184 protein-coding genes, 8 tRNA genes and 6 rRNA genes (1 of these 198 only partly in view) are annotated in these 230686 nt (G+C 43.4%); 78 read left to right on the plus strand and 120 right to left on the minus strand.

The genetic code is table 11. The features are described 5' to 3' along the window. Window positions 1-385: 385 nt before the first annotated feature. The gene (locus JMY05_RS10220; RefSeq protein ID WP_201599636.1) at window positions 386-943 is read left to right on the plus strand and encodes a DUF4442 domain-containing protein; all 558 of its coding nucleotides are present in this window, start codon (window positions 386-388) and stop codon (window positions 941-943) included. Window positions 944-1218: 275 nt separating this feature from the next. Here JMY05_RS10220 and rplS read toward each other — a convergent pair whose 3' ends face one another. The 4 genes from rplS to rpsP all read right to left on the minus strand — a co-directional run bounded on the left by rplS (window position 1219) and on the right by rpsP (window position 3640). Next, the gene (gene rplS / locus JMY05_RS10225; protein WP_045445905.1) at window positions 1219-1611 is read right to left on the minus strand and encodes a 50S ribosomal protein L19; all 393 of its coding nucleotides are present in this window, start codon (window positions 1609-1611) and stop codon (window positions 1219-1221) included. Window positions 1612-1793: 182 nt separating this feature from the next. Further along, the gene (trmD, locus tag JMY05_RS10230) at window positions 1794-2564 is read right to left on the minus strand and encodes a tRNA (guanosine(37)-N1)-methyltransferase TrmD (protein ID WP_201615012.1); all 771 of its coding nucleotides are present in this window, start codon (window positions 2562-2564) and stop codon (window positions 1794-1796) included. A gap of 87 nt (window positions 2565-2651) precedes the next feature. Continuing rightward, the gene (rimM, locus tag JMY05_RS10235) at window positions 2652-3185 is read right to left on the minus strand and encodes a ribosome maturation factor RimM (protein ID WP_045445903.1); all 534 of its coding nucleotides are present in this window, start codon (window positions 3183-3185) and stop codon (window positions 2652-2654) included. Between the two features lie 185 nt (window positions 3186-3370). After that, window positions 3371-3640, minus strand: a complete 270-nt coding sequence (rpsP, locus tag JMY05_RS10240; RefSeq protein ID WP_045445900.1) for a 30S ribosomal protein S16 — start codon at window positions 3638-3640, stop codon at window positions 3371-3373. Window positions 3641-4134: 494 nt separating this feature from the next. On the opposite strand from rpsP, the gene JMY05_RS10245 reads away from it, so the two are divergent. Beyond that, entirely contained in the window at window positions 4135-5613 is a 1479-nt protein-coding gene (locus JMY05_RS10245; protein WP_201615014.1) for an ATP-binding protein, read from the plus strand. Between the two features lie 76 nt (window positions 5614-5689). Here the strand turns inward: JMY05_RS10245 and JMY05_RS10250 are convergent, their stop codons facing one another. From JMY05_RS10250 to JMY05_RS10310, 13 genes are all read right to left on the minus strand, one after another. Then, entirely contained in the window at window positions 5690-5869 is a 180-nt protein-coding gene (locus JMY05_RS10250; RefSeq protein ID WP_045445897.1) for a hypothetical protein, read from the minus strand. Between the two features lie 202 nt (window positions 5870-6071). Beyond that, window positions 6072-7760, minus strand: a complete 1689-nt coding sequence (locus JMY05_RS10255) for an ATP-binding protein (RefSeq protein ID WP_045445985.1) — start codon at window positions 7758-7760, stop codon at window positions 6072-6074. A gap of 314 nt (window positions 7761-8074) precedes the next feature. Next, complete coding sequence (locus JMY05_RS10260) at window positions 8075-8791, minus strand: response regulator (RefSeq protein WP_045445894.1); 717 nt, start codon at window positions 8789-8791, stop codon at window positions 8075-8077. Between the two features lie 657 nt (window positions 8792-9448). Further along, window positions 9449-9865 carry a F0F1 ATP synthase subunit epsilon gene (locus JMY05_RS10265; protein ID WP_021812807.1) on the minus strand — a complete coding sequence of 139 codons (417 nt, stop codon included), beginning with the start codon at window positions 9863-9865 and terminating at the stop codon, window positions 9449-9451. Between the two features lie 104 nt (window positions 9866-9969). Further along, entirely contained in the window at window positions 9970-11403 is a 1434-nt protein-coding gene (gene atpD / locus JMY05_RS10270; RefSeq protein WP_045452427.1) for a F0F1 ATP synthase subunit beta, read from the minus strand. A gap of 50 nt (window positions 11404-11453) precedes the next feature. Continuing rightward, on the minus strand, window positions 11454-12335 hold the full coding sequence (atpG, locus tag JMY05_RS10275) for a F0F1 ATP synthase subunit gamma (RefSeq protein ID WP_045445883.1): 882 nt from the start codon (window positions 12333-12335) through the stop codon (window positions 11454-11456). Window positions 12336-12561: 226 nt separating this feature from the next. Further along, a complete protein-coding gene (atpA, locus tag JMY05_RS10280) occupies window positions 12562-14106 on the minus strand; it encodes a F0F1 ATP synthase subunit alpha (protein WP_045445880.1) in 1545 nt (514 codons plus the stop codon). A gap of 93 nt (window positions 14107-14199) precedes the next feature. After that, window positions 14200-14823 (minus strand): F0F1 ATP synthase subunit delta, encoded by a 624-nt coding sequence (locus tag JMY05_RS10285; RefSeq protein ID WP_045445877.1) that lies wholly within the window; start codon window positions 14821-14823, stop codon window positions 14200-14202. A 13-nt stretch (window positions 14824-14836) separates the two neighbouring features. Then, window positions 14837-15307, minus strand: coding sequence for a F0F1 ATP synthase subunit B (locus JMY05_RS10290; protein ID WP_045452424.1), 471 nt, complete (start codon window positions 15305-15307; stop codon window positions 14837-14839). 117 nt (window positions 15308-15424) lie between these two features. Beyond that, window positions 15425-15673, minus strand: a complete 249-nt coding sequence (gene atpE / locus JMY05_RS10295) for a F0F1 ATP synthase subunit C (RefSeq protein ID WP_010197960.1) — start codon at window positions 15671-15673, stop codon at window positions 15425-15427. Window positions 15674-15706: 33 nt separating this feature from the next. Then, complete coding sequence (gene atpB, locus JMY05_RS10300) at window positions 15707-16573, minus strand: F0F1 ATP synthase subunit A (RefSeq protein ID WP_055125357.1); 867 nt, start codon at window positions 16571-16573, stop codon at window positions 15707-15709. A 684-nt stretch (window positions 16574-17257) separates the two neighbouring features. After that, a complete protein-coding gene (locus JMY05_RS10305; RefSeq protein WP_045445874.1) occupies window positions 17258-17656 on the minus strand; it encodes an ATP synthase subunit I in 399 nt (132 codons plus the stop codon). A gap of 291 nt (window positions 17657-17947) precedes the next feature. After that, a complete protein-coding gene (locus JMY05_RS10310; RefSeq protein WP_227678162.1) occupies window positions 17948-18838 on the minus strand; it encodes a metal ABC transporter solute-binding protein, Zn/Mn family in 891 nt (296 codons plus the stop codon). A 194-nt stretch (window positions 18839-19032) separates the two neighbouring features. On the opposite strand from JMY05_RS10310, the gene JMY05_RS10315 reads away from it, so the two are divergent. From JMY05_RS10315 to gluQRS, 6 genes are all read left to right on the plus strand, one after another. Further along, window positions 19033-19626, plus strand: coding sequence for a Fur family transcriptional regulator (locus JMY05_RS10315; RefSeq protein WP_045445871.1), 594 nt, complete (start codon window positions 19033-19035; stop codon window positions 19624-19626). Between the two features lie 80 nt (window positions 19627-19706). Beyond that, entirely contained in the window at window positions 19707-20504 is a 798-nt protein-coding gene (locus tag JMY05_RS10320) for a metal ABC transporter ATP-binding protein (protein ID WP_201615018.1), read from the plus strand. Between the two features lie 106 nt (window positions 20505-20610). After that, complete coding sequence (locus JMY05_RS10325; RefSeq protein ID WP_055125361.1) at window positions 20611-21429, plus strand: metal ABC transporter permease; 819 nt, start codon at window positions 20611-20613, stop codon at window positions 21427-21429. A 250-nt stretch (window positions 21430-21679) separates the two neighbouring features. After that, window positions 21680-22525: a metallophosphoesterase gene (locus tag JMY05_RS10330; RefSeq protein WP_045445868.1), complete on the plus strand. Its 846-nt coding sequence runs from the start codon at window positions 21680-21682 to the stop codon at window positions 22523-22525. A 493-nt stretch (window positions 22526-23018) separates the two neighbouring features. Next, on the plus strand, window positions 23019-23456 hold the full coding sequence (gene dksA / locus JMY05_RS10335; protein ID WP_045445865.1) for an RNA polymerase-binding protein DksA: 438 nt from the start codon (window positions 23019-23021) through the stop codon (window positions 23454-23456). A gap of 247 nt (window positions 23457-23703) precedes the next feature. After that, window positions 23704-24648, plus strand: a complete 945-nt coding sequence (gene gluQRS / locus JMY05_RS10340; RefSeq protein ID WP_045445863.1) for a tRNA glutamyl-Q(34) synthetase GluQRS — start codon at window positions 23704-23706, stop codon at window positions 24646-24648. A 92-nt stretch (window positions 24649-24740) separates the two neighbouring features. Here gluQRS and JMY05_RS10345 read toward each other — a convergent pair whose 3' ends face one another. Both JMY05_RS10345 and murD read right to left on the minus strand, forming a co-directional pair. Further along, window positions 24741-25937, minus strand: coding sequence for an FtsW/RodA/SpoVE family cell cycle protein (locus JMY05_RS10345; RefSeq protein ID WP_227678164.1), 1197 nt, complete (start codon window positions 25935-25937; stop codon window positions 24741-24743). Window positions 25938-26253: 316 nt separating this feature from the next. Beyond that, a complete protein-coding gene (murD, locus tag JMY05_RS10350) occupies window positions 26254-27690 on the minus strand; it encodes a UDP-N-acetylmuramoyl-L-alanine--D-glutamate ligase (protein ID WP_045445857.1) in 1437 nt (478 codons plus the stop codon). Window positions 27691-28351: 661 nt separating this feature from the next. On the opposite strand from murD, the gene JMY05_RS10355 reads away from it, so the two are divergent. The 4 genes from JMY05_RS10355 (at window position 28352) to JMY05_RS10370 (ending at window position 33010) form a co-directional block, all read left to right on the plus strand. Then, window positions 28352-29851 carry a SulP family inorganic anion transporter gene (locus tag JMY05_RS10355; protein WP_045445854.1) on the plus strand — a complete coding sequence of 500 codons (1500 nt, stop codon included), beginning with the start codon at window positions 28352-28354 and terminating at the stop codon, window positions 29849-29851. 172 nt (window positions 29852-30023) lie between these two features. Further along, the gene (locus JMY05_RS10360; protein WP_045445851.1) at window positions 30024-30878 is read left to right on the plus strand and encodes a universal stress protein; all 855 of its coding nucleotides are present in this window, start codon (window positions 30024-30026) and stop codon (window positions 30876-30878) included. A 455-nt stretch (window positions 30879-31333) separates the two neighbouring features. Then, the gene (locus tag JMY05_RS10365) at window positions 31334-31672 is read left to right on the plus strand and encodes a P-II family nitrogen regulator (RefSeq protein ID WP_010197981.1); all 339 of its coding nucleotides are present in this window, start codon (window positions 31334-31336) and stop codon (window positions 31670-31672) included. Between the two features lie 75 nt (window positions 31673-31747). Next, entirely contained in the window at window positions 31748-33010 is a 1263-nt protein-coding gene (locus tag JMY05_RS10370) for an ammonium transporter (protein ID WP_045452414.1), read from the plus strand. Between the two features lie 111 nt (window positions 33011-33121). Here the strand turns inward: JMY05_RS10370 and JMY05_RS10375 are convergent, their stop codons facing one another. From JMY05_RS10375 to JMY05_RS10385, 3 genes are all read right to left on the minus strand, one after another. Next, window positions 33122-33505: a DUF2147 domain-containing protein gene (locus JMY05_RS10375; protein WP_045445845.1), complete on the minus strand. Its 384-nt coding sequence runs from the start codon at window positions 33503-33505 to the stop codon at window positions 33122-33124. A gap of 257 nt (window positions 33506-33762) precedes the next feature. Then, on the minus strand, window positions 33763-34026 hold the full coding sequence (locus tag JMY05_RS10380) for a hypothetical protein (protein WP_045445842.1): 264 nt from the start codon (window positions 34024-34026) through the stop codon (window positions 33763-33765). Window positions 34027-34113: 87 nt separating this feature from the next. After that, window positions 34114-35007, minus strand: a complete 894-nt coding sequence (locus JMY05_RS10385; protein ID WP_227678165.1) for a DNA/RNA non-specific endonuclease — start codon at window positions 35005-35007, stop codon at window positions 34114-34116. A 128-nt stretch (window positions 35008-35135) separates the two neighbouring features. Here JMY05_RS10385 and JMY05_RS10390 point away from each other — a divergent pair. Next, window positions 35136-35226, plus strand: a tRNA-Ser gene (locus JMY05_RS10390). Window positions 35227-35395: 169 nt separating this feature from the next. On the opposite strand, the gene JMY05_RS10395 is transcribed toward JMY05_RS10390, so the two are convergent. The 6 genes from JMY05_RS10395 to JMY05_RS10420 form a co-directional block, all read right to left on the minus strand. Next, window positions 35396-36121 (minus strand): DUF3726 domain-containing protein, encoded by a 726-nt coding sequence (locus JMY05_RS10395; protein ID WP_045445839.1) that lies wholly within the window; start codon window positions 36119-36121, stop codon window positions 35396-35398. Beyond that, window positions 36105-37844 (minus strand): hypothetical protein, encoded by a 1740-nt coding sequence (locus tag JMY05_RS10400; protein ID WP_045445836.1) that lies wholly within the window; start codon window positions 37842-37844, stop codon window positions 36105-36107. The genes JMY05_RS10395 and JMY05_RS10400 overlap by 17 nt, the downstream gene beginning before the upstream one ends. Window positions 37845-37970: 126 nt before the next feature. Next, window positions 37971-39656: a BCCT family transporter gene (locus tag JMY05_RS10405; protein WP_201615020.1), complete on the minus strand. Its 1686-nt coding sequence runs from the start codon at window positions 39654-39656 to the stop codon at window positions 37971-37973. 181 nt (window positions 39657-39837) lie between these two features. After that, a complete protein-coding gene (locus JMY05_RS10410; protein ID WP_045445833.1) occupies window positions 39838-40827 on the minus strand; it encodes a membrane dipeptidase in 990 nt (329 codons plus the stop codon). Window positions 40828-40933: 106 nt separating this feature from the next. Then, on the minus strand, window positions 40934-42409 hold the full coding sequence (locus tag JMY05_RS10415; protein ID WP_045445830.1) for an aldehyde dehydrogenase family protein: 1476 nt from the start codon (window positions 42407-42409) through the stop codon (window positions 40934-40936). Between the two features lie 48 nt (window positions 42410-42457). Continuing rightward, a complete protein-coding gene (locus JMY05_RS10420; RefSeq protein ID WP_045445827.1) occupies window positions 42458-42847 on the minus strand; it encodes a RidA family protein in 390 nt (129 codons plus the stop codon). Between the two features lie 157 nt (window positions 42848-43004). Between JMY05_RS10420 and JMY05_RS10425 the strand changes: the two genes are divergently transcribed. From JMY05_RS10425 to JMY05_RS10435, 3 genes are all read left to right on the plus strand, one after another. Then, window positions 43005-43910 carry a LysR family transcriptional regulator gene (locus tag JMY05_RS10425; protein WP_045445824.1) on the plus strand — a complete coding sequence of 302 codons (906 nt, stop codon included), beginning with the start codon at window positions 43005-43007 and terminating at the stop codon, window positions 43908-43910. 109 nt (window positions 43911-44019) lie between these two features. Beyond that, window positions 44020-44814, plus strand: a complete 795-nt coding sequence (locus JMY05_RS10430; protein WP_045445821.1) for a YdcF family protein — start codon at window positions 44020-44022, stop codon at window positions 44812-44814. 172 nt (window positions 44815-44986) lie between these two features. Next, window positions 44987-46510, plus strand: a complete 1524-nt coding sequence (locus tag JMY05_RS10435; protein ID WP_201615022.1) for a phospholipase D-like domain-containing protein — start codon at window positions 44987-44989, stop codon at window positions 46508-46510. Between the two features lie 67 nt (window positions 46511-46577). Here the strand turns inward: JMY05_RS10435 and JMY05_RS10440 are convergent, their stop codons facing one another. The 7 genes from JMY05_RS10440 to rsmH form a co-directional block, all read right to left on the minus strand. Next, the gene (locus JMY05_RS10440) at window positions 46578-47555 is read right to left on the minus strand and encodes a putative RNA methyltransferase (RefSeq protein ID WP_045445982.1); all 978 of its coding nucleotides are present in this window, start codon (window positions 47553-47555) and stop codon (window positions 46578-46580) included. Window positions 47556-47762: 207 nt separating this feature from the next. Continuing rightward, window positions 47763-48881 (minus strand): phospho-N-acetylmuramoyl-pentapeptide-transferase, encoded by a 1119-nt coding sequence (gene mraY, locus JMY05_RS10445; RefSeq protein WP_201615024.1) that lies wholly within the window; start codon window positions 48879-48881, stop codon window positions 47763-47765. Between the two features lie 3 nt (window positions 48882-48884). After that, window positions 48885-50345 (minus strand): UDP-N-acetylmuramoyl-tripeptide--D-alanyl-D-alanine ligase, encoded by a 1461-nt coding sequence (locus tag JMY05_RS10450; RefSeq protein ID WP_045445818.1) that lies wholly within the window; start codon window positions 50343-50345, stop codon window positions 48885-48887. Window positions 50346-50630: 285 nt separating this feature from the next. Continuing rightward, window positions 50631-52370: a UDP-N-acetylmuramoyl-L-alanyl-D-glutamate--2,6-diaminopimelate ligase gene (locus JMY05_RS10455; protein ID WP_045445815.1), complete on the minus strand. Its 1740-nt coding sequence runs from the start codon at window positions 52368-52370 to the stop codon at window positions 50631-50633. 71 nt (window positions 52371-52441) lie between these two features. Beyond that, window positions 52442-54550 carry a peptidoglycan D,D-transpeptidase FtsI family protein gene (locus JMY05_RS10460; protein WP_201615026.1) on the minus strand — a complete coding sequence of 703 codons (2109 nt, stop codon included), beginning with the start codon at window positions 54548-54550 and terminating at the stop codon, window positions 52442-52444. Next, window positions 54547-55044, minus strand: a complete 498-nt coding sequence (locus JMY05_RS10465; RefSeq protein WP_045445812.1) for a cell division protein FtsL — start codon at window positions 55042-55044, stop codon at window positions 54547-54549. The genes JMY05_RS10460 and JMY05_RS10465 overlap by 4 nt, the downstream gene beginning before the upstream one ends. 245 nt (window positions 55045-55289) lie before the next feature. After that, complete coding sequence (gene rsmH, locus JMY05_RS10470) at window positions 55290-56294, minus strand: 16S rRNA (cytosine(1402)-N(4))-methyltransferase RsmH (RefSeq protein WP_201615393.1); 1005 nt, start codon at window positions 56292-56294, stop codon at window positions 55290-55292. A 515-nt stretch (window positions 56295-56809) separates the two neighbouring features. Between rsmH and gltX the strand changes: the two genes are divergently transcribed. The 4 genes from gltX (at window position 56810) to JMY05_RS10490 (ending at window position 59315) form a co-directional block, all read left to right on the plus strand. Further along, on the plus strand, window positions 56810-58339 hold the full coding sequence (gene gltX, locus JMY05_RS10475; RefSeq protein ID WP_201615028.1) for a glutamate--tRNA ligase: 1530 nt from the start codon (window positions 56810-56812) through the stop codon (window positions 58337-58339). Window positions 58340-58517: 178 nt separating this feature from the next. After that, complete coding sequence (locus JMY05_RS10480; protein WP_045445806.1) at window positions 58518-58895, plus strand: hypothetical protein; 378 nt, start codon at window positions 58518-58520, stop codon at window positions 58893-58895. Window positions 58896-59017: 122 nt separating this feature from the next. Continuing rightward, window positions 59018-59093 (plus strand) — tRNA-Ala (locus JMY05_RS10485). A gap of 146 nt (window positions 59094-59239) precedes the next feature. Beyond that, window positions 59240-59315 (plus strand) — tRNA-Glu (locus JMY05_RS10490). Between the two features lie 170 nt (window positions 59316-59485). Here the strand turns inward: JMY05_RS10490 and JMY05_RS10495 are convergent. Further along, the gene (locus tag JMY05_RS10495) at window positions 59486-59785 is read right to left on the minus strand and encodes a peptide-binding protein (RefSeq protein ID WP_055125383.1); all 300 of its coding nucleotides are present in this window, start codon (window positions 59783-59785) and stop codon (window positions 59486-59488) included. Window positions 59786-60070: 285 nt separating this feature from the next. Between JMY05_RS10495 and JMY05_RS10500 the strand changes: the two genes are divergently transcribed. Both JMY05_RS10500 and JMY05_RS10505 read left to right on the plus strand, forming a co-directional pair. Next, entirely contained in the window at window positions 60071-60724 is a 654-nt protein-coding gene (locus JMY05_RS10500; RefSeq protein ID WP_045445803.1) for a LysE family translocator, read from the plus strand. Window positions 60725-60756: 32 nt separating this feature from the next. After that, on the plus strand, window positions 60757-61215 hold the full coding sequence (locus JMY05_RS10505) for a hypothetical protein (RefSeq protein WP_201615030.1): 459 nt from the start codon (window positions 60757-60759) through the stop codon (window positions 61213-61215). A 113-nt stretch (window positions 61216-61328) separates the two neighbouring features. Here the strand turns inward: JMY05_RS10505 and acnA are convergent, their stop codons facing one another. Then, window positions 61329-64127: an aconitate hydratase AcnA gene (gene acnA / locus JMY05_RS10510; protein ID WP_201615032.1), complete on the minus strand. Its 2799-nt coding sequence runs from the start codon at window positions 64125-64127 to the stop codon at window positions 61329-61331. Window positions 64128-64587: 460 nt separating this feature from the next. On the opposite strand from acnA, the gene JMY05_RS10515 reads away from it, so the two are divergent. Together JMY05_RS10515 and JMY05_RS10520 are read left to right on the plus strand one after the other, a co-directional pair. Then, on the plus strand, window positions 64588-65304 hold the full coding sequence (locus JMY05_RS10515; RefSeq protein ID WP_201615034.1) for a metal-dependent hydrolase: 717 nt from the start codon (window positions 64588-64590) through the stop codon (window positions 65302-65304). A 45-nt stretch (window positions 65305-65349) separates the two neighbouring features. Continuing rightward, window positions 65350-65940: a YchJ family protein gene (locus JMY05_RS10520; RefSeq protein ID WP_201615036.1), complete on the plus strand. Its 591-nt coding sequence runs from the start codon at window positions 65350-65352 to the stop codon at window positions 65938-65940. Window positions 65941-65993: 53 nt separating this feature from the next. On the opposite strand, the gene JMY05_RS10525 is transcribed toward JMY05_RS10520, so the two are convergent. The 4 genes from JMY05_RS10525 to JMY05_RS10540 all read right to left on the minus strand — a co-directional run bounded on the left by JMY05_RS10525 (window position 65994) and on the right by JMY05_RS10540 (window position 68920). After that, entirely contained in the window at window positions 65994-66362 is a 369-nt protein-coding gene (locus tag JMY05_RS10525; protein ID WP_045445795.1) for an Imm8 family immunity protein, read from the minus strand. Window positions 66363-66487: 125 nt separating this feature from the next. Next, window positions 66488-67396, minus strand: coding sequence for a class II glutamine amidotransferase (locus JMY05_RS10530; RefSeq protein ID WP_045445792.1), 909 nt, complete (start codon window positions 67394-67396; stop codon window positions 66488-66490). Continuing rightward, window positions 67397-67708 (minus strand): hypothetical protein, encoded by a 312-nt coding sequence (locus JMY05_RS10535; RefSeq protein WP_045445789.1) that lies wholly within the window; start codon window positions 67706-67708, stop codon window positions 67397-67399. A gap of 45 nt (window positions 67709-67753) precedes the next feature. Then, window positions 67754-68920, minus strand: coding sequence for a homoserine kinase (locus tag JMY05_RS10540; RefSeq protein WP_201615038.1), 1167 nt, complete (start codon window positions 68918-68920; stop codon window positions 67754-67756). A gap of 179 nt (window positions 68921-69099) precedes the next feature. On the opposite strand from JMY05_RS10540, the gene hisF reads away from it, so the two are divergent. From hisF to truC, 8 genes are all read left to right on the plus strand, one after another. Next, on the plus strand, window positions 69100-69882 hold the full coding sequence (hisF, locus tag JMY05_RS10545) for an imidazole glycerol phosphate synthase subunit HisF (RefSeq protein ID WP_045445786.1): 783 nt from the start codon (window positions 69100-69102) through the stop codon (window positions 69880-69882). A 176-nt stretch (window positions 69883-70058) separates the two neighbouring features. Then, window positions 70059-70580 (plus strand): 6,7-dimethyl-8-ribityllumazine synthase, encoded by a 522-nt coding sequence (gene ribE / locus JMY05_RS10550; protein ID WP_045445783.1) that lies wholly within the window; start codon window positions 70059-70061, stop codon window positions 70578-70580. A gap of 221 nt (window positions 70581-70801) precedes the next feature. Next, entirely contained in the window at window positions 70802-71674 is an 873-nt protein-coding gene (nusB, locus tag JMY05_RS13875) for a transcription antitermination factor NusB (protein ID WP_227678166.1), read from the plus strand. Window positions 71675-71676: 2 nt separating this feature from the next. Further along, window positions 71677-72717, plus strand: coding sequence for a thiamine-phosphate kinase (gene thiL / locus JMY05_RS10560; protein ID WP_201615040.1), 1041 nt, complete (start codon window positions 71677-71679; stop codon window positions 72715-72717). Window positions 72718-72720: 3 nt separating this feature from the next. Continuing rightward, complete coding sequence (locus tag JMY05_RS10565; protein ID WP_201615042.1) at window positions 72721-73299, plus strand: phosphatidylglycerophosphatase A; 579 nt, start codon at window positions 72721-72723, stop codon at window positions 73297-73299. Window positions 73300-73556: 257 nt separating this feature from the next. Then, entirely contained in the window at window positions 73557-74939 is a 1383-nt protein-coding gene (glmU, locus tag JMY05_RS10570) for a bifunctional UDP-N-acetylglucosamine diphosphorylase/glucosamine-1-phosphate N-acetyltransferase GlmU (RefSeq protein ID WP_201615044.1), read from the plus strand. Between the two features lie 247 nt (window positions 74940-75186). Further along, window positions 75187-77031 carry a glutamine--fructose-6-phosphate transaminase (isomerizing) gene (gene glmS, locus JMY05_RS10575; RefSeq protein WP_201615046.1) on the plus strand — a complete coding sequence of 615 codons (1845 nt, stop codon included), beginning with the start codon at window positions 75187-75189 and terminating at the stop codon, window positions 77029-77031. Window positions 77032-77212: 181 nt separating this feature from the next. Then, a complete protein-coding gene (gene truC / locus JMY05_RS10580; protein WP_045445780.1) occupies window positions 77213-77983 on the plus strand; it encodes a tRNA pseudouridine(65) synthase TruC in 771 nt (256 codons plus the stop codon). Window positions 77984-78160: 177 nt separating this feature from the next. Here truC and JMY05_RS10585 read toward each other — a convergent pair whose 3' ends face one another. From JMY05_RS10585 to JMY05_RS10625, 9 genes are all read right to left on the minus strand, one after another. Further along, window positions 78161-79105 carry an EamA family transporter gene (locus JMY05_RS10585; RefSeq protein ID WP_045445777.1) on the minus strand — a complete coding sequence of 315 codons (945 nt, stop codon included), beginning with the start codon at window positions 79103-79105 and terminating at the stop codon, window positions 78161-78163. Window positions 79106-79263: 158 nt separating this feature from the next. Then, on the minus strand, window positions 79264-79584 hold the full coding sequence (locus tag JMY05_RS10590; protein WP_265089064.1) for a LysE family translocator: 321 nt from the start codon (window positions 79582-79584) through the stop codon (window positions 79264-79266). 481 nt (window positions 79585-80065) lie between these two features. Beyond that, a complete protein-coding gene (locus tag JMY05_RS10595) occupies window positions 80066-80899 on the minus strand; it encodes a sulfite exporter TauE/SafE family protein (RefSeq protein WP_045445774.1) in 834 nt (277 codons plus the stop codon). A 77-nt stretch (window positions 80900-80976) separates the two neighbouring features. Next, the gene (locus JMY05_RS10600; RefSeq protein ID WP_045445770.1) at window positions 80977-81477 is read right to left on the minus strand and encodes a flavin reductase; all 501 of its coding nucleotides are present in this window, start codon (window positions 81475-81477) and stop codon (window positions 80977-80979) included. Window positions 81478-81612: 135 nt separating this feature from the next. After that, entirely contained in the window at window positions 81613-82659 is a 1047-nt protein-coding gene (locus JMY05_RS10605; protein WP_045445767.1) for a methionine synthase, read from the minus strand. A gap of 54 nt (window positions 82660-82713) precedes the next feature. Beyond that, on the minus strand, window positions 82714-83751 hold the full coding sequence (locus JMY05_RS10610) for a DUF1852 domain-containing protein (RefSeq protein ID WP_201615050.1): 1038 nt from the start codon (window positions 83749-83751) through the stop codon (window positions 82714-82716). Between the two features lie 373 nt (window positions 83752-84124). After that, window positions 84125-84739 carry a YceI family protein gene (locus tag JMY05_RS10615; protein WP_045445764.1) on the minus strand — a complete coding sequence of 205 codons (615 nt, stop codon included), beginning with the start codon at window positions 84737-84739 and terminating at the stop codon, window positions 84125-84127. Between the two features lie 187 nt (window positions 84740-84926). After that, on the minus strand, window positions 84927-88028 hold the full coding sequence (locus tag JMY05_RS10620) for an efflux RND transporter permease subunit (protein ID WP_201615052.1): 3102 nt from the start codon (window positions 88026-88028) through the stop codon (window positions 84927-84929). Beyond that, window positions 88025-89353 (minus strand): efflux RND transporter periplasmic adaptor subunit, encoded by a 1329-nt coding sequence (locus JMY05_RS10625; protein WP_045445761.1) that lies wholly within the window; start codon window positions 89351-89353, stop codon window positions 88025-88027. The genes JMY05_RS10620 and JMY05_RS10625 overlap by 4 nt, the downstream gene beginning before the upstream one ends. 592 nt (window positions 89354-89945) lie before the next feature. Here JMY05_RS10625 and JMY05_RS13990 point away from each other — a divergent pair. Beyond that, entirely contained in the window at window positions 89946-90074 is a 129-nt protein-coding gene (locus tag JMY05_RS13990; protein WP_265088293.1) for a hypothetical protein, read from the plus strand. 127 nt (window positions 90075-90201) lie between these two features. Here JMY05_RS13990 and recG read toward each other — a convergent pair whose 3' ends face one another. Further along, on the minus strand, window positions 90202-92568 hold the full coding sequence (recG, locus tag JMY05_RS10630) for an ATP-dependent DNA helicase RecG (protein WP_045445757.1): 2367 nt from the start codon (window positions 92566-92568) through the stop codon (window positions 90202-90204). 329 nt (window positions 92569-92897) lie between these two features. On the opposite strand from recG, the gene JMY05_RS10635 reads away from it, so the two are divergent. Next, complete coding sequence (locus JMY05_RS10635; RefSeq protein ID WP_201615054.1) at window positions 92898-93857, plus strand: patatin-like phospholipase family protein; 960 nt, start codon at window positions 92898-92900, stop codon at window positions 93855-93857. 150 nt (window positions 93858-94007) lie between these two features. Here the strand turns inward: JMY05_RS10635 and JMY05_RS10640 are convergent, their stop codons facing one another. Further along, window positions 94008-94595 carry a hypothetical protein gene (locus tag JMY05_RS10640; RefSeq protein WP_201615056.1) on the minus strand — a complete coding sequence of 196 codons (588 nt, stop codon included), beginning with the start codon at window positions 94593-94595 and terminating at the stop codon, window positions 94008-94010. Between the two features lie 531 nt (window positions 94596-95126). Here JMY05_RS10640 and argA point away from each other — a divergent pair. Continuing rightward, window positions 95127-96449: an amino-acid N-acetyltransferase gene (argA, locus tag JMY05_RS10645; RefSeq protein WP_045445754.1), complete on the plus strand. Its 1323-nt coding sequence runs from the start codon at window positions 95127-95129 to the stop codon at window positions 96447-96449. A 98-nt stretch (window positions 96450-96547) separates the two neighbouring features. Here argA and JMY05_RS10650 read toward each other — a convergent pair whose 3' ends face one another. Beyond that, on the minus strand, window positions 96548-97279 hold the full coding sequence (locus JMY05_RS10650; RefSeq protein WP_201615058.1) for an FKBP-type peptidyl-prolyl cis-trans isomerase: 732 nt from the start codon (window positions 97277-97279) through the stop codon (window positions 96548-96550). A 487-nt stretch (window positions 97280-97766) separates the two neighbouring features. Here JMY05_RS10650 and JMY05_RS10655 point away from each other — a divergent pair, with 487 nt between their 5' ends. Beyond that, the gene (locus tag JMY05_RS10655; protein WP_201615060.1) at window positions 97767-99479 is read left to right on the plus strand and encodes a mechanosensitive ion channel; all 1713 of its coding nucleotides are present in this window, start codon (window positions 97767-97769) and stop codon (window positions 99477-99479) included. Window positions 99480-99593: 114 nt separating this feature from the next. On the opposite strand, the gene JMY05_RS10660 is transcribed toward JMY05_RS10655, so the two are convergent. Beyond that, window positions 99594-101009, minus strand: a complete 1416-nt coding sequence (locus tag JMY05_RS10660; RefSeq protein WP_201615062.1) for a hypothetical protein — start codon at window positions 101007-101009, stop codon at window positions 99594-99596. 305 nt (window positions 101010-101314) lie between these two features. On the opposite strand from JMY05_RS10660, the gene JMY05_RS10665 reads away from it, so the two are divergent. Continuing rightward, entirely contained in the window at window positions 101315-101983 is a 669-nt protein-coding gene (locus tag JMY05_RS10665) for an SDR family NAD(P)-dependent oxidoreductase (RefSeq protein ID WP_045445742.1), read from the plus strand. Window positions 101984-102102: 119 nt separating this feature from the next. On the opposite strand, the gene JMY05_RS10670 is transcribed toward JMY05_RS10665, so the two are convergent. The 3 genes from JMY05_RS10670 to JMY05_RS10680 form a co-directional block, all read right to left on the minus strand. After that, the gene (locus JMY05_RS10670) at window positions 102103-102798 is read right to left on the minus strand and encodes a lysophospholipid acyltransferase family protein (protein WP_045452324.1); all 696 of its coding nucleotides are present in this window, start codon (window positions 102796-102798) and stop codon (window positions 102103-102105) included. 149 nt (window positions 102799-102947) lie between these two features. Continuing rightward, window positions 102948-104834 carry a DNA topoisomerase IV subunit B gene (parE, locus tag JMY05_RS10675; RefSeq protein WP_045445739.1) on the minus strand — a complete coding sequence of 629 codons (1887 nt, stop codon included), beginning with the start codon at window positions 104832-104834 and terminating at the stop codon, window positions 102948-102950. Between the two features lie 110 nt (window positions 104835-104944). After that, a complete protein-coding gene (locus JMY05_RS10680; RefSeq protein ID WP_045445735.1) occupies window positions 104945-105592 on the minus strand; it encodes a YqiA/YcfP family alpha/beta fold hydrolase in 648 nt (215 codons plus the stop codon). Between the two features lie 188 nt (window positions 105593-105780). Between JMY05_RS10680 and JMY05_RS10685 the strand changes: the two genes are divergently transcribed. Further along, complete coding sequence (locus tag JMY05_RS10685; protein ID WP_045445732.1) at window positions 105781-106032, plus strand: DUF1289 domain-containing protein; 252 nt, start codon at window positions 105781-105783, stop codon at window positions 106030-106032. Between the two features lie 416 nt (window positions 106033-106448). Here the strand turns inward: JMY05_RS10685 and JMY05_RS10690 are convergent, their stop codons facing one another. From JMY05_RS10690 to JMY05_RS10745, 12 genes are all read right to left on the minus strand, one after another. Beyond that, a complete protein-coding gene (locus JMY05_RS10690) occupies window positions 106449-106745 on the minus strand; it encodes a DUF6804 family protein (protein ID WP_045445728.1) in 297 nt (98 codons plus the stop codon). Next, a complete protein-coding gene (locus JMY05_RS10695; protein ID WP_045445725.1) occupies window positions 106746-106937 on the minus strand; it encodes a hypothetical protein in 192 nt (63 codons plus the stop codon). It lies immediately after the preceding gene. A gap of 546 nt (window positions 106938-107483) precedes the next feature. Then, window positions 107484-107598: ribosomal RNA gene (rrf, locus tag JMY05_RS10700) — 5S ribosomal RNA — on the minus strand. Between the two features lie 191 nt (window positions 107599-107789). After that, window positions 107790-110651 (minus strand): 23S ribosomal RNA (locus JMY05_RS10705). 346 nt (window positions 110652-110997) lie between these two features. Next, window positions 110998-111073 (minus strand) — tRNA-Ala (locus JMY05_RS10710). 9 nt (window positions 111074-111082) lie between these two features. Continuing rightward, window positions 111083-111159 (minus strand) — tRNA-Ile (locus JMY05_RS10715). Between the two features lie 75 nt (window positions 111160-111234). After that, window positions 111235-112773, minus strand: a 16S ribosomal RNA gene (locus JMY05_RS10720). Between the two features lie 827 nt (window positions 112774-113600). Continuing rightward, a 5S ribosomal RNA gene (rrf, locus tag JMY05_RS10725) occupies window positions 113601-113715 on the minus strand. A gap of 191 nt (window positions 113716-113906) precedes the next feature. Then, window positions 113907-116768, minus strand: a 23S ribosomal RNA gene (locus tag JMY05_RS10730). 346 nt (window positions 116769-117114) lie between these two features. Then, window positions 117115-117190: transfer RNA gene (locus JMY05_RS10735), tRNA-Ala, on the minus strand. Between the two features lie 9 nt (window positions 117191-117199). Further along, window positions 117200-117276: transfer RNA gene (locus JMY05_RS10740), tRNA-Ile, on the minus strand. 75 nt (window positions 117277-117351) lie between these two features. Next, window positions 117352-118890: ribosomal RNA gene (locus JMY05_RS10745) — 16S ribosomal RNA — on the minus strand. The 16S, 23S and 5S rRNA genes sit together here with 4 tRNA genes alongside, the layout of an rRNA operon. 1026 nt (window positions 118891-119916) lie before the next feature. On the opposite strand from JMY05_RS10745, the gene thrS reads away from it, so the two are divergent. The 4 genes from thrS (at window position 119917) to rnr (ending at window position 126381) form a co-directional block, all read left to right on the plus strand. Beyond that, complete coding sequence (gene thrS / locus JMY05_RS10750) at window positions 119917-121851, plus strand: threonine--tRNA ligase (RefSeq protein ID WP_201615064.1); 1935 nt, start codon at window positions 119917-119919, stop codon at window positions 121849-121851. Window positions 121852-121874: 23 nt separating this feature from the next. Next, a complete protein-coding gene (gene infC / locus JMY05_RS10755) occupies window positions 121875-122378 on the plus strand; it encodes a translation initiation factor IF-3 (protein ID WP_045447656.1) in 504 nt (167 codons plus the stop codon). 321 nt (window positions 122379-122699) lie between these two features. Next, a complete protein-coding gene (locus JMY05_RS10760; protein WP_045453830.1) occupies window positions 122700-123944 on the plus strand; it encodes a toxic anion resistance protein in 1245 nt (414 codons plus the stop codon). Window positions 123945-124086: 142 nt separating this feature from the next. Continuing rightward, window positions 124087-126381: a ribonuclease R gene (gene rnr, locus JMY05_RS10765; protein WP_201615066.1), complete on the plus strand. Its 2295-nt coding sequence runs from the start codon at window positions 124087-124089 to the stop codon at window positions 126379-126381. An 87-nt stretch (window positions 126382-126468) separates the two neighbouring features. Here the strand turns inward: rnr and JMY05_RS10770 are convergent, their stop codons facing one another. The 3 genes from JMY05_RS10770 to hisA all read right to left on the minus strand — a co-directional run bounded on the left by JMY05_RS10770 (window position 126469) and on the right by hisA (window position 129299). After that, window positions 126469-126771: a hypothetical protein gene (locus JMY05_RS10770; RefSeq protein ID WP_045447653.1), complete on the minus strand. Its 303-nt coding sequence runs from the start codon at window positions 126769-126771 to the stop codon at window positions 126469-126471. Between the two features lie 83 nt (window positions 126772-126854). Then, window positions 126855-128498: a mechanosensitive ion channel family protein gene (locus JMY05_RS10775; protein WP_045447649.1), complete on the minus strand. Its 1644-nt coding sequence runs from the start codon at window positions 128496-128498 to the stop codon at window positions 126855-126857. Window positions 128499-128561: 63 nt separating this feature from the next. Beyond that, on the minus strand, window positions 128562-129299 hold the full coding sequence (gene hisA, locus JMY05_RS10780; RefSeq protein WP_045447648.1) for a 1-(5-phosphoribosyl)-5-[(5-phosphoribosylamino)methylideneamino]imidazole-4-carboxamide isomerase: 738 nt from the start codon (window positions 129297-129299) through the stop codon (window positions 128562-128564). Between the two features lie 1107 nt (window positions 129300-130406). On the opposite strand from hisA, the gene JMY05_RS10785 reads away from it, so the two are divergent. The 13 genes from JMY05_RS10785 to JMY05_RS10845 all read left to right on the plus strand — a co-directional run bounded on the left by JMY05_RS10785 (window position 130407) and on the right by JMY05_RS10845 (window position 145212). Further along, a complete protein-coding gene (locus JMY05_RS10785) occupies window positions 130407-131759 on the plus strand; it encodes a Na(+)-translocating NADH-quinone reductase subunit A (protein ID WP_201552138.1) in 1353 nt (450 codons plus the stop codon). A 5-nt stretch (window positions 131760-131764) separates the two neighbouring features. After that, window positions 131765-133000 carry an NADH:ubiquinone reductase (Na(+)-transporting) subunit B gene (locus JMY05_RS10790; protein WP_055125672.1) on the plus strand — a complete coding sequence of 412 codons (1236 nt, stop codon included), beginning with the start codon at window positions 131765-131767 and terminating at the stop codon, window positions 132998-133000. After that, window positions 132981-133886: a Na(+)-translocating NADH-quinone reductase subunit C gene (locus JMY05_RS10795; protein WP_045447646.1), complete on the plus strand. Its 906-nt coding sequence runs from the start codon at window positions 132981-132983 to the stop codon at window positions 133884-133886. The genes JMY05_RS10790 and JMY05_RS10795 overlap by 20 nt, the downstream gene beginning before the upstream one ends. A 1-nt stretch (window position 133887) precedes the next feature. Further along, window positions 133888-134559, plus strand: a complete 672-nt coding sequence (locus JMY05_RS10800; protein WP_055125671.1) for an NADH:ubiquinone reductase (Na(+)-transporting) subunit D — start codon at window positions 133888-133890, stop codon at window positions 134557-134559. Next, window positions 134559-135167 carry an NADH:ubiquinone reductase (Na(+)-transporting) subunit E gene (gene nqrE, locus JMY05_RS10805; protein WP_011281361.1) on the plus strand — a complete coding sequence of 203 codons (609 nt, stop codon included), beginning with the start codon at window positions 134559-134561 and terminating at the stop codon, window positions 135165-135167. Before JMY05_RS10800 ends, nqrE begins: the two co-directional genes overlap by 1 nt. Before the next feature lie 123 nt (window positions 135168-135290). Further along, window positions 135291-136526, plus strand: coding sequence for an NADH:ubiquinone reductase (Na(+)-transporting) subunit F (gene nqrF, locus JMY05_RS10810; RefSeq protein ID WP_045447641.1), 1236 nt, complete (start codon window positions 135291-135293; stop codon window positions 136524-136526). 202 nt (window positions 136527-136728) lie between these two features. Further along, the gene (locus tag JMY05_RS10815; protein WP_201615068.1) at window positions 136729-137529 is read left to right on the plus strand and encodes an SDR family NAD(P)-dependent oxidoreductase; all 801 of its coding nucleotides are present in this window, start codon (window positions 136729-136731) and stop codon (window positions 137527-137529) included. A gap of 142 nt (window positions 137530-137671) precedes the next feature. After that, the gene (locus tag JMY05_RS10820) at window positions 137672-138802 is read left to right on the plus strand and encodes an FAD:protein FMN transferase (protein WP_227678168.1); all 1131 of its coding nucleotides are present in this window, start codon (window positions 137672-137674) and stop codon (window positions 138800-138802) included. 153 nt (window positions 138803-138955) lie between these two features. After that, entirely contained in the window at window positions 138956-139201 is a 246-nt protein-coding gene (gene nqrM, locus JMY05_RS10825; protein WP_045447638.1) for a (Na+)-NQR maturation NqrM, read from the plus strand. Between the two features lie 433 nt (window positions 139202-139634). Continuing rightward, entirely contained in the window at window positions 139635-140903 is a 1269-nt protein-coding gene (locus JMY05_RS10830; protein WP_227678169.1) for a CynX/NimT family MFS transporter, read from the plus strand. 87 nt (window positions 140904-140990) lie between these two features. Next, window positions 140991-141815, plus strand: a complete 825-nt coding sequence (locus tag JMY05_RS10835; protein WP_201615072.1) for an arylesterase — start codon at window positions 140991-140993, stop codon at window positions 141813-141815. Between the two features lie 12 nt (window positions 141816-141827). Further along, window positions 141828-142547 (plus strand): ABC transporter ATP-binding protein, encoded by a 720-nt coding sequence (locus JMY05_RS10840; RefSeq protein ID WP_201615074.1) that lies wholly within the window; start codon window positions 141828-141830, stop codon window positions 142545-142547. Window positions 142548-142566: 19 nt separating this feature from the next. Further along, the gene (locus tag JMY05_RS10845; RefSeq protein ID WP_201615076.1) at window positions 142567-145212 is read left to right on the plus strand and encodes an ABC transporter permease; all 2646 of its coding nucleotides are present in this window, start codon (window positions 142567-142569) and stop codon (window positions 145210-145212) included. 217 nt (window positions 145213-145429) lie between these two features. Here JMY05_RS10845 and JMY05_RS10850 read toward each other — a convergent pair whose 3' ends face one another. Then, window positions 145430-146332, minus strand: a complete 903-nt coding sequence (locus tag JMY05_RS10850) for a hypothetical protein (RefSeq protein ID WP_201615078.1) — start codon at window positions 146330-146332, stop codon at window positions 145430-145432. Window positions 146333-146343: 11 nt separating this feature from the next. After that, on the minus strand, window positions 146344-147723 hold the full coding sequence (locus JMY05_RS10855; protein WP_045447632.1) for a nucleotide-binding domain-containing protein: 1380 nt from the start codon (window positions 147721-147723) through the stop codon (window positions 146344-146346). 349 nt (window positions 147724-148072) lie between these two features. Here JMY05_RS10855 and JMY05_RS10860 point away from each other — a divergent pair, with 349 nt between their 5' ends. Then, window positions 148073-149395: a valine--pyruvate transaminase gene (locus JMY05_RS10860; RefSeq protein ID WP_201615080.1), complete on the plus strand. Its 1323-nt coding sequence runs from the start codon at window positions 148073-148075 to the stop codon at window positions 149393-149395. 121 nt (window positions 149396-149516) lie between these two features. Here the strand turns inward: JMY05_RS10860 and JMY05_RS10865 are convergent, their stop codons facing one another. From JMY05_RS10865 to hisB, 3 genes are all read right to left on the minus strand, one after another. Further along, window positions 149517-149909, minus strand: a complete 393-nt coding sequence (locus JMY05_RS10865) for a hypothetical protein (RefSeq protein WP_201615082.1) — start codon at window positions 149907-149909, stop codon at window positions 149517-149519. Between the two features lie 183 nt (window positions 149910-150092). Next, window positions 150093-150737, minus strand: coding sequence for an imidazole glycerol phosphate synthase subunit HisH (hisH, locus tag JMY05_RS10870; protein WP_045447626.1), 645 nt, complete (start codon window positions 150735-150737; stop codon window positions 150093-150095). Further along, the gene (hisB, locus tag JMY05_RS10875) at window positions 150737-151402 is read right to left on the minus strand and encodes an imidazoleglycerol-phosphate dehydratase HisB (protein ID WP_045447623.1); all 666 of its coding nucleotides are present in this window, start codon (window positions 151400-151402) and stop codon (window positions 150737-150739) included. Before hisB ends, hisH begins: the two co-directional genes overlap by 1 nt. 402 nt (window positions 151403-151804) lie before the next feature. Here hisB and JMY05_RS10880 point away from each other — a divergent pair, with 402 nt between their 5' ends. Together JMY05_RS10880 and JMY05_RS10885 are read left to right on the plus strand one after the other, a co-directional pair. Next, a complete protein-coding gene (locus JMY05_RS10880) occupies window positions 151805-152227 on the plus strand; it encodes a hypothetical protein (protein ID WP_045447620.1) in 423 nt (140 codons plus the stop codon). Between the two features lie 122 nt (window positions 152228-152349). After that, window positions 152350-152425, plus strand: a tRNA-Phe gene (locus tag JMY05_RS10885). An 87-nt stretch (window positions 152426-152512) separates the two neighbouring features. Here JMY05_RS10885 and JMY05_RS10890 read toward each other — a convergent pair. Beyond that, window positions 152513-152881: a hypothetical protein gene (locus tag JMY05_RS10890; RefSeq protein WP_045447618.1), complete on the minus strand. Its 369-nt coding sequence runs from the start codon at window positions 152879-152881 to the stop codon at window positions 152513-152515. A gap of 182 nt (window positions 152882-153063) precedes the next feature. Here JMY05_RS10890 and JMY05_RS10895 point away from each other — a divergent pair, with 182 nt between their 5' ends. After that, window positions 153064-153564: a DUF4385 domain-containing protein gene (locus tag JMY05_RS10895; RefSeq protein WP_045447616.1), complete on the plus strand. Its 501-nt coding sequence runs from the start codon at window positions 153064-153066 to the stop codon at window positions 153562-153564. A gap of 164 nt (window positions 153565-153728) precedes the next feature. After that, window positions 153729-154430: a phosphoglycolate phosphatase gene (locus JMY05_RS10900; protein ID WP_045447613.1), complete on the plus strand. Its 702-nt coding sequence runs from the start codon at window positions 153729-153731 to the stop codon at window positions 154428-154430. A 45-nt stretch (window positions 154431-154475) separates the two neighbouring features. Here JMY05_RS10900 and JMY05_RS10905 read toward each other — a convergent pair whose 3' ends face one another. Continuing rightward, window positions 154476-156053, minus strand: coding sequence for a YifB family Mg chelatase-like AAA ATPase (locus JMY05_RS10905; protein WP_201615083.1), 1578 nt, complete (start codon window positions 156051-156053; stop codon window positions 154476-154478). Between the two features lie 370 nt (window positions 156054-156423). Between JMY05_RS10905 and JMY05_RS10910 the strand changes: the two genes are divergently transcribed. Then, the gene (locus JMY05_RS10910; RefSeq protein ID WP_045447610.1) at window positions 156424-158907 is read left to right on the plus strand and encodes a penicillin acylase family protein; all 2484 of its coding nucleotides are present in this window, start codon (window positions 156424-156426) and stop codon (window positions 158905-158907) included. A gap of 352 nt (window positions 158908-159259) precedes the next feature. After that, window positions 159260-160801 carry an oxygen-independent coproporphyrinogen III oxidase gene (hemN, locus tag JMY05_RS10915; protein WP_045447607.1) on the plus strand — a complete coding sequence of 514 codons (1542 nt, stop codon included), beginning with the start codon at window positions 159260-159262 and terminating at the stop codon, window positions 160799-160801. 278 nt (window positions 160802-161079) lie between these two features. Here the strand turns inward: hemN and JMY05_RS10920 are convergent, their stop codons facing one another. The 6 genes from JMY05_RS10920 to JMY05_RS10945 all read right to left on the minus strand — a co-directional run bounded on the left by JMY05_RS10920 (window position 161080) and on the right by JMY05_RS10945 (window position 166151). Beyond that, window positions 161080-162471, minus strand: coding sequence for an esterase-like activity of phytase family protein (locus tag JMY05_RS10920; protein WP_201615085.1), 1392 nt, complete (start codon window positions 162469-162471; stop codon window positions 161080-161082). A gap of 164 nt (window positions 162472-162635) precedes the next feature. Then, window positions 162636-163496 (minus strand): SPFH domain-containing protein, encoded by an 861-nt coding sequence (locus tag JMY05_RS10925; protein WP_045447605.1) that lies wholly within the window; start codon window positions 163494-163496, stop codon window positions 162636-162638. Window positions 163497-163511: 15 nt separating this feature from the next. Continuing rightward, window positions 163512-164009, minus strand: a complete 498-nt coding sequence (locus tag JMY05_RS10930) for an NfeD family protein (RefSeq protein WP_045447602.1) — start codon at window positions 164007-164009, stop codon at window positions 163512-163514. Between the two features lie 184 nt (window positions 164010-164193). Beyond that, window positions 164194-164742 carry a porin family protein gene (locus tag JMY05_RS10935; protein WP_045447599.1) on the minus strand — a complete coding sequence of 183 codons (549 nt, stop codon included), beginning with the start codon at window positions 164740-164742 and terminating at the stop codon, window positions 164194-164196. Between the two features lie 209 nt (window positions 164743-164951). Further along, window positions 164952-165494, minus strand: coding sequence for a porin family protein (locus JMY05_RS10940; RefSeq protein ID WP_045447596.1), 543 nt, complete (start codon window positions 165492-165494; stop codon window positions 164952-164954). Window positions 165495-165605: 111 nt separating this feature from the next. Next, window positions 165606-166151, minus strand: a complete 546-nt coding sequence (locus JMY05_RS10945) for a porin family protein (protein WP_045447593.1) — start codon at window positions 166149-166151, stop codon at window positions 165606-165608. 307 nt (window positions 166152-166458) lie between these two features. Here JMY05_RS10945 and JMY05_RS10950 point away from each other — a divergent pair, with 307 nt between their 5' ends. Continuing rightward, complete coding sequence (locus tag JMY05_RS10950) at window positions 166459-167691, plus strand: 8-amino-7-oxononanoate synthase (RefSeq protein WP_201615087.1); 1233 nt, start codon at window positions 166459-166461, stop codon at window positions 167689-167691. A gap of 74 nt (window positions 167692-167765) precedes the next feature. After that, entirely contained in the window at window positions 167766-168575 is an 810-nt protein-coding gene (locus JMY05_RS10955) for a methyltransferase domain-containing protein (protein ID WP_045447590.1), read from the plus strand. Between the two features lie 108 nt (window positions 168576-168683). Here the strand turns inward: JMY05_RS10955 and dnaK are convergent, their stop codons facing one another. Both dnaK and grpE read right to left on the minus strand, forming a co-directional pair. Then, window positions 168684-170627: a molecular chaperone DnaK gene (gene dnaK, locus JMY05_RS10960; protein ID WP_045447587.1), complete on the minus strand. Its 1944-nt coding sequence runs from the start codon at window positions 170625-170627 to the stop codon at window positions 168684-168686. Between the two features lie 192 nt (window positions 170628-170819). After that, window positions 170820-171419 carry a nucleotide exchange factor GrpE gene (gene grpE / locus JMY05_RS10965; RefSeq protein ID WP_045447584.1) on the minus strand — a complete coding sequence of 200 codons (600 nt, stop codon included), beginning with the start codon at window positions 171417-171419 and terminating at the stop codon, window positions 170820-170822. Window positions 171420-171873: 454 nt separating this feature from the next. On the opposite strand from grpE, the gene JMY05_RS10970 reads away from it, so the two are divergent. Continuing rightward, window positions 171874-173277, plus strand: coding sequence for an alpha/beta hydrolase (locus JMY05_RS10970; protein WP_045447581.1), 1404 nt, complete (start codon window positions 171874-171876; stop codon window positions 173275-173277). 109 nt (window positions 173278-173386) lie between these two features. On the opposite strand, the gene JMY05_RS10975 is transcribed toward JMY05_RS10970, so the two are convergent. From JMY05_RS10975 to fmt, 16 genes are all read right to left on the minus strand, one after another. Continuing rightward, the gene (locus JMY05_RS10975) at window positions 173387-174529 is read right to left on the minus strand and encodes a metallophosphoesterase (RefSeq protein ID WP_201615089.1); all 1143 of its coding nucleotides are present in this window, start codon (window positions 174527-174529) and stop codon (window positions 173387-173389) included. Between the two features lie 156 nt (window positions 174530-174685). Further along, window positions 174686-175702 carry a metallophosphoesterase gene (locus tag JMY05_RS10980; protein WP_227678171.1) on the minus strand — a complete coding sequence of 339 codons (1017 nt, stop codon included), beginning with the start codon at window positions 175700-175702 and terminating at the stop codon, window positions 174686-174688. A gap of 187 nt (window positions 175703-175889) precedes the next feature. Then, window positions 175890-176351, minus strand: a complete 462-nt coding sequence (locus JMY05_RS10985; RefSeq protein ID WP_045447575.1) for a thiol-disulfide oxidoreductase DCC family protein — start codon at window positions 176349-176351, stop codon at window positions 175890-175892. 1 nt (window position 176352) lies between these two features. Further along, the gene (locus tag JMY05_RS10990; protein WP_045447572.1) at window positions 176353-177222 is read right to left on the minus strand and encodes a fatty acid desaturase family protein; all 870 of its coding nucleotides are present in this window, start codon (window positions 177220-177222) and stop codon (window positions 176353-176355) included. Window positions 177223-177337: 115 nt separating this feature from the next. Beyond that, window positions 177338-177796 carry a hypothetical protein gene (locus JMY05_RS10995; protein ID WP_045447569.1) on the minus strand — a complete coding sequence of 153 codons (459 nt, stop codon included), beginning with the start codon at window positions 177794-177796 and terminating at the stop codon, window positions 177338-177340. 83 nt (window positions 177797-177879) lie between these two features. After that, the gene (locus JMY05_RS11000) at window positions 177880-178845 is read right to left on the minus strand and encodes a TIGR01777 family oxidoreductase (RefSeq protein ID WP_045447566.1); all 966 of its coding nucleotides are present in this window, start codon (window positions 178843-178845) and stop codon (window positions 177880-177882) included. Between the two features lie 23 nt (window positions 178846-178868). Continuing rightward, window positions 178869-179369: a hypothetical protein gene (locus tag JMY05_RS11005; RefSeq protein ID WP_045447563.1), complete on the minus strand. Its 501-nt coding sequence runs from the start codon at window positions 179367-179369 to the stop codon at window positions 178869-178871. Between the two features lie 117 nt (window positions 179370-179486). Further along, window positions 179487-180440, minus strand: a complete 954-nt coding sequence (locus JMY05_RS11010; RefSeq protein ID WP_045447560.1) for a fatty acid desaturase family protein — start codon at window positions 180438-180440, stop codon at window positions 179487-179489. 156 nt (window positions 180441-180596) lie between these two features. Further along, complete coding sequence (locus JMY05_RS11015) at window positions 180597-181115, minus strand: GbsR/MarR family transcriptional regulator (RefSeq protein ID WP_045447558.1); 519 nt, start codon at window positions 181113-181115, stop codon at window positions 180597-180599. A gap of 123 nt (window positions 181116-181238) precedes the next feature. Beyond that, on the minus strand, window positions 181239-181868 hold the full coding sequence (locus tag JMY05_RS11020) for an L-threonylcarbamoyladenylate synthase (RefSeq protein WP_045447555.1): 630 nt from the start codon (window positions 181866-181868) through the stop codon (window positions 181239-181241). A gap of 344 nt (window positions 181869-182212) precedes the next feature. After that, entirely contained in the window at window positions 182213-183484 is a 1272-nt protein-coding gene (gene dprA / locus JMY05_RS11025) for a DNA-processing protein DprA (RefSeq protein ID WP_201615091.1), read from the minus strand. Window positions 183485-183560: 76 nt separating this feature from the next. After that, window positions 183561-184658, minus strand: coding sequence for a LysM peptidoglycan-binding domain-containing protein (locus tag JMY05_RS11030; RefSeq protein ID WP_227678172.1), 1098 nt, complete (start codon window positions 184656-184658; stop codon window positions 183561-183563). Window positions 184659-184856: 198 nt separating this feature from the next. Continuing rightward, a protein-coding gene (locus JMY05_RS11035) for an IS5 family transposase (protein WP_145990073.1) occupies window positions 184857-185608 on the minus strand; the annotation gives its coding sequence in 2 pieces (ribosomal slippage) (window positions 184857-185380 and window positions 185380-185608; 753 coding nt in all). Window positions 185609-185872: 264 nt separating this feature from the next. Continuing rightward, window positions 185873-187294, minus strand: a complete 1422-nt coding sequence (gene thrC, locus JMY05_RS11040) for a threonine synthase (RefSeq protein ID WP_045442867.1) — start codon at window positions 187292-187294, stop codon at window positions 185873-185875. 41 nt (window positions 187295-187335) lie between these two features. Further along, window positions 187336-188922 (minus strand): transcription antitermination factor NusB, encoded by a 1587-nt coding sequence (locus JMY05_RS11045; RefSeq protein WP_201615095.1) that lies wholly within the window; start codon window positions 188920-188922, stop codon window positions 187336-187338. A 119-nt stretch (window positions 188923-189041) separates the two neighbouring features. After that, on the minus strand, window positions 189042-190094 hold the full coding sequence (gene fmt, locus JMY05_RS11050) for a methionyl-tRNA formyltransferase (RefSeq protein WP_045442870.1): 1053 nt from the start codon (window positions 190092-190094) through the stop codon (window positions 189042-189044). A 349-nt stretch (window positions 190095-190443) separates the two neighbouring features. Between fmt and JMY05_RS11055 the strand changes: the two genes are divergently transcribed. Continuing rightward, window positions 190444-193275: a response regulator gene (locus JMY05_RS11055; RefSeq protein WP_201615099.1), complete on the plus strand. Its 2832-nt coding sequence runs from the start codon at window positions 190444-190446 to the stop codon at window positions 193273-193275. Between the two features lie 66 nt (window positions 193276-193341). Here JMY05_RS11055 and JMY05_RS11060 read toward each other — a convergent pair whose 3' ends face one another. The 8 genes from JMY05_RS11060 to rpmH form a co-directional block, all read right to left on the minus strand. Further along, window positions 193342-194016 carry a riboflavin synthase gene (locus JMY05_RS11060; protein ID WP_201615101.1) on the minus strand — a complete coding sequence of 225 codons (675 nt, stop codon included), beginning with the start codon at window positions 194014-194016 and terminating at the stop codon, window positions 193342-193344. 421 nt (window positions 194017-194437) lie between these two features. Continuing rightward, entirely contained in the window at window positions 194438-195493 is a 1056-nt protein-coding gene (gene ribD / locus JMY05_RS11065) for a bifunctional diaminohydroxyphosphoribosylaminopyrimidine deaminase/5-amino-6-(5-phosphoribosylamino)uracil reductase RibD (protein WP_201615102.1), read from the minus strand. A gap of 37 nt (window positions 195494-195530) precedes the next feature. Further along, window positions 195531-196007, minus strand: a complete 477-nt coding sequence (nrdR, locus tag JMY05_RS11070; protein ID WP_045442876.1) for a transcriptional regulator NrdR — start codon at window positions 196005-196007, stop codon at window positions 195531-195533. A gap of 135 nt (window positions 196008-196142) precedes the next feature. Then, window positions 196143-197588 carry a tRNA uridine-5-carboxymethylaminomethyl(34) synthesis GTPase MnmE gene (gene mnmE / locus JMY05_RS11075; RefSeq protein ID WP_045442879.1) on the minus strand — a complete coding sequence of 482 codons (1446 nt, stop codon included), beginning with the start codon at window positions 197586-197588 and terminating at the stop codon, window positions 196143-196145. 192 nt (window positions 197589-197780) lie between these two features. Next, window positions 197781-199478, minus strand: coding sequence for a membrane protein insertase YidC (yidC, locus tag JMY05_RS11080; protein ID WP_201615104.1), 1698 nt, complete (start codon window positions 199476-199478; stop codon window positions 197781-197783). Between the two features lie 211 nt (window positions 199479-199689). Beyond that, window positions 199690-200067: a membrane protein insertion efficiency factor YidD gene (yidD, locus tag JMY05_RS11085; protein WP_198330204.1), complete on the minus strand. Its 378-nt coding sequence runs from the start codon at window positions 200065-200067 to the stop codon at window positions 199690-199692. A gap of 19 nt (window positions 200068-200086) precedes the next feature. Then, complete coding sequence (rnpA, locus tag JMY05_RS11090; RefSeq protein ID WP_201615106.1) at window positions 200087-200440, minus strand: ribonuclease P protein component; 354 nt, start codon at window positions 200438-200440, stop codon at window positions 200087-200089. A 191-nt stretch (window positions 200441-200631) separates the two neighbouring features. Further along, the gene (gene rpmH / locus JMY05_RS11095) at window positions 200632-200766 is read right to left on the minus strand and encodes a 50S ribosomal protein L34 (RefSeq protein ID WP_007394757.1); all 135 of its coding nucleotides are present in this window, start codon (window positions 200764-200766) and stop codon (window positions 200632-200634) included. A 623-nt stretch (window positions 200767-201389) separates the two neighbouring features. On the opposite strand from rpmH, the gene dnaA reads away from it, so the two are divergent. From dnaA to JMY05_RS11120, 5 genes are all read left to right on the plus strand, one after another. Continuing rightward, a complete protein-coding gene (gene dnaA / locus JMY05_RS11100) occupies window positions 201390-202835 on the plus strand; it encodes a chromosomal replication initiator protein DnaA (RefSeq protein WP_201615108.1) in 1446 nt (481 codons plus the stop codon). Between the two features lie 161 nt (window positions 202836-202996). After that, window positions 202997-204172: a DNA polymerase III subunit beta gene (dnaN, locus tag JMY05_RS11105; RefSeq protein WP_087814943.1), complete on the plus strand. Its 1176-nt coding sequence runs from the start codon at window positions 202997-202999 to the stop codon at window positions 204170-204172. Between the two features lie 196 nt (window positions 204173-204368). Beyond that, window positions 204369-205577 (plus strand): DNA replication/repair protein RecF, encoded by a 1209-nt coding sequence (gene recF / locus JMY05_RS11110; RefSeq protein ID WP_045443710.1) that lies wholly within the window; start codon window positions 204369-204371, stop codon window positions 205575-205577. 502 nt (window positions 205578-206079) lie between these two features. Beyond that, complete coding sequence (gyrB, locus tag JMY05_RS11115) at window positions 206080-208695, plus strand: DNA topoisomerase (ATP-hydrolyzing) subunit B (RefSeq protein WP_201615110.1); 2616 nt, start codon at window positions 206080-206082, stop codon at window positions 208693-208695. 153 nt (window positions 208696-208848) lie between these two features. After that, window positions 208849-209430 (plus strand): manganese efflux pump MntP family protein, encoded by a 582-nt coding sequence (locus JMY05_RS11120; protein WP_045442887.1) that lies wholly within the window; start codon window positions 208849-208851, stop codon window positions 209428-209430. A gap of 124 nt (window positions 209431-209554) precedes the next feature. Here the strand turns inward: JMY05_RS11120 and rlmF are convergent, their stop codons facing one another. Both rlmF and JMY05_RS11130 read right to left on the minus strand, forming a co-directional pair. Further along, window positions 209555-210592 (minus strand): 23S rRNA (adenine(1618)-N(6))-methyltransferase RlmF, encoded by a 1038-nt coding sequence (gene rlmF / locus JMY05_RS11125; RefSeq protein ID WP_201615112.1) that lies wholly within the window; start codon window positions 210590-210592, stop codon window positions 209555-209557. Window positions 210593-210657: 65 nt separating this feature from the next. Beyond that, complete coding sequence (locus JMY05_RS11130) at window positions 210658-211395, minus strand: LysE family translocator (protein WP_045442893.1); 738 nt, start codon at window positions 211393-211395, stop codon at window positions 210658-210660. Window positions 211396-211611: 216 nt separating this feature from the next. Between JMY05_RS11130 and JMY05_RS11135 the strand changes: the two genes are divergently transcribed. Beyond that, window positions 211612-212427 (plus strand): crotonase/enoyl-CoA hydratase family protein, encoded by an 816-nt coding sequence (locus tag JMY05_RS11135; RefSeq protein ID WP_201615114.1) that lies wholly within the window; start codon window positions 211612-211614, stop codon window positions 212425-212427. Window positions 212428-212485: 58 nt separating this feature from the next. Then, window positions 212486-214273, plus strand: a complete 1788-nt coding sequence (locus JMY05_RS11140) for an NACHT domain-containing protein (RefSeq protein WP_201615116.1) — start codon at window positions 212486-212488, stop codon at window positions 214271-214273. A 509-nt stretch (window positions 214274-214782) separates the two neighbouring features. Here the strand turns inward: JMY05_RS11140 and JMY05_RS11145 are convergent. Further along, window positions 214783-215616, minus strand: a complete 834-nt coding sequence (locus JMY05_RS11145; RefSeq protein ID WP_045442896.1) for a membrane protein — start codon at window positions 215614-215616, stop codon at window positions 214783-214785. A gap of 247 nt (window positions 215617-215863) precedes the next feature. On the opposite strand from JMY05_RS11145, the gene JMY05_RS11150 reads away from it, so the two are divergent. Beyond that, window positions 215864-217030, plus strand: a complete 1167-nt coding sequence (locus tag JMY05_RS11150) for a MalY/PatB family protein (protein WP_201615118.1) — start codon at window positions 215864-215866, stop codon at window positions 217028-217030. A gap of 2 nt (window positions 217031-217032) precedes the next feature. Here the strand turns inward: JMY05_RS11150 and JMY05_RS11155 are convergent, their stop codons facing one another. The 3 genes from JMY05_RS11155 to JMY05_RS11165 form a co-directional block, all read right to left on the minus strand. Next, entirely contained in the window at window positions 217033-218601 is a 1569-nt protein-coding gene (locus JMY05_RS11155) for an FGGY-family carbohydrate kinase (protein WP_045442899.1), read from the minus strand. A gap of 44 nt (window positions 218602-218645) precedes the next feature. Beyond that, window positions 218646-220322, minus strand: a complete 1677-nt coding sequence (locus JMY05_RS11160; RefSeq protein ID WP_201615120.1) for a glycerol-3-phosphate dehydrogenase/oxidase — start codon at window positions 220320-220322, stop codon at window positions 218646-218648. Between the two features lie 80 nt (window positions 220323-220402). Next, window positions 220403-222151, minus strand: coding sequence for an FAD-binding oxidoreductase (locus JMY05_RS11165; protein WP_201615122.1), 1749 nt, complete (start codon window positions 222149-222151; stop codon window positions 220403-220405). Between the two features lie 615 nt (window positions 222152-222766). On the opposite strand from JMY05_RS11165, the gene guaA reads away from it, so the two are divergent. The 4 genes from guaA to JMY05_RS11190 all read left to right on the plus strand — a co-directional run bounded on the left by guaA (window position 222767) and on the right by JMY05_RS11190 (window position 228062). Then, window positions 222767-224362 carry a glutamine-hydrolyzing GMP synthase gene (guaA, locus tag JMY05_RS11170; RefSeq protein WP_201615124.1) on the plus strand — a complete coding sequence of 532 codons (1596 nt, stop codon included), beginning with the start codon at window positions 222767-222769 and terminating at the stop codon, window positions 224360-224362. A 370-nt stretch (window positions 224363-224732) separates the two neighbouring features. Beyond that, window positions 224733-225419 (plus strand): zinc ribbon domain-containing protein, encoded by a 687-nt coding sequence (locus JMY05_RS11175; RefSeq protein WP_045442901.1) that lies wholly within the window; start codon window positions 224733-224735, stop codon window positions 225417-225419. A 45-nt stretch (window positions 225420-225464) separates the two neighbouring features. Continuing rightward, window positions 225465-226277 carry a hypothetical protein gene (locus JMY05_RS11180; protein ID WP_201615416.1) on the plus strand — a complete coding sequence of 271 codons (813 nt, stop codon included), beginning with the start codon at window positions 225465-225467 and terminating at the stop codon, window positions 226275-226277. Window positions 226278-227069: 792 nt separating this feature from the next. Continuing rightward, on the plus strand, window positions 227070-228062 hold the full coding sequence (locus tag JMY05_RS11190; protein WP_045442906.1) for a hypothetical protein: 993 nt from the start codon (window positions 227070-227072) through the stop codon (window positions 228060-228062). 77 nt (window positions 228063-228139) lie between these two features. Here the strand turns inward: JMY05_RS11190 and JMY05_RS11195 are convergent, their stop codons facing one another. The 3 genes from JMY05_RS11195 to JMY05_RS11205 all read right to left on the minus strand — a co-directional run. After that, window positions 228140-229147 carry a YhdH/YhfP family quinone oxidoreductase gene (locus tag JMY05_RS11195; protein WP_265089058.1) on the minus strand — a complete coding sequence of 336 codons (1008 nt, stop codon included), beginning with the start codon at window positions 229145-229147 and terminating at the stop codon, window positions 228140-228142. Window positions 229148-229232: 85 nt separating this feature from the next. After that, window positions 229233-230210, minus strand: a complete 978-nt coding sequence (locus JMY05_RS11200; protein ID WP_055125602.1) for a zinc-binding dehydrogenase — start codon at window positions 230208-230210, stop codon at window positions 229233-229235. A gap of 155 nt (window positions 230211-230365) precedes the next feature. Continuing rightward, window positions 230366-230686, minus strand: the 3' end of a protein-coding gene (locus JMY05_RS11205) for a GDYXXLXY domain-containing protein (RefSeq protein WP_201615126.1). Its footprint extends 360 nt past the window's final position; 321 of the gene's 681 nt are visible here — the last part of the coding sequence; the start codon falls outside the window, past its right edge; the stop codon is at window positions 230366-230368.

The raw sequence follows: 230686 nt of genomic DNA on the forward strand, positions 1-230686 counted from the left end.
CACTCAAAAAGTCCATACACTATTATAATATATAAATTAAAGTTTCCACTTAATACAAAATTGAACTTAATAGAAAACCATGAGGAAAAAACACACTTAATATAGGCTTTAAATTAGAATAAACGACCTTTTTCTTAATAATTATCTGTATCTAGATATTCGTTATCACATAACTAAATATTAAAGATAGCTATAATAAATAGTTTATTATAACTTTTAAGTAACTATAGAAAATCCATGTCAGTTACGCTTTAAGCCTAGCGGTTTTGATATTTTTTACTTATGATAAATGCCCTTTCGTGACTGCTCTTTGATAGAAGTACACTAAAAAATTTGACTCAAACGGTATCACTAAAAAATATAAAAGAAGCAATAGGACGAATTTATGAGTTTGCTACCTACCAATTTTGAGACGCTAAAACGCAGAGCCAAACAAAGTATCATGCCGTTATTGACACCCCACCTACTGAAGCTGCGTATCAACACTTATGCACCGTACGTAGGCGCTGGTATCAGAATCGATCACCTCAATCTCGATCAAGGTTTGTGTGTGGTAAGTATGGGGCTAAATACGCTGAACAAAAACATCGTGGGCACTCAGTTTGGCGGCAGCTTGTATTCGATGGTGGACCCATTCTATATGATAATGCTGATGCACCAACTGGGTAGCAGTTACGTGGTCTGGGACAAAAGCTCACATATTGAGTTTATTGCCCCTGGTAATAGCAAAGTCACTGCACGCCTAAAAATTCCTAGCAATGAAATCACCACGATTCAGGAATTAGCAAAAGAAGGCGAGCCGGTATTTCGAGAATACCAAGCAGATATCGTCGATGATCAACAAAAAGTTATCGCTACCGTCACTAAAATGCTCTATATACGCTTGCGTAAGTACAGCAAATCTAAAGACCAAAATAGCCGTATCGAAAATCTCGATGGTTAGAGGCTTAAAGGCAATTTTTAAAACGTTTCTCTAGATTTGTGATTTAAAGCATATTAATTAAAGCGCCCTAATTAAAACAACAGAAACAAAAACCCCAATCTGGCATACGCACAGATTGGGGTTTTGTCTTTTTTGGTACTACCCGCTTATTTATATGATAAACCTATGAATAAGGGCTTGTATCTGGCTTTTCGCTATTGCCGAATCGCATAATAGACGGTTCAGCAATAAAGCGATATTAAGCACAATGCTTAAAAGCAGATACTGGATATAATCTAAGCGTTAGCTTTTGGCTTAACAGCTTTAGGTGCACGCGGAGCAAGCTTCTCGCGGATACGTGCTGATTTACCAGAGCGCTCACGTAAGTAGTATAGTTTCGCACGGCGAACAGCGCCACGGCGTTTCACTTCGATGCTATCGATGATTGGTGAATGCAATTGGAATGCACGCTCAACGCCAACACCGCTTGAGATTTTACGTACGGTAAACGCTGAGTTTAAACCGCGGTTACGTTTAGCAATTACAACGCCTTCAAAAGCCTGTAAACGCTCACGCTCACCTTCACGTACTTTTACTTGAACCACAACGGTATCGCCGGGTGCAAAGCTTGGGCGCTCAATCAATTGAGCATTTTCGATGACCTGAACCAATGGATGCTTGTTGCTCATGAGAGTTATCTCCTCACATTAGATAATAGAGGCTTGACGCATATCACCTGTTTGTAATAATGGATCGTATCTTTTTAATGAGACACAACGTAAGTGGGTTATGACAAACGGCCATTATGCTATGACTCGTTTTGTTGTTGCTCAAAATTCTGTTGCTTAACTGTTTATCTTTTTAGCCGTTATCAACGCTGTTTTTTATCTGCTTTCGCCAATGCTTTTAGCCACTTTGCTTGCTCTACCGTTGGCGTAAACGCTTGCCATAAGTCTGGACGACGCGCTTGCGTACGTTCGACTTGCTGACTAAAGCGCCACTTCGCGATATTGGCATGGTGACCTGAAAGTAACACTTCAGGCACTGCCATACCCGCAAACTCATGCGGCTTAGTATAATGTGGACAATCAAGCAAGCCATCGACGAACGAGTCTTGCTCAGCTGACTTATCATCACCCATAATATCAGGCAGACGACGTATCACACTATCCATTAACACCATTGCTGGTAGCTCACCACCGGTAAGTACGTAATCACCAAGCGATATTTCCATGTCGACATATTGCAAAAGTAGGCGCTCATCAATACCTTCGTAACGACCACATAATATAATCATGCCGTCATACTCAGTCATATCGACCACACTACTCTCACTCAGCGTCTGTCCTTGTGGCGACATATAAATCACCGGACAGTGTGCTTTGTCGACACGGCAGCCGTGTTGAATCGCTCGTAGGCGCGCATCCTCAATCGCTTGGGATAATGGCTCAGCCATCATCACCATGCCAGGACCGCCACCATACGGACGTTCATCAATACGGCGATAATTATCACTGGTAGAATCCCGCGGATTAATGCATTCAATCGTCACTTGTTTCTGAGTGACTGCTCGCCCCGTGATTCCAAACTCACGAATCGTGGCAAACATCTCAGGGAAAATACTAATAACGGCAAAATACATTAGGTATCTACTTGCGCAGTGGCTAATATTGGCTAAATAAATCGGTGTTATTACTGATAAAGCTTAACCGCAAAGTTAAAATTATTATCAATAATCACTCGGCCATGCCACCAGCACTGTTTTTTCAGTCAAACTGACCTGTACTACAGTTTGCTTGTGCCATGGAATCAGGCGCTCATCGGCATCTAAGCTGTCTGAGTTTGCCGCAACCCGCATAATAGCGTGAGCGCCAGTCTCAAACATCTCAGTAATGTCGCCTAGATACTCATCCTGCTCATTTACAACGCGCAGGCTGACCAAATCCGACCAGTAATATTCATCTTCAGCGGGTTCTGGCAAAATGTCTTGCTCGACCCAAAGAGTTACCCCGTTCATAGTCTCAGCAACATTGCGATCAGGAATCTGCTCAAACTGAGCCACAATTCCTGTGCCTTGCTCACGCCAAGCCTTAACGGTTAAAGGTTTCATGCCGGTAGCGGTTTTCATCCACCAAGGTTTAATGTCAAATATCGCCGTACGATCATCTGTCTCACTAAATACCCAAAGCCAACCTTTGATGCCATAAGGCTTTTTGAGCTGACCAATTTTCATAAGGGCACTAGCGTTTGGAGCAGAGGACATAACGGCTAACCTAACAATGATGAACACAGCGAAGATAAATAAAAAGCAATTAAAAACGATAAACGCAGTTAAAAGCGATAAACAGTTAATGGCGTACCTAGTTAGACCAGTTACGCTATGTTTTTTACTAAAGTCTATCGAGACTGCTTATAGACGAGCTATCAGCGTCTCAGTGACCACAAAACTTAAGCTGTTGCTTCAGTTTGCGCGACAGACTTGTTGAAAGCTTTTGCCAATGAAGCAACGCGATCTGAAGGTTGTGCACCTTTTGCGATCCACGCATTGTACGCTTCCATATTTAGGCGTACTGCTTCTTCAGACTCTTTAGCGAGTGGGTTAAAAAAGCCGATGTTTTCAATATAGCGACCGTCACGCGCGCGGCGTTGATCAGCAACAACTACTTGATAAAATGGGCGTTTCTTGGCACCGCCCCGTGCTAAACGAATAACAACCATGTGAATTCTCTCTTTCGCAGGTATACCAAAAAGGGCATAATTATATCACAGTCTTGATTTATTGAAAACATAAACTGCGCTTATTTAATTATTTATTAACAATAGCTTAAATGCCCATCGATGTAAAATACAATTGATCATAACCACTGATTTTTAACTGAAGATACTGCCTCTACATCATGTCCAAGTGGCTCGTTGCTGTATTATTCAGCGCCGTGTTATTCGGTGCTATATTACTCCGTACTATATTAGTGCAAATTTCAGTATTCAATTGTTGCCTACTGTTTTAAAGCCATCCGTGTCATTCATTGATTATGCTACTCTATGACATAGTCAGCGAGTGAATGATGCTATCGCCTAACGAATTGCTCAATTTCTCAAGAATCGCAACCATTATGCTATTCATAAGTATCGCACGTTATTCTTGAACGACATAAAAAAGCACCATTTTTACACTAAACTCAATAAAGCATCTTTTAATATGTTGGATCCATATGACCACACCAAAATCGCAACCACGTCGCAAAGGGCGGTTCACACGCTCTTACTCCAACACTTGGCTGACAACCTTGATGGTCTCTTTCATTGTTCTTATCAGTGTCAGCTTGTCGATTCTGTTTTTTTGGCGCAGTCTATATTTACCCGAGCTTAAAAACCATGCGCGTTACTTGACGAGCGAGCTGCAGTTGATGAATAGTGTCAACAAAGACTGGAAAAATCGTCCTGAAGTACGCCAATGGATTTATCAACACTCGCATGTCGTGGTAGTGAATAACCCTAATGATTTTCCAGCAGTGTCTGATAAGGCATTTGTCGGCGTCTTCACTGATGTATTACAACGCGAAATCGGTGCGCAATTGGGTCGACCTGTCGAGGTTTATTTTAAATTCAAACCGACACCGCAGCTTTGGGTGCAAGACAGCCGTGATGACAGCTTTTGGATTCGTGAACCCGTGGTTTATTATTCGCAATATAGTCCAGCACTGTTGGTGCTATTTCTTATTGGATTGCCTATTTTATCGCTGCTGACCATTATTCTACTGGCGCGGCAATTAAATCGTCCGCTACGATATTTACAGCGTGCTGCGACCAACTATATTCGCCTCGGTCATGCCACTACGTTGCCAACACAAAAAGGACCTACGGAGATACGTCAGGTCAACATGGCGTTCAATCGTCTATTCACGACGTTAAATCAAGCACAAAAAGAGCGTACGATCATGCTCGCTGGTATCTCGCATGATCTGCGAACGCCTTTAACTCGTATGCGTTTGACTGCTGAGATGCTACCTGATGACTTTTTCCGAGAGGGATTGATTTATGATATTGAAGACATGGATGCCATTTTAGAGCAGTTTATCTCGTTTATGAAAGATGGCTCCGATGAGCCAGTCAGCCTGACCAATTTGGATACCATCTTTAATGAGATCATGGTGCAATTTGCACCAATGGATTTCATCTATCAATCAGAGTGTCACAAAGTGGTTCCTGTGCGCCCCATGTCTATCAAACGCCTCGTGATCAATCTGGTCAATAATGCCAAGCGCTATGGCAAACCGCCCATTTACCTGTCAGCGACTGTTGTGCCAACTTTTATTGAAACCATTGAAGAGGAAGATAGCGATGTCGTCAGTGAAAATGTCGTCAATAGAGAGGCGCAAGAACAATTGCTGATATGTGTGCGTGACTGTGGTGATGGCGTTGCGGAAGATCAGTTAGAACGTATTATGCAGCCTTTTGAACGCGGAGAGACAGCACGTACCACACAAGGCAGTGGTTTAGGTCTAGCGATTGTCGATCGTATTGCCAGATTGCATCATGGGACGGTAGAAGCCATTAACCATCCCGACGGAGGTTTACAAGTGTGTGTGCGTATTCCCCTACTTTCCAAGGTTGCTGGAGATACAACCATGGCAGCCGATACAGAAAAAACGCCTGTCTCTAATGACAAGACATGGAACAAAGAAGACTGATAGCTGCTGAACTGTTCATCACTAAAGCTAATAAATGCTCAAAACAATTCGCTGCGACTATTTAGTTGTATAACACCTAGTCTTTGTTTCCAATGATAGGTGGAATATATTTGGCGCTATTGGTAAACGCTAATGGCTGAGTAATATTTTCTTGCGCTGCTGTTAACGTTTGCGTCGTCGATGGCTGCTGCAAGAATAAATAGTAGCCCAACGTTATTGCATTTAGTACTACCAAACCACCAAATAAATATGGCATCCTTTGCCCTCCTCTGATTTAAAGCTATCTTTAAACCGTTAATAATAAAGATTAACCGACAATTCTATCTAAGGTGTGTATTCATTCTAAACATGAAATTGAGAACACTCCTTAGAAATTGAGCAAGTTTATTTGTCACACACTGCTTAATTGATGCCGCTATTTTTATACTAAAAAATAATGACAATCTGGTGCAATGGCATTATTTATCTTCAAAACCACGCTCGCTTTTTTCTTGCGTCAGTTCATCAGCAGCCAAAATTTGTGTCAGTGGCTTGATAGGCCATGTCATGACAAATCGTGCACCGCCAAGCTCTCGGCTCTCATCTACTTTCATACTACCATTAAACCAAAAGGCAATGCGCGATACAATAGACAAGCCTAAACCATAGCCGCCTGAAGCGCGTGTGCGACTGTCATCTAAGCGTGAAAATGGAATAAAAACCTTTTCGCGATCTGCTTCTGGAATACCATGACCATCATCCTCAACACTAACAAAAGCATTACCCTTTCTGACGCCAGCACTAATGATAATCGTGGTCTCTGCATAACGTAAGGCATTGCCCGCCAAATTCTGAATCACACGGTGTAAATAACGCCTATCTGCGACAGCGGTTACTTTAGCATTCGGCAGCTTGGTTACTATTTTGATAGGCTTACCCAAGGCATTGGTTTCACGCTCAATCTGCTCCAATAACTCTCTAAGATTAACTGGTTCTAAATCCAGCTTTGGCGAGCCTTCCTCTAACTTGGCGTAAGTCAAAATCTCATCAATCAAGCCATTAAGCGCTTCGATATCTTCATCAATAAAATCACGCTGCATAAAACGCGAGTCTTCGTCATCCGTATCAGCCAGCATATCAACGGCAAAACGGATACGAGCCACCGGTGTACGAAGCTCATGTGATACCGCTCGCGTTAATTCTCGCTGCGACTCAATAAGGCGCTTGATATGCGAGGTCATGGCATTAAAAGTCGCGGCTAAACGGGCAATTTCATCCTGCCCAATGACTTGAACTTGACTTTCAAGATTACCTTTACTCACCTCATTGACGCCAACCTGAATCAACTGCAATTTACGCTCAAGTGGAAAAATCAACGCATACACGCCTAAGCTAATTAAAAACATGCTGATAAGAATCATACTAATAATCAGATTAAGTGGGAACCAATTGAATAATGGCACCGGACCAATCAATATCGCCATATCATTGATTTCAGAAGGCACCACTACTCTAATAGCCGAATTACTTTTGCTGCTATTGGTATCTTGTAAGGAAATAACCACTTCATCTCGGCGTAATCGTGCAAGCTGATCGGTATCCAAATCCAGTGTATTGACGGCTTTAAACTCTAAAGGAAAGGAAAACTTTTTTTCCAGTTCAGCCAAACGGGCACGCTTGTCAGATAACGTCACATAGTAAGACAAATCATCCAATAAAAACACAGCGATTGCCCGTACTTGCTGCTCAGTCACTTGCGATATTCTGGCGGTCAAAACGCTTTGATTGTCCGGTAGACGATAATAAACATCGGCATAGACAGGTTGCTCGGTATAACGAACGACCGTATTGCCATTTTCAAAACGCCGCAGTTCACTGGCATTAAAGTCTACTTCATCAATAGGCAAGACTTTGAATTCTGAGCCAAATAAACTACTGGCATCAGACAACCAATATTCACGCTGCTCTTCACTTTCCTGATGAGCAATACCTTCACTCACCAGATGAAAAGCCCCTGTTGCCATGTTTTCACGGTAGGATTGGACGCGCTCTTTGTTGATGGTATCCATCAACAGTTGAGCAAACAATGCCACACACAAACAGACTATGAGTAGCCCAGCATAAATACGAACAAAGATACTGTGTTTTAAAGAAGAGACTAATGACATACGTGCCGTAACCAACTTAATGAATAAAAACTGCCGACATCATTCAGCAAACAAGCGCTGCGTGATAAATGATATCAAACACTGTTGAATAAAAAACCATTCTGGCTGCTGTATTTTAATTTATAACTGAGCATCACCTAGAATCCATTTACCTCATGTACATTTAGGCAGCACCCACAATAATTGCTTAATTAAACCACATAACGCTGTATTTAAGTTCAAAAATTAAAATTTAGCCACAAAAAAACCAGCCTAGTTGCTGGTTTCTTTGGTCACACTAATGAGCAATGAGCCGTTGCCGGAGCAAAATTGACTTAGTTGCCTTCTTTAACGAACAAATACCCTTTACTACGAACAGTTTTGATACGTTTTGGATTTTCTGGATCATCACCGATTTTTGGACGAATGCGTGAGATACGAACGTCAATTGAACGATCTTGACCGTCATATTCAATACCACGTAGACGCTCAAAGATATCTTCACGCGAAAGAATTCGACCCGCATTAGAAGCAAGCAACCATAATAAGTCATATTCAGCGCTGGTGAAATCAACCAACTCATCACCTAAATTCACTGAACGACCGCCATTGTCGATGACCAGTTCACCAAATTCTAGGCGCTGTGGTACATCTTCTGATGGGGCATTTTCTGAGCGACGTAATAACGCACGAATACGTGCTAGCAAGACACGTGGCTGAGCAGGTTTAGCGACATAATCATCAGCACCCATCTCAAGACCCAGTACCTGATCCATATCTTCAGTACGCGCAGTCAGCATCAAAATAGGATTCTGATAATGCGGGCGTACTTCACGACATACCGTCAGTCCATCGCTACCAGGAAGCATGACATCAAGTACGACCAAATCTGGTTGTTCACTGACGATGCGACGAATAGCACGATTACCATCGGTTTCGATAGCGACTTCTAAACCATTTTTGACCAAGTAATCTTGAGTCAACATGGCCAGACGCTCATCATCCTCAACAATCAAAATTCGGGGGGTGTTGTCTTCTTCATTCGTTGTCATTGTTATATCCTCTAATACATCTCATTTAAAAGCAGTAAAAGTAAGAGCGGTAAAATTAATAGCACCATTAAGTGGCACAATTGATGTTGGTATAGCTGTTACAAACTTGGTAGCACAGTATACTATTAAACATACAGCTTCCTATACTATAGCTTATAGTCGTTAACAAAACCTATAAACTACACCCATTAAAACTTTAGTTTACGTCCAAAAATTATGAGCTTTATACAAATAATAGCAAGTGAAATGTTTTTTTACGACCCTTTCCTCACTTGAATTTCTATAAGTAGCCAATCTTAATGCAGCGCACAGTGATAGGATACTTTATTGATACCGATACTTGTATTCCTGTTACGTCTAATATAGCGACATATCACCATTGCTGCCAGTGACTTTTTCATCTACTATTCCCGTACTGCTTACTATCATTCGATACATAATTAATAAATGCATAGTTCATGTATGCATAGTTAGTTAACACTCATATTTAACAAAACTGGCTGTTGAAATCAAAATTGCATCATAAATCGTGTATTTAGCCTCGATCAACAAGCATAGAATATTAAATAATAGACATAAAAAAACAGCCCATAATGGACTGTTTTTTTGTGTCTATGGTAAGAGTCAAAAAGAAACTCTAAAATTTTCCACAAAAAATTAAGCGCGGTTTTTGTACTTACGGATAGTCTGTAGCTGTGCGACAGACTCTGCTAATGATGCTAAAGCTGCATTAGTTTGTACAGTATCCGATTGATTAACCAGCATCTGCTCAGCCTTTTTACGTGCTTCGACAATTTTGCTTTCATCAAGGTTATGTGCACGCATCGCTGTATCAGCCAATACGGTAACCATCTTCGGCTGTACTTCTAAAACACCGCCTGATACATAAATCACTTCTTCTTCACCGTTTGGTGTTTGCACTCGCATCGCACCCGGTTTTAACAAAGTAATAAGCGGTGTGTGACCTGGCAATACACCAATCTCGCCTTCGGTACCAGTAGCTATTAACATGCTAATTTCGCCTGAATACAACTCTTCACGAGCACTTACGACGCGACATTGTAACGTTGCCATACTTAACTCCTTACGATCAAAACACAATCAAAACTGCGAGGCGTTACTAACTGGCAAATAGACTTCTTATGGTCTATCTGCCCTTTAGCAAATGCTAACACAACTTACGCTGCAGTAGATTTCATTTTTTCTGCTTTAGCAACAACTTCGTCGATGCCACCAGCCATATAGAACGCTTGCTCTGGTAGGTCATCGTATTCACCAGCAATGATTGCTTTAAAGCTAGCAATGGTATCGCGTAGTGGTACATATTTACCAGGTGCGCCAGTAAAGACTTCAGCAACGTGGAATGGCTGTGACAAGAAGCGCTGAATCTTACGCGAACGATAAACGACTAGTTTATCTTCTTCTGACAACTCATCCATACCCAAGATAGCAATGATGTCTTTTAGCTCACGATAGCGCTGCAAAATCTCTTGCACGCCACGAGCAACGTTGTAATGCTCTTCGCCAATGACTAATGGATCTAGCTGACGCGAGGTTGAATCTAGCGGATCAACCGCAGGATAGATACCTTGTGAAGCAATATCACGACTCAATACAACCGTTGCATCCAAATGCGCAAACGTCGTTGCTGGTGATGGATCCGTCAAATCATCCGCAGGAACATATACTGCTTGCACAGAAGTAATAGAACCTGACTGAGTTGAGGTGATACGCTCTTGCAGCATACCCATCTCTTCAGCAAGTGTTGGCTGATAACCAACCGCAGATGGCATACGACCAAGTAGTGCTGATACTTCAGTACCGGCTAGTGTATAACGGTAGATGTTATCAACGAACAGCAATACGTCACGACCTTTGCCAGTGGCAGGATCTTTGGTATCACGGAAGTATTCAGCCATGGTCAAACCAGACAACGCAACACGCAAGCGGTTACCCGGTGGCTCATTCATCTGGCCGTATACCATCGCAACTTTAGATTTGCTAAAGTCTTCAGTGTTTACAACGCCAGCTTCTTGCATTTCGTGATAGAAATCGTTACCTTCACGAGTACGCTCACCAACACCAGCAAATACTGACAAACCTTCATGTTTTAGAGCGATGTTATTGATCAGCTCCATCATGTTAACGGTTTTACCAACACCAGCACCACCAAACAGACCAACTTTACCACCTTTAGCAAACGGGCAAAGTAGATCGATAACTTTAATACCAGTTTCTAACAGCTCAGTGCTGTTTGACTGATCCGCGTAGCTTGGCGCTTCACGGTGGATAGACCATTTTTCATCAGCTTCTACAGGACCTTCTTCATCGATAGGACGACCAAGAACATCCATGATACGGCCAAGCGTACCAATACCAACAGGCACAGCAATAGGCGCACCAGTGTTAGTGACTGTTAAGTTACGCTTTAGGCCTTCAGTTGAACCCATTGCGATAGTACGGACGATGCCATCACCTAGTTGTTGCTGTACTTCTAGGGTGGTTTCGGTACCATCTACTTGCAAAGCATCATAAATCTGAGGAACTTCACTACGGTTGAACTCAACGTCAAGAACCGCGCCAATAATCTGTACAATACGACCGCTACTCATTGCGTTCTCCTTGAACTTCTGTATATAGTGGGTTTCATAAGGGGTTTCAATTATGAAACAGCAGCAGCACCGCCAACGATTTCCGAGATTTCTCGGGTAATCGCCGCTTGACGCAGCTTGTTATAAACCAACTGTAAATCGTTAATTAGGTCACCAGCATTATCTGTCGCCGCTTTCATTGCAACCATACGTGAGGACTGCTCAGAGGCAATGTTTTCCATTACCGCTTGATACACAATCGACTCAATATAGCGGCCAAGCAACTCATCAATCAATGTTTTGATATCAGGCTCGTAGATATAATCCCAGCTCAGTTCTGTTTGAATGCCGCTCTCTTCTTCACCAAACGCACTGTCTGGTAAAGGTACCAACTGATTGACAGTCGGCTTTTGGGTCATCGCATTAACAAACTTATTATAAACCACATAGATGCGGTCTATTTTACCGTTAGTATAATCGTCAAGCATCGCTTGAACCGGTGCGTTTATCTGCTCAAACGTTGGCTTATCACCATAATCGGTTACTGCCGAGGTCACTTTACCACCAAAGTTTTTGAAAAAACTCACACCTTTAGCGCCAATGACTGCAAACTCAGTTTGTACAGATTGATCTTGATACTGCTGGATACTCTTAGATAAAGCTTTGAATAAGTTAATATTCAAACCACCCGCCAGACCGCGATCAGAGGTAATGACAATATAGCCAACCTTATTGACTGGACGCGAGACCATATACGGATGTTTATAGTCTGATGAGGCATGCACCAAATGTGAAATAACCCGGCGCATACTATCAGCATACGGGCGACCCACTTCCATGCGCTCTTGGGCACGGCGCATTTTACTTGCCGCAACCATTTGCATAGCACGAGTAATTTTTTGGGTGCTTTTAATACTGGTGACTTTGGCACGTATCTCTTTTAAGCTTGCCATAATGATTCCAATATAAGAGGGTTAAAAAGCATTGGCGCATGCGACAATTATTTAGTATATAACATCAATCTAACAAATTAATGTTATATATTTTGTGCATGACACGATCTAATACCGTCAATGGTTAGAACAGTGGCGCTACTGTCTTAATAAAAAAATACAAGACAATGCGCCACTTTATTAGCCATCAAAGACAGCCATAACCAATTCGGCTTAACCCGTTAAATTAATAACTGTGATTTTGTTTAAAGGTCTCTAAAGATGACTTCAAACGACCTGCGATATCATCATTATAATTCGCAGTATCATCAATCTCACGCATCAATTCACTCTGCTCATCATGCATATAGCGTAAGTAAGCTTCTTCAAAAGAACCGATTTTTTCAACAGGAACGTCCGCTAAAAAGCCTTCATTCGATGCATAGATAACTGCAGCTTGCTCAGAGATTGACATTGGCTGATACTGCTTCTGCTTCATCAATTCAGTCACACGCTCACCATGATCAAGCTGTTCGCGAGTCGCGTCATCAAGATCTGAAGCAAACTGAGCAAAGGCGGCCAATTCACGATACTGAGCTAGTGCAGTACGGATACCACCAGATAGCTTCTTGATGATCTTAGTCTGAGCTGCCCCGCCCACACGAGATACCGAGATACCAGCGTTAACTGCTGGACGGATACCTGAGTTGAATAGGCTTGATTCTAAGAAAATCTGACCATCGGTGATTGAAATCACGTTAGTCGGTACGAATGCAGATACGTCACCAGCTTGGGTTTCAATAATTGGCAGTGCGGTTAAAGAACCGGTTTTACCAACTACTTCACCATTAGTGAACTTTTCTACGTACGCCGCGTTTACGCGTGATGCACGCTCAAGTAAACGTGAATGTAAATAGAATACATCACCAGGATACGCTTCACGACCTGGCGGACGACGTAGCAATAGTGAAATTTGACGATAAGCAACGGCTTGTTTTGATAAGTCATCAAATACAATCAGTGCATCTTCACCGCGGTCACGGAAGTATTCGCCCATCGTACAACCTGAATACGGTGCGATATACTGTAGTGCTGCTGGTTCTGACGCTGAAGCGACGACGACAGTCGTATATTCAAGGGCACCAGTTTGCTCAAGCTTGCGTACGACGTTTGCAATAGTAGAACGTTTCTGACCGATTGCTACGTATACACACTTGATACCAGATGATTTCTGCGCGATGATCGCATCGATAGCCATCGCGGTTTTACCCGTCTGACGGTCACCAATGATAAGTTCACGCTGACCACGACCAATTGGAATCATAGTATCAACGGCTTTATAACCCGTCATTACTGGTTGATCTACTGACTGACGATCAATAACGCCTGGGGCGATTTTTTCGACTTTGTCAGTCATTTTGGCGTCGATAGGACCTTTGCCATCAATAGGATTTCCCAAGGCGTCAACAACACGGCCTAGCAGCTCAGGACCTACTGGCACTTCAAGAATACGACCAGTACAATAGGCTTTTTGACCTTCTTGCAGCTTTAGGTAATCACCAAGTACTACCGCGCCGACAGAATCACGCTCTAAGTTAAGCGCCATTCCATAGATTTCGCCTTCAAACTCAATCATTTCGCCGTACATGGCATCTTCAAGACCATGAATCTGCACGATACCGTCAGATACTTTGACAATCGTGCCTTCATTCTTTGCAGTTGCACCCGCATCAAGGTCTTGAATACGCTGCTTAATCAGGTTACTGATTTCCGCTGGATTCAATTGTTGCATTGCCTTGTTTCCTTTAATTTATGATAACCCGCCCACTGACTTAAATGCTCTTACTTTCACGCAAATCATAGATGACTGCGCTGGTAAATGGCATTAGGCCGTTAGCTGTGTTTTTAACTGTTGTAACTTGCCGCGCATCGAATCATCAATGATTTTGTCACCGACTTTGATGGTAGCGCCTGCCAATAGACTTGGATCGACCGACTCATGAATCACCACACTAGCATTTAACGATGCAGCAAGGCGCGTTTGTAGCATTTCACGCTGAGCGTCAGTCAATGGATAGGCAGAGGTCACGTAAGCATCAAGCTGCTTTAAGCTTATTGCCTTGTGGCGGCGATAATGCTCATAAACTTCAGGAAGCAGCGCCAGACGCTCTTGCTGCGCCAACTGCTTAATAAAATTATTGAGCGCTGGTGACACTTTAGGATAGCTAATACTATTACCATAACGAGAGCCTTTGCTCTCGCCTAGTAGCTGTTTAAAAGCAGAGTCGCTATCACCAGCCACTTGTGAGTCATAAAGATCAACCAAAGCAGCTGACTTATGCTCAGCCGTAACGGCTGGATTTTCTAGCCATGTACGGAACGCTTTGTCATTGACAATTGCACTGGCGACAAACAAGAAATTTTCCCACTCGTTTACGGCCCCGTTTTCGTTGGCATAGTCAAACGCGGCTTTAGCGTAGGGTCGTGCTAAGGTTGATAAGTCAGCCATTATATCCTCACAGTTACAGCTTTGCCGCCAGTTGGTCTAACATACTGGCATGTTTTTGCACATCGACTTTGTCTTGCAAAATCTTTTCTGCACCAAGTACAGCCAGTTCAGCAACTTGGGCACGTAATGATTCACGCGCTTGATTGATTTCTTGGTCGATAGACGCTTGCGCTTGTTGACGAATGCGCTCGCCTTCCACTTGGGCCTGCATTTTTGCATCTTCGACAAGCTGGTTGGCACTCTTGTTCGCTTGCTCGATTAAAGCAGCAGCTTTGGTCTTTGCAAGATCAAGCTCCTGCTGGACGTCTTGCTCAGCGGTCGCCAGATCTGCTTTTGCTTTTTCTGCGGCATTCAGGCCTTCAGCAATTTTACGCTGACGCTCATTGATGGCACCAATAAGTGGTGGCCACACGAATTTCATGCAGAACATCACAAAGATTGCAAAAGCAATGGCTTGACCGATGAGGGTAGAATTGATATTCACGTGATCACCTCTTTGTTAATGAAAAATCAGTTTCATTGATCATATTTGATAGCCAAACTTTGGCTATGGTTAAGATACAAACTTTGACTACCAAACATTTACAACTGAGCTTTCTGATTAACCTGCTAGAGGGTTAGCGAATAACAATAGCATAGCAATACCAACACCGATCATCGGAATAGCATCAAGAAGACCTGCTACGATGAACATACGAGTTTGCAGCTGTGAACCAAGTTCTGGCTGACGCGCAACGCCTTCTAGGAATTTACCACCTAGAATAGCAAAACCAATACCTGTACCTAGTGCACCTAAACCGATAAGTAGTGCTACTGCGATAACTGTGTAACCACCTAATACTGGATCCATGGATGTATCCTCATTTACCTATTGAATGTCTAATTAATGTTCAGTTGATGATGCAAGTGACATATAAACTATCGTCAGCATCATAAATACGAACGCTTGAAGTGTAATAATTAAGATGTGGAAAATAGCCCACGGTACTGATAACGCCCATTGAATCCAAAACGGCATTAGAGCAATCAGTATGAAAATCAACTCACCAGCATACATGTTACCGAATAGTCGTAAACCTAAAGAGATAGGTTTTGCTATCAAAGTAACAAACTCTAAGATAAAGTTGATGGGTATTAAAATAATTTGTACGATAGGGTTTTTGGCACTAAACGGATGCAGTGTTAGCTCGCCAACAAAGCCGCCCAAACCTTTTTCTTTGATACTATAGAACAGAATCAGTATAAAGACAGAAAAAGACATGCCAAGCGTAATATTAGGATCCGTCGTTGGAACGATCTTAAAGAACACATGATGTGGATCATGTCCCATCATTGCGCCGATTTGGCCAGCAATCATAGGAATAAAGTCGACGGGTAGTAAATCCATCAAGTTCATTAAGAATATCCATACAAAGATAGTCAACGCCAAAGGCGCAATCAGCTTTGAGGTACCACTATACGAATCACGAACGTTGTTATCAACGAACTCAACGATCATCTCAACCGCGGCCTGAGTTTTACCCGGCACGCCTGAAGTGACTTTTCTAGCGACCATCCAGAAGATGGCGCAGAAAACAATGCCTAGACCAATTGACCAAAGCATAGAATCAAGGTGGATGGCTTTAAAGCCCATTGCACTAGCTTCTTCAGCAGTATAGGCAACTTTCCAGCCTTCGCCCGGCAGATAGCCGTACGTCCAGTTCGTTAAGTGGTGAGAGATATAGTCTGTTGTTGTTTGCTCGCCTGCCATAATGTCAGCTTCTTATTAATCAACGATTTAATCAACTACCAAAAATATGGTTGTCATCTGATGAGGTTTTAACGATCCTATTTGACCTGCTAGCAAGCCGATGAACCATGCTAAAGCTCTCATGTAATCAATAACATCCAACCCATAGTTCTATTACTAGTGCGCAATTTGATAACTTAAGATAAATTTTAGCTATCAAAAAAGGGCTTATGATGATTCAGTAATAGCCCTTGTATATGTACGCGAAATTATTATATCTGTGTTTACTTACTGCCGCGTTTCCACGATCGACGCTTAATACAGCGTTCATAAGCAAAATATTTAGCTGCCTATATTAATGCAGCGTTGTATTCGTGTAAAGTCAATTATGACTTTTTTATGCACTGTATGAATAAGTTAGCTACTATTAACGTTTACTAACATAGCTTTGCGTGATTAATTAAATTGTAAGAATTTAATTAGAGGCAATACTGATAGCTAATAATTGGCTATCGACTCCATCATCACACGCTATACTCATTTAAACGCTCATATCACAGTCTTTATAATCATTGGCGCTGTCTTTAGACAGTTTTGTATGTTTTGACTTTCTTATGAAATCAGTCATAGAGAAGCTGGACGGCAGGGTGACTTGCCTAGCACTATTAAGCACTCAACTATTGATATAGTCATCGTCTATTAATGCTAGCGTATATGCCACAACATCCAACTGTGACTAATTTGCATTACCATAAAACCGATAAACAGCGCAAGCGCAGATAGGGGTTGTACGGTAATAAAAATTAGTGCGAAACCAAACACAGTCAATAGCCATTTGGCCATTTGACCTCGATATAGCTGGCTAACAATATGTTGGCGCGCGCGATATCCAGTGTACCAAAAGATAAAAAAAGCAAATACAGCTTGGGTTGCAAAACTGAGTAGCGCACCAATAGCGGCGCTTTTTGCAACAGTAAGCTCACTATGTAGCCAACTGGTATCTAAAGCCCAAGCAATAATAATAAGGATAAATAATATCCACGCTTGGCGTTTGATATAGATGCCAATTTTATCTTTTTGTGTGCGTTTGGCAGGCTTGGTCATCGGTAATGCAATCCTATAGCCTTACAGCATTGGGATAAGGTGGCAATATAACATCGTCGCGACACTTTTATCCGTGAACGGCTCACTCTACAGGTGTTACCTTTTAACCAAAATAAAACGCCACTTATTATAAGGGGCATACCACCGTTAAGCAAGAAAAATATACCTTTTATCAGTGACCTAGCTGAATCACTCATAGACATCATAGTTACTGACCAATGGATAACACCCAAAGTATGACTACATAATGGCTGCTCAAGCGTTGCAAGCCACTATGGTTAATCAGTTATCCTACGATATACATTGATAGATTTGCTGTGCCATCGTCTGCCAACCACTCACAAAGTCTTTACTATTGCTCATATCTTCAGGTTGCACAGTGGTTTTTACAGGCTGTAACTTAGCGAGTAGACCTTTGGCTGGTTGACTTGGGCTAACCAGACACATTTGCTTGGCTGGACGCTTCTCATTTAGCCAGCGTATTTGGCTTGCTCGTGGTGCTAGATGGTGGTCAGTGCTTAAACTGCCAACAAGCTTTAGGTTTGTGCTGGATTCAATGTATTGATAAGCATCATGATAGGCCCAATAAGGCTGGGTTTGCTGCTTGCCTTTAGCTTGTTTTACGAAAGATGCCACTCCCTTATCCATTCGCTGAGCAAATTTTTGTGCATTGGCGTGATAAAGTGCTTTATATTGCGGATTAGCATGGCTATGAATCACGGCAAGGGCACGAGTCATGGCTTTGGCATTTTCAGGATCTAACCATATATGTGGATCAAGCGTGCCAGTAATAGGCTTGCCTTTGACGTCACGTAGCGGATGACGATTAAAGGCATCAAATTCAAATAAGGCAATCGCATTGGGTGCGGTATTAAGGCTTGCCGCCAAGTTATTTTCTAGTGGCTCACCAAACCACACGACAAATTTACTGTCCTGAATGGCTTTAATATCACCTGGGCTGATACTGCCATGATGACCTACCTCCCCTGCTTGCAATAACTGCTTGGCGGGCGGTGAACCTTCAGTCACTGCTTGACTCAATAAAAACAGTGGATAATTACTCACGCTGACTGTTGCCGCTTGTGCACTCACAGTAAAGACGCCTAATGCAACTATGCCCGTGATGAGCCATCGCTGTAGTATAATGGTTGAGCTTAAAAAATATTTGAAAACTGAGTTCATAATAGATTCTTTAATGTATGAAAGATAAAATATAAGTGGAAACATTTAGACGTTATCAGTGTTGTATCTGAGTGATCATCAAGGTATCAATAAATAAGCCAAGATCACTTATCTGCTCTTATTTTTAGTATGTTATACTATAACATTATAAATTACTATAATAACAGTGCCATTTTTTTGTAGGAGCTTGCACCATGTCCACCAGTTTATCAGTCTGCGAACATTTACATGATGTGCAGGACTTTACGCCGCATGACGTGACCGAGCGCCTAATGGCAGCAAAAGAACAATGTCGCCTGAACGGTGCACGCTTTACCCCATTGCGCCAGCAAATATATCAATTGGTATTGGCAGCCAATAAACCTATCGGTGCATATGATTTGATCACGCAATTGCAGCAAATGCGCTTATCAGAGCCCAATAACAATGATGACAGCATCGAAGCGCTTAACTCGCAACAGCACCCAATGAAAGCGGCATCTAAAGAAATTAGCTCTAAAAAACAAGCGCCAAAAAATGTCGCGCCACCCACTGTCTATCGCAGTCTGGAGTTTCTATTGAGTGAAGGCTTGATACATCAACTGACCTCTATCAATGCTTATGTGCCCTGCTGTCACCCACGCGCTCAGCATACCGCAGCATTTTTAATCTGTGGTCAATGTCAGCGTGTACAAGAATGTAGCAGTGTGCCCGTACAGGAAATGATGAGTTTTGCTGAGCAAGACGTTGGCTTTATTGTGGAACGCAGTGTGATTGAGCTGAGTGGTCGTTGCCAAGCCTGCCAGTAACATGCCCTAACCACTGAAGCGTAAGTCTTTGTCATCCGTTTTTTATTTGTATTACTCATTCACTTATTGGTTGTCATACTATGAGCCTGTCTACCTCACCGTCTAATCAACCGAACTTTTCCGCTGTTGATGGCAATACCATTAATAATGCGAGTAAACTGCTGAGCCTAAGCGATATCAGCTACGACATTGGGCATCAACGCTTACTCTCACATATTGATATCGACATTGCGGTTAATGAAACAGTCAGTCTTATTGGACCAAATGGCGCTGGCAAGTCAACGTTGGTTAAACTTATTTTGGGATTGATTGAGCCAACTAAAGGGCACATTAACTCTCATCAAAAGTTACAGCTTGGCTATGTGCCGCAGCGCTTTGCTGTACCGCCGATATTGCCATTACGAGTCTGCGATTTATTGGCACAAGCGGATAAAAGGCGCTTAACGTCTGAGCAGCGTCAATTTATCTTCGATAACTTGTCATTGACGCACTTACTATCGCGACAAATGCTGCACCTGTCGGGTGGTGAGACACAAAGGGTCTTGCTCGCGCGCGCATTGTTAGACAAACCCAACTTATTGATTTTAGATGAGCCGATGCAAGGACTGGACCCTGATACTGAGGTTTGGCTCTATCAGTTTATTGATGAGCTGCCAGAGTTTTTGCGTTGTGCCATGCTGGTGGTATCGCATGATCTGCATTGGGTCATGAAAGGCAGTCGACGTGTGATTTGTCTTAATAAGCATATTTGCTGTGAGGGACAACCAAGCGAGCTTGCCATTAGTAGTGAGTTTCAAAAGCTATTTGGGCATCATTATGAGCAGCCTTATGTACATCAACCACATGCCTGTGAGCATCACGCCCCAAGCGAACTATAATCATTAAGGCGCGTTGAACATTCACAAATATAAAATATATCGAAGCTTAATACATCAAACACATATCGAGCGTTGAGCTTTATAAAAACTTTTACGGATATTTATTATGACTGCTTGGTTAGCCATCATTGCCCCCGCTTGGATCGCTGGCAGTATTTTAGCGCTACTATCAGCGCCTTTAGGTTGCTTAGTCTTGTGGCGACGCATGGCATTTTTTGCTGACGCTTTAGCACATGGCACCTTGCTTGGCGTGGCTTTAGCAGTATGGTGGCAATTACCTATGGGCATTGGCATTGCCTTGGTCAGCGTCATGGTGGTGCTAGGGCTGGTATTAATCGATGATGAGCGCCTGCCTGTCGATGCGGTTTTGGCCGTCGTGGCGGTGTCATTGTTATGCTTAGGCTTATTGGCTTTGACCCAGTTGACTGACCAACAAGCAAACGTACTGGGGTTTTTGTTTGGTAATTTGCTAGAGCTTGATTGGGCAGACTTGCCCTTACTTGCCGGTAGTGTGCTGGTAGGGCTCGGTCTACTTATGTATATATGGCCTGCACAAATTAAGCTTGCCACTCATGAAGCACTGGCGCGTATTCAAGGTGTTAATCCGACACGCCAGCGGCTGTTCTTCATGGGCGTATTGGCGGGATTTTGTGCGATTGCCCTGCAAGCGGTTGGTAGTTTACTAATCAGCGGTCTATTGGTATTACCAGCATTAACGGCACGTTTGTGGTCATCATCGCCAAAACAAATGGTCGTTATATCGCTACTGATCGCACAGCTTGGCGTGACGCTAGGCGTTTGGGGAAGCATCTGGCTAGATATTCAGACAGGACTTGCTATCGTATTAATATTAGCCATTTTATTTTTTATCGCGCTGATTTTCTCAAAGCTCAGCACTGCAAAAATTTGGTCAGCGCGCCGTTAGACAGATTATGGTTCACATAAAGCCGCTGGTTTTTTATCCTCTTATCCAACTTTATTTCATCAATATGATAGAGCTTTCATTGACTTTATGTTATAAACTTGCCCTAATATCATCGACATACTAGCGGCGTCAAGCCAAAAAACATATTGGTCAGACCAAAATTCATTAGTCTACTCGATGCAGGACATCCATTTATCTATCATTCGTTTTAACAGCATCACTTGTTTCGATTCGATGAGGGACTGACCCAATGCTAAGCTATCCTGTTAATAACATTAGCACACCAGATGAACAGGTAAACATACTACAAATCACAGATTTGCATTTATCAACGCCTGTTTCTTCTAGTGTTGATGGCGATACTAACAATAGCGAAGCCTCTGCCTGTCAGCAGTGCTTTGAAACAGTACTACAGCAAGCATTGAGTAGCGACATTCGCTGCGATTTGATTATCGTGACTGGCGACTTAGTCAATGAAGTCAAACCCGCTATTTACGATCATATTTTTGAGGTATTGCAAGCGACCCATATTCCTTTCGCTTGTATCGCAGGCAATCATGATGTGACGGATGAGATAGGCAGTGACTTGCCGTTCTTTGAGCGCGAACTGATTGCTCAGCCTGCCGACCCGCGCTTGCTAAGCCGGCATGTCATTGAGACTGATCGTTGGCAGCTGTTGTTATTAGACTCATCCATCACGGGCAAAGTCGAGGGCGAGATAACGCCTACCGATATTGACTGGTTATGCGAGAGACTCGATGCTTGTGATAAGCCTGCGCTGATTGCTCTACATCATCATGTTATTCCCGTAGACTCTAACTGGATTGACACGCATATGGCAGAGAATAGTGAGGCCTTTTGGCAGCATCTGTTAGGATTTGACCATCTCAAGGTCATTATCAGTGGTCATACGCACCAAGAGCAGGTTCGCCATCGTCAAGGAGTCACGGTCTATAGTACGCCTTCTACTTGCTACCAGTTCAAGCCTTATGAGAATGATTTTTCCTATGATAAAAGCGTCCCGCCCGGTTACCGTTGGTTGCAATTAGCCAACAATGGAAAGGTTGCAAGCTGGGTAGAAAGACTGGATACTTGACGCCCAGATTTATTGACACCAATATTGATGTGAGCCCTTATACCCCAAGCTATTGACTGATATTTCTGAGTTCAGAATACAATGACTGGCACGGTAAAAACGACATGATGATGAAAAATGACTTCATTATTATCAGAAACAATGATACAACGTATAAAACGAAATGAGGACTGCCTAGTATCTGGTATTAGGTAGAATTATAATAGCTAGGATGGCTAAATCGATCACAGCTAAGTCTTCACAATCAGTGATTTGTCGCATTATTAAGACAACGCTATTTAAATAGAAATATGCATAACCATATACCTGACCATTGATAGATTGCTTTAAGCATATCAAGATAACTGTACTATTAGATCCGCTGTGTTACTTGTGTTACCAAGTGGTAAAACGTTTTATAAAGGGACAAATTATAGCGTTTATGACATTGATAGCGTCTTGTCTTTTGATACGTCGTTTTATTGAATTAATTTGAAAAAAGTAGGATACCCATATGAGCACCCTGACCACGAATCCAAGTGAAGCTAAGTTTACTCCTTATGTGCCTGCCAAAGACGAAGAGTACATGTCTGATGCGCAGTTAGAGCACTTTAAGGCTATATTATTGGATTGGAAGAGCCAACTGATTGGCGAAGCGGATCGCACCAAGACTTATATCCAAGACGAGTCCAGTGCTATGCCAGATATCAATGATCGCGCCACCCAAGAAGAAGAGTTTGCCCTCGCATTGCGTACGCGTGACCGTGAACGTAAGCTCATTCGCAAAATTGATAAATCTATGTCAGAAATTGAAAATGATGATTATGGATTTTGTGAAACTTGTGGCGTAGAGATTGGTCTGCGTCGTCTCGAAGCGCGCCCAACAGCTACCCAGTGTATCGATTGTAAAACACTGTCTGAGATTAAAGAACGCCAAAATCAAGGCGCTTAAACGAATTACGATTAATCTCAATAGTAGAATGTAAGCATAAGCGACCAAAATATGGTCGCTTATTGCGTTTTAGAAGACTGGTTTTTAGTCAATGGATCATGGCTGATACAGAGCTTTAAGCTTGCTTATATTGATTTGCTAACAAAACAGACTCATTTCACAAATATCTTTTTACGGATATATTTATTATTCTATCTTCTAACTTTTTTACCGATAATTTCCTACTTTGAAAACTAACCTTATTCCTATGCCCGCTCCAATCATACCAGTACAGCCGATTGGTCGTTTTGCTCCCTCACCGACTGGTGAACTGCATCTTGGCTCATTGACGACCGCGCTTGCCAGCTTTTGCCATATAAAATCCATTGGTGGTAAATGGCTACTGCGTATTGAAGACACTGATACCGAACGCTGTGATCAGCAATTTACTGAGCAAATTTTGATTGATTTGGAAGCGCTTGGATTGTACTGGGACGGTGATATCATTTATCAATCTGAGCGTATTGATATTTATAATGATTATCTACACTCAGCCCTGCATCCGCTCACTTATGGCTGTCAGTGCTCGCGTAAAGACTTGGAGCAATACTGGGCGCAAGAAGAGCTGAGCCCAGCTTATGACGATGCCAACCCATTGCAACCAAACAGGAAGCGCTATCCACGCTGCTGCGTCAGCGCTGACCTTGATAGAGAGCAACATAAGCTACGCATACAGCTACCGAATTATAAGATTGGTTTTAACGACGGTATTCAAGGATTGCAGTGGGATAATCCTCAGCAGACATTGGGTGATATGGTGGTACGTCGCCAAGATGGTATGATCAATTATATTTTGGCTGCCAGCCTTGATGATGGACTGCAACAGGTGACACATATTATGCGCGGTCTAGATATCCTACCCATGACGACAGCGCAAATCAGCATCATGGATGCCGCACGCTTGCCTGCCATCGATCACTGGTATCACTTGCCACTGATATGTCATGCTGATGGACAAAAACTCTCCAAGCAAAACCTAGCACAACCCATTGATACACGAGATCCAAGTAAACTTATCGCCAATGCTTTACAACTATTACAGCAACCAGCCGTCGATAGAGACACACCTACTCGTATGTTAAAGCAAGCCATTGCTCAATGGGACAGTACGCCGCTACAAGGCAAGCAACAGTTAAATATGCCCAATGGATAAAAGTCAGCTAGCAAAAAGCGCCACTATTTAGCGACGCTTCTTTGGATAATGCCAGTCATGATGCATCGAGCCTATAACTAATGCTCAACCTATCAATAATAACGGCATTGGCTTTTTTCGATTTCGGGGCTTTCTTTATAAATTTTTAGCAATAACGCAACCATCACCAAACTAATCAACATCGAAGAGCCGCCATAACTGAAGAATGGCATGGTCAATCCTTTGGTTGGAATCGCGCCCATATTCATCGCCGCATTGATAATTGTCTGCGCTATGAACACCACACCGATACCAAAGGCGGTATAACTCATACGCATCTGCCGACGTTTGAGCGCGTTATAACTGATACGCATCGCGCTACCGATAATCAGCGCTTCGAGCACCAATACCATGGTAACCCCAACAAAGCCTAACTCTTCCCCTGTAATGGCTAATAGAAAATCAGTATGTGCCTCGGGCAAATGCGACAGTTTTTGTACGCTCTCACCATAACCAACGCCTGTAAATTGTCCACGACCAAAGGCAATCAAACTGCGTGCCAGCTGATAATCCGTGTCTTGCACATCATCAAACGGATCCATAAATGACATCACACGTACCAATCGGTACTGCGCTGTCGTCACCATCAATACCGCGCCACCGATGGCAGCCGCGCCCAGTGCTAAAAAGTGCTTGTAAGGCGCACCAGCAATATAAAAAATCGCAAAGATGGTACCTAAAATAACGACAAAAGAACCAAAATCTGGCTGTGACAATAGCAGCATGGTGATGAGTGCCACCACCAACATAATCCGCAAAAAACCGTCTAAGCCGTTACGAACTTCAAAAGAGCGACGCACCACAAAATCAGAGACAAAGACAATCATCACCAACTTAGCCAACTCTGCCACCTGAAAATTAAATACCCCTAGGTTCAGCCAACGCTTGGAGCCGTTAATAGGCGTACTAAATAGGGTTGCCACTAGCAGCATGCCAGTGATACCCAATAAGATAAATTGGGTTTCAGTCTTATATAGTGTTCGCAAAGACACGCTGTAATAAGAAACCGTAGCGACCGTCAGACCGATCATCATATACAGCAGCTGGTTTTTGAAAAAGTTCAGCTCTGTCATGCCACGACTGAGGGCAAAAGGAATAGAAGCGGAAGCCACCATCAATAAACTGAGCACCAACATACAGCCAACACTCGATAGGAGAATGGCGCGTGCTGACGGCATAGAAAGAATACCATCTGAGCCAGATGCTTGCTTCGGTTGGGATGAGGAACGAAAAATAGAAGAGAGCGCCATAATTTTATATACACTAACGAACGAAAAAACACGGCGTCTATTAAACGCCACCGTTTAAAAAATAGAAAATAGACAGTACCAGACAGATTACTAAGCAAATAAGCTGACCATTCATGTTGCTGACTGGCTATGATTGACAGTAGCAGCAATCTATAAGCAAAACAATCATTTATACAGAAAATGCGCGAGCGTCGTAAAAGTCAATTCAGGGCAATCCTATTGCATTGCCCTTACTCTTTATTAAATACTGATTTCTTTATTAAATGCTGATATTCGCTAAGCACTTATCATGCAAATGCTTAAATCACCAAAACTTTTATTCCGAAGTCATCATATCTGACGACTCAGTTGCTAATTGACCAACCAACTGACTGAAATGCTCACCGCGAGCTGCGTAGCCACTATATTGATCAAAGCTGGCACAAGCAGGTGACAATAGCACCGCTTGCACTTGCGATAGGCTGCTTGTCGTGACTTGTTGAATGGTTGTAAAGGCGTTTTCTAAAGTTTGGCATTGATGTAACGCAACATCGGCGCTTATCTTAGCTGCGCGCAGATGCTGTTCAATCAGCGATGCATCTTCACCAATAAACAGTACTTGGCTAACATACTGATTGATAAACGGCGTCAATTCACCAAACTGTTGACCCTTGCCTTGTCCACCCAAAATCAATAGTAATTTACCGTCCTTTGGTGCATAGACTGCGCCCAGCCCTTCTATAGCTGCCATCGTTGAGCCGATATTGGTGCCTTTTGAATCATTGAAATAATCAATGTCTGCAGCATTTGCCACATACTGGCAACGATGCTCAAGTCCAGTAAACTGCTGTAAGGTATTCAACATACTGCCCAATGGCAAACCAGCAAGTTCGCCTAACGCTAAGGCTGCCTGTGCATTGAGCAGATTATGACGACCTTTAATCAACAGTTTATCTGCCGACAGTAGTTTTTCTGTACCGTGGGCAAGATAAATTTGGCCTTCAGGAGTAGTAATAAGACCATATTGACCTTTATCAGGAGCATGTATACCGGTACTCACTCTGGGCAAATTATCAGCCACGAGCGGACGCGTCAATGCGTCTTCGCGATTGATAACCACGGACTTAGCACCCTGAAAGATACGATGCTTGGCTTGATGGTAGCCCAGCATATCACCGTGGCGATCTAAATGGTCAGGTGACATATTTAGAACCGTCGCCACTTGCGCACCCAAATTGGTCACTGTCTCTAACTGAAAGCTCGACAGCTCAAGCACCGCCAGCTCCATATCAGTATTATCAAGCAAGGTCAGCGCTGGCACGCCAATATTACCGCCGACACCGACATTGACACCAGCATCCGCAGCCATTTGCCCGACCAAGGTGGTCACGGTGCTCTTAGCATTAGAGCCAGTAATCGCCACTATCGGTACGGTACAAGCCTCACAAAATAGCTGAATGTCACTAACCACTGGAATATTCGCTTGGCGGGCAGCGGCGACAGCTTCGGTAGCAAGTGAGATACCGGGGCTTATAATAATACGTGCCGCTTGCTGCAAGAGCTCGGCGTCAATCGCACCAAATTGGCGAATACTAATCTCAGCGGGTAGTTGATCTGCTAAGCTAGGTGTCACCTGAGCATCAGTGACAGCAACCTGATAGCCTTGATTGGCCAAATAGCGCGCAACTGACAATCCAGATTGTCCCAAACCGACCACGACTTGTAGACCACTGCCTTTGTGAAGTAAGGCATCTGTTGCAGTGTTGGTGGTCATATTTATTCCTTCTGTTGGACGAGCAAAATGGCATCAAACAAACCTAGTATATAAAGAAGCAAAATGATGCCGTCAAGATGAGACGCATCATAACGGTATCGTTCAGATTTCGGTACTGGTTTTTTATGACGATATGCTATTATGCGCCTGTTTTTATATTAAGTGGCTAATGCTATAATAGCTGCCTTAATCTGTAAGTGATTGGGTATTTACCCAAGCATTTTAGTTTAGCATGTTGTCACAGTTAGCACGCTATTGTCACTTCTGTTTGGCAAAGTTACTACTATAGACAGGTCATGTCGAGCGGCTATTTTTATTTGATAGATTATTTATTACCCTCTACCGCAGCATATCATTGCTGACGCTATTCGTTATTGTAGGTGCTCTTATAAATGCCCTGCTTTAAGCACCTTATTTTAACTATTTTTTAGGTAATCTCACTGAATTTATCATCGTATCAATTATTGGTGAGCGTATTAGCGATACCAGTAAGTAAATCAATAGACCTACTTATTACTGACCTTTAATAACTCAATACCGCAATATGACACAGCACATGTTGCCGTAAAAGAAAGATGAATAGCTACTTTTATAGCGATGCGATCATTTTATGAATGAGTAATGATTACTTTTTTTGCCTCTAACCCTATGCAGTTTACTTATGACATCTTTTATTGATAACTTACGTGACGAGTGGTTTTCCAATGTTCGCGGCGACGTTTTATCCGGTTTGGTTGTTGCCTTAGCGCTGATTCCTGAAGCCATTGCCTTTTCTATTATCGCGGGTGTTGATCCAAAAGTCGGCTTGTATGCCTCATTTTGTATCGCGGTCGTGATCAGTTTCGTCGGTGGTCGTCCAGGCATGATTTCGGCAGCAACTGGGGCAATGGCACTGGTGATGGTTGACTTAGTCGCCGAGCATGGTTTGCAGTATTTGCTAGCTGCCACCTTATTGTGCGGTGGGATTCAGATTATAATGGGTATTCTAAAGCTCGGTAATTTGATGCGCTTTGTGTCGCGCTCGGTAGTCATTGGCTTCGTCAATGCGCTCGCGATATTGATCTTTGCCGCCCAGCTGCCTGAGCTTAACCCAATGACTGAACGCGTTGGCATGACGGTTTATATCATGACAGCGGCGGGTTTAGCGATTATCTACTTGTTTCCGCTGATTCCTAAAATCGGTCGCGTGATTCCGTCACCGCTGATCTGTATCGTTGGTTTGACCGCTGTCGCCATGTATATGAATCTTGATATTCGTAATGTCGGCAGTATGGGCGATTTGCCTGATTCATTACCGATGTTCTTATTACCTGACATTCCATTGAACCTAAATACTTTACTGATCATCGCGCCTTACTCTATCGCACTTGCCATCGTTGGTTTATTAGAATCGATGATGACAGCGACTATCGTCGATGATTTGACAGATACGCCAAGCGATAAAAACCGCGAGTGTCGTGGTCAAGGGATTGCCAACGTCGTATCAGGTTTCTTCGGTGGTATGGCAGGCTGTGCCATGATTGGTCAATCTATGATCAACGTCAAATCTGGCGGACGTACGCGTCTGTCCACTTTGATGGCAGGTATCGTACTGCTCATTATGGTAGTGTTTTTAAGTGAATGGGTCAGTCAAATTCCAATGGCGGCACTGGTCGCTGTGATGATTATGGTCTCTATTGGTACTTTTAACTGGCAGTCTATTCGCGAATTTAAAACGCATCCGATGTCATTTAATATTGTCATGCTAGCGACTGTTTTGACCACAGTATTTACGCACAACCTAGCTTATGGCGTGGGCGTGGGCGTGCTGCTATCGGCGCTGGCGTTTGCCAATAAGATTGGTCAATTCTTAACGGTATTTAGCGAATATGATGAGAGTACTAATACCCGCTATTATTATGTGCAAGGACAAGTATTCTTTGCTTCTACGACCCAGTTCTTAAACAGCTTCGATACCAAAGAAGCTTTGGACAGTATTCAAATTGATGTCAGCCAAGCGCATTTTTGGGATGTCAGTGCCGTAGACACCTTGGACAAACTGGTCATGCGCTTGCAACGTGAGGGCATTGATGTCAAAGTGGTGGGACTCAATAATGCGAGCCGAACACTGATTGATCGCTTCTCTATCCACGATCGCCGAGATATTGGCTTATTGGATTAAACAAAGCCACGTCTATTTATTGAGCTAATATTGATTACCGCTCATAAATAGACAGTTGAATAAACAGCTGCATTGGTGCAAAGGGTTGGGCATAAGCATTATCGCCCATCCTTGAGCCAAGCAGCTGTCTTTTTATTCTGTCTTTTTAATATTGGAATAATGTGGTGGTCTTATGAGTAATTTGAAACCAGATAGTGTGATTGCCTGCTTGGACTGCCCAGACCACGTGCAAGCAGTGTTAGAAGCCAGCATGTGGGCCGCGACTCGTCTACAAGCACCTGTTGGACTGTTGCACTCAGTACCGAGCTTACAACAAAAAGCGGCTGTGAATTATTCAGGCTGTCTCAATATCGATGATGAAAATATGCTGCTTGAGCAATTCACCACTAAGGAGCACTTGAGTAATTGTGAGCTAAAAGCCCAAGGCAAGCTTTTGCTCCATCAAGCCACCACCTATTGCGAGCAGCAGCGCCAAAAACTAAAAACCTATACCCTGCATCGCCATGAACACCTCAATGAAAGTATCGATTACGTCGATGACAAAGCACAATTGATCGTTATAGGTCACAATGTCACCTGCAAATCGACATTGAGCCAGTTGATTAGAGTCAGTCACTGCCCCATTTTGGTGACTCATGCACCATTTTTGCCCCCTACGACCGCGTTATTTGCTTTTGACAACAGTCCAACATCTCATAAATTGCTCAATTGGCTCTGCAAAACCTCACTGGTTCGCGCATTAACCGTTCATATCGTGATGGTCGGTAAAGAAAACTCTGAAAATTGCGATGCGCTACGTGAAGCTTATGCGCGGCTCAAACAAGCAGGCATCAAGTCTAAAAAAGCATTGCTGGATTGCCGTGATGTCACTTCGGCTTTGAATTATTATCAAAATGAAAATGATATCGGTATGCTGATGACCGGTGCCTTTGGCCAATCTCGTCTGCGTGAACTTCTAAAAGGTAGCGACACAAAAAAGCTGCTCGGTAGCACCAAAACCCCCTACCTACTCTTCCCAAAGGTATAGGCTTTAGCCGATCTACACAGCCACTCCTCTCTCTTTGAGCGCAGAGCCTATACATCCATGTTAAGCTCTGCCGCTTACCGTATCACACAATTTTCCCTACTTTCTCCTCAAGTGATTCGTTTCATATACCAAACTAGGTTAGCAAATCATCACAGGAAATAGATGGATGGTCTCCCCAAGCACCTAAAAAGTTGGTTATAATAAAGTTTTCGTCAGTTCAACGCTAAAGGTTAATTCGCATTCTCTATGCTCATAACGGTGGTTTATACCATTGCAGCATAACCAGTATTTTTTGCCATAACTATGGCTGTTTTTGAACAAACAAATCCAATCTTACCTATCCCCCTTGAGTAAATTGGCACAGTTCTTGAATGACTAATAGTAAGCATGGCAGCGATACGATGCACCACAATGCTTCGATCAACCTGCGGCATCACACAAATAAGGAATATTTTATGAAGCTAATCACTGCGATCTTAAAACCGTTTAAGCTCGATGATGTACGTGAAGCGCTTTCTGACATCGGTGTTAAAGGTGTCACTGTTACTGAAGTCAAAGGTTTCGGTCGCCAAAAAGGTCACACAGAACTCTATCGCGGCGCAGAATACGTGGTGGACTTCTTACCTAAAGTAAAAGTCGAAGTGGCCGTTATTGATGAGATGGTCGAACCTGCTATCGAAGCCATCACTCGCATCGCTAGCACGGGCAAGATTGGTGACGGCAAAATCTTTGTCACTGCACTCGAGCAAGTTATTCGTATTCGTACGGGCGAGACAGGCCCTGACGCTATCTAACGCGCAAGGCCATATAGACACAGATTTATAGATCATACCGATAGCTGTATTGCATCAATTCAAGGGGGAATTAACATGCAAAATCAAATCTTCGAGCTCCAGTACGCACTTGACACGTTTTACTTTTTAATGTGCGGGGCGCTCGTCATGTGGATGGCAGCAGGCTTCACCATGTTAGAAGCTGGACTCGTCCGCTCAAAAAACACCGTTGAGATTTTAACCAAAAATATCGCACTTTTTGCCACCGCTTGTACCATGTACATGATATGCGGCTATGCCATTATGTATGGTGGCAACCTATTCTTGAGCGGTATCGCGGGTAATGAAACGCTGGTAGCAGATGCCCTAGCAGCCTCCGCTGAAAATGGCTTTGACGGTGATTCTGTTTACTCCGCTGCGTCTGATTTTTTCTTCCAAGTGGTGTTTGTTGCAACCTGTATGTCGATCGTTTCAGGAGCGGTGGCTGAGCGCATGAAGCTGTGGTCGTTCCTATTATTTGCTGTGGTGATGACTGGTGTCATTTATCCATTAGAGGGTAGCTGGACGTGGGGTGGCAATGATGTATTTGGGATGTTCAATTTAGGCGACATGGGTTTTTCTGATTTTGCAGGTTCTGGTATCGTCCATATGGCGGGTGCTGCGGCTGCATTAGCAGGGGTATTATTATTAGGTGCACGTAAAGGCAAGTATGGCCCTAATGGTGAAATACGCGCCATTCCAGGGGCTAACTTACCACTGGCAGCGCTTGGAACACTTATTCTCTGGATGGGTTGGTTCGGTTTCAATGGCGGCTCGGTGCTAAAACTGGGTGATATTGCCAGTGCTAACTCGGTTGCTATGGTCTTTTTAAATACCAATGCAGCAGCGGCAGGCGGTGCAATTGGTGCTTTAATAATAGCACGCATCATCTTTGGCAAAGCTGACTTAACCATGCTCTTAAATGGTGCCCTCGCAGGATTAGTCGCTATCACAGCAGAACCCTCAACCCCATCTGCATTACAAGCAACACTGTTTGGTTTGATCGCTGGCGTTATCGTTGTGCTATCTATCTTAGCATTGGATAAAATAAAAATAGATGATCCAGTGGGTGCTATCTCAGTTCATGGTGTAGTCGGTCTGTTCGGTCTACTTATCGTACCAATTACCAACCCAGCAGCATCGTTCGTAGGTCAGATTGCTGGTGCAGCCACTATCTTTACTTGGGTATTCATCGCCAGCTTAATCACTTGGGCAGTTATCAAATTAGTGATTGGTCTGCGTATCTCTGAAGAAGATGAGTATGAAGGTGCGGATATAGCAGAGTGCGGTATGGAAGCATATCCAGAATTTGTGAGATAAGCTCTTAAACCAATATTAAAATATATGTACTAAAAATCCCGCAATACCTTTTGGTATTGCGGGATTTTTATTTATCAATATTAGGTCTAATACTAAAAATAAGCTATCGGTTTATTTCTTTTTCCACGTTTGACTGCGTGAGAATGGACCGATATAACCTTTTAGATTTAAGGTGTTGCCACTCAAGTTTGCGGTCATACGATAGTCTTTGCCTTTTTCAGGATCAGTGATCGTACCACCACTATATTTGCCACCACCATCAGACTTTAAACCTTTAATAATGGTCGTACCAACGTGCTTTTTGCCTTTGGCTGAGTTAGTAGCGATAAGCGTACCTGTTAGTACACCGTTTGACTCAGTAATCTTTACAGTACCTTTTGGCTTACCTTCATCAAATGTCTGCCACGTGGTATTGGCCAAAGGATCAGCGGCGAATGCCATGCTTGCTAAACTGATACCTGCAACAGCTAGAGTGGTTTTGGTAAATAATTTCATAGACTGATTCCCTTCATACAATGATTACTCGAAACGTTATGTTTCTGATCTCCTAGGCTTATCCTTCGCTAAAATCCCTATTAACAGCTATGCGACTTTCTACTCTTTGGGAGTGGTTAGCGCATCTAAAAAAACTGCTCATCAAAATTTTATACGACATAAGCGATGTCTTGACTCATTATAAGCAATTTTAAGCTTTTGCCTAGTAATTTTTTTATAGTTTATTATTTCTATAAAAATTGAACTATATCAAATAGTTATAAAAAAGGATTGTCGATATTTTTATCCAACCGGTCATCTTTTTCTTTTGACTTATGCTGACTATTATTGTAAATGGAATTATTTTCAAATGCCTGAATAATCTTGCTTGTTAGCTCATGTAACTGTTGTGCTTGCTCATATCCAGTAGCATCAAGAGTCAAATCAATATCGCCATATATAATAATTTTATCTGTTTGGTTTTCGATGATAAGCTCACCGATTTGCATGCTTTGGTGGTCATTGGCAAATGGATCAATCATTTGATTCTCCTTTTTATTAACGATATCTTGCGTAATTTTTGGATTTTTTGTGCCTTTTATTATATATAGACTCGTGTCATAAAGGCATTATGCTTGCAATTGGACGATTACCCACTCAAGAATCGCCCAAACAAACAGCATCCAAGCCGGCTCTTCTGTTGGCTCATCGGGCAACTCAGAGCTTTTACCCGCCTTTAATGGCAGATCAAATGCCTGTGTTTTGGTTTTGGCATCTAAGACGGGCAGCACATCGATACCAATCCTGGTCGAGAGTTCATCAACACTAATAACCTCTATGCGCTCTGACTCATCATTGGGTGCATAATAGACCCCTGCTTGATTAATCGCTGGTATATAGACAGCTTTAAAAAAATGACTGGGCACCAGTACACGATCTGCCAGTTGCTTGGTTGTTTTACCAGTAAAGGCTACTCCTGTAATGCTATAAACCTCTCCATATTGCTGGGTCAAATAGCGAGTGGCTGATTCGATATTACGCCAGATATAGCGATTGTTGCGCGGTGACTGCGGGGCGATATTGGCAAGGCTAAAGCTATCATATTGTTGACTGCGATTCGCCATATCGGCATTGGGCGCTAAATGGCCGCGATCATAGCCAGAGCCTGAATAGTCGGACAATGAGGCGCGTGCGGATTTTGGTAACCTGCTTTCTTCATGAAAGCTGTCTTCACGATCGATTTCTTTGGCTTGTTGTAAACGCTTGCGATCCAAATATTCTGCCGACCAAAGCGGTGTACGCGACACGCCAGAATACATAACAGCAAAACCATCCATGCATAAGGCTTGAGTTTTATTGCTTAGCTTGGTATTGATAAACTCAGGATAGACACCACCATAAAAGGACTCGCTACACTGAGTAAAGTCATCAGCATGCGCTGAAGTTATACTTATGACCACCGCCATCACGGTCATTGTAATACTGTTTTTCAAACGGGCATCGAGCCTACCGAAACTTATCATTTAACTTTCAACCATCTATGCTTGTCATTACGTATACGCTATCGTAGCAGGCGTTTGTAAATAAAGAAAGATAAGGTGCAAGTCGTGACATTCTAGACAGTATCCGCTATACTGAGCCGTCTAAAAACGGTGAAGTGGGTGAGTGGCTGAAACCGCACGCCTGGAAAGTGTGTATGCGTTAATAGCGTATCGAGGGTTCGAATCCCTCCTTCACCGCCAATCTTATTCTGCTTAATCAAAGCCTCTAGCTTTTCCCATCTGTTCAAACAACTCCGAAATACCTTTTAGTCCAAAACACTTTCTGAAATTTTTAATTACAAACCTCTTTTTGGCTTAATCTATTTACCTATGTCATTTTGTAACCTTTTATTTATTACCTTCCTCTCGCTTACGCCCCTCCCGCACCTTTACTTGATGTTTCGCTATTTTCTACCAACATCGCCGCAGCCGTTTTTTTGAGTATCGCCCACTGCTCATCGTCGACATAGATGCCTTCTTTCCATGCGCGCTGATGGGTTTCAAATAGCTCATCTGTCGATATTTTACGATTGAAATGCTGTATGTCCTGTTCAATATCAAAATTTTGGGTCGCAATTTCAATAATCATATCATTGGTATTATAATTGGCTTGTGCTTGGTCAAAAAAGTATAAATCAGGATACACAAAACCTTGATTTAACGTAAATAATGTATGCTTGGGCACAGAGCCATTGTCCCATTTAGCTAAACAAGCAAAGCCTTTGGCAGCCAGCCCCACCAGCTCACTATAAGCCAACCAGCGGTTATGACAGTTCTGTAAATAAATATGAAAATGCGCCAAATCACCCATTTTTTCCAGAGCATAGTCAATGATAGTCGGCAAGTGACAAGCCAAACTGCTACCATGCAAATCTAAACGAATAGCGCCGTCTTGTTGATGGACGATATCGATTGGCGTATCGTGCTCAGTTAAGATATACGGACTGGCATTGTTAAAGTGTCTGATACCGTCCAAGCCCGCCATCTGTAACTCAGCAACCATAGTAGCAATCACATCCGCTTCGCCTACTTCTCGGTGCATCCCAGTAAAGGCTTTGTGTACTATCGTCACGATTTCATTATGCGATACGATCATGAGTCAAACCTCCCTGCTCTTTCGATAAATCGGGTAATAAAGGAAACAGCCATTCATCACTATGCACTTCTGCAAACAAAGGCGCACCTTGAAACAAGGTGATCCGCACCCAGCGATCGGATCTGGGATCGAACTTGGTGGCACCAAACATCGATAATTTACACCGTAACAGGTGCATGGGTAATGCATTTTTATGCAAGACATTCATCTGAATATCGCCCAGTGGCTTATGTCCCATCGTCCAAACGCGGCGCGCAATCGAGCGATATTTTGGCTGATTTAAGATGAATGCTGAAATGAGCTGCTGTGGATCGGTGGGTTTCAACGCGAGATACAGCTTATTTGCTTGCCGTGCGATGTCTAATGCAAGCTCACGATCAGCACCCGGTTCTTGCCCGCGCACGCCCATCCTTGGCTCTTCTTTATCCACCGAACGATACCAAAACCAATGGCTATTATCGGGCTGGCTAAAATCAATATTAATCGCCCACTGATAATGTAGCTCTAATACATCGATTAAATCTTGGATCACCTTGCCTTTCGGTAGCGATAGCGTTTCATCGGCATTTATTTTTACTTGAAACGCATCGACACGCTCAGGATAAAGCTCCATCAAGCAAGAGATAATTACCTCTTGGCTCTCAAGACTTAGATGATGGTGAGCTTGTAAGAACTCCGCCCATGTACTGTATTGATTAATGGCTGCCATCAAATTATTTTGTAATACGGCTAATTCCGCAACGACCGCTTCATTGAGTTTGATTTGCGACTCATTGATGGTAACAATCTCGCTAAAATGCTGAATAGCACGTTTGATTAAACTGGCAAAATATGCGGTTTTTTTGGGTTCAATCTGGCAGATCAGTGTTACTTGCAACGCTTCTTCACGGGTAGTTAGCCATTGATCGACGACACAAGGATGGTTGATTAGATACGGTGCCATGCCCAGACCGGTGGCGTTACCAACTCCCAAGTAACGTTTAATCTCTGGATGCAGTGCAGCGGCGTTGCTACCGCCTTTTTGCTTTGCCAAATAATCGACCCAATCTAAGCTAAACTCACGCAGCAAATACACGGCACACATCTGCGCTCGAAAGGATTGATCAAAATCTGCACTGTGATCTAACGGTTTGAAGTCATAAATACCAAACTTACCATTGCCATAGACGGCAGTAGTGCGCAATATATAACCCACCTGCGCGAGTATATCCAAATCTGGTTGCTGACCAATGGCGAGTGAGCTAACGATATGATCAAAGACCCGTACGCTCTTATTTGCTCGTGCCAGCACCATCACCATATTAGAGTTGCGACCTGCTTCTTGCAGCGGTACGTTGGCTTGTAGGTTACCCAGTAGCTCCTCACTTATCTCACCAAAGACCAAACCAAAGGTCACATCCCATTTTTGGGCAATCACCCTATCATTACGCTCTTCATCAGCTAGCTCATTACAAAATACCACCAGATGATACAGATGCTCTGGGGTATTGAGGCGATAAATAACCGTGCCATAGCCTTGCTCATCCAAATCCCACAAATGGGTACTGAGCGTCCATTGCTCTCTATCAATCTTACGCAGTAACGTGCGCACAAAGCTAATGCGAGTTTGGTGCATCGCGCCCAACCTTTCTGCATTCATAATCACGTCACGAGTACGAAATTTAGTGCTAAGTTGAGGCGGCTTGACATTAATTCTTTCATTATTTGCATGAATCATATTCATAATTTCACTACCTTACCTAATATATTGAGCCAGCAGCTTTGTTAATAATGCCAATGATGATATCTATTGGTAAATAAGTATTCAGCCGTTTTTAGGATCGTTGTTTTGACCTTGACCGTTTGGTAGTCAATCAGTTTTTTGAGTAAGCTTTTCCTTAGCGAGCTTTTCTTCGCTAATTTTATGTCTTACCTCTACCTGATTAGGTCGATACAAGTCTTGCTCTCGCGCCATTTGCTGGGCAATTTGTGGCCCGTTCCATAGCGATGGCAGCAGGATAAAAGAGACTGGCACAGCGGTAATCACGATAAAAGACTGCAACGCTGTCACGCCACCTGAACCAAGCGAGATTAAAACAATCGCTGTCACCCCCATCATGATGCCCCAAAAGGTACGAATCATGGCATTTGGCTCACGCTCGCCACTGATGACCACACTGATGGTATAGGTCATCGAATCACCTGTCGTGACGATAAAAACGGTGGTTAAAATTAGAAATAATATCGAGGTAATTAAAGGAAAGGGTAATTGCTGCGTGACTGCCAATAGCGCGCCTGGCAAGTTAAAGCCCTCAAAGGCACTACTGACACTGCCCGGATTGGCAATCTCAAACGCCAGACCCGAACCACCAACGACGGTGAACCAAAAGCAGGTAACGAGCGGCGCAATGATACAAACCGTGGTAATCAATTGACGAATGGTACGACCACGTGAAATACGAGCGATAAAGATGGCCATCATAGGGCCATAACCCAAGAACCAACCCCAAAAGAACACGGTCCAACCGCCAAGCCAGCCTTCATCACCGCGAAAAGTGGCCATCGGAATAAAGTTATCGACCATCGTGCCGACACCTTGAATATAACCATTGACGATAAAATTGGTCGGTCCAAATATCAAAATAAAGACCATCAACGCAACGGCCAATATGACATTAAAGCGGCTGAGCAATTGCATGCCTCGAGCAAGACCACTGATCGCTGATAAGGTATAAAGCGCAATCGCGAATATGATAATGATAAGCTGGGTGGCAAAAGTATCAGGAATACCAAACAAGGTATTGAGGGCATAGCTGGTTTGCAAGCCTAAGAAACCAATAGGGCCAATCGTACCCGCAGCCACGGCGACGATACAGCACGCATCGATAATCGCGCCCGTTTGACCAGTAAGTACGCGCTCACCAAACATAGGATAAAGAAGTGTGCGAGGTTTCAGCGGCAAGCCTTTGTCATAATGCAGATGCATGACCACAATCGCGGTCAAACTACCGACAATCGACCACGCCAAAAATCCCCAATGCATAAAAGATTGTGATAAGGCGTTAAATGCTCGTTGTTGCAAGTCTGGTGACTCACCGTATAAAGGAGGCGCTGACACGAAATGAGCAATAGGTTCTGCCGCCGCCCAAAAAACCCCACCGCCAGCCAACAATGTACAAAACAGGATGGCCATCCACTTGAAATTGTCCATTTCAGGCTTTGGTAAGTTGCCCAAAATCACACGACCCGTGCGACCTGCACTAACCGCTAAAGCGATGACGAAAGTAGCGAGAAGCAGAATTTGCCAAAAAGGACCAAAGATATTGGCCGACCATTTAAAACCAACATCCACGATCGTTGCTAACTGTGCTTCTGCAAAAATCGCCATGAGCACAAAAATCGTAATAAACCCGCCACTATACCAAAAGGCAGGGTTTTTTAGCCCCAACGCATCAATATCGGCAGCAGCTGGTACAGCGTTGACCTTATCCGCTGTGCTATTAGCAGCGTTTGAGCGTCCTTGCTCACCTTGGTTAAGTCCCTTTAAATCGGCCATGATGTGGCTCCATATGCTAAGGCTAATGTTGCGTTTTAAATCAGAGATATCGCAATGAGGATATAACCAGATAACCTCACTATATTATTGATTTCAAAGCTCTCTATTTCAAATGGGTATGCGCTATAAAACGATTGTCGTCTTATACCGATTTTTAGCGATGACTTGCTAGAATTATCCTTTAGGCTAAAGGCTTTAAACCACTCTCAAGGAAATCAAACCAGTTTTGACCGATGACTTTTCCAGCGTCAATCTCATTAAAGCCATGTTTTAGCAAACCGTTATAGATGTTTTCCATACCGTCCTTGCCAGCGAACCATGGCAAGGTATCTGGCCAGCCTGAATTATTGGCATTGCCTTCACCATAATCCATCGCTTTTGACCAGCGCCCATTACGCATCCACTCAAGCACTGCTTGGGGTTGATTGAGACACAAGTCACTACCAATGGATAAATGCTCGACGCCATATTTGTCAGCACAATTGGCAATCATCGTACAAAAATCATCTAATGTGCAATCACTACCATTTGGCAAATGAAACGGATACAAGCTAAACCCTAACAACCCGCCTGCTTGGGTCAAGGCACTAATAACCGTATCCGATTTATTGCGTAGCGCGTCATGAGCCGTGGTTGGATTGGCATGACTGATACATATCGGGCGACTAGAGTACTCAATCGCTTCAAGCGTTGAACGCTCAGCGCTGTGTGACATATCGATAATCATACCGACACGGTTCATCTCTTTGATCGCCTGCTGACCAAAACGTGTGATGCCGCTGTCATTCTGCTCATAACAACCTGTCGCCAGTAAGCTCTGGTTATTGTAAGTCAGTTGCATAATCAATAGACCCAAGCGGCGCATCACGCTGATTAAGCCGATTTCATCATCAATTGGTGAGCAGTTTTGCGCGCCAAAGAAGATACCGACTTTGCCCTGCTCTTTTGCCATGTTGATATCAGCAACTGAGTACACTGGCAAAATAAGATCTGAGTTTTGCTCAAAGCGTGTGTGCCACTCACTAAAGCGGGTCATGGTCTGACGAGCATCTTCGTGATAGACCAAGGTGGCATGTACTGCATTGATACCACTGGCTTGTAGCATCTTAAAGTAGTCACGATCCCAATGGCTATACTGTAATCCGTCAATGACGATATGGTCTTGGTACATATCAATTCCCTTTAATACTTTTATCAGTGGCCGCTATCATTGGCTATTAAGTGATTTTTCACACCGTGTCACTTCGATAGCGGCGAGTATGCTTGTTAAGACATGCCTAGTACGCTTTTTGATAAGCGGTCTTGACGATGGTATAGAACTCTTTGGCATATTGACCTTGCTCACGCGGACCAAAGCTTGACTGTTTACGGCCACCAAAAGGTACATGATAATCGGTACCTGCAGTCGCTAGATTGACCATCACGCAACCTGCTTGCACTTGCTCTTTGAACATCGCACTGCTACGCAAGCTTTGGGTGATGATGCCGCCCGTCAAACCAAAACGCGTATCATTAGTCATCGCAATCGCTTCGCCCAAATCCTTAACACGCATGACGCAAGCTAGCGGCGCAAATACTTCTTCTTGGTTGATATCCCAGCTGTTGTCCGTCTCGGTAAATAACGTCGGTGACATATAGTAGCCGTCATGCGGCATCTCTAAACGCTCACCACCAAAGGCTAAATTGGCACCTGATTGCTTGGCCTTTTCGATCCAGTCCATGTTTGATGCTAGTTGCTTGTCATCGACGACAGGCCCCATAAAGATACCGTCATCAAGCGCATGGCCGACCTTTAAGGTTTTCATTTTTGCGACCACACCATCGACAAAGGCATCATGAATACTGTCCATGACGATGAGTCGTGAGGAAGCGGTACATTTTTGTCCCGAACCACCAAACGCACCAGCCACTGCCGCATCGATAGCGACTTGCAAATCAGCATCGTCAGCGATGACCAAGGCATTTTTGCTGCCCATCTCAAGCTGACAACGGATAAAGTTCGGTGCCGTTGCAGCAGCAACTTTGCGACCTGTTGGTACAGAGCCCGTAAAGCTAACGGCATCGATATCTGTAGAATTGATGAGTGCATCACCGACTGACGAGCCGCCACCCAGTAGCAGGTTAAATGTCCCTTCTGGCATGCCTTGACGATGGATGATTTCGGCCAATGCTACTGCACTGGCTGGTGTTAAATTTGCAGGCTTCCAAATAACAGTGTTACCAAACGCTAGCGCTGGGGCGATCTTCCACACAGCCGTGGCCGTTGGAAAGTTCCAAGGTGAGATAATGGCGACCACACCGACTGCTTCGCGGGTGACTTCAACCTTGACACCAGGGCGTACTGAGGCAGCGTTATCACCGATTTGGCGTAATACCTCAGCGGCATAATAATGAAAGAACTGACCTGCGCGGTAAATCTCGCCGCGACCTTCCGCAAACGGCTTGCCTTCTTCAAGAGACAACAGCGTACCTAGCTCATCACAGCGAGCAATCATTTCATCGCCAATCGCTTGTAGGATAGACTGCTTTTTTTCTAAAGGAGTCGCTTCCCATTTTGGCTGAGCGTGACGGGCAGCAGCAATGGCATCTTTGACTTGATCGCCACTGGCCTGTGCGAACTCGCCGATAGTGTCAGTGATATCAGATGGGTTAATATTGGCAACGGTATTTACGCCCGCCTGCCATTCACCATTGATATAAAGTGATTTGGTTGGGTCTTGCTGCAATATCTGTTGGGCGGTATGAGCTGACATAAGAGCTTCCTTGATAAAGTATTAAAAGATGGAATATTAAAATTAGTTTTAAGGCACAGCGGCATATACGACCAGCTCAACCAACATTTCTTCACGAGCCAGTCCTGCTATCACGAGCGCTGCCCGATTTGGGTATGGTGCTTCAAAGTATTCGGCGTAGACTTGATTGACGGTTTTTAGATAGTCGCGATCGGTCACATAGATCATGACCTGTAGTACCGAATCCATACCAACATTGGCACATTCTAGTGTGTGCTTGAGATTGTCTAACGTTTGACGAGTTTGCGCTTCGATACCACCTGCAACCACATCACCATTTTCATCGATAGGAATCTGCGCGGTGTACAACGTACCATTGCTAGTGATCGCCCATTCTAAAGGGGCTTTAGACGCATAAAGTGAGGTTTTGATGGCTTGTTTGGTTGAATGAGTCGTCATGTCGTCATATCCTTTGATCAATGATTGGGCAGCGATTGCTATAGAGATATCCTACCCAAGTAATAACGATAAATCTAACTAATTAAATTTAGAATATGATAGATTTAATCTATCATAGACGATATCTTATATATTAATAGTGGTGAGGAGTAAGCGTATGAAATTACAGCAATTACATCACTTTTTATGCGTGGTAGAAGAAGGCGGCTTTCGGGCGGCGGCGGATCGCGCCAATCGCTCGCAAGCGGCGTTGTCTGCCTCGATAAAGGAATTGGAAAAAATACTAGGTCAGCGCTTATTTGAAGGAGGAAATAAAGCAACACTCACGCCTTTTGGAGAGACTTGTTTACCCAAAATCGAGCAGTTTATGACGGTTTATCAAGCGCTAGAGGATGATTTAAAAGGAGCAGCCGCTGGCGATAAAGGCAAAATAAGGATTGCAAGCGTGCCATCACTGGTGACAAAACTCTTGCCTAGCGTGTTGGTTGAGTACTCCAAGAGATATCCTGATGTCGAGATTGTACTAATAGATGATAACTCTGTCGGTGTGGCCAATCGTTTATTGGCAGGTGAAATCGATTTAGCATTGGGCAACTGCACTAGTATCGACCAATCAAACATAGATTTCACCTTGCTCATATCTGACCCGATTGGCGTGGTCTGCTTAAAAAGCAACTCATTAAATCAACCAGTAAAACCGTCAAGAAACTATCAAAAAACAGGGCTTAAATGGCAACAACTGATGACCCAGCCTTTTATCTATAATGGCACTTGCCGACTGCTCGAAAACACACCCGCCGAGGTGCTCAACCGTAATGCGCGTTACACGGTCGAGAATATTACTTCCTTATTTTCATTATTACGCAATGATCTTGGTATCACCACCTTACCCAAGCTCGCCTTTCCGTCGAATGAGCCAGAATTGGTATGGCTCGACTTACTTGAACCTGCCTTAGACAGACAAATTGGTATTTTTAAATTGGCAAATAAAACGATTTCACCGCCAGCACAAGCGTTTCATGAACTGTGCATTCAGTATGTCCAGAATCACTATATTTTATAAAAACAGGTTAAAAATAGATTAATAATGGGTTAAAACATACCTCATTACCGCTTACTTTTATAAGCCACTATCAGAAACTCCATTCACTTGAATAAAAGCGTCTTTCACTATGACTAAAGGTTTAATTTCCGTTACTCGTGGCCTCTTATCTGTTATCGGCATCATACTTATCATCGATTGCGCTGCATTGATGGTCGTCGGTAAAGTTAATTTCGGCTCGGTTGTACCTTTTTTAGTCGGCATGGTTTTTGTCATACATGGAATGTTTTGGCATGCAATACGCAAGTTTTGTAGCCAACATTATGGCTTTAACCGCCTTTGGTATGGGTTATGTGCTGTATTTATACTTTGGTTGTTGAGCTTCGCTCTATTTATTTGGTCATTACAACAGCAGATTGCACTTAGCCAGCAGCCTGCACCGATAGTGGCAGCGATTATTATATTAGGCTCTGGCACGGTTGCAGGTAAGCCGACACCGACGCTCGCCAAGCGCTTGGACACCGCCGCGCCCCTTATCGAGACGCAGCCAGATGCTTTGGTGATAACCAGTGGTGGCGTTGGTTTTCAGCGTACACGTAGCGAAGCCGATATCATGGCCACGTATTTGCATGAGGCACATGGCGTGCCATTCGAACGCATTTTACAAGAAGGTAAAAGTACCAGTACGGAAGAAAACCTCGCTAACAGCCGAACGTTGTTAGAAGCAAAAGGGCTGTCTATCACTGATCCTATCGCCATCGTTACCAGTGATTTCCATAGCATTCGCGCAGCCAGCATTGCGCGACATCAGGGCTATACACAACCCATCACCGTCGCCAGTCCCACACCTTTATCCATTCGTTATAACGCTTGGTTTCGCGAGTATTTTGCCTTTGTCAGTGGCTGGTTGTTAGGAGAGTATTGATGGAGGTGTATATTTCACCAGTTTGAACAAGCTTACTACTAAATATCATAGCTCCAGCGTTGCCGCATTGCTGTTTTTACCAATCAAAACGGTGGTAATTTTACAGTGCGTTATAATCAGTAAGAACCACTGATAAATACTGCAAATAAAAATAATAATGATGGAGCGCATTATGCTATTGGATATCTTTTTAACTGTTCATTTTATGCTGCTGATACTGATCTCTTTGCGAGTGCTTGCGCGCCATGATCTGACCTCGCCCGCTCGGCTCGCTTGGCTCGTGATATTGTTCATTTTGCCTTATCTGGGGGTTGTAATTTATTGGATGTTTGGTGAGGTGCATCTAGGACGCGATTTTACGCGCAAACGTAAAGAAATCATCGATAAATTAAGCGCACATAGTCCTGAAGTACTTGGTGATGACATCGCTTTGTCGGAGGCCATCAAACCTGAATACCAAGCGGCCTTTGCCTACTCTGCCAATGCAACTGGCTATCATACAACGGTGGGCAATCACGCAGAGCTGATGGCAGATGCAGCTGAGACGCGCAAACGTATGATTGCCGACTTTGATGCAGCGACCGATCATATTCATGTGCTGTATTATATTTGGCTAATCGATGGTATGGGAATCGATACTGCTCAAGCACTCATGCGAGCGGCAAGGCGCGGCGTCATATGCCGAGCAATGGTTGACGGTATGGGCTCACGAAAAATGGTCGGCTCAAAGATATGGCAGGAAATGATAGAAGCTGGCGTACAAGTCAGTGTTGCCCTACCAATTAGTAATCTTTTAAAGGTACTCATGTTTAGCCGGATTGACTTGCGAAATCACCGCAAGATTACGGTTATTGACGGCAAAATCGGCTACTGTGGCAGTCGCAACTGCGCCGATCCTGAGTTTCGTGTAAAGCCAAAATTTGCGCCGTGGGTAGACATTATGCTGCGGGTCGAAGGACCAGTGGTGGCACAGAATCAGATGTTGTTTGCCAGTGATTGGCTGACTGAAAATCCTGATACGCCGCTTGACAGCTTTCCTTATTTTATTGACCCTCAACCAAAGCAACAAAAATCCCCACAGCCAGAAACTGATGAACCTTTGCCAATAACATCACCGCCACCTTTACCAGTCACATTGCCGCCAAAAGGCTTTGCTGCACAAGTTTTTTCTGATGGTCCTACCCAACGACGCGGCACCACACCGCAATTTTTAGGTGTCTTAATTGGTCAGGCAAAACGAACCCTGATTATCTCAACGCCTTATTTTGTGCCTGATTATTCGCTCGTCAGCATTTTGTGTGCGACCGCTTATCGCGGTGTACAAGTAACCATGATTTTCCCAAAGAATAACGACTCAATAGTCGTAGCTGCTACCAGCCACAGTTATTACTGGCAGCTGCTTGAAGCGGGGGTCAATATTTACGAATATAAACCCGGTTTATTACACGCAAAAACCTTGACCATCGATGGCGAAATCAGTCTGATTGGCTCGACCAATTTAGACTTGCGTAGCTTTGATTTGAACTATGAAAACAACATTGTGTTTAGCGATAAAACGCTCACAGCAGCCATCGTTGAGCGACAATACCAATATATCGCTGATTCTGAAGAGGTCACTCGTGAGCAAGTTGAAAACTGGCCGTTATCTTATAAAATCTGGAATAACATTGTCGCCACGATGGGACCTGTCTTATAATCCATTATTAGGGCGTGTCCTCAATTCAATTGATCATATCTAAACGGGCTAATGACATTAAGCGATTCTATTCAGCTACTGTCTTCTGCAAAATATAAACGACAAACTTAGCTTGTGTCGTAAAGGATTCTGTTTCGACCGCTGCTAGTAGCGCCTGTCTTTTTTCATTAAGCGCGCGATAAGCATAAGGCGTCATAGTCATCAAATCAGCCAAATCAGCGGCTGACAACGTCATGTCGGTACTGACATGCTCCGTACCCATCAGCGTAAAGTATGGAGCCAATTCATGCAAAAACTTATCCGAATCATGCTCGCGGACGTTATCAAATAACGCTTCGCGCATCGTCGCTAGATGCCCGATATCTGGCTTGGCAATGATTAAATAACCGTCTGCCGCCAATACCTCATCGAACGCGTCTGGCAAGATAGGGCTAAAAATACTGCTAATACCCTTTATGCTATGCGCGCGTAACGGCAAATGAGCAGCGCTGGTAACAAGCGGATAGATGACTGCCGATTTGGCTGTCGCATTAGTAACACTGTCTTTAGCTTGCTGATACCAAAGACGCCCCGTCGCTTTGCTCGTTTTCGCAAGCTCTACCACAGCAGGTTTACTGATATCTGCGGCGATGAGCGTATCCATTCCCGTCTGTGTCATTGCCTGCGTGTAATAACCTTCGCCGCAGCCAATATCCAACCAATTGACCACCTTGCTATCCTTTTTAATTATTGGCTCATTTGTTGGCTCAGTGACTGAATCATTTTTTGACAACAATTCCCTCATTTTTTGGCAAATAAGCGTTTGCAATGGCTGATAATGTCCGGCATTTAAAAACCGTTTGCGCGCCTCGATTGATTGCTGGCTATCGCCTGGTGCTTTGGATTTTTTTTGTTGCACGGGTAATAAATTAACATAACCCTGACGTGCCACATCAAATGGATGAGCCGTTTGTTTTGGGTGCAAGCTGCCATCGCAGCGCCACGTATCTGCGGCAGGCTGTAATGGTGATTGGCAAAGGGGACAAATAAATAAGCTCACAAGTATCTCGACATCATCGCAATATGACTGCCATTTTAACAAAATTCAGGCTTACTGCGTGATAAAAGGCGCGATAAACAATGCAGGAAAGAAAATGCGAAAAACAAACTATCAGCAACCAAACTGTTAGCAACAAAAAAAGCCACCTCAACTAAAGTGAGATGGCTTTTGCATACATGATATTCATATTAATGTTCGAGCGATATGGCTGTGTTAACGCAGTTTTAAGGTCATGAGCCCAAGGATGACGAGAATAATGGCAATAATCCAAAACCTTGCCACCACTTGCGTCTCTTTCCAGCCAATTTCTTCAAAGTGATGATGCAATGGTGCCATCCGAAAGACGCGCTTTTTACGCAGCTTATACGAGCCAACCTGTAGCATGACCGATAACGCTTCGGCGACAAATAGACCACCCATAATAGCAAAAGCGATTTCTTGACGGGTCATAACGGCAATCGTACCGAGCATCGCCCCGAGAGCAAGTGCCCCCACATCACCCATAAACACTTGGGCTGGATGGGCGTTGAACCATAAGAAACCAAGCCCTGCACCAATCATCGAACCACAGACAATGAGAACCTCGGAGTTATAGGCAATATAAGGCACATGCAAGTAATCAGCAAAGCGTACATCACCTGATACATAAGCCATTGCGCCCAAACCTGCCGCGACCAAGACCACGGGCAAAATAGCTAAACCATCCAAGCCATCGGTTAAGTTGACGGCGTTAGAAGCACCATTAATCACAAAGTAGGTAAAGATAATAAAGCCAATACCAAATGGCACTGCCGAAAAAGGAATCATCCAATCTTTAAAAATCGGTAGCAGCAAATCCTGCATCTCACGCGTGGTCGCAATATCTGGCTGCAAGGTGGCGATATAATACAAAGACACACCGACGAACAAAGCACCCATAGAGAGCCAAAAGTATTTCTTGCGAGCAATTAAGCCTTTGGGATCTTTATACTTAATTTTTAGCCAATCATCTGCCCAGCCGACCGCGCCAAAGATAATCATGACAATGAGCAAAATCCAAACGTACGGATTATTCAAACGCGCCCATAGTAAGGTGGACACGCCAATCGCACTTAAAATCAGCACCCCACCCATGGTCGGCGTACCAGTTTTCGCCAAATGCGATTGCGGGCCATCACTGCGAATCGCTTGACCATATTTCAATGCACGCAGACGTCGAATGACAGGCCCACCAAAAAACATGCTAAATGCGAGGGCGGTAATGACCGCGAGTAACGCTCGCAGCGTCAACGAAGAAACCGCAGAAAACGGCGTGTAATACTGGCCAAGCCAGCCAAACAACCAAACTAACACCGCCTACTCCTCGATTAGCGCATTGATAAGGGTTTCCATTTGCATGGAACGAGAACCTTTAAACAGCACCGTACAAGGCTGCGCCTGCTGCGCTTGCAAATACGGCTTCAAATACGCCAATAAACTGTCTTTATCGGTAAACGCATGGGCATTGATGTCAGAAACCTCTTGTGCACCCGCCACGGTAAAAGGCGCGTATTCACCAACACACAGCAGCACATTGATGCCCGTTGTCGCAATGGTACGACCCAAGCTTTGATGCTCGCTAACCGCCGCCTCTCCCAGTTCTGCAATATCGCCCAGCACCATGACTTGCGTGCCCGTTTGCGCCGCTAGTACTTTTGCTGCCGCTCGCACCGAGTGCGGATTGGCATTATAGGTATCATCAATCAAGCGATGCATACCCAGTAATTGACTGTTCAAGCGCCCTTTAGCAGGACGCGCATTTTCAAGTCCGACGACGATATCACTAACATCGATATTCAGTGCATGGGCACAAGCAGCAGCGGCTAAAGCATTATTGACATTGTGCTCGCCCGCTAGTGGCAAGTTGATATCATGGACTTGATTGCCGATATGCAGCTTAAATTCACTGCGCTCAGGCTCGACATCTAAATGGCTGGCACTGACATCAGTATTACCAAAGCCAATCACGTGTGACGTATATTTTTCAGCGATACGGCGTAATTGATTGGTAAAATCATCTTTATCAGGAACGATCGCAAACTGGCTGTCATTCAAGGTATGGTAAATCTCAGCCTTGGTTTGGCAAATCCCTTCACGGCTGCCAAACTCACCCAAATGCGCCGTACCAATATTTAAAATACACGCAACATCTGGCTTTACAATCTCGGTAGTATAAGCAATTTCGCCAATATGGTTTGCGCCAAGCTCTAGAATGGCATAACGATGATGGTCGGATAATTCGAGCAACATCATCGGCACACCCAAGTCATTATTTAGGTTGCCACGCGTGATAAGCGTTGGGGCAAGTCTGCCAAAGATACTACCCAGCATCTCTTTACAGGTGGTCTTACCGCTAGAGCCAGTAATAGCAATTACGGTTAAATTTTGATGCTGTTGACGACGATACGCAGCCAATTGTCCTAGCGCCAAACGGGTATCGCTCACCACTAACTGCGGAATGCTATTTGCATCAGCGGTAGCAATAGGGCGAGTGACGATAGCCGCAACCGCACCTTGCGCGATGGCAGTATCGATATAATCGTGACCATCAAAATTATCACCCGATAACGCTAAAAATATATCACCAGGTTTTATCGTACGGGTATCGGTGGCGATACGAGTGCTCATGACATCATTTACTGAAGTGTTTTCTGAATCGGGTTGATCTTCACTCAGCTGCCAATGCCCATTGAGTGCTGCGGTTGCCGCGAGCAGATTGTCTGCTTGCCAAACATACAGCCCTTGCGACTGAATGCTGTTATCGTTGTCGGCTGTCATAATGATTACCTTATATATATGATGACTACTTATTTATTTTTTATAGTTAACGACTAGGGCGTGTCCTCAATTCAATCGATTATTATCTAAATGGACTAAAAATGGCTAAATTTTGCCAAACATCGTCAACTAGCTTATTAATATTTCGATATTATTTGCGCTACTTTCCTTGTTTGACGGCAATTTATCTCATCTTTATCACCATTTTTAAAATGAGGACACGCCCTAATACTTTTTAGATATCATGAAAAACTAACTGTAAGCGCTATTATTTATCTATAAATGCTATACACGCCCTGCTTGTTTTAAGGCATTTTGCAAAATAACACTGTCGTCAAAATCATAACGAACATGGTTAATTTCTTGATAGGTCTCATGACCCTTGCCCGCGATAACGACGATATCATCAGGCGCTGCTTGATTGACCGCATACTCAATCGCTGCTTGGCGCGCAGGTTCGATATGGGTACGCTGATATTGCTCACTCGTCATGCCCGCTTGCATATCTTGCAAAATGATATTGGGATCTTCGGTGCGTGGATTGTCTGCCGTTAATACGACTTTATCCGCGCCTGCCAAGCCTGCTTGCGCCATCAAAGGACGTTTGCCCGCATCACGGTCGCCACCACAACCAAACACTGCCCACAGCTGACCCTTACAATGGGTCTTTAGGCTGGCAAGCACTTGGCTTAAAGCGTCTGGCGTATGCGCATAATCAACGATAAAGCAGCCATCATTAGACGGCACACGCTGCATACGTCCAACCGCACCTTGTAGCTGCGGCACCACTGCGGCAATACGCTCAAGGCTAATGCCTAAAGCGACGGCAGCTGCCATTGCGGCAAGCAAATTGGCAACATTAAAGCGCCCGAGTAATGGACTGACGATATTAATGCTATTGGTTTCTTTGTTTTTAAAATCAGCATTATCAAATTCACTGTTACCAAAATCAGTACGCAGCGCAATCTCAACACCGTGCAAACTTGGCTTGATTTCAGCGGCAACAAAGGTCGCAGATTTTGATGACTCTAAACTGTACGTCCAGACCGTTAAATCACTGGCATCTGCGGTGTCGAGCATAATCTGGGCATGTTCATCATCGATATTAATGATAGCGTGTGTCAAATCTGGAAAATGTGCTTTATCAAACAGTTTAGCTTTTGCTGCGGCATACTCTGTCATATCGGCATGATAATCTAAGTGGTCACGGCTAAGATTGGTATAAATCGCCACCGACACTGGCATACCTTGTAAACGCTGCTGATCCAAACCATGTGAGCTGGCTTCCAATGCCAATAACTCAGCATTCTCTGTACCCATTTGATATAAAAATTGCTGAACCGCTAAGGCATCACCCGTGGTATGGCTGGCTTGCACCAAAGCGCCAAGCCTACCATTCCCTGCCGTGCCCATAACTGCGCTGCTCATACCTGTCAGCTGCGTCAATTGCGCCACCAATTGACTGATAGTCGTTTTGCCATTGGTGCCCGTCACCGCTATGACAGTTGGCAAGGCCACGGGCTGCTGATACTGCAAACGTGCTTGAATGAGTGTCCCTAAAAAATCACGAATATTGGGCACATGTAATACGGGGCAAGGCAGTGCTGCTAATTGCTGCTGCGCTTTAGCAGTACTATCATTTGGTAAAGTGATATCGGCGTGATTTGATATGCTAATCGTGCTAAGCAAAGCCGTGGGATCTATTTCTGATAGGATAAAAGCCGCATTTTCAGCGGCTTGATAGAGGTAGTCGCGACTTTTTTGACAGTTTGGTATGTGGCTTTTTAATAACACAAACACATCATTCGGCTCTAGCTGACGACTGTCTAAACGAAACTGCAGGAATGGAATATCAAGAAACGAATTGATTGGTTTTGAATCCGCCCCAATCGATGTCGTCTGAGTCGATAGTTTTTGCAATGCCTGCTCTATATCTACACCATGCCTGCTATTGCTACTACTAGATTCAGTCAGCTGTTGCAAGGTGACTGGTGTGATGCTTGGCGACGACGGTGACAGGGTCATTGGCAAATCCTATACGGTTAAAACACATCAAATAGTTAAAAACTGAACATTAAAAAAACTTACGTTTAAGCCTATAGATCTTCCGTTTTTAACGGCTTATCTAAGGGTACATTGTATAAACGCAGCGCCTCTTTCATGACATTATGAAAGACTGGCGCGACTGTTAAACCAGCATAAATCTGACCACGCGGGTCTTCGATGAGCATCACGCCGACCAGCCTAGGGTTGGATGCTGGCGCCATACCCGCGAAAACGTTGCGGTATTGGTCAGTATAGTAGCCACCTTTTGGATTGATACGGCGCGACGTCCCTGTTTTACCAGCGACGCGATAACCGTCAATCGCAGCACCTTTAGCCGTACCACCCGGTTCGGTGACACTTTCCATCATTTGTACGATAGACATCGCTTGCTCGTGTGCCATGATACGCTTGCTTGGCTGCGGCTTGTCATCTTTAATGAGGGTCAATGGGTGCATCACACCGCCTGCCGCCAGCGCCGAATAAGCCTGCGCGACCTGAGCCAGTGTTACCTGTAGACCATAACCATAACTGACCGTTGCACGTCTTGATGTTTCTTTTTCTTTTGGTGTAACCACAAGCCCACTACCTTCCCCTGGGAACTGTAGCGGTGTCTTTGAACCAAAACCAAATTGCTTTTGCATATTGGTAATGCCATCAGCGGGTAAAGACAAAGCAATCTTAGTCGAGGCGACGTTACTAGATTTCTGTAATAGCGTTGCCATTGTAATCCGCCCTAAATTATTATGGTCACGAATGGTATAACCACGGACACGAATAGAGCCAGGATTGGTATCGATTAAGGTAGTGGCGGTATATTTTCCTGAGTCTAAAGCCGCTGCAACGGTAAATGGCTTCATGACTGAACCGGGTTCAAAGACATCGAGCAGCGCACGGTTACGTTGGTTTTCACCAGTCATCTCATTCAGGTTATTAGAATTAAAAGATGGCCATGTTGACAAAGCAAGCACTTCACCCGTCTGCACATCAACAATCATGCCTGTTGACCAGCGCGCTTTTTGCAAACGCCCTGCTTTCTCTAGTTCTTTATAAAGCAAATACTGCAAGCGCGAATCAATGGTCAACGCCACATCTTTACCTGGTATTTCTGGTTCAATCTGTTTAATTTCTTTTAAACTGTTTTGTTTGGCGTCTTTTAGCACCAACACTTTGCCATCATCACCTGCCAGCTCAGTCTCATATTGGCGTTCGATACCAGCACGACCTTCGTAACCACCTTCAGGATCGCTGACATTTTGACCCATAAAACCCAATAGCTGCGAGTTTGGTTGTGGCTGCGGGTAATAACGTTGGAAAAAGTTTTTTTCATAGACGCCAGGAAAATCAAGGGTGCTGACACTTTGGGCAATCTCAGGCGTCACTTTATTCAGTAGCGGCAGATAGTGCGAGCCTGCACCCGATGGCAACGCGGCTTTAACTGCTGCTTCATCGGTTACATCAATACTATCGTCGATAGCGGTAACTTTTTTTAGTTCAGTGACCGAAATATTCGCAGCCGCCGCAAGCGTGGTCAGATCCATATTATCCAAACGCTTTTGCATACGCGCAACCAGCTGTGGACTCTCAGGATTGGTGATAATAATACGCTTAAGCTCGTAATATTCGCGCGCGTAATCATGCGGACTAAAGGAGACCGTCGCCAGTGGTGCACTGACTGCAAGTGGCAAATTATTGCGATCGGTAATCATACCGCGATAGGATTTTTGCGTGCGCACGCTAGTGATGAGCTCATCACCTTTGTCTTGATAAAACTGGGCATTGGCAACTTGTAAATAATAAGCACGGGCTATCAGCAAACCCAAGACAACCAATGCAATGACCCAAATAGTACGGAAACGGTTTTTGTCTTGCTCAAAACCGCCGCGAGAGGAAGCGCCAGACGCTTTACCCAAAAACCCTCTTTTATTTTTCAGGTTTTTGACACTGGTATAAGCGCCTTGCTCTTCACTCTTTTTCAATCGATCAAACAATTTAGCCTTACGGTTGCCAGAGGATTTTTTTTCAGCCGTACTGCCTGTTTGTCCCGATTTGGCTGCACTGGCAGGACGTAAGGGCTTAGTAACCTTACCGCTAGTTGGCTTTTTACTCGCATTTTTCGCGGTCGTTTTACCGCTATTGGCATTAGGTTTTTTATCACTCATTGTCCTGCCTCCGCTACCGTGGCATCGGTGATAGGAGCGTCAGGCGATATATCCGTAGCAGCTCGTGGTTCGATAACGTCAGACTTATCCTCATCTGAGTCAGTATCAACGACTGGCACCTGTGCTGTGGCAACACCCGGCTGGATAATGAGCTTATCTTTTAGCGTCGGTGAAAACATGCCCAGTTCAGCCACCGCACGGCTAGCAATTTGCGGCGTCGCGCTAAAAGTCTGCTGTTCAATGAGCAAACGCTGATGTTCGACTTGCAGATTACGCTCTTGTTTTTTCATGTCTTGCAAGGTTTTATAATCCTGATGATATTGCTGAACACCTTCGGCTGTTTTGATACCGCTCCACACAATCGCCACTGCTAACAGCAATAGCACCACTACATAGATACTAACCACATTAAATCGGCGCACGAATAGCTCGCCGATATCGGTGTTATGCGGCATTGCAGCACGACGGTTTGCGGGTTTGTCAGATATTGCCATGACGCTCTCAAAAAGTGGACTTCAAGTATGAAAATTGGCAACTGTTTTAGAGCGGTAAGACGCTTTGTACAGAACCATCAATAAAGTAAAACCAAACGAAAAAGGAACAGCCGAGCCTAGCAGATAATGTTTACAGATTTTTAACAGCCGCGTAAGTATTCAGACTTTCTATCCTACCTAATTGCCAGCAACCAATCACCAGCAACGCAGCCAAACACCCTCTCTACAACATCACGCTACCTGTGTTATTGCTCGACACTGGGTAGATAGTCGGTATCAGTACGAGTCGCCATGCGCAACCACGCACTACGCGCGCGTGGATTTTGACTGGTTTCAGCTTTGCTTGGACCCACGCGTTTAGGCTTGCTAAAGTAGCGTGGACGCTTCGGCGGCATCGGCAAATTCTCATCCTCTGGATATTGCCCTTTGCTATGACGCTGCAAAAACTGCTTGATACGGCGATCTTCTAATGAGTGAAAACTAATCACTGCCAGCTGGCCGCCTGCTTTCAAAATCGGAATGCTTTGTTCTAAAAAGTCGTCAACATCGCCAAGCTCATTGTTAATAAAAATGCGCATCGCCTGAAAGCTCTGAGTCGCTGGATGCTTACCGCGCTGCCAATTAGGATGCGCCACTTTAATCACTTCAGCCAATGCCAAAGTAGAGTCATAACTGTCCATCTGCTTAATAGCACGGGCGATACGGCGGCTGTGGCGCTCTTCGCCAAAATCATAAAGCACATTAGCCAAGGTTTCATCATCGACTTTTTCTAACCACTCAGCGACCGACTGCCCACGGCTGGTATCCATACGCATATCGACCGCACCATCACGCATAAAACTAAAACCGCGACTGCCATCATCAATTTGCGGTGATGAGATACCCAAGTCTGCCATTAAACCGTCAACTTGAGTAATTCCCATTGCCGTTAGACTATCCGTCAACGTCGCAAAACTATCGTGCACCACTTTTACGCGACTATCGGTCTTTGCCAATTCGCGCGCGACGCTAATCGCCGTTGGATCTTTATCAAAAACAATCAAGGTTGCGTCATCAGCCAACTGGCTTAATAATAATCGACTATGACCACCACGCCCAAAGGTTGCATCAACGTAGACGCCACTCATCTGCAAGCTATTTTGATTGTCACTGCTTTGTTCTGCATCGTCTGTTTGATTAGGTAGCGCTTTGACACCCAGCACTGCCGCGACGGTTTCTTGCAATAACACCGCGTCATGAACAAAGCTCAATTCATCAGAGTTGGCTTTATCAGTGACAGACTCTTGAGTCGGCTGATTAGTAGAGTCATTCTCTACCACAAAATCGTTTTCTACAGCAGACAGCTCAGCCACTGATTCAGCACTAACAGTGGCTAAAGAAGAGTCTATTTTAGAATCTTGCTTAGTATTCGGCGTATTTTTTGGCTTATTATTCAATATGGACACAAACGACTCAGTAGATGACGACCATTTTGGTCAGTAAGAGTGAAAAATCAGATGAAAATAAACAAGTTATGACTTGTCTAACATTATTATCGCAAGGATACACGGGTAGTCAAGCGCTAGACGGGCATTTCGTTAAAAATATTCCATCTCTCTGTTATACTAGCGCTATATTTTACGCTATTTTTCTACATTGACGGCTATTGTTTCATACGTATTTTTTATTCAAACGTGTCATTCATATTTATCATTAGCATTTTTCACTGCTATTTTTTTTCATTTTTCACTACCATATTCATTAACTAGCCTATTCTGAGAATTTTATGATGCAATCATCGACTTCAACTACCAGCACGCGCCCTGTCCGCACCCGCATTGCGCCCTCGCCTACTGGCTTTCCGCATGTCGGCACCGCTTATATTGCCCTATTCAATTTAGCTTTTGCTAAAGCCCACGGCGGCGAATTTATTTTACGTATCGAAGACACGGATCAAACGCGCTCAACCGAACAATCTGAAAAAATGATTTTGGATGCGCTGCGTTGGGTCGGTCTCGACTGGGCGGAAGGTCCAGATATTGGTGGCCCGCACGCGCCTTATCGTCAGAGCGAGCGTAGCGATATTTATAAAAAACATGCCGAGCAGCTTATAGAAAACGACCATGCGTTTCGCTGTTTTTGTAGCAGTGAAGAGCTCGATGCCATGCGTGCTGCGCAAATGGCCAATGGTGAAACGCCACGTTATGACGGTCGCTGTGCACATTTAAGCTCTGAGAAGACTCTTGGACTTGTTGCAGCAGGCATGCCTCACGTGATTCGTATGCGTGTGCCTACCGAAGGCGTCTGTCAAGTACATGACATGCTACGCGGTACGGTTGAAATTCCTTGGACGCAAGTCGATATGCAGGTGCTGCTAAAAACCGACGGCATGCCAACATACCATTTAGCCAACGTTGTCGATGACCATTTGATGGATATCAGCCATGTGTTGCGTGGTGAAGAGTGGCTCAACTCTGCGCCTAAACATCAGCTGCTTTATGAGTATTTTGGTTGGGAGATGCCTGTGCTTTGCCATATGCCACTGCTGCGTAACCCAGATAAATCAAAACTGTCTAAGCGTAAAAACCCAACCTCTATCACCTATTATCGTGATGCAGGCGTGCTACCTGAAGCGTTGCTCAACTACCTCGGTCGTATGGGCTACTCGATGCCTGACGAAGCTGAACAGTTTACCCTAGAAGAAATGATTGCTAGTTTTGATATTCAGCGTGTGTCACTTGGTGGCCCTATTTTCGATATCGAAAAGCTGAACTGGCTCAACGCAGAATGGTTACGCGCGCTCACTCCTGAACAGTTAAAAAATAAAATCCTCGATTGGGCAAATAACAGTGACAAGCTGACGGCTATCGCAGCGGCGATTCAGCCTCGTATTGAGCTGTTATCTGATGCAGTTAATTGGGGTGGTTTCTATTTCCAGAACTTACCTGATATCAATGCTGAGAGCTTTACCCATAAATCGCTAACGCCTGAGCAAATTACCGAGATGCTACAACTGGCGCTTTGGCAGCTAGAAACCTTACCAACGTGGTCAGAAGAAAATATCTACGCCACGCTAAAAGGTCTTGCCGCTCACCTCGATATTAAGATGCGTGACTTTATGGCACCGTTCTTTATCGCTATCGCTGGCAGCACGTCATCAACGCCCGTCATGAACTCTATGGCGATTATCGGCGCTGATATGACCTTGACTCGCTTGCGCCATGCAGTTGACGTGCTTGGCGGTTTGGGTAAAAAGAAGCTGAAAAAACTTGAGAAACAAGCCGCAGAATTGCCAGATTTTTTAGCAGCTGAATAGTTTAGAAGCTGAATAGTTTAGAAGCTGAATAACTCATCTACTAAACAATCGATTAGCTAAAATTTATGAATTTAGAAGGGTCAGCCCAGTTCTGACCCTTTTTTTGTCATTAATAGGTACTACTACCCTTCAACTATTATTAAATATCCTGTATCAAACCTTTTAATTGGAAATAAACATGGCCGCCAAAACCGTCACAATCGAAAGCAAAGACTATGTCTTTAGCACGCTCAAAGAAGCACAGAAATACTATGATGCCATCGTAAAAGAGCTTTTTGAGGCAAAACTTACCCTGACAAAGGGTCAGGACTTTGAAGATTTAAAGTGGATATATACTACTTACTGTGGTTATACCAATCATAATGTCGATCGACTGAAAGAATCTGACATCATTGGCTTTAAAGGCATCAGAACAATCCGAGAAAAAGGTGGTCAATATATCCCAACGGAATGCTGCGCCATTATTTTTTCTGACAGCAGCTCTAAGCTCACTGAGGAAGAATTCTTTACCGATAAAGCCATTAAAGAGATTGCCATCAAGCAAAATCCACGCTAATTTGGGCTTATTAAGTAGCTAAAATAGCTTTAAACGCTTTTTCTCAAATATTTATGCATTATTTTTAAAATAGTAGTTGACAGGACTGCCGGTCTTGCATAAAATACGCACACTCTTAGCGAGGGGCTATAGCTCAGTTGGTAGAGCACTTGCATGGCATGCAAGGGGTCAACGGTTCGACTCCGTTTAGCTCCACCATACTATTTATTGCAACGCTCAGTACTACTGAAACGTAACCATAAATACTCGCTAGTAGGACGATATCAGCACCTAGGCAATGCTTACTTGTAAGCTATCTGATATTGTGAAGTACCGTTGTAACCATTGGTTATAACACTCTATGCGTCCCCATCGTCTAGAGGCCTAGGACACCGCCCTTTCACGGCGGTAACGGGGGTTCGAATCCCCCTGGGGACGCCACTATTCGGCGTCACTTATTAGCACTTTTTCTTAGCATCTTTAAGCATCAGGTTAGACTAATAAGCGAACAATAAAAAATCCCAGTCATCATACGGTGACTGGGATTTTTTATGCCTGTTGGTTTTGTTATATCCAGTTCATTATGGTTTGGATAAGCTGAAATTAATATATCAACGATCATAACAGGAGACAAACTCTCTAATCGCCCAGCCCCAATGCCTGTATTCGCCCTTGTAGTAGCCTTCTAAATATACCCACGGACGATTTTTATTATCATAAGTGGTATCTGTGACATACACCTCGCGATCATTACGCAGCTTATTAATAATCTTGCCATTAGGCTCGTCGCGAATGTTTAGTGGAGTACCCGTCGGATCTGTTACTTTGCAAACTCTCTCGGCATGCGCGGCATTTATCCCAACCGTCGTAGCAAAAACAGATACAGCAATGGTATAAGCCAAACGTTTCATCTCAAATCCTTATTATCAACAAATGTCTTATTAATCTCTGATATCTTATCAGAGTTCACATTGCGGTATCTGCGATTTTATAAGATATTTACGTTTTATTGATTTTGATAAAAACTGAAGCCATAACCATGCTGAATAGTTTTTAATATCAGTATTTATTGAATGATTTATTCTATTGCCAACCCGTAAGATCCTCGCTACCATCAATCCTATAAGGATTTTATAGAATGTATAAATACTTTATAACGTACAAATTTTTAGGCTTAACACAAGGACGTTTTAACCATGTTCGGGATTGAGAACTATCTAGGGTTTATCATGGCAGCTATCTTGTTAAACCTGACCCCAGGCACGGATAGCATGTACATCATTACCCGTAGTATTTCGCAGGGGCAAACGGCAGGGTTTTATTCTGTGTTGGGTATTACTTCAGGCATTCTGGTGCATACGCTACTGGCTTCGCTAGGATTGTCCGTGTTGCTGGCTAACTCCCCTACGGCATTTATGCTCGTAAAATATATTGGTGCCAGCTATTTGTGCTATCTAGGCGTCAAAATGCTCATAAGTAAACAACAGCCTTTGATAGCCGCGAGTTTGCAGGATGACGAGAAGCCAAAGCCCGTTCAGCCTTTAGATCACTGGCAAATATATAAGCAAGGTGTGCTCACCAATACCTTTAATCCAAAAGTTGCATTATTCTTTTTGGCGTTCTTCCCTCAGTTTATCGATGCCAGTTATGCTTATAGTATGGTGTCGTTCGTTATTTTAGGATTGACCTTTGCTGTCACTGGCTTTATATGGTGCTTGTGCTTAGCATTATTGGCGTCAAAATTCAGTGAAAACTTACGTAAAAACCCCTCTATCGAAGCCATTTTAAACAAGATAAGCGGTGTGGTATTTATTGGCTTGGGAATTAGGCTATTGACTGAGAAAGGTTGAAACCATTGGAATAAACAGCAGAGGAAATAATCATGAACGATGATACTAAGCAAAAAATCACTTTATTACTTGAAGAGTTAATTAATACTCCATGCTCAGAGTCAAGGCAAGTAGCAATAAAGCGTGAACTAGACAAACTGTCTCCTGACCCATTTTGGAGTGACTATATATTCTGGAGTGATGAATATGTAAACGAAGACTTAAGTATCAATTATGAGAAATTTTTTGATAAAATTTCTGAGTATCCAAATTCTCATGAGTATAAAACAAAGAGTCGCATTTTAGAGTTGGCTCAAAAACTTGTCATTAGAGATTTCTCTGATATTAGCGAAGTTGATATCGTAAATGAAATCAATGAATTGTCTCCTGATATCAGCTGGACGAATTATCTTTTTGTCGATAAGACCTGCTTAAAAAATGACGGCAGCATCGATAAAGAAGCATTCTTAAATAAAATATTTAAGGAGAGCTGGAATGAAAACTTTAGATAGTTCATTGGAATAGATTTGCAGATACGTGTTTCCCTTTTCCCAGATAATAAAAAAGCCCAATCCCCTAATTTAACTGGGATTGGGCTTTTTATCATACTAAGTCTAACTATTCTTTATGCAGCGTTTTTGCTCTCAGCAGCCAATTGACGTAGCACATAGTGCAACACGCCACCATGACGCACGTATTCGCGCTCTTTTGGCGTCTGGAGCATGACATTGACATCAAAGCTCTCAGACGAACCATCGGCACGCGTAGCCGTGACTTTGGCGGTCTTACTATCGCCATTATCTAGACCTGTAATGCTAAGCACTTCAGAGCCATCTAGATTATAAGTTTCTGCGTTTTCACCGTCTTTAAAGGTCAATGGCAACACACCCATACCGACGAGATTTGAGCGGTGAATACGCTCAAACGAGCTGGTCAATACTGCTTTTACGCCAAGCAAAATCGTACCCTTCGCTGCCCAGTCACGACTAGAGCCTGAGCCATATTCTGCACCGCCAAGTACCACGAGCGGACGCTTGTCTTCTTTATACTTCATTGCCGCATCATAGATGGCCATTTCTTCGCCGTCTTGAAGCGTGGCGCTATCGCCGTTGAAGTAATAAGTATAGCCGCCCTCTTTGCCAGCCATCATAGTATTTTTGATACGGATATTGGCAAAGGTGCCGCGCGTCATGACCGCATCATTACCACGGCGTGAGCCATAGCTATTGAAGTCGGCTTGCATCACACCTCGCTCTTGCAAGTACTTACCTGCTGGCGAATCTGGATCGATATTACCCGCTGGCGAGATATGGTCAGTGGTGATTGAGTCACCGAACAACCCTAAGATGCGTGCGCCTTCGATATCAGGAATACCTTCTGGCTCCATGGTCATACCATCAAAGAACGGTGGGTTTTTAATATAAGTAGACGCTTCGCTCCACGGATACAACTGGCTATCGGCTGAGCTAATGGCGTTCCATGCGGCACTACCGTCAAACACTTCACCATAGTTTTTGCGGAACATATCCGCATCGATATTATTAGCAATCAGCTCATTGATCTCATCTGACGTTGGCCAAATATCTTTTAAGAAAACATCTTTGCCATCTTGATCTTGTCCTAAAGGCTGCGTCGTTAAGTCAATATCAACCGTACCTGCCAGCGCATAAGCAACTACGAGTGGTGGTGACGCTAAGTAGCTCGCTTTTACGTGCGAGTGGATACGACCTTCAAAGTTACGGTTACCTGACAACACGGCAGCAGCGACTAAGTCTTTTTCTTCGATACCTTTTTCAATCGACTCTAAGAGTGGTCCTGAGTTACCGATACAAGTGGTACAACCATAACCCACTAAATAGAAGCCTGTTTTTTCAAGCTCGTCCATTAGCTTAGATTTTTCAAGATAATCGGTGACGACTTTCGAACCGGGTGCCAATGAGGTTTTGACCCAAGGCTTGGCTTTTAGACCTTTTGCAGCGGCTTTTTTCGCCACCAAGCCCGCGCCAATCATCACCGCAGGGTTTGAGGTATTGGTACATGAGGTAATCGCTGCGATAACGACAGAACCATCACGCAATTTATGGCTCTTATCATCGATATTGACGTCAGAGAAAACATTAGGCTTATCATAGAGTCTATCCGCTTGCTCTTGCTCGCCGCCTTCTTCATCAAAGCGTACCTTGCCTTCGACTTCTGACTTGCGGTCTTTGGTCATTTTTTCTAAAGTTTCGCCAAATTTTTCGTGCATATCACATAGATTGATACGCTGCTGTGGCAAGTTCGGACCGGCAAGTGCAGGCTGTACTGATGATAAATCTAGCTCTAATTTACTTGAATAAGTCGCTGCTGGCGTATCGGCATCGTGCCATAAGCCTTGCGCCTTGGCATACTTTTCGACCAATTCAATCTGACTTTCTTCACGACCTGATAGACGCAGATAATCAATCGCCATTTGGTCAATCGGGAAAATACCACAGGTTGCCCCATATTCTGGTGACATATTGGCAATCGTCGCACGATCTGCCAGTGGCATACTGTGTAAGCCTTCGCCATAAAACTCAACGAATTTACCAACCACACCATGCGCACGTAGCATTTCAACCACACGCAATACCAAATCTGTCGCGGTAACGCCTTCAGTGAGTTTACCTTTTAGCTCAAAGCCAACCACTTGTGGAATCAGCATTGATGACGGTTGACCAAGCATTGCCGCTTCCGCTTCAATACCGCCGACACCCCAACCAAGCACGCCGATACCATTAATCATCGTCGTGTGGCTGTCCGTACCAAATACCGTATCAGGATAAGCCGTCAACTCGCTTTTACCATCAACATTGACATCAGCAGCCATTACAACACGAGCTAAGTATTCAAGGTTAACTTGATGCACAATACCCGTCGCTGGTGGTACGACCACAAAGTTTTTAAACGCATTACGACCCCAATGCAGGAATTCATAACGTTCATTGTTACGTTTAAATTCAATTTTTTCGTTCAAGTCTAGTGCATCTTCTCGGCCATAAGCATCGACCTGTACAGAGTGATCGACGACCAATTCACTTGGGATAAAGGGGTTAATTTGCTCAGCTTTACCGCCAAGCTCAACCACGGCATCACGCATGGCTGCCAAATCGACAACTGACGGCACACCAGTAAAGTCTTGCAGGACTACACGGGCTGGCATAAAGGCGATCTCTTTTGACGCTTCTGCGCCTGCGTCCCAGTTAGCAACCGCTTCGATATGATTTTTGCCGACAGATTGACCATCATCTTCATTACGTAATAGGTTTTCTAAGACGATTTTCATGCAAAATGGCAATTTGCTGATGTGCTCAAAAGTTTCGGTCAGCTTTGGCAAACTGTAATAGGCATGTTCCTTGCCATCGACCGTAATGGTGTCTTTTACATTAAAAATATCACTCATGGTAGCTTCCTTATCGTTGTTATAGATCCTAAGCCCAAACGGTTATAGGTTTATGCTGAGGATTGGTGGCTAGATAGATGATTGTACGAGTTGTATTCAAAATCGTTATTATTTGACACAATACAATATAAATTTGAGTTAACAAAATAGCTAAGCGACTCTTTAGCACTTAACAATAACGCTCTTTTACCATAACAAAACGGCGGCGCTTTGTTAACGTCTAGACGTTGTCAAATCGTGGCATAATCGTAAACGTAACAAGGGTTTAACGTTCTATTATTAAATATCAATATATTTTCCAAAGAAATATTAGAATCAAAGGTAGTGGGTAAACCAGTCGCAGCATACGAGCCTTATCTGTTAGACGTTTGGCTGCGCTATGCTATTATGGTGCGCTTTTTTACCGCTAGGCAAACGCCTCGAAACAATCGTTTCGCGCGCTACTTATTGATGAGTTTTTATGGCAAATTTTAACACCCACCTGAATGTTGCATTCATGGTCAGTGGTACGCTCAGTTTGACAGTTTATAAAGCGGGATTGATTGATGATTCGGGGTTTTTAGTTTGCGTGGCGCTCGGCACTATCGGTGGGCTGCTGCCTGATTTGGATTCTGATAACTCAACACCGATTAAACTTGGGTTTAATATCACCTCATTTATTTTTGCCTTTGGTTTGGTCATGCATTGGCGCAGTGAGCTGAGTTTGCTCGCCCTGATTGCATTATGGCTAGCAGGCTACGGCTTTATGCGTTATGTGGTTTTCTCTATTTTTACCAACATGACCGTGCATCGCGGTGTGATTCACTCCGTGCCTTATATGGCAACTTTGGGTTTGGGGCTGACTTATTTAAGCTACTACGTCTTGCACCTTCCACTGACGGCAAGCTGGTTTTACGGTTTATTTTTATTCGGTGGCGCGCTGGTGCATTTGACATTGGACGAGTTATATAGTGTTAACTTATCCAATATGAAAATGAAGCGCTCATCAGGTACAGCGATGAAGTTTTATCAGCCTAAAGATAAGTGGTGGTATTTATTACTATATACACTGCTCGCCATGTTGGTCTATTTTGCCCCGCCGTTTGATGCGTTTTGGCAGCAGCTGCGTGACCCAGCACCATGGGCACAACTAAAAGTTGGCATATTGCCAGAACTAATAAAAAACATGCTGCGATAAAGATACGGTAAAGCAATAAAACCCAAGCAAAAATGAGAATAAAACATGCAACCTAATCTACACGTTTGCCCTTGCCAAATTCATCCATCATCAAGCGCTATCAGCTCACCACTACTGTATAAAGATTGCTGTCAGCCTTATCATGAGGCTGTTTATAATGATGCTCTTTATATTGGTGAGGTTGGCAAAGCAGATGGTATAAAAGCGGAGACAGCCGAACGTCTTATGCGCACGCGCTATAGTGCCTTTGTATTGATTAAGCCAGAATATATCGTCAAAACCACCTTACCCGCGCAGCAAAACTTGTTGGATATCAAGGCGATTGAATCGTGGGCAAAAGAGACGAATTGGGCAGGACTAGAAATCGTAGCGCACACGCCAACGCTAGGCAAACGCCATGCGCAAGTTGAGTTTAAGGCTTATTTCAAGCCAACTAATAATGCAAATAATTTAGAAGAGAAAGTGCAGGCGCATCATGAATTGTCTGCCTTTATGAAGGTGACAGACAAAATCAATAATGATGCACACTGGTATTTTTTGGATCCGACTGTTTCAATGTCTGTGACGCAAAAGCAGCCGTGTATTTGTGGGTCTGGTGAGAAGTTTAAGCGGTGTTGTGGGGGTTATTTGAGTTAATACTATTGCCATAAATTTCGTCATATATTTTAAAAACAATGTAGATAAACCAATCAGTCTTTGTACGGAACGTAATTATCAAACTCCCAATGAAAATACTCTGATAAATCGGTTGATACTTCGCTTGGATTTTGATTGTTACCCTTATCTTTAATTAAAGATTTAATGAAGTCTAACAAAATCTGCTTATCAAAACACTTCATCACAAAAACCCCTTTTTTTCGAAAGTAAATTTCATAATCTTCAATGACTATTTCATCGCAGCTAGAGTCATAGTCATTAGTAATATAGAAGTAGAAATTATCACCTCCTTTCTCATCGCCTAACGTGAGATTAACATTTAAATCAAAATAATCACCACCACGAAACTCAAACCCATCAAAACTTTGATGATCTTCAAATGATATATATTGAATTGACATCACTTAATAGTCCTTATTTTTCAAACTAGAACATGAAATCTTATAGACAAATATCAATAAAAAGCAGCCTTGTATTTGCGGTTCAGATGAAAGGTTTGGTTTAAGCACTGTTTTGAAGAGTACTTTTAAATACTCGCCCCAACCGACCTTGCTACCGCAATCCCTTCCTCAATCGTCAAAAACTTGCGCTGGCTTGGGCTGTCTTTATAAATGACGTCCCCATCTTGAAATATCAGGCATTCATTAGCTGCCAGCTGTTGCCATTTCTCATTTTCAGTGAGAGGCACTGTCACTAGTATCGTCACTTTGTCGGTATCTGTCGTCACATCACCAAAGTTAATGGCTAAATCATCATCTGCTAATTTCGCTTCACCAAATGGTGCTTGACGCGTGAGATAAAACAATAAACTCCCCGCATAAGCCAATTGCCAACTGCCATTCGATATCAAGCAATTAAACAAGCCATTGGCGGATAAATAACGACATTGGGTGGTCAAAAAGTTAAACAGCGTTTGGTCATCAGGGCGAGTTTTAAAGCTGCTTTTTAGGCGATTAACAAGGTAGCAAAAAGCCATCTCAGAATCGGTATTACCGACTGGCTGGCAATGTGAGGCGTTGCCGTTGTCTTGCAAGCGCTGACAGCGTTTAATAAACTCGCTATTCATCTGCCCGTTATGCGCAAATACCCACTGTTCGCCCCAGACTTCGCGGACAAAAGGATGGGTATTTGCCAAGCAGTTTTGCCCTTGGGTCGCTTTACGAATATGAGCGATAACGTTCATAGCTTTAATCGGATAATTATTGACCAAATCAGCCACGGGCGATAAATGGCTTGGTTTATTATCGTGGAACAAACGCAAACCAGTTGAAGCATTCTCTGGTTTGTCACTGTTAGTGCACTCACTACGCTCAAAAAATGCAATGCCAAAGCCGTCTTCGTGGCTATCGGTCATGCCACCGCGGCGACGAAACCCTGCAAAGCTAAAACCAATATCGGTTGGGGTATTACAGTTCATTCCTAGGAGTTGACACATTTATACTTTACCGCCGTTCTTGTCATCTTGTGCAGGATTTAAAGTAGGGTTAATTTTGGCTGCTGACGTTTCATCAAACACCTCATAAGGCGTTGCCCCATCGGTGTCAATATTCGCCAAAATGCGCTTTGCATGCGCAAAATCAGCATCCTGTATCCACAGCACAATCCCAGAATTCATACCCGGCATTGCGCTCAGCGGTTGCAGAGAAACGGTAATACCATTGTTACGAAGCAGATTGGCATGCAGTTCACCTTGCATATTGGTGTCGTAGCGTGCCAGCTTGTGCCAGTTATCAACTTGATCGGTCATGGGATCCGCCTTTATGGTTTTGATACAAGAATAATAGAAAACACGTTATGCTAATTGGTCGAGCGTATATTCTTTAATGACAAAATCACTGCTGTTACTTAATTTATCACGCGCTTGCTCAGCTTGGGTGATATTGCTAAAAACACCGGCTATTGGATTTTCGGTTTTATTATCAATAGCTAACAACATAAATACCGTATTTTGCGCTTTTTCAACATGTGACCAATGATAAGCAGCAAGGCGTTTCATCAGGTCAGGATTTTTGACCATGATGTTATCGCCCGTACGTCCTTCGGTACGGTTATAGTGAATAACGTTGAGACGTAATAGCCAAAAAATCACCGCCGCTTTGGCGAGCATCACTGGTAAGGCACGTTTTTCATCTTCACCGAGGATACGTTTCGACTCATAGCCTTGCAAGAAAGCCGCCATTTTGCTGCGGTCAAAATTCACCGACTCACCCTGCTCAGCATCGCCCCAAGTGGTACAAAAATCATTAATCGTAATGGCAATATCCATCACATAGTGCTCGACGCTGACTTCGGTAAAGTCCAATAAACCTGTTAAACGTTCTTCACCTACTTGTAGATTCCACAAGGTATTATCGGCAAACATGTCTAAATGACATAAGCCTTTTGGCAAAGTCGCAAGCGGCAAATCTGAGTAAGCGCGCCAAATATCACTCATCAATTTGGCTTCGTCAGCTGGCATAAACTGCCTTTCACGGTCGCGTACCTCGTTCCATGGATATAAAGGCACGCCATATTCTTCCGCAGGCTGTAATGCTTGCAATGTCTCATGCAGCATCGCTAAAGCGGCGCCAATTTCATGACACATCGCTTGCGTCGTCTGCTGTGGATGCGAGCCTGCTAGGCATGGCACTAAGGTAATTGCTTTATTGTCATAGCGTATGACATAGAATTTTTCTGCGCTATCAGCGCCTAAATCAAGCAATGCTAACGGCGCAGCGACCGGTAATTTACCGTCTAGTTGATTTAAGATAATCGCCATCTTTTCGATGTCTTCTGGTGGACGCTCTTCAAATAAGGTAAATACATAAGAGTGTGCGCCATCTACATCGTCAGTCGTCTGAATAAACCAGTTAGAGTTTTTGATACCTTGGGTGATCGGAATGGCACGCGCGAATGACACGCCAAAACGCTGGCAAAAAGCGGCAAACTGGTCATCGGTTAACTGGGTATAGACGGACATGACATCTCACTTATGGCAATTAAAAGAAGGTAAATAGATACGGTAATGACAGTGATTGTACCGTGCATGAGCAAACTTTGGCTAAAAGCATAATAATCTTGCGAAAACCTGCCTGAGATGGCGGTGATTTTGCTAGACTAGCGCTTATAGAATGAATTGATTATAAGGCGAAAGTCCCTATGTTAGCAAAGCGTATCATTCCTTGTTTGGACGTTGATAATGGTCGTGTGGTCAAAGGTGTGCAGTTTGTCGATATCAAAGACGCAGGAGACCCTGTTGAAGTAGCGAAACGCTACAACGAACAAGGCGCTGATGAGATTACTTTTTTGGACATTACTGCGACCAATGATGAGCGCGATACCACCTATCATACCGTTGAGCGTATGGCAGAAACGGTATTTGTGCCATTAACTGTCGGTGGCGGCGTGCGTAAAATCGCTGATATCCGCAATTTGCTCAATGCGGGCGCGGATAAAGTAGCTATCAATTCTGCGGCGGTATTTACCCCTGAGTTCGTTGGCGAAGCGGCGCAGAAATTTGGTAATCAATGTATCGTCGTGGCTATCGATGCCAAACGCGTTGCAGATATTACGGTCGATGGCGTTATCGTACCGCGTTGGGAGATCTTTACCCACGGTGGTCGCAAACCAACGGGTATCGATGCCGTCGCTTGGGCGAGCAAAATGGCTGAGCTTGGCGCTGGCGAATTATTGGTGACCTCGATGGATGGTGATGGCACCAAAAAAGGCTATGATTTGGCACTAATGAAGCAAATTACTAGCCGCGTCAATGTGCCAGTTATCGCCTCAGGCGGCGTCGGCAATTTGCAACATTTAGCTGAAGGCGTATTAGAAGGCGGCGTCGATGCTGTACTTGCTGCCAGCATCTTCCATTTTGGTGAGTATACGGTTCAAGAAGCCAAAGCGTATATGGCAGCGCAAGGCATACAAATGCGTCTATAGTACGCTCGTAAAGTACAAATAAAACAGAAAAAAATGTTATCATAGCGCTAACCACTTATTTTCGTTCATTTAACTGATTATCTAACGGATAATAAACCATTTGAACCTAGCGATATATTTAGCGCATTATTTATGCCTACATTTTAATTAAAAGCCCATTCGGCAAAGGATTTTTTATGTCAAATCTACAACAGCAGCGTAATGACGTGACTCACATCGATGGTAATTTACATCAAAACAAAGACGTTCGTATTGGTATCGTCGTCGGTCGTTTTAATGGTTTTGTGGTTGAATCATTAGTAGATGGTGCAATTGATGCGCTACTACGTCACGGTGTATTGGGTAGCAACATTACCGTTATCCGCGTGCCTGGTGCTTTTGAATTACCATTGGTTGCTCAACGTGCCGCTGAATCTGATCGCTTTGATGCCATCGTTGCTTTAGGCGCGATTATCCGTGGTAGCACCCCGCATTTTGATTTCGTTGCAAGCGAATCTGCAAAAGGCTTAAGCGCGGTAGCTATGGACTACAATATCCCAGTTGCCAATGGCGTACTGACGACTGACAGCATTGAGCAAGCGATTGAGCGTGCTGGCACGAAAGCGGGTAACAAAGGCTCAGAAGCGGCAATGGTTGTACTAGAAATGCTTGCGGTACTATCACAGTTAGATATTGAAGATGACAGTGAAGACGCTTAATCAAGCCATCATTTGATAGGCTGTTTGTTATTTAATGAGCGCTGTGGTTCTTATGAGCTTTCGTTTTTATCGAGACCACAGCGTCAGTGTTACAAAAACTGTTACCAAGTACGCTACAAAACTTGACTGGCAAAGCCTGCCAGCTAACTACTATTTAACATTTTATTTTAAAACTTTTATCTTAAAAACTTTTTATCTTAGCAACTAGGTATAGACCCCCTATGACTGACCAACTCAAGCGCGCTATCAGCGCTGCGAAAACCGCCCAAACCAATGATAAACAAGCTGAAGCCACGCGCATCGCGAGCAGCAGTGCGGGTGATCAAATCTTCGATATGAGTGAGTCTTCTTACAAGACCAGTCACACTGCTATCCGTAAATCACGACGCTTTGCGATGCAAGGTCTATACGAATGGCTCGTCACTGACCGCCGCTTCGATATCGATGGTAAGCTTGGCTGGAAAGACAATGCCCCACACGATATCGCCGCTCGTACACGCGCGACCAATGCCATGCATACCGTGCATATTGGCTATTATCATGAAATGATGCGTGACATCCCAGAGCAGATCGAGGCGCTAGATGTCCTTATCTCTCAGCATCTTGACCGTGAAATCGATAAATTGGATACCGTCGAACACGCTATTCTTTTAATTGGTGCTTACGAGCTACAAAACCGCTTAGAGATTCCTTATAAAGTGGTACTTGATGAAGCGATGAAGCTGAATAATCACTTTGGCGCTACTGACGCGCATAAATTGATTAATGCCGTCCTTGATAAAATGGCGGTAGAGCTACGTGCTATTGAAGTAGAAGCAGATAGCAAAGCCAATTTACGCACCTCACAAAAAACGGCTGCTAAACCTGTAATAAAAGCGGATAGCAATGCTGACGATAACGCTGATATAGAAGATAGTGCTGATACAGCTGCCATTGAAGAAAAATCAACTACTTCAAACAAGCCTCGTATTAGCGCCAATAATGCTACCGTCAAACGCAATAGCGCTAGTAAGGCTACTGCCAATATTAGTGACTTTAAAGCGAGCAAAAAAGCGATTGAAACAGACCGCACTGATGCAGACAGCAAAGACTAATCATGAATGAGTTTGAGCTGATTGAGCGTATATTCTCCCAAATGCAAGCTGCGCAGTCATTGTCTAGCAGTGTCGACAAAGACAGTGTTGAAAAAGGCATTGGTGATGATGCCGCGGTGATGAGCTTGCCTGCAGGCGCGCGCTTGGTCAGCTGTATTGATACACTGGTTCAAGGTCGACACTTCAGCGCCGATTGGCAACAAGTGAATAAGCTGGCATTTACCATCGGTTATAAAGCCGTGGCAGTGAACGTCTCAGATATTGCCGCTATGGGTGCAACTCCGCATAGTATTCTACTGGCGTTAGCCTTACCTCAGCGCTTGGCAAATGAGCACTGGTTAAGTGAATTTGCTAAAGGCTTATTTCATGCTTGCCAGCTATTTGGGGTGACGCTGATTGGGGGTGATACCACGCGCAGCGACAATTTAGTGCTTAGTATCAGCGCGCAAGGGTTACTTACCAAAGAGACGCCAGCCGTCTACCGTTCAGGCGCGCAAGTTGGCGACAAACTCTATGTCTCAGGCACGCTTGGCGATGCCGCTTATGCGCTACAGCATCCTGATACTGCTATCGGTATTGAGCTTGCGCATCGTCTACATATGCCAACGCCACGTATTGCACTGGGTGCAGCATTGGCAAAAATTGGTGCGACTGCGATGATAGATATCTCAGATGGTCTGTCTCAAGATATTGGACATATCTGCCAACAAAGCAGCGTTAGTATGCGCATTCATCTTGATCAGCTACCTACTAGCAACGCATTGGCAAACGCTGAGTTGACCGAGCGCTTGTTGTGCCAGCTGACTGGCGGTGATGATTATGAATTGGCTTTTACTTTGCCTGCTCATATTGAACCACCTGTTAATGACAGTAGCAACACGCCTGTTACCTGTATCGGCGAAGTCATAGCCGTAAATGAGCCAGATTCTATCAAAAATTTACCACCAGAGCTTTTTTATCAAGGACAGCCAATCACACCTACCCATCCCGCCCCCTTTACTACTTGGCCCAATCTGACGGGTTACCAACATTTTGCAGGTTAACCCATGATTGATCACAACCTATCTAAGCCTGATATCCGTAAAGCCAATGATTGCCCGCCGCTACCCGCCAATGCCAATATGCTTGACCGCGTAGTTTATTGGCTTGGGTTAGGTTTAGGTAGTGGCCTACCGCGCCGTGCGCCTGGTACTTGGGGAACTGTTGGCGGCTTAATCGTCGCCATACCGCTACTGAGCTTAGGCTTCGTACCATTCTTGATTATTACCATTCTGTCCTGTCTGGTTGGTAACGAGATATGTGGTCGCACCTCGAATCTGATGGGCGGGCATGATAACCCGCATATTGTTTGGGATGAATGGGCAGGCATATGGCTTACCCTACTGCCGCTATCTTATATGGGTATCGCTGACGGCAATTTTTGGCAAAATATCGCCCAAATCTCTTCTATTATTGCCATCATTATCGCCTTTATATTATTCCGATTTTTTGACATTATTAAGCCACCACCGATTGGCTGGGCAGATAAAAAAGTCGCAGGCGGCCTAGGTATCATGCTTGATGACATCATCGCAGGTATCATGGCAGCAGCCGTTTGGATCATTATTTATACCACCATCCTTTAATTGTTAAATTAGCCTCGCTTTTATATAAGCGACGGTCTTTCATAACCGATTGTCGTTTATAGTCCATCATTTTTTTAACTCTCCCGCTTTTTTAGTAATGCGTTTGTGACGATAGCCAATTTATCAGCAAGCCACCAGTAAATGGTAAGCCCATGACAAGCAACGTAAGTTACAAAGATATCACGACATAGCGTTTTAGTTAAATGACGGTTTGCGCTATAATTCTAAATTATATTTTGTTACATTTGTAGGCTATTATGACAAATCCCCTCTCGGTAATCATCCTCGCTGCCGGCAAAGGCACGCGTATGCAGTCGGCTAAGCCAAAAGTGCTACAGACATTGGCTGGTAAGTCGTTATTGGGTCATGTCCTTGATACGTGTCATCAATTAACGGTTGACGACACTATTATTGTTCATGGTTTTGGTGGCGAGCAAGTCCAAGCAGATATCAATGCTCAATATGCGCATCTGCCTATTACTTGGGTTGCTCAGACTGAGCAATTAGGTACTGGACATGCAGTGAAAGTGACCCTGTCGGAATTACCCAAAGAAGGGCAAAGCCTGATTCTCTATGGTGATGTGCCATTAGTCAGCTGCCAGACATTAGCAACGCTACAAGCGGCTAACACCGAGGGCATGTCGATGTTGACCTTGACCGTAGACAACCCTTTTGGTCTCGGTCGTATCAAACGTGACAAAGACGGCAACATCGAAGCCATCGTCGAGCAAAAAGATGCCAGCGCCGATGAGCAGAAAATCCAAGAGATTAATAGCGGTATTTACTGCGTCGATAATGCGTTATTGCATAAATACCTGCCAAAGCTGTCTAATGACAATGCGCAGCAAGAATACTACCTAACGGATATCGTTAAAATGGCGGTCGCTGAAGGCATTAATATTGTCGCGATTGAGCCTGAGCATACCTTTGAGATTGAAGGCGTCAATAACCGCCAACAACTTGCAAGCTTAGAGCGCACTTGGCAAGGCAAACTGGTTGCCGACTTACAAGAAGCGGGCGTGCAGTTTGCTGATCCGACGCGCGTTGATATTCGCGGTACCTTGACTGCGGGTCAAGATGTGTTTGTCGATGTGGGTGTGGTATTCGAGGGTGATTGTGTCTTAGGTGACAATGTTTATATCGAAGCGGGCTGTGTCATCAAAAACGCCCACATTGATAATGCCTGCCACATAAAACCTTATTGCGTGATTGATCGCGCTGAGATTGGGGCAGGTGTTGATGTCGGTCCTTTCGCCCATTTGCGTCCTGAAACCGTACTGTCTGATAACAGTAAAGTTGGTAATTTCGTCGAAATTAAAAAATCAACGGTCGGTCATGGCAGCAAGGTTAATCACTTGAGTTATATCGGTGATACGACCATTGGTACAGAGGTCAATGTCGGCGCTGGCGTCATTACTTGTAATTATGATGGTGTCAATAAATCACAAACCATTATTGAAGACAATGCCTTCATTGGCTCGAACTCAAGTTTAGTGGCACCTGTGACTATTGGTGATACCGCTACGGTTGCCGCAGGTTCAGTGATTACTAAAGACGTCGACAGTAAAGCATTAGCCTTTGGACGGGCACGACAAACTCAGAAAAACGACTTTCAGCGTCCGACCAAAAAGTCAAAATAGCAATGGTCAATCACAAGCATTTTGAACAGTATCTATTGAAGTAATACTAAGCAGCATGACAATTTTTGTGATGCTGCTTCCTTATATTTATAACGTCAAAATTGTTAGTATAAAAGCTCTGCCAGTATGAACTTCTATTATTTATTGACTGAACATTATCGCCTCTCAAAGTATTTGAGCGTTTAAGCATTGAAACATTGAAGCCTTTAAAAATCAAAACATGAAACATCGAATTTAAGGAATAGTTATGTGTGGAATCGTTGGAGCAGTCGCTGAGCGTAATATCGCTAATATCTTACTTGAGGGTCTTAAGCGTCTAGAATACCGTGGTTATGATTCTGCCGGTCTGACCGTCATTCGTGATGGCGAACTCCATCGCGAGCGCCAAGTGGGTAAAGTGCAAGCATTGGTCGATGCTGTGGCAGTTAATCCTGAATTTTTCGATGGTCACATTGGTATTGCACATACACGTTGGGCAACCCATGGCGAGCCGGCACAGCGTAATGCCCATCCGCACGTATCAGGCAAGATTGCTGTGGTACATAACGGTATCGTTGAAAACTATGCCGAATTAAAAGAAGAATTGATTGCTAAAGGTTACGTATTTACGTCGCAGACTGATACCGAAGTCGTCGCTCATCTAATCAATGATATCTACAAAACCACACCTGATTTACTAGAGGCGGTTCGTGCGGTTATTCCGTTATTACATGGCGCATTTGCCCTTGGTATTCTACATATCGACTGCCCAGAAGAGCTGATTACTGTTCGTTTAGGCTCTCCACTAGTGATTGGTGTGGGTATCGGTGAGAATTTTATTGCTTCTGATCAATTAGCCCTACTACCGGTCACCAATCGCTTTATGTACCTAGAAGAAGGTGATATCGCCAAATTGACGCGCAGTAGCATTCAGGTTTATGCCGATGGTGTCGAAGTAAAACGTCAGATACATGAAATTGATGCCGCCCAACATAATGCGGATAAAGGTGAATTTAAGCATTATATGCTCAAAGAAATCTATGAGCAGCCAGACGCGGTCGCCCGTACTGTTGAGATGGCTGTAGATAGCGATGAGCCATCTAAACTGCGTGATGATTTTTTACAGCGTCATGAAGCGCAATTAAAAGGCATTAAGCATGTCCAAGTCATCGCTTGTGGTACCAGTTACCACTCAGGCTTGGTCGCAAAATATTGGTTTGAGAGCTTGATTCGTGTGCCTTGTTCCGTTGAAGTCGCTAGTGAATTTCGCTATCGCAATCCTGTCGTCATCGACAACACACTTGTCATTTGTATTTCTCAATCTGGCGAAACGGCAGACACGTTATCGGCGCTACGTGATATTCAAAAGCACACACCAGCAGGTCTAGTTAGCTTAGCATTATGCAACGTACCGACATCGTCTTTGGTACGTGAGACGGATATCTTTTTACCAACGCTTGCTGGTCCCGAGATTGGTGTTGCTTCTACCAAAGCATTCACCACTCAGCTCGCCGCTTTAATGCTATTGGTCTTAAAAGTGGGTGTCGTTCAGGAGCGCATGACTGGCGAAAACCTGAGTACCTTGCTTGGTAAATTGCAAGAGCTACGTGGTCAACTACATGCCAGCTTAAACCTCGATGCGCCTATCAAAGCCATGAGTGAGCATTTTGAGTATAAAAAGAGCTGCTTGTTCTTAGGTCGTGGTTTGCAGTTTCCAATAGCACTAGAAGGCGCGTTAAAGCTGAAAGAAATCTCTTATATTCATGCTGAAGGCTATGCCGCAGGCGAGCTGAAACACGGTCCATTGGCATTGGTCGATAAAGACATGCCCATCGTCGTACTAGCGCCTAAAGACAGCATGTTTGATAAGCTAAAAGCCAATATGCAAGAAGTACACGCGCGTCATGGTGAGCTGTTTGTTTTTGCCAGTGAATCTAGTCAAATGGTCGCAGAAGACAGATTGCATGTGGTCTATGTGCCCGATGTTTGTGAAACGCTTGCCCCTATCGTCTACAGCGTACCCGTACAGCTGTTGTCATACCATGTCGCCGTAATGCGCGGTACAGACGTCGATCAGCCGCGTAACCTTGCTAAATCAGTGACTGTTGAGTAACATAAGTATTTGATTTGATTTTATTATCAATTATTTACTTTTTGCACCGAGTCCTTCGCTATCTGGTAAGAATAAGATAGCGAAGGATTTTTTTGTGAATAACGAAATAGAAAAATATCAGTAATTTATATAATTCAATCACTTATATAATTACTGTATCTACAGTATGGACAATGAGAACATGGATATCGAAAGCGGCACCGCCAATCAAATCGCTAGTCAAATAGAAATAATCTATGAAGATGAATTTCTGGTGGCAATTAATAAAGAGGCTGGTCTATTGGTGCATCGCAGTTGGCTGGATAAAGGCGAGACACGCTTTGCCATGCAACTCACCCGTGATGCGGTAGGTTGTCATGTATTTCCGGTGCATAGGTTAGACAAGCCTACGTCAGGCGTATTATTGTTTGCCAAGAGCTCAGCTGTGGCGCGTAGCCTTGGCGAGGCCTTTACGGCACATACCGTGACGAAGCAATATCTAGCCGTGGTACGCGGCTTTATGCCAGACCAAGGCACCGTAGATTATGCGTTGAGCTTTCAACCCGATGCCATCGCCGATAAGTTTGCAAATTTGGACAAACCCGCTCAAGAGGCGGTGACCCATTGGCAAAGTTTGGCACAAATCGAGCTACCATTTGCCGTATCAAAAAAGCATGACACGAGCCGCTATAGTCTTGTGCGCTTGACACCCGAGACTGGGCGCAAGCATCAGCTGCGTCGGCACATGCGACATGTGTTCCATCATATCGTGGGTGATACCAGCCACGGCGATATACGTCACACACGATTTTTTCGTACTCACTATGATTGTACGCGCATGCTGCTGCATGCTCAGACTTTAGCGCTCAGCCACCCCGTCACTGGTGAGCCATTATTGCTAAAAGCTAAATTAGACGACCAATGGATGCGTATCTTAGAAGAGTTTTCTTGGGTAGACAGCGCTAAAGATTAAACAGTGTAGGTTTTATCTTAGATAGTCATATGAAAGAAGTCGACATACTGATGCTAGATATGAAGGTTCGATACCCTAGTAAGGACTTGAACCTTCGGCTATGAGCGTTTGGATTTTTATTTTTATTTTTATTTTTATTTACCGTAAGCGCTGTTATAGAAATAAGAAAAGCTAACATCATATTGGCTGGCGCTTTCTTCCCAGTTTCATTTTTATATTCGCTAGCACCAACCCCGACAATATCAATATCATTGCCAGCATCTTCCACCATGTCACGACCTCTCCTGTAAGCAGCACTGAGGTTGTCATACCGAATACTGGCACCAATAGAGCAAACGGCATAACCTTAGAAGCCGTATTTTGACTAAGCAGATGCGCCCACAGTCCAAAGCCTATCAGCGTTGAGACATACACGATAAACCCAAGTGATAACCAAGACTTAAGCGATGCCTCTGTAAACGTCGCTAGCTGCCATGCCTCGGTCTCAAATATGAGAGAAGATAGCGTTAAAATCACGCAAGCGATCAGACCACCCCAAACCACGAGAGCGAGAGCAGACAACGCGGATGCCTTATTCCTTCCAGTATTAGACGAAATAATAGCCCCGTCTGATCCTTGCTGCGTCGCTTGTGTTGAAACCTGTTTTGAAGCAATGTTACCAAAGCTCCAGCCTATGGCCGCAATCAAGATACAGACAAACCCAGCCAGAGGCATGTCACCACCAAGGTTCAACGCGATGACGCTAAGCCCTAGCACACCGACCAGCATACCGATGATTTGCATGCGACTCACTGCCTCACCCAGTATAAAATACGCCAACAATACGGTAATAAAAATTTGAATTTGTAGCAATAGTGCCGTCAATCCTGCTGATGCCCCTAAGTGCATGGCAGTAAAGACAAAAGCATACTGCATGACAAACGTACCGATAGCATAGATAAGTAATGTACGGTTAAATTTGGGCGGCTTCAGAAAGAAAACCAGTGGCACAGCGGTAAAGAAAAAACGCAGGGCGGTGAGCATTAGCGGTGGAAAGCTTTCAAGCCCCCATGCAATAAAAGTAAAGTTCACACCCCAAATAAAAGTAACCAGTACAGCCAATGCAGTGTATATAGGAGTCATATCGTTGGCCTAAGAAATTATGGCTGGTTATTATATTTAAAAAAATTTTATGACAATCTCGTATTAACCATAGGATGCTTTTAGAGAGCGAGCACCACACTTACAAACAATAGAACGGCAATGAGCATTAATGCTGCACCGCCTATTTTTGTAATTAACTATAGGTTATCTTGAGCTTTCCATAGATATCGACTAGCTAAAGCAAATGCTTCTGCGTAGCAAAAATGGATCAGTAAAACCAATAGGCAAAAAGTTGAAGCTAAAATCAGAAATTGAGAAAGATAGGTCTGCTCAGTGTCGATAAATTGCGGAAATACAGCCATAGAAAATAAGATAGGTTTTGGGTTAGAAAGAGAGGTTAGCAAACCTTCTTTGAATAACCTACCAGCACTTGTACTACTCACATCTAACGTGTTACCAGAATCTAGGACAAATGATTTTCTTTTTCCAAAGGCCATTTTAAAACCCAAGTAGAATATATATTGCGCCCACTAATTGAATGGCCAAGAACATTTTCTTTGATGTTGCAATCACTAGTCCAATACTAGTAGCTGAGACAATAGCCGCGCCTAGCATTCCTAGAGAGATACCTAAGATGCCATAAGCTATTTTTTTCGACCATGCGTCAGGGAGTTTGTAATACTTAGAATTACACCGGGGCCTGGGCTAGCAATAGTGGCAGAGGCTATAAGGATATATAGGGCAATGTTATTCATTAAAATACGACTACCAGAGTAAGCTTTTGTTGGCATTCTAGCATTTAATTGATATTTTAAACTATGCTTATTTTAGAAAGGACAGTCATTCCGAAAAACAAAAGAGTATACCCCGAGGGAACCAGCTACTTCACCCTTTAAATCCATTAATAGACCACTTAAAGCAGACTGATATAAGAGAACCACTCAAAATAAACTTTTGAACGATCTAAACGTTGCAGTGTAAACGCGCCAATATAAAGACTTAAACCAATCCCTTATACAGAAAGTAACACCCTACAACCGTTAATAACAACGCAAAGCATTTTTTCAATAATTGCGGTGATAGTATATGAGCAACTTTCGCGCCTAGCTTGGCGGTGAAAAAGCTCATGATACTGATCCCTAAAAAGGCATAAATGTGCACAAAGCCAATGGTATTAGGCACATCAATTCGTTGCTGCATCCCAAAGAACATAAAACCTAATGCACCAGCAATGGCAATCGGCAGACCACAAGCTGCTGAGGTGCCAACGGCTTTTTGCATCACAACACTATACCGCGTGAGATAAGGCACGGTTAAGCTACCGCCGCCAATACCGAAAATGGCAGAAGCGATACCGATAACCCCACCTGCTGCTAATTGCCTAGGTTTTGAAGGCAATTGTGTATTAGCATCGTCGGTACTACTAGAATTGGTAGCATGATTAGCAACCTGTTTTTTGCCACCGAAAAACATCTTGTAGGCGACCCACAGCAAAAACACCCCAACAATGAGTTGAAGATACAGCCCAGATATCTGCCCTGCAATCCCTGCCCCTAAAAAGCAACCAATCGCTAAGCCTGGTGCCAGATTTTTGAAGACAGGCCACATGACTGCGCCTTTTTTATTGTGTGCCATGAGCGAGCTGATCGAGGTGACAATGATGGTCGCCAATGACGTCCCCAATGCCAAATGCATGATATTGTCAGGGCTGTAACCCATTCGCGTAAAGACGATGAATAATAATGGCACGATAATTGTGCCACCGCCCACACCAAATAGCCCCGCAGCAAATCCTGCTAGCGCGCCTATGATTAAAAAAATGATTAATTCCACGGGATATTTACTTCTTATATAGAGTTAGTACGATGGTTATTTTAGTTCAGTGACAATCAATCAGTTAAAAAGCCAACTTAAGCGATTTCTACTTGATCCACTTGACCAACCCGAGAATAGGCACGATTAAAATACACCAAACTCTCCTCTTGCTCACTTTGTCTAATGGCGACCACCCGGCACATGAAAACACTGTGCGTGCCCACTTGCTGAATGTCCTCAATCTCACAATCAAAACTGACCAACGCATCTTCTAAAACGGGAGCGCCTGTTTTGAGCGGTGACCAAGAGCCATATTCAAATCGCTCTTGTGAACTCAATTTGGAGGCAAAAGCGTTAGATATTGATTCGTGCTGTGCGCCTAAAACATTGACACTTAACGTTTTATTTTCAATAAAATGGGCATGTGAGCGCGACGTCTGATTCATGCAAACCAGCAAGGTTGGCGGTGTATCGGTAACGCTACACACCGCAGATGCGGTAAACCCATGAGTACCAGCGCTGCCTTCTGTGGTAATGACATTGACCGCTGTTGTTAACAAAGACATACCATCTCTAAAATCGGTGGCTTCAATCATGACTTAACTCCTAAATTTTAAATCTTTAAGTTCATTGATAACTGAGGTCACTCATGAGTTTAAACAAGCTAGTATAGACGGGTTAAAAACCCAACCTATAAAAGCTAAATTTTGCATCAGTTTATTCAATGAACCCTAAGCGGTCAGTTCTTGACGCACGATTGCCGCGCCAGCACTTAACGCTTGCAGCTTACCTCGTGCCACTTGTCGAGACAACGGTGCCATGCCGCAGTTGGTTGAAGGATACAGCTTATCCGCATCGACGAATTGCAAGGCTTTACGTAGCGTATTGGCCACTTCTTCAGGGGTCTCAATGGTATTGGTTGCCACATCAATGGCACCAATCATCACTTTTTTACCGCGGATCAATTCAATCAAATCCATCGGTACATGTGAGTTTTGACATTCTAAAGAGACAATATCAATATTCGACTGTTGCAATTTAGGGAATGCTTGCTCGTATTGACGCCACTCTGAACCCAGCGTCTTTTTCCAATCGGTATTGGCTTTGATGCCGTAGCCGTAGCATATATGCACCGCCGTTTCACACTTTAGACCTTCAATGGCACGCTCTAACGTGGCAATACCCCAGTCGTTGACGTCATCAAAGAACACATTAAATGCAGGCTCATCGAATTGGATAATATCCACCCCAGCCGCTTCTAATTCTCTGGCTTCTTGATTTAAGATTTTAGCAAATTCCCACGCCAATTTTTCACGGCTTTTATAATGACCATCATACAAGGTATCAATCATGGTCATCGGACCAGGCAATGCCCATTTGATCGGCTGATCGGTTTGTGCACGTAAAAACTTAGCATCATCAACAAATACAGGCTTTTGACGGCTTACCGCGCCCACGACTGACGGCACACTGGCATCATAACGATTACGAATGCGCACGGTCTCGCGCTTCTCAAAATCGACGCCATCCAAATGTTCAATAAAGGTGGTCACAAAATGCTGACGAGTTTGCTCGCCATCACTGACAATATCAATGCCTGCATGCACTTGTTCTTGCAATGTCAAACGTAGCGCATCTTGTTTGGCTTCAAGCAGTTGCTCACCTTCCAATGCCCAAGGTGACCAGATTTTTTCAGGTTCTGCAAGCCAAGAAGGTTTCGGTAAGCTGCCAGCCGTTGACGTCGGTAATAACTTTTGTGTCGGTAATAATATTGTCATACGATTCATCTTCTTATTAATTTGTATTTTACTTTTCGGCTACATTTATATTGGCTATGCTGCGGCTTTTTTCACAGCTTCTTTTTGCACAGTGTAGCTGGCAACATCGTAGCTTGCTGCCCACTCTTCAAGAATAGCTTTATAAGGCTTGATAAACTGCTCTTCCGTAAATTTACCTTGCGTCACTGCCATTTGGCTGCGCTCTTCGCGATCATATACGATTTGAGTCAGCGAATAATCTTGGTACTTCAAGCTCGGTTGATACACTTGACCGGCTGCCGAATTGGCATTATAAATCTCAGGTCGGTAGATTTTTTGAAACGTCTCCATGGTACTAATCGCACTGATCAGCTCAAGATCGGTGTAATCGCTCAGCAAGTCACCCGCAAAATAAAATGCTAATGGCGCGGCGCTACCCGTAGGCATAAAGTAGCGAACGGTTAAGCCCATTTTGGAAAAGTACTCATCGGTTAGTGACCCTTTGTTCAAAGAGCAGCCATCTTGTTTGTATTCAACGCCCAATACAGGGTGCTGATTGGTCGTACGCTGATAGGTTTTACTGGTGGAAACACTCAAACAAATCACAGGATTTTTAGTGAAATTAGCTTGGTAAACTTCTGAATTCAATAAATACTGAAACAGTTTGCCATGTAAGTCACCGAAATCTACTGGCGGCGCAGATGATGGATGTTTATCGAAATGGTCTAATAAGACGACGCTAAAGTCATAATCGCGCACATAAGATGAGAAACTGTTGCCAATCATACCGTCAATACGGGTGTTTTCTTTATGATCCACAATCGTTGTTTGCAGCATCTCGATGATAGGGAAAGTATCGCCATTTCCTGCAACATCCATGTCGACAGAAATAATATCAACCTCAACAGAATAACGATCTGCGGTGGGATTATCCCAATGTGCCAAGGCATTAAAACGATTATTGATCATTCTTAACGTTTTGCTTAAGTTCTCTTGACGATGCTCGCCACGCGCCAAATTCGCAAAGTTCGTCGTCAGACGCGTGCTATTTGCAGGATGATAGTTTTCATCAAAACGAATGCGTTTAATTGCACAACTAAATTCTTTACTCATGATAATCCGCTACCCTAATCTACTCTCATTATTTGAGATAAAACCAAATTTGTGTATGAGGTGAATCATACCTAAACTATTACATGAATAAAAACGATACTATTTAAATATAAGATGAATATAATTCATGTTAATAGATTTATGGTATGACATGAGATTGGATAGCGGAGACTTTATGACTTACTCGATAGGATCATTGAGCAAAAAATAAGCCTGTAGAAAAATGAGCTACGCTAAAGAAAGCATAAAGAAAATTTCGATAAACTAACTAACGAATATAAGGATTCTCTCATTAAAAAAGCCGAAACTTATTTTCTAAGTCTCAGACTTTTTTTTGATAATATAAATAGAAAATTACTTTCTATTGATTGTGTTAGCGCTTTGCAGCTTCTATCTGAATGTTTAGCTGAACTTTTTCCGTAATACCCAATAACGTATATTTACTGATGCCCCATTTCGTTCGATCAATGGTCGTTGTGAAATCCCCACCGCAAACTGGCTTTTTCAATATTGGGTTTAGGTAGCAATTGAACTTGCTGGCCGTTAGCGTAATAGGGTTGGTCTTACCGTGTAGTGTCAACATACCATCGACTTTGCTGACATTCGAGCCACTACCATCAGTCGTAAAATACCATTTGGTAGACTCAAATTGCGCCAGTGGAAAATGCTCAATATCGAAAAAATCTGCGCTTTTTAACGTAATATCAAATGCTGTATTGCCTGTATTTAGGCTATTCAGAGGAATTACTAGCGAGATATTACCAGTCTGAGCCGCTGGGTCATAATCTAGCTGTCCAGTGATATTATAAAAGCCACCTGTGTTGGTAGAGGTATTAAAATGGTCAATAGCAAAGCGTACATTGGTATGGGTGGGATCAATATCGTAAGTCATCGCCTGACTGCTGGCGATACCTAACATGCTTAGGCATAAGGCTAGTAGCGGCTTCCGCGAGGACAGTATGACTGTCGAGAGGGACATTTGATTCATAGTAACACTCCTTTGCTGTATAAATGATAGAGCCGTCACATCCTTTGTGACTGTGCTTTTATAATTGTGCTCTTATATAATGACAACAAGCCCATACTTAATCAATAGGTATGGGCTTGTCTATTTTAGACATAGCATTATCACTGCTAACGCTATGTGATAAGTATGATCAAATAAATCCGTTAAATCATACTTTACTATCTGTTGTTGTCTGCTCTTTGCCACTAGGTACAAGCCATTTAGCAAACCATCCTGACAAATCATCCATCAAAGTATAAACCACGGGAATCACCACAAGGCTTAATAACGTCGAAGTCACCAGACCACCCAATACCGCAGCGGCCATCGGACGACGGAAGGTTGGATCAGCATCACCCCAACCGAAGACTAAGGGCAACATCCCCGCCCCCATCGCAATGGTTGTCATAATAATAGGACGCGCCCGCTTGCGGCAAGCATCGATAATAGCCTCAAAACGCGCCAAACCTCGTCGCTGTGCAATCAGTGCATAATCGACTAATAAGATAGAGTTTTTGGTGGCAATACCCATTAGCATAATAAAGCCGATCATCGATGGCATAGAAAGACTGCTATTGGTAATAACCAAGCCCACAAAAGCGCCGCCTATCGATAAAGGCAATGCCATCAAAATGGTGAAAGGCTGCAATATACGCCCAAACAATAGAATAAGTACGCCTAAAATACAAACCACACCGACCGACATCGCAATCACAAAACCGCTGAATAGCTCAGCCATGTTTTCTGCTTGACCTTGGTCAATAATGGTAATGGAAGGCGGTAGTTGTTGCATGGCGGGTACTGATTTAACCGCTTGTACCAAGTCTCCAAGCTCGCCACTCGCAGGTTGCACCGTGATACTGATGGAGCGTTCTCGATCGAGCCTGCTAATCTGCGCAGGCCCAGTGCCAAAGTCTAATGACGCGACTTCACCCACACGTACGCCCTGTTCTGCTGGTAACGAGCTCGGTACATATAGACCTTCTAATTGACTGACATTTTGTTTGGCAACATCTGGTAGACGAATGACGATAGGAATCTGCCGCGTATCCAAATTGAGCTTGGATAAACGCTGCTCATAGTCACCCACCGTCGCCACTCGTAACGTCGTAGCGATGTCTTGCGTGGTCACCCCTTTATCCGCCATCGCCAGTCTGTCTGGCGTCACCGTTAACTCTTGACGCGGCAAACTGCGGTCACTGGTCACAGAGCCAGCACTGGGCAGCCCTCGAATCTCTGACATGATTTGCTGAGCGGTTTGTTCAAGCAATTGCGGATTGGTACTGGTCATAGAGAAGTTGTAACCACTCTCTCCACCACTCGACAAACCAACGGTAAAGCGCGCACCTGGCACTTCTGCCAACAAACTACTTATTTGACGTTCAATCTCTTGCTTAGAACCACGCTCTGCACGCGGTGCTAGCACGATATCTAGACCTGCTATATTTTCGGCCTTGCCACCACTAGAGTTTGAGTCCATGCTAGCCTGAGCCTCACCGACTGAGGTAAAAATATTGGTGACTTCAGGCATTGCTAAAATACGCTCACTTGCCAACGCAGCAACGCGCTCTGTGTCTTCCAGTGCAACGTCAGGTGTCAACTCAATCGCCACACGAGTTTGGTCAATGTCATTATCAGGAATAAACGACGTTGGTAGCAATTTGACAAGCATCAGTGACGCCACGAATAACACTAAAGTTGCACCCATCGTCAGCCAGCGATGATGCAGTGTCCATGCCACTATTTTGAGATACCAACCCATCAGCGCGCTTTGTTTCTCAACGTGTTTTTTCTCTGGTCGCAATATATACGCTGCCATCATCGGTGTGATAAGGCGCGCGACCATCAAAGACGCAAAAATCGATAATGCAGCTGTCCAGCCAAACTGACGGAAAAACTGTCCAACGATACCACCCATAAAGGCGGTGGGTAAAAACACGGCAATCAAAGTAAAGGTGGTCGCAACTACCGCCAAGCCAATCTCGTCAGCCGCTTCCATCGCTGCTTCATACGGTGTCTTGCCCATGCGTAAATGCCGTATGATGTTTTCGACCTCGACGATCGCATCATCAACCAACACACCAATCACTAACGACAACGCCAACAAAGATATAATATTGAGGCTAAAGCCAAATAAGTACATACCTAAAAAGGTAGGAATCACTGATAATGGCAAGGCGACAGCAGCAACTATAGTCGCCCGAATGTTGCGCAAAAATAAGAATACGACGACGACTGCTAACAGACCACCTTCGATCAGCATCCGTAAAGAAGCTTGATAATCTTCAGCGATGGGCGTTGCCCGATCATAGACCTTTTCAATAGTGATATTACCTACATCGGCTGACAGCTTGGCAAGCTCTGCATCAACCAGCTCCATGACCTCAACTTCACTGGCACCACGCGAGCGGGTGATGTTAAATGCCACCACCGTTTGCCCGTCAAGCTTAGCAATAGAGCTCGGGTCAGCCGCGCCATCTGTGATTTGTGCCATACGTCCAAGTGCTTGCGTGCCGCCTGCTGGGATTGCCACTTGTAAATCATTGAGCTCACTTGCCCGCTCCACCGCACCAAGGACACGAATCGTCTGGGTGGTTTTGCCCACTTCTGCTTCACCACCAGAGCTGTCCTGCTGAATACCCGTGATTTGATTGGATAGTTGTGTGATAGAGAGCTTAAGACCACTCAAGGTAATCGGGTCAGCTGCGACGGTAATCTCACGCTGCAAACCACCAATACGGCTAACCGTACTGACACCCGGTATATCAGAAAGACGCTTGGTGACCGTATCATCGACGAACCAAGACAAGTCTTCCACATTCATGTTTTCAGAAGCCACAGAATAAGTGACAACGGGGAATCCTGCGGTTGAAACTTTAGTAATAATAGGGTCATTGGCAGCGGCAGGCAAATCGCCGCGTACCTCGCCTACTGCCGAGCGCACATCATCGACCGCTTCTTGAATATCCTTTTCTAACACAAACTCTGTGACCATGGTGGCAGCACCCGTTTGTAACGTGGTGCGAATATGCTTGATGCCCTCAATACTGGTAAGCTTGTTTTCTATCTTTTTTGCGATGTCGTTTTCGAGCTGTGATGGCGCGGCACCCGGTAAAGTCACCGTGACCACGACTGCAGGTAAGTCAATATCAGGAAACTGCTGTACCTTCATTTTCATAAAGCCATAAATACCGCCTAACGTCAGTAGTATAAATAGCAAAATGGCAACTAAAGGATTTTTTATCGAGTAAGCAGAAACATTTAAACTCATGGTTGTGCCTGCGCTGCTGTACTCGTTTGGCTAACACCATCAACGATACGCACCAAATCTCCATCATTTAAAAAGCTGCCGCCTTGTTTGACAATTTGACTGTCACTAGGCAATGGCTCTAGCACTGCCACATTTTCGCCAAGTCGCTCGCCCAATGTCACTCGTTGTTGCTTGATACGGCCCATGTTTTGACCGTCTTGGCTCTTAATCTTGGTTACTAGCATCACATAATCATAGCCATCGTTGCTGACGATAGCGCTATTGGGCACCGTTTGCGCACTGGTACTGCCCAATAGGAACTCACCCGTTTGATACATACCCGCGCGTACTTTTGCATTGGCCGCCAAGCTCGCATAGATAGTAATCTGCCGATTGTTATCCGCCGTTGGTGCTATGCGGCTCACTTTCCCCATTACCGTATCACCATCTGGTAAGCTCACCCGTACTGGAGTCCCGACACTGACTTCACCAACAAGCTTGGGATCAATATCTGCACGCCATTCCAAAATACCACCTTTAATGATAGTAAATAATGGCTCGCCACCAGCAACCATACCGACCTCCGCCATTTTCTCGCTGATGACACCGCTGACTGGTGCGACCACTGTTGCATTATCTACACTCAAGCGCTGAGTGCTCAGACGCGCTTTGGAGGCTTGTAGCGCAGCCTGTGCTTGAAGTTTTGCAGTGCGATAGCGATCGGCTTCTTGTCTACTAATGGCATCAATATCAAGCAGTGGCAATACACGAGCAGCATCAGCGCTGGCATTGGCAAGCGTCGCTTCTGCTTCGGCAACATCTGCCTCTGCTTGCAAGACTTGCTGCTCCATAGCATCGGTGTCAAATATCGCCAATACTTGACCCGCTTTGACGCGATCACCTTCTTCGACCAATATACGCTCGATAGCCACGCCATTGACTTTAGCACTGACATTCGCCGTATCTTTGGCATCAATGGTGCCATCAGCACTGAGTGTGTTACCAATATCATCTTGGCTTGGGCTGACCGTTTCTACTGATAATACCGCCTGCTCAGTACTCGTAGCGCTTGCAGTGGCACCATCACTTGAAGTACCACTAGAAACTGGCGATTCATCCGTCGCGGCTTCATCACTCCCGCCCCAATACTTTCCAAGTAGCACACCAATGATAAGCACGGCTGCCAATACGGGTAACAACCATAACGGTAATTTTGAAGCGGTTTTTTTAGAAAAAGTATCAGACTGGCGATACGGTGGTAGCTCAGATGGTTGAGGTGGCTCAATGTTGGTTTCTTGCTCGCTAGTCGGTGCTTGCTTATTATTAGGGTGTTCAAAATCACTCATAGTCGGTCTCTATAAATAAGCACGGTACTAACGCCGTAAAAAGTATAAGGGAAACAAAATGATGCAGGCAGAGCTTATCAAAATAGTCTTTTATCATTGTAGACTATCTCGTCATTGGGTCAATTGTGTTAAGTATCTACATAGTCAATTGTTGATAGTAATCAAGACATAACAATCAAGACATAACAATCAAGACATAACAATCAAGACATAACAATCAAGACATAACAATCAAGACATAACAATCAAGACATAACAATCAAGACATAACAATCAAGACATAGTAAGACATTGAACTTAATAAAGATATTAGTAGCAAAGATTATCAGGTGAACGATAAGTAAAGACAAAAGACAGCGTATTCCTAGCTCATTGCATAAGTCTTCTTCGCACAAAATCCCTTTCTTAAAACTTATTCATCCAATGAAAAAATGACCAAATATGCTGTCATATTGAATGCATTAAGATGCGACCATTATAGTTGGAACCATCACTCGTAAAAACTAATGATACATACGCCCTACAGTTTAGACTTGTATTTATGGGGTAATTTGTCATTATTAAGATAACTCTACTAATAAAGGAATTCATCATGGCTAATAAATCAGACGTAAAAAAGCTTAAGCAAGAAATTAAAGATACCAAAGCAAAAATTAAGCAGAAAAAGAAAGATCTCAAAGATCTTAAGAAGTCATTGAAGAAGTCGAAAAAAGCCAAATAGCTTTGTTTCGAAATGATGACTCTACATCAAAAAACAGAAGAGGATAGCGTTGGCTGTCCTCTTTTTTGCTATTAATTTAGCCATTTTAGCCCATTTAGAGGATAATCGATTGAATTGAGGACACGCCTTAGGCATTGGTATAACGACTTGCCTCAGGCATCCAGCGGTGAATCAGTTGGCTGACATCTGCCTTGCGCGTAGGATCTGCAATTAAATGTTTGGCTAAACGCTGAGCAATGGCAAACAGCTGCTCGTCACGTATCAGATCAGCCAAATAATAACCGACGTTACCCGTTTGACGTTTGCCTAATAACTCACCGGGACCACGCAATTCCAAATCTTTTTGGGCAATGACAAAACCATCAGTGCTATCACGCAGGACCTTTAAGCGCTCTGTACCTGTCTCTGATAATGGCTTTTGGTATAACAGTACGCAATAGCTTTTGGTTGAGCCACGCCCGACTCGCCCGCGCAGCTGATGTAATTGCGATAGACCTAATCTTTCGGCATTTTCGATAACCATTAACGACGCATTAGGGACATCGACCCCGACTTCAATGACCGTTGTGGCAATCAACAAGTCCAAATTGCCAGCTTTAAATTCTTGCATGATGGCTTGTTTGTCAACGGATTTCATCTTGCCATGGACAAGACCAATGCGAATATTCAAGCGCTCATTTAAGTCCTCATAAGTGGCTTCAGCAGCTTGCGCATCCAGCACACTAGACGCTTCGACCAACGAGCAAACCCAGTACGCTTGTCTACCCGCTTCACAATTAACCGCAATACGTTCGATCACCTCATCGCGTCGATTACGGTCAATGGTCACCGTAGTAATTGGCGTACGCCCCGGTGGCAATTCATCGATAATCGAGGTATCCATATCACCGTAAACGCTCATTGCGAGCGTGCGCGGAATCGGGGTAGCGGTCATAATCAGCTGATGCGGCGTGCTATTGGCCACCCCTTTATTGGTTAGTGCCATACGCTGCTCAACACCAAAGCGATGCTGTTCATCGATAATAACTAAGCCCAATTTGGCAAACTGCACCTGCTCTTGAAATAATGCATGAGTCCCGACGACCACTTGCACCGCGTTTTCTGCGACTGCTTCCAACGCTTCGCGGCGCTGCTTTGCCGTTTGTTTCCCAGCAAGCCAGCCGACACCGATACCTAACGGCTCAAACCATTGCTTAAAGTTAAACAAATGCTGCTCTGCTAAAATTTCTGTGGGTGCCATTACCGCCACTTGCCAGCCACTATCAAGCGCATAACCCGCCGCACCCGCTGCGATCAGAGTCTTGCCCGCGCCAACATCACCTTGCACCAACCGCAGCATTGGGATGGACGTTGCCATATCAGCCGTAATATCTTTCATGACTCGTTGCTGTGCACCCGTTAAATCAAATGGCAATGCGGCAAACAACTTATCAGCCAATGGACTTTGAGTGGCACATTTGGGTGCTTTATGCTGATGCAGTTGCTGACGACGATATAACAAGCTGAGCTGATGGGCGGTTAATTCTTCAATAATTAAACGCTGACATGCTGCATGAGTACGGGCACTTAACTGGGTGAGTAGCTGATATTGTCGTCCTGCGTCGGTATAAGTCGGCGGTGTATGCAGTAATACTAAGGCCTCAAATATCGTCAGATTATAGACGTTGTTATTAACTGTTCTATTAGCGACTGTATGGATATCACTGTTTGTATTATTATTGGCATCATAGACATTGGCTTTATTGACACTACTAACGCTATGACCAGTCGTATTATCTGGCACACTACGCGCCAGTGTCGAGAATATATCTTCTGGATACTCTGCCTCTGTTACTACTGTCTTCGTCGGTTCAAAAGGTGCTAATGGCAAGTCAGCCACGGCTGCAAAGTCTGTAGGAGTAAACAGCGTCATCGGCAAGCCTTCACTGCGAACCGTCTGTAATGCCAGCTTAATTAAGGTACGCAGCTTATTTTGATGCAAACCTTTAACACTTGGATAAATAGGCTGCAAACCGGTATTTACTACCGTCTCATTACTACTGATAACTTGATATTCAGGATGGTGGATTTGCTTACCATAACGACTCACCTTTACTTCGCCAAATAATTGCAGCTGCGCCCCTAAGCTCATGGTTTGTGCAAGACCACGATAAACCTTAAAAAACCGTAGCGATATGGTGCCCGTATCATCATCTACCACGACCGTCATACCGCTGCGCTTGGTGTCAACGTGTACCACACGCCCAGTAATTAACGCAGACTGTCCGTGTCCCACCTCTGCTATAGACAGTAGTCGGCTACGATCTTCATAATCACGTGGCAGATGCAGCAATAAATCAAATATTCGTTTAATATTCAATTGTGCCAACTGTTCTGCGACTTTTAATCCCACACCCGCCAGTGCCGTCACTGGCATATCTAGCGCTGAGAGTGGCAGCTCAGACCTTATATGGTCTGTTGAGCTGGATAAAGAAGCGTTCACCGATACTGACATCAAAGATCCTAACGATATTATTTTTAGTTTTCATATACTCATTCAAGTATTTTCAATATACCGTAGATGATGACAGTTTTTATAAGAAAGCTGTCATCAACAGGACACATCAAAACACCGACTCATTTCATTATAGCTGACAATACAATTGCTTATGCTCAGCTATTTAGTAATACTGCGTCAAAAAGCCTGAAAGTCAAACGGCTCATTTGTATCATATCAATAACTGATGTCTTATTTTCCGTATTATGGTCATTTTATAAGGTGTTTTTATGTTCCCTCCTGCCCAGTACCGACAACCTCTTCATAGTCTAAGAGTGCGACATAGTATGAGAATGCTATGCATCAGCTTAATTGCCGTACTCGGATTATCTATCAGCGCTTGTAGCGCTCTAGCGCCAGCGCAGCCGTTACCTGAAGCACCAAAAATAGCGCCACTTAATGTTGCATTAGTCTTGGGCGGCGGCGGTGCCAAAGGCTTCGCCCATGTTGGGGTGATTAAAGCACTAGAAGCAAATGGTATCAAGCCCACGCTCATCGTTGGCACTAGCGTCGGCAGCTTGGTTGGTGGCCTATATGCGAGCGGTTACACACCAGTACAGCTTGAGCAACTGGCACTGACCACTACAGATAGCGAATTGACAGATTTTGTCTTATCCAATCAAGGTGTCATCGAGGGTATCAAACTCAAAAACTTTATCAACGATAAAGTCGATGGACGAGTAATAGAGGATTTCCCTATCCGCTTTGCAGCAGTCGCGGCGGAGAAGCATACTTTGAAAAAAGCCATTTTTACCACTGGTGATGCGGGGCTTGCCGTTCAAGCATCCTGTAGCGTACCGAATATTTTTATTGCGCCGCGCATTCCCGAAAAGGTCGGTAAAAAATATATCGACGGTGGCGTGGTCAGCCTAGTACCTGTCGATAGTGCCCGTGATTTGGGCGCTGATATTGTTATTGCCGTTGATGTGACAGACACTGGTATTAACAATCCTAGCGGTGTCTCTACACTTGATAAAAAATTAAACCTCAACGGATTAAGCAATTTTTGGGGATTTTTGGAGAGTAATGTCGTAGCCTCGCCAAGCGCCAATCGTGCCTCATCGATGCAGCGTGAACGAGATCGTGCTGATGTGCTGATTACGCCTGCGGTCAGTCATATCAGCTCACTAGATACCAGCCAGCGCCGTGCTCTCATAGCTGCAGGCTCGCAAGCCACTACCGCACAGATGGCTGCCATCAAGCAATTAATCAAAGAAAAATCTAACCAGAAATACGCGACGCTTTAAGCGCCTTGCAACGGCGTACCAAAATTTCTTGTTAACAACCCATAAAAAAGCACCACAGCAACGAGCCGTGATGCTTTTTGTGATTAAACGAATATTAAGCCGGTATTAAATAAATCACACTGATAAAATACTTAATACTAAATGACTGACTTATTTCACACGTGCACGGTATTTAACCACTACGGTGTCATTAAGGCCAACACCCTCTAAATCCCAGCGTACCGCTTTATAATACTTTAATGGAATTTCTTGCAGTTGGTTATCCACTTTTCCACGTAATGGCATACGGGCAAAAGTATTGCCATCTGCACTGCCGTATGGAAAATCAGGTGATACTGTACGCAATAACTCTACCTGCTCAGGGATACTCATCGTCACAGTCATTTTACGGACGCGATCTGCATTGGTATTGGTAAAATAGCCTTGGTACTCCAAGACATTACCTGATTGTAGGCGCGTACTAGCATTCACCGGAGCCAAAACCTCTTGACCGTTTGCATCAACGCTAATCAATGACGCGGTAATTTTACTATTGACGGCCTGTGCACTCGAGTTGCTGCTTTTAGTAGCATTGGTCTGTACAGCTGCCGAACTATCAACCGCTTGTTCTGGCGTCGGTAGCATTGCCGAGGCTTGCGTCACTACCATCGCACCGATGAGCGTACCAGCCACAACGTGGAATAAGCGATGTCCGCTCCAAGCACTAAATGGGCTAGCAAATTGGTTACTTTTTTTCATGGTTTTCATTATCCCTGGTTAATATGTCGGTAAAACGCAGCTGGTAAAACTTGAATAACTTCTGGTATATATTGAATCGTCTACAGGCAGCACAATTTAGACGAAATATATCCACTTATAAGAAACATGCTATAAGAAACATAACTCATTATAAATGGTCGACTGTTATAGTATTGGCAGACCTAGTATCGCTGCTGATTGTAGTGACAGCTAATGGCAAGCGCTGCATGCGTCTATGCTGCTGGCGTCTATATTGTCATAGCTGGTAAGCTTATCGTATAAAGTTTTTATTTTTATTGATTATCTTCGTTCATCGCCTGTAAAGCAATAGCGCTTAGCATAGCAAAAAGTGTTTGTACGTACACTAACCCCGTGTTGCGGTTGTGTATATCGTCCATCAGTGATAAAAATTGATTGATACTACTGAAATAAAAGATAGCTCATAACGGCGTTTTTTGCTATGGTAATTCTTTAGCGATAGGCATTTTTTGCTACGCCCCTTTTCTTATTCTCACTACTATTGCCCTTATTATGACTACTAGCGCCATGCCCCAAATCAACCCTGAATATGTCCATTGGTTCCGTAACTCTGCCCCCTACATCAATACCCATCGCGGCAAAACGTTCGTGATTATGTTTGGTGGTGAGGCGGTCAATCATCCAAATTTCAGCACCCTTATTCATGATTTTGCGCTACTGCATAGCTTAGGTATCAAGCTGGTATTGGTACATGGAGCGCGACCGCAAATCGAAAAGAACTTAAAAGATGCTGACATTACCTCCCCACTGCATCAAGACATTCGAATTACACCGCGCGTGGCGATGCCTGCTATTTTACAAGCGGTAGGCGCTATTCGCCTGCAACTCGAAGCGCAGCTGTCGATGGGACTGGCCAATTCACCTATGTATGGTTCACGCATCGATGCCATTTCAGGCAATTTTGTGACCGCACGTCCTTACGGTATTCGTGATGGTATCGATTACCAAATGACTGGCGAAGTGCGCTCTATCGATGTTGAGGCCATCAAAAACAACCTGCTACACGACCATATTGTGATTTTAGGCTCAATGGGTTATTCAGCAACTGGTGAAGTCTTTAATTTGCTAGCTGAAGACGTGGCGCTCAGTGCAGCCGTGGCACTGGGTGCTGATAAGCTTATCTTCTTGGGTGAAGAAGCAGGCATCAATGACGATGATCGCTTACTAAGAGAGATGATTCCTAATGAAGTCGATCGCTTCTTACGTGATCGTGATTTAAATTGCGAGATCAATTATTTCTTAAATTGCGCCAGTTTGGCTTGCCGCCAAGGCGTCCATCGCACCCATATTATCTCGTATGCCAAAGACGGTGCCTTATTAGAAGAGTTATTCACTCGCGATGGCTCTGGTACTCTTATCAGCCATGACCCTTACGAAGAGATTCGTCGTGCCAATATTGACGATGTGGTCGGACTGATTGAGCTATTATCACCGCTAGAAGAGCAAGGCATATTAGTCAGCCGCTCACGCGAACGCTTAGAGCAAGAGATTGATAATTATAGTGTCATCGAGCGTGATGGTATGATTTTGGGCTGCGCGGCGCTATATCCATTGGATACAGAATCAGCAGAAGTTGCCTGTGTCGCCGTACATCCCGATTATCGTAGCGGTAGTCGCGGTGCAGACTTACTGGCATTTTTAGAGCAACAAGCGCGCAGTCATGGTCTGCACAAGTTGTTTGTGTTGACAACACGGACGGCACATTGGTTCGTCGAGCAAGGCTTTGCCGAAGTCGAGGCCAGCGCGCTACCTGCATCGCGTCAAGAAAAATACCATAATGGTCGTAACTCTAAAGTCTTTCAAAAAACTCTTTAGATGCTCAATCTCTAGTCATAAAAAAGCCCTCATAATATTATGAGGGCTTTTTTATGATTTTATTTTTTAACACTATTCACTAGGGTGTGTACTAAGTATTATTTTACTTTTAATAGCTCAACCGTAAAGATAAGCGTGCTGTTAGGCTCGATACCTGCGTTACCCGCTTCGCCATAAGCAATATCTGATGGGATATAAAATTCGTATTTACCGCCCTCTTTCATCAGCTGTAGACCTTCTGTCCAGCCAGCGATGACTTGGTTCAACGGGAACTCAATTGGCTCACCGCGCTCATAAGAGCTATCAAATACCGTGCCATCGATTAACTTACCTTCGTAGTTTACTTCAACCACGTCAGTCGCTTTTGGTGATTTACCCGTACCTGCGGTGATAACTTTGTACTGTAAGCCAGAAGCCGTTTCTTTGACGCCTTCTTTTTTAGCGTTTTCTGCTAAGAATGCAGCGCCTTTGGTTTTGTTTTCTCCAGCTTTTGTTTCCATGTCTTTAACGAACTTTTCTTCTTGCTCTTTTTGATAAGTCGTCAATACTTCCTGCATTTGTTCTTGAGTCAATGCTGATTTATTGCCTTCATAACCATCACGGAAGCCTTTTTCAAAGGTATCAAGATTTAGGTCACCGACCGCTTCTTTGTTACCTTCAGCCATCATGAAGCCTAAGCTATAACCTACTTTTTCATTTGCTGAGCTTTGCTCGGTGATTGAAACGCTTTTAGCAGCGGTCTCTTGGTTACCGTTATTTGTGCTACAGCCTGTTACCAACAACATAGCACTAGCAAGTACACCAACGCTTAAAGTAGTGATTTTTTTCATAAAGTACTCTCAAATTGTAAGGATAGTGGCGAGATGTCACATGTTCCTATAATAACAAATCTTAGTTTTAGGAACCATGTTTGCCGTCAAATTATCGGGCGAATGTACAGTCTATGTTAATATTTCTCATCATAATAACAAGTTATCACACAAATACAGTAACACGTTAAGCTTTCTATCTTTAAATCCACTAATACATCAGCTAAGCTGAATTAGTTAAGGTGATAAGTAACCGAGTGTACGTCTTTATCATGGATGATTAACATTGGCAGTAAGGCAATTAACACGAGGGAAACCAACGTTTTTTGATAAGGTTTTTTGATAAGGTTTTTTGATAAGGTTATCTACTCAAAAATTATAATATCACCGCATAACTTACTTTAAAAATACTATTAATTATAACCATCTATGTATTGGTTTCGCTCAACAATAGCTGTACTGATGATATTGTTGAGTGGCTTTCGTATGATGATTAAAGGAGGATAAGATGAATCCAATGTACACATCTTTTAACGGTTATCTTGGTGGGCCTATCGGCTCTATTATTGGTGCTATTTTAATATTTATTATTGGTTGGCTAGTGGCACTGGGTATCGCGGCACTGGTTCGTAATGTATTATCTAGAGTCAATCTGAACCAACGTATGAACTCTTCAACGGGTAAGACCTACGATTTAGAAGGTATTATCTCTAAGATTGTATTTTGGTTCATCTTTATCATCGCGATTTCTGGGGCGCTGAATCAATTGAATTTGAACTCAATCTCGACACCGTTTGCAAATATGGTCAATCAAGTCCTAGCATTTATCCCTAATCTTATCGGCGCTATCGCTGTGGGTATTATTGGTTGGGTCTTGGCTACTGTTGCACGCACAGCTATCAACGCGGCATTGGCGAAAACGTCAATGGATGAGCGTTTAAGTGCTCAGGCAGGTGTAAAACCGATGAGTAGCACGATTGCCGATATGGTTTATTGGTTCATCTTGTTGGTTGTTTTGACAATGGTATTGGGTAAATTAGAGCTTGATGGTTTATTTGCTCCATTGACGAATATGGTTGATAAAATCTTTAGCTTTATCCCTAACATCCTCATTGCAGGTGTTGTCTTTGTCGTCGGTTATATCATTGCCAAAGTGGTGCGCGGCATTGTGACCAACCTTGTGTCTACTTTTAATGTTCAAGAATTGGCTACAAAAGCAGGCTTAAGCGAAAAAAACAGCTTGCCTAATATCGCTGGTTCACTGGCATTTTTAGTAGTGATCATTCCAACTATTATTGCTGCATTAAACGCATTAAAAATTGAAGTGATTGCTCGTCCTGCGACAAACATGCTGAACAAAATCATGGAAGCACTGCCAAACATCTTTATGGCGGTTGCGATTTTAGTCGTGACCTTCTATGTGGTACGTATGGTTGCCAATATCATCAAAGGTTTGATCGAAAACACTGAGATTAATCAATTGCCTGCGAAAGTTGGTTTACAAGAAACCATGGGCGATAAGAGAATCTCTGATCTTGTTGGTTATGCGATTATCTTCTTTGCGATGTTATTTGCCTCAATTGCTGCCGCTGACTTACTAGGTTTTGAGCCTATCTCAGCCATTATCGCCATGTTTATTGCGTTTGGTGCCAACATTATCTTGGGCGCAATTATCCTATTTATTGGCTTCTGGCTTGCCAATATCATTGCAGGTGTGGTTGAGCGTTCTGAGCAAGGCTCACAATTCTTAGCAAACATCGTCCGTGTACTAATTATGGGTTTAGTACTTGCCATGGGTTTAAAAGCGATGGGTATTGCTGACTCTATCGTTAACCTAGCCTTTGGTCTAACACTAGGTGCCGTAGCGGTAGCCTTTGCCCTTTCATTTGGTCTTGGTGGTCAAGAAGCCGCTGCACGTTTCCTACGTAAAATGCAGGATAAAATGGACAAAGAACGTGAAGAAGCTAAAGCGAAATCTGCTCTTCATACTCGCTCAAGTACACAAGAAAAAGTTGCTGACTCAGTTCGCGAAAACACTCCTGCTGCTTCAGGTACAATGACTAGTGACTTCCCTACTAGCACTGTCGATACCAACAACCCTAGTACGGGTCATGTAGATATCACTCATGTTGAAACAAGTGATGACGATATCGACACTGGTTCAAATCTAGCGCCAAGTAATAAAGGCTTTACTGATATTGATAATAACGACTTAAAATAAGTCATCGTTAACGATATATTTTGAATAAAAAAGACAGCCTAGGCTGTCTTTTTTTATGGCGTAAATTTAGTTTCTACAAAAATCCCGCTACAGAACATCGCTACAAAATCATACTCAGAACTTGGTCTTCCGTGCAGGTATATTCAAATTTAATTGCATTCGCATTGGCTCATTTTTACTTGCTGATAAGTTATTTGTCGTTTGCTTTTTATGCTGTTGGTTTAAGCGCTGTAGTTGCTTAGTCAGCTGCCGCTCACGCTGGGTCATCGGATCAACGGGTTGAATCCATAAATCGATATCAATAAAGGTGTCATTAGACTCGTCAATAAAATCAATGCCCAATACAATCACATGATGCAGCTCGGCTATTGGCAGGCGGCTCGCAACATCCTGTGCAATCCTTGCTAAGTTTGGCTGAATAGCCTGTTTACTGTGCTGGCTCTCAACATCTTGCCCATAAAATATTAATACATAATGCCTTCCCAAGCTCTCATAAGAGTGCTGATGGACGACATAACCTTCTTTTTGCAGACCATGTGCTTGTTTAGGATGCCTATATAGAGTTCGAACCAGCTCATGGCGTGAAAATAAAGACTCGTCCAATAACTGCTGTTGCCAATAACAGCGTTTTGTTCCTAGTGTCTCTTTATCAGCATTGTCTAGTACTTCTTCATCGAGCATCTCTATCATTTGGGTGCTTAACTGCGACCACAGAGCTGCCGCTTGCGCCATATGCTGATGATACATCTGCGCAGTCGTGCTTTTGTTTTTGTAGGCAAGTGTCATAGCGACTAATGCAGGATTGGGCTCATCTTGCACCTCGTACTTGATGAGTGCATTATCTACTGCGATAGCGTCCCTAAATAAAGTAGGGCGATGTAAAAACTGAATGACTAGATCTGCTTCTGATTCAAAGCTAGCGACATGATTACTGGCTGAATACTGTAATTGCCCTAAACGATAATGCAAAAATCGCCATAACTCGCATGGTGCTTGTAGGCTTGCTAATATCGCCTGCCAGTCATGCCAGCTAAAAACTTGTAGCTGCTGCATACTGTCGCTCATATCCACCACCAAATCTTCCATAAAATAGCGGACACCAAAGCCATGAATGAGCCGTTTTAGGGATTGTCGTTGCTGGTTATTTATCTTAATTTTATTGATTTCTTCAGCTTTATCGGTGCGCTGAATATCAAAAACTAAAACATTATGGCTCATGTTGGCGTTATTTTTATGCTGAGTAAGATATGTCTTGTGCCATATGAGCGCGGCCTTTACTACCGCCATACGCGCAGCTTTAATATCGACCAGACTACTTTTAGCAGGCAAATACAATATGAGCTCAAGTAATGATAGGTTACCCAGTGGCAATTGATAATGATATTGCTGAGCACGGTAATATGCGTCATATTTATGCTCAAGATGCTGCATATTGGTCAAAGCAATATCTACAGCATCTTTCTGCAAATAGCAGGTCAACTCATTAACAAGACAATCATTATCAGATAGGGTAATAGATGAGTCAGACACAGTGTTAACCTTTTATTATCGAATGAACGCGTTGTATGGTAAGTTGCTATTGATGAGCATAACACTAGAGCATGTTGAATATTCGCAAATGTTTTTGCTATAACGACAGGCTACCAACAAAAAACTTAACAAAATAAGCCTTATTAAATGCAGTCGCTTTCAGGGCAATGAGTTGTTATGATAATAGCAAAGTAGCATGATTTGCAGTCAAACTTATCGCTTATGGGCTGGCTTTGATTACATTTTTTAGAGACATTTATTAAAATTATTTAATGACCATCATATAATAAAAAGGATTGAACGTTATGAAGCGCTTTAAAGAGAAAACTGTCATTATAACAGGTGCAGATTCTGATATTGGTCGTGCAACGGCGCTTAGATTTGCACAGGAAGGGGCGAATTGTATAATCGTTGGTATTAATAACGATATTTTAGAATACATCTACGAGGATCTGCCACAGGATCATACATGGATCAATACAGGTAACCACCTTACCGTAACCAGTGACATTAATGATCTGAACCAAACGGCAAGATTAATAGAGCATGTACGCGATAAATATAAACATATTGATGTGATGGTCAATATAGATACTGCGGTCGGCATTCATCAGTCAGTTATTCCAGAACTGATAAAAACCCAAGGCAATATCGTTAATGTATCAACGCTAACGGAGATATCAGCAGACTGGAATATAGAGAACTATAAAGCTAGGCAAAGGAATTTGACTGATGTTACAAAGAAGCTGGCATTAGAGAATATACCAAATAATGTACGTATTAATGCCGTATCTGCTGGATTGGTGGCAACAGACATCAGTCCAAATCCATTTATTAGCCACTCTCCACTAGGGAAGACAGCGACACCGTTTGATGTAACCGCCGCTGTGATGTTTTTAGCCAGTGATGATGCTGCCATCATTACTGGTATGAATTTACCTGTCGATGGCGGGGTTAGTACGTTTAATAGCTAACTCAATGCTTAGTTTTTTAGCCATTCTTAAAACTCATCACCGCAAACAAAAGACCTCCTGACATTAATCTGTCAGGAGATCTTAATATAATACAGATACTCATAACTCATTTAAAAACTTTATTCAGCTGAATGATTGATATCTTGTAATGGTTGAGATAAGCGCTCAGGATGTCTTGGTATCACCCCTTTATACTGAGCATAAATTTTTGGTAAATCCGCTTCGATATCACCACTAGGATAAACCAACGACATAAAGCGTATCTCTTTAGTTTTGTAATCCATCGCTACCGGCAAAATAGGTACACCAGCGCCCACTGCTAAATAATAAAAGCCAGATTTCCAAGTTTCAGTATATTGACGCGTGCCTTCTGGTGCTAAACCCAAAAATAGTGGCTTACCGGTTTTGAACTTATCAATACTTGCTTGCAGCACTGAGCCTTTGTCACTACGATCAATGGGAATCACCCCTATCCAGCTTAATAGCTGAGCAAATATTGGCACTTTAAATAACGTATGCTTACCCATAATACTGATTTTTAAATCTAGGGCGAATAAACTGGGTATTGCATAAACCCCGTCGATATTCGAAGTATGCGGCAGCGCTAAAACCACGGCTTGTGAAATATTTGGAATCTCTCCAACTGTACGCCAACCCGCAGCTTTTAGCATAGCTGAGGCAATCACTGGCGCAATTTTATTACCGCGTTTCGGGACTAAACTACCCAGCTGCTTTCTACTAAGCTTAGGCAATATTTTAGAGTTTACAGACTTAGAAGCAGCAGCTTTTGAGCGATTAAACAACTTTGATGTCATGACGGCACCACATAATAAAAGATACCTACATAATAACATTAAGCTTATACAACCAAATTGAATTTTATAGGCTTTTATTGCTTACCAGCTTACCGGTTTATAAAGTTATATAAATATATAGCTATTGATGGACATATCCATCAAGCCGATTAGGATATGTCAGCCAAATTGCCTTTATTCTCAAGCCAAACCTTGCGATCAGCAGCCCGTTTTTTAGCCAGCAGCATATCCATCACGCTATTGGTCAGCACCATGTCATCCATATCTAGCTGAACTAAACGCCGAGTATCACGGTTCATGGTCGTCTCACGTAACTGCTCTGCACTCATTTCACCCAAGCCTTTAAAACGGGTAATCTGCGCTTTTTTATTGCCCGGCACATTGGACAAAATGTGCTGAAGCTCAGGCTCATCTAACGCATAATGCACCTCTTTACCCACGTCTACTCGATATAACGGCGGCATGGCGACAAATAAATGACCCGCATCCACCAAGGCAGGAAAATGCTTAACAAATAGGGCGCAGATGAGCGTGGCGATATGCAGACCATCAGAATCCGCATCCGCTAAGATACATACCTTATCATAACGCAGCTCAGACAAATCATCAGATGCCGGATCGACACCGATAGCAATGGCGATATCATGAATCTCTTGGCTCGATAACACCGTATCTGATGACACCTCCCACGTATTTAAAATCTTACCACGCAGCGGTAATATCGCCTGATAATGACGGTCACGTGCTTGCTTGGCGCTACCACCCGCAGAATCACCTTCCACCAAAAACAGCTCAGCACCATCACGCAAATCACCTCGACAATCTGCCAACTTACCCGGTAATGCAGGACCTTGCGTGATTTTCTTACGGGCGACTTTTTTGGCAGACTTTAGACGACGTCCAGCTTTATTAATCGCCAGCTCTGCGATTTGAGTACCCATATCAGCATGCTGGTTTAACCACAGACTAAAAGCATCTTTTGCCAATGTCTGTACTGCCCCAGCAGCTTCGCGGCTAGATAGACGCTCTTTGGTCTGTCCAGAAAATTGCGGCTCAGAAAATTTAAGCGACAGAATATAGTTCACCCCATCCCAGACATCTTCTGCCGTTAGCTTGACACTCCGTGGTAGCAAATTATGAATATCGCAAAACTCACGCAATGCCTCTAAGATACCCGTTCGCAGACCATTGACGTGCGTACCGCCTTGCGCGGTCGGAATCAGGTTCACATAGCTTTCTTGAATTGGCGTACCGCCGTCAGGCAACCAAGACAAGGCAAAGGTAATAGCAGCACGTTCGCCCGCTTTTGCATCGTAATTGTAATAGAACGGTGCTTCAGGTAAGGTTTCTAAACCATCCAACTGTTCGCTTAGATATTCGACCACTCCGTCAGTAAACTGCCAAACCACCTTTTCATTATTAATATCATCGACAAATTCAATCGTCAGCCCAGCTGCCAATACAGCTTTGGCTTTTAGATTGTGCTTGAGCTGCTTGACATTAAATTTAGGCGTATCAAAAAAGCGACCATCTGCCCAAAAATGTACTCTGGTACCACGTTTTCGTTTGTTTGAGCTGACTGCTTCAGTCAACGGCGTAACTGGTGCGCCATTTTCAAACGCCATATCAAACTGTGTACTATCACGCCATACCGTCACTTCGACGCGTGTGGATAAAGCATTGACGACAGAGATACCCACACCATGCAGACCGCCTGACACCTCATAATTAGAAGTCGAAAACTTCCCACCAGCATGCAAACGGGTCAAAATCAGCTCAATCCCTGACTGATTAAATTCAGGATGAATATCAGTCGGCATACCGCGCCCATCATCCTCAACTGACAATGAGCCATCGCTATGCAGTTGCACCTTGATGGTTTTCGCATAACCCGCCAACGCTTCATCAACTGAGTTATCGATAACCTCTTGCGCCAGATGGTTCGGGCGCGTGGTATCGGTATACATACCTGGGCGACGACGTACTGGCTCAAGCCCTTCTAAAACTTCTAACGATTGCGCATTATATTGACTCACAAATGCATCCTTAACGATTCATGTTCGATTAATTCTATTAAGCCATTATAACGAAAAATAGCGACAGTAACGTCAATAGTCAGTCGCTCACGTCATATAATGTCGCCTGTTTAGACTCGTACTAAATCTTGTAGCATATTTATCACCATCGGCAACTGCTCACCAAAGTCACTAAACCGATGATCGCCACCCGCTTGTAAAATAACCGTACTCCCTTGCTGTTGATAAAAGGCTTTAGACAATTCAGGATTTAATAACTCATCGCCTTCTTTGATAAATACAGCAATTTTTTTAGGATAATGAATTTCTGATAACTGATGATCTGCAAACCATTGCAAATCCGCAGAAGTAATATCCCAACCGCCAGTGGTCGTATAGAGAATTTGATTCTTTGGCAATTCATCTTCGCCTTGACCTTCATTACTATCGTTATTTAACAGTAAGTCATGAGCAAAGCGCTGTAATGTCACATGTGGCTGAGTACTGGGATTTAATAGTAAAGCCGCACAGCCTGTATGGTTGCTCACCAAGGTAGAAAAATAGCCACCCAATGAGCTACCAACGAATACAACTTTTGAGTCGCTGCCCCATTCCTCAACTAGACTTATCAGTTTATCGAACACGTCTTGTGGCGATTTATTCAAATCGGGACGCAGTACATTGATATCAGGATAATGATGCTGGCAGTATTTTTCTAATAGCATTCCCTTGGTAGAGTTCGCATCACTGTCCAGTCCATGGATATAAATCAAGTTCACGTATCATCTCACTTATTAATTTTGTTATGATTATCTTATATAGGCTAGTGACGCTAAGCATAGCACCCGCTAAACAAAAATAATAACAATAAAACGGCACACCATTAGTCAGCATTTGCGACATAATAATATTGTCATAATAGTTTTATACAAGTCAAAGGAATGACGATAATAGCAATGGAGTCGCCATGAACCAACAGTTTGAGCTGTTTGAGATTGCCAATCCATGTATTGGTCTTTGCCAAAGCAATAAAAAAGGCTATTGCTTTGGTTGCCTGCGCAGTCGAACGGAGCGCCAGCGATGGCATGATATGACGACAGAGCAGCAACGCGAGGTGCTAAGGCTTATCGCAGGACGTAAGCTGCGTATAGAGCAAATGAGACAGCGTAAAGGCGAGCAGTTAGGGTTTGATTTTGATGAGATGGGTGAGTTGTTTTGAGGAGTAAACGATAGGTATTTTAGATTGTCAAAGCAAGATATCATATTCTAAGCTTGGCACTTTTAAGAAAATAATATGTAAAAAATTTAGAAAAATAGCTTCATTATTAAAAAAATCTTTCTTAAAGCTGAATTTTGATTAGGTATATTGAACATTCAAATGTGCTGCTGGCAATAACTATTTTTTAGATAGTTCGATATTAAAAATCGATAAGTTTAGTTATTCTAGGTTACACAATTTCGCCATATATTGGCAAAGAATAATACTGCCACGAAGGGCTAATGCTAAAATCTCTCCAAATATTGTTACAAACCTAGCTAAGGTCTCAACATTATCGTAGGTTTATACCTAAATTGATACAGTTCTAGCAATCAGTAGCCCTAATGTTTAAATGTTCAACAGACCGTACATACCTACTATGTAGGCATTTCTTGAATCTTATTTCTTACAAAGATCAAAAATATTCCTGAACAAAAATCTATAATTGCCCAAATTTCCTTTGGTAAGTAAGTTTTTATTATGGGATTGAAAATAAGAGCGAGTAAAACAAAAACCCATGGCAATACAACTTCTTTCTTTTCAAAAGCTATAAATGCTGCCCATGTAAAAACTCCAAAAACTACAAGCCGCAATAACGTATAATAGCCATATGGCAATGGCAATACACCCAGTAAAAGAAGCCCAGCTGCAAAGTATATAACTAGTTTTGGCATTTACCAAGCTCCAAACCATATGCCGATGCCATGCACTATTGCTACGGGAAAGAACAATGCTCCTGCTATAAGAAAGCCCCATCTTTCATCTGAAAAACAGGTTATCACATGAGTAAGCCACGCTCCAAACAGTGCAATAAGTATGAAGACAGCTAATTCGCCTTCACCTTTCATTTTTTTCAGACTATTCATTATTTGTGCCTTATAAATGGAACAGAAAACTACAATCAGTAATAATATAGCAAAATAAACAATAGAGGCTAACTTTTATCTACTAAAGGCATTCATTATACTATAATCGATCTGCTATAGAACAAAGATAGCTATACTGATTCTATTTTTGCCGCCTATTTATGCTTAGGTATAGCATAGCAATCAAGAAAAATGTATCTCTTTATCTCATAGCTATAATAGCTATATTTGTATCTCTTTTAATCGATGTTACCAGTGTACTGAAAGGCGTGGCTAAGTAATCATCTGAAGATCGAGTCTACAACACACTCTATTGGCTGAGGTATAAACAACCCACGGACAAAAGAAAACCCCTTTTCGCTAACGCGAAATGGGGTTTTCTTTTAAAATAGAGAGCTGACACCAGAAAAGCGCCATAAAAACTGCATGCCAATTTTAGGCAGCGCAAGGGCAAATCCTTTAAATAGGATTTGCTGCGTAGGTCACTAGGAATAAAAGATAAAAAAAAGAGCCACCCTGTTAAGGATGACTCTTTTCAAAATAGAGAGCTGACGATGACCTACTCTCACATGGACGAATCCACACTACCATTGGCGCAATGATGTTTCACTTCTGAGTTCGGGAAGGGATCAGGTGGTGCCATCATGCTATTGTCGTCAGCAAAGGGGGTTAGATATGAGTCTGTTATTTTTATTGTTTGACTATAAGTGTTTAGTTTATGGTCGATCAACTTGTAACCTAACTGAATCAAGGTTAAAGGTGATATCGAAATATTCTTTCTTTTATTCTATAGGCTTTCGCTTATACAAGATAGATTAATTAGAGCTTTCATACAAACCACTTGGGTGTTGTATGGTCAAGCCAAACGAGCAATTAGTACAGGTTAGCTACATGCATCGCTGCACTTCCACACCCTGCCTATCAACGTCGTAGTCTTCAACGGCTCTTTAGGGAAATCTAATCTTGAGGTGGGCTTCCCGCTTAGATGCTTTCAGCGGTTATCCCATCCGAACGTAGCTACCGGGCAATGCCACTGGCGTGACAACCCGAACACCAGAGGTTCGTCCACTCTGGTCCTCTCGTACTAGGAGCAGATCCTCTCAAATTTCCAACGCCCACGGTAGATAGGGACCGAACTGTCTCACGACGTTCTAAACCCAGCTCGCGTACCTCTTTAAATGGCGAACAGCCATACCCTTAGGACCTGCTTCAGCCCTAGGATGAGATGAGCCGACATCGAGGTGCCAAACACCGCCGTCGATATGAACTCTTGGGCGGTATCAGCCTGTTATCCCCAGAGTACCTTTTATCCGTTGAGCGATGGCCCTTCCATACAGAACCACCGGATCACTAAGACCTACTTTCGTACCTGCTCGACTTGTGGGTCTCGCAGTTAAGCGCGCTTTTGCCTTTATACTCTACGACCGATTTCCGACCGGTCTGAGCGCACCTTCGTACTCCTCCGTTACTCTTTAGGAGGAGACCGCCCCAGTCAAACTACCCACCATACATTGTCCTCGGTATTGTTATACCTGAGTTAGAACCCCAACATGACCAGGGTGGTATTTCAAGATTGGCTCCACCGAGACTAGCGTCTCGGCTTCAAAGCCTCCCACCTATCCTGCACAAGTCAGGTCAAAGTTCAATGTAAAGCTGTAGTAAAGGTTCACGGGGTCTTTCCGTCTAGCCGCGGGTACACAGCATCTTCACTGCGATTTCGATTTCACTGAGTCTCTGCTGGAGACAGCGCTGCCATCATTATGTCATTCGTGCAGGTCGGAACTTACCCGACAAGGAATTTCGCTACCTTAGGACCGTTATAGTTACGGCCGCCGTTTACTGGGGCTTCGATCAAGAGCTTCGCTTACGCTAACCCCATCAATTAACCTTCCAGCACCGGGCAGACATCACACCCTATACGTCCACTTTCGTGTTTGCAGAGTGCTGTGTTTTTAATAAACAGTTGCAGCAGCCTGGTATCTGCGACTGCCAACAGCTCAAGGAGCGTGTCCTATCACCATCAGCAGCGTACCTTCTCCCGAAGTTACGGTACCATTTTGCCTAGTTCCTTCAGCAGAGTTCTCTCAAGCGCCTTGGTATTCTCTACCTGATCACCTGTGTCGGTTTAGGGTACGATTCGTTTATAACTATTGCTTAGAAGCTTTTCCTGGAAGCATGGTATTTGCCACTTCACTGTACAAGTACAGCTTGCTATCAGATCTCAGCCATGTTGTAGCCCGGATTTACCTAAGCCACAAGCCTACATCCTTTCACCTGGACAACCAACGCCAGGCTGACATAACCTTCTCCGTCCCTCCATCGCATTATAAACAAGTATCGGAATATTAACCGATTTCCCATCGACTACGCCTTTCGGCCTCGCCTTAGGGGTCGACTCACCCAGCCCCGATTAACGTTGGACTGGAACCCTTGATCTTCCGGCGTGCGAGCTTTTCACTCGCATTATCGTTACTCACGTCAGCATTCGCTCTTGTGATACCTCCAGCATGCCTTACGACACACCTTCACAGGCTTACACAACGCTCCCCTACCACTTGAAAACAAATTCAAATCCGCAGCTTCGGCTCCTAGTTTGAGCCCCGTTACATCTTCCGCGCGGGCCGACTCGACTAGTGAGCTATTACGCTTTCTTTAAAGGATGGCTGCTTCTAAGCCAACCTCCTAGCTGTCTATGCCTTCCCACCTCGTTTCCCACTTAACTAGGAATTTGGGGCCTTAGCTGGCGGTCTGGGTTGTTTCCCTCTCCACAATGGACGTTAGCACCCACTGTGTGTCTCCCGGATATCACTCATCGGTATTCGGAGTTTGCATCGGTTTGGTAAGTCGGTATGACCCCCTAGCCGAAACAGTGCTCTACCCCCAATGGTGTTCGTCCGAGGCGCTACCTAAATAGCTTTCGGGGAGAACCAGCTATCACCGAGTTTGATTAGCCTTTCACCCCTATCCACAAGTCATCCCCTGGCTTTTCAACGACAGTGGGTTCGGTCCTCCGGTGCCTGTTACGGCACTTTCAACCTGCTCATGGATAGATCACTCGGTTTCGGGTCTATACCCTGCAACTAAACGCCCTATTAAGACTCGGTTTCCCTACGGCTCCCCTAAACGGTTAACCTTGCTACAGAATATAAGTCGCTGACCCATTATACAAAAGGTACGCGGTCACCCCAATAAATTAAGGCTCCCACTGCTTGTACGCACACGGTTTCAGGTTCTATTTCACTCCCCTCACAGGGGTTCTTTTCGCCTTTCCCTCACGGTACTGGTTCACTATCGGTCAGTCAGGAGTATTTAGCCTTGGAGGATGGTCCCCCCATCTTCAAACAGGATTTCTCGTGCCCCGCTCTACTTAATATGTTAACGCTAATGTTTCGAATACAGGACTATCACCTACTACGGTCAGCTTTCCCACGCTGTTCTTCTACATTAGCATTAATCGGCTTCTCCCCGTTCGCTCGCCGCTACTAGGGGAATCTCATTTGATGTCTATTCCTAAGGGTACTGAGATGTTTCACTTCCCCTCGTTCGCTTCTTGTACAAGTACAAGATACCTACCTTATGGTAGGTGGGTTTCCCCATTCAGAAATCTCCGGATCACAGGATATTGCCGCCTCCCCGAAGCTTATCGCAGGCTGTCACGTCTTTCATCGCCTCTGACTGCCAAGGCATCCACCATGTGCGCTTCATTACTTGACCATACAACCCCAAGTAGTCTTTCGACTGCTAAGTGTTATAAAGTCTAATTATGATAACGATATCACCTATGTTTATACGCTTGATTCAGTTCTCTTATTACTTTTTTTAATCACTCATCCCTGGGATAACAACTGATGTCGTTAAGAGGTGAGTGATTAAGGTTAAGAGGTGCGCGTGAACACGCTCCTCCTAACCCAGACTCATATCTATGTTTTTAAATAGTCTCTATGCTCTCGTCGAGTCACAGATTCTGTATAAAACAGAAAGAAGTAATCGTGTCTTTATTCAAAGATAAATCACTTGTTTCTATTTATACTATTAGCACTTAAAGCTTATTCGTCTATAGTGGTGGAGCCAAACGGAGTCGAACCGTTGACCTCCTGCGTGCAAGGCAGGCGCTCTACCAACTGAGCTATGGCCCCATTATAAAATGGTGGGTCTAAGTGGACTTGAACCACTGACCCCCGCGTTATCAACACGGTGCTCTAACCAGCTGAGCTACAGACCCAATTACGCTTGTTAAAACGTAAGCTTAAACTAAAGAACAACTTGTTGTGAATTCTTGCTGACCGAATGCCATCTATAAGGAGGTGATCCAGCCGCAGGTTCCCCTACGGCTACCTTGTTACGACTTCACCCCAGTCATCAACCACACCGTGGTGAACGCTCCCCCGAAGGTTAAGCTATCCACTTCTGGTGCAATCAACTCCCATGGTGTGACGGGCGGTGTGTACAAGGCCCGGGAACGTATTCACCGCGGCATTCTGATCCGCGATTACTAGCGATTCCTACTTCATGGAGTCGAGTTGCAGACTCCAATCTGGACTACGATAGGCTTTTTGAGATTCGCATCACATCGCTGTGTAGCTGCCCTCTGTACCTACCATTGTAGCACGTGTGTAGCCCTGGTCGTAAGGGCCATGATGACTTGACGTCGTCCCCGCCTTCCTCCAGTTTGTCACTGGCAGTATCCTTAGAGTTCCCGGCTTAACCCGCTGGTAACTAAGGACAAGGGTTGCGCTCGTTGCGGGACTTAACCCAACATCTCACGACACGAGCTGACGACAGCCATGCAGCACCTGTATTCTAATTCCCGAAGGCACTCCCGCATCTCTGCAGGATTCTAGATATGTCAAGACCAGGTAAGGTTCTTCGCGTTGCATCGAATTAAACCACATGCTCCACCGCTTGTGCGGGCCCCCGTCAATTCATTTGAGTTTTAACCTTGCGGCCGTACTCCCCAGGCGGTCTACTTATTGCGTTAGCTGCGTCACTAAGTCCTCAAGGGACCCAACGACTAGTAGACATCGTTTACGGCGTGGACTACCAGGGTATCTAATCCTGTTTGCTACCCACGCTTTCGAGCCTCAGTGTCAGTATTATGCCAGAAGGCTGCCTTCGCCATCGGTATTCCTCCAGATCTCTACGCATTTCACCGCTACACCTGGAATTCTACCTTCCTCTCACATACTCTAGCTCTACAGTTTCAGATGCAGTTCCCAGGTTAAGCCCGGGGATTTCACATCTGACTTATAGAGCCACCTACGCTCCCTTTACGCCCAGTAATTCCGATTAACGCTTGCACCCTCTGTATTACCGCGGCTGCTGGCACAGAGTTAGCCGGTGCTTATTCTGCAGCTAATGTCATCGTCCATGGGTATTAACCATGGAGTCTTCTTCACTGCTTAAAGTGCTTTACAACCAAAAGGCCTTCTTCACACACGCGGCATGGCTGGATCAGGGTTTCCCCCATTGTCCAATATTCCCCACTGCTGCCTCCCGTAGGAGTCCGGGCCGTGTCTCAGTCCCGGTGTGGCTGATCATCCTCTCAGACCAGCTACAGATCGTCGCCATGGTAGGCCTTTACCCCACCATCTAGCTAATCCGACTTAGGCTCATCTAATAGCGAGAGCAGTAAACTGCCCCCTTTCTCCCGTAGGTCGTATGCGGTATTAATACGAGTTTCCCCGTGCTATCCCCCACTACTAGGTAGATTCCTAAGTATTACTCACCCGTCCGCCGCTCGTCAGCGAGAAGCAAGCTTCTCCTGTTACCGCTCGACTTGCATGTGTTAAGCCTGCCGCCAGCGTTCAATCTGAGCCATGATCAAACTCTTCAGTTTAATCTTGCTATGAAGTCCTTTAAAGAGACTTCTAAACTTGGCTCATCTAATCTGGCAAAATCGCTAAAAATTATGTTCGTAATGAATTAACTTTGAGTTTTTCTGCTGTCTTAAATGATAATTTTTATAGTTAGAATGAACTCCGAAAAGAAGTTAAAACCAACTTTATTTTTTAGCATTCTGAATCAGCAAAAATCCACACAAGTTGTTCTTTAGTTATGCTTTTAAATAGTGCTCAATCACTGTCGTCCAGTGCTAGTATTTTCAACTAAACAGTCTCAGCCAATGTGGCTTATCCTATTTAGCGAGCTGACTATCATATCATGTTTTAATAGTCTGTCAACTTCTTTTTTAATTTCGTTTCAATAAGTTAGCTGGTTAATTTACTGTGATTGCTCACTGTCTTATTAACTGCTTTGCCTTGATGAGGTGCGTATTATATACATCTCACAGCCTGTGTCAACACCTTAATCAAAGGTTTTTTTAATTAGTTTGACACCCTTTCTAATAGCCGATACTTTTCAATGGGTTAGCGAAATGTATGGCCTCGATATACTTGACCTTGAACGCTGGAAATACTTATAGATCTTATATTAAGGTGGTGTTAGATCGGTTAACTACTTGCTTGAAGCTAAATATTATTTTTAACATTCTGAAATAAGGCTTTTTTGATCGGTTGAATTGGCAATAATTGTCGAAATAAATAGTTTTGGCAAGTCTCCAGCCTATTGATTGAGAGGCTCTGAACCCAGCCCACTTCCCCAAGCTACAGGCAAAGAAAAGCCCCCAACGAATTAACGTTGGGGGCTTTTACTTTCAAAATAGAGAGCTGACGATGACCTACTCTCACATGGACGAATCCACACTACCATTGGCGCAATGATGTTTCACTTCTGAGTTCGGGAAGGGATCAGGTGGTGCCATCATGCTATTGTCGTCAGCAAAGGGGGTTAGATATGAGTCTGTTATTTTTATTGTTTGACTATAAGTGTTTAGTTTATGGTCGATCAACTTGTAACCTAACTGAATCAAGGTTAAAGGTGATATCGAAATATTCTTTCTTTTATTCTATAAGCTTTCGCTTATACAAGATAGATTAATTAGAGCTTTCATACAAACCACTTGGGTGTTGTATGGTCAAGCCAAACGAGCAATTAGTACAGGTTAGCTACATGCATCGCTGCACTTCCACACCCTGCCTATCAACGTCGTAGTCTTCAACGGCTCTTTAGGGAAATCTAATCTTGAGGTGGGCTTCCCGCTTAGATGCTTTCAGCGGTTATCCCATCCGAACGTAGCTACCGGGCAATGCCACTGGCGTGACAACCCGAACACCAGAGGTTCGTCCACTCTGGTCCTCTCGTACTAGGAGCAGATCCTCTCAAATTTCCAACGCCCACGGTAGATAGGGACCGAACTGTCTCACGACGTTCTAAACCCAGCTCGCGTACCTCTTTAAATGGCGAACAGCCATACCCTTAGGACCTGCTTCAGCCCTAGGATGAGATGAGCCGACATCGAGGTGCCAAACACCGCCGTCGATATGAACTCTTGGGCGGTATCAGCCTGTTATCCCCAGAGTACCTTTTATCCGTTGAGCGATGGCCCTTCCATACAGAACCACCGGATCACTAAGACCTACTTTCGTACCTGCTCGACTTGTGGGTCTCGCAGTTAAGCGCGCTTTTGCCTTTATACTCTACGACCGATTTCCGACCGGTCTGAGCGCACCTTCGTACTCCTCCGTTACTCTTTAGGAGGAGACCGCCCCAGTCAAACTACCCACCATACATTGTCCTCGGTATTGTTATACCTGAGTTAGAACCCCAACATGACCAGGGTGGTATTTCAAGATTGGCTCCACCGAGACTAGCGTCTCGGCTTCAAAGCCTCCCACCTATCCTGCACAAGTCAGGTCAAAGTTCAATGTAAAGCTGTAGTAAAGGTTCACGGGGTCTTTCCGTCTAGCCGCGGGTACACAGCATCTTCACTGCGATTTCGATTTCACTGAGTCTCTGCTGGAGACAGCGCTGCCATCATTATGTCATTCGTGCAGGTCGGAACTTACCCGACAAGGAATTTCGCTACCTTAGGACCGTTATAGTTACGGCCGCCGTTTACTGGGGCTTCGATCAAGAGCTTCGCTTACGCTAACCCCATCAATTAACCTTCCAGCACCGGGCAGACATCACACCCTATACGTCCACTTTCGTGTTTGCAGAGTGCTGTGTTTTTAATAAACAGTTGCAGCAGCCTGGTATCTGCGACTGCCAACAGCTCAAGGAGCGTGTCCTATCACCATCAGCAGCGTACCTTCTCCCGAAGTTACGGTACCATTTTGCCTAGTTCCTTCAGCAGAGTTCTCTCAAGCGCCTTGGTATTCTCTACCTGATCACCTGTGTCGGTTTAGGGTACGATTCGTTTATAACTATTGCTTAGAAGCTTTTCCTGGAAGCATGGTATTTGCCACTTCACTGTACAAGTACAGCTTGCTATCAGATCTCAGCCATGTTGTAGCCCGGATTTACCTAAGCCACAAGCCTACATCCTTTCACCTGGACAACCAACGCCAGGCTGACATAACCTTCTCCGTCCCTCCATCGCATTATAAACAAGTATCGGAATATTAACCGATTTCCCATCGACTACGCCTTTCGGCCTCGCCTTAGGGGTCGACTCACCCAGCCCCGATTAACGTTGGACTGGAACCCTTGATCTTCCGGCGTGCGAGCTTTTCACTCGCATTATCGTTACTCACGTCAGCATTCGCTCTTGTGATACCTCCAGCATGCCTTACGACACACCTTCACAGGCTTACACAACGCTCCCCTACCACTTGAAAACAAATTCAAATCCGCAGCTTCGGCTCCTAGTTTGAGCCCCGTTACATCTTCCGCGCGGGCCGACTCGACTAGTGAGCTATTACGCTTTCTTTAAAGGATGGCTGCTTCTAAGCCAACCTCCTAGCTGTCTATGCCTTCCCACCTCGTTTCCCACTTAACTAGGAATTTGGGGCCTTAGCTGGCGGTCTGGGTTGTTTCCCTCTCCACAATGGACGTTAGCACCCACTGTGTGTCTCCCGGATATCACTCATCGGTATTCGGAGTTTGCATCGGTTTGGTAAGTCGGTATGACCCCCTAGCCGAAACAGTGCTCTACCCCCAATGGTGTTCGTCCGAGGCGCTACCTAAATAGCTTTCGGGGAGAACCAGCTATCACCGAGTTTGATTAGCCTTTCACCCCTATCCACAAGTCATCCCCTGGCTTTTCAACGACAGTGGGTTCGGTCCTCCGGTGCCTGTTACGGCACTTTCAACCTGCTCATGGATAGATCACTCGGTTTCGGGTCTATACCCTGCAACTAAACGCCCTATTAAGACTCGGTTTCCCTACGGCTCCCCTAAACGGTTAACCTTGCTACAGAATATAAGTCGCTGACCCATTATACAAAAGGTACGCGGTCACCCCAATAAATTAAGGCTCCCACTGCTTGTACGCACACGGTTTCAGGTTCTATTTCACTCCCCTCACAGGGGTTCTTTTCGCCTTTCCCTCACGGTACTGGTTCACTATCGGTCAGTCAGGAGTATTTAGCCTTGGAGGATGGTCCCCCCATCTTCAAACAGGATTTCTCGTGCCCCGCTCTACTTAATATGTTAACGCTAATGTTTCGAATACAGGACTATCACCTACTACGGTCAGCTTTCCCACGCTGTTCTTCTACATTAGCATTAATCGGCTTCTCCCCGTTCGCTCGCCGCTACTAGGGGAATCTCATTTGATGTCTATTCCTAAGGGTACTGAGATGTTTCACTTCCCCTCGTTCGCTTCTTGTACAAGTACAAGATACCTACCTTATGGTAGGTGGGTTTCCCCATTCAGAAATCTCCGGATCACAGGATATTGCCGCCTCCCCGAAGCTTATCGCAGGCTGTCACGTCTTTCATCGCCTCTGACTGCCAAGGCATCCACCATGTGCGCTTCATTACTTGACCATACAACCCCAAGTAGTCTTTCGACTGCTAAGTGTTATAAAGTCTAATTATGATAACGATATCACCTATGTTTATACGCTTGATTCAGTTCTCTTATTACTTTTTTTAATCACTCATCCCTGGGATAACAACTGATGTCGTTAAGAGGTGAGTGATTAAGGTTAAGAGGTGCGCGTGAACACGCTCCTCCTAACCCAGACTCATATCTATGTTTTTAAATAGTCTCTATGCTCTCGTCGAGTCACAGATTCTGTATAAAACAGAAAGAAGTAATCGTGTCTTTATTCAAAGATAAATCACTTGTTTCTATTTATACTATTAGCACTTAAAGCTTATTCGTCTATAGTGGTGGAGCCAAACGGAGTCGAACCGTTGACCTCCTGCGTGCAAGGCAGGCGCTCTACCAACTGAGCTATGGCCCCATTATAAAATGGTGGGTCTAAGTGGACTTGAACCACTGACCCCCGCGTTATCAACACGGTGCTCTAACCAGCTGAGCTACAGACCCAATTACGCTTGTTAAAACGTAAGCTTAAACTAAAGAACAACTTGTTGTGAATTCTTGCTGACCGAATGCCATCTATAAGGAGGTGATCCAGCCGCAGGTTCCCCTACGGCTACCTTGTTACGACTTCACCCCAGTCATCAACCACACCGTGGTGAACGCTCCCCCGAAGGTTAAGCTATCCACTTCTGGTGCAATCAACTCCCATGGTGTGACGGGCGGTGTGTACAAGGCCCGGGAACGTATTCACCGCGGCATTCTGATCCGCGATTACTAGCGATTCCTACTTCATGGAGTCGAGTTGCAGACTCCAATCTGGACTACGATAGGCTTTTTGAGATTCGCATCACATCGCTGTGTAGCTGCCCTCTGTACCTACCATTGTAGCACGTGTGTAGCCCTGGTCGTAAGGGCCATGATGACTTGACGTCGTCCCCGCCTTCCTCCAGTTTGTCACTGGCAGTATCCTTAGAGTTCCCGGCTTAACCCGCTGGTAACTAAGGACAAGGGTTGCGCTCGTTGCGGGACTTAACCCAACATCTCACGACACGAGCTGACGACAGCCATGCAGCACCTGTATTCTAATTCCCGAAGGCACTCCCGCATCTCTGCAGGATTCTAGATATGTCAAGACCAGGTAAGGTTCTTCGCGTTGCATCGAATTAAACCACATGCTCCACCGCTTGTGCGGGCCCCCGTCAATTCATTTGAGTTTTAACCTTGCGGCCGTACTCCCCAGGCGGTCTACTTATTGCGTTAGCTGCGTCACTAAGTCCTCAAGGGACCCAACGACTAGTAGACATCGTTTACGGCGTGGACTACCAGGGTATCTAATCCTGTTTGCTACCCACGCTTTCGAGCCTCAGTGTCAGTATTATGCCAGAAGGCTGCCTTCGCCATCGGTATTCCTCCAGATCTCTACGCATTTCACCGCTACACCTGGAATTCTACCTTCCTCTCACATACTCTAGCTCTACAGTTTCAGATGCAGTTCCCAGGTTAAGCCCGGGGATTTCACATCTGACTTATAGAGCCACCTACGCTCCCTTTACGCCCAGTAATTCCGATTAACGCTTGCACCCTCTGTATTACCGCGGCTGCTGGCACAGAGTTAGCCGGTGCTTATTCTGCAGCTAATGTCATCGTCCATGGGTATTAACCATGGAGTCTTCTTCACTGCTTAAAGTGCTTTACAACCAAAAGGCCTTCTTCACACACGCGGCATGGCTGGATCAGGGTTTCCCCCATTGTCCAATATTCCCCACTGCTGCCTCCCGTAGGAGTCCGGGCCGTGTCTCAGTCCCGGTGTGGCTGATCATCCTCTCAGACCAGCTACAGATCGTCGCCATGGTAGGCCTTTACCCCACCATCTAGCTAATCCGACTTAGGCTCATCTAATAGCGAGAGCAGTAAACTGCCCCCTTTCTCCCGTAGGTCGTATGCGGTATTAATACGAGTTTCCCCGTGCTATCCCCCACTACTAGGTAGATTCCTAAGTATTACTCACCCGTCCGCCGCTCGTCAGCGAGAAGCAAGCTTCTCCTGTTACCGCTCGACTTGCATGTGTTAAGCCTGCCGCCAGCGTTCAATCTGAGCCATGATCAAACTCTTCAGTTTAATCTTGCTATGAAGTCCTTTAAAGAGACTTCTAAACTTGGCTCATCTAATCTGGCAAAATCGCTAAAAATTATGTTCGTAATGAATTAACTTTGAGTTTTTCTGCTGTCTTAAATGATAATTTTTATAGTTAGAATGAACTCCGAAAAGAAGTTAAAACCAACTTTATTTTTTAGCATTCTGAATCAGCAAAAATCCACACAAGTTGTTCTTTAGTTATGCTTTTAAATAGTGCTCAATCACTGTCGTCCAGTAACTGATATATAGGGTAATTCTCTTGCTGTTTAGTCTCAAACCCTTGCGGGTCAAGCTATCTAGCGAGCCGACTATCTTATCATAATGATTTGATTTGTCAAGCTTTTTTATGTTTTGTCTTAGCTTGGTAATCTAAGTGATAAGTTGGTTAACTTACTGCTTAGCTTCCTTTGCTGTGGGGCGTATTATATAGATTCTGACAGGGGTGTCAACCGCTTTATCAGAGGTTTTTGGGTTTATTTGATAAGACTTTTAATTGTGTATGGTTTTCAATGGGTTAAGGGTAGTGGTTGTTTAATTCGCTTAAATAATAACTCAGCTTTAAACAGTATCTATCGATATTCATTAATTGTCATCTATCGCGTTGCCATTAAGAACTTACTTTAAACTAAAACTTTGAGGCTCTATACTGACTTTTTGGCATATTTATCTGCTTTTTAATAATTGCCTTCGCTGTGTCCCTAGCTAACGATGATTTACACTTCTTGATATTCGTATAGATAGCATCTATATATAGAAGCCGACCTAATTCCTTACTATCTAGTGTTGATACACAGTTTTTGCTATAATAGCTGACTTTATAATATTGCTTAATAGCATTTCTTATTAGCCTTGATTATTCAACGGTTAATTGTTTGAAATTTTGCCTTTAAGTGATATCTATCTCTTATAACATATCATAGCAGTTGGATATAATTGACGCAGTCTTGCGGTTATATGATTGATGGTTGCAATCATCACTGCCAACGGACGCAAAAAGGTGAATAGATTATGGTAGCGATTACTTTACCCGATGGTAGCGTAAAAAACTTCGAAGGTAGTACCACCGTCATGGAAGTGGCACAAAGCATTGGTGCAGGATTGGCTAAAGCAACGGTCGCCGGACGTGTAGATGGTCATCTAGTTGATGCGCACGACCCTATCGCTCATGATGCTAAGGTTGAAATCGTGACACCAAAAGATGATGACGGTGTCGATATCATTCGCCATTCTTGTGCTCATCTATTAGGTCATGCCGTTAAGCAGTTATATCCTGATGTAAAAATGGTGATTGGTCCCGTTATCGATGATGGTTTTTATTATGACATCTATAGCGAAACGCCATTTACGCCTGAGCATATGGCAGCCATTGAAAAACGCATGATGGAACTCATCAAGCAAGATTATGACGTTATCAAAAAAATAACGCCACGCGATGAAGTCATTAAAATCTTTGAAGAACGTGGTGAAGACTATAAGCTTAAGCTGATTAACGATATGCCAGGCGAAGAAGCGTTTGGTCTCTATCATCATCAAGAATATGTCGATATGTGCCGTGGTCCACACGTGCCGAACACCAGATTTCTAAAAGTATTCAAACTGACCAAAATGTCTGGTGCATATTGGCGCGGTGATGCCAAGAACGAGCAACTGCAACGTATCTATGGTACAGCATGGGCGGATAAAAAAGATTTAAAAGCCTATATTCAGCGTATCGAAGAAGCTGAAAAACGTGACCATCGTAAAATTGGTAAAGCGTTAAACCTATTCCATATGCAAGAGCAAGCGCCAGGTATGGTGTTTTGGCATGCTAATGGTTGGACTATTTACCAAGTACTTGAGCAATATATGCGTAAAGTACAGCACGATAACGGCTATGAAGAAATTAAAACACCGCAAATCGTCGATCGTAGTTTGTGGGAGCGTTCGGGACATTGGGGCAACTATGCTACCAATATGTTTACGACTGCCAGCGAAAATCGTGATTATGCGGTAAAACCGATGAACTGCCCGTGTCACGTGCAAGTATTTAACCAAGGCTTAAAATCTTACCGTGATTTGCCATTACGTATGGCAGAGTTTGGCTCATGCCATCGAAACGAGCCATCAGGTTCGCTACATGGTTTGATGCGCGTTCGTGGCTTTACCCAAGATGATGCTCATATCTTCTGCACACAGTCGCAAATCCAGCAAGAAGTCGCTGACTTTATCAAGCTAACTCTTGCCGTTTATGAAGACTTTGGTTTTGATAATATCATTATGAAACTCTCGACCCGTCCTGAAAAACGGGTCGGTAGCGATGAATCTTGGGATTTTGCCGAAAAAGCTTTGGCCGATGCATTAGATAGCTCAGGTCTTGATTGGGCTTATCTGCCAGGTGAAGGCGCATTTTATGGTCCGAAGATTGAATTTAGTTTAAAAGATTCTTTAGGTCGCGTCTGGCAGTGCGGTACGATTCAGGTTGACCCAAACATGCCTGAGCGCCTTGATGCCGAATTCGTCAATGAGCAAAACGAGCGCGAAGTACCTATTATGTTGCACCGTGCCATCTTAGGTTCATTCGAGCGCTTCATCGGTATATTGATTGAAAACTATGCTGGTTGGATGCCCGTTTGGCTAGCGCCGCAACAAGTGGTGGTGATGAATATCACTGATAAACAGGCAGATGCTTGTGAAAATGTGGTCAGCGAACTCAAAAAGTCAGGTTTGCGAGCTATTAGTGACTTGCGTAACGAAAAGATTGGATTTAAGATACGAGAGAAAACATTAGAACGCGTTCCCTATATGCTAGTATTAGGGGATAAAGAAGTCGAATCGGGCAGTGTCAATGTCCGTACTCGTGAAGGTGAAAACCTTGGCGTGATGAGTGTTCCAGAATTTATTACATTAGTACAGACCGATGTCAGCAACAAAGGCCGACAGACCCCAAAAACAGATGAGGAGTAATACCTATTAAACAGTCAAACCGTTTGAACATCAACGAAGATATCACAGCCAAAGAAGTCCGTCTCGTTAAAGAAGACGGCGAACAGATGGGCGTGGTCGATATCGAAACCGCGATGAAAGCGGCACGTGAGGACAGTCTAGATTTGGTCGAATTGGTTCCTGAAGCCAAACCGCCAGTATGCAAAATCATGGATTATAAGCATTTCCTCTATGATCAAAAGCAAAAAGCGAAAGAAGCTAAAAAGAACCAAAAGCAAACTCAGCTAAAAGAGATGAAGCTGCGTCCTAGTACTGAAGAAGCTGATTATCAGGTTAAACTGAAAAAAATCGTCAGCTTTTTGGAAGACCAAGACAAAGTTAAAATCAGTATTCGCTTTCGTGGCCGTGAAATGGCGCACCAAGAGATTGGTCGCAAGCAGCTAGATCGTATTATCGAAGATACTGCTGAGATTGCTAACGTTGAGCAATATCCTAAGATGGAAGGTCGTCAGATGGGTATGCTGCTTGGGCCAACTAAGAAAAAGTAATCTGTTTATTAGATGGCTGTTAGTCAATATAGATATGTATAACCTTAACCATCAATATACTGCGGGATATTGATGGTTTTTTGTTGTGTGCATAGATACATATCTCTTTTAAATATGTTTAGTCAGATATAATTGGCTGACTCTATTTTACAAAACCTACCTTCTCAACCATTTGATTACGCGGTAATCTAAAGGTCTGTTTTATATTTGCTAATCAGCATTTATTAAAAATTTCTAGTAAGTGTATAAAAATAACGTATATCACGACCATCAGAGTCGTTGACAAAAACACTACTTTTATCCAATATTGAAGGAAATTTCATGCAAGAATTGACCCCACCAGAAAATGCAACGACGCCAAGTATTTCTCTAACCGCGCCTGAACCTGTGAGAGAAATACAAAAAAGCGAAGCAGATCAAATGGTCAAATTGGATGACAGCCAAATCCCCGAGCTTGATGCCAAGGTCGATGCCTTTGTTGATCATGTGATTAACAATTCTGTACACAGCGCTGAATTTCAGCAAAATGTGCAATCGATTCACAATCTCGGCACCAAAGAGATTCGTGAATCAGCCCAAGTATCTAATCGTATGCTTGATTTACCCGCCAAGAGTCTCAATGACAGCTTGTTTGATAATTCCCCTATCGCCAAGTCATTGACTGAGTTGCGCGGCATCGTCGAAGATTTAGATCCCAGTAAAAAAGAGCTGACCAGCTCGCGTAAGTTATTCGGTCTCATCCCATTTGGCAATAAAGTACAGGATTACTTCCGTCAATACGAATCTGCACAGTCGCATATTAATGCGGTTGTTACCAGTCTATATAATGGTAAGGATGAGCTGCTCAAAGACAATGCGATGATTGAGCAAGAAAAAGTCAATATGTGGGAGCTGATGCAATCCATACGCCAATACGTTTATGTCGGCAAAAAGATTGATGAGCAGTTAGAACAGAAGGTTTATGCGATAGAAGCGACCGATCCCGAAAAAGCACGCATTATTAAAGAAGAGATGTTGTTTTATGTGCGTCAAAAAAACACCGATTTTTTAACTCAGTTAGCCGTGAACGTGCAAGGCTATTTAGCGCTCGATACCATTCGCCGCAATAACTTAGAATTGATAAAAGGCGTTGATCGAGCCACCACAACCACCGTATCTGCACTACGGACAGCGGTCGTGGTTGCACAAGCAATGACCAATCAAAAACTGGTACTTGATCAAATTACTGCTTTAAATAAAACCACCAGCAGCTTGATTGAATCGACCTCAGCGATGCTAAAACGTCAGTCAGGTGAAATCCATGAGCAAGCGACCAGTAGCAGCATTGAGCTTGATAAATTGCAAAACGCTTTCAATAACGTCTATGATACGATGGATATGATTAGCAATTATAAAATTGAAGCGCTAGAGAACATGAAACAGACGGTCAATACTTTGACTACTGAAGTCGATAAGGCTCAGAAATACTTGGATAAGTCTAACCAAACAACAGTACTAGAAGTGTCGAAAGAGATAGACAGTAAAAAGATAACCAATAGATCAAGTACAGTCGATATCGACATTTGATTTGTTTTTAATAGTTGTTGCCTATTACAGGTGGCCACTTCCTGCTACCAAATACACTTAAGACAATTGACGCAAGATATTGCAACGTCGTTCGTGTTAAGATAGCCATTATTAATAATTTTAAAAATAGATACGGTAATTTATGAGTTGGAACGATCCAAACGCCTCAAGTGAGGCAAAAAGATATGACAATCCTATCCCTAGTCGCGAACTGATACTCAGTACGATTAATGAGCATGGTGAAGTCACGCATCAACAATTGGCAAAAGCCTTTAATATTGATGACCCAGACCAGTTTGACGCTTTAGGCAATCGCCTAAAAGCCATGGCACGCGATGGACAAGTAAACCGCGACGGTCGTCCTTATCGCTATCGCACGGTGACCAAGCAAGATGTCGTCAGAGGTACAGTGTCTGCACATCCTAAAGGCTTTGGCTTTGTATTATTAGGCGATATGCCAGATTTGTTTTTGCATGAAAAGCAAATGCGCTGGGTTTTCAACGGTGATACCGTAGATGCAGTCGGTACATCGACAGACAATCGTGGGCGCACAGAAGGACGTATCGTCGATGTCGTTGAACGTCGCCAAAACAACTTCATTGGTACATTAGCGCGTGATGAAGATGGCTACTGTGTCGAGCTTGGTAGTCCAAATAATCACCAGCCGATTACCGTCACTGAAGAAAATGTACAAGCGATGAATGCCAAGCAAGGCTCTCCTGTTAAGGTTGATGTGATTGATTGGCCAAATCAGCATGAATTTGCGACGGGTAAAATCACCGAAGTACTGTCTGACGACAATGATCGCGAACTGATTATTGAAACCACCTTACTTAATTATGATATCCCATCAGATTTTAGCGAAGCAGCACTGAAGCAAGCCAACGATTATCAAGAACCGACTGAAAAAGATCTAAAAGGTCGTAAAGATTTGCGTGATCTGCCACTGGTGACTATCGATGGTGAAGATGCACGTGATTTTGATGATGCCGTATTCGCCGAAAAACGCTCAGGTGGCAACTATCGTGTCTTAGTTGCGATTGCTGATGTCAGTTATTACGTCACACCAAACTCGCCACTTGATAAAGATGCCTACGAGCGCGGTACGTCCGTATACTTCCCGCATCGTGTGATTCCAATGTTGCCTGAAGTGCTCTCTAATGGTCTGTGCTCACTGAATCCTGACCGTGATCGTCTTTGTATGGTAGCTGATATCAAAATATCACGAGCAGGCAAAGTGACTGGTTATGAGTTCTATCCTGCCGTCATGCACTCACAAGCACGTTTAACATATAATCAAGTAAACGCTTATCTTGAGAACCCAGAAGATAAGAGCGTACCTCACTCACTCACGGGTAATAAAGACGTCAAAAAATCTGTCGATACCTTACATCAATTGTATGAGCTACTGCTGAAAAAGCGTGAAGAGCGCCATGCAATGGAGTTTGAAACAGTTGAGACCTACATTAAGTTCAATGAGAAAGGTGGTATCGAAGCAATCCTACCGCGTACTCGCGGTGATGCTCAAAAACTCATTGAAGAATGTATGCTGCTGGCCAATACTTGTGCAGCGAACTTTGCACTCAAGCATGACCTTCCTGTCTTATATCGTAACCATGACAAACCTGATGGCGAAAAATCAATGCGTATTCACGAATACGCAAAGAACTTTGGTTTAAGCTTCCCAGAAGAAAATCCAACGCAAGCCGATTATCAGCGCATTATTGAAGCCACCAAAGACAGACCCGATGCGATTAGTATCCACAGCATGCTGTTGCGCTCAATGATGCAAGCAAATTATGCACCTGACAATATCGGTCACTTTGGGCTAGCTTATGACGAATATAGCCACTTTACCTCGCCGATTCGTCGTTACCCTGATTTGATGCTGCATCGTGCCATCAAAGCAAAAGTGACCAATACTCAGCAGCCAGTAATGGACTTTTCTCTTGAAGCGGCTGGCACGCAAACCTCAGATACTGAGCGCCGTGCCGAAAAAGCCTCACGCTATGTAGAGTCTTGGCTCAAGTGTCACTATATGAAAGATCATGTTGGTGAAGAGTTCGAAGGTGTGGTTACTACAGTCACAAGCTTCGGTTTGTTTGTCACCTTGACTGACTTATATATCGATGGTTTGGTTCACATCTCTAATGTCGGTGATGACTTCTTTGTTTACGATGAACAGCAACAACAGCTGATCGGTAAAGACAAAGGGACATTGTTCGGACTGGGCGATCGCGTTAAAGTGAAAGTTGCTGGCGTCAATATGGATCTGCTACAAATTGACTTTGATTTAAAAGCTAAATTGCAATCTAGTGAAATGAATCAAACGAAGAGCGCGCCTTCTAAAAAAAGTACTGATAAGAAAAGTACTGATAGAAGAAGCCCCGCTAAAAAGACTGGCAGCCGTAGTAAAGGTGCAAGTAAGAAAAGCTAGTGTTAGCAAACACTTCAAATAATAAAAAGGCCAACGTCATCGTTGGCCTTTTTTGTGCGTGGTATTTTATAACGACTACTTAAATCATTATTGCGCATTACTCATCTGGTCTAGACGTTCCTTGTCTGCTTCCTGAGCCTGATCTATTTTCGCGGTAGCATTATCGAGAATGGCTTTAGGCTGTTTGCCAAGTGGCTGGCTTGCGACATCTACTGAGCCACTTTCTACATCATCCGTATTTGGTAACGCTGTATCGGGAGATTGCTCAGATCCTGCGTCACTTATGACTAGCTCTCTATTTTTATCACGTTGATTGCCATTAATGAGGTTGAAACCTAGTAACGCAACCATGCCCACTAGGGCGAATATAATCAAGTGTTTCATTTGCATAAAAAATGTCTCGTATTTGAATGATAATCAGATATACGTTTCGTTGCATTTTTTATGCCTAGTTTTTGGCAGGTTTTTGCAAATTATTCTTGCGGGCTATTATTATTCAGTAAATCAGTCTCGTCAGAGCTTTCTGCAATTTCCTGTTCAACTTTTTCCATGAGTTTGTCGTCAGGACGAGCGTTAAGCACCTCATCAGCATTGCGACCTTGTAAAATCAATTTGGCACGAGCCTTTGCTTGTTTTTTGTCCTTATCATCAACGCTATTATCTTCATTCTGGTTTTTATCAGTCACTTTGGGCGTGATTGGCGTAATTGTCATGTCTGACTTAGCACTATCAGTGTTAGCGTTAGCCTGCATATTCTCAAATGCTTTTTCTAAGTTACTATTAAAACGCAAACGATAAATCGGTTCAGGCAAGCTGAAGCCTTCATTTTCTAACGCATGCTTGGTCTCACGAATGGCAATACTGCGTGCTTTTGAGAAATCCGTGTCTGATTGATCCACCCAAATTTGAAATTCCAAAATGATATTAGAATCGCCAACATTGGTAATGACAGCCACTGCTTTTGGCTCATCTAAAACGAATGCTAATGTATATATCGCATCCAGTCCGACCTTGATAGCCGCTAATGGATCATCATTGGCATCAACGCCTAACTCAAAGGTAAATCGACGTTCTGGATTTTTGGTGTAATTTAAAATCGTTGCTTTAAATACTTCAGCATTGGGAATGCGCAACTGGTTGCCATCTAAAGTCATCAGAATAGTCGCACGTGAGGTTAGCCGTACTACAATCCCCTCTTGATTATTAATCAAAATATGATCACGTGCGCGAAATGGTTGGCGAATACTGAGCATGAGCGAGGCAATGTAATTCTCAATGGTGTCTTTGACCGCAAAACCAACGGCGATACCGATAACGCCTGCACCGCCAAGCAAAGTGCCTAAGATAGTCTCAGCACCAATCAAACTCAACGCTAAGATAAGACCGAAAACGATAAAGATGACTTTAACGGTTTGGGCAAGCAATTCGGCGACAAACGGATTGGGCGTGAGCCGTTGCCACATTTTTTTGCGATTAGACAGCCAACTACCAAACCATGTCACCAATGCAAATAGGACAATGCCGACCAATAGGAGTGGCAAGGCTTTGACCAGATTTTTGGCTTGTGCTTTAAGACCTTGATAAACGGTAGTGACATTGTCTTGAACATCAAGGGTACGATCAATTCGATCTTCGACAGTGACCACATCTGTCAGACGATTGGTCAAATTAATGGCTTGTTGCGCTTTTTTCTCGTTCGGCGTCTCTCCGGTTAAGGTGACAACACCTTGCGTAACGCTGACATTGACAGCCTGCAGACCTTCTATTTCAGAAAAAATACCCTGAATACGTTGACGAATGTCATTGTCTTTTTGTGGAGTAGGAGTGGTTTCGATTTGCGCATTATTGGTGCTCTCACCACTGATTATGGGCGGTGGTGCTGGTTCAGGTATGACCACTGGAGATGCTGAAGCTTCCTCTTCTGAGGTCGCATCAAGTAAAGGTTTGTCAGCTGCCGGATTTTCTGCTGTATCTATCCCCAATGCAGTGGTGATACCAGTCACCTCTTCACCGGCCGCATACACTGGAAAGGCAAAAAGGATGCTTAGTAACAACAGCATTTGACCGCACGCTTTTATAAAATCGCGCATCGTTGAACGGTCAAAGTGAGTGTTCATAAGCATCCTTTGCTTTTTATAGATTTTCGTACTCATCTTTCTTTACTGAATTTTCAATAATCATTAACTGTCCAAATAAACTTGTGCCTCGCCCAAGTTTAACGTGCCTTCATAGATTGCGCGACCAGTAATGATGCCTTCAATACAATCGCCATAAGGTTTCAGCAGTTCGATATCTTTCATATTGGTCACGCCGCCTGAAGCAATCACAGGCAAGCCGCCTTCACGTGCCAAATTGACAGTTTGTTCAACGTTGACGCCTTGCATCATGCCATCACGGTTGATATCGGTGTAGACAATCGACGATACGCCGACATCAGCAAATCGCTTCGCAAGCTCAGTCGCCTTAGTATCGGTCACATTTGCCCAACCATGAGTCGCGACCATGCCGTCTTTAGCATCGATACCTACAATGATATGACCCGGAAATTCGCGGCAAGCTTCTGCGACAAACTCAGGATCTTCGACCGCTTTTGTACCAATGATGATATAAGTCAAACCAGCCGTAATATATTGCTCAATGGTATTCATATTGCGCACACCGCCGCCCAACTGAATAGGCAGATTCGGATACGCTTTAGTAATGTCATTTACCACTTGTCTATGAACGGGTACGCCGTCAAATGCCCCATTCAAATCAACCAAATGCAGTCGACGTGCACCTTCCTCTACCCAGCGTGCTGCCATGGCCACTGGATCATTAGAAAAAACCGTATCATCCTCCATACGGCCTTGTTTTAAGCGGACACATTTACCATCTTTTAAATCAATCGCCGGGATAATGACAGGCACAGCACACATATAGCATTCCTTATAAAGCACAACAATAAATACATTTAGAAAAGTAAATTCAAAAATCAGGGTGTATTGAACGTTCAACACCCTCTAAACACGCATAAAAACATCAGTCAAAAGTGACTTAATATATAGACGAATCAAAAGCTATCCATGATAGACCCAAAATCCGCTTCGATAGATAGAAATGACCATAAAAAAACTGTCAATCATAACCATAAGTTTTAATACATTGAATCACTGGCAACATTAGATAAATTCAATTACTGACTGGCAATTTTAGGTCAATTTAGCGTATAATCCTAGGTAAATTTTTATTTGTTTCTATGTGATAGTAACCATGCGCTGCGCTTTTTATTGAGTCATTTATGGCTTAGTGTTGCATAGCGGCCAGGATGAGTCGAGCAGCAGCTAAGTGCATCTTTTTGATGTTGGCTGACATATTGCTAAGAAGGGTTATATTAGAAATTTCAACTGGTGGCCTCTAAACAGTCTACTCTACAGCACTAAACTCTAATGACGCCTCTTTCTTTTTTATAGTCTCTACCGTATCACTAGCTAACTATTTTAGAACAGTCATTACTAACTGTATAGCCGCTTATTGATGTGAGTGAAATCTACTTAATAATGGCTTCGCTAGTTTGTCTGTCAACCAGTTTATCATCTATTTTGATAGATCATCTTTTGGCTGCATTCTTATCTAATCGCGTATCTATTAACAAGATACCAAACCGATAAGGGTGGTCAATTGCACTGGTGTTACAAGCTTTAATTTTCAATGAAACGTATGATAGAGCTATTGTCTACACAATCATTTTCGCTAAAGGCTTGAACGATTGCGTTTGATTTGATGGTTTTAACATACACCTTGGTAGCCAGTCGCCACTTTGGTCATTCGAATAAGACATTAACGTGTTGTTAAGGAGTCTAAGGTCAGCGTTAATACTCTTACTAGTAGTTATGATCATGCGTTATCTTCAGAGATCCTTTGTCACTATCCTACTATAGGAAGAGAGACGTGGGGGCTTTATTGAATGACGCAGATGTTCATGCTACCGATATACCAAACAGGACGTCTGGTATCGTTTTAGACTATGGACTAAGTTTTCGCTTATGATTACCATCAAAAAAGGTTTGGATTTGCCCATCACCGGTGAATCATCCCGCGAGATATCTGAGCACCAACCGACACATGTCGCCGTTATTGGCTATGATTATGTGGGCATGAAGCCCACGATGAATGTCAAAGAAGGCGATATCGTAGCAAAGGGTCAGCCCGTTTTTGAAGACAAAAAACGAGTTGGCGTTATCTATACTGCCCCTGCTGCTGGTAAAGTCGTCGCGATTAAACGCGGTGAACGTCGTGTGTTTGAGAGCCTTGTGATTGCGGTCGACCCAAACGGTGAAGAAGTAGACTTCGAGCGCTATGACTCCCAGCAACTTGCTGACCTAGACGCTGAAGTTGTTGAAACCCAACTGCTTGCCTCTGGCGAATGGACCGCGTTTCGCACGCGCCCTTATAGCCGTGCGCCAGAAATCGGTGCCCGTCCTCATGCTATTTTTGTCACCGCTATGGATACCAATCCATTAGCATTTGACCCAATGCTGCTGATTAACGATCAGTTGCAAGCGTTCAATGACGGACTTGCTGTCTTATCGACACTCAGCCCCAAGACCTTTGTTTGCCATCATGGTGATGCCCAGTTGACGCCAGTTGCCAAAACGGCGGCTAATAATGTCACTGAGTATCATAGCTTTGCTGGTAAGCATCCTGCTGGTCTGGCTGGCACGCACATTCACTTTTTGCACCCAATCATGCGCGGCGTGACCGTATGGACGATTGGCTATCAAGACGTGATTGCGATTGGTAAGCTATTCACCAGCGGTCGCTTATATACGCGCCGTATCATTAGTTTGGCAGGTCCTGCGGTCACCAAGCCACGTTTGGTGGCTACTGAGCGCGGTGCTGATATCGCTGCTCTGACCAAAGGACAGCTGGCGGCTGGCGAGAACCGTATTATTTCTGGTTCGGTGTTGTCAGGTCGCAAAGTGTTTGGCAATACGGCTTATCTTGGTCGCTTTCATAATCAAATCAGTGTGCTGCCTGAAGGGCGTGAACGTCCAGCGTTCCATTTCCTAAGTGTCGGCACCAACCGTTTCTCTAAGCTGCCTATTTATATTTCTAAGTTTTTTGGTAATAAGAAATATAACTTTACGACCACGAGTAATGGTTCACCGCGAGCGATGGTACCTATCGGGGTTTATGAAGAGGTCATGCCGCAAGATTATCTGCCGACACAGTTACTACGTGCATTAATTGTCGAAGACATGATTAGCGCCGTAGATTTGGGCGTGCTCGAATTGGACGAAGAAGATTTAGCATTATGCACCTTCGTATCTCCTGGCAAATATGAATTCGGTGATATTTTGCGTGATAACTTGACGCGCATTGAGCTGGAGGGCTAACCACGATGAAATTTTTACACAATATGTTCGATCGTATGGAGCCGTCTTTCACCAAGGGTGGCAAACACGAAAAATACTATGCTATCTTTGAGATGTTTGATACGTTTTTGCGTCAACCAAGCTCAACCACATACTCAGCATCACACGTACGCGACGGTATCGATCTAAAGCGTATTATGATTACCGTATGGTTATGTACTTTCCCAGCCATGTTTTGGGGTATGTACAACATCGGTCATCAAGCACTAACGGCGATTGCAACCCTTGGTTTGCAGCCTGAAGGCTGGCGTACCGTTATCACCAGTATGGCAGGCTATAACCCAGACAGTATCTGGGCAAGCTTCGTTTACGGGGCGATGCAATTTTTACCGATTTATATCGTCACTTTTGCGGTCGGTATTCTCTGTGAGATTATTTTTGCTGTAGTGCGCGGCCATGAAGTCAACGAAGGTTTCTTTGTGACCTCAGTGCTGTTTGCGCTTTGTTTACCACCAGATATCCCTTTATGGCAAGTTGCCCTCGGTATTATCTTTGGTGTGGTAGTCGCAAAAGAAGTGTTCGGTGGTACGGGTAAAAACTTCCTGAACCCTGCCCTATCGGGTCGCGCATTCCTATACTTTGCGTATCCAGCCTATATGTCTGGTGACTCAGTATGGACAGCTGTTGATGGTTTTTCTGGTGCGACGCCACTTGGTCTTGCCGCGTTAGGCGTCGTTCCTCAAGACTTCGTCGACGTCTATGGTAATGCAATCACTTGGGGTGATGCGTTCTTAGGTAATATGCAAGGCAGTATCGGTGAAGTATCAACACTGGCTATCCTAATGGGTGCCGTTGTTCTACTTTGGACGCGTATTGCTTCATGGCGTATTATGGCAGGTTGTGTAGTAGGTCTGATTGCTACTTCTCTTGTCTTTAATATGATTGGTTCTGAAGACAATATGATGATGAACCTGCCGTTTTATTGGCACTTAGTTATCGGCGGCTTCGCCTTTGGTGCCGTGTTTATGGCAACCGATCCTGTATCAGCTGCGCATACCAATAAAGGTCGCTGGGCTTATGGTATCTTGATTGGTTTTATGACGGTATTGATTCGCGTCGTGAACCCAGCTTTCCCAGAAGGCATCATGCTGGCCATTTTATTCGCCAACTTATTTGCTCCATTGTTTGATTACTTTGTGACCCAAGCAAACATCAAACGCCAAACAGCTCGGAGGGTTCGTTATGTCCAAGCCCAAAAGTAATAATGCGAAAACCATCAGTGTGGCATTGACGCTATGCTTGGTGTGTTCCGTCTTAGTTTCAGCAGTAGCGGTTGGTCTAAAACCTGCTCAAATTGAAAACGCACGCTTAGACCGTAACAAAAACATCTTGGTCGCCGCTGGCATGTACGATGCCGAGTCTGATACAGCAGATGATGTTGCTGAACGTTTTAAAGATTTCGATGTCGAAATTATTGACTTAAGTAAAGGCAGCTACGTTGATGATGAAGCGCTAAAAGCCGCTGGCATCCCTGATCGTAATGCTTATGACGCAAGCCAAGCGACTAAGAATAAAGCACTGAGTGAAGATTTAGGCAATAATGACCCTGCTGGTATTGGTCGTAAACCCAAATATGCCAAAGTCTATGTTAAAAAAGATGACGCAGGCAAACCTGAAATGGTTGTTTTGCCGATTCAAGGCTATGGACTATGGGGCACTATATATGGTTTCTTAACCCTTGAAAGCGATATGAATACCATCAAAGGTATCAGCTTTTATGAGCATAAAGAAACCCCAGGTCTGGGTGCTCGTATCGAAGAGCCAGAGTGGCGTGCGAAGTGGAGCGGTATCCACTCATATGACGAAAATGGTAATGTTGCCACTGGTGTGACCAAAGCGGGTACACCAAAAGAAAACTGGGTCGATGGTATCAGTGGTGCAACCTTGACCGGTCGCGGTGTCAGTAACATGATTCAGTTTTGGTTGGGTGAGCAAGGTTATAAGCCTTATTTAGATACGCTACGTAAAGAGAGTGGTCAAGCGATTGATAATGCGGCAGATACAAAAGCTGCGCAATCAACGCTGAGCGCTCAACCTGAAACCGAACTGGCAGCCAAACGACCAGTAGCAAACGGCAAGGAGGCATAACATGGCTGACACTAAAAGTATTTTAACCTCGCCTATTTTTGATAATAACCCCATTGCCCTACAGATTCTTGGTATCTGTTCGGCGCTGGCTGTCACCACAAGCATGGCCAATGCCATGGTAATGTGTGTGGCGTTGACCTTGGTCACGGCGTTTTCAAGCTTCTTTATCTCGATCATTCGTAAGCAAATCCCTTCAAGCATTCGTATTATCGTACAGATGACTATTATTGCTTCCTTGGTTATCTTGGTGGATCAGGTGCTAAAAGCTGTCGCTTATGATGTGAGTAAAGGCTTGTCGGTCTTCGTTGGTTTGATTATCACCAACTGTATCGTGATGGGTCGTGCCGAAGCATTTGCCATGAGCAATCCACCAGTGCCAAGCTTTTTAGATGGTATTGGTAATGGTCTTGGCTATTCTGCGGTTTTGCTGTTTGTTGCGACTATCCGTGAGCTACTTGGCTCAGGTACGTGGTTTGGTATCACCATCCTACAGCCTGTCACTGATGGCGGTTGGTATATTCCAAACGGTCTATTACTGTTGCCACCGTCAGCATTCTTTATTATTGGTTTGTTCATTGCCATTATCCGTATCTGGAAACCTGAGCAGGTTGAAGATGCTGAATTTGTAATGAAGCCGCAGTCTAAAGGCATGGCACATGGAGGCGGTCACTAATGGGACATTATGTTAGTTTATTTATAACCTCAGTCTTTATTGAGAATATGGCGCTGGCCTATTTCTTAGGTATGTGTACTTTCTTGGCCGTATCAAAGAAGGTTTCAACCGCTATTGGTCTGGGTGTTGCCGTGGTCGTCGTGATGGCGATTACCGTACCGCTAAACAACTTACTCTTTCAGTTCATTCTAAAAGATGGTGCGCTGGCATGGGCAGGTTTCCCCGATATCGACTTAAGCTTTTTGGGCTTGCTCAGTTATATCGGCTTGATTGCTGCGACCGTACAGATTCTAGAGATGTTCCTCGATAAGTTCGTCCCGAGTCTGTATAACGCCCTTGGGGTGTTCTTGCCACTCATCACTGTAAACTGTGCCATCTTAGGTGGTGTACTGTTTATGGTGGAGCGTGACTATAATTTCGGCGAATCTGTCGTATATGGTGTGGGCGCAGGCTTCGGTTGGGCATTGGCGATTACCGCATTGGCCGGTATCCGTGAAAAGTTAAAATACTCAGACATTCCAGCACCGCTGCGTGGTCTTGGTATTACTTTTATCACAGTTGGTCTAATGTCACTTGGCTTTATGTCTTTCGGCGGTATGTCAATTTAGACCGCTAAGCTTAACAGCCTATTTAGCGATTTGACCTATTTAATTCATTTATTCGGTAGGGGTTCAGGAAACACGCAATGACGTCTTTTCGCACCCCTACTCCATAGATTAAGGATACCTACCATGGATTACGCTACGGCGATTGGTGGCGTTGCTATGTTTACCTTGATCATCATGGGCCTCGTTGCCATTATTTTGGCGGCGCGCTCAAGACTGGTCAGTTCAGGCGATGTTACCATCCATATCAATGATAATCCCGATAATGACGTCGTGACCCCAGCAGGCGGTAAATTACTACAAACCCTTGCAAGCGAAGGTATTTTCTTATCTTCAGCCTGTGGTGGCGGTGGTACTTGTGCGCAGTGTCGTTGCCGCGTTATTGAAGGGGGCGGCTCTATCTTGCCCACCGAAGAAGGCTATTTTACTCAAGGCGAAATTCGCAATCACATGCGTCTGGCTTGTCAGGTAGCCGTTAAGCAAGACATGAAAATCGAGATTGACCCTGAGTTTTTTGATGTACAAAAGTGGGAATGTGAAGTTCTCTCTAATGATAACGTTGCTACCTTTATTAAAGAGCTGGTCCTTAAAATTCCAGATGGCGAAGAAGTGAACTTCCGTGCTGGTGGTTATGTACAGTTAGAAGCGCCACCGCATGAAGTGCATTATAAAGACTTTATCATTGACGAAGAATACCGCGAAGATTGGGAAAAATTTGGTATCTTCAACTATGTCTCAAAAGTTGATGAGCCAGTTATTCGTGCTTACTCGATGGCCAACTACCCTGAAGAAAAAGGCCTTATTAAGTTTAATATTCGTATCGCTAGTCCACCGCCACGCGGTCCTGACGGTATTCCACCAGGCAAAATGTCCTCATGGGTATTTAGCCTAGTACCTGGCGATAAAGTGACGGTTTCAGGTCCTTATGGTGAATTCTTTGCCAAAGAGACTGACGCTGAAATGATTTTCGTTGGTGGTGGTGCTGGTATGGCACCGATGCGCTCGCACATCTTCGATCAGCTTAAACGCTTACATACTAAGCGTAAAATCAGCTTTTGGTATGGTGCACGCTCTATTCGTGAGATGTTCTATGTTGAAGATTATGATCAACTAGCAGAAGAGTTCGATAACTTTGAGTGGCATGTAGCATTGTCTGATCCATTACCAGAAGACAATTGGGAAGGTCCAACCGGCTTTATCCATAATGTACTACTTGAAAACTATCTGAAAAACCATCCAAACCCAGAAGACTGTGAATACTACATGTGTGGGCCACCGATGATGAATGCGGCGGTCATCGACATGCTACACAGCTTGGGCGTGGAAGATGAAAACATCATGCTTGATGACTTCGGCGGTTAAGTGAGTAACTAAGCAAGTGGCTAAGCAAATGGTTACGTAAAAAAGTATTCTAAAGTAATAAATAAAAAAGAGTCTCAATTGAGGCTCTTTTTTTGGCTCTGACTAAATGCAACCCTTGCATAATAAGCATACAAATCTAAATAGCAGACCGCCTGCCCTCTACTATATGATTAATTATTTATTGCCTTAAGAAAGGATTCTTATGAAAACCAACATTAAAGATTTGACCATTTGGATTACTGGTGCTTCTAGTGGTATCGGCGCAGCATTATCTATCTCCTTTGCCAAACGTGGTGCCACCATTATTTTAAGTGGGCGTGATGAGGCAAAATTAGTAGCAGTCAAAAACCGCTGTAAAAACAGCAAAAACCATTTCATCATCCCTTTTGATATCACCGATTCTAAACAAGCAAAAGACGTGTATAAGACAGCTAAAGCTCAAGCTGGACAAATTGATTGGCTTATTAATAATGCTGGCATCAGTCAACGCGCGCTTATCATGGAAACCACTGAAGAAGTTGAGCGCCAAATTATGGAGATAGATTATTTTGCGCAGACACGTCTGACCAGACTAGTACTGCCAGATATGATCGCGCAAGGTGGCGGCAAAATTGTCATGGTATCGAGCGTGGCTGGTTTATTAGGCACGCAATATCGCGGCGCTTATGGAGCAGCCAAAGCCGCACTTCATATGTGGGCAAACAGTCTGCGTGCAGAACTGCATGAACAAGGCATAGAGGTGGCGACGATATTCCCAGGATTTATTCAAACCAGTATTTCTATTAACGCCTTGACTGGTGACGGTAGCGCGCAAGGAACGATGGACGAGGCAACCAATAAAGGATTAACCGCAGCTACCTTTGCTAAACAGGTCATAAAAGCCCTGATTAAGGGTGAAGAATATATCATCGTGGCAGGCACTAAAGAAAAACTGGCGACCACAGTCAACCGCCTATCGCCACCAAAACTATATAAGCTCATCCGTGAATCAAAAGTAAAGTAAATCTAGTCGTTTAAGCCACTAGGTCTTAAGTCGATGATTGGCGTTATGGGTGACAAGGGGTGTAAAATGGGCGACGCTAATAGAACGTGCCACTCACCCTTTTGCCATAAAAGCCATTATGATTAATATGAGAAAACCAATAATGCAAAAATTATCCCCACTCTCATTGTCTAGAAAATCGATGAAAACTACCTTATTGCCCGTTATGGCTATCAGTGCTGTATTCAGTCTTAGCGCTTGCCAGCAAACGCCAGATTATGATTATCTCAGCGGTGAGACCATGGGAACGAGCTACCATATCAGTTATCAGCTACCTGCGAATACAGATGAAGCGGCCATCCAAGCGTCGATTGATAAGCGCTTGCAGCAAATCAATGACAGTATGTCTACCTATCAAGCAGACTCTACTATCTCTAAGTTCAACCATTTAGGTAAAGACATCCCTCTCACTATCGATGCAGATTTTGCTCACGTACTTGATGTGTCACGAATCGTCTATCAGCAATCTGGTGGCGCCTTTGATCCTACCGTCATGCCATTGGTAGATACTTGGGGCTTTGGTAGCACCATGACCGTTGAGCGCTTGCAAAGTCCACCGACAGCACTTGAGATTGCTCAAGCAAAAGCCTTGGTAGATTTTGAGAGCATTATACAAAAAGAGCAGAGCATTTATAAAACCAAAGATGGCGTCGGGCTTGATTTCTCAGCAGTTGCTAAAGGTTATGGCGTCGATGTAATCGCCGATGTGCTCAGAGATGACTATCAAATTCGCAACTACATGGTAGAGATAGGGGGTGAAATTGCAACCTCTGGGGTCAATAACCAACAGCAGCCGTGGCAAATTGCGATTGATGCACCTATTGAGGACAGTACGGTCAGCGAGCGTCAGACAATATCAGCGATTCGTCAACCCATCAATACCGATAATCAGATGTATTTGGCAACTTCTGGCAACTATCGTAATTCCGTCATATTCGACGGTCAGCGCTACAGTCATACGATTGATCCAACCACTGGCAAGCCTATCGCGGGCGGTGCACCATCGGTAACCGTTGCAGCAGACTCAGTCGCCTTGGCAGATGCGTGGGCAACTGCCCTCACTGCGATGCCTTATAAAAAAGCCCTTGCGACAGCCAAAGCACAAGATATAGCTGCCTTGTTTGTTGTCTTAGCTGATGAGGCAAAGGCGACGGGTTCTGATAAGAATACTGACCAGTGGCAAGTGGTACAAACACCAGCAATGCAAGCATTACGTGCTGACAAACAGCCTTAGAACCTAGTCGCAATAGAGCTTAGTCGCAATACTGTAAACGGCTCGATAACCATCAACGAGCCATACAAAAATTTGCTATACTGATCTTGCTATACTATTAAGGTATTACCCTAGTAAATAGCCACACTATTTTTAAAAATCGAGGTTTCCTCTATGCTTAGTCAATTGCTTCCCATGCTTGCCATTACCTTTACCGTATTCGTCCTGTTCTTTATCTTTATGGGTATCGGTTATATGGTCAAAAAGAAGCCGCTTAGAGGATCTTGTGGCGGCGTTGCTAAACTAATGGGTGATGAAAATTGCTCGTTTTGTGGAAATGATCCCAATAAGTGTGATTCAATCGTGGCAGAACAGCAAGAAAATGCCCTTAAAGCCGCTCAGCTAGGCAAACCTGTATAAACTAAATTTTATAAATACCGCGTTTGTTACCATACGCTGGTAGTATTTACCTAACATCTGTTCTTATAATAGCGTCTAGTCCTTTGCAAGGGACTGGCGCTATTTTTAGTTGTGCCAGCCGCGACGTATCTAGTTAGCATCGCTTTAAGATATCTTGGATATAAATACGGCACGTGCAAGGCCTGTTAATAATAGTAGACTAAATAAATCTAATACCGTATCCAGTTGATAGGCGATTGAAGATAAGCGCGCTTTCAAAATGGTTACTCATATATCTTGTATTCTGCAAGTAATCTCTAGTTCTAATTTACGATTCTAATTAATGATTTTAGTCACCGTCTAGGTGCGTTTTCTTTGGTGTTATTTACAAGCGACGATGCTTCGGCGCTGTTTAATGACGTGTCCTTTTTCTTATTCTAATAGTCGTGCTGCTATGTCTACCTCTACTGATTTGCCACCTGATGTGCCATTACAGTCTCATTCAGATACGCCGTCACCGTTTGAGCTGCCCTCCTCACGCTTCACTTTTTGGCTCATTTTATGTGCCATGATTTTGCTCGCCACCAATATGCGTGCGCCTATTGTTGCTCTCGGCTCTATTGCCCCTGTTGTACAAGATGCCCTCAATATCTCTGAGACGCAGATTGGTTGGCTAGGAGCAGTGCCCATGCTGACTTTTGCGGTGGGCGCACTGATCGCGCCAGCCATTGGTAAGCGTTTTGGGCTTGAGAATACGCTCATTGCGATGATTGCGTTATTAACGATTGGTATGATGATTCGTACCGTTATTCCCACTTGGTCTGGGTTTTTGATTGGTACGTTATTGTTGACGTTGGCTATCGGTTTTGCGAACACCTTAGCTGCCCCTGTTATTAAACAGCGTACGCCCAAGCATATTCCACTCATAACAGGGCTATTTAGTCTAACGATGACGGTGACGGCAGGCATCGTCGCCGGAGTTGTACTACCATTATCTGAGCAAGTGGGTTGGCAATGGGCACTAGGTGGGTGGTCGCTATTGGGTATTTTTGCGATCATTATTTGGATATTTTTGCGGTTGCGTCTTGGTTCGTCTAGTCATCAAGCCATTGTGCCATATACCTCTGGAGCGTCTGACATATCTATGTGGCGTACACCTTTTGCTTGGCAAATTGCGGTATTTATGGGGCTGCAATCACTATTATTTTATACTGTTGCCAGTTTCTTACCCTCTATTTGGGTCAGCAAAGGGCTATCCGCAGTGCAAGCAGGACAAATGGCTTCAGTGTTTCAGTTTATGGCGCCAGTCTCTATTTTGAGCCTGACGTGGCTGATCAATCGCGGCCGCCCTATTCAGGCGCTGGCGGTGTTTGCAGCGGTGCTGAATGTTATTGGTATTTTAGGAATCAATTATTTATCTACCGACCTCGCTTGGTTGTGGTCAGGTCTGATGGGCATTGGCTGCTCCGCTATTTTCACCTTGAGTATGATGCTGTTCTCCTTACGTACTTATACGACCAACCAATCTAGTGAGCTGTCTGGTATGGCGCAATTCGTCGGTTATTTGATTGCGTTTTTTGGTCCCTTAGGGACAGGTTGGCTACATGAAGCGACTGGCAGCTGGGATTTACCCCTATTCATTATGCTCATTTTGATGGTTATCAACGTCATCATTGCTTGGGTAGTGAGTCGTCCAGTGATGGTTGATGGCAAAAAGCTTTAATATCAAAAACTACAGTAACCTTAGGATAATATTGGTGTCTGTCTTATTTTGCTACACTGGTTTGATTGCTTATAGGACAGAATAATCATGATGAATTTATCCATTCGTTTCGCTCGACACTTACCAACATTGGCTATTTTAACAGCCGTAATGGCGCTCGGTGGTTGCCAAAAACCATCTGAACCTAGCACCGATAACGGCATGCAAAACAGTACTCAAACTGCCGAACCTCAAACGACAAAATCTGAGCAACCGGCAACATCCACTGCACAGCAAGCGCCATTAACGATCTTGGCATTGGGCGACTCTCTAACAGAAGGTCTTGGGGTGGATAAAGATGACAACTATCCTGCTCAGTTAGAAGATCGTCTGCAAGCAATGGGTTACGACAATGCCAAAGTTATCAATTCAGGATTGAGCGGTGAAACCAGCACAGGATTGGTCAATCGCTTAGACTGGGTATTGCAAACTAAGCCTGATGTGACGATTTTGACCATTGGTGCTAACGATGCCATACGCGGTATCGATGTGGCGACAGTTGAAGCCAATATTCGTACCGCGGTCAAACGTCTACAGGATAATGGCAGTATCGTCATTTTGGGCGGCATGCAAATCTATGACAACCTTGGCTCTGACTATGTAAAATCATTTGCCGCGATATATCCGAGAGTGGCGAAAGACATGAACGTGACGCTGATTCCTTTCTTCTTGGATGGTGTGGGCGGTGATCCTGCGCTCAATCAAGCCGATGCCATTCATCCGACCAAAGAGGGCTACGAGATTATCGTCAATGACAATATCTTGCCTATTCTAGAGCCCAAGTTAAAAGAGCTAAGAACAGCTGATGCAGACAACACAACTGAAAATGCTAAAGATGAGACGACAAAAAATACGACAAATGAGACTACTTAACGAGACACTGTAATGACATCATCACCTTCGATTGCCGCGTCAATGCCACAAGCAAACTTTAAAACAGAAGCCCTACTGACTGCTAATAAACTCAACAAAACCGTGCAAGTCGGCGAGCAAACCCTATCAATCATTAAAGATGTAGATATCTATGTCAATGCTGGCGAGTTTGTGGTCATCATGGGCAAATCAGGCTCAGGTAAATCCACCTTGTTAGGTTTACTCGCGGCGCTAGATTACCCAGACAGCGGTACGGTGTCGCTAGCAGGTCAAATGCTCAGCAGTCTTGACGAAGATGCGCTGGCGATCATTCGTCAACACGACATGGGTTTTGTCTTTCAGTCGTTTCATCTACTACCGACACTGACTGTCGCCGAGAACATCGCCTTTCCACTTGATATTGTCAGACGACCAAACCCAGCACGAGTAGACGAGCTTATTGACGCCGTTGATTTGGGTCATCGCCGTCATAGCTTACCCAATCAACTATCGGGCGGTGAGCAGCAGCGTACGGCTGTGGCACGAGCGCTGGTATCGCATCCAAAAATCGTATTCGCCGATGAGCCTACAGGCAACCTCGATGAGCAAAATGCCGATCAAGTCATGCAGCTGCTATTGGACTTGCGACAACAGGTTGGTTCAGCACTGGTGGTCGTGACTCACGATCCTGCACTTGCCGAGATGGCAGATCGTGTCATCACCATGCATGATGGTCGAATTGTACCTACATGAATAACTGGATTGTATCTTAATGAATCGTAAGCCCACAGACAATAAACCACCAGCTGATACAAAAAAGACTGATACCAGTATGCGTCAAGAGTCCAGCTATCCTAGCGGTATCCTCAATCAATTATTTACCCGTACCTTAGGTTTTCAAACACTGGGCTCTCAAGCATTAAGCCGTAGTTGGTGGCAGCGCTGGGTATATCCGGTATTGTTTCTGCTGACATTAACCTTATCGCTTGCAACTTACCTAACCCTCGATTCTGTGCAGCAGTCTGTCGATCGCTATATCAATGACAATCAGCGCGCCCTCGTTGGTGGGGATTTGATTCTAAACAGCAAGCAAGACTGGCCAAGTGAAGTATTGACGCAAGTAGAAACCATCCCCGATACGCAGACGGTGTATGACTATCAGTTTAGCGCCATGCTGGTCAATGATGAGCAAACCTTGCTTGCCAGCGTCAAAGCCGTCTCAACGTCCTATCCGTTATACGGTACAGCAGAGCTAGCTTCAGGACGGCCGCTGTGGGATCAGCTAACCTCTGACAGTGTGATCGTCGCGCCAGAAGTGCTCACTAGCCTAAAGGCCGATGTTGGCGACCGTATCGCTATTGGCGATGCGCAGTTCACGATCAGTGATGTACTGACCAAAGAACCTGATCGTCCGCTGACCACTTTTGGGTTTGGTGGACGTGTCCTAATGCATGAGGACTCACTGGCAGCGACCAATCTATTGGGTCAACGTAGCCGCATAAACTACCGTATCGAGATGGCAGGCGATCCAGAGCTGATAGCCACACAGCGTGATAAGCTCACAGACATCCTGACCAATTATTCCGATATCGAGCTGTCTGATGCTGAGTCTGCAGATACCTCTGTCTCGCGTATCTCTGACAATGTCCTGATGTTTTTAAAATTGCTGGTCATCGCGGTATTGCTACTCTCTGCGGTTGCCATGTACGGTGTTATTAGCGCATTTGTCACCAAGCAGCAGTCGAACAATGCCATTCGTCTCGCGTTAGGCGAGCCGCTTGGCTCACTCAAACGTAGCTACTATCAATTGCTCATCGTCACCACTGCCATTGCTTGTGTCGCCGCGATTATACTGAGTCTAGGTTTTCTTAAAATTGGTCAGCCGTATCTGGTGGCTATCTTGCCTGCCGATGTTGGTCTCGCCATCAATCCGATCAGTGCTATCAAAACCATTGTGATTGCTCTAGTCCTGACGTTTCTAATTGCGCAGCGTGGTCTAAGCGCACTTAACACGACCAAACCCGCTACCCTACTCAATCAAGGGGCGAGTACGCAAACACAAAACTTGCCTTGGTATCTACGCGTGCCGCTACTATGGTATGGGCTGGTGCTGGCAGGGCTGTATGCCTTCTTTGCTTATGAAGTGGGCTCACTGTCGTTAGGCGCACAGCTATTGGGCGGCTTGATCGGTTTGGTAGCGATATTTTGGCTGCTGGCGCGTGGGTGGCTCTGGCTCCTTGCCAAATTGGCGAGCAATACCAAGGTCAGTTGGATGCAGCGTATCGCTATTCATAATCTTGCGCGTAAAGGTAATCAATCAGCGTTGTTCTTTGTCACTTTATCGTTATCGGTGGCAGTACTGACGCTTATCACCACGCTCAATCACAGTATCAATGCGCAGTTTATCAATGCCTATCCTGAAGATGCGCCTAACTTATTTTTGCTTGATGTGCAGACCGATCAGCACGACAAGATAGACAGTATTCTTAAAGTACCCGTCACTTATTATCCGGTCATTCGTGCCCGTGTGGAGACGGCCAATAATGTAGCGGCAAAAGATATCGTGCCTGCTGATGGCTTTGATGATCCCACGCGGGTGTTTAATTTGAGCTACGCAGATACGGTCATGGAGACCGAATACATCACTGAATCACTCACAGATGACGCGCTATACACCCCTATCGCTGCGACAGATGAGCAAGTCAAACCCTTGTCTATTTTAGATACTGCCGCCAGTATGCTCAATGTCGGTATGGGCGATCAGGTGCGCTTTAACATTCAAGGGATCGAAATCGTCGGGCAGATTACCAGTATTCGCACGCGCTATGAGCGTGGCCCAAGCCCGTATTTTTATTTCCTGTTTGAGCCGTCGGTGCTGTCCGCTGCTCCGCAAATTCAATTTGCTACTGCCCACGTATCAGAGAATGACATTCCAGAACTACAAGGCAAACTGGTACGCGAGTTCCCTGCTGTCACCACGATTGATGGCACTGCCATTGCCAAGCAAATCCAAGAACTGGTGGTACAAATGAGCCGCTTGGTCTATGTGTTTACCTTGCTTGCCCTGCTCACTGGCGTCATGGTGCTGATCAGCTCGCTACTGTCTACCTCGCAAGATCGCATGAAGGACAGCGCGTCATTTAGGCTACTCGGTATGCAAAAGCGTGACCTATATATGCTCAATATCCTAGAGCTGGGCGTGCTGGGTATTAGCGCGGCGACCTTTGCCGTGATTATCGCCACTGGTGGTGCTTGGCTTGCCGTTACTCAATGGTTTAATTTACAGTTTAGTATGCCGTGGGCAAACTTAGGACTCGGCGGTATTGCATTAGTGGCATTGCTGTTTGCTATTGCCATTATTTATGTGAGATTGGTGATTGGACGCGGGATTATGGCAAGGGTAAGGGCTATGATTTAGATTTGAAATTGATACTACTTTTGCTGCTATCTTGGCTGACACAGGGGCAGTCGACAAGGTTAGGGACGGTCTCTCCTGACTCAACGATACCTTCTTTACTAAGCGCCTGCAGCCCTGTGTCGTGCACCAAATATATCCACAAAAATCAAGGCTAGAGTTGACACCATACAGCTATAGAAACTAACCGTAATTTAAAATCTCAATTAAAGACTAATTTCTACAAAGATACTGTTATTACAGATTTATATTTCTTTCTTCCTTTCAGCTTATCGCTTTTTTCACTTAATATTTTGAAAGTATGATTAGCGATGCTTGCTGATAGGTCTTGAGTACCAACCTTTATCCCTTCAGCCTTTATTTCTTTAGCAGTAGCAAACTTATATTTATCTGAATCTTGCTCTATAAGACGTTTGAACAAACTCTCTTGATATGGAGTTAACCTTACTTCTACAATATCTGCTAATAATATTTCGAAAGGATGGAAAACAGTTTCGACAATACTAGTCATATGCCTTCCACAGTATTTATAGCTCAGATTACCGAAGCCTTGTTCATCTAATATTCCAGATGAAAAAATCTCTTCCTTGAACTCTCTAGATAAGTCACTAATATTTTCTCTATTAGGAGTTTTATCAAACCTTCTAATAAATTCTTTCAAGTTTTTATTTTTTATAAACAACCTATAATCTTTTTTTGTAATTTCATCTACAACAATATACTCATCATACTCAAATAGTATATTTTCATTCAAATAATTGGCTTCTATTTCACTAAATTTATATGCACCGCCGACAGGCTGATATTTTCCTGTTCGAGTATTTGGCACTAGAAAATACTTATCATCAATTTTTATTCTAAATAAATAAGCGAATGAAATTCTAACTCTCGTATCTTCATTTAATAGACCTTTTCGTTCTAACTCCTTCTGTTTTTTCTTCCAGTCATCCTGACCAAAAAAAACCTTTATCTCGCTATAAAGCTCGCCTACCTTATCTTTGTAAAATACAAATATAGGAACAGAAAGCAATCCTGAGTAAAATTTTTCTCCAGTCTCTTTTATCAAAAATATAATTACTATAGCTAAAATAACACTAATAAATAATTTCAGTAACTTCTTCAAGTTTTATCTTCCTATCCTTGACCAATTGGAACATCTACACGACCAATCGCAACACAGATACCATTCTTTATCAGATAACACTCAATATAATGTGTACCTTTAAACGAAGTTGGCTCAATTATTTCATGTGTTCTTTCTTTGATTTGACCACGAATACAGTCTTTATTTTCTGCTACCTCTCCAACATTTCTTACCTTCCAAAGGACCTTATCATAGGAAGGACAATCAGTATTACCTACTTTACACTTAACTTTAAAATTAAAAGGAATAAACCGACTGAACCCTCGGAGGTGTTTTTCTAAGTATTTATAAAGAGATATCTCCCTAAATCCATCTTGTGACACCCTACAATCAATACCTACACTATATATCTCCAACACGGGGTAAAGCTCATCTATAAACTCCTCAGTGTCTTTATAGCTCCTTGACTCTAAAGATTCAGATATTTTAACTGTTGATTTACCTAATCCAGACCAGTAATCATGATTAAAAAATTCTCCCCAAGCAGATATAGCATCTTGATATGTGCAATCACTTTCAAATAATATATCTAGCTTTTCTAATTGCGTAGACAATTTATCTTTCCATCTACGCATTTTATCAAGATCAACCTGTCTAGTTGTTATCGATCTAGCATTATCGATATTATTTGGTGCATTGACTTGTAAATTCCATTCTAGCCTGCTCTGAATAGACTTTAAGGTATGGTAAAATTTTTCATCTATACGAGAATGAATGGAGTCGAAATTTTCGGAGCATAAAATAGTTTGAATCAAACCACTTGGCAGAGAACCCCAAGTATCTCTCGACTTACAAAACATCTTAGATAGTCTTACTACTTTCCTTAAATCATCAGTTTTCGCTTTTATTTCCTCAATAAACCAATCGTCTAAAGCTTTAATGTCTCTAGCAGACCATACATCTCCAGCATATTCATAATTATACTCATCCTGCCACTCAGAATATTTTGATCTTTTAAATATGGCAAAATCAATGTGATAGCCAGTTGTATAACGTACCCTAACACATCCTGTCTTTACTTCTGGTTCTTCTGAAAACTGATGCATCTCTCGCTTTAACGCATCGGCTATCATATTTCTTGTCGCCAAAGGTCCCAAACTACCTAGGTTGTCTGATTCAAAAACTATAGCTACATCTATGTCATAGTCCTTTCTATCATTTTGGACTATGGTATGCATTGCCATAGAGCCTTGCGTCCTAGATTCGGCAATCTTATAACTAGTATTATTTTCATTATTATATTTTTCTAAACCATTTTTCAATCTCTTTATATTCTTATCTCTTTTATCTCTCAATATGTTTTTTTCTTGATCGGGCAGTTTTACATGATTATTGTAAAATTTTTTAAATTCTTTAGAACAATCGAACATAGCTGTATTTCCCTAATAATAAAGTAAATTCCTGTAATTATAATTCTAAGTATTAAATTTTTCTAAGTGTTTTAAAAATAACTTCATATTTTTTGTTATGAACATGTTGGTGCTGACAAGCAAGAATATGTATATCTAATACGTCACCTGTTGTCGTACGTATTCAACTTAACCTAAACGCCTTCTACTCACCTAGAAGGCGTTTTTTTTACTTCACAACCTGTATAGACATATAAGTCGATATCCACCCTGCACTTTGCTTATTTTATACTTCTCATTTGCTATACTAGCCCCACTTTATCGGTTAAATACCCACTTATAACACCCTCCAAAACAGCATGGTAGCCTTATGAAATTCTCAAAGTTCGGTCAAAAATTTACCCAGCCCACTGGCATCTCACAATTAATGGACGATCTGGGCGACGCGCTAAAAAGCGATCAGCCAGTCAACATGCTGGGCGGTGGTAACCCTGCCAAAATTGATGCCGTCAATGAGTTGTTTTTGGAGACCTATAAGGCGCTAGGTAATGACAATGATGCAGGAGAGGCCAATAGTAGCGCGATTATCAGCATGGCGAATTACTCTAATCCGCAGGGTGATGCGGCATTTATCGATGCCTTGGTTGGTTTCTTTAACCGCCATTATGATTGGAACCTCACATCAGAAAACATCGCCCTGACCAATGGCTCACAGAATGCGTTTTTCTACCTGTTTAATCTGTTTGGCGGCGCTTTCGCTGATGAAAAAAATGGAGCTGTAGACAAATCTATTCTACTGCCATTGACCCCTGAGTATATCGGCTATAGCGACGTGCATGTCGAAGGTCAGCATTTCGCAGCGGTATTGCCACATATCGATGAAGTGACGCATGATGGCGCGGAAGGCTTCTTTAAATATCGTGTTGATTTTGACGCATTGGAGAACTTGCCAGCGCTAAAAGAAGGTCGTATTGGCGCGATTTGCTGCTCACGCCCGACCAACCCGACTGGCAACGTGCTGACCGATGACGAAATGGCGCATTTGACCGAGATTGCCAAACGTTATGACATACCGCTTATCATCGATAATGCCTACGGTATGCCCTTCCCGAATATCATCTATTCAGACGCGCATTTGACGTGGGATAACAATACGATTCTGTGCTTTAGCCTGTCTAAAATTGGTCTGCCCGGTATGCGTACGGGTATTATCGTGGCTGATGCCAAAGTGATTGAAGCGGTCAGCGCGATGAATGCGGTGGTGAATCTAGCACCGACACGCTTTGGTGCAGCGATTGCCACGCCATTGGTAAAAGATGACCGTATCAAGCAGTTAGCCGATAATGAGATTAAGCCCTTTTATCAAAAGCAGGCGACCCTTGCCGTGAAGCTGTTAAAAGAAGCATTGGGTGATTACCCGTTGATGATTCATAAGCCTGAAGGCGCGATTTTCTTATGGTTGTGGTTTAAAGACTTGCCGATTACCACGGTTGAGCTGTACGAGATTTTAAAAGAAAAAGGCACGCTCATTGTACCAAGTCAGTATTTCTTCCCTGGTGTCGATGTCAGCGATTATCAGCATGCACATGAGTGTATTCGTATGAGTATCGCCGCTGATGAGCAGACGCTGACTGATGGTATTGCAGCGATTGGTGAAGTGGTACGTGAGTTGTATGATGAAGCCAAAAAATAAGATTAGCGGAGTCAAACTCGTTTAGCCTACCATACCTAGTACTTACACGAGTTTTTCTTGCTACTCTAATTTTTATGAATAGAACCATCATAAACTCGAATAGCAAAACAAAAAACGGACTTTAATAGTCCGTTTTTTTATGGCGCTTGGTCAATGATTTAGGCTTATTGATGGATGCCTGAAAGAGTGTCGTCCACTTATTCAGCGCATAGAGCACGTAAGGCAGCAGGCACGTATTGATCAAATCGCGGAGGCTTGCGACCAGCTGTTCGTGGTTTAAGCCAGCCATGCCTGATGCTTCAATCGTATTTCGATTATCTAAATACTCGCCCAATAAAGCAATGCCCGTCACGACGACTAGAGCCATGAATGATCTGATGCTTTGCTTTTTAATGATAGGACGCAGCACAAGCAGACACAAAAGATAGATGCCGACGCCGACATAGATATGTAAGGCATCTTTGGCAAGTCCAGATACTTCAATAACATTGATTTTAAAAGCGGTAAAATCCACTGAGATATTCCAAATATAAGCAAGTAGAAAACGACGGAGAGTATCACTAAACCATGATGGCTAAACTATAATAGCTAAAGAGTGGCAGCTACAAAGTGATGGCTGAGCATAAAAAAGGCAGATTATATAATGGATAATCTACCTTCTGCTAAATTAAATATTCACTTCACGTTTATCGCCTACTTACACATTCCACTCGACGAAATTTTTCAACAACTGCAAGCCAGCAGTATGACTTTTTTCTGGGTGAAACTGGGTAGCAAATAAATTGTCTTGGATGACACTGGCACAAAACGGTTGACCATAGTCACATATCGCCGCCACTTGTGAGCTATTAGTAGGCTCGCAGTAGTAACTATGCACAAAGTAAAAATGCGCGTTGTCCTCAATACCCTGCCACAGCGGATGGTCAAAATCCATACCGCTAATGGTATTCCAGCCCATATGCGGTACTTTGATGGTAGTGCCCTGCTTGTCTTTCCACGTAGGGTCAAATGCTTCTACAGTGCCGTTTAAGATACCCAAGCAGTCTGTACCACCATTTTCAGCGGACTGCTCAAACAATGCCTGCATGCCCACACAGATAGCCATAACAGGCTTATTAAATACCGCATGGCGTATGACGTCATCAATGCCCGCCTCGTGCATGCCAGCGATACAGTCACGCATCGCACCGACACCGGGGAAGACAATCTTGTCTGCCGCAGCGACAACCTTAGGATCATTGGTGATAGAGACTTCTGCCCCAACTACCGATAGTGCTTTGCTAGCAGAGTGCAAATTACCCATACCATAATCTAGTAGCGCTACTTTGGTTACTTTAGCCATTAAAACGCCTCTTTAGTCGAAGGCAGAGTATTAAGCGCACGCTCATCATACTCACAAGCCATACGTAACGCACGAGCAAACGCTTTAAAGGTAGATTCAATTTGATGATGGCTGTTTTTACCTTTTAAATTGTCTAAATGCACCGTCATCCAAGAGTGGTTCACAAAACCATAAAAGAATTCACTAAACAGGTCAACATCGAAATTACCCACATGCGAACGGGTAAATGGAATGTCCATGTGTAAACCCGGACGTCCTGATAGATCGACGACAGCGCGGGTCAATGATTCATCAAGCGGAGCATAAAAATGCCCATAACGACGAATGCCTTTTTTGTCACCCAATGCCTTGTTAAATGCTTGTCCAAGGGTAATACCAGTGTCTTCAACGCTATGATGGTCATCGATAAAGGTATCACCGTTGCATTTAATTTCTAAGTCAAACAAACCGTGACGCTTGATTTGATCAATCATATGGTCTAAAAATGGTACGCCAGTATCCACCGTGCCTTTACCTGTGCCATCAAGGTTTACGGTACAAGTGATTTGCGTCTCAGCTGTATTACGTTCGACAGTCGCAATACGCTCAGGGCGACCATGTAGATTTAGGTTTTTTGGTGCATTTTGCTCAGGTGTATCAGCAGTCGTCATTGCATTGGCTGTCATGGCTACTCTCTATCAGTTTTTTATCAGTGAAAAGCGGTCAATAAATAAGGCAAAACATGTTTAAATATTTTACTAGTGTCTGGGTCAGCGCTAGTAAAAAATGTATTAGAAAATGATATATACAAAAGATATCAAGGTATTAGGGTTTGTACGTACTAAATATCATCTAGCCTCATCATAGCAAACCCTAACATTTACTGCCACGACCAAGCGGTAAACCACGCACAAAATTACCTCATTCTGCTAAAATAGTGTGTTCAGTATTATTAATCATGACTTGCACTGACTTTTAGATATCATATTCTACAGCCTACTTTCTATGACTTTTTGCCGTGTTATAACTTTGTGCTGTGTCATACTGCTACTTTATACGATAAAAACCCTTTGCTTATAGGAACTGCTATGCCTTTAGAAGCGATCGCCATTAATAGCTTGGATACACCACTTATCAGAAAACCTGCGCGCGACAATGAGCTAGCAGAGCGCTTGCAGGCATTATATGATAGCGATGACGCGCAGCCTGATGGTATCGAGGTATTAAATATCGTTGAGCAGGGTTTTAAGCGCGGGCAATGTCTGTATGTCGGTATGTTCAATGACAAACCTATCGCTGCTGTTGCCTGTTTTGATGATGGGCAAACCGACGCCAAGCGTCTGCAATATTTAACGGTACATCAGCAAAATCGCGGTCGCGCTATCGATGCTAAGTTTATCAAACTAGTCTATGATGCCGAGGTAAAAAAAGGCGTACGTCAATTTGTCCCTGCCGATGCGGATATCCATCGTATTATGAGCGAGTATGATTTACTGCGTGTTAAAGACTAAATCGAGAGCAAAAACAGTTAATTTTGCCAATATTTGATTATTTATCGTCTTTTATCTTCTATTATGCAAAAACTACTTGACAGCAACGCCTATATTTAGTTTAATAGCGCCTCAACGAAGACGGCTCGATAGCTCAGTCGGTAGAGCAACGGATTGAAAATCCGTGTGTCGGCAGTTCGAACCTGCCTCGAGCCACCATTCGTTTAAGAATTCTAAAAAGCCCCGAACAGCAATGTTCGGGGCTTTTTTTATGCCTGTATTCCGTTCTGAAATAAGTCTAATAGCTTATGACAAACGTCTTCTTAATAACACCTCGCAACGTTCACGCGAGTCTAAGTCATAAACCGTCGCGCGGTAATCGATACCATGGCGTCCTTCAAAAAATATCACTCTATCGCCCACTGCTAAAAAGCAGGACGTGCGCGCATCATAAATGAAATCATCAATCACGAACGCCAAATCACGATCTATCTCGCGTACCGTGTAAGTTTCTCCTTGCGGAATCAACCGCTCAAACCATGCGCTATGGGCAGCATTGGTGCTTAATACGCTGATGAGCAGCAGCGCCGATATCACAAATATACTTTTTGACGACATCGTAAAAGTCGAGCCAGCTAGACTGATGCTATTGAGGATGTTTTTATTAACTGTCATAACTTTAACCTACTCAGACCTGCTCAATGATTGATTCTATTCGCCATGCTTCTCATGCTAAACGCTTACTGTCACGGTTGCATAACATTTTTGTGCTGTTTTTTAGACAGCGGCGCTCAGTATACTCGATAGTATTGATAATGATAAATTTGACAGATGACGAATACTAATAGGGAAAAGCGATGAGAGCGTTCGATTACGATTTGGATTATAAAAACCTAGATTTGCGCGCGCAGCCAGAGCTGTATCGGGTCGGGCGCGGCGAGCAAGGCGTTTTATTGGTAGAGCCGTATAAGTCTGAAATCCTGCCACACTGGCGCTTTGCGACCCCTGATATTGCGCTTGAGAGCAGCGAGACAATTTATCAGATGTTTTTAGATTATCTGGCGGCTGATGACTTTGTCGGTGCTGATATGGCGCGTAAATTTATCCAAATGGGCTATACCCGCGCCCGTCGTTATGCCAATCACAAAGGCGGCAAAAAATATAAAGGGCCAGTGCCCGATGATAAAAAAGGTCAGAGCGGCGCACATGGTCGCGAAGAGTTGCCACGACAAATCGAAGACCCAGTCAAAGCAGAGTCAGCGCGCATATTTAAACAAAAATGGGACGAGTGTCGTGAGAACGAAGATTATTTAAGAATGAAAAAGGAACATCGCGAACGTTATAAAGAGGTTGAATAAGCATAAAATATATCAATAAAAATTATCCTCAGCCTGAAAAGATAGAAATATTGATAATGACAGACTGTTAAATAATTGAATTCATGATTTGCTGTGCTAAGGTAATGAGGGCTTGGAGCTAATACTCCAAAAAAGTATAAAATTGATAGCGTGGGTAAGTAATAATGACTGTAGGTATTAAGCAACTTTTGATTTTTGATTTTGATGGCACGCTCATTGATAGTGTGCCAGATTTGGCTGATGCGACCAATGCGATGTTGACCACTCTGGGCAAAGAGACGTACCCTATCGAGGCCATACGAAACTGGATAGGTAACGGCTCAAGATTGCTGGTAGAGCGCGCACTAGTAGGTAAGGTAGACGTGTTAGAAGGCGAGTTTACGGTCGAGGAAGCCAATCACGCAGAGCACCTGTTTTTTGAGGCTTACAAAAATCTCAGTGGTAGCAAAACCGTTGCTTACCCAGATGTCGATAGCGGACTAAAAAAGCTAAAAGCAGCAGGATTTACGCTGGCCTTAGTGACCAATAAACCGATTCGTTTTGTACCGAAAATATTGCAATCCTTTGGCTGGCAGGACTTATTCAGTGAAGTATTAGGCGGTGATAGTCTCTCAACTAAAAAGCCTGATCCAGCACCGCTACTGCATGTCTGTAAAGCGTTAAACGTCACTCCAGAACAAGCTGTGATGATTGGCGATTCTAGAAACGATATCTTAGCCGGACAAAATGCTAATATGGATACTTTCGGGCTGTCTTATGGTTATAATTATGGACAAGATATTTGTGAGCTAAACCCTACCGAAGCCTTTGATAATTTTGCGGCATTAGTAGAATATATTTTCAAAAATTATAAGATAGACAGCTAAAATTTGAACATTCGAATGATTCATTTAAGCCATTCTTTGAAATTATTATTTGCTCCGATAACTGAGCGCCTCAGACACATGAGCGCTTGTAATATCGATACTGTCAGCCAAATCAGCAATGGTACGTGCCACTCGCAATACGCGATGATAACCGCGTGCCGATAAATTCAGACGCTGCTGAGCGAGCTGTAATAGTTGCTGTTCACCCTCTCCTAGTTGGATATATTTATCAATCTCGCTAGGGCTAAGCTCATTATTGACCTTTTGTTGCCGCTGCATCTGATGTTTATGTGCAGCAATGACTCGAACGCGCACTTGTTCGGAGGTTTCGCCAGCTTGAGCGTTTTGCAAGTCGGCAATTGGCAGCGCAGGTACAGTGATATGCAAATCAATGCGATCAAGCAATGGACCTGATAGTTTATCTTGGTAACGTTTAATCTGTTCAGGTCGGCAGCGACAACGCCCTGAGGTATCGCCATCATAGCCGCATGGACATGGATTCATGGCAGCGACCAATTGGAAATTTGCAGGAAAAGTCATCTGCGAATTGGCACGGCTAATAGTGATTTGCTTGGCTTCTAATGGCTGACGCAATACCTCAAGCACACTCCGATCAAACTCTGGCAATTCGTCAAGGAATAATACGCCTTTATTGGCAAGGGTAATTTCACCCGGTTTTGGTCGTGAGCCACCACCCACCAAAGCCACGGCTGATATAGTGTGATGAACCTGCCTAAATGGTCTTGTCCCATAATCGTAATCGCTGTCTGCCACTGAATAAGTGCTGGCAACCTCTAATGCATCTTCATCACTTAAATCCGGCAATATGGTCGGCAGCCGTGACGCCATTAACGTCTTGCCTGAGCCGGGTGGCCCTGTAAATAACAGCGAATGACCACCAGCAGCGGCAATCTCTAGCGCGCGCCGTGCATGATGCTGTCCTTTGACATCAGCCAAATCCACTTGATAGCCAACATGCTGCTGTGCTGGACTCGGTTGTACAACGTCCAAAGATTCATAGGCTGCGCTTGGATTCGCTAACGACTGTAAGTGGTCACAAACTGTCTTTAAGCTTTGCGCGGCTAGTATCGTCACGCCATCCACACGGCTAGCCTCAGCACCATTATCAATCGGTACGATAAGCTGCGGTGTTTGTGGTTTTTGCCGTGGCTCGATCAGCTCTTGTTTAGTGATATTTGCCACCTGCAATACTTTGGACGCCAGCGCCTCAGCTTTGATCGCTCGTGCCACCGCTAAGCTGCCTGTCACTTGCCGTAAATTCCCATTGAGCGCTAACTCCCCGATAAACTCAAACCCTGATAATACTTCTGGATCCAATTGATCACTGGCTGCCAAGATTCCGATGGCAATCGGTAAATCAAGACGTGCACCATCTTTAGGCAAATCAGCGGGGGCTAAATTGATAGTAAGACGACGATTAGGAAATTGAAAGCCAGAGTTCAGAATCGCAGAGCGTACACGGTCTTTGCTCTCACGTACCGCCGCCTCCGGCAAACCGACGATGGTCAATGCTGGCAACCCTTGTGACAGATGCACCTCAATAATGACCTTGGGCGCATGCAGTCCGACGACTGAACGGGTATAGACTTGGGCAAACGACATCAGCATTTTCCTAATATAGGGAATAAATGATAATAGAGTATTATGTATCAGTGCGCAAATGTCGTGTTTCCTTGTCTCATTTTATTTACTAGCATAATTATCAACAGTTGTTATATGATAAACGGATGCTCTTTCGCTCAGTCTTATTCGGCTATGCTGCTCCAAAGATTATCCAAAGGTTCTCACGCCTGTTAACCATGTTATTAAAGTATTGGGTAATTTTAATCGCGCTACAAAGCATTAAAGATTAGCAAGAGTATTGGCAATAAAAGGATTTTATTGATCATATAAAGTTTGCTGGCGGCTTTTTGCTGCAGAGTTATATAACACCTACTTTATATAATACCTACTACCATGGACGGATAAACTTATGAGCATAAAGATGCATAATCGGCGTGTGCCCACACTCACGCTACTGACAGTAGCAGTATCCTTAGGACTATTCGGCTGCTCAGACAGCGACAATAGTTTCAATGACGATGATGTCATATCCCCTTCCACTAATTATGAAGCCGATATTCAGCGCACTGAGTTCGGTATACCGCACATCACCGCAAAGGATTACAAAGGTCTGGGTTATGGCGTCGGTTATGCATTCGCAGAAGATAATTTCTGCTCACTAGCGCGTGAAGTTGTAGTCGCTAGCGGTCAGAGTATGCTGTATCTAGGCGCTGACGGTAATTTGGCTAGCGATGCTTTTTATACGTGGTACAACACTGACAAGCGAAAAGCTGAATTTTTAGCAGCTCAAGACCCTGAAGTCATTGATGCTGTGAAAGGTTATGCTGCAGGCTATAGCCGTTATCTACGTGATAAAGGCGTGGCTAATATCGATCCTGCTTGTGCCAATGCTGAATGGGTACGCGAGATTACTCTCGATGATTTATTGACGGTCTACGGTAAAGCCAATCTACGTGGTGGCTTATCTAATTTCGTCGGTCCCATTGTAGCAGCGGCACCGCCCTCTATTGCTGGCGTTCAGGGTAGCTCAAGAATGCGTAGTGTTCCAGTCGCAAATCCTGTCGTAGAGTCAGCACCTGCATTCAATATGGATACGATTAATGCGATGAGTGGTGGTAGTAATGCCTATGCCTTTGGTAAGGAGGTGACTGGTACTAGTAGCGGGGTCATGTATGGTAATCCGCATGAGCCATGGGATGGCGTCCAACGCTTCTATCAATTTCACTTAACGATGCCAGGTGAGCTGGATGTGATGGGTGCGGCTCAACAAGGTCAGCCTTTCCCTAACATCGGTTTTAATAAAGACGTGGCTTGGAGCCATACCGTATCCACTGCCAAACGTTTTACGCTTTATCAGCTTAGCTTAGTTGATGGAGATCCTCTCAAATACAATTATACTAATAGCGCTGGTGTGACTGAGCAGCGTGATATCGAAACCGTTCCTGTCACTATTCAGCTACCAAATAATCAGACGCAGGTTCACAATATTTATGTCTCACAATATGGACCGATGTTAGCGGTCAATTTACTCAATGGTCAATTACCAGCATGGGGCGCTAATAATCTAGCTTATACTATCCGTGATGCCGCCTCTGAAAACCCAAGAGCACTCAATCAATGGCGTAGTATGAATAAGGCTACGAGCGTTGAGGACTTAGTCGATAGAATGCAAAGCGTCCTTGGTCTTGGGTTTGTTAATACTATTGCTACCGACCGTAATGGTAAGGCACTCTATGCTGACATCTCAACCGTACCAAATGTGACCAAAGCTAAGCTTGAAGCTTGTAGTAGTGCTGCATCTGGCCCCTTTCTTGGTGCTTTAATTGCCGCTGACTTGCCAGCACTGAATGGTAGTACCGCTGCCTGTGAATGGGGAGTTGATACAGACTCACCGCAAGCAGGTATCTTTGGGCGCTCAAACTTACCTTTCTTGGTTCGCGATGATTATGTTGCTAACTCGAATGATAGCTATTGGTTAAGCAATTTAGAGCAACCACTGACTGGATTTTCACCGCTCCTACGTCGTCGTTTAGCCCCCTTCTTAGGTGCTAGTCCAGCAGCTGGTGTTCCATTGCTTATGCGCTCACGTATGGGACTGGTTCAAATACAAGATCGATTCAGTAATAAAGATAACTTGGGCGGTACTAAGTTCAATTTAGACAATATGCAAGAGGTCGTCTATGGTAACCGCAGCTATGTCGCTGAGTTGGTACTCGACGACGTATTAGCAGATTGTCGAGCGAATGCTAGCATGCCTTTGACGGGTGGCTCTACTATTGATGCAACTAATGCTTGTAATATCTTGAGTAATTGGGATCGTCGTAATAATTTAGATAGTAAAGGCGCTCATGTCTTTAGAGAGTTTTGGCGTAATGTGAATTTTAATGAAACGACGGATACGATATTCAGTGTTAAATTTGATGCAAAAGACCCAGTCAATACGCCTCGTGGTTTAATTATTAGTGCGGATACACGTACTGCTTTAGGAGATTCCATTAAGTTCTTCCAAAATAAAAATATCGCTCTTGATGCGCCTTTATCTGACTTGCAGTATATCGTTGATGCTAGTAAAAACGATGAGCGTATTGCTATGCATGGTGGCTTTGGTCGTGAAGGTGTATTCAATGTTGCAGAAACGAGAGGCACAAGCGCTAATGATGGCGCAAACTACCTCATTAATTTTGGTCCAACATATATGCAAACCGTTACCTTTGATAGCGCTGGCCCTGTAGCAGAAGCCTTATTAGGTTACTCGCAAGCTTCTGATACTACTCGACCGTTCCATCGTGACCAGAGTCGTCGCTACTCAGCTAAAGAATGGATTCGCTTACCCTTCAATGCTAATGACGTTAGCAAGCAAGCCGTTGGCAATAAAATCCAGCTAAAAGAATAAGTTTGACGTAACTTGAATTAGTGATAACTTAAATTAATGAGTACTTAAATTAGTGATAAAAAGACCTCAGATATATGCTGAGGTCTTTTTTACTTTATGGAAGCAGTCTGTTTGAATATCGTCGATTCATTATTAAGAAAACTCACCGACCACCCCACTGTAAACAAGGATTTGTTATACTAGTGCTTATTGATGGCTATAACTTTAGCACCATATAGCGCTGTGAAAATTATTATTGATAACAAAGTTATTATGGTTATTAACCATCTATCAAACACCTACTGGCTTTTAAATATTTGGTCGTTAGAGATGTAAGAACAGTAATACTCAAGGTCAAAACGAGGAGTACCGCATGACAGAACATTCAGAATTAAATACTCAGCAGCCTTACAATCGTGCAGGAGAGCAACCGACCACGACACGCCCTGTTATGCAATCAGAAAGTCCTTATGCCAGTACGCGTGGCAGTATGATGAGTAAGCAGCTACCTGCCTTTGATGAAGCTATTATTAATAAATACAATCGTTCAGGACCACGTTATACCTCCTATCCGACCGCTTTAGAATTCTCACCCATCTCTGTTGGTCTTGAGGCAAAGATCCTTCAGAACCGTGAAGCTCGTGCGCCACTGTCTTTATATTTTCATATTCCATTCTGTCGTCACCTCTGCTATTACTGCGCTTGCAATAAAATTATCACCAAGAAAAATAGCGACTCAGGCGATTATTTGCAGTATTTAATCGCTGAGATTAAGCACAAACGCCGCCTGCTATCTGTCCCAGAAGGTAGTAACAAACCCCTCGTTAAACAGCTGCATTTGGGTGGGGGTACGCCAACATTTTTGCGTGATGAAGAAATGGTTCAACTGTGGGAGTTTTTACAAACTCAGTTTGAATTCTTACCTGAAGACAAAGGCGATTACTCTATTGAAATTGACCCACGTGAGCTGAGTGGCGAGACATTGAAAGTATTGCGTAACCTTGGCTTTAACCGTGTCAGTTTAGGCGTACAAGACCTCGATGAAACGGTACAAATCGCCGTCAACCGTGTACATTCAGCAGAGCTCATTGAAAATGTGTTAAATGAGGCGCGTGATCTAGGTTTTCACTCTATCAATATCGACCTGATTTATGGTTTGCCGCATCAAACACCCGCAACCTTGGATAAAACGGTACGCCGTATCATCGAGATGTCGCCGGATCGCTTGTCAGTATTTAATTACGCACACTTGCCAGAACGTTTTAAAGCCCAGCGCCAGATTAAAGAAGCCGATTTGCCAGACCCAGCAGCCAAGCTTACGATGCTTGGCAATACCATCAATACGCTGACCGAAGCTGGCTATCAATATATCGGTATTGATCACTTCGCCAAGCCTGATGATGAATTAGCCGTGGCGCAGCGTGAGGGCAAACTGCATCGTAACTTTCAAGGTTATACCATCATGGGCGATTGTGATTTATTGGGCTTCGGCGTCTCCTCTATCAGTCAAATTGCCAATGCCAATACCCGCTATATTTTGCAAAATGATACAGATTTATCAGTTTATCAAGCGAGCATCGATGCTGCACAAAGTAACTCGGCTGCCATGCCTGCGGTAAAAGTTATCAAAACATCCATCAAAGATCGCTTGCGTGAATATGTGATTATGAATCTACTCTGTCACGACTATATCGATTTTAAAGACGTCAATCAGAAATTTGGTATCGATGCCATCACTTACTTTATCAATGAGATTCAACAGCTTGGCGCCATGCAAGAAGACAAGCTCATCGATATGGACGCGGCTGGCATTCGCGTGCTACCAAAAGGTCGATTATTAGGTCGTAACGTCGCCATGGTATTCGATGAATATCTTGAGAAAAAACATAAGAATCGTTTCTCAAAAGTTATTTGATTGAGTTGTTCCATACATGAAAAGCAGTCATAAAAAAGACCTCACTTGAGGTCTTTTTTATGGTGTTTAATAAAGCTGATGATTGACGAAAAATACCTCTAGGGCGTGTCCTCATTTCAAAAATGGTGATAAAAATGAGATAAATTGCAGTCAAACGAGGAAAATAGCGCAGATAATATCGGGATATTAACCAGCTATTTAACGATGTTTGGCAAAATTTAGCCATTTTTAGCCCGTTTAGATATGATCAATTGAATTGAGGATATGCCCTAGCCTACTTAGTAGACATCACCACATTCAGAAGGCATCACCATATATAGCCTATTTGCATCTTCTATTGTTTTTTCACTGTCCAAATATTTTTGCTCGATTGTGCTTTTAGTGTTGGTAATTATTGAATCCGTCATCGCAAAGTCATCGTCATTCAGCAAACCCAATGAGCCGTCTTGACGCAACCACAAACCTTCTAACTTATCATGCGGATACTCTACAGTCGCGAGAACGTCGACTGCCAAGGTTTTTTTGACTGGTTTGATTGCCAATTCCTTCAGCAATTGCCAATTTTTTTCATCGGCTGCAATAAGCTGCTCAAGCGTTTGTCCATTGATCGTTAAACCCAATAAATGATCTTGCTTGATATTATCTGTATTTAAAATATTCTCAATATCAGTCGCCTGCGAGAGGTCAATTTTATAAATGAGCTTTTGCGCAGACTGGTCTTGCAGCGGAAACTTGCGATCATGTTCAATCAAATAAAACTCGTGATTATTAATCGCAACGATACCCGAAGTTACATGGTGAGCATGATCGAGACGATACAAATACTGTGCTATTTGACCAGAGTATAGATTGATAGTGACGATGCGCGTCAAACTAGAGACACGACCTGACTGATCAGCGTTGTCCATAGAAGACTCCATAATACCCACCAGTGTGCTCTGATCTGGAGTAATCGTTAATGCTTCCATACCGCGATTTGCACGACGTTTGGTAAATTCTGCTGGTAGTAAAATCGGCTGACCATTAGCCATTACATTATTGCGCTGATCGCTCGCAAAGGCATTGATACGCTCAATCTCCACCCCCTGCGCATTATAATGAACCAAATGAGGACCATACTCATCACTGATCCAAAAACTGCCATCTGTGAGCGCAGCAAGACCTTCAGGATCTAAACCATTGATATCGTTTTTGATAGGATTGGTCACTGCATCAAAAGGTAGGTTGGGATTCATAGTCATCGGCTGGCCGTCGACATCGTAAGGGACTTCATTAGTTCCGCCGAGTGCTTGTGGATTTGGTAGCCCAGAGATAGGATTGCCATTTGCATCTTTTAGTAGTATCTCTTTGATCTTAATAATTTGCCCAGTTGCTTGTAGCTCAAACAATCCGATGCGCGGTGTATAGTCAGGTACTAAAAACTGTTTACCCTTGCCTGCACTACCTTCGAAATCCGCATTGGGACCGCGATCGGTGAGCACATAAAATTGATTGGCATTGGTTGGATGAGCCGCTGCATCTGAGCCAAAACCACCCCCTCTAATCTCAAGCTTCCTCTCAGGATGCGCAGCATTGATATGCGTATCATTGAGCACGGTATAAGGTAGTGCCGCGCCTTGGATAAAGTCTTTTGTTTGAATAATTTCTGTATTAATATTTTGTATCGTCATTTTTTATCCCTGATATATATTTTATTCTTGTTAAACGAACCATATGAGTAATTTATTAGATGTAGCGTTCAGCACAATTGACAGTCGAAAGAATAGCCAGCGCCCAATAAGCTCACTGACCATTTTAAGAGTTAATGCTATAACACATGGCTACACATTACTTATTAAACCTTAAGCTTGTCACCCACCATACCTTTGATGGTACTTAAAATATCAGCAGGTAATACCACCATTTTTGCATTGTCAGACTCTGCCAGCTCACGAATCGCCTTAATATATTGTTCACCAAGTAAGTAGACAATAGGCATCTCTTCCTCGCCCATTGCATTAGTAATCAAGCGAATAGACTCTTCAGAACCTCTCGCCAATACCACTTGTGCTTCGGCATCACGACGTGAGGCCTCTAAACGTCCATCTGCCTCTAAGATAGCCGCTTGCTTTTGACCATCAGCACGAGTCACTGTCGCACGGCGCAGACGCTCTGCCGCCGCCTGCTCTTCCATTGATGCTTGCATCGTTTGCGATGGATTAATATCTTGAATTTCTACTGTCTTTAGGGTGATACCCCAGTCCGCAATATCTTCTGATATTGCATGCTTTAGCTTCATTTTGATTTCATCACGGCTAGACAATGCACTATCAAGATCCATCTCACCGATAATTGAACGTAGTGACGTCTGCACCAAATTACGAATACCATATTCATAATCTTCAATACCATAAACAGCCTTATCTGGGCGCACGATATTGATATAAGCCACAGCGTTGGCAATAATAACAACGTTGTCTCGCGTAATGACCTCTTGTGAGGGAATATCAAGAACAATGTCTTTGGTCGTCACTTTATAAGCGACATCATCAACGAAAGGAATAATAAGGTTGAGACCCGGCTCTAGTGTTTGGCTATATTTGCCCAATCGCTGCACCACCCACTTATAACCTTGTGGCACGATTCGAACGCCTTTGAAAACCGTAAAGACAACCAGTGCAACCAAAACCACCATGACAATGCTGAAGCTTTCCATAATTCATCCTTATTATTATAATTGCATCTCTTTATTAATCGCTGCCTGCGATTTCATACTGCTCACAATCAGCTCATTACCGACAATATCGGTCACCACCACTCGATCGCCGACCGCCACCGGCTCACCCGTAGTGCGACACATCCACTCCGCTGCCCCAACAATAGGAACACTGAATCTGACGGTGCCCGCTCTATCTGGCTGTGGCTGGACGATAATCATGCCAGTTTCACCAACGATAACACTACCACCCAAGCCTGCTTTGGTGCGATCTACTGATAAGGGTTTAATAAACTTGAACCATGCCAACAAGAATATGGCAGAAAGCACCAACCAAATAATAATTTGCACAGAGACAGAAATAGACAATAGCCACGAAAGCGCGGCAACGATGATGGCAGCGGCACCAAACCAAAGGCTGGCGAATGTCGGCACAAACATCTCAATGATCAGCAATATAAAACCTAAGACTAACCAATGCCAAGGTTCAATCATCCACAGCATATCCATCATCACTACATTCCCTATCTTTATCATTCTAACTTTTAATGTAGCACATTTTTGGTATTAATAATTTCTTAAAAATCATCAATATATGATGTGTATACTTCGAAAAATATGAGAAACACATACTAAAACTTAGAGCATAAAAAAACGACCGCCAAGGCGATCGTTTCTTTCTTCTTTAATCAACTTATTAAAACTTAATGTGAGCACCTAAAGTCAATAGAGTAATATCTTCAGCGACATAATCATATTCAGCTTCAACGCTCATGCTAGGATTAAAGTTATAACCCAAACCAATACCACCAGCAACACCACTATCGCTATCGCTTTCACTAACAGTGTTTCCAAGTACGTCACTTAAAGACGCATCAATCTCAGCTTTAGCAAATCCTAACTTACCTTTGGCATATAAACCAGTATTAGGGAATTGATAACGGTAAGTACCGTAAGCACCATAAGTTTTAAGGTCATATTCACCCTTAAGAAGTCTGGTACCTGTATCAACATCAGTGTCACTAGAGCCTACATATTCAATTTCAGCACCAAAGTTAGGATCAAAGTTATAACCAGCATAAATACCATAAGCAGTAGGATCATCTAGATCATCAGCATCTACCATGAACTTACCAGCTTTTACACCAACATACGGCTGACCTGCATAGTTAACTGCCGCTTGCGCGCTGACACTCAATAAAGAGCCAACTGATAGGGCGATTAAAGCTTTTTGTAAAGTATTCATATATCTTCCTGTTAAATAAAACTAAAAATACCATCTGAATGAAAATAACAGAGCATATAAGTTAGCTGAACTATTGTCGAATTCGAGATATTAACAGAACCTTATTTCAAATGCACTCTTTTTTAATGACGCTTACAGTGCTTTTTATCGTACAAAAAAACGCACCTCGAAGGGTGCGTTTTTTAGTTATCATACTGCTAATCGAAAACTTAGAATTTTAGCTGAGCACCAACAGTCATTAGATCTGCGTCGCTACCTAACATGTCATATTCAGCTTCAACACTGAAGTTTGGGTTAACCGAATAACCAAGGCCTACACCACCTGCAAGGCTGGTATCATCGTTAGAAATGGTTTTTCTATTAGAGTCTTCAACGATATAGTTACCTTCGATTTCAGTCTTAGCAACACCTAGCTTACCTTTGGCATATAGCGCAGTATTTGGGAACTGATAACGATAAGTACCATACGCGCCATAGCTCTTGGCATCGATATCACCGTTATAATAATCGGCATCGCCTGAACCTACATATTCTGCTTCGATACCAAAGTTAGGATCAAAGTTGTAACCACCATAGACACCATAAGCGGTTGGCTTGTCAGCGCCGTTTACATCTAAGTCAAATTGACCGACTTTTACACCAACGTATGGCTGACCAGTGTAACCGTTGCCATAAGATACGGCAGCTTGTGCACCCATGCTTAATAAAGAACCAGCTGCTAATGCAAGTAACGTTTTTTGTAAAGTTTTCATAGTATTCCCCTAGGGTTATATTTTTAATTATTTGTCTATAAAGTATCTGGATGAGAAAAGATTATTATTGCCATCTTCTCTCACTCGTTCAGCTGATAAATCGTTTTGGCTTTAGAACTTCAACTGAGCGCCAACAGTAAGTAGCTTGGCATCGACATCACTGTCCATCATTGAGTATTCAGCTTCGACACCAAAGTTAGGATTCACTGAGTAACCAAGACCTACACCACCAGCAAGACCTGTGTCGCTGCTAGATCTCGAAACTTTAGCTGGACCAACGGTGTAATCACCTTCTACTTCAGTTTTAGCAACCCCTAGCTTACCTTTGGCATATAAACCAGTGTTTGGGAACTGGTAGCGTGCAGTACCGTACGCGCCATAAGTTTTGGCATCAAGATCACCGTTTCTGTAATCTGCATCATCTGAACCTACATACTCTGCTTCGACACCGAAGTTTTGATCGAAGTTATAACCACCGTAGACACCATAAGCAGTTGGATCATCTGCATTGTCGATATCTAGATCAAACTGACCGACTTTGACGCCGACATACGGCTGACCAGTGTAACCGTTGCTATAAGAAGTAGCGGCCTGTGCGCCAACAGTTAACAAAGAACCAGCTGCTAGTGCAAGTAGCGTTTTTTGTAGAGTTTTCATTATTAGCTCCTTAAAATCAATTTGGACAAACAAGTTATCTATTTATATTGGCTTTTATAGCCCTATCGCCTTGTTTGCTAACGATGGGTATATAGTAACAAACTATTTCAAGTCGTCTGTCAGTGTTTGATGGTATGAGAGTTAAGATTTGCAAGTATTTATCAGTGCTTGGGTTACAAAGGCAAAGATATGAAATCTTTTGTTACAACCACTGAGTTTATGCAATAATCGCTACTCATTTCATCGCCTTTCTAGCAGAAATAAGCATAAAACAATAAGAGATACCGAATATTTTAAGGTAAAAATAATGACCAGACGTATAACTAGCCACCTGCAAGAAGCACTTACAGCACTCAAAGCCACCCAACAATACCGTCAATTACCCAATCTCCAACATCATGGGCGATACGTTATTAGCGAAGGTAAAACCTTACTAAATATCGCCAGTAACGATTATCTGGGCTTAGGCGGCGACACCGAATTACAAAACGAATTTCTCAGTCAACTAACACTGCTATCAGTCGCACAAATACCTAAAATGAGTGCGACGTCCTCACGCTTGCTCACTGGAAATGATGCACAGCTACAAGCGCTAGAGTCTGAGCTGCAGGAATGGTATCAAACCGCTGTCGGCAAACGTGATATACCTGCCTCAAAATCGGTATTGGTATTGAATAGCGGCTATCATGCCAATCTTGGTATATTGCCAGCCCTCACAGCCTTGCCAGTCAAAACACTTATTCTGGCTGACAAACTGGTACATGCCAGCATTATCGATGGGTTGCGTTTGAGCCAAAGCAAACTTGTCAGCTATCGTCGTTATCGTCACAATGATTATGAACACTTGGCGACGTTTATTGAGAAAGCAGCGCCAGACATTGAGCGCATCATTATTGTCACTGAGAGCATCTTTAGTATGGATGGTGATCGTGCGGATTTATGTCAGCTGGTACAATTAAAAGCTAGCGATGCTCGTATCGAACTGTATGTCGATGAGGCTCATGCCATCGGTGTATTAGGTGATACAGGCTTGGGACTAGCGGAAGAAACGCAGACATTGGCTGATATTGACTATTTGGTCGGTACTTTCGGTAAAGCGTTTGCCTCGGTGGGTGCTTATATCATGTGCGATGATGTCGTCAAGCAATGGCTAATTAACCGCATGCGTCCACTAATTTTTAGTACTGCATTACCCCCTATCAATCACGCATGGACGCGATTTATTTTAGCAAAAATGCCAATGTTAAATAATCAACGGGCGCATTTAGCGCGGTTGTCTACCAAGCTTAGTCAAGCCATCGAGCCAAGATACCGTGTGTCCCAGAACATCCAGCATCCACACTATGAATCACCCATTGTACCTTACATCTTGGGCGACAATGCCAGCACGCTTGCCAAAGCACAACAATTGCAAGCAGCAGGTTTTTACGCCCTGCCTATCAGGCCACCCACTGTGCCTGCAAACACCGCTCGTATCCGTTTGGTGATGAATGCCCAGCTGACAGATGAAGACTGCGAACAATTGATACAACAATTATAAATCTGTTGTTATACATCAGCGACGTCAGTCCTGCTATCGATTGATAATTGGCTCACTTGGATATAATAAACCGTATGAAAACACTCGCCACGCCTGATAACTTTAGCCCCAGAAAACAAACCATCGCTCGTCATTTTGCCAATGCCAGCGACTATGACCAGCATGCCAATGTTCAGCAGCAAGTCTGTCAATGTTTAATAGACAAACTCACTCACACTGAACACGACAATGTGCTTGAAGTCGGTGCAGGAACTGGTCAAATGACCCGTCTACTAGCAGCACACATTCAAAGTCAATATTGGCTGATCAATGAATTATGCGCTGAACAAGCGGCTACTTTACAATCCATATTGCCCAATGCTGACATAGCAATTGGCGATGCTGAAACGATGGACTTTGAGGGTGAGCATAGCTTAATAATCAGTGCCAATGCAGTGCAGTGGTTTGATGACCCCTTAAACTTTATTGCGCAATCAGCAATGCTTTTGCGAGCCGGAGGTCAACTGCTGTTTAACACTTTTACGCCAAATAACTTTTTGCAAATAAAGACTCTAACGGATCAGGGTCTTCACTATCCCGATATCATTGAGTGGCGATTGGCACTGATCAGTGCGGGTTTTGAGAAAATTGAACTGTCCACTCAGCGTTTCGAGTTACCGTTTGCCAGTCCTTACGCTATCCTAAAACATATGAAGTTGACGGGCGTATCGACCAATCAGGCGCAAGTAAAAGCCAACAGCACCCAGCCCTTTATGTGGACCAAGGCACGCTTGCAACAGTTTGAGTCTGATTATTGGCAACATTTTTCGGCGCAAGATGACGACGGTCAACCTATCGTTCATTTGACTTATGAAGTACTGATAGTGAGTGCCTTTAAATCGTGAAGACAAGATATAGACTGGTAGTATATTTCTTATAAATAACAGCCATAAAAAAACGCACCCCGAAGGATGCGTTTTTTGTTTTAACTGCGTTTAGTTACTAAATCACAATTATTTTTTGTCTTCGTCTACTTCAGTAAACTCAGCATCAACGACGTCATCATCAGCTTGGTTGCTATCTGCTGCATTGTCCGCGCCTTGTTGGAACTGGCTTGGATCCATGCCCTCGCTACCTGCGCCTGCATCAGCATAAATCTTCTGACTAACTGGCAAGAAGGCATTGTCTAATGCTTCAAGCTTGGCTTTGATGTCATCATGATCATCTTCTTTCATTACCGCTTCAAGCTCAGAGATAGCAGCTTCTACTGTTGATTTTTCTTCAGCAGTTACTTTATCTTCAGCGTCTTTCAACGCTTTTTGTACCGCATGAATACGACCATCTGCTTCGTTACGAACTTGCGCTAAGTTAGCGAATTTTTCGTCTTCAGCCGCATTGGCTTCTGCATCACGAACCATTTGCTCGATTTCTTCATCCGTCAAGCCAGAATCTGCTTTGATCTGGATGCTTTGCGCTTTACCCGTACCTTTGTCAGTTGCTGAGATATTCATGATACCGTCAGCATTGATGTCAAAAGTAACTTCAATTTGCGGTAGACCACGTGGTGCTGGTGGAATATCCGTCAAATCAAAACGACCAAGCTGTTTATTTTGGTTAGCGATTTTACGCTCACCTTGATAAACCTGGATGGTCACAGCTGGTTGGTTGTCTTCAGCCGTTGAGAATACCTGTGATTTCTTAGTAGGAATCATGGTGTTTTTCTCAATAACTGGTGTCATGACACCACCCATCGTTTCGATACCAAGCGTTAGTGGCGTCACATCAAGTAACAATACGTCTGTTTTTTCACCAGACAATACCGCGCCTTGAATCGCAGCCCCTGCCGCTACTGCTTCATCAGGGTTCACATCTTTACGTGGCTCCTGACCGAAGAACTCTTGTACTTTTTGCTGTACCAGTGGCATACGAGTCTGACCACCAACTAAGATAACATCATCGATGTCACCAATTTTTATGCCAGCATCTTCAAGCGCAATCTTACAAGGACCCATGGTACGTTGTACCAACTCTTCAGTTAAGCTCTCAAGTTTTGAGCGACTGATAGTGACCACCAAATGCTTAGGACCATTGCTGTCTGCAGTAATATAAGGCAAGTTCACTTCAGTACTTTGGGCACTTGATAACTCAATTTTCGCTTTTTCTGCCGCTTCTTTTAGACGCTGCATCGCCAATGAGTCACCTTTCAAGTTGACATCTTGGTCTTTTTTGAACTCATCAACCAAATAATCAATCAATGCTGAGTCAAAGTCTTCACCACCAAGGAATGTATCACCATTGGTTGCTAAAACTTCAAACTGCTGCTCGCCATCAACGTCAGCGATTTCGATGATTGATACGTCAAAAGTACCACCACCCAAGTCATAAACAGCAACCGTGCTATCGCCTTGCTTCTTATCCATACCATAGGCAAGAGCCGCAGCTGTTGGTTCGTTGATGATACGTTTTACATCAAGACCCGCAATTTTACCCGCGTCTTTTGTTGCTTGACGTTGTGAGTCATTAAAATAAGCTGGTACCGTTACAACCGCTTCAGTAACAGTTTCACCAAGATAGTCTTCTGCTGTTTTTTTCATTTTTTTCAAGATTTCAGCAGAAACCTGTGGTGGTGCTAATTTTTTACCGTTAATTTCTACCCATGCATCACCGTTATCCGCTTTGGCGATTTTGTAAGGTACCATGCCGATGTCTTTTTGCACGACTTTGTCATCAAAACGACGACCAATCAAACGCTTAATCGCAAACAACGTATTGTTTGGATTGGTGACCGCTTGACGTTTGGCTGACTGACCCACCAAAATTTCATCGTTTTTATAAGCAACGATAGATGGCGTTGTACGAGTACCTTCAGCATTTTCGATGACTTTGACTTTGTCACCTTCCATCACTGCGACACACGAGTTAGTCGTACCTAAATCAATACCAATTACTTTACCCATAATTATTTGCTCCTAATTTGTTTTAAGTATTTATCTATTCAGACCGTGGTTAATCTCTTGTTGCTATATATATCGGTTTACTTATGGATTTTTTCAAGTCAATCATCATGCAAAATTTGTCTTTCGTGTGACTTTTTGTGAAAACCCTTAATAACGGTAGGGTTTAGCACACTAAAAATCCAATTTTTAGTTCTACTGCCCAACACGTACCATGGCTGGGCGTAATAAACGACCGTTCAAGCTATAACCTTTTTGTAATACAGTACCGACAGTATCAGCCTCTGCTTCTTCATCGATACCCACCGCTTCATGCAAATCCGCGTTGAATTTCTCGCCTTGTGGGTCAACCATTTCGACGCCGTTCTTATTTAATACGTCCAATAACGCTTTGTGCGTCAGTCTCACCCCTTCTGTAACAGGGTCATCGGCATGGGCGCTTTCGATGGCGCGTTCTAAATTATCGACCACTTCTAATAGCTCTTTGGCAAATTTCTGCAAGGCAAAACGCTTGCTCTTATCCGCCTCTTGCTCCATGCGTTTTTGTGCATTGTAAGCTTCGGCATTGGCACGGGCGGTGACTTCTTTAGCTTGCTTTACTTCACCTTCTAGCTCAGCGATACGCGCTTTAAAGGTGTCGAGATCGATTTCATTTTCGATGGTCATCTCTTCACCTGAGTTATGCTTTGGATCAAACTCTTTCATAGTTTCTTCTAAAATACTGTCACTGTGTTCAATATTGTCATGCGCCACATTTTGCTCAGGCGATTCGTGGTTGGTATTTTGCTCGCTCATGATAGCTCCTTAGAATTTTAATGATGACAATTTATATAAGAGGCAACAAGTTCACTATTTGCTAGGGATACTATGCTCTTATTAAGTAATTAACCCGTCTTACACATTGTTTTTATGAGTACCTTCTACTAGCTGTTTGATAAAGGTGATGAAGGTAAATTTCAAGCCTAAGCCAAGGGAATTTTTCTAATTTACAACAAATATTGCCTAAATCTGGACTAAAGTGCTCAAAACATAATTTTATAGGTGGTAAATGGCTACCCATGTTCGTTAACACAAGCTACAAGAAAGCAGTACTTATTCCAAAAAACTTACCATTGGTACATAAGCCATTACCAAACAATACTCAACTTTATTTTTGATTACTCTATTATTGCTACAAATAGTATGGCTCATGTCAAAGTGAACGCTCATATATGACAACGCATACTGACAATCCTTAACGAGAAGTGTTATGTCTAAATCAACCGTGTTATCAATCAACGCGCTATTAAATAAAGCGCTGATGACGATAAAGCTCGCATCAACAGATCGTATAGATAAGGGTATAAGAGAAGAAAATGGCACTCAAGAGAGTCGTTTGACCGTCAAACAAAAAGTACTTAGCTATAACCCGTTGACGACTTGCCAGCCGCATACCTTGCACTATGCCATGAAAGGAGTCGGCTATCTGCCAACGCCACTATTAGAGAGCTTGGTTGGTTATTTGAAAGGACCTACCTCAAAACAATATCTGCACGCCGATGCTCACCTGCGTTTGATTCTCGCGGTGAATAGTAAGCTTAAAACGCCTCTTGAGCTGACACCAATGCATGAGCTGCGCGAAAGGTTCGCCGCTGACGCCGTGGCGATGCAAGCGCCGTACGTATGGCAGCAAACAAGTGACAATGTCATCGGCAACATGAAGCGATTTACGAAAAAAAATCAGAAACTTGTGCATTGGGAAGACAAAGTGATTGCCAACGCTGATGATGGCGATATGACCATTCGCTGTTATCAATCAGACGCGAGCTCTCATGGCTTAGGGTTCAAAAAAGCGGATACTCATAATTCTGATGAAACAGTGCTGTTATATTTTCATGGGGGTGGATTTTGTATTGGTGATGTCAATACCCATCATGAATTTTGCCACGCGGTTTGTGAGCAGACGGGCTGGCCGATAGTCAGTGTTGATTATCGCTTAGCACCTGAGCATCCATCACCAGCGGCATTAAAAGACTGTATCACTGCCTATGCTTGGCTGGCTGAGCATTGCCATACCTTAGGCGCTTTACCCTCGCGAATCGTGCTAGCAGGCGATAGTGCTGGCGGCGGATTGTCCACTTTGATTGCTCAACAACTCACTGCGCCCTCGCAAATCGCATGGTCAGATCTGGGCAGTGCAGGTCAAAAAATGTTCGATTTATTAGAGCGCTTACCAAAGCCGCTTGCACAAATGCCTTTATATCCTGTGACGGATATCGAAACGGATTATCCAAGTTGGGAGTTATATGGCGAGGGATTATTATTGGATCATGCCGATGTGGCTGTATTTGATTCTGCTTGTTTAGATAACAGCCCCTTGCCACGCCAGCATATCCTTAACTGTCCGATGCTTGGTGACAATAGTAAAGTATGCCCGACTTACATTGTCGCCGCAGAATTAGACGTATTACGTGATGAAGCATTTGCTTATGCAAAGCAATTAAAGGTGCATGGTGTAGCAGTCGAGACTCATACCATTCTTGGTGCGCCGCATGGTTTTATTCATTTTATGAGTATTCATCAAGGTATCGGACAAGCAACAGACGATATTATTAAAGGGTTTGCGAGCTTTGTGCGTGACGTTATCAATACCCAGTCACAATTAGCGGCATAGTTATCAACACAGTTGTATAAGAAAGTGCTGGTTCATTTATAAAATAGAATGGTGCTGCCACTATTTAAACGTTACTTTTTTAAGCATTGTTTTCTTAAATATGACTTTCTTAAACGTTATCTTCAACATGACCATTCATAGTGATCAGCCAAATCTCTGAGCGCGAGCCCAGTCGAAACGGAATGCCCCAAAAGCCGTAACCAGATGACACCACGAAGTGACTGTCATTGATGACCTCATAGCCATAGCCCAAGCGGTTAATGGCTTTGACAATGAAGTTGGCGGGGAATATTTGACCGTTATGAGTATGCCCTGAGAGCTGTAAATCAATCGGCATTTGACTGTGCTCAGCAATATCACTTGGTCTGTGATCTAGCAGTATCACTGGCTGTGTAGTATCAACTTGAGCCAGTAGATCGGTTGTGGCTACCCGCTGTCTTTTATGGTTATCAAAACGCCCAACCAGCCAGATTGGTTGACCTTCATGCTCGATACCGATTACTTCGTCATTTAACAACTGCACGCCAGCAGCACGCAACGCTTGGGCAATCGGCTGCTCATGCCCGTATAAATCATGATTGCCCAATGTCGCATAGACACCATACGGCAGGCTTTCGCATAACTCCGCCAAGTTTTTTGCCATATTATAATCAGTAAATGCTTGCGTATTATCATCCATGATATCGCCCGGCATCAGCAGTATCTCTGCTTTATGCTGCACAATAAGATGATGCAGCCTATCTATTGCACCGCTACCAAACAATCGTCCGATATGTAAGTCGCTAGCGACCGCAATACGTAATGGCTTAGCCAAAGGTTTATCAATATTAATAGATAACTCACGTACCACAGGCGCATAAGCACTATATAAGGCGTAAACAAATAACCCGATAAATATTGCCAATGCCAATATGCGCAACCCAAAATCGACGGTAGCCGTTTTAGCGAGCGCATCACCAGTTAGCGATGTGATTAACCAATAGCCACCATAAAATAGGCTGGTAACTAAAGCCGTCAATAGCATAAAGTGCATGACTAACATCCAACCACTGATCCAGCGATAGCTATTTTTAAATGCTCTATTGACACTGAGTAGCAGCAAACCGTTGGTAATAACGAATACAATAACCCATACCGAAGTTTGCAAATCTGCTGTCTGCCAAGGCTGTAACCACCATTGCACGCTTAGAGCTGCACCGACACTAAACAGCTGCAATAGCACAAAAATGGTGATAAAAAATGCGTAGCGCATGAAAAATCCTTGAGTATGATGGCGTAAATGCAGTGTATTTTCAGCTGACAAGACGAGCAAAGTAGCTATTAGCCAGCCTAACAGCAAATAAAAACCTCTACTATTTAGATATGGTAGAGGCTTTATCATAGGGATAACACTGTTTATTTAAATGGCTCATACACCAGACTGCAACGTGATTATCCAAATCTCAGAACGCGTACCCAGTCTAAATGGTACGGGACCGATACCATAACCAGAGGTCACCAAAAACTGCGTATCGGCTATTTTTTTGCTGCCATAGTTTAGTGGTGTCAACCAATCCATCAATATCGTTAACGGAAATATCTGCCCGCCATGGGTATGCCCAGACAGATGCAAATCGACTGGCAGGGCGCTAGGACGATGTTCCAAAAATATCACTGGTTTTTCTGTCTCTACTTGTGTCAATAACTCATCTGCTGACAGTCTGGTACGATCGATGTCATTAGAACGCCCCACCAGCCATACTGAATCATCTAATAGCACACTCTCATTATCAAGCGCTTTGATGCCAGCCTCTTCCACCGCCTGTGTGATCTGTTGGTCATAACCGAAATAATCGTGATTGCCTAAAGTCGCGTAGACGCCAAGCGGTGCCTTTAGCTTTGATAGCTGCTCATGCATATTGGTATTATCGTAAGCAATGGTATTGTCATTCATAATGTCACCAGCGATAACCACGACATCGGGATGTTGCGCATTGATAAGGTCAATCATTTTCTTTATCTGCCGATTACCAAACCATCTACCCAAATGCGTATCAGAGACAAGCGCGATATCCATTGGTTTAGCCAGCGGTTTGTCAATCGTAACAGTTAGACGATGTACGACGGGCGAATAAGCATTAAATACCGCTAAGCTAACAATGGCGACATAAACTGTAATGGCAAAGGTACGCAAGAGTATTGGACGAGATTTTTGTTTAAAGAGCCGATAGACAATGAGCGCAACTACAGAAGTTATCAAACCAGCATAAAACATAAAACCTTGCAAAATACTAACGACCAGATAAACATGAAAGCGCTCACCCCAAAACTCAGTCAAGCCATAAATGAGAGCACTATTATTAATAATAAAGACAGCAGCTATCAGCACAGCTTTGGCGGCAGTCGTTTTTGGCTTTATTAACCAGTAAATAAGAACGGTGGTCATAACAGCTAGCAACTGAGTAAAAACGATGAAGAACCACATAGTAAGGTCTAATCAGATAGAGATAACGCTATCTTACGTGAAAAATTTGATGCTCTGGATATAGCCTCCTTTTTTCCACGAAAACTTCATATACTTTACGCCCAAGGTGCTGTTGCCACAAAACTAAATGGTTGCCACTAAACGTACTTTAACGTTTATCTGGTGCTATTTTGCAAACGCCATTAGCGCAATCTTGCATCACTGCTTTGCCATAAACCAACTTGGTCACCCAGTTCGGAATTCTATAGCGATTGCGCGCGACATAAGGATAAGCCAAGTCGCCAAGTTGTTTGACTACTGGCAAAAACAACAACGGTGACCATTTAACGCCGCCCGTTCTGTAGAGCAGTCGTACGGCATCCATGTGCGTATACCAATTGCCGTAGCTGTCTTGCATACACATATAAGTCATCGCATCCTTACGGCTAAATCCTGCGGCGGCCAACTCATCAACCCCCTCGTCTACAGGAACTAAGTGTATCTTTTCCGGTTGACGTTTTTTCATATTATGCGCCTCGGTGCTGCATATCACGCACGCATCATCGTAGTACATGGTAATGGACAAATTCGCTTGCTCTCTATAACTGTTGATATGATTTTGGATAATCATCTTACGACTCCTTTATGAGTGATATCTCAGTATCAAGACTATTAGATTTTTGAGTCACGCTAGATTGTTGGTGCTGATTGGCTGCGGCTAAAAGAGGGATGACTGGCTGCTGCGTCCACTGCGGCGCAGCACTGTCTAAGCGCTTGGCAAGCATCGGTAAATGATTGGTTGGCACCGCTGGGAATAAGTGATGCTCGATGTGATAGAGTAAGTTAAAAGTCAGTAAATTAATCAATGGATGACGCTCGCTGCGCGCATATACTACCTCATCACAACCATGATGGACGCTCCATACTGCAAAGAATCCTACCATCGTATTGGCCAATATCATCACCAATACGTGATATATCAAAACTGGATGCGTCGTGATAAAAGCAGCGACAATCACTGCGAAAATAAGCAACAGATCAAAGCCAACGAGTATACGATTGCGGCTACTACCATGCGTCAAGCCAAACCACTGAATCATAATCGAAAAAATACCACCGCCTAATATCGCCTGATACCAAGGCAGACGAGCCCAATTACCCTCGACATCGCTGTCACCCAGTGGATCTCTATGATGATTGAGATGAGTATGCCGAATGGCATGCGTGCTACAGAGCATCGTGATACTGAGAAAAAACAGCATGGTTTCAGTGGCAAGCTTCTCTACTCCCAACGTTCGATGATAACAATCATGGGCTTGTCTCAGTGCGGCAGTAAAAAAGAAAAATGTCGCCACAAGTGCAAGCAACCACCACCCTTGCCACGCGCTCCACCATGACAATAATAAAAAAGGCAAAGATAAGAAAATATTATAAACAGTCTCGCCAAGACTAAGCTGTCGCAAATCTTGCCATTCAACACTGGCTAACGAAGGATGACGCATGATGTTCTCCTTACTTGGTGATAAGCAGTAGCTGTCTTGCTGGAGCGACTACTTAATTTAATCGGCTGTTTTAATTTACTTTATTTCTGTCAATAGTGAAATTATTAGATAAATTTTATTTATGTTTAGGTAGTGCTATTAAACCTGTGATGATAGCGCTGACACCGCCATTACAGCAAAATAAAATATCACTTGTCATAGAAGAATTTACAGAGCCATCCCCTATCATGAACCAAACTACGAATAAAAACGTGCTTATAAAACCTATTATAAATATAGGAAAAACCTTCGCTACCGAATGAAAATATATTTCGAATTTAGAGACGATATAACCTGCCAATAACGCTGGTAGTAAACCTCCAAAAAAACCTGCTAGGATAAATACTGGGGCTATCTTGACGAAGAGTAGTGAATCTCGTAGTGGAATGCCAATATCTATCAACATTCCTATCGCTATATATAAAAAGAGAATTACACCTCCTACCACCCCGCCTAATAATCCATAAGTTCCTATTACCTTAGCTTTAGGATAGCTGGATGCTGTGGCTGTAGCGCTAATCTCAATATCACTCATACACACCTCCATTTAGGTTTCACATGAAACAAAGAATCCTATGATAAAGACTACGTTTCACATGAAACAACCTTCATAAGTATCTATGACTTCTGCTCTTCTAAAGCTTGCTTCAGTGTTGGCTGTTTAAAATCATAACCTGCGTCCTGTAATGCTTGCGGCACTACTTTTTGACCATCAATTAATAGAGTCGACATCTCACCAAATATCAGCTTAAGCAGAAAATTGGGTAAAGTAAAAAAGGTAGGACGGTGTAGCCATGCTCCAAGCGTTTTGGTAAAAGTATGATTGGTCACTGGATTAGGCGCAGTGAGGTTATACACCAGCACTGGCGTATCATTGATAGTTTCTAACGAGTGATCATCGGTAGTCTGAGTGTCCGCATAATTAGCAAGATGCTTTTCAATGATGAATATCACCGCCCCAACCCAGTCTTCACGACTGATCCAGCTCATGATTTGTTTGCCATCACCTAACTGTCCACCAACGCCCATTTTAAATGGGGTTAATAACTTACCAAGCATCCCGCCATCAGGATGGATAACCACCCCAGTGCGCACGATAGCCACAGGCACGCCATGTTTAGTGGCTTTGAGCGCTAACTGCTCCCATTCATGACATAATTGATGGGCAAAATCAGTTTCAAAACCACTGCTTTCGGTAAGAGGTTTATCGCCTTGTGCGCCATACCAGCCAATCGCAGAGCCGCTGACCATTAGCTTGGGCTTAATACTGGTGCGCTTAATAAATGCCAATAAGGATTCGGTAGGCTTGATACGGCTGGCGAGCAACTGCTCTTTGCGCGCATCGCTCCAGCGCGAGTCAGCAATGCCTGCGCCTGCTAGGTTTAAGATAACATCAAAGCTTTTATCCGAACTCGCTAGCTCATCGTAGGTCATCATGCTGATCGCGTCAGGATGCGTTTGGCTGCTATCGCGTGTTAGCCATGTAATGTGTAAGTCCTTATCCTGCGTACGATAGCGTTTGATCAGCTCGCCACTAAAAGCACTGCCTAAAAAGCCTGAGCCACCACTGATTAAAATATTCATGTCCTACTCCCTATATTTTTCGCTTATCGTTTAGTAAAACTTAATCCGTTACAGCCATCGTCTACTTTTTTAGTACTAACATCAAAATGACTTTTACATACTTTTGGTAAAGCAATGCGGCTGGCAATCGCTGAATTGATTGCGCCAAACAATCCTATACCAATCATAAAGGCCAGTAGCACGCCAACCTCTATCCATGAGTTGATGCCTAAATATAGGATGATTGCACCCATATAACCTGCTGACGTTATAAACCCCACTAAAAATGTCGTGCGTAGACTCTTATGATCACCGCGCCATATCTGCTTATAAGCGACGATAACACCCGTTAATAAAGCAGGAATAAAACCAAGCAGACCAACATAGAGTAATGGCTGGTAACCAATTTGGGCAAAATCCGCATCCCTAAAAACAAACAATAAACCCAGCTCTGCAATCACTCCACCAACTAAGCTACCAAACCCTGCAAACAAAATAATCACTTGTAGATAAGGATACACACCTAACTCATTATTCGTTTTCATTCTATTTATCCCATTAACATTCGTCGTTAATTCAGTATAAATATGGTGTTGCCAAAGCCAATGAAATTCCTGTGGATAATTGGTGGATAAGTATCTTGATTTTGTTTTACCTACTAATTAAGCAAAATGCTTACGAATAGGACAGTCACTATCATTACTATTTTGAGATTTATTCTTTAATTGGTTCCAACGATGATTAATAAAATCTATGACGTTTACCATACTTGGCAATACATGTTCTTTGGTCAGATGTGGCGCTGCTGCATCTAAACGCTTGGCAAGCTCAGGTAAATGATTGGATGGTATGGCAGGAAAGAGATGATGCTCTACGTGATAAAGCAAATTAAAGGTCAGCAAGTTGACCAAAGGATTGCGCTCGGTGCGAGCGATTGTCTCATCACAATCATGATGCACACCCCACACCGCAATGATGCCAACACTGGCATTGGCCAACATCATGGTCAGTAGGTGATACATCAATACTTGCGCTAACTTGGTCAGAGCAGGAACAGTTAAAGGAAATACGGTCAGTACGAAAGCAACCAAGACGACTAAAGCAATCAAGCCAAATTCTAGCCAAGCCAATTTTTGATTGCGACGGCTGCTTAGACGCAGTCCTTGACGATAAATATCGAGTCGATAAGTTATCCCGCCGATCAGCGCTTGCCACCATGAGCCCTTTGCTAGACTGCCCTCAATATCACTATCGCCCAATGGATTGCGGTGATGTTCCATGTGGGTGGCTCGAATGCTGTGCAAACTGGTCATTAGTAGCGCGCTAAGCAACAGTAATATAGCGGTGGTCGTGCGTTTACCTGTCCCTAAGCTATGATGATAGCCATCGTGTGCTTGGCGAAATGCGGCAGCAAAGAATAAATAAGAAGCCCCGCATGCTAAGACATACCAAGAGTGGCTGGCAAACCACCATGACAACAATAAAAAAGGATAAGGCAAAATAACGTTGTAAGCAATTTGACCGCGCGTTAACCGGCGCAAGTCTTGCCACTCGACTGCAGCAACAGCCTTTTTAATAGCTTGTTCTTTATTAGCGTGTGTTTGATTGACTGTCATTTTACACATCCATTTGTTATTACTGTTTTTGGTTGCTGCTATTTTATAGAAACTTATCTCACTTAAACTCAACTGGCTTTTATATTTATTACATATATTTCTGTCAAAACAGAAATTATATTGCAAATTTTTTATTTTAAATTACACCGCTAACTATTAACGTAAGACTTTTTTAATACTAGCGCCCAGTTTTAGGACTTTTTTGAGGATGCTTGTGGGCAGTTTAAGCATCTCAGATGACCATGTGGTTAGGGTACTGACGAATTCTTGGGTATCACGAATACGTGACTTTACCTCATTATTTTCATGTTCAAATTCAGGACTGTCCATCAATTCTTGTAAGAACTGCACAGTTGGCTCAAGCTCACGCTTTTGTCGTTCAACCACGATGATGCGTGCCAGCTCCCAAACGTCAGTATTGGTCGTGAAGTGATCGCGACGATCACCCAATATCGAGACCTTTTGTACTAAGCCCCAATGCTGCAACTCTTTAATACTATTTGAGACGTTAGAGCGAGCAACACCAAGTGTTTCGGTGATTTCTTCAGCATTTAATGGCTTACCAATGATGAATAACAACGCATGAATCTGTGACATGGTGCGATTGACGCCCCACTGCGAGCCCATTTCACCCCAATGTAAGATAAATTTTTCGGTCACAGGATTTAGTTTCATGATTAATATGTACTCTACTTTATAAGTTTTGATTATTTCATTTACTTATCTTGCGCTATTCTTTTATTTCTGTCAATAGTGAAATTAATAGATAACACTCATCGCTTGGTTGACTGTCATGTGCTAACGAATGACCAAACCCGTGGTCGCATCACGAATTTGGCTCGGTAAAATATAGCCTAAAGTGTCAGCCTGCAAGTAGCTGATTTGCTCGCCAAAATATCCATAAGCATCAGTGAAAGTCATAGCAGGCGGTTGCCCTGATGGATTACAGCTTGTGGAAACCAATAGCCCAAATGGGTTTTGAACGTCGACCAGTTGTTGACACAATTGACGAATCATAGGATGCGCAATAACTCTAACCGCCACTGTTTGATGCTGCCCTGTGATCCAAGGAGGGATAGTCGTTTCAAGTGTCTGAGGGATAGGCAGTAGCCATGTATGGGCTTGCTTACCTTGTAGCTCTATACTGTCAGTATCTGCCTGCCAACTCTTGATGATTTGTTGGCGCTGGCCTTCTTCTAAAGGCTCTAGTAACGGCTTTAAACGCTCAGCGCTGTCAGTAATGACGATCATGCCTTTGGCTTGTGGACGCTGTTTAATGGATAAAATACGTTGAACGGCTGCTTCGTCATAAGCGTCACAACCGATACCCCAAACGCTTTCGGTGGGATAAGCAAGTAGCTGTCCTTCTTTAAGCCATTTGGCAGCTTGAGTGACAGAATCAGTAATAAAAGATGTGGATTTTTCCATGGCTTGAAGGCTTCAAAAAGGTAGAAATTTAAGCACTCATCATAACATAAGACTAAGAAAAATTAGGGCAGCGAAGTTTAAAGCGACCTTATTAGCAGCTACCTAGGTCGTGTCATCAATTAGCACATTAGTACGTTTAGTGGTCTTAAAGTGGCTAAATTTTGCTAAACATCGTCAGCAATTTTTTCAATATGTTCATATTAACGGCAATTGCTTCCTTGTTTATCTACAATTTTTCTCATTTTAAGCCTCACAATCTAATTGATGACACGCCCTAGATTGTACTGTCGTCAATCACTTGGCAGTAGATAAGTGAAAAGCCTAAAGCGATAGAAAGTACGATTTTAGACGCGCAAATACCGTCCGCCTTGCACACTAATGATGCCTAACAATTCAAGCTCCATTAACTGTCCAATCAGCTGCGGTGTGGTAAGTTTGGTAGCGATAATCAGCGCATCTAAATCCTGCCCGTGCCAATCAAGCTGGTCGTACACAAGCGTCAAATGCTCTGGTACGACGATAGCGCTGGGAGCAGATTTGATATTAGAGGGTATTGGATGGTTAGACATTACAGAGATGTTTTTATCTTTATTTGTATGTTTAGTAGCTTTGCTATGATTCGTTTGAGAGCCATTAGATTCGGTAATATCTATACCAATATCCACAGTATCTTCTGATTTATGAGAATAACTTTCATAACCCAACTGAGCATTGACGTCTTCTAGCACTTGCTGTGGATGATAAATTAAGGTCGCGCCTTCACGTATCAAATGATGACAGCCTTCAGCATTGCTATTATCAATATGACTTGGAATCGCAAAAACTTGCTTACCCTGTTCCGAGGTTAAACGCGCGGTAATCAACGAACCACTCTGAATGGTTGCCTCTGTCACAATCGTTGCTAAGCTCAATCCAGCGACCAAACGATTACGCCGTGGAAACGTATGCTTATGTGGCATTGTATGCGGCAATAGCTCACTAATAATACAGCCGCCTTGCTCAATTATTTGGGCAAACAATTTATCATGATGATTGGGATAATTGACCTCAATACCTGTACCCATTACCCCAATCGTTCGCCCTTGATATTCAGCGTCTGCCTGTGCTAAAGCGCCTAGATGTGCTCGCTTATCGACACCCATGGCAAGACCGCTGGTGATGATATAACCAGCTTGCGCCAAATATTGTGCGATATCAAAGGTGATTTTTTGGGCATGGGCAGTGGGTTTTCGGCTACCGACGATCGCAATTTGCGCTTGACGCAAACGCGATTTATTGCCTCGGTAAAATAATAAAGGCGGTGGGTCATAGATTTGCGAGAGCTGGGCGGGATAATCAGGCTGGTCAGCAAATAGCAGACCGTAGCGCCCTTCGATGAGCGCTTGCTGAATTTTATCGATACTGGCTTGCGTATGCTCTGGCTGTTCATGACGGGCAAGATGGCTATGATGAATACCCAATTGCCGCCAAGCATCTACTTTGGCGTACCAAGCAAGCTCTGCTGTGCCAAAAGAAGTAATGAGCTTATGATAAGCAGATAATGATGCATTCACCTCAGTCCACAGCGCCAGTACTGCGCGCTGCTCATCTGATAAAGAAGAAGTAACTGCCATCATAATCATCTAGCTCGTATAGGCTAAGTTAGTATATCCCGTCCAAAAATAAGCATGTTCTCACTTATAGTGTACTCATTTATAGATATGGCGGTGGTAACAGCTGGTCGCCGACGTTTAATGGTAGCTCTGAATCAAGCACATAAGCATAGCTAATATTATCGAAAGTATTGAATACCATGACCATACCGCTTGGCTCATTTGGTAAGCGTACTGGCGTGTCATTGTCTTTGGTATCGCGGATCAAGGCCCCTTTTTGATAGACAGTCAATACATCACCAGGCTTAGCACCATGGGTACTACCTAAGTTGATAGCAACGACACTACCCTTCGCCGCTGAGCTGATTGAGTCCATGACTCGGACAATCATGCCACCACGACTGACAATTGCAGGGGCTGGATAAAACACAGGTGGAATAGAGTTATTCAACTCAACGAATACGCGATCACCTTCACGTACTTCTTTGTCGTAACTGTCGGTGAGCTGCAAACTGCTGACGCCGTTGGTTTCTGTCGAAGTAACCAAACCCGTCGCAACTTGCGTGACTTCTAGACCAATAACTTCTTGGGTTTTTGGCTCAACATATAGCTCTCCTTCATGGTAGATACCATAACGCTGACCGACGATCAGTGGCACACCTTTGGCATACACTTTATCGCCGCTAGCGGTAATTAAGTTGCCTTTTTTAGAAGCCAATATATAAGGGGTGGTATTAAAATCTTGTGGATTAACGATGACTGTCTTATCTAACCAGTGTTGAATAGCAGACCACGGAAGCGGTGGAATACTGTTGGCTGTTGAAGTGACTGAAACTGTGCTAGATACCACGTTACCCGTTAACTGCTTTTCAACTCCAGCACAACCTTCGCCAGTATCAACACCAATTAAGGTTTTACCTTGAATCACACATAAGATAAGGATGTCGTTAGGATAAATAAGATTGGGGTTTTTGATTTGCTTATTGGTTGCCCAGATTTCTTTCCAGCGCCACGGACTGTCTAAATAACGTCCTGATATGTCCCACAACGTATCGCCTTTTTTGACGATATAGCGATTGGGCGCATCCGCTTTGATGGCTGGTGGTGGATTGTTAGCGTGGGCAGCACTCATTAGCATTGCACTACTAAATGTCGTGATTAACAGTGCTTTTGCTATCGTTTTTAAGCTCATCTTCATTGTTATATCCACAATATGTACCGCTGTTGTCGCCACAATTAGTACCATTTAGATCTATTACTTAACCTTAATCTTTGACTGTCATTAAAATAGTGACAAGCAATGAGGGTCGTAAAAGGACTTAACTGTACGATTATCATGACGCTTATAGGGTAGCTGTTCAGTGTAATTGGCTGGTATGATTACTAGGGCGTGTCCCTAATTCAGTTTGCAATGAATCATAGTACAAGCTAGATACAGCATAGACTTATAATTACGAGCCAATTTTTCGTATCTAGTCGCAATACTACGGAAGTGCTTTAGCCTTGCAAACGTGTTTTCAACTAAGTGTCGTAGCTTATATAAATAGTGATCAAACGCTACATCTGGTTGTTTAGCATTTTTTCTTTTAGGGATGACAGGGCTTATGTTATCTTGCTTTAGCCTAGTTCTAATGGTTTCAGAATCATAAGCTTTATCAGCAATAAAGTAGGTCGCATCCGTTAGCATCTCTATAATATCATCTACCGCTTGGCTGTCGTGGACGTCACCCCCAGTGATTTTAAAATCAATCGGGTTTCCATGCGAATCGACGGCGAGATGAATCTTGGTAGTGGTTCCACCTCGTGACTTTCCAGTGGCTCGAAGCTCTCCTCGTCTTGCGCCGCTTGAATGCTGATGACAGCGGATATAGCTTCCGTCTGCGAATACCCATTCTTCATCAATACTTGCTCGTAGGTCAAAAAAAATTGTTCCCACAACCCCTTTTTTGACAACCTATTAAAACGGTTGTAGGCCGTTTTCCATGGGCATAGCTCACTCGGTATATCACGCCATGGCGCGCCTGTACGAAGTTTCCACAATATGGCTTCCATGACTTGTTTGTCGTTTTTCCAAGTATGACAGCCATGAGCCTTCATGGTACTTTGGAGTTGTTCCCATGTATTATCGGTGAGCACTGTTCTTGCCATAATTTAGAGAGCCCTGTTTGAAATAGTCTCTTTATTTTAAAGCCTTTATACTTACTTTTACAGATTAGGGACACGCCCTAAAAAAGCGTCTAGCAAAATGATGAGTCGCCGACGCTGTTTCTAATATTACAATTATATCTACCATAACACAATCATAAACACTTTATTACAATGGCGTAACTTTTATATGAATATTATTTCTATAGTTCCTCATTGAAATTTATAGAGTTCCTCATGAAAATAAGCATTAAAATCCACTTTGACTTATGCTGGATTTGGTATCACATGCTGACGGATTTGTTCAGCCACCAGCTCAGCGCTGTTATCAAGCACCACCACATGTTGCGGTAAGCTCTCTAAGCCTTCGGTATGGGCTGGGCGTGCGATTTCTATTTGACCTATCGCTTCAACGATAGTATCTGCAAATTTCACTGGCAGTGCGGTCTCAGCACAGACAATCACCTCTCCCTCGCGCTGTAATTCTTTGGCAACCTTGATACCATCAGCAGTATGCGGATCGACCAACTCTCCATGCTGCTCATAAAGTGTTTTGATAGTGTCGAGACGGTCGGCATGAGTAGATTTACCCGCAGCAAAACCGTAGCGAGTGTTGACCGCCTCCATTAGGTCAGACAAATCAAAACCTTGACCAGATTTTACCCCTTCAAATAACTCATGAACGCGGGCGCTGTCTTTATCTAATAAGAGATAAACAAAACGCTCAAAGTTAGAGGCTTTTGAGATATCCATTGAAGGACTTGAAGTAATATAGGTTTTTTCAGTCGGACGCGGCTGATAAGCACCTTGATTAAAGAAGTCGTTGAGTACATCGTTTTCGTTGGTTGCGACGATTAAACGCTCAATCGGCAGACCCATCTCTCGTGCTATATGACCGGCACAAATATTACCAAAGTTGCCTGATGGCACGCTAAAACTAACCTTTTCGTCGTTATTTGACGTCACCGCAAAGTAAGCTTTAAAGTAATAAACAATCTGCGCTAGGATTCGACCCCAGTTAATAGAATTAACCGTACCTAAATTATAAGCCGCTTTAAACTCTGCATCCTGTTGTAGTGCTTTGACGATGTCTTGGCAATCATCAAACATGCCTTCGATGGCGATATTATGAATGTTTTTATCAGTCAAGCTATACATTTGCGCGCGCTGGAATTCGCTCATTTTACCGTGCGGTGACAGCATAAAGACTTCGATATTTTCTTTACCACGCAAAGCATATTCTGCCGCACTACCTGTATCGCCACTGGTGGCACCAATGATGGTAATACGCGCGTCTTTTCTTTTAAGCACATATTCAAAAGCATTACCCAAAAACTGCATGGCAACATCTTTAAATGCCAATGTCGGACCGTTCGACAAGCCTAAAATGTATAAGTTATCTTCAAGTTTGCGGACAGGAACAATCTCATCAGAGCCAAATACCTCAGCAGTGTAAGTGCGCTCAATGATATCTTGCAAATCAGTCGCAGGAATATCAGTCGCAAAACGCTGCATAATCGCCATCGCAAGCTGTGGATAGCTCAGCGCGCGCCACTCAGTAAGCGTCGCACTATCAATATTCGGATAGTGCTCAGGCAGCATCAATCCACCGTCTGGGGCAAGACCCATTAATAACACATCACTAAAATCCATCGGCGCTGTCTGACCACGGGTACTGATATATTTCATTAGATTGTCCTGTCTACAATGAGATTATTAGTTAAAACGGTTTATTCAGCAGTTTTTTGCAGCAAGGCATAATAAAAACCATCGCCGCTCTCGCTATCAATTGGCAAGCACTGACGACCAATCGCCTGTTCAATACCCCAATTACAATCGTCGCTAAATTCAACAGCTGCTACATTATTATAGTGAGTCATAAAATCCTGCATCTGCTCGACGTTTTCTTGCTTTAGGATAGAGCAAGTGACGTATAAAAGGTAACCACCAACTTTAAGTTGTGGCCATAGATTATGCAAGATATCGGCTTGTAGCAATGCCGTTTGCTCAACGTCTTCTTCAGTACGCAAAATACTGATATCAGGATGACGACGTATTACGCCTGTCGCTGTACAAGGTGAGTCTAGTAATATAGCATCAAATACGAGCTTGCTCTTTTTCTTACCCGCCCCTTGCCATGTGGTCGCATCAGCACAGACAATATTAAGCTCAATATTTCTCTCAGCTTGCTGCAAGTCGTGCTGACTTAAGTTTAAGCGCTGTAAATTGGTATGAATACGCTCGATACGCGGCGCTTCATTATCTATCGCAGTCAGCTTCACTTTCGAAATCACAGTCGACGTTTCAGTATTGTCTTGTTTCACGTGAAACAACGACGACTCATTTGAGCTGATTAATTCTAACCAATGAGCCAATTTACCACCCGGCGCGGCACAAGCATCTAAAATGCGGAGCTCATTGTTGTTATTGTTATTATTGTTACTTGTATCTATATCGCCGTCTGCATCATCGCTTTTAACACTCAGCTTATTGAGTAAAGCCTTATGGATAAGCGGCGCGGCAAGCTGAGCATGCATATCTTGTACACTAGCAGCCCCTTCAGCGAATTGCGGTAAAGCATTCACTGCGGTACTTTGATGTAATCTTAAGCCTTTGGTCAATATACTATTAGCTGTGGCTGTATCCGACGAGTTCTGAAGTTGCAAACCACTCGTTAACTCAACCAAATCCGCTTCAACTTCAAATTCCACCAATGCTTGCTGATAGTCCTCTATCGAAGTAACCGCTGTATTCACGCGTAAAAACATCGGCGCAGGTTGACGTAACCCTTGCATCAGATCGTCATACTGCTCACTCCAATCTTGCTTAAGCTGATAGGCAAGCCAATTCGGTAAGCTGTGTTTTTTATCACACTTTTTGCGGAACTTACTTGGATTTTTAGCGACTTTACGCAAGATGGCATTAATTAAACCCGTCGCATGCGCAAACTCAATCTCTTTTGCTGCTTCGACCGTCTCGTGAATCGCCGCATGGTCGGCCACTTGCAAATAGAGCAGCTGCGTCAAACCCACTTGAATAGTCGTACGTACTTCTTTTTCATCAATCGAGTTATCAGCCAGACTATCGAGTAGACGCTCAAGGGCATACCATTGACGCAACGTGGTTAGCAATAACGCATGGGCAAAACCTTTATCGCCGTCATGCAAACTGTTTAATAGCGGATCAAGGACGCTTGCAAGCGACTGACCATTTTGAATCGCCAGTAAAGTGCGAATGACGCGGACGCGGACGCTACCATTCATGATAAGGTTGCTTGACGGTTTGAGCTTATTGTTTCTTGGCGCAGTGCTTCTCATTAAATTGAATTTCCTTGACGCCTAATAGTTAGCGTCTGATAAAAGTTAGATTGTTTGGTATTAAATGACGAATATAAAAATAAATAAGGTTAAGCGGTATTAAACTGCTTTAGCAGCAATTATTTTGAGTCTGCTGTGAACTGATCGCCATCATTTAATTGGTTACCATGGCAGATTTGCTCGGCTGTCATTGGTTTACCACCAGCAAACTGTAATTCGGTAATGGCTAAAGTGCTGGCTTGCAGTTTTTCGAGACCATTATCAATATTACTATCATGACCACAAGCTACCAATATCGCTTTGCGTCCAACGCTGATGACTGTACCAGCAGGCTGATTGGTTTGCTGCGACGGATTCACAGGCAGACTTGCTAAAATCTTGACACGCTGCCCTGCCAAAAAAGTATAAGCACCTGGCCATGGCGTCAGTCCACGAATTTGTCGCTCAATTTCAGTAGCGGATTGTGTCCAGTTGATTTCGCCTTCGGTTTTGACCAGTTTTTCAGCATAATTGGCTTGACTGTCATCTTGAGGTACAGCCTGTGCTTGATAATGTGGTAAGTCCTTTAGCACGGTAATAATGGCCGTCGCACCAAGCTCAGCCATTTTATCATGGAGGCTGGCAGCTGTATCATCAGCCTTAATAGGTGCGCTGACTTTATAAAGCATGTCGCCAGTATCCAAACCTTTATCCATCTGCATAATAGTGATGCCAGTCTCGCTATCACCCGCCAATAATGCACGGTGAATAGGTGCTGCACCGCGCCAGCGTGGTAATAAGGACGCATGAATATTGAGACAACCATAAGTCGGTGTGGTCAATACACCAATCGGCAATATCAAGCCATAAGCCGCGACAATCATCACATCTGGCTGATAACTACGCAGAGTCTCACGTGCAATCAACCCTTCACTACTAGATTTTTTAAAGGTGAGAGGCTGCTCAACGGCAATATCATGCGCCAATGCGACTTGCTTTACTGCAGAGGCTGATAATTTTTGACCCCGTCCTGCCTTGCGATCAGGTTGCGTATACACAGCGACGATGTCTATATTCAACGCTTCTTGCTGGCTGATAAGCGCCTCAAGACTAACGGCGGCAAACTCAGGAGTGCCAGCAAACGCAACTCTTAAGCGCTTACTAGACGAGCAATCTTTCGTCTTAGATGGCATGGATAAATCGGAGGCAGAAGCAATTGTAGTCATAAACAGGCATTATATAGGGTTGATTGGCTCATTATAGGTGAGTTTGCGATGTTGTGCCATGGTTGTAATAACGGTAATCGAGCGTTACCAATGATACGGTTTGTCTTTATAATAGAAAGCAAGCAGGGCGCTCTTATTGATGAGTTTATTTACAAAACAATGCGTGATTGAGCGATATTCCACTGCCATTCGCCATTTTTTTCTAGATAATAGCTGTACAACCGTAAAAGACAAAACGGCTTGAATAAACCAGCTACTGTGCCAAACTGATGACTTACTCACTATGTTTCTTGTGTCGATATAGGACCACGCTTTCATGCAACAGTTTCAGTCCTTACAGCGCTTACTCATATTTTATGCACTGACCTTGCTGGTCATGTTGTCTATCTATTATTTTGCGCTGTTTCACGAGATGAAAAACCACAGTGAACAGCAAAGTATCGATAATTTCCATACATTGCAGTATGAAGTCACTGAACGTGATGATCTTTTAAACCCTGACATTAAAAGGATTTTAGAAAAACCTATATTTGAAGACATAAGCTATCAGCTGGTTTTTATGATGCCCTCTGGGCAGACTTATATCCATCGCCATACTCAGCCCAATGAGCGTGCTTTTGCTAACGTTACGTTTCCTATCATTAGCTCATCCCCTTCTAATAATGGCAGTCATAGTGCTTACACGCTCAATAATCGCAACTTAACCGGCACCATTAAACTCAAAAGTGGTCATCAGCTTTATATTATATTGCGCCATAAGCCGCTGATCATTGACTGGATATCTTATCGCTACTGGTTACCATTGATGGCAGCGATCATGCTTTTTATTATCGCTTTGCTGTATATGCTCAATCGTCGCACCAATTGGGAACAGCTGCTAGTTTATACGGACAATCTAAGTAGCCACGCAAAAGAAGCCTATAGTCCGCCGCCTTTTTTGCAAAAAAAATCTACGCCTGAGTTTTTGCGTTTAGGCCATGCGCTGAGCCGTGTCAGCTACCAGTTGCATAATGATTATCGCCGCATTAAAACCCTAACACACCGTCTTGAACGTTTGGTTGAGCAATCCCCTTTACCGATGCTGATGATCATGCGTCATGGTCAAATCAGCTTTTTCAATAAACGCTTTGAACAAATATTCTTGTCTTTACCGCAAAGCGATAGCAACTATGAACTGACGGATTTTATCGCGGGTAAAGATGAATCCACGCAACGATTGCTGCAAACGTTATCCAACCTACGCGTCACTCGTACCTTAACAGTCTACGGGTTAGAAAATGAACAGACTTACCAATTGCACGTTACGCCATGGTTTGGTGAACATGGTCAGGTTCACGGCTTTACCGTACTGCTGAATAATGTTAATGAATTTGCCAGTCAAATAGGGCAATTACAGCAACAAAATCAACGGCTACAACGCCAAATTGATGAATTTAATACGATTAAATCGACGATGGGTCATGATTTGCGCCTGCCGTTAGAAGTAATGATTGACACGCTAGAACCGATTGATCCTGAGACCTTGACTGCTGCGCAGAATGATATTTTAATATCCTTAATTAAAAGCAGTCAGAGTATGCTCACGACGCTTAATAAGGTGCTAGACATTGAGGAGATAGCGGTAAGAAAAACCCGCCTAAGCATTGAGCCTGTCGATATTTATAGACTGGGGCAACAGGTCAGTCAATCATTTATAGAAAGGATAAGGCAGCAAGGACTTGAGCTGCTGTATTTTTTTGCACCTGACAGTCCGCGTTGTATTGATACAGACCATCAGCGTCTACAGCAAATCTTGTACGACTTATTAGATAACGCAGTGAAATTTACCACTTCTGGCTATATATCACTGACCATCGAAACGGTCAGTAATGCAGAGCTATTAGCAACAAAAAACCGAAGCTTAGTAAATCTTAATAAAGACCCTACACTGATTAAAAATAATCAAATCAATAAAGACAATCCCAGTCATGCCTCACACGACTGGATTCGTTTTAGCATAAAAGACAGCGGTATGGGCATCGATATAGCGAAGCAACATCAACTGTTGGTTCAGCTTAATAAAAGCAGCAAACAAAACACCCATCGAAACGTTAATTACATTCAAAAGAACACGACTGGGCAAGGCCTAGGACTAAATAACGTCAATAGTTTTGCGCGATTATTGGGTGGTTTTATTGAAATAAAAAGCACGATGACTGAAGGCAGCAGTCTGAATCTTTATCTGCCTTGCAGACGTCCAAATTATCAGCCTATTTATCATCATAGTCAGCATTTGACTCATATCCATCTAATAGCCGTGATTAAACAACCACTACGTGCCAAACATCTGCGCGATTTTTGCGCATATTTATCGATGCCAGCTACTATCTATACTTCTATAGATAAATTAGATCTACAACAATTAAACGAAAAACTGGCGCAAGACGAGCAAAGACTCGCCCCTATCTTGCTATTAGATTACGAATATTATGAAACCCTGTCTATTGCTTCTGCTAATCAGGCGATAGGGAATGATGATAGACAACAAGCATTAAATACCCTACTCGATAATCCGTCGCTACCAAAGATACTACTTAGTATGAAACCTGAGCGCCGTATTCCCTCTATATTATTAGATAAATATGAAGGATTCTTGAGCAAACCATTAGATGCGACTTTATTGCTCTCTGAATTACTGCGCTTAACCTTACCAGCGAGACAGAAGCTAGTTCAAGCCATAGAGATAAAAGAAGAGAATAAGCAGCTAGCAAACGAAGCAGATAAAGCTGCCAACGAGAATGTATTGCCACTTATCTTGGTAGTAGAAGACAGTCCAACCAATCAGAAAATAACGTGCAAGATATTGAGTAAACTTGGTTATCGCAGTGTGGTCGCAGAAGATGGTCAGCAAGCGTTAGATATGCTACAACAACAGCGTCAAGATATCTCACTCATTTTGATGGACTGTCGCATGCCTGTCATGGATGGGCTACAAGCTACCCAAGCGATTCGTGCGCAAGGCGATAAAATTGCGATTGTGGCGCTAACTGCAAACAATACCAAAGAAGATCGCGATGCTTGTATAGAAGTAGGAATGGATGAGTTTTTAGCAAAGCCGATCAATAAAAAAGAGCTAGAGTCGGTTTTACAGAGCTTCATAAAATCATGACAATCTGTAAAACCTACTTTTTAGGTTTAAACCATTACTTCATAAATCAGCTAATTCATGAACCAATTATTTCATAAAACCATTATCTGCTAAAAATGCTTCTGTAATTTGGCTTTGCGGACTTGGCGTATTCATACCACTGGTTTGCGACTTATTTAACAAACGTTCTAAATAGCGCGCGACGATATCCACTTCGATATTGACTTTATTTCCAACCAACCAATGCTTAGCGATATTAGTCACTTGTGCGGTATGCGGAATGATGTTTAAAGAGACAATATTGTCTCGTACAAGGTTGGTCGTCAGACTAATACCATCAACCGTGATAGAGCCTTTGGTCGCTGTATAGTGCGCCAGCTCTTGTGGTATCTCGATTTCGATATAGATAGAGCGCGCATCTTGTTGCAGCTTACTGACCACGCCGACGCCATCGACGTGACCCGCGACGATATGACCACCAAAACGCGTGGTTGGTAGCATCGCTTTCTCTAAATTCACTGTGTGACCAGCTTTTAAAGTTTCTAATGCGGTACGAGCGATAGTCTCACGTGAGACATCGACCGAGTAATGATTACTCCCTAGGTCTACGACGGTTAAGCAGATACCATTGGAGGCAATAGAATCTCCTAGCTTCACATCACTAAAATCCAAATCATTAGACTCTATCGTCAAACGTATATCACCGCCCGTAGGCTGCATGGACTTAACCTTTCCAACACTCTCTATAATTCCAGTAAACATATCGACCTCATTTCATTATGATGTTGTCTTTATAGACAATATATCTTGATCTATTAATATTGTGCTAGCATTTGTCTAAGCCAATTTTTTTAGTGCAATTTGAGCTTAATTGAGTCTATGACGGGATAGATTGTGGATAAGTACTGACAAATCAACTCATAACGTATTAAAACACTCTATTCCGTTAAGTTATCCACAGAAAACTAGATGTTGGCTAATATCAAGAAAGATTAACAGTAAAACCTAAATTACTGATTATATTCGATTAATATCAAATTTTTTATAAAATTCCTAGTTTCCTGTTTCATGTGAAACAAAGTTATACACAGTTTCATGTGGAACCTTGTATAACACAGGCCGCTTATCCACATTGAGTAAAAATTTAGCACAGACTGTGGATAAGCTGTTTATAAATAACAAGTTATAGCGGGAATAAAGTCAATTTAAGGTCAGGACTTAATGTTTCATGGCCATAAATATTAAAACGCAACTGCTGAGCTAGAGACAATGGGTTAAAATCGACCATCGGTCTTGCTTGCGCGCCTAACAAACAAGGCGCCTGATAGACAATCAACTCATCTACCAATTGTTGGCTTAAGAAGCCACCAGCAACACTAGCCCCTGCCTCTACCAATACGTCATAACATTGATGATCACTGACTAATTTTTTTAGTAATTCAGTTAAGTTATCTTCGCGCCAATAAATCGTATCCGGTCGACGGCATAACTGATAGTCAGACTGTAAGCTATATTCTAAGCGCTGACGCCTATCGAGTACGACAACTTTAGGAGCAGGAACTTGTTTAGGTGGCACAGCTAATTGGTTGGAACGTACATTAAGCTGTGGATTATCCGCGATAACCGTCTCACTACCGGTAATAATCGCGCCACTTTGTGCACGTAGCTTCTGCACATCTTCGCGGGCAGCCGCTGAGGTAATCCATTTCGACTCGCCAGATGCCATCGAGGTACGACCGTCAAGGCTGGTGGCAATTTTAAGTCGTACATAAGGCATCTGGGTGCGCATTGCCTTTAAAAACCCACGATTTAAAGCTTCTGCTTGCTCGGTTAATATACCGACTGTCACTTCAATCCCAGCCTGCTCTAACAGTTTTACACCGCGTCCTGCCACTTGCGGATTGGGATCGAGCCCTGCGATTACGACACGTTTCACACCAGCATTAATAAGACCCAAAGCACAAGGTGGCGTACGCCCTGTATGACTACAAGGCTCTAAAGTCACATAGGCGGTTGCATCTAAAGCTCTTGCACCCGCTTCTTTTAGCGCAAATACTTCTGCATGAGGCTGACCAGCTTTCGGATGAAACCCTTGACCGACGATCGCTTCTGCTTGCACGATGACACAGCCTACCGCTGGATTAGGTCTGGTGGTATATAAACCCTGTTTGGCTTGTTCGATCGCAAGCATCATAAAGTAGCGGTCTTGCGCATTCTGAGTATGGTTTGAGAGCGTCATAAAGAGATACACTTAATAAAAAAGTAGAGGGTAAAAACTATTTAACGTTATCGTCAGCTTTTTCATTTGGGCGAATATTGGCAATCTCTTGATGGAAAGCATCAATATCTTGAAAGTCGCGGTAAACACTAGCAAAGCGCACATAAGCAACATCATCTAACGTTTTAAGCTCACTCATGATAATCTCACCCAACACCTTGCTACTGATTTCGCGCTCACCCATCTGTCTAACACGCTTCTCAATACGGCTTATCATCGCTTCTTGTTCATCAATGGTGATAGGGCGCTTTTGTAGAGGTAATAAGATAGAACGGCGCAGTTTTTCGTTATCATAAGGCTCAATTTTACCGCTTGACTTGATGATTCTTGGCATCACCACTTCTACCATCTCAAAAGTAGTGAAACGCTCTTGGCAGCTATTGCATGAGCGGCGACGACGGACTTGCGCACCTTCTGCCGCCAGACGCGAATCAATAACTTTAGTCTCTGACGCGTTACAATACGGGCAATGCATAGCGTTTCCTTATTTCAATATTAAGCGCAAGAATCACAGTCACTATTTATAAGACCGAATGATAAGACCAAACTATAAGACCGAAATTTCTGAGAATTAACGAGCTGCATCAGGTAATTCAAAAAAATCGGCTGATTATTTTCCAATACAGAAACTACCAAAGATTTTGCCCAACAAGTCATCCGCACTAAACGCTCCCGTAATCTCACCCAAACTGTTCTGAGCTTGGCGTAAGCTTTCAGCGACTAACTCTCCTGCTTGAAAGACCGTTAACTGCTCGTGCGCCTCTGCTAAAGAGTCGGCTGTGCGTCTAAGTGCATCTATGTGACGTGTGCGAGCAATTAGGCTGTTTTCTGGTGGATGAAAACCGACCTTAGCACACAAGGCTTCGACCAGATTATCGATACCAGCACCTGTTTCACATGAAACATTAACTTGTTCATAACCACGTTCTTTTATTGCGATTTGCGAGACAGAGGGTATTTGACTGCTACTATCATCTATTAAGTCACTTAACAAATCACTCTTATTAGCAATAATCAATAAGCGTTTAGCCTCTGGCAACTCACCAAATAATTGTTCTGCAAGCTGTAACGGTGTACTTTCTTCTTCAAGATCACGAGTCACATCGTAGACCATCAGTAGCATATCAGCCTGTGTAATGGCGGTACGCGCACGTTCAATTCCAATACGCTCTACCGTGTCTTCTGTGTCACGCAGACCTGCGGTATCGGTCAAATGCAGCGTCAAACCATTGAGCACTACGGTCTCCTGTAGCGTATCACGAGTCGTACCTGCAACATCGGTAACGATAGCACGTTCTTGCCCTGCCAGACGATTCAGCAAGCTTGATTTACCCGCATTTGGTCTACCTGCTAAGACCACATGAATACCATCACGTAAAAGCTGACCTTGCTTGGCGGTCGCCAATACTTGCTGTATCTTGTCTTGCGTTTGTTCAAGTTTACTTTGTATGACGCCGTCTGATAAAAAATCCACGTCTTCTTCGTCAGGGAAATCAATTGCCGCTTCAACATGCAAACGCAGATGAATAAGCTGCTCTAATAGCTGATTAATCTTCTTTGAAAACTCACCACTTAGCGAGCGAATGGCACTACTCGCAGCGGCAGCACTGGTCGCATCAATGGCATCAGCGATAGCCTCTGCTTGTACCAAATCCAATTTATCATTATCAAAAGCACGATAAGAGAATTCCCCAGCACCCGCTTGTTTTGCGCCCAGCTCAAATACCCTTGCTAACAGTTGGTTTTGTAGAATCATGCCGCCATGCCCTTGCAGCTCAATCACATCTTCTCCTGTGAACGAATGCGGGCCTTTAAAGTACAGCACTAACCCTTCATCAATGACTGTACCATCAGCCTGATAAAAACGACAAAAACTGGCCATACGTGGCGTAAAAGCAGACTTACCCGTTAGTGTACAGGCAATGTCATAAGCACGCGCACCCGACAGACGTACAACACCAACGCCACCTCTTCCAAGCGGTGTGGCAATAGCCGCAATCGTGGCCAAACCACATGCTTTAGGTGGTTCAGGTGCTTTAGGTACGTTTGACGCCATCTCTAGGGAATCCACAATTACTCTCAATAGCTAAAAACTCCATTATAGACGGCTGGACACAGACTGACAAAGCAAACTTTAAATAGCCATGCTTTGCGCTTATTTTATTTCAAATCAGTGAGCGATAATAGAAATGTCACGCATAAAAAAACCACCGCTGTAGCGATGGTCTTTTATCAATTGATGAGCTACTTAGTCCAATACTTTAACAGTACGACGCTTTTGCTCTTCTTCGACTTTTTTATTGACAATATATTGCTGAGTCATACTGAACAAGTTGTTGACTGTCCAGTATAGTACGAGACCCGCTGGGAAAAACAGCATGAAAGCAGTAAAAATGATTGGTAAGAACTTCATCACTTTCGCTTGCATCGGATCAGCTGGCTGCGGGTTTAGCTGCTGCTGTACAAACATCGAGGCACCCATCAGCAATGGTAAAATAAACCAAGGATCCATCGCCGATAAATCTTGAATCCATAAAATCCAAGGTGCATGACGCAGCTCAACACTCTCAACCAACACCCAATATAGCGCTAAGAAGATAGGCATTTGCATCAAAATAGGCAAACAACCTGCCATTGGATTGACTTTTTCTTCTTTATAAATAGCCATCATTTCTTGCGACATCTTCATTCGATCGTCGCCATGCTCTTCTTTAAGTGCGGCTAATCTTGGCGCAATCGCACGCATCTTCGCCATCGAATAGTAGCTCTTATTCGAGAACCACATCAGAGCAATTTTAACTAAAATCGTCAATACAATGATTGACCAACCCCAGTTACCGATGACTTTATGAATACCGTCCAAGATGGCAAATAAAATTTTCGATATTGGCCATAACAACCCATAATCGACTGTTTTATTAAGGCCTACTGCCACATCTTTTAGCTCAGATTGTACTTTAGGACCAGCGTATAACGTGGCATCTAATGTCACTTGTTTATTTGGCGCGACATTGACAGGTTGACTGTTGAAACCGATGAAGTAATCATCGCCTGTTTCACGGCTAAAGAAAGTAGCGGTAAAGTTTTCAGGTATCCATGCTGATACAAAATAATGCTGTACAACACCAACCCAACCTTTATCACTACTAACAGCTAGCTCACCATCATTAAAGTCTTTAAATTTGAGCTTATTATATGGATCATCAGGGGTACCCCAAGCGCCGCCTAAGTAAGTAGCCATACTAAGCGCACCCTTATCAGACATACCTGGATCTTTACTGTCATCACGTTTCAACTGGGCAAATAGCTGACCTTGCCACGGTTGTTTAGAAGCATTTTGTATTTGATAGCTAATATCAATCGGATATTTATTTTCAGTAAAGGTAAAGGTCTTAGTAACGGTCACGCCATCTTTTTTATAAGTCAGCGGTACTGACAGCGTCTGTTGCCCTGCTTCCATGACGTAATTATTAGCAGTATGGCTGTATTTGGCACGACCTTCTGCAGTATCAATACCATTAGGACCAATAAGACCAGACTGAGCCACATACACGCGATTACTATTATTCTCTAGCAATACGAAAGGCTTATCGCTATCGAGCGTTGCGTCATACTGCTTAAGAGCAGCATAAACAATATCGCCGCCTTCTGGGTTGATCTTTATATCATAACGATCGGTAGTGACCGTGATTAATCCCGTGTCTTTAGCAGGCGTTGCCGTCACAGCATCATTAGCGACTGTATTGTTATCAACAGGCAACGTCTGTACCGGAATATCACCTGCTGCACCAGTTGTCGAAGGGATATCAGCACCTACTGAAGTAGTGGTTTCTGACACCGCATCTACAGCTGGCGCATCGGCATAATCATCTCGCCATGCCAAAATCAGCAGATAAGCGGTGATTAACATCGCAATGATGATCATCACCCGAAATATCTTTTGCATAAACCTTTCCTAGATTAAAAAATTAGGGAATGAAAAATTAGGGCATGTGTCATGACCGTACAATTATCATCATATGTGACAACAGTATTGCCAGTCATTTACATAAAATGTGCATCATTTTACTAAAAATCCGCCTTAAATGATACCAAGAGTGTGGATAACTTGTGGGTAACTAAATAGATATCCACAACTTCGCAGTCGATGACGAACGCTATGTTAGTTTCATCATATGGTTTAAGCGAGACACATAGCCTTTATTATCTCTAAAAACATATAAACCTTGAACTTTGACACTAGTAGCTAGTGCGTTAAAAGGTACATATTGATAATGATAAGAGGATAACGGTAGCGGCACAAAATCAATGCCGTGTCCACCCAAAGGATGACAACTGCTGATACGTTTTAATAATAACCAACTGCCTGCTCGGACTCCATGCCATGCCAAAGCTTGTTTACCATAATTCGAGCACGTAGGGTAATAGCGGCAACGAGCAGGTAATAGTGGGCTTATTAACTTTTGATAAAAAACAATAAAATAATAAATAATTTTATAAAGAATATTATTTAAATTAATAAATAAAAAATCCATCTTATTTTTTTCTACTTTTTTAATAATATTGATTATTTGATTTTTTTAATTCTTTGTTATCTATATCTTTTATAGATTTTTTAACAATAAAAACAATATCTTTGTTTTCTAAAGAATGAGCCTTTACACGAAAGTGCTCACGTATTTGACGCTTGATTAAATTTCGCGCGACAGCCGTAGGAACTTTACGCTTGGTAATAGCCATGCCGACTCGTGGCTTATCATGATCATTGGTACGCACAAATGCCATTAGATGGCTCTGATGAAGCTTACGCTCAGGTGCATCAAAAACCTCACGGAAGGCCGCAGGCGTGAGCAAACGCTGCTCTTTGGTGAAGCGGGCATTAGCTGCCGCTGAAACAGTATTGGACATAGCACAACCTAGTATAAGAGCGAATAACGGTAGCGGAAATAATAGCGCAGAAATAACAACAAAGTACAGAGACAAAAAAAGCGCCGATGTGGGCGCTTTTAATATATGGCTAAGTGTCAGTTGTGGTGATTGACTATCGCAATCTATAAATAATAGAAACACAACAAGCCATGCTTATCGCAATCTACTGATTATACAGTAAGACGATGACGTCCTTTAGCGCGGCGACGAGCTAAGACCTGACGGCCTTTTTTAGTTGCCATACGAGCACGGAAACCGTGAGTACGTTTACGCTTGATCACGCTTGGTTGGAATGTACGTTTCATAACTCACCTATCAAAATAATGGACTAAATTCGTAATAACGGAGGATTATACCACCGCATAGAATCTTGGTCAATGAACTAATTTAATCTATGTCGATGCAGACAGATATTTTGACAGAGGAAATATCATTTTAAATGATTCATCGTGTGTAAATTTCATATTCATAACTAAAAAATAACGACTCAGTTAATTAATTCAGTGATGGATTCCCAAAAGTTATCCACAGTTTTTGTCGAAATCTATAATAATTAACTATTAATATATATAAGTATTGTTGTTATTGGGAGCTCGATTATCTGTGGCTAAGTAAGTTTTCCTTTTTATTATCAACATATTGTACTATGGGTAAACCTGTGGATAACCTGTGGGCTAAATATGGATAACTCAACTTTTAAAGTTATGCACAAAAGTATCCACAGCCTTATCCCCAAAAAACAAGGTTTTATCCACAGGGTATTTGTGTTAGATTAGCCCCTACTTAATATATGGCTTCGTATAGTTTATCAACGTAACTCCCAATATGGTTTCCAACGGAAATAATTGCGGAAAATATTAAGGGCTACGCAACAGATCACACTGCTAAAACACAAATATTATTTCAAATTATAGGGTTAGTATTTTTCATGATAGACACAGCAAATATTTGGGATAAATGTCTAAATGACCTACGATATAACGTCAAAGACAACGTATTTACTATGTGGTTGAGACCATTGTCAGCTCATCAAGAGGCGCAAACGCTGACTATACTTGCTCCTAATGATTATTTTGTGACTTACATCAAAAAAAACCACTTGCAAGAGATACAGCAGCTGGTTGCTAAGCACAGTCAGGGAAGTATCGAAGAGGTGGTTGTGCGTGTTGATAACGCTGGCCGCGATAACGAAGACAATCGTCAATTGCAATCAGGGTCTTTGTTTGATGAAGATAAACCCTCCCCTACCCCTGCAGACCATCAGTTTGAAACCATTCATCATAACAATGCAAAAGCAGATATTGATGCCAATATGCGTCACGCAGAATTGGTTGATTCTGCTGATGCCAAGTCGTTAAGTTATCTAAACCCTGACTTTACTTTTGAAACTTTTGTCACTGGCAAATCTAACAATCTGGCTTATAAAGCCTGTTATGAGCTTGGTAAGCGCCAATCAAAAAATCGACACAATCCTTTATTTATATACGGACCTTCTGGTTTGGGAAAAACGCATTTAATGCATTCTGTAGCACATCGATATTTAAAAAATAATCAAAGTTTTTATTATTTCACTTCTGAAAAATTTATTAATCAATTGGTTTATTCATTAAGAAATAATAAAATAGAAGATTTTAGAAAGAAAATTAAAAAAGTTGATTTATTGATTGTAGATGATATTCATGTATTGGCAGGAAAAACCAAAAGTAGTAATGAGTTTTTGACACTGTTTGCAGATTTTACCAGTGGTGATAAACAACTTATTTTGGCTTCAGATCGTCATCCTTCGCAAATGACCGAATTTGATGAACGTTTTAGATCGCGATTTTCTTGGGGGCTAACTGTAGCAGTTGATCCGCCTGAGATTGATACTCGTGTGCAAATTTTGCAAAAAAAAGCAGCTTCATATGGTATGACACTGCCTAAAGAATGCGCATTATTCATCGCTCAAAACGTGGTTTCAAATGTTAGGCGTTTAGAAGGTGCTCTAAATCAAGTTTTTGCCAATGCTAACTTGACGGGTGCACAGATTACTCTTGAAATGGTGCAATATGCGCTAAAAGACATCGTCGCGATGCGTGTGCAAGCTGTGAATATGGATAATATTCGCAAAGTGGTTGCTGAGTACTATGATGTGACCATCAAAGAGATGATGGGTCGTAAACGCACGCGCAGTATTGCTAGACCGCGTCAAATAGCGATGGCATTATCGCGTGAGTTGACTGGTGATAGTTTTCCTGAGATTGGTCAATCATTCGGTGGTCGCGATCATACAACGGTGATGCATGCTTGCGATAAAGTTAATGAGCTACGAGCAGCAGATCCTGCTTTTGATAAGGATTACAAAACACTGGCATTGATGCTGCAAGCGGGTTAGCAGGTGACGGTATCACTATGTTTTAGTGGATTGATATGGTTTATAATATTAAAAATACGAGTAGACAGACAGCGAATGGATTATAGTCAATAGACAGGGTATGATTAAGCCATTATTGTTAAGTTTTATAATAAAAATCATTTAAATAAGAGTAACCAAGCATGCAATTATCGATTAATCGAGAGTCGTTACTAAAAGCCATTAATTTGATCGCCAAGGCTGCTGATAAACGGCACAATATGGTTATTTTGGGCAATATCAAGCTACAGCTATCCGAATCAATGCTTATTTTGACGGCTTCTGATTTAGAAGTAGAGCTGACATCGACGTTGAAATTGCCTGCTGGTGCTTGTATTGAAGCTGGTACCACAACTTTACCTGCAACAAAATTAAAAGACATCTGTAAATCATTGCCTGCACAAGCTCAAATTAATTTGGCTACTCAAGAAAATGAACGCTGCTTATTAACCAGTGGCAAGAGTCGCTTCACCTTAGGGACATTACCTAGCGAAGATTATCCGAGTTTGGGTAATCCCGAAAATATCACGCCATTGACCATCAGTCGCAATCGTCTTATCGATTTGATTCATAAAACGCAGTTTGCAATGGCGATTCAAGATGTTCGCTATTATCTCACTGGTATGTTGTTTGATGTGTCGCAACAGCAACTGACGACGGTTGCAACCGATGGGCACAGATTGGCTTTGGCGCGCAGCGTTATCGATGTCAGTGCTGATTTAAGTATGCAGGCTATTTTGCCCCGTAAAGCTGTCATTGAGCTTGAGCGCTTGGCCTCTGAGCTAGGAAAAATGCTTGGTGAGCAAGACAATCAAGTCACCTTGAGCTTCGGTCGTGAGTTTTTGCAAGTGAGCTTACCCTTTGGTGACGTTGATAGTGCAGGACAGGTCAATCAAAACCTGATGGTTACTTTCACTGCGCGTCTGATTGATGGAAAATTCCCTGATTATCGCCGAGTGATGCCAAGTAATACGGATAAACTGGCTTTATTCAATCAAGAAAAAATGACGGACGTACTGCGCCGTGTCGCGATTTTAAGTAATGAAAAGTCTCGCGGTGTGGTGTTTAATTTTGCCAGCGATGGCATGGTAGAAGTTCGTGCTAATAATGCAGAGCAAGATGAAGCGGTGGAGATGATACAGGCGAAGTATCAAGGTGAGCCGATGGAGCTGTCTTTTAATGCGGCTTATTTACAAGATGTGCTTGGTGTGATTCAAGGTGACTTGCAAATGCACATGAGCCAATCGAATGCTTCAGTGTTGGTTAACCAGCTGAATGATGAGTTCCATCAGTATGTCATTATGCCAATGCGTATATAGTTTCTGTATAATTTCTATATGTTTTCAATAGGCTTGAGCATAGAGGCTAAAGACACTCAGTTTGCACTTAAAAATTAAGGTAAGGTAAGCTGAGCTGAGCTGAGTGTCTTTGATTAGAATACAGTATTTTAAATTTAATATTTATTAAACTTTTGCCTATTTTTATAGGTAGCGTCAATAGGTGGCTGTCGGCATTATGATTGAACGTCTACAAATATCGAACCTACGCAACCTGACGCACGTCAATCTACATGCAACAGCTTGCAACGTCATTATCGGTGCCAATGGCAGTGGAAAAACCTCATTACTCGAAGCCATATTTCTGCTATCAAGAGGAAAAAGCTTTCGTCATCACCAGCCGAAACGCTATATCCAGCACCATCAAAATACAGCGACTGTATACGCTAGACTCAATGATAGTAGTACCTTAGCTATCCAAAAACAAGCTGACGCGACCACAATTCTACGGCTCAATCAAACCACTGTCTATAACCAAAGTATCTTAACTGAGCAGCTACCAACGCTACTGATAGATCCCTCAACGATGGATATGTTAGAGCAGGGCAGTGCTAGTCGTCGCCAGCTGTTAGATTGGTTAGTGTTTCACATGAAACAAGGCTTTCATCCACAATGGCTCGCCTATCAGCGTCTATTAAAACAGCGCAATAGTTTACTAAAAAAGACACGTCATTTGACCCAAGTGCAGCTCGCTGAACTAAAATCGTGGGATAAAGGACTTAGCAATCATGCGGCACTTATTCATCATTATCGCGAACGGATATTCGCAGAATGGCAGCCTTATTTTGCTGAAAGTATCGCGCAGTTATTGCCCGCTTATGCGGAGCAATTGAGCCTTAGCTATAATGCTGGTTATGATACGAATGTTGCGCTGGATATACAGCTTAATGAGCGCTTAGAACAGGATTTGCAACTGGGATATACTCGTATCGGTAATCACCGTGCTGATGTTCATGTGCATTGGCGTTCTAATGACTCGACAGCGTCGAATAACAATTTCTCAGATACAATAATGCATGAAGCGGACGCTAACCTCAAAGTAGCTGTGATAAAAGAGCAGGCAGCCAATGTGTTGTCGCGTGGTGAAAAAAAGCTATTAATCACAGCACTGCGTTTATCGCAACTGCCATTACTGCTAAATACCCAAAAGACTAATGATCTATCAAATAATAGCGCTCATGCTCAGGTGACACCAGTGGTATTGCTAGATGATATTACTGCAGAGCTTGATGATAGGGCGATAGATATTCTATTGTCGACGTTAGCGCAGCTGCCATGTCAGGTATTTATGACCAGCTTAACCGATGATATTTTGCCTTTAGTGCATGAATATTGGTCGAAACCCAATACGTTTCATGTGAAACAAGGTCAAATCTTGAGTCCTTAATTATCTCCTTTATGTTATTTCCTTTCTCCATGGTCTTTCATATCGATACTTATCTACCTGTCGTTTCGTAACGATATAGGCTATCTTTGCGAGCTGGTTTTATAGGCATAAAACGCTCAGTAAACAGTGACTTAGAGGCAAAAAAATGCTAAAATGGGGCTTTATTTTTGTCCTGTTCTCAGCAAGTTGTTTGATGACGTTATATAGGTGTTTTCCAATGCCTGTAAATTTCTAAGTATTTGATAAATAGATGTTTTATTTGCTCTCTTGGTTTTTATAATGTTTAAAAAAAGAAGCCGATGTTAGAGGAAAAAAGCGCGGACTTGAAATTATTTTTAAGTCGCTATCAACACTCAAGAGTTTTTAGCTAATCGTGTTTTAGCTGGTAATGCTTATCAAAGGTTTTGACTATAAAAATTAAGTCTAAAATAACGTTATGAGGCGTCATCGTAGTGGTGCGCTAATAATAAACGGCTGATTATGGCTAGATTAAGGAATGCACATGAGTGATTCATTACCTACCGACCACGAGCAACTGACGTCAGACAGCATTGCTGAAACTACGGCACCAGCGGTGGTTCCTGAAAGTTTACCTTCTGATTATAGCTCCAAAGATATTCGTGTATTGCGCGGGTTAGAAGCGGTACGCGTACGCCCTGGTATGTACATCGGTGATACTGATGATGGTACAGGCTTACATCATATGGTCTTTGAGGTGGTGGATAACTCTATCGATGAGGCTCTGGCGGGTCATTGTGATCAAATCGATATCATTATCCACGAAGACGAATCTGTGAGCGTCATGGATAATGGTCGCGGCGTGCCTGTCGATATCCATCCAGAAGAGGGTGTATCTGCGGCGCAGGTCATTATGACTGTCTTGCATGCAGGCGGTAAGTTCGATGATAACAGCTATAAAGTATCAGGCGGCTTACATGGTGTTGGTGTCTCGGTCGTTAACGCCCTATCGAAAAAGCTTGAAATGAATATCTGGCGTGAAGGCTATCACTATCATCAAACCTATACCGATGGGGTGCCTGATGCAGACATTCAGCAAATGGAGCCAACCGACAAAACTGGTACGCAAATTCGCTTTTATCCAAGTAGCGATGTGTTTACTGGCACCATTTTTGAGTACGATATTTTAGCGAAGCGTTTGCGTGAGCTATCATTTTTGAACTCGGGCGTACGTATTGTTTTAACGGATGAGCGTATTGATAAGCGTCATGAGTTTGAACACAAAGGCGGCTTGTCAGAGTTTGTCAGCTACATTAATGCCGGTAAAGATGGCATCAATGAAGTCTTTCATTTTGTGAGTGAGCAAGATGACGGTATCAGCGTCGAAGTGGCATTACAGTGGACAGATACTTATAACGAAAAAGTGTTTTGTTTCACCAACAACATTCCACAGCGCGATGGCGGCACGCATCTATCTGGCTTTCGTTCAGCGTTGACGCGTTGTTTGAATACCTATATGGATCGCGAGAATCTCTTTAAGAAAGAGAAGGTCGTTGCTACTGGTGATGATGCGCGTGAAGGTCTAACCGCTATCGTATCCGTTAAAGTTCCAGATCCTAAGTTTTCGAGTCAAACCAAAGATAAACTGGTATCAAGTGAAGTGAAATCAGCGGTCGAATCAGCAATGCATGATAAGTTTAATGATTATCTGCAAGAGAATCCAAGCGCTGGTAAGGCTATTGCTGGCAAAATAATTGATGCCGCTCGTGCGCGTGATGCCGCTCGTAAAGCCCGTGAGATGACGCGTCGCAAGACCACGTTAGATATCGCTGGTTTGCCTGGTAAGTTAGCAGATTGCCAAGAAAAAGATCCGGCATTGTCAGAGCTTTACATTGTGGAGGGTGACTCTGCAGGTGGTTCAGCAAAGCAGGGCCGTAGCCGCAAAACTCAAGCGATCTTGCCATTGAAAGGTAAAATCCTAAACGTAGAGCGCGCACGTTTTGACAAAATGCTATCTTCTGCTGAAGTCGGTAACTTGATTACTGCGCTTGGCTGCGGCATTGGTCCAGACGAATATAATCCGGATAAAGTACGCTATCATAAAATCATCATCATGACCGATGCGGACGTTGATGGGTCACATATTCGTACCCTGTTGCTGACTTTCTTCTTCCGTCAAACACCTGAGCTGATCGAGCGTGGTTATATTTATATCGCCCAACCACCGCTTTATAAAGTGAAAAAAGGTCGTCAAGAGCTATACCTAAAAGACGACGAAGCACTTAAAGCGTATTTATTGTCTTCAACGATTGATAATACTAAGCTGCATATCAGTGCGGATGCGCCTGCGATTACTGGTCAAGCGCTAGAGACGCTACTGAATGATTATAACCAAACGCAGCTGATCAAAGCCCGTTTGCAGATTCGTTTCCCAGCGGTGATTTTGGATGCTTTAACGCATACACCAAAGCTTAGCACCGATATGACTTATGATTTGCCTGCGATGCAAGCTTGGAAAGAGGCGATGCAATCTCAGCTTGAGCACTTCGGTAGTGACTTGAGTCCGGAGATTGAACTGGTCAATATCCATGCGCCGCAACCAAAAAATATGGATGCTGCTGCTGCTGATTTATTGGGTATGAAGCCTGTCATTGAAGTTGAAGGCGGGGAAAATGTTGACTCTGAAGCTCCAGTAGCAAAAGCACAATGGTTGCCACGCGTCACGGTGTATGTGCACCAGTTAGCCCATCATTATCTGCTAGATGCTAGCTTTATCAATTCGGGCGAGTACAGTAAGTTGCTGCGTTTGTCTGCTGAATGGAATACCTTGCTTGCAGAGGATGCCTTTATCCGCCGTGAAGCAACGACTGGTACGACCAAAGATATCCCTGTACGTGACTTTGATTACCTCTGGCAGCAGATGATGCTTGATGCGCGTCGTGGTCTAGCAATTCAGCGCTATAAAGGGCTGGGTGAAATGAACGCAGATCAGCTCTGGGATACCACGATGGATCCTGAAAACCGTCGTATGCTACGCGTGACGATTGAAGATGCGATTGCGGCGGATCATATGTTTACTTGCTTGATGGGTGATCATGTTGAACCGCGTCGTATTTTCATTGAAGAGAATGCATTGACGGTGTCTAATTTAGACATCTAGGTTGGGCCTCTAAGTTGGACATAAAGAGTTGCGAAATCATTGTTAATTAATTAAAAAACCACCGCTTTGGCAATCAAGGCGGTGGTTTTTTAATGTTAGAATTGTTTCACGTGAAACTTAGTTTACGAATTGCTTTAGATAATGGATATAGAAATGATTGAAGTTTTTTTACTTGCGATAGCCTTGGCGATGGATGCATTTGCGGTATCAATTGGGTTAGGGGCTAAGTCGCAAAAGAAATCATCTGCTTATGTGCTGCGTTTAGCCGTTTATGCAGCACTATACTTTGGTATTGCGCAAGGTGTGATGCCGCTGATAGGTTATCTATTGGGTGCAGTATTATTAGGCTGGTTGGCGACTGCTGCACCGTGGATTGGTGGTGGGATTCTTATTGTGCTTGGCGCTAAGATGTTATATGAAGCGTTTAATGGTGAGGTTGAAGCGGTATTAGCAGACAGTTTCGATGAAACTATACAAGAAAAAATCAATCATCGTATGATGTTTACATTGGCTATTGCCACCAGTATTGATGCGATGGCAGCAGGCTTTACGCTTAATTTGTTGGCACTTAATGCATGGTTAGCCTGTTTAATCATCGCTATTGTCACCGCTGTATTTGGCTTTTTCGGTATCTACTTAGGTAAGTCTTCAGGAACGTGGATCGAGGATAAAGCTGAGATACTTGGTGGATTAGTATTGATAGCCATTGGTATAAAGGTGATGTTTATCCGTTAATAAGCATCATTATTTGAATTGATTCTCTACAATGAAAAGCACCCCTTTGATGATCAAAGGGGTGCTTTTTATTGTAGAGAATTTGTTTCACGTGAAACTATAACTATTTTATATTAACTACTATCTATTCTTCGTCAGTATCAAAACGCCATGCAAGTATACGCGTACTTTTTTGACCTTGGCTCATCTCAATGATGCGCATTTGGGCAACACCAAGTTGTTTTAACAGCAATTGCATTGGTTTCACGTTTTCTGATTTTGAGACTAAACTTGTGAACCAGCCAACATGCTCAGCGAAATCTTGACTCTCTTTTGCCATCTTGGTTAAAAAGGCAATCTCACCACCCTCAGACCATAGCTCTTTATGCTGACCACCAAAGTTTAGGTTTTGCGCGGCATTGCCAGATTTGGTTGAGCTGCGGCTAATTTGTGCGTTCTCATTCTTACCGCGATGTCGTTGTAAATTATGCTGCTTACGGCTATTGGCTTCCATCGCTTCTTCTAATGAGGCATGAAACGGCGGGTTGCAAACCACCACATCAAAGTAATCTTGGCGACCGATGATATTTTTAAAAATAAATTTAGGTTCGGTCTGTAGTTTGACTTTAACGGCACTCTTGAGCTTTGGATTGGTCTCACAAATCAGCGCGGCGGTATTGACCGAAATAGGATCAATGTCTGAGGCAGTAAAGCGCCAGCCATAGCTTTGGCTGCCAATAATCGGATAAATCGCGCTGGCACCAGCACCGATATCGAGGGCGTGGATTTCTTTACCAGTCGGTGGCGTATTGTCTTTATTAACATGCGTCGTCTGCGCGAGTAAATCGGCAATATAGTGAATATAATCGGCACGTCCCGGAATCGGTGGACATAAATAGCCTTCCGGAATATCCCAAAATTTCACACCATAATAATGAGCCAGTAGCGCTTGATTCAGTACGCGCACGGCGGCACTGTCTGAGAAGTTAATCGTCGACTCGCCTTTCGGGTTGGTAATGGTGTGCTTAGCAAGCTCAGGCAAAGCGCGAGTCAATACTTCAAAGTCATAACGACCTTGGTGCGGATTGCGCGGATGTAGCTGCCCTAATTTTTTGGCAGTTTCAGGCGATCTGTTTCGGTGGTTATTGGCGGTCGGGCGACGGTTCATAGGCTTACTGGTCATAGTCTCAGGCTTTGATGTTTGAATATAATGCACCATTTTAGCAGATTTCACGAGTCACTAGCGTCTTATCGGCTACGTAAAATCAGATTTAATCCCAATATTATCATCGCTGTACCCAATACGCGGTCGATCCAATGTTCAAAACGCTGAAAGCGACGATGAATGGCAGGAATAGACAGTAACATCACCACGGTACTAAACCATGCCATCTGCAAGACCATCATCCATACGCCATAAATAGCCAATTGCCACAGCGGTATATCGGGTGATAAAACGAGGGTAAATATCGCCACGAAATAGACGGGCGCTTTGGGATTAAACACATTGCAAAAAAATCCACGGCGTAGAATGGAAGCGGTTGAGTCTGTATCAGTAGGCGGTTTTTTATTAGAAATGGCTTTATCAGAAAGCTCGGTATCATTGGTAGAAGTCGTTTGCTTAATAAGCATATCTGGTGAAACGTGAACACCTGAATCTATCAGCTCTACTGGATTTGCTAATTCTGATGTTTTTTTCGGTTTGGCTTGAATACCTTGCCATCCTAGATAAATAAGATAACTACCGCCCAACCATTTAATAGCAGTGAGTAATGGCTGCGAATGGGCGATGAGCGTTGCCAGTCCTAGCACCGAATAGATAATGTGTACGGCAAGACCTAAGGTAATGCCAAGACTACAAATCAAACCCGTACGTCGCCCTTTTGCCAAGGTTTGCTGTGAGACTAATACAAAATCAGGACCCGGGGAGGCGGCAGCGAGTAGATGGACGCTGGTGATAAGCAAAAAACCGTGCCAAAATTCCATAAAATGCTCTGAGTCATGTCTTGAGTTGGATAATAGTTGCACATTAGCGTAAATGAGGTCAACTGATATTGATATCAGCTATTGATACTCATGCTAAAACGATGCTTGCGTTGCACGTAGCGTATGTCTATATTGAAAGTAAGTTACATGATTTTTAGCAGTATTAATTAGCCATAAGACAAACCATAAAATGATTGCTCTAATAAGGATAAAAACATGACTAAGGAAAATAATAATAGTAGTTCTACTAGCAATGACACTCGCATTACCTATGACGTCCAAGATTACATCTGCTTGATCGGGCTCAATCGCGCGGATAAACGCAATGCCTTTGATAGCCATATGATTAAGCAATTGTCTGAGGCACTCACTAATTATGAAAACGATGTCAATCTTCGCTGTGCGCTGATATTCGCTCACGGTGAGCACTTCACCGCAGGGCTTGATTTAATGGAGCTACAAGATAAATGGGACAAAGGCGCGTTTGAGTTCGCTGCCGACGAAATCGATCCATGGGGAATCGGTGGCAAACTGCGCACTAAACCAGTCGTCGTCGCAGTACAAGGCACTTGCTTTACCGCTGGGATTGAGTTGATGCTCAATAGTGATGTCGTTATCGCTAGTGACAACTGCAACTTTGCACAAATGGAAGTCCAGCGCGGCATCATGCCGTTTGGTGGTGCGACCGTGCGCTTCGTCGCGGCAGCAGGCTGGCAAAAAGCCATGCCGTATCTATTAACCGGTAAAGCATTCGATGCGCAAACTGCTGACAGGCTAAATCTGGTTAGTGAAGTCGTGCCAAATGGGGAAGAATACGAGCGCGCGCTAACTATCGCCCAAGAGATTTGCAACGCTGCACCGCTTGGCGTGCAAGGATTACTGTCTTCAGCACAAGATGCCAGCCGTAATGGTGCAAAAACAGCCTTAGCCAATATTCATAGTTATTTGCCGCATTTATTTCATTCAGAAGATGCGAAAGAGGGCGCGATGGCGATGGTTGAGAGAAGGGGAGCTGAGTTTAAGGGGAGGTAGTAAGGTAAAATATAGCCAGCTTTTGGTAATAAAACTAAAATTGGATAAGTTGATTATTATGGGTATAGAAACTACAGGAAGCGTCAAAGAGATTAGAGATGTTGTAGTAGAAGTCGGTCAGTTTGTTACTAATTTTTTTGGTAAAGACTATCAAAAGTTTGCTACCAAATATAACTTTGCTTTGAGTGACTACTTAAAAGCTAAGTTGGTCAATCTCTCTAAAGTGAAAATGGCATTTTTCTCTTCGCAAGTTGTTGAGCTTAATGATATTTATGTTGCACAATATATTTCATTAGGCAATAAGTTGTACTCACAGGAAAGTTTCTTTGAATCACTTTTACAACATAAGAAAATGGTAGTTAGTGCCACAGCAGGTTCAGGAAAGTCCTGTCTTTTAAAGAGTATGTTTATAAGTGTAATAAAAGACAGAAGTGATCTACTACCTCTATTTCTAGAACTTAGAAAAGTGAATGAGACTAATGATTCTATTTTCGAAACACTTAGGACTGATATAGCGATATACAACGAAAAATTTGATAAAGTCAATTTAAATTACTTACTTGATAGAGAGGGAACGATAGTTTTCTTAGATGGTTTTGATGAAGTAAACCATGATTTAAAAGACAGATTCACTAAAGAAATTAATAGTCTAGCAGATAAATATCCAAACCTTATTATCGTGGTTTCGTCAAGACCAGAATACAATTTATTCTCTGATTGGTCGCTGTATAACGTCGCTCGTATTCAACCTCTGATTTTATCTCAAGCAGTAGATGTAATAAAGAAATTAGATTACGATAGCGAGGTAAGAGCGAGGTTCATACTAGCATTAGAGACTACACTTTTTAGTAAGCATGAAAGTTTTTCTAGTAATCCTTTGCTACTCACAATTATGTTAGTGACATATGAGCAGTTTGGCGATATACCTGACAGAGTCTATATATTTTATGATCTTGCTTATCACGCACTATTTAATAAGCATGACGTCTCGAAGCAGGGCTTTCTAAGAAAAAGTTCAACCAATCTGGATATGTACGAGTTAAGAGATATATTTGCTCTGTTTAGTTTATTTACATACAGTAAACAGATGTTCGAGATGACAGAAGATGAAATCCACACATTTTTGAAAAAATGCTTAGTACATTCAAAATCTGAGGTTATAGACAAGGATCTAAAGTTAGAGCTATTAAATAATGTACCTTTATTAATGAGAGATGGCTTAAATTATTGCTTTACTCATCGTTCATTTCAAGAATATTTTACTGCATATTACATAGTAAATCATGCAGTTAAAGAACAAGTTTTTGAACGTGTATGTGGACGATATTATTCAGATAATGTTGTTGATATGGCATTTTCTATGAACAAGGAAGTAGTAGAGGACAAATGGATACTTCCAAAAATAAGTAAAATTCTAGATTTAAAACCAGTAGATAATTCAACTATAAATCGCAAAATAACGTTGATATCAGTGTTCTTTAATCGAATTGAAGAGATCAAAGAGAGAGGAGAAAGGGAAATAGGCTTCACACACAATGAAAATTCTAATTTTCTCTACTATTTAATCAAAAAATATGATTGTCATAGTCAAATTATTTATTTGAATAACAAATATCACTCTCATGATTTTACTTATGAAGAAACAGATTTTTTTGAGTTAGTTTTAAACGATAAGCAAACTATAATACTTGAAGAGTTGAACGATTTTGAGAAAAATTTAGTCTGTCGTATGGGTAGCTCACGTTATGGAGAGTGGAGTTTTGAGTTAATTGAATATATTAAGAACTTAATTCTGACTAATAGAAACAACTCTCTAGATGATATTGAAAATTTTATTTTTGATTAAATATAACCTTAGTTGTTCTGTAGAAGTTTTGCGAAGACAAGTTTTAGCCCTGACATGAGAGCCGTAAAAAAATTTCACTGCAATTTTAGGCTTGCAAGAGAAACCTTCTTAAATGAGGGTTTCTTAAGGCTATTTTACCTCAATAGGCATGTTGCAAAGGCTAGGTTTTGGGGCAGTATCGTGACCAAACAGGAATGACCCAAACCGTAGCCACAGAAAATCATAGATTTTCTCTTGCGTCAGGGCGAAGCAGTACTTCGCTTGATCCATCCTCACGCCTAGATAAGCAGATAATAACGGATGGCAGGATTGGCTCCCCTTATTACTGCAAAGATTTTGCCTTTTAATCCCCAGCTTCGAAACTATCTAAAGCCCCACACCAAACTACTAAAGCTAATACGGTAACCTCAAATAGCAAAAACCCCGCAATCGCGAGGTCTCATTATTTTATCGAGTATAACTGGTGATAACTGCACCAGCGTTAGTAGCTTGGCACTGATTGACTACTATTATTTAGCTGATTTTTTATAGTAATCAACCATCATTGTACCTAGCGTGCCATTGTCATCGATAGTGACGATTCTGACCGTACCTGATTGTGCTGCGGTACTCGACTGTACCTGTCCGGCATTACCTAAGACGACTTGGTTGTTTTTAGCCGCCATTGCTCCGTTACCGATAGCGATGCTATTCATGCCGCCAGCCATAGATTTATTGCCTAGCGCTACCGAGTTTGCACCTTGTGCGGCTGCCGCTTCACCAACTGCGGTAGAGCGTACACCACTAGCATCGGCTAGATGACCAAAGGCTTGCGCGCGTTCAGCAGTTGCTTTTGACTGCCAACCGATAGAGGTTGAGCCTAAACCTGCGGCATTGGCTTCCCCGCCAACAGCCGTTGCGGAGTTTAGACCTGCATTGGCTTTATTGCCGACAGCGACCGTATCGTTAGTACCACCAGCGATGGCCGCTTCGCCGACTGCGGTAGAGCGAACACCGCTAGCATTGGCCAGATGACCAAAGGCTTGCGCGCGTTCGGCAGTGGCTTTTGATTGCCAACCGATAGACGTCGAGCCTAGACCTGCGGCATTGGCTTGACCGCCGACAGCGGTTGCTGAGTTCAGACCTGCATTGGCCATATTACCGATAGCAACCGTGTCGTTAGTGCCGCTAGACATAGCACTATTGCCTAAAGTAATGGCAGTACTGTTCGTAGTGGTTTGGGTATTTGAAACTTGGGAGTCAGCACCTGTTGCCATAGCAGTGCATGCAGAAGTTGCGGCAATGGCGAGAGTAAGGGAACTGATTTTGAGTGCTAATTTTGATAGGGAATCCATTTTCATCATGCTAAATCCTTTTAGACAAGCCATCTTGGCTTAGTAGGGGGTGGGTGGGTAAAAGCTGATAGATTACAATCCTTGCAATATGAGCATACTCTGGCATAAATAACTTGATCATATGTAGAGTCCGCAACATTAATGTAACACTAATTTTTAACCATTATTCAAATAATGATAGCATTATATTTTCAAAGGTCATTTAAGCCGACGAATGAACAGTTATAATATAAAACTACCGTAAAGGAGAGCATCGGTGCTGTACAACTTTGATGAAATAATAGACAGACGTGATACGGGATCGTTTAAATGGCACTATAGCGATGACACGATTCCGCTATGGGTTGCGGATATGGACTTTAAGACCGCCCAGCCTATTTTAGCGGCGATTGAGCAAGTAACGCAGCATGGCATATTGGGTTACACCGTGCCGACCGAGCCGTTGTATCAAGCGATTATCGACTGGCATGGCAGTCGTTATGACTTGTGGCTGGATAAGCAGGATATTCTTTTCTCTCCGGGTGTCGTGCCAAGTTTGGTGCTGATGATGAAAGTATTTACCGAGGCAGGGGATGCGGTACTCATCAATGACCCGATTTATACGCCTTTTATAACCAAGGTTTTGGATAATGATCGTAAGCTGGTGAGTTCTGCATTACAGGAGGTTGAAGGGAAATATATTCTGGATTTAGCTGATATAGAAGCTAAAATTATCGAGCATAAAGTTAAGCTGTATTTGTTCTGCAATCCACATAATCCGGGCGGGCGGGTATGGACAGCAGATGAGCTTGAAGCGCTGCTTTCGATTTGCAAAAAGCACGATGTGGCGATTGTGAGTGATGAGATTCATCAAGATTTAACTTTGAGTGGTCACACCTTTATTCCCTTTTTAACTCTAGCAACAGGCTATGAGCACAAAGTAGTCAGCCTAACCTCGATGACCAAAACCTTTAATATTGCTGGTATCAAAGGCTCGATGATCTTTGCTAAAGACAGCAAATTACTGAGTAAGATTAACCAGCAGCAGCGTTTGAGTGACGAGCATGAGCTAAATTTATTTGCTTATACAGCGATGCGTCGTGCTTATGAAGAGGGTGGTGAGTGGTTGGCGCAGGCGCTGACTTATATCGAAGCCAATATTAAATTAACCATTAGCTTTTTAGAAGAGCATTTACCTAAAATTAAAGTGATGCGTCCAGAAGCTTCGTATTTGATTTGGCTAGATTGTTCGGTATATGGGCAAGACGATCAAATGCTCTATGACGCGCTTAGAGAGGCCAAAGTTGAGCTTAGCGCAGGTATCAAATATGGTAATGAAGGGCATCTTAAAATGCGCCTTAATGTAGCGTGCCCTAAAGCGCTGCTGATAGAAGGGCTAAACCGTATGCATACTGCATTAAATAGCAATGATTTCAAACAGTAATATCATTTAGCAGGATACCCCGTAATATCTTGAATGCTTTGATATAAAGGCTTTAAGCGCTCATACATTTTGAGATAGACCTCATTATAAAGGCGTTTGTAGAGCTGGACATTGGCGTCAATAGGCACAAATTCATCGCCCAAATGCACCATCTCCTTAGTTGCGGTTAAATGGTCAGGATAGACGCCAAGCCCCACTGCACAGTTAATGGCAGCGCCTAAGCCTGAAGCTTCATAAGTATGCGGTCGATAAGCGGGCATACCGAAGATATCAGCCGTCAGCTGCATGGCTGAGTCACTTTGAGAGCCGCCACCAGAAACACGCAAGTGTTTGATAGTTTTGCCTGTGCGTTTTTCAATAGTATCGAAGCCTAGTTTTAGCTCGTAAGCGAGTCCTTCTAATATAGCTCGATAAACATGCGCTCGCGTGTGTACATCACCAAATCCAATGAGCGCGCCTTTGCCCTCAAGTCCCGGATGACGAACACCGGGTGACCAGTATGGCTGCATCATTAATCCCATACAGCCTGCTGGAATGTCTTTTACTGCTTGATCGAGAAGTTTTTCGGTATCGATGCCTTGCGTCTTTGCCAGCTGTTCTTCATAGTGGGCAAACTGCTCCTTAAACCAGCTGACCATCCAAAAGCCGCGATAGATCATATACTCATGATTGTAGTAATTCGGCGCAGCGGCAGTGTAGGCGGGCATATGTTTAAGTATCTCGATATAATTGCTCGAGGTGGTATTAATAGTCGCGGTGGTGCCAAAGCTTAAGCAGGCGGTGTCTGCGGCGAGACCCGCAGAGCCTAATGCTTCACAAGCCTTATCACTGGCGGCAGCAATCATCGGCGTGCCCTCTAAAATACCAGTAGCGGCAGCAGCTTTAGCGCTTATAGAACCGAGTGGTTGACCGGGTGCAACTAACTTAGGCATTTGGTCGGGTCGACAGCTAAATAGTCGCCATTTGAGGTTATTTGGCTTAAACCAAGCTTGCGCCTTGTAATTGTACGGCAGATAGCCAAGGGCATGACCAGTGGAGTCAGCTAATTCACCTGTCAACTGATAGGTCAAGTACGCTGATAAATTGATATAATAGGCTGTTTTTGCCCACATTTCTGGTTCATGATGCGCAAGCCAATTACAGCGAGCTTTTTGCTGAGCTTCATTGACCAGCTCACCCATACCAACCACTTTAGTGAGTGGCGAGAGAAATCCTATGTCATTGGTTTCGCCGCGGCGCAAATCCATCCAAACAATAGCAGGACGCAGTGGCTGCTTGTCTTTATCCAAACATATCATGGTATAGCGCTGGGTGGCGAGGCTGACGCCAGCGATTTGCTCGGGCGTAATATCGCAGCTTTGCCACAATTGCTGGCAAGCCTCGCTTAATTTTTGCCAATAATAATCGGCATGTTGCTCCGCAAAATTTGGCTGCGTTGAAAAATACGGCTCGATAATGACGCGGGCTTTGGCAATCTCGCTACCGAATTGATCAAAGATCAGCGCCCTGACGCTTTGGGTGCCATTGTCGATAGCTAAGAAATAGATAGGGGCATCAAAATGATTGGTCATAGTCATCCTTAACTATGTAGTAATAAGCAGTAATAAAAATAGGCTTAAGCCGCAGGCAGATAATAGTAGCATTGCCATAATTGTGTATAGCGTTCAACTTCTTGCTGCCATTTTTGCTCATCCCAGCCGAGCTCTTGCTGACATATTTGCTTAATCCGATTACTGATAAGCGGCGACATAGCACCATCAGGTAGTATCAATCCTAAGCGCGTACGGCGTAATAATAAATCGTCTAAATGAATAACTTGCTCACAGCAGGCCGCAAAGCGAATTTCTGCCCAAATGGTATTGCTATCAGTCACATAAGTTAAATCATCGTCATGAGCTAATTCTAATAAGGTATCAAGCTTTAGACCGTAAAACCCTTGTAAACGCTGTTGTAGAGGTTTTGGTAGTGTTTTGAATTTTGGATTAGTCGGAGTTTGATTACTAAAGACTTGGTCGCTATATACGACATTATCTTCGGTAGTAGACTCGTCAAGTTTGAGCACCTTTTGACAAACCTTTAATACATCAAGGGCGATTAAGCGAAAGGTGGTTAATTTGCCGCCACTAACAGTGACTAAATTATTATCAAGCCAGACGCTATGGTCGCGTTTTTCTTTACTTGGACTGACGCGCTTACCATCCCCACCATCAGAAATCAGCGGTCGCACGCCTGCCCAAGTACTGATGACATCTTCTCGGCTTAGGTTGGCATCATCAAAGAGATTATTGGTCGCCGCCAATAGATAATCCACCTCTTCATTAGTGATACCGACTTCATTATCATCCAAGGGTGGGTGATCCAAATCGGTGGTGCCAAGGACGGTACGGTTCTCCCAAGGGAAAACAAACACCGCTCTTTTATCAACAGGATGCAAAAAAGTATAGGCTTGATTGAGCGGTAAGCGCTCTTGACTGACCACTAAATGACTACCACGTGACGGGCGAATTTGCTTGTGAAAGCTTTGTTCTGTTTGTTTGCTTGCCTGCATTCTTAGAGTATCCGCCCAAGCACCCGTAGCACTAACTACCACTTTGGCATGAATATCGTAAGTATGATTGCTATCTTCAGCAGAAGTATCTAATAGAGTAGCGCCAACTACCAAGCCTTGCTCATTAGTAATCAATAATTCGGCTTTAAGGTAGTTAATCGCCTGCGCACCATCATGGATGGCTTCATCAAGTACGCGCATCACAAGGCGTGAGTCATCGGTCACTGCATCACTAAACTGACTGGCGCCCAAAAATTTTTCTTGCTTGATGTGCGGATTAAGCTGTAAAAAAGCGTCTTTTTTAAAGTATTTAGAGTAGCGCTTGCCCGCGAGCCCATCGTAGACACGTAGCAAGGTATTGAATATCCATGGCGGTGGAAACTTGCCTTTATAATGCGGCATGACGTAATGCATCTCGTTGACGAGACCACTTGCTTCGCTTAGCATGCGCTCGCGCTCACGGACGCTCAGCAAAGTGGTTTTATAGTCACCTGAGGCAATGTAGCGCAGCCCGCCATGTACCATTTTGCTAGAGCGGCTGGACGTGCCCCACGCAAAGTCTTTTTGCTCGATTAATAAAACTGCTAAGCCGCGCCGTGCTGCTTCGCGAGCAATGCCAGCGCCAGTAATACCGCCACCGATGATGAGTATATCCCACGGTACTACTTGAGACGAGCGACGAGATAAAGGCGCTAATGCTTGCTGGCGTTGTTGGTATTGATCATGCTGATTGGCTTGGTTCATAAACGACTCATCTCAAATGATACTCAAATTAATCAGCGACTTAACCTGTTTAAGCCAACTAGTGACGCTAAGACGACTTTTTACTCTTTAATTAAAACACCTGGATTCATACGCTGCTCAGGGTCCAAACTTTTAAGCATATCACTGGTCACTTGGATACCTAGCTTCCCTTTTTCAGCCGCTAGATAAGGCGCATGATCACGGCCAACGCCATGCTGATGCGATATCGTCGCTGTGCCATTGGCCAAACTTGAACTGGCGGCATGTTTGATTTTTTGCCAGCGGCTTAACGTGCTGGCGTGATCTTTGGCTGCTCTAAAGAAGTAGGTGGTATAAAGACTGGCACCTTGCTTATAGACATGTGAGATATGAGTGAAAGCCATGACGTTTTCGTCTTCGTCTTCCAAGGAAGTCTGAACGGCTTGTTGCATTTGCGCCATTTGTTCGTCGATATAATTCCAGTTGGTCGCGGTCTCAAAGGTATCAACCATGATGCCTTTTTCCCACAGTGTGCCGCGCAAATAAGGGAATTTAAAGCGTCCATGCGCCCAGACACTGCCCATGATATCAGTTATTTTTCCCGTGACACTGCCTTGCTGTTTTAATAGCTTATTAAACTGCGTCAGTGCCAATTTATTCTGTGCTTTATCCCCTGAGACGCCATAAGTGAGCATGACTTTTTCTGAGCTGAGTCCGCGCGCTTTTAGATAAGTACTAATGGCCATAAACTGGCTGGGCGTCGTACCCAAATGTAGATGCGCGTCAGTCTCGACCGCATTACTTAGACGCAACATCGATAGGCGAACATTTTTTTGCACGGCTTGTCTAAGCACTTCTTTCCCCGCTTCCCAGTTAGGCAGAAATGCCACTTTAAATAGCTCTTCTTCTGGTTGCGACTGCACCCGCATTTTGACTTCAGTAAAAATACCAGCGCGACCTTCCGTGCCCATCATCATCTCGCGCAGATCAGGCCCCGCCGCTGACGCTGGAATATCCGCAATATTGAGCACGCCTTGTGGGGTCACCAACGTACCACCGGCAAACATCTGCTCGATGCGTCCGTAGCCTAAAGATTGCTGACCACTAGAGCGCGCTGCAATCCAGCCGCCCAGTGTCGATAGCTCCCAAGACTGAGGATAATGTCCCAAGCGGTAGCCGTGTGCGTCCAGTTGTGCTTCGACTGCTGGCCCTTGTGTACCTGCGCCAAAAGTAGCAATTTGGCTCTCACTGTCTAAGTCAGTCAGCTGATCCATCTTGCTCATGGCGATGGTCACGACGGGGCGTGAACCCTTTTGCGGATTGATATGACCCGCGACTGAAGTGCCGCCACCGAAAGGAATGACGATGAGGTCGTGCTCGCTCGCTAGCTTTAATAAAGTTTCGACATCAGCGGTCGATTCAGGAAAAGCGACCCCATCAGGAAAGACTTCAAAGTCGCCACCATGCATGACTATCCAGTCTGGAAAGCTTTGGCCACGAGCATGTCTAAGTCTCACTTCGTTATCGACAGATACGGTATCAAGCTCAGTCATAGCAACAGGCAAGCGGGATTTTGGGACAGTTTTTAACACCTCTTGTAAGCTAACAGAGGGTAGTTTTTTAGTTTTGCCAATGTGAGATTTGATCAGTTTCGCCCCATGCGCTGAGACTTTTTTATTAATATTGATATTGCCCCAGCCATTCCAGCGCGTTTGCTCGATTGGGGTATTTACCGTATGACCCTTTGAGGCAGCATCTATATTGGTATTTTGGTTATCAGAATTTACTGAAATAGCTTTAGACGGGTCAGATTTAGGGCGTTTTCGGATAAGGGCTTTGATTTTACTCATAGGGACATACCTGTCAATTTATTATGATTATCTGTGACTATAATAAGTAACTGTTTTCTGTACATTAGTCAACAACGATTGGTGTGCTGTTCCGACTTGCTAATTCTTTATTCCCCACCAAAACCATCAGTCTATGCGCTAAGTAGTGCCAAATAACGCCAATAAACCCTAATATATAAAAATACCAATGCGGTGAGACTAAGCTTGCGAAGATTTCAGATGAAGTCCATGTGTTGCCGAATAGTACAGGTTAATCATAGTCGACACTGATACAAACTTCTCTGTAGAATGCTAGGTAAAAAAGTATAATGGCTGCTTTGTAATAACACTTATTTGTAATAATGCTTGAACCAGAATTTAGGCGTTGCCTATAAAAGCATTAGGTCAATTAATCGCGTTTTTATTCTGTTGATTACTCTATAGTGCCTTATCATCGCTACCTAGATGTAGAAAAATATAGAAGAAATGCATTCATTGATGAAATAAAGTAGAGGTTTATACTGATGAGCTATAGATTTATATACCAGTTAGCAGATTAGCGTATTTTTATAACCAATAGACTGCTCAAACTTGTTAAAATAGCGCACCAATTTATTTATTGATGGACACTACGTTATGACAACTGCTGCCAACGTTCCTACTATTAAAGAAGATCGCATCTTAATTCTCGATTTTGGCTCACAGTACAGCCAGCTTATCGCCCGCCGTGTCCGTGATTCAGGCGTATTCTGTGAGATGTTTCCTTATGATATCGATACTCAGCGCATTATCGATTTTGGCGCAAAAGGCGTTATCTTATCTGGCGGTCCTGAGAGCGTGCACGCAGATGACAGCCCACGCATCAATGATGCCGTATTTGATCTAGGCGTACCCGTATTGGGTATCTGCTACGGTATGCAAGCGATGGCAGAGCGCTTCGGCGGACAAGTTCATGCCAGTGATATCCATGAATTTGGCGCATCGATTATCAATATTGACGGCAAATCTACCCTTATAGATGGCATCGAAGACGCTGCTGGTAAGCTAAATGTCTGGATGAGTCATGGCGATAAAGTGATTGATGCGCCACAAGGCTTCGATATCGTCGCTAGTACGCCAAGCTGTCCGATTGCGATTATGGCTGATGATTCGCGCCACTATTATGGTTTGCAGTTCCATCCTGAAGTCACGCATACCGCACAAGGTTCTGCATTACTAGGACGTTTCGTCCATGAAATCTGTGGCTGCGCGGGTAGCTGGACGCCTGACAACATCATCGATATGCGTATCGAACAACTAAAAAAGCAAATCGGTGATAAGCAAGTATTGCTTGGTTTATCTGGCGGTGTTGATAGTTCAGTCGTCGCAGCGTTATTGCATAAAGCGATTGGCGATCAATTAACCTGTGTGTTTGTTGATACCGGTCTTTTGCGTCTGCACGAAGGCGACCAAGTGATGCAAATCTTCGCTGAAAACATGGGCGTAAAAGTGATTCGTGTTGATGCTGAAGAGTTATTCTTGACGGCATTGGCTGGCGAGTCTGACCCTGAAGCTAAGCGTAAAATCATCGGTAAAACCTTTATCGACGTCTTCGCTAATAGTGCGCGTGAAATCAGTGAGCAAAGCGATGGTAAAGTCATTGAATTTTTAGCACAAGGCACGATTTATCCAGACGTGATTGAATCAGCCAAGTCGCATCAAGGTAAAGCGCACGTCATCAAGAGCCATCATAATGTTGGCGGTTTGCCAGATGATTTGGCGTTTGAGTTGGTTGAGCCGTTACGTGATTTGTTTAAAGATGAAGTGCGTAAATTGGGTATTACCCTTGGTCTACCTGCGAAGATGATTAACCGTCATCCGTTCCCAGGACCGGGTTTGGGCGTGCGTATCTTAGGCGAAGTCACCAAAGAATTTGCCGATATCTTGCGTGCTGCTGATGCTATCTTTATGGAAGAGCTTGAGCGTTCAGGCTGGTATGAGAAGACCGCGCAAGCGTTTGCGGTATTCCAACCGATTAAATCAGTCGGTGTGGTCGGTGATGGTCGCCGTTATGCTTGGGTAATCGCGCTACGTGCTGTTGAAACCGTAGACTTTATGACTGCGCGCTTTGCCCATCTGCCGTATGATTTGATTGAGACGGTATCGAACCGTATCATGAACGAAATCGCTGAAGTATCACGTGTGACTTATGATGTGTCGAGCAAGCCACCTGCGACGATTGAGTGGGAATAAACCGTTTAAGTATTCTAAACGGTAACAGTGTTAACCTAGCTAGATGTACAAACACGTACTATCTGCGCTCGGTTGCCTTGTTATCATTTTAGACTACGTAAACTTATCTAAATAGCTTTTCAACTCAAATTTTTTGAATTGATATACGACTAATCGATAATTAGATTAGTTCAATATAGCGATAAAAAAGCACTCAACTTGGTTGGGTGCTTTTTTTGGTTAAAACAAACAGGCAACTAAGAATCCTCTAATTTTTCATTGAACATTTGTCTTTATTATCTATAATAGTGTCAACTTTAATTGGCTATTATTTATTAAAGTCGAGATAAGCCTATCAACCGTTCAGTATTTAGTAAAATTAAGGGATAAGATGTTTTGTAATAACTGTAATCAAGAAAATTCAAGCGAGGCAGGATTTTGTTCAAAATGTGGGCATCAGCTCTCTGACGTTAAAGCACAAACACCGCCACCATTAACGCCAGTTAACATTTCTAAAGATGCGCAAATCCTGCAAAACCATTCAGCTTCCAGTTCTGAAAATGCCGATGCTTTATTGGCAGCTTTCGTTGGTAAAAAGTATGATGATTTCTACCGTAATAAATGGTTTAAGGACAGTGAGCCACGTTTAGAAGTCAATAAGGATGGTTCGAGCATTCACAGTTTTAATATTGCTGGACTGCTCTTGGGAACATCTTGGTTATGCTATCGTAAAATGTACCTAGTAGCCTTGTGTATTGTACTTGGCATAAATACGGTCGATTTAATTTTAATGCATCTGCTCGGTATGGAGGCGTATAGCTCTATAGGTCAAACCAGCTTTTTTGTCGCATGGGCAGTACTGACAGGACTTTTAGGTAATTATTTTTACTTTAGTCACAGCGTCAAAAATATAAAAAAAGTCATGAGTAATACAGCTTACCCAGCGACGGTTGAACAGGAGTTAGCGGCAAAGGGTGGTACGTCATGGGTTGGCGCCATTGTGGGTAGCATATTATCAGTATTGCTATCTATGGGTATGTCCTATTTGTTTGCGCCTGATTGGTTTTGGTTGGTGTAGTACCTCTAATAAATAAGGTTGATCTAAGGAGGCGAGGTAAGAGTGATGGAACCATTAAAACAAGCATATGATTTGGAACTAACGGATAACGATCATGGGCAAGGTTGGGCTTTTGGTCGCCCAGTCGGCATCACCACGGATCAATGGCCGCGAAGCAGGATTAACGGTCTACCGATGGCGCACTTATGGACGATATTAGTGCCTGAAGCCTATCGTGCAAAAGGAAAGGATCTGGTGGCAATATCACTCTTTCAAGCGGATGATTCCTTTGAAGATAGGGTGGATGGTATCGAGGACATGATCACTAACCTCACTGAGGTAAATAATATAGACGCTGAAGATTTTTGGGCATCATTGAGTGATTATGCTAACCATCGGCATCCTCAAGAAATCTATCTGAAAGATATTATTGGTGGCGGTTGGGCATTGATTTGGCTAACGGAAGCAGAGTTTTTAGGTAAGTCCACACCGCTGCCCAATAAAGAAAATAGTATATATCCAGATTATGAGATTGAAGAGTGGGGTAGCACTTGCTTTATCAAAGATGAGCCTGCTCAGTTTATTCAGCACGTTGTCCGAATAGATGATCCTAATATTGGCAAGATGCTCGATGAGTGGCCAGATGAAGATGATGAGAATTCTTATATTTCGATGTTTTCTGAAAAAGGTGAGATGTTAAATCTTGATAGATTTCATGCAAAAAATCATTTTGGTGGTACGGCTAATCCCATTCAGGGCATGCCAGAATTTAGCCCTTTTTATATTGAGTTTGAAGAAACGCTTGGCGATGCCAATATGGGTGGTGGTAATGGACAAATTGATTTGCTGAATAATGAGTTTGATTGGGCGTGTGGTTAACTGTTGATAACGTAAAAGTGACTTATGATGTATCGAGCAAGCCACCTGCGACGATTGAGTGGGAATAATTATCCAATAAGACACTGCTTGTCATCATTAGAAAAGTTCACGTTATCGTGGGCTTTTTTATGTCTGTCATCTTTTCACTGATAGTTCATATAGATTGGTAAGTTGGGAATACTACCTAACTCTCTTATATCTAACTCACTGAATTAGGATGTTTAACGTAAATTTCTGAGATTAAGACTTACTCGACCAAATTGGCTAATAAGAAAAGGCAATTTCGGTACTATTGTATTGAAGAAAAGCCAGTACAATTAGTTCTGGCCTGCCATTAAAAGTAAAATTATTTCATCCTCACTTGGAGGATTTACTCGGCTTTACAGATGGAGTATTTCCTGGAGTGTTTTTATTGTCACGTCGACGTTGATCTGGCTTCCCAGTCGACTTAGCAATTGGTTTCGGTCCTGGCTTCAAGCTCATGATTTAATCCTTTAATTTAGCGAGGTTATTCCTCACCTATGAAATATGGTCTTCATCAGTAAATTTCAATATACAATTAAGAAAATATTAAAAATCATAAGTAACGTTATTAGAGTTATCAATAATGTTAGTAAATAGGCAGCTACTGGCAGTTACGATGGAGTGGGAGCAAGATTCTAGATAATACTTAGTTTTAAATGATAAAAAAGCACTCAACTTAGTTGGGTGTTTTTTTGGTTTGAATGTAAAATTTCCATAGTTTTTTAGATAAGCTAGAATGATGAAATATAACCTAATAGAGAGTTGAAAATGGACTTGCGTGATGTAACTAAAAATCAGCATTTTTTACCTCAAGTAGAGCAAAGGCTTAATGCAATTAATCCTCAAGCTAGAAGTAAAAATCAAAAGATTTACTCGTTTAGCATACAAGATCGTGATTCATGCACTGTCAGCATAGACTCAGAAATAGGTGTTAGTATTTGCAAAAATCTAAGCTTGAATGATTTATTTAGCTTTGATGTATTAGGAAAAGAAGCTAGTAAGTACAATTTCGAAAAACTGTTCCATTCCTATGAAGTAATAATAAAGGCTAATACTGAAAGCTTGCTATCTAAAATATATTCACCTAAAACTGATGTCAAATTAGAAATTTTTAATATCTTCAGGTCTAAATTTCTAAACTTCATTAGAAATCCTTATTCTATAAAAAAGATTTTAAATACCTTCTCTGAGCTTAAGGGTATGATTCCAACTGATCCTATACATCTTGCAAACTTCAATCGTGTGCTAAATGGAAATAAGCCACAGCAGGATCATTTATGCGAACAATTAGGTATAACAAAGAATGATTATGAATATTGGCTTGCGACTATCTTTTTTCTATTGAATTCTATGAGAGCGGAACAACCAAACTTTTTAGATCGACTTATAAAGAGTATTTATGAGAACCCGAATCGCTTAGTTCGAGTGTGTGTGTATACCTATGATGACGAAAAGTGCCTTCTTTCTGACCGCGGATATAATACGTATGTAGGGGGAAATAGTGAGATGGTATGGGAGTTTAATTTATGTTCTTATGCATTTATAAGATATGTTTTTGAGGATGTAGATGCGTATATACCAGAGTTTATAACAAAAGAAACTATAGATTTTTTCAAATCGATGCCTAAATCTATCAGTGTTGAGAGTATGCATAACGACCTAGCTGTACTAGAAATTTATAATAAACATACAGTGTCTTTCTGTCATGAACACGTATTTGGTGCAAGCAAAGAATACGAAGGTGTGACGGTGTCTTTATAAATTATCCAGATCTGAAAAAGCAGCACCCCAAAAGGAGCGCTGCCATTATCTATAAAGTTAACTTCTAAACCAAAAACCTAACCTTTCACATTCACCACATAACGCCCAACTACCTTACTCGACATAAAGCGATCTAAATATTCTGGTGTTTGCTCAAGTGTAATCTCTTCACCATAGCTTTCAAGATTAGGAAGTTTCATATCAGTCGCGACACGCTGCCAAATGGCTTCTTTATCAGCCAGTGGAATATAGACCGAATCGATACCCAATAATGACACCGCACGGGTAATAAAAGGTATCACCGACATCGAAAACTCAGCGCCGCTGGCTAAGCCGCAACTGGTCACCGCACCACCAGATTTGGTTTGCTTTAGCAGGTTGGGTAAGTAGTCGCCGCCAATAGTATCAATGGCATTTGCCCACAGCTCACGACCGATAGGCTTATTACCGATTTCATTGATGGTATCGCGATGACGCACTTCGCTCGCGCCCAATGCTTTCAAATGCTCGCTTTGCTCTGGCTTACCTGAGAAAGCAATCACCTCATAACCCAGCTGACTCAAAATAGCGATACTGATCGTACCGACGCCGCCTGTTGCACCAGTTACCGCGACTGGACCATCACTGGGTTTTGCACCCATTTTTTCTAATTTTTGAATACTGAGTGCTGCGGTTAAGCCGCCCGTACCGTAAGTCATTGCTTCTTTTAACGTCAGTGTTTCTGGGCAGGGCAATGCCCAATCGGCAGGGATAGAGATCATCTGACCCAGACCGCCATCCGTATCCATGCCCAAATCATAGCCAAATACCAATACTTCTTGCCCTGCGGTAAACGTGCCTGATTTGTCGTTGACGACAACGCCTGCTGCATCAATACCGGGTGTATGCGGATATTGTTTGGTAATTCTTTTATTGCCCGATGCCGACATGGCATCTTTGAAATTTAACGAGGAATAATGCACTTCTATCAACAAGTCATTTTCTGGCAAGTCACTGACGTTGCGTTCTTGAATACTTTTGCTAAAGGTGCCGTCGGTATTTTCTTCGACGACTAAGGCTTTAAAGGTTTTATTATTAGACATCATATTATTCCTAATGAGGTTATTTGGTGCGTGTCTTTATTTGCACGTACATCATTTGCAACTACATCGATGTATGTAAGACAGTCATTTATGCTTTTAACAACACTTTACCATTCTTACTTGCCTGCAATTTACCATCGACGGCCTTGACGATATCCGCCAAATCAAACGTTGCTTCAACGGGCAGTTTTAAATTGCCATTGTTAGCACGTTCGATCAGCTCATCAATCAAACGCTGTTTGTTTTCCACGCTCATCTCTTGACTGATTTTACTGCCCCAAAAGCCTTTAATTATCGCTTGTTTAAAAATAATATGGGTTGGATCTAGCACCATGGGTTTGCCTGACATGATGCCAAACGAGGCCAGTGTGCCACCATGACCCAGTAACGCCAGCAGATCATTACTAGACTCACCACCGATAGAATCAACCGCGGCACTGATTTTCTCATCACCAAGGATGGCTTTTACTTGGTCTTTCCAGTCATCATCTGAGGTGTTGATATTATGCTTGATACCCAGTGCTTCTAATTCCTTGATAGCATCGCCACTTCTCACGACATTAATAGTATTAATACCACGCGCAGCGGCTAGCATGGCGAGCGACTTGCCGACCGCACCATTGGCGGCATTATGGATCACCCACTGGCCGCTTTTTAGTTCTAAAAACTCAATCAGCATCAGGGCACTAAGTGGCATCGCAATGAGCTGTGCTGCCATTTCGTCCTCTAAGCTGTCTGGCATGACAAATACCATGTCTTTTGAGGCGACAAAATACTCTGCCCATGTCGCTTGTACGCTCGCCGCCGCCACGCGCTGACCCACTTTTAAGTCTTTGACATCCTGACCGACGGCATTGATAATGCCGACCGCTTCGCTACCACCAATCGCTGGCAGCTCAGGTTTGAAGCCATATTGACCGCGAATGGTTAATAAGTCATGGTTGTGGATAGAGGCGAGTATCATTTTGACTCGGACTTCATTGGCTTTTGGTTCAGGAATAGGCGTGTCACCTAAACTGAGGACGTCAGATGGTTTACCGAAGGTATTATAAGTTGCGCTACGCATAATTATTTCCTTTATTTATTTTTAGGTTGTGAGCAACAGTAACAAGTTTGTCTCAGTACCCTCAATGTTACTTTAGTTAAGGAATGTTATGCGTTGCTCGTATCGCGTATAGTAAAGCATAAGTAGTAATGCATGATAAGTCACAGCGTGAACGTCTACTGAGAGGCTTTATCCTCTTGGCTTATGTCGCCGACGATGACTGTAAAATCACCGTCTACCATCTCTGTGAGTAATGGCTCGCCTTTGTCATTGACGCGAAACAGACCATATTCAGCCGCTTCAAACGCCTCAGCATGACCTTCTTGAAAGAAGAATGCATTGGTCGCCAATTGCACACTGCCGTTACGAATACGGTAATAAATGGGCAGCTCACTTTTAGTTAACTCTTCACGACTATTACTATCAGCTAAGCGGACAAAATGCCCCACACTATTGCCATCAAGTCTCACAATCACATAACCGTCGCTTGGCTCATA

The sequence above is a fragment of the Psychrobacter sp. JCM 18902 genome, assembly GCF_904846615.1.
GTDB lineage: Bacteria > Pseudomonadota > Gammaproteobacteria > Pseudomonadales > Moraxellaceae > Psychrobacter.

Coding starts and splice junctions, on each gene's coding strand:
- JMY05_RS10220 (WP_201599636.1), top strand. CDS start 386: ATGAGTTTGCTACCTACCAATTTTGAGACGCTAAAACGCAGAGCCAAA.
- rplS (WP_045445905.1), bottom strand. CDS start 1,611: ATGAGCAACAAGCATCCATTGGTTCAGGTCATCGAAAATGCTCAATTG.
- trmD (WP_201615012.1), bottom strand. CDS start 2,564: ATGTATTTTGCCGTTATTAGTATTTTCCCTGAGATGTTTGCCACGATT.
- rimM (WP_045445903.1), bottom strand. CDS start 3,185: ATGTCCTCTGCTCCAAACGCTAGTGCCCTTATGAAAATTGGTCAGCTC.
- rpsP (WP_045445900.1), bottom strand. CDS start 3,640: ATGGTTGTTATTCGTTTAGCACGGGGCGGTGCCAAGAAACGCCCATTT.
- JMY05_RS10245 (WP_201615014.1), top strand. CDS start 4,135: ATGACCACACCAAAATCGCAACCACGTCGCAAAGGGCGGTTCACACGC.
- JMY05_RS10250 (WP_045445897.1), bottom strand. CDS start 5,869: ATGCCATATTTATTTGGTGGTTTGGTAGTACTAAATGCAATAACGTTG.
- JMY05_RS10255 (WP_045445985.1), bottom strand. CDS start 7,760: ATGTCATTAGTCTCTTCTTTAAAACACAGTATCTTTGTTCGTATTTAT.
- JMY05_RS10260 (WP_045445894.1), bottom strand. CDS start 8,791: ATGACAACGAATGAAGAAGACAACACCCCCCGAATTTTGATTGTTGAG.
- JMY05_RS10265 (WP_021812807.1), bottom strand. CDS start 9,865: ATGGCAACGTTACAATGTCGCGTCGTAAGTGCTCGTGAAGAGTTGTAT.
- atpD (WP_045452427.1), bottom strand. CDS start 11,403: ATGAGTAGCGGTCGTATTGTACAGATTATTGGCGCGGTTCTTGACGTT.
- atpG (WP_045445883.1), bottom strand. CDS start 12,335: ATGGCAAGCTTAAAAGAGATACGTGCCAAAGTCACCAGTATTAAAAGC.
- atpA (WP_045445880.1), bottom strand. CDS start 14,106: ATGCAACAATTGAATCCAGCGGAAATCAGTAACCTGATTAAGCAGCGT.
- JMY05_RS10285 (WP_045445877.1), bottom strand. CDS start 14,823: ATGGCTGACTTATCAACCTTAGCACGACCCTACGCTAAAGCCGCGTTT.
- atpE (WP_010197960.1), bottom strand. CDS start 15,673: ATGGATCCAGTATTAGGTGGTTACACAGTTATCGCAGTAGCACTACTT.
- atpB (WP_055125357.1), bottom strand. CDS start 16,573: ATGGCAGGCGAGCAAACAACAACAGACTATATCTCTCACCACTTAACG.
- JMY05_RS10305 (WP_045445874.1), bottom strand. CDS start 17,656: ATGACCAAGCCTGCCAAACGCACACAAAAAGATAAAATTGGCATCTAT.
- JMY05_RS10310 (WP_227678162.1), bottom strand. CDS start 18,838: ATGAACTCAGTTTTCAAATATTTTTTAAGCTCAACCATTATACTACAG.
- JMY05_RS10315 (WP_045445871.1), top strand. CDS start 19,033: ATGTCCACCAGTTTATCAGTCTGCGAACATTTACATGATGTGCAGGAC.
- JMY05_RS10320 (WP_201615018.1), top strand. CDS start 19,707: ATGAGCCTGTCTACCTCACCGTCTAATCAACCGAACTTTTCCGCTGTT.
- JMY05_RS10325 (WP_055125361.1), top strand. CDS start 20,611: ATGACTGCTTGGTTAGCCATCATTGCCCCCGCTTGGATCGCTGGCAGT.
- JMY05_RS10330 (WP_045445868.1), top strand. CDS start 21,680: ATGCTAAGCTATCCTGTTAATAACATTAGCACACCAGATGAACAGGTA.
- dksA (WP_045445865.1), top strand. CDS start 23,019: ATGAGCACCCTGACCACGAATCCAAGTGAAGCTAAGTTTACTCCTTAT.
- gluQRS (WP_045445863.1), top strand. CDS start 23,704: ATGCCCGCTCCAATCATACCAGTACAGCCGATTGGTCGTTTTGCTCCC.
- JMY05_RS10345 (WP_227678164.1), bottom strand. CDS start 25,937: ATGGCGCTCTCTTCTATTTTTCGTTCCTCATCCCAACCGAAGCAAGCA.
- murD (WP_045445857.1), bottom strand. CDS start 27,690: ATGACCACCAACACTGCAACAGATGCCTTACTTCACAAAGGCAGTGGT.
- JMY05_RS10355 (WP_045445854.1), top strand. CDS start 28,352: ATGACATCTTTTATTGATAACTTACGTGACGAGTGGTTTTCCAATGTT.
- JMY05_RS10360 (WP_045445851.1), top strand. CDS start 30,024: ATGAGTAATTTGAAACCAGATAGTGTGATTGCCTGCTTGGACTGCCCA.
- JMY05_RS10365 (WP_010197981.1), top strand. CDS start 31,334: ATGAAGCTAATCACTGCGATCTTAAAACCGTTTAAGCTCGATGATGTA.
- JMY05_RS10370 (WP_045452414.1), top strand. CDS start 31,748: ATGCAAAATCAAATCTTCGAGCTCCAGTACGCACTTGACACGTTTTAC.
- JMY05_RS10375 (WP_045445845.1), bottom strand. CDS start 33,505: ATGAAATTATTTACCAAAACCACTCTAGCTGTTGCAGGTATCAGTTTA.
- JMY05_RS10380 (WP_045445842.1), bottom strand. CDS start 34,026: ATGATTGATCCATTTGCCAATGACCACCAAAGCATGCAAATCGGTGAG.
- JMY05_RS10385 (WP_227678165.1), bottom strand. CDS start 35,007: ATGATAAGTTTCGGTAGGCTCGATGCCCGTTTGAAAAACAGTATTACA.
- JMY05_RS10395 (WP_045445839.1), bottom strand. CDS start 36,121: ATGATCGTATCGCATAATGAAATCGTGACGATAGTACACAAAGCCTTT.
- JMY05_RS10400 (WP_045445836.1), bottom strand. CDS start 37,844: ATGAATATGATTCATGCAAATAATGAAAGAATTAATGTCAAGCCGCCT.
- JMY05_RS10405 (WP_201615020.1), bottom strand. CDS start 39,656: ATGGCCGATTTAAAGGGACTTAACCAAGGTGAGCAAGGACGCTCAAAC.
- JMY05_RS10410 (WP_045445833.1), bottom strand. CDS start 40,827: ATGTACCAAGACCATATCGTCATTGACGGATTACAGTATAGCCATTGG.
- JMY05_RS10415 (WP_045445830.1), bottom strand. CDS start 42,409: ATGTCAGCTCATACCGCCCAACAGATATTGCAGCAAGACCCAACCAAA.
- JMY05_RS10420 (WP_045445827.1), bottom strand. CDS start 42,847: ATGACGACTCATTCAACCAAACAAGCCATCAAAACCTCACTTTATGCG.
- JMY05_RS10425 (WP_045445824.1), top strand. CDS start 43,005: ATGAAATTACAGCAATTACATCACTTTTTATGCGTGGTAGAAGAAGGC.
- JMY05_RS10430 (WP_045445821.1), top strand. CDS start 44,020: ATGACTAAAGGTTTAATTTCCGTTACTCGTGGCCTCTTATCTGTTATC.
- JMY05_RS10435 (WP_201615022.1), top strand. CDS start 44,987: ATGCTATTGGATATCTTTTTAACTGTTCATTTTATGCTGCTGATACTG.
- JMY05_RS10450 (WP_045445818.1), bottom strand. CDS start 50,345: ATGACAGCCGACAACGATAACAGCATTCAGTCGCAAGGGCTGTATGTT.
- JMY05_RS10455 (WP_045445815.1), bottom strand. CDS start 52,370: ATGACCCTGTCACCGTCGTCGCCAAGCATCACACCAGTCACCTTGCAA.
- JMY05_RS10460 (WP_201615026.1), bottom strand. CDS start 54,550: ATGAGTGATAAAAAACCTAATGCCAATAGCGGTAAAACGACCGCGAAA.
- JMY05_RS10465 (WP_045445812.1), bottom strand. CDS start 55,044: ATGGCAATATCTGACAAACCCGCAAACCGTCGTGCTGCAATGCCGCAT.
- gltX (WP_201615028.1), top strand. CDS start 56,810: ATGATGCAATCATCGACTTCAACTACCAGCACGCGCCCTGTCCGCACC.
- JMY05_RS10480 (WP_045445806.1), top strand. CDS start 58,518: ATGGCCGCCAAAACCGTCACAATCGAAAGCAAAGACTATGTCTTTAGC.
- JMY05_RS10495 (WP_055125383.1), bottom strand. CDS start 59,785: ATGAAACGTTTGGCTTATACCATTGCTGTATCTGTTTTTGCTACGACG.
- JMY05_RS10500 (WP_045445803.1), top strand. CDS start 60,071: ATGTTCGGGATTGAGAACTATCTAGGGTTTATCATGGCAGCTATCTTG.
- JMY05_RS10505 (WP_201615030.1), top strand. CDS start 60,757: ATGAACGATGATACTAAGCAAAAAATCACTTTATTACTTGAAGAGTTA.
- acnA (WP_201615032.1), bottom strand. CDS start 64,127: ATGAGTGATATTTTTAATGTAAAAGACACCATTACGGTCGATGGCAAG.
- JMY05_RS10515 (WP_201615034.1), top strand. CDS start 64,588: ATGGCAAATTTTAACACCCACCTGAATGTTGCATTCATGGTCAGTGGT.
- JMY05_RS10520 (WP_201615036.1), top strand. CDS start 65,350: ATGCAACCTAATCTACACGTTTGCCCTTGCCAAATTCATCCATCATCA.
- JMY05_RS10525 (WP_045445795.1), bottom strand. CDS start 66,362: ATGTCAATTCAATATATATCATTTGAAGATCATCAAAGTTTTGATGGG.
- JMY05_RS10530 (WP_045445792.1), bottom strand. CDS start 67,396: ATGTGTCAACTCCTAGGAATGAACTGTAATACCCCAACCGATATTGGT.
- JMY05_RS10535 (WP_045445789.1), bottom strand. CDS start 67,708: ATGACCGATCAAGTTGATAACTGGCACAAGCTGGCACGCTACGACACC.
- JMY05_RS10540 (WP_201615038.1), bottom strand. CDS start 68,920: ATGTCCGTCTATACCCAGTTAACCGATGACCAGTTTGCCGCTTTTTGC.
- hisF (WP_045445786.1), top strand. CDS start 69,100: ATGTTAGCAAAGCGTATCATTCCTTGTTTGGACGTTGATAATGGTCGT.
- ribE (WP_045445783.1), top strand. CDS start 70,059: ATGTCAAATCTACAACAGCAGCGTAATGACGTGACTCACATCGATGGT.
- nusB (WP_227678166.1), top strand. CDS start 70,802: ATGACTGACCAACTCAAGCGCGCTATCAGCGCTGCGAAAACCGCCCAA.
- thiL (WP_201615040.1), top strand. CDS start 71,677: ATGAATGAGTTTGAGCTGATTGAGCGTATATTCTCCCAAATGCAAGCT.
- JMY05_RS10565 (WP_201615042.1), top strand. CDS start 72,721: ATGATTGATCACAACCTATCTAAGCCTGATATCCGTAAAGCCAATGAT.
- glmU (WP_201615044.1), top strand. CDS start 73,557: ATGACAAATCCCCTCTCGGTAATCATCCTCGCTGCCGGCAAAGGCACG.
- glmS (WP_201615046.1), top strand. CDS start 75,187: ATGTGTGGAATCGTTGGAGCAGTCGCTGAGCGTAATATCGCTAATATC.
- truC (WP_045445780.1), top strand. CDS start 77,213: ATGGATATCGAAAGCGGCACCGCCAATCAAATCGCTAGTCAAATAGAA.
- JMY05_RS10585 (WP_045445777.1), bottom strand. CDS start 79,105: ATGACTCCTATATACACTGCATTGGCTGTACTGGTTACTTTTATTTGG.
- JMY05_RS10600 (WP_045445770.1), bottom strand. CDS start 81,477: ATGATTGAAGCCACCGATTTTAGAGATGGTATGTCTTTGTTAACAACA.
- JMY05_RS10605 (WP_045445767.1), bottom strand. CDS start 82,659: ATGACAATATTATTACCGACACAAAAGTTATTACCGACGTCAACGGCT.
- JMY05_RS10610 (WP_201615050.1), bottom strand. CDS start 83,751: ATGAGTAAAGAATTTAGTTGTGCAATTAAACGCATTCGTTTTGATGAA.
- JMY05_RS10615 (WP_045445764.1), bottom strand. CDS start 84,739: ATGAATCAAATGTCCCTCTCGACAGTCATACTGTCCTCGCGGAAGCCG.
- JMY05_RS10620 (WP_201615052.1), bottom strand. CDS start 88,028: ATGAGTTTAAATGTTTCTGCTTACTCGATAAAAAATCCTTTAGTTGCC.
- JMY05_RS10625 (WP_045445761.1), bottom strand. CDS start 89,353: ATGAGTGATTTTGAACACCCTAATAATAAGCAAGCACCGACTAGCGAG.
- JMY05_RS13990 (WP_265088293.1), top strand. CDS start 89,946: ATGGCTAATAAATCAGACGTAAAAAAGCTTAAGCAAGAAATTAAAGAT.
- recG (WP_045445757.1), bottom strand. CDS start 92,568: ATGTCAGTATCGGTGAACGCTTCTTTATCCAGCTCAACAGACCATATA.
- JMY05_RS10635 (WP_201615054.1), top strand. CDS start 92,898: ATGAGAATGCTATGCATCAGCTTAATTGCCGTACTCGGATTATCTATC.
- JMY05_RS10640 (WP_201615056.1), bottom strand. CDS start 94,595: ATGAAAAAAAGTAACCAATTTGCTAGCCCATTTAGTGCTTGGAGCGGA.
- argA (WP_045445754.1), top strand. CDS start 95,127: ATGACTACTAGCGCCATGCCCCAAATCAACCCTGAATATGTCCATTGG.
- JMY05_RS10650 (WP_201615058.1), bottom strand. CDS start 97,279: ATGAAAAAAATCACTACTTTAAGCGTTGGTGTACTTGCTAGTGCTATG.
- JMY05_RS10655 (WP_201615060.1), top strand. CDS start 97,767: ATGAATCCAATGTACACATCTTTTAACGGTTATCTTGGTGGGCCTATC.
- JMY05_RS10665 (WP_045445742.1), top strand. CDS start 101,315: ATGAAGCGCTTTAAAGAGAAAACTGTCATTATAACAGGTGCAGATTCT.
- JMY05_RS10670 (WP_045452324.1), bottom strand. CDS start 102,798: ATGACATCAAAGTTGTTTAATCGCTCAAAAGCTGCTGCTTCTAAGTCT.
- JMY05_RS10685 (WP_045445732.1), top strand. CDS start 105,781: ATGAACCAACAGTTTGAGCTGTTTGAGATTGCCAATCCATGTATTGGT.
- JMY05_RS10690 (WP_045445728.1), bottom strand. CDS start 106,745: ATGCCAAAACTAGTTATATACTTTGCAGCTGGGCTTCTTTTACTGGGT.
- JMY05_RS10695 (WP_045445725.1), bottom strand. CDS start 106,937: ATGAATAGTCTGAAAAAAATGAAAGGTGAAGGCGAATTAGCTGTCTTC.
- thrS (WP_201615064.1), top strand. CDS start 119,917: ATGGTAGCGATTACTTTACCCGATGGTAGCGTAAAAAACTTCGAAGGT.
- JMY05_RS10760 (WP_045453830.1), top strand. CDS start 122,700: ATGCAAGAATTGACCCCACCAGAAAATGCAACGACGCCAAGTATTTCT.
- rnr (WP_201615066.1), top strand. CDS start 124,087: ATGAGTTGGAACGATCCAAACGCCTCAAGTGAGGCAAAAAGATATGAC.
- JMY05_RS10770 (WP_045447653.1), bottom strand. CDS start 126,771: ATGCAAATGAAACACTTGATTATATTCGCCCTAGTGGGCATGGTTGCG.
- JMY05_RS10775 (WP_045447649.1), bottom strand. CDS start 128,498: ATGAACACTCACTTTGACCGTTCAACGATGCGCGATTTTATAAAAGCG.
- hisA (WP_045447648.1), bottom strand. CDS start 129,299: ATGTGTGCTGTGCCTGTCATTATCCCGGCGATTGATTTAAAAGATGGT.
- JMY05_RS10785 (WP_201552138.1), top strand. CDS start 130,407: ATGATTACCATCAAAAAAGGTTTGGATTTGCCCATCACCGGTGAATCA.
- JMY05_RS10790 (WP_055125672.1), top strand. CDS start 131,765: ATGAAATTTTTACACAATATGTTCGATCGTATGGAGCCGTCTTTCACC.
- JMY05_RS10795 (WP_045447646.1), top strand. CDS start 132,981: ATGTCCAAGCCCAAAAGTAATAATGCGAAAACCATCAGTGTGGCATTG.
- JMY05_RS10800 (WP_055125671.1), top strand. CDS start 133,888: ATGGCTGACACTAAAAGTATTTTAACCTCGCCTATTTTTGATAATAAC.
- nqrE (WP_011281361.1), top strand. CDS start 134,559: ATGGGACATTATGTTAGTTTATTTATAACCTCAGTCTTTATTGAGAAT.
- nqrF (WP_045447641.1), top strand. CDS start 135,291: ATGGATTACGCTACGGCGATTGGTGGCGTTGCTATGTTTACCTTGATC.
- JMY05_RS10815 (WP_201615068.1), top strand. CDS start 136,729: ATGAAAACCAACATTAAAGATTTGACCATTTGGATTACTGGTGCTTCT.
- JMY05_RS10820 (WP_227678168.1), top strand. CDS start 137,672: ATGCAAAAATTATCCCCACTCTCATTGTCTAGAAAATCGATGAAAACT.
- nqrM (WP_045447638.1), top strand. CDS start 138,956: ATGCTTAGTCAATTGCTTCCCATGCTTGCCATTACCTTTACCGTATTC.
- JMY05_RS10830 (WP_227678169.1), top strand. CDS start 139,635: ATGTCTACCTCTACTGATTTGCCACCTGATGTGCCATTACAGTCTCAT.
- JMY05_RS10835 (WP_201615072.1), top strand. CDS start 140,991: ATGATGAATTTATCCATTCGTTTCGCTCGACACTTACCAACATTGGCT.
- JMY05_RS10840 (WP_201615074.1), top strand. CDS start 141,828: ATGACATCATCACCTTCGATTGCCGCGTCAATGCCACAAGCAAACTTT.
- JMY05_RS10845 (WP_201615076.1), top strand. CDS start 142,567: ATGAATCGTAAGCCCACAGACAATAAACCACCAGCTGATACAAAAAAG.
- JMY05_RS10855 (WP_045447632.1), bottom strand. CDS start 147,723: ATGTTCGATTGTTCTAAAGAATTTAAAAAATTTTACAATAATCATGTA.
- JMY05_RS10860 (WP_201615080.1), top strand. CDS start 148,073: ATGAAATTCTCAAAGTTCGGTCAAAAATTTACCCAGCCCACTGGCATC.
- hisH (WP_045447626.1), bottom strand. CDS start 150,737: ATGGCTAAAGTAACCAAAGTAGCGCTACTAGATTATGGTATGGGTAAT.
- hisB (WP_045447623.1), bottom strand. CDS start 151,402: ATGACAGCCAATGCAATGACGACTGCTGATACACCTGAGCAAAATGCA.
- JMY05_RS10880 (WP_045447620.1), top strand. CDS start 151,805: ATGCCTTTAGAAGCGATCGCCATTAATAGCTTGGATACACCACTTATC.
- JMY05_RS10890 (WP_045447618.1), bottom strand. CDS start 152,881: ATGACAGTTAATAAAAACATCCTCAATAGCATCAGTCTAGCTGGCTCG.
- JMY05_RS10895 (WP_045447616.1), top strand. CDS start 153,064: ATGAGAGCGTTCGATTACGATTTGGATTATAAAAACCTAGATTTGCGC.
- JMY05_RS10900 (WP_045447613.1), top strand. CDS start 153,729: ATGACTGTAGGTATTAAGCAACTTTTGATTTTTGATTTTGATGGCACG.
- JMY05_RS10905 (WP_201615083.1), bottom strand. CDS start 156,053: ATGTCGTTTGCCCAAGTCTATACCCGTTCAGTCGTCGGACTGCATGCG.
- JMY05_RS10910 (WP_045447610.1), top strand. CDS start 156,424: ATGAGCATAAAGATGCATAATCGGCGTGTGCCCACACTCACGCTACTG.
- hemN (WP_045447607.1), top strand. CDS start 159,260: ATGACAGAACATTCAGAATTAAATACTCAGCAGCCTTACAATCGTGCA.
- JMY05_RS10920 (WP_201615085.1), bottom strand. CDS start 162,471: ATGACGATACAAAATATTAATACAGAAATTATTCAAACAAAAGACTTT.
- JMY05_RS10925 (WP_045447605.1), bottom strand. CDS start 163,496: ATGGAAAGCTTCAGCATTGTCATGGTGGTTTTGGTTGCACTGGTTGTC.
- JMY05_RS10930 (WP_045447602.1), bottom strand. CDS start 164,009: ATGATGGATATGCTGTGGATGATTGAACCTTGGCATTGGTTAGTCTTA.
- JMY05_RS10935 (WP_045447599.1), bottom strand. CDS start 164,742: ATGAATACTTTACAAAAAGCTTTAATCGCCCTATCAGTTGGCTCTTTA.
- JMY05_RS10940 (WP_045447596.1), bottom strand. CDS start 165,494: ATGAAAACTTTACAAAAAACGTTACTTGCATTAGCAGCTGGTTCTTTA.
- JMY05_RS10945 (WP_045447593.1), bottom strand. CDS start 166,151: ATGAAAACTCTACAAAAAACGCTACTTGCACTAGCAGCTGGTTCTTTG.
- JMY05_RS10950 (WP_201615087.1), top strand. CDS start 166,459: ATGACCAGACGTATAACTAGCCACCTGCAAGAAGCACTTACAGCACTC.
- JMY05_RS10955 (WP_045447590.1), top strand. CDS start 167,766: ATGAAAACACTCGCCACGCCTGATAACTTTAGCCCCAGAAAACAAACC.
- dnaK (WP_045447587.1), bottom strand. CDS start 170,627: ATGGGTAAAGTAATTGGTATTGATTTAGGTACGACTAACTCGTGTGTC.
- grpE (WP_045447584.1), bottom strand. CDS start 171,419: ATGAGCGAGCAAAATACCAACCACGAATCGCCTGAGCAAAATGTGGCG.
- JMY05_RS10970 (WP_045447581.1), top strand. CDS start 171,874: ATGTCTAAATCAACCGTGTTATCAATCAACGCGCTATTAAATAAAGCG.
- JMY05_RS10975 (WP_201615089.1), bottom strand. CDS start 174,529: ATGCGCTACGCATTTTTTATCACCATTTTTGTGCTATTGCAGCTGTTT.
- JMY05_RS10980 (WP_227678171.1), bottom strand. CDS start 175,702: ATGACCACCGTTCTTATTTACTGGTTAATAAAGCCAAAAACGACTGCC.
- JMY05_RS10985 (WP_045447575.1), bottom strand. CDS start 176,351: ATGATTATCCAAAATCATATCAACAGTTATAGAGAGCAAGCGAATTTG.
- JMY05_RS10990 (WP_045447572.1), bottom strand. CDS start 177,222: ATGCGTCATCCTTCGTTAGCCAGTGTTGAATGGCAAGATTTGCGACAG.
- JMY05_RS10995 (WP_045447569.1), bottom strand. CDS start 177,796: ATGAGTGATATTGAGATTAGCGCTACAGCCACAGCATCCAGCTATCCT.
- JMY05_RS11000 (WP_045447566.1), bottom strand. CDS start 178,845: ATGAATATTTTAATCAGTGGTGGCTCAGGCTTTTTAGGCAGTGCTTTT.
- JMY05_RS11005 (WP_045447563.1), bottom strand. CDS start 179,369: ATGAAAACGAATAATGAGTTAGGTGTGTATCCTTATCTACAAGTGATT.
- JMY05_RS11010 (WP_045447560.1), bottom strand. CDS start 180,440: ATGACAGTCAATCAAACACACGCTAATAAAGAACAAGCTATTAAAAAG.
- JMY05_RS11015 (WP_045447558.1), bottom strand. CDS start 181,115: ATGAAACTAAATCCTGTGACCGAAAAATTTATCTTACATTGGGGTGAA.
- JMY05_RS11020 (WP_045447555.1), bottom strand. CDS start 181,868: ATGGAAAAATCCACATCTTTTATTACTGATTCTGTCACTCAAGCTGCC.
- dprA (WP_201615091.1), bottom strand. CDS start 183,484: ATGATGGCAGTTACTTCTTCTTTATCAGATGAGCAGCGCGCAGTACTG.
- JMY05_RS11030 (WP_227678172.1), bottom strand. CDS start 184,658: ATGAAGATGAGCTTAAAAACGATAGCAAAAGCACTGTTAATCACGACA.
- thrC (WP_045442867.1), bottom strand. CDS start 187,294: ATGAAATATATCAGTACCCGTGGTCAGACAGCGCCGATGGATTTTAGT.
- JMY05_RS11045 (WP_201615095.1), bottom strand. CDS start 188,922: ATGAGAAGCACTGCGCCAAGAAACAATAAGCTCAAACCGTCAAGCAAC.
- fmt (WP_045442870.1), bottom strand. CDS start 190,094: ATGCCATCTAAGACGAAAGATTGCTCGTCTAGTAAGCGCTTAAGAGTT.
- JMY05_RS11055 (WP_201615099.1), top strand. CDS start 190,444: ATGCAACAGTTTCAGTCCTTACAGCGCTTACTCATATTTTATGCACTG.
- JMY05_RS11060 (WP_201615101.1), bottom strand. CDS start 194,016: ATGTTTACTGGAATTATAGAGAGTGTTGGAAAGGTTAAGTCCATGCAG.
- ribD (WP_201615102.1), bottom strand. CDS start 195,493: ATGACGCTCTCAAACCATACTCAGAATGCGCAAGACCGCTACTTTATG.
- nrdR (WP_045442876.1), bottom strand. CDS start 196,007: ATGCATTGCCCGTATTGTAACGCGTCAGAGACTAAAGTTATTGATTCG.
- mnmE (WP_045442879.1), bottom strand. CDS start 197,588: ATGGCGTCAAACGTACCTAAAGCACCTGAACCACCTAAAGCATGTGGT.
- yidC (WP_201615104.1), bottom strand. CDS start 199,478: ATGCAAAAGATATTTCGGGTGATGATCATCATTGCGATGTTAATCACC.
- yidD (WP_198330204.1), bottom strand. CDS start 200,067: ATGGATTTTTTATTTATTAATTTAAATAATATTCTTTATAAAATTATT.
- rnpA (WP_201615106.1), bottom strand. CDS start 200,440: ATGTCCAATACTGTTTCAGCGGCAGCTAATGCCCGCTTCACCAAAGAG.
- rpmH (WP_007394757.1), bottom strand. CDS start 200,766: ATGAAACGTACATTCCAACCAAGCGTGATCAAGCGTAAACGTACTCAC.
- dnaA (WP_201615108.1), top strand. CDS start 201,390: ATGATAGACACAGCAAATATTTGGGATAAATGTCTAAATGACCTACGA.
- dnaN (WP_087814943.1), top strand. CDS start 202,997: ATGCAATTATCGATTAATCGAGAGTCGTTACTAAAAGCCATTAATTTG.
- recF (WP_045443710.1), top strand. CDS start 204,369: ATGATTGAACGTCTACAAATATCGAACCTACGCAACCTGACGCACGTC.
- gyrB (WP_201615110.1), top strand. CDS start 206,080: ATGAGTGATTCATTACCTACCGACCACGAGCAACTGACGTCAGACAGC.
- JMY05_RS11120 (WP_045442887.1), top strand. CDS start 208,849: ATGATTGAAGTTTTTTTACTTGCGATAGCCTTGGCGATGGATGCATTT.
- rlmF (WP_201615112.1), bottom strand. CDS start 210,592: ATGACCAGTAAGCCTATGAACCGTCGCCCGACCGCCAATAACCACCGA.
- JMY05_RS11130 (WP_045442893.1), bottom strand. CDS start 211,395: ATGGAATTTTGGCACGGTTTTTTGCTTATCACCAGCGTCCATCTACTC.
- JMY05_RS11135 (WP_201615114.1), top strand. CDS start 211,612: ATGACTAAGGAAAATAATAATAGTAGTTCTACTAGCAATGACACTCGC.
- JMY05_RS11140 (WP_201615116.1), top strand. CDS start 212,486: ATGGGTATAGAAACTACAGGAAGCGTCAAAGAGATTAGAGATGTTGTA.
- JMY05_RS11145 (WP_045442896.1), bottom strand. CDS start 215,616: ATGATGAAAATGGATTCCCTATCAAAATTAGCACTCAAAATCAGTTCC.
- JMY05_RS11155 (WP_045442899.1), bottom strand. CDS start 218,601: ATGACCAATCATTTTGATGCCCCTATCTATTTCTTAGCTATCGACAAT.
- JMY05_RS11160 (WP_201615120.1), bottom strand. CDS start 220,322: ATGAACCAAGCCAATCAGCATGATCAATACCAACAACGCCAGCAAGCA.
- JMY05_RS11165 (WP_201615122.1), bottom strand. CDS start 222,151: ATGAGTAAAATCAAAGCCCTTATCCGAAAACGCCCTAAATCTGACCCG.
- guaA (WP_201615124.1), top strand. CDS start 222,767: ATGACAACTGCTGCCAACGTTCCTACTATTAAAGAAGATCGCATCTTA.
- JMY05_RS11175 (WP_045442901.1), top strand. CDS start 224,733: ATGTTTTGTAATAACTGTAATCAAGAAAATTCAAGCGAGGCAGGATTT.
- JMY05_RS11180 (WP_201615416.1), top strand. CDS start 225,465: ATGGAACCATTAAAACAAGCATATGATTTGGAACTAACGGATAACGAT.
- JMY05_RS11190 (WP_045442906.1), top strand. CDS start 227,070: ATGGACTTGCGTGATGTAACTAAAAATCAGCATTTTTTACCTCAAGTA.
- JMY05_RS11195 (WP_265089058.1), bottom strand. CDS start 229,147: ATGATGTCTAATAATAAAACCTTTAAAGCCTTAGTCGTCGAAGAAAAT.
- JMY05_RS11200 (WP_055125602.1), bottom strand. CDS start 230,210: ATGCGTAGCGCAACTTATAATACCTTCGGTAAACCATCTGACGTCCTC.